The sequence below is a fragment of the Streptomyces sp. NPDC090741 genome (assembly GCF_044769045.1).
Lineage (GTDB): Bacteria > Actinomycetota > Actinomycetes > Streptomycetales > Streptomycetaceae > Streptomyces.
Map to the genome: position 1 here is coordinate 56,323 of NZ_JBIVXF010000017.1, position 171,933 is coordinate 228,255.

Sequence of the window (171,933 nt, forward strand, 5' to 3'; positions counted from 1 at the left end):
GCGGTCCGGGCTGACCGCGTCGGCCACCGCCAGGAAGTCGTCGGTCAGCTTCTCCAGGGTGAAGCCGCCGCGCAGGGGCACCGGCGCCGTGGAGCGTCCGTGGCCGCGTACGTCGTAGAGCACCACGTGGAAGCGGGACGCGAGCCGCTCCGCGACATCCGACCAGACCTCCTTGCTGTCCGGGTACCCGTGCACGAGCACCACGGTCGGCCGGTCCGCCTCGCCGAGCTCGACGACGCACAGCTCGATGCCGCCGGTGCTCACCCGGCGCTCGCGCGCCCCCGTGAGCCCCGGCCCCTTGCTCCCGCTCATGCCGCTCATGCTGCCTTCTCCTCGGCCCAGCGCCGCACGTGCGGCAGATCGTCGTCCAGCCAGAACGCGCTCTCCCCGGGATCCCGTGAGTCGGTGACGACGAGGATCTCCTCGAACTTCGCGCCGGTGCCCCGGAACCCCAGGTGCGGTTCCACCGCCCACAGCCCGGGCTGCGGCGGGTGGTCGGAGAAGCGGTACGGGCTCCACAGCGGGGACCAGCCCTCGCGGTGTCCGTGCAGGGCGTCGGAGGCCAGCCCCTTGAGGGACTGCGTCCCGAACCCGAAGACGGTCGGGGACCAGCGCCGCTCCCTGACCCGGTCTATCTTGTGGGCGATCACGCCGAAGGGGTAGGCGCGGTGCCGGTTGGCATACCCCTGGCGGATCATCAGCCGCTCGACGTTCTCGTAGATCTCGCGCAGCGGGCGGCGCTCGCGGACCTGCTCCAGGATCAGCTCGCGGTGCACCCGCAGATCGGACATGAGCCGGTCCTGTACGGGGTTCAGCCCGAGGCTGCCCGAGTATCCGATGTCGGCCGCGTACCCCTTGTACACGGGCGCCATGTCGAGGATGAACGGCATCCCCGGCTCCAGCTTCCGGTTCGTCGGGAAGAACTGGAGCGGGATCTTGAAGTTCGCGAAGGCGGTGCGGTCCCCGAACCACGCGAACGGCAGGTGGAACCAGTCCCGCACCCCGCGCTCGCGCAGCCATTCGCGCTGCATCCGCGCCGCCTCGCGCTCGGTCACCCCCGGGCGCAGCTGCGCCGCGACGGTCTCCGCGCACTCGTACGAGAGGCGTTGCACTTCCCTGAACCCGCGCAGGTCCGGCGAGAGTTGCGCGGTGCGTTGCCTGGTGTCCGCAGCCATGACAGCCGTCCGTCCGTAGAGCCGTACGCGCTACGCGCCCGTAACTTGACACTGATGAATGTGACAATGACCGGAGATCACGTCAAGGGTCGTGCACGGACCTGTGGACAACTTGTCCGATCCACCGCGTACGGTCCGCTTCGCCGGGCCTCTTCGACCGGTCCGCATCAGCCTTTCGTCAGGGTGTGTAGTCCTGAAGGCGGAGACGGGATGACGCTCCAGGTCTGACGATCGGCGCGGTCCGCGCCACTAACGTCGAAGCCGTGACTGTCATCGCGACCGAAAGCCTGAGCAAGCGGTACCCCCGAGTGACCGCAATCGACCGGCTCTCCCTGGACATCGGGCCCGGAGTGACCGGCCTCGTGGGTGCCAACGGAGCCGGCAAGTCCACGCTGATCAAGATCCTGCTTGGACTGTCCCCCGCCACCGAGGGCCGCGCCGCCGTGCTCGGACTCGATGTCGCCACCCATGGCAGCGCCATCCGCGAACGCGTCGGCTACATGCCCGAGCACGACTGCCTGCCGCCCGACGTCTCGGCCACCGAGTTCGTCGTGCACATGGCGCGCATGTCCGGGCTCCCGCCGACCGCCGCCCGCGAGCGGACCGCCGACACCCTGCGCCACGTGGGCCTGTACGAGGAGCGCTACCGCCCCATCGGCGGCTACTCCACGGGCATGAAGCAGCGGGTCAAGCTGGCCCAGGCGCTCGTCCACGACCCCCAGCTGGTCCTGCTCGACGAGCCCACCAACGGCCTCGACCCCGTCGGCCGCGACGAGATGCTCGGCCTGATCCGCCGGGTCTACACCGACTTCGGCATCTCCGTCCTGGTCACCTCCCACCTCCTCGGCGAGCTGGAGCGGACCTGCGACCACGTCGTGGTCGTGGACGGCGGCAAGCTGCTGCGCTCCAGCTCCACCAGCGACTTCACCCAGATCACCACGACCCTCGCGGTCGAGGTCACCGACACCGACACCCACCCGGACGGCACCGCCGCCCTGCGCAAGGCGCTCGCCGACGCAGGCCTGACCCTGTACGCGGGCGAGGAGCAGGGCCTGCCCGGAGCCGGCCACATCCTGCTTCTGGAAGCCACCGGAGAGCAGACCTACGACATCGTGCGCGACACCGTCGCCGACCTCGGCCTCGGCCTGGTCCGCATGGAGCAGCGCCGCCACCACATCGCGGAGGTCTTCCGCGACAACGACCAGCAGCAGCTCGTCCGGAAGGGAGCCGGTTCCGATGGCGCCTGACACCTCGACCCAGATCCACAACATCGGCTACCGGTCCTATGAGGGAGCCCGGCTCGGCCGCGCCTACGCCCGCAAGTCGCTGTTCTCGCAGTCCCTGCGCGGCGCCTACGGACTCGGCAGGTCCGCCAAGTCCAAGGTCCTCCCGATGCTCCTCTTCGCGGTGATGTGCGTCCCCGCGCTGATCATCGTCGCGGTCGCCATCGCGGTGCCCGGCTCCACCAGCCTGCCGATCAAGTACACGACGTACGCCCTGACCACCCAGGTGATCATCGGCCTCTTTCTCGCCTCGCAGGCACCGCAGTCGGTCTCCCGTGACCTGCGCTTCAAGACCGTGCCGCTGTACTTCTCGCGGCCCATCGAGCGCGTCGACTACGTCCTCGCCAAGTTCGCGGCGATGGCCTCGGCGCTGTTCATCCTCACCGCCACCCCGCTGCTGATCATGTGGATCGGCTCGCTGCTGGCCAAATTCGACTTCGCGGACCAGACCAAGGGGTTCGCCCAGGGACTGGTCTCCGTGCTGCTGCTCTCTGTGCTGTTCGCCGGCCTCGGCCTGATCATGGCCGCGCTCACCCCGCGCCGCGGCTTCGGCGTCGCCGCCATCATCGCCCTGCTCCTGATCCCCTACGGCGCGGTGACCGCCGTCCAGGGCATCGCGTACAACACCGGTTCGACCGGTGCCATCGAGTGGATGGGCCTGTTCTCCCCGATCACCCTGATCGACGGCGTGCAGACGGCCTTCCTCGGTGCCACCTCCGCGTTCCCCGGCGGAGACGGCCCCTCGGCCGGCGTCGGCTTCGTCTACCTGCTCGTCGTCCTCGCCCTCATCGCCGGCTCCTACGCCGCCCTGATGGCCCGCTACCGGAAGGCCGGGCTGTGACCACCATCGACATCGACCACACCTCCCGCTGGTTCGGGAACGTCGTCGCCGTCAACGACGTGACCATGCACGTCGGCCCCGGCGTCACCGGACTCCTGGGACCCAACGGCGCGGGGAAGTCCACCCTCATCAACATGATGGGCGGCTTCCTCGCCCCCTCCACGGGTACCGTCACCCTCGACGGCGCGCCGATCTGGCAGAACGAGCAGGTCTACAAGCAGATCGGCGTCGTGCCGGAGCGCGAGGCCATGTACGACTTCCTCACCGGCCGGGAGTTCGTCGTCGCCAACGCCGAGCTCCACGGCCTCGACGACGCGGCCGCCCAGCGGGCGCTCGCCACCGTCGAGATGGAATACGCCCAGGACCGCAAGATCTCCACGTACTCCAAGGGCATGCGGCAGCGCGTGAAGATGGCCTCGGCCCTCGTCCACGACCCGTCCGTGCTGCTCCTCGACGAGCCGTTCAACGGCATGGACCCGCGCCAACGCATGCAGCTCATGGAACTGCTGCGGCGCATGGGCGACGACGGCCGCACCGTGCTCTTCTCCTCCCACATCCTGGAGGAGGTCGAACAGCTCGCCTCCCACATCGAGGTGGTCGTCGCCGGACGGCACGCCGCCTCCGGCGACTTCCGCAAGATCCGCCGCCTGATGACGGACCGCCCGCACCGCTACGTGGTCCGCTCCTCCGACGACCGGGCCCTCGCCGCGGCCCTGATCGCCGACCCCTCCACCGCGGGCATCGAGGTCGACCTCAAGGAAGGCGCCCTGCGCATCCAGGCCGTCGACTTCGGCCGCTTCACCGAGCTGTTGCCACAGGTCGCCCGTGCGCACGGCATCCGGCTGCTGACGGTCTCGCCTTCCGACGAGTCCCTCGAGTCGGTCTTCTCCTACCTCGTCGCGGCCTGAAGGAGCTGGCACCCATGTACAACCCCACCGTCGCCCGGCTCACCTACCGCGCGCTGCTCGGCCGCCGCCGCGCTCTGATCCTCTGCGGGCTGCCCGTCCTGCTGATCGTCATCTCCATCGCCGTCCGCGCCTTCACCGGCCTGGACGACAAGGTCGCCGCGGACCTGCTGGGCGGCTTCGCCCTCGCCACCATGGTTCCGCTGATCGGCGTCATCGCCGGTACCGGTGCCATCGGCCCCGAGATCGACGACGGCTCGATCGTCTACCTGCTCTCCAAGCCGGTGAAGCGCCCGACGATCATCATGACCAAGCTGATCGTCGCGATCGGCGTCACGATGGCCTTCTCCGCCGTCCCGACCCTGATCGCCGGGTTCATCCTCAACGGCAACGGCCAGCAGATCGCCGTCGCGTACACCGTCGCCGCCCTCGTCGCCTCGATCGCCTACAGCGCCCTGTTCCTGCTGCTGGGCACCGTCAGCCGGCACGCGGTCGTCTTCGGCCTGGTCTACGCCCTGATCTGGGAGTCGCTCTTCGGCAGCCTGGTCTCCGGCGCGAAGACCCTCAGCGTCCAGCAGTGGGCCCTGGCCCTCGCCGAGAAGGTCGCCGGCGAAGGCTACGTCGACGCCACCGTCGGCCTGCCCACCGCGGTGATCCTGCTCTGCGTGGTCACCGTGGGCGCCACCGTCTACGCCGGCCAGAAGCTGCGCCGCCTCACCCTGGCGGGCGAGGAGTAGACCCCCGCCGTACCGGCTTCACGCCCGGTGCCCCGCCCGGCCCACAGGCCGGGCGGGGCACCGCCGTACGGGGCAAAATCGGGGCATGGTCGAGCACCCCGAGCCCGAGCCGTCCAGGCCCGTACGGTCCTGGATACGCTCCTCGCCGGGTACGCACATATGGCTGCTGCTCCTCGCCGTCACGAGCATCATCGTCGTGATCGCGCCCGACCACCTCGAACACGTCCTGCTTCACCGTCACAGCAGCAACATCCACGAACTCACCCGGCACCCCGTGCGGGCCCTGCTCTCCAGCGCCTTCTGGATCGAGAACCCGGCCTCGCTCGCCCTGTACGCCGTCCTCTTCGAGCTCTTCCACGCGCCCGTGGAACGCTGGCTCGGCACCCTGCGCTGGCTCGCCATCGTCGCGACCGCCCACATCACGGCCACCCTGGTCAGCCAGAAGATGGTCCTGATGGCCATTCAGGACCACCGGGCCCCGCACAGCATGGTCCACGTCGTCGACGTCGGCGTCAGCTACGGCCTCGCGGCCTCGATCGGGGTCCTCACGTACCGGCTCCCGAACCCGCTGCGCTGGCTCTACCTCGCCGGTGTCGTCGCCTTCTTCGGGCTGCCGCTCCTCACCGGAGGCACCTTCACCGACCTCGGGCACGCCATCTCGCTCTCCGTCGGCCTGCTCGCCTGGCCGCTCACCCGCCACCCGCACCCCAGGCATGTTTCACGTGAAACAGAGCACCGGGCCGGCCACGGCTGATCCGCGGAAATTGACTGGTACGGGACCTGCGCCCCGGGCAGAGTGAGTCGTGCGGGGAGCAACAAAAAGGTCCGGAGCAGCCACTTCGAGCGCGCCTCACGGCGCGGGCTGTTCCGGACCTTCCCCGTTTCCCGGGCGGGCCGTCAGGCGGCGCCCAGCAGTCGCTCCAGCACCACCGCGATGCCGTCCTCCTCGTTGGAAGTCGTCACCTCGTCGGCCACCGCCTTGAGCTCCGCGTGGGCATTGGCCATGGCCACCCCGTGCGCCGCCCAGCCGAACATCGGGATGTCGTTGGGCATGTCGCCGAAGGCGATCGTCTCCGCCGCCTTCACACCCAGCCGGCGCGCGGCCAGCGACAGGCCGGTGGCCTTCGTCAGCCCGAGCGGCAGGATCTCCACTATCCCCGGACCGGCCATGACGATGTCGACCAGGGAGCCCACGGTCTCCCGGGCCACCTTGACCAGCGCGTCGTCGCCGAGCTCCGGGTGCTGGATGTACAGCTTGTTCAGCGGAGCCGTCCACACCTCCGCGGTGTCCGCCAGGTAGAGGGCCGGCAGGCCCTCCTGCACCTGGTAGCCGGGGCCGAACAGCACGTCGCCGTCCACCCCGTCCCGGCTGGCCGCGAGCGCCAGCGGACCCACCTCGGCCTCGAGCTTCGACAGCGCCAGACCGGCCAGCTGCCGGTCCAGCGTCACCGAGGTCAGCAGCCGGTGCGCCCCCGCGTCGTAGAGCTGCGCGCCCTGCCCGCACACCGCGATCCCCTTGTAGCCGAGATCGTCCAGCACGCCCCGGGTCCAGGGCACGGCCCGGCCGGTGACGATGATGTGCGCCGCGCCCGCTGCGGTGGCCGCGGCGAGCGCTTCACGGGTGCGTTCCGAGACGGTGTCGTCGCCACGCAGCAGCGTGCCGTCGAGATCGGTCGCGACGAGCTTGTACGGGAACGGGGCCGGGCTCACTTGGCGATCGGCTCCAGGACCTCGCGGCCGCCCAGGTACGGGCGGAGCGCCACCGGCACGCGCACGGAACCGTCGGCCTGCTGGTGGTTCTCCAGGATCGCCACGATCGTGCGCGGTACGGCGCACAGCGTGCCGTTCAGCGTCGAGAGCGGAGCGGTCTTCTTGCCGTCGCGGTAGCGGATCGACAGGCGGCGGGCCTGGAAGCCGTTGCAGTTCGAGGCCGAGGTCAGCTCGCGGTACTTGCCCTGCGTCGGGATCCACGCCTCGCAGTCGAACTTGCGCGAGGCGGAGGAGCCCAGGTCACCGGTGGCGACATCGATCACCTGGAAGGGCAGCTCCAGGCTGGTCAGCCACTGCTTCTCCCACTCCAGGAGGCGCTGGTGCTCGGCCTCGGCGTCCTCCGGCGCGACGTACGAGAACATCTCGACCTTGTCGAACTGGTGGACGCGGAAGATGCCGCGGGTGTCCTTGCCGTACGTACCGGCCTCGCGGCGGAAGCACGGCGAGAAGCCGGCGTACCGCAGCGGCAGCTTGTCGGCGTCGATGATCTCGTCCATGTGGTACGCGGCGAGCGGGACCTCGGAGGTGCCGACCAGGTAGTAGTCGTCCTTCTCCAGGTGGTACACGTTCTCCGCGGCCTGGCCGAGGAAGCCGGTTCCCTCCATGGCGCGCGGGCGGACCAGCGCCGGGGTGAGCATGGGGATGAAGCCGGCCTCGGTGGCCTGGGCGATCGCCGCGTTGACCAGGGCGAGCTCCAGCAGGGCGCCGACACCGGTCAGGTAGTAGAAGCGCGAGCCCGACACCTTGGCGCCGCGCTCGACGTCGATGGCGCCCAGCGACTCGCCGAGCTCCAGGTGGTCCTTGGGCTCGAAGCCCTCGGCGCCGAAGTCGCGGATCGTGCCGTGCGTCTCGAGGACGGTGAAGTCCTCCTCGCCGCCGACCGGGACGTCCTCGTGGACGATGTTGCCCAGCTGGAGCAGCAGCCGCTTGGCGGCCTCGTCGGCCTCGTTCTGCTCGGCCTCGGCGGCCTTGACGTCCGTCTTGAGCTGTTCGGCCTTCTTCAGCAGCTCTGCCCGCTCCTCCGGAGAGGCCTTGGGAATGAGCTTGCCGAGCGACTTCTGCTCATTGCGCAGTTCGTCGAAGCGCATGCCGGAGGACCTGCGACGCTCGTCGGCGGAGAGCAGCGCGTCGACGAGGTCGACGTCCTCTCCACGGGCGCGCTGCGAGGCACGGACACGGTCAGGGTCTTCACGGAGCAGCCGGAGGTCAATCACCCCTCCAGGCTACCGGGCTGGGCTTCCTGGGCTCACACCGATATCACGCTGCGTGTCGCTATGTACCAATTGTGGAGAATGGAAAACTCGGAACCCGCTGGCTGGAAGTGACCCTTCCGGGGTGGTCAATAAAAGCGGCCCATTCCCTGAAAAGGGGCACAAGCGCGGTATCCGGGCAGCCCCTGAGCAGGGCGGGAAGGTCTTCCTTGTCCACAGGAATTGTCCACCGCGGGGACTTGTCCACAGGCTGTGCGCCGGATCTGTGGACACGGAAATAGATCAATCCCCACCCGCGGCCCGTCGAGGCGATTCAGGGTTCAAACCACCCTCACACACTCATTCGGGTGGGAATGGCTCGCTCCAAAGAGTTGATCGGCGATGCGGGGGTGACGCCGTTCACCTTCCGCTCCCCAGCGCGAAACCTAGGCACCCCGACCGATTTGTCGACCTTGTCGCGTCATGATGTCGACTAGTCCACAGGTCCCCTCCCCGCCTGTGGATAACTCTGTGGACAGTGGGCGAAGAGCTACGTCCGGCCGTCGAGGCAGCGCGTCAGCCAGTCGGAAGCGGCCATGAAGTCACCGTCGGAGGTTCCGGGCCGGGGAGCGCGCACGTCACCCTGAGCGACACCGGCGCGGGGATAGGAGCCGAGGAAGCGGATCTGGGGGCAGGTGCGCTTGAGCCCCATGAGCGCCTCGCTGACCCGGCGGTCGGAGACGTGGCCCTCGGCGTCGACCGCGAAGCAGTAGTTGCCGATGCCTTCGCCCGTGGGCCGGGACTGGATCAGCATCAGGTTGACGCCGCGGACGGCGAACTCCTGGAGCAGCTCCAGCAGCGCACCGGGGTGGTCGTCGCCGAGCCAGAGCACGACGGAGGTCTTGTCGGCGCCGGTCGGCGCGGCCGGCCGGGCGGGCCGCCCGACGAGCACGAACCGGGTCTCGGCGTTCTCCGCGTCGTGGATCTCGGTGACCAGCGGGACGAGCCCGTACGTGGCGGCCGCGAACTCGCCCGCGAAGGCGGCGTCGAAGCGGCCCTCCTGGACCAGCCGGGCCCCGTCGGCGTTGGAGGCGGCCGACTCCCACACCGCGTCGGGCAGGTTCGCCCGCAGCCAGTTGCGCACCTGGGGCTGGGCGACCGGGTGCCCGGTGACGGTCTTGACGTCCGACAGCTTGGTCCCGGGCCGCACCAGCAGCGCGAACGCGATGGGCAGCAGCACCTCGCGATAGATCATCAGCGGTTCGCCGGAGGCCAGCTCGTCCAGGGTGGAGGTGACCCCGCCCTCCACCGAGTTCTCGATCGGCACCAGGGCGGCCGCGGCCTCCCCGTTGCGTACGGCGTCCAGGGCGGCCGGGACCGACACCATCGGGACGAGCTCCCGGGTCGCGGCTTCCGGCAGTGTGCGGAGGGCGGCTTCGGTGAAGGTGCCCTCGGGACCGAGATAGGTGAAGCGGGTGGCCGACATGTGATCAGCCTAATGCCGGGTCCCCGACCGCCGGGTTGCTGTTCATCCTTCGAGCAGCCGCTGCCCCACGTACTCCCCGTCACGGGGGCCGGGCGGGACCGCGTACAGCCCGCTGGACTCGTGCCGGATGAACGCCGACAGGGCGTCCCCCCGGTCCAGCTTGCGCTGGACGGGGACGAAGCCGCGCAGCGGATCGGCCTGCCAGCAGATGAAGAGGAGCCCCGCGTCCGGGGTGCCGTCGGCGGCGATCCCGTCGTGGAAGGAGAACGGGCGCCGGAGCATGGCCGCCCCGCCGTTCTGCTCGGGGGCGGAGATCCGGGCGTGCGCGTTGGACGGGATGACGGGCTTGCCGTCGGGGCCGATCTTGTCGAGGGCCATCTTGGTGGTCTCGGTGCCGCCGGTGAGGGGCGCGCCGGTGGCCTTCGTACGGCCTATGACCTGCTCCTGCTGGGCCAGGGACTGCTTGTCCCAGTCGTCGAGGAGCATCCGGATGCGCCGTACGACGGCGTACGAGCCCCCACCCATCCAGGCGTGCTCGGCGGGCCCGGGGCCGGCGGCGGGGACGAAGATCCGCTTGTCGAAGTCGGGCTGCGCGGGCTTCGGGTTGCCGGTGCCGTCGATCTGGCCCATGAGGTTGCGGGCGGTCATCGGTGCGGCGGTGGCGCCGGGGGACCGGTTGAAGCCGTTCATCTGCCAGCGGACCCGGGCAGCCTCCCCGGCCTCCTTCTGGAGGGCGCGCAGGGCGTGGAAGGCGACGAGCCCGTCGTCGGCGCCGATCTGGACCCACAGGTCACCGTTGCTGCGTTGGGCGTCGAGCCGGTCGGCGGAGAAGTCGGGCAGCGGGTCGAGTGCGGTGGGGCGGCGGGCGGCGAGGGCGGTGCGCTCGAAGAAGGAGTGGCCGAAGCCGAAGGTGATGGTGAGGGAGGACGGCCCGGCGTCGAGGGCGATGCCGGAGTCCTCGCTCGAGGCGGGCTGGCCCGCCATCAGCAGGCGGGCGGTGTCGGACCAGCGCCGCATCAGGGCGGCTGCCTCCTTGCGGCCCGCCCCCGGAGCCAGGTCGAAGGCGAGGACGTGGCCCTTGGCCTGGAGCGGGGTGGTGATGCCGGCCTGGTGCTCGCCCTGGAAGGCGACGTGGGTGGCGCCGAGGGAGGAGAGGCCCCCGGCGGACCCGGAGGCGCCCGCCGGGGAGTCGTCGAATGCGGAGTGCACGAGGGCACCGCCGGTGGCGCCGAGCGCGAGCCCGGCGGCGCCCGCGGCGCCGACGGTGCCCAGCAGTCGGCGCCGGGAGATCTCGATGTCGGGGTTGCTCTCGGTCACGCTGGTCAGCCGATCTTCACGTTCTTCTGCACGGTCGTCTGGTCGATGTCGGAGGTACGGACGGTCACGTCGAGCCGCCATTCCCCGGCCAGCGGCAGCTGGACGCCGGACGCGCTCCAGTGTCCGGGGGCCGCGCGCTCCGGAAGGAGCGGCAGGGGGCCGATGTCCTTGGCGGGGAGGGTGAAGGCGACCTTGATCTCGGGGATGTCGAGAGGCTGCCCCTGGGGGTCGTCGACCCAGACGTGGAGCGAGTTGGCGCCGACCCGGCCCGGGTCGAACTCGATTCGGACCGATCCCTTGCCGTTCTGGCCGCCGGTGTCGAACGGCAAGGTGATCTTGATGGCCCGGTTCGGGACGGCGGTGGACGCGGAGTCCCGCCCGCTCGCCTGCTCGGCGGTCCGGCCGGGTTCGGTGCTGGTGAGGACGGTGGTCACGGCGAGCAGGGCGATGGCGACCCCGGCCTCGGCGAGGACGGAGCGCCGCAGCCCCGCCCGGGCCGGATCGGCGTCGCGGACCTGCTTCTCACGGGCGCTCTCCCGGGCGGCTCGCTGCCGGGCGAGCTGGGCGGCCCGCTTGGGGTCCGCGGGGACGGTTACGGAGGCCGGCGATGTTTCACGTGAAACATCGCGTTGCCGGGCGATCTTGGCGGGCTTCCCGGCGGCGGCATCGGTGAGCCGTGCCGTCCACGAGCGGGAGACGTAGGCGACGGCGACGAGGACGGCGACGAGCCCGACCTTCAGCAGCAGGAGCTGTCCGTAGCTGGTACCGGTGAGGGCCGACCAGCTGCCGATCTGGCGCCAGGACTGGTAGACGCCGGTGACGGCGAGGACCAGGACGCTGACGAACGCCACCCGCGAGAACCGCCGGACCGCCTCGCGCTCGATGCCGGGAACCTTGTGGAGGGCGACGAGCAGCGCGGTGAGTCCGCCGAGCCAGGCGGCGACGGCCAGCAGGTGCAGGATGTCGGCGGGCATGGCGATACCGGGCTGGATGCCGGTCGAGGCGTGCTCGGACAGAGCCCAGGTGGCGGCGATGCCGCCGGCCACGACGGTACCGCCGATGCCGAGGCCGAAGAGCAGGTCGTTGGCCTCCTTGTCCGCCCCGCCGTCCTTCTCCGCGCTGCGGTCCTTCTCCTTGCCCTTGCGCTTGTCCGTTTCCCCGGCCTCGGCGGCCCTGCGGGCGTAGGCGCCGAACAGCACGGCGATGAACAGCGCGGCGGCGCCGAGGAGCAGCAGCCGGGAGACGAGTGAGGCACCGGTCTTGGTCTCCAGGACCGCCTTCAGACCGTCGAGGTCCAGCGCGTCGGCGAACTTCCCGGACCCCGTGTACGGGGTGCGGAGCACCAGCATCACGAGAGTGGCGGCGGTGAGCGTGACCCACGCGCGCACGATGAGCTTCTGCAGCGGGCGCTGCGCCGCGCCGCGCCGCCAGCACAGCAGGATGAAGGCCGCGCCGCCGACGAGGACGGTGAAACCGGCGTAGGTGGCATAGCGCGCGATGTCGTACGCGATGCCGACCGGTCCGCCGCCCGCCTGAGCGGTGGGCAGGGCCACGCTGGTCGCCGAGGGGGCGCCGATGGAGAAGGTGAAGGCCCCGGAGACGGGGTGGCTGTCGGCGGAGACGGCCTGCCAGGCGACCGTGTAGGTGCCGTCCGGCAGCCCGGAGTGCAGCGCGGTGCCGTAGCGGATGGTGGTTCCGCTGCACATGTCGCGCAGCTCGCCGGTGTCCACCCGCCTGCCCTGCGGGTCCATGACGCGGATGGAGTCGTCGCCCATGGCTACCTGCTCCGAGAAGGAGAGGGTGACCTGGGCGGGGGCCGTGGCGACCACCGCCCCGTCCTTGGGGTCGCTCGCGGTGAGTGCGGCGTGTGCCGAGGCCGGGCCGGCCGCGGTGAACAGGGCCGCCAGCAGGGCTGCGAGGACCAGCGCGAGCCGCGGCAGGAGTGCCGTGGCCCGGACGCGGGCCGGGGAGGGGGCGATGGCCGTCATGGCGTGTCAGTACCTCGGTCCGTCAGTGGGCGCTGGTGTTCTGGGCGTTGTACGTCCGCTCCTTGACGTCCAGCTCGACCTTGACCGGGTCGGCCTTCTCGAAGCGCAGCTCGACGGTGACCTTGTCGCCGACCTTCGGCGTGCTCTTCAGCCCCATGAGCATGACGTGGCTGCCGCCGCGTTCCAGCCGGAGCTCACCGTTGGCAGGCACGTCCATGGCCGCGACCTGCTGCATCTTCTGGTCCTTGGCCTCGTGGATCTGAAGATCGTCGGAGATGGGGCTGGTGACGGCCGTGAGCTTGTCGGCCGTCTTGGACTCGTTCTTGATGACCATGAACGCGCCGGCCATCTTGTCGTTCACGGGCTCCGGCATGAAGGCGCCGCTGACCGCCATCTTCGGCTTGTCCGCGCCGGCCTTGGCATCGGAGTCCGAGGAGCAGCCGGATATGGCGAGCGCTGCCGTCAGGGAGAGGGCGGCGGCGAGGGTACGGGTGGTGCGGGCGTTCACGGGGTCTCTCCCTTGGCGATCTTCGGCAGGTCCTTGGCGTAGTCGTCGACGGTGGTGCCTTCGCCGTAGAGGAGGTATCCCTCGTCTGTCTTGGGCGAGAACGCGATGACCTGGGCACCGTGCATGGAGACGACCTTGCCGTCGGCCAGCTTCGTCGGTGCCTCGATACCGATGCCGAGCTTGCGCGCGGCGGCCTGGATGGTGGCGAAGTCCCCGGTCAGTCCGGTGAAGGACGGGTCCTGGGCCTTGAGCCACGCGCCGAGGGAGTCGGGGGTGTCCCGTTCGGGGTCGGTGGTGACGAACACGACCTGGAGCTTGTCCTGGTCGGCCTTCGGCAGTGCCTTCTTGGCGACGGCGATGTTGCTCATCGTCAGGGGGCACACGTCGGGGCAGTTGGTGTAGCCGAAGTAGATGAGCGTCGGCTTGCCCTTGGTCTGCTCGCGCAGGTTCCACGGCTTGCCGGTGGTGTCCGTCAGGACCAGCTCCGGCTTGTCGAAGGGGCGGTCGAGGACCGTGGCCTTGCCGGCCTTGGACTGGCCGGTGAGCGAGGTGACCGCGTCGGTCTTGGCGCCCTCACCGCCGCAGGCGGTGAGGGTGAGCGCGGCCGCCGCCACGAGGGCGGCGATCGTCACGCGAGTGGTGCGCATGGAGAGATGTCCCTGGGATCGGGGATGCGGTGCGGGCGGGCCGGCCTCGAAGGAGGGCCGGCTGCGCGCGTTCTGGACAAGGGGATACGGCCTGGGGCCGCTCCGGGTCAGGAGGCGCGGCGACGCGAGGCGACACCGAAGGCGACACCGCCGAGGCCGATGACGATGCCCGCGATGCCGAGGGCCCGCGCGGTCGTGTCCGAGGTGCTCTTGGCGGCCTCGTCGTGGCCCTTGTCGTCCTTCGCAGCGGCGGCGTTCTTGTCGTCGTGGTGGTCGTCGGCGGCCTTGGCCGCGGTCAGCTTCAGGACGGGAGCCGGGTTCTGCGGCTCCGCCGCGCCCGCCTTGGTCTCCTCGATCCAGCGGACGACCTCGTTGTTGTCGTACGTCTGGATCGCCTTGAAGACCATCTGGTCGGCGTTGTCGGGCAGCTTGCCGACGGAGACCGGGAACTGCTGGAACTTGCCGGGCTCGATCTTGCCGCCGCTCCAGGTCACCTTGGTGACGACCTCGTTGACCTGCTTGCCGTGCACGGTCAGCGGCTTGTCGAGCTTGGTCTTCTCAACGTTGGAGGTCCAGCCGGGAATCTCCTGCGGCATGACGGACGTCAGCGGCTGGTCGACGGGGAAGTTGACTTCCAGCTGCGTGGTCGAGGCGTTGTCGCGCTCGTTCGGAACCTTGAAGTTGAGCGTCGCGTAACCACCCTTGGCGGCTTCGCCGATGGGCTGCACGCCGACGTGCGCGAAGGCGGTGCCGGACAGGACGAGGACGGCGCCGGCGGCAACGGCGGCGGCGAAGGAGACGCGAGAGGTCTTCATGGCGGAAACACTCCACAGAGGCAGGGGTGACGGTGGCTCCGTGCACGGGTGCGCGCGGAGTTCGCGGCACCGGTGCTTCCGCCGGGTGCTCCGGGGAGGGGGTGCCGCGTCAGGCTGCGAGGGCGAGCGCCGTGCGGGGCGGCCCGCGCCTGATCACCGTGTGCTGGAGTGCGTCCCGGCCGGTGTGCGTGGAGGGTTCGGCAGCGGTACGGACGACCCGCGGGGCAACGCCCGGCGTGCCCGCGAGCCCGGAGCCGAGGGCCCGTACGAAGGCCAGCGCGGCGCGCAGCGGACGTACGGGATCGGCTTCGGCGGAGCTGCGGGACAGCTCGACGAGCCGGAACAGGGCGGCGTCGCCGCGCCCCAGCAGCCAGCCCGCGGCCAGCGCGGCCAGCAGGTGCCCGACGAGCATGCCGGTGCTGAACAGGCCGGTGGCGGGCGCCGCGGCGGCCTGCGCGAGGTGCGCGTGGCCGGCATGGACCGGTGCCGCTCCCTGCGCCGCGGCCTGGGCGGCCATGGCGGTCGGATCCAGTCCGGCGGTCTCCAGAATCTGCCGGGCGTCGGCCGGGCTGAGCGGGACGGAGTTGCCCCCGCAGACCAGCCGGGCGGCGAGCGCCGCGAGCGAGGTGTCCGCGGGGACGGGTGCCTGGGCCGCGGCGGCGCTGTGCTGGCCGAGGCCGAACACCGCGTGCAGTCCGAGCTGTCCGAAGGCGAGCCCGGCGGCGATGCCGGGCAGCGAGCGCCGGCGGCCCGCCAGCGGGGCGGCGACCGCGAACACGGCGAGAAAGGCGATGACGAGGGCCCACCAGGGCACCGCGGCGCAGGACGCCAGGGCGTGCCCGGCCGCGGACAGCACGACGCAGACCGCGGTGAACACCGCGGCCCGGATCAGCCGGAGTCCGGCTCCGGCGGGCGTCGCGTGGGGGACAGTCATGGCCGGGCCATCATCGCACTGCCCTCACACCGTCCATACGGCAGGTCCGGAAGGTCGCGAGTGCCCCTGTACGAGGGCTTCACCTCGGGCGTCCCGGCCCGGGCGGAGGCCCGTACGCCGCCGCATACACCGCTGCTTCGGAGTGCCGCATCGGCCGAATGAGGGCTGCGGCGGCCGCCTGGGGCTTACGCCCCGCCGCGGGCGGCAATACGTAACCGTATGAGCATCTGGTGGTCTCTCCACTTGAGGCGCGAAGCCGCGAGCGTGCCGCTCGCCAGGCGATTGCTGCTGGGGACGATGGAGACCGCGGGGGTGGATCCGGACATCTCCTTCGATCTCTCGGTGGCACTGAGCGAGGCCTGCGCGAATGCGGTGGAGCACGGCGGCCCGGCGGCCGAAGCCGGTGCCGGAGCGGAATCCGTCACGGAGGCGTGCGCGGCGTACCGCGTCACGGCGTACCTGGACGGGGACTGCTGCCGCATCGAGGTGACCGATTCGGGCCCGGGTTTCCCGGCGGCCACGGTCTCGGGGCACAGACCCCCGCCGGCCGGCCCCTCCGAACCCTCGGAGAGCGAGCACGGCCGGGGCCTGTGGCTGATCGCGGAGCTCGCCGACCACGTCAGATTCCGCAACCGGCCGGGCCATGGCGCGGTGGTCAGCTTCGACAAGATCCTGAAATGGCGTGAGGGAGCGCTGCTGAAGGTGTCGTAGCGGCGGAAGGGCTCCCGGATGCGCCGATGGACGGGACTCGCGTACGAGATCCCGCCCATCGGAGGCGAACTCAGGTCCGGCCGGAAGCCGGCCGGAAGCCGGCCGAAGGACCGGCAGGGCGTCAGGCCTTGAGGCGCGCCATCCACGCCTCGACATCGGCCGACGCACGGGGCAGCCCGGCCGACAGGTTCCGGTTGCCGTCCTCGGTGACCAGGATGTCGTCCTCGATCCGGACGCCGATGCCCCGGTACTCCTCGGGCACGCTCAGATCGTCGGCCTGGAAGTACAGACCGGGCTCGACGGTGAGGCACACGCCCGGCTCCAGCGTGCCGTCGACGTACGCCTCGGTGCGCGCGGCGGCGCAGTCGTGGACGTCCATGCCGAGCATGTGGCCGGTGCCGTGCAGGGTCCAGCGGCGCTGCAGGCCGAGCTCCAGGACGCGCTCGACCGGGCCCTCCAGCAGGCCCCACTCCACGAGCTTCTCGGCGAGCACGTGCTGCGAGGCGTCGTGGAAGTCGCGGAACTTGGCACCCGGCTTGACGGCGGCGATGCCGGCTTCCTGGGACTCGTACACCGCGTCGTAGATCTTGCGCTGGACGTCGGTGTACGTGCCGTTGACCGGCAGCGTGCGGGTGACGTCGGCGGTGTAGAGGGAGTGGGTCTCCACACCGGCGTCGAGCAGCAGCAGGTCGCCCGAGCGGACGTCGCCGTCGTTACGGACCCAGTGCAGGGTGCAGGCGTGCGGGCCGGCGGCGCAGATGGAGCCGTAGCCGACGTCGTTGCCCTCGACGCGGGCGCGCAGGAAGAAGGTGCCCTCGATGTAGCGCTCGGACGTGGCCTCGGCCTTGTCCAGGACCTTCACGACGTCCTCGAAGCCGCGGACGGTGGAGTCGACGGCCTTCTGGAGCTCGCCGATCTCGAACTCGTCCTTCACGGCGCGGGCCTCGGAGAGGTAGACGCGAAGCTCCTCGTCGCGTTCCTTGGTGACCTTGTCGGTCAGGGCCGTCTCGATGAGGGAGTCGTGGCCGCGGACGCCCCGGACCGGGCCCTCGGCCTCGGCCAGCTCATCGGCGAGCTTGCGCACGTCCCGGGCCGGGATGCCCAGCAGCTGCTCGGCCTCGGCGAGGGAGTGGCGGCGGCCGACCCACAGCTCGCCCTGGCCGGACAGCCAGAACTCGCCGTTCTCGCGGTCGGAGCGGGGCAGCAGGTAGATGGTGGCGGTGTGGCCGGTCCCGCCCGTGGGCTCGAGGACCAGCACGCCGTTCTCGGTCTGGTCGCCGGTCAGGTACGCGTACTCGGTCGAGGCGCGGAAGGGGTACTCGGTGTCGTTCGAGCGCGTCTTGAGGCGGCCCGCGGGCACGACCAGGCGCTCGCCGGGGAAGCGCGCGGACAGCGCGGCGCGGCGGGCGGCGGTGTGCTCGGCCTGGGCGATCGGCTCCAGCCCGTGCAGCTCGGTGTCGGCCCAGCCCGTGCGCATGTTCTCCGCGAGTTCGTCGCTGACGCCCGGGTACAGCCCGTTCTTGCGCTGCTTGTGCTTCTTCTGGGGCTGCTCTTCTTCCGGGGTCTCCGGGGTGAGCTCGTCAGCCACGTCTTCTCCTCAGCTACGACACGTACGACAGCTACTACAGGACCGGGTACGGACCGCATCCATCGTATGTGTGAGGGGAAGACGCCCGGCGGCGGGTGTGATGAATCAGTCAAAACGGGCAGCGAGCAGGACGATGTCCTCCACTCCGTCCTCCGTGGCGGCCATCGCGGCGGTGGTGGCGGACGCGGCGGAAGCCGCCGGGACGGGGGCCCGGCCGGCCGGCGCGACCGCGGGATCGTCCGAGGGCAGCACCGTCCGCAGGATGTGGTCACAGATGGCCGCCGGGTCGTCCCGAATGCTCCGGGGCACCCCCGCGGCGGCGGCGTGCAGCCGTGCGTAGGCCCGGTCCATGGGGTCGCCGGTCCGCCGCAGCAGCCCGTCGGTGTACAGCAGCACCGTTTCTCCAGGTGCGGGTTCGATCTCCACGCTCGGCGCCTCCCAGCACGACAGCATCCCGAGCGGCGCGGAGAGCGTGGTCTCCACGTACTCCGTGCGGTGCTCGCCGATGAGCAGCGGCGGGGCGTGCCCGGCCCCGGCCAGGATGATCTTCCTCCCCCGGCTGCCCGAGTGCGGGGTCCCGGCGGGTTCGCAGTACGCGAAGAGCGCCGTCGCGCAGCGCGCGGGTTCGGTCAGACGCAGCAGCAGTTCCAGGTCGGACAGGACCGCCACGGGGTCCTCCCCCTCCATGACGGCGTACGCGCGCAGCGATGCCCGCAGCCGTCCCATCGCGGCGACGGCACTGGGCCCCGCGCCCGTGACGGAGCCGACGGCCAGCCCCAGGGCGCCCTCGGGCAGCGGCAGCGCGTCGTACCAGTCGCCGCCGCCGAGCGGTCCGGTGTGGTGGCGGGCCGCGAGCTGGACCCCGGGGATCCGGGGGAGCCGGCTGGGCAGCAGTTCCTCGGCGACCGTGGCCAGGCGGCTGCGGGACCGTTCCACCTCCAGCATCCGGGCCAGGTGCTCGGCGGCGTGCCGGACGTAGAGCCCCGCGAGATCGCGCTGGCGTTCGCTCGGCTCGGCCTGCTCGTCGTAGAGCCAGACGGCCGCGCCGAGTCGGCCGGTGGCCTCGGCGGTCAGCGGCAGCGCGTAGCTCGCGGCGTAGCCGAGCCGGGCGGCGACCTCGCGGTGGCGGGGGTCGACCGGGGTGCCGCACCCGCCCGAGCCGGGGGCGGCGTCGGGTTCGGGTTCGGGGAGCACCTCGGAGCCGCCCCGGGCGTCGGGGAGTCCGTCGAGGATCCGGCCGTACGAGGTCGCGGCGCGCGGGATGGTCTCGATGTGCCCGAGGTCCGCGCGGCCCAGGCCGAGGCCGATCGTGGTCGTCGGGCCGAGGCCGTCGGAGGGCTCCAGGACGATCAGGCCGCGGCGGGCGCCGACGAGGGCGGCTCCGGCGCGCAGGAACTCCTGGAGGGAGGAGTCGAGATCACTGGCGCGCGCGAGGCGCTCGGTGAGCTCGTGGAGGGTGGTCAGGTCGGAGACCATACCCGCCAGCCGGTCCTGGATCAGCGTGCTCGGTCCGGGTACCGCTGCCGCAGCCGGTGCGGGGGCGGTTCGGGCGGGCGTGGGCGCCGCAGTCTGCGGGACCGCGGTAACTGCTGGATCGATTCCAGCCACTTTCGGCAGATGCGGGGCGCTCATGGCGTCCGCCTTTCCACCTGGTGCGATTCGCCATATAGCATCGCAAACCCCCAGATCGTGCTGCGCCGCCATCAATGAATCCACATCTACACGCACACGAGGATCGATGTCCAGCATTGCCCAGGTGGGAATCCTGGTGTCCGTGAGACGGCAACTCACTGTCCAGCCAAGGCTAGAACTTGGCTGGAAAAAGCTGGAAGCGGACGGTTTTTGCGATCGACTGGTCGGGCGCCGGAGTGGCTCCGGGTACCTAATCGGTGGTGCCCGGGGAGAGTTGGCGCAGCCCGGCGGTCGCCGGGAACCGCCCGGCTCGGCCCGTCGTCCTTAGCGGCGGCAGCCGGTCTCGGCATCGGCGCGGGTCGCGTTCCGCCCCCGCCGGACGTTTCATGGACCCGTAAGAAAACTGCACGAACCGTGTGAACCTGCTTCAAGGCGGACAGTGACGCGAAACGTGTACGTGTGGTGAAACACCGGTTACATGGTGTGATGTGGCCCTCGGCGTTCAACGGAAAGGAACGAGCGCTCATGCGCGAGATCCTCGGAAGGCGTCTCCAGCGGCTCCGCAATCGCTTGAAAACCCTTCGCTCCGCCCCCGGGCAGAGCGGTGATCAGGCCCTCCTCGACGCGGCGCTCACCTGCGCCACCGACTGGCAGTGGCCGGTGCTGCCCGGCGTCGGCCGTTCCGGCGCCGACAGCAACCGGTGCGCCTGCCCCGACCCCGACTGCGTCGTTCCGGGCGCGCATCCCTTCGACCCCGGGCTGCTCGCGGCCACCACCGACCCCCGGATGGTGTCCTGGTGGTGGACCAACCGGCCCACCGCTCCCGTACTGCTGGCCACCGGTGGGTTCGCGCCCTGTGCCGTGAGCCTGCCGGCCAACGCGGCCGCGCGGGCCGTCGTACGGCTGGACGCGCAGGGGATGCGGCTCGGTCCGATCGTGGCCACGCCCACCCGTTGGGCGCTGCTGGTCGCGCCCTACTCGCTGGAGCGGCTCGGCGAACTCCTGTACGCCAAGGACCATGTGCCCTCCGCGCTGCGCTTCCACGGCGAGGGCGGCTATCTGTTGCTCCCGCCCTCCCCCGCCTCCGGCGGCGGGCAGGTGCGGTGGGAGCGCGACCCCGCGGACGCCGGCGGCCTGTGGCTGCCCGAGGTCGAGGCCGTCGTGCACGCGCTGGTCGAGGCGAGCAGCGGGGCCTCCGGCGGCGGCAGCCGACTCGCGTACTGATCCGGTGCTCCGGGCACCCGCCGATCACTCGTACGGGTGTCAGCGCGACGAGTTTCCAAGGGAATTGGGCGCGGGGATCTCCGCGCCCCATTCCGGGATCGCTATCTTCGCCGAATGAATCTCCGCTTGATCGGTATCAGCGCCGGTGTGCTGATCATCTTGTCGCTCCCGCTGGCAGGAGCGATCGCCGGACCGGATTTCGTCGGTCAGGACGACGGAAAAGGCGGTGGGCTGCTCTCCTCGCTCGGACTGACCGATCCGGAGGGCGGATCGCGTACGCCGAAACCTGCCGCCGGACCCGCGCGGCAGGCCGAGCCGCCGCGGGCCGGGGAGCCGCAGCCGGGGCATCCGGGGCAGCCGCACGCGCAGCAGCCGCAGCCCGGCCCGTCCGAGCAGCCCCGTACGGATTCCCGCTGCGGCCCCGAACTCTCTTCCCCGCAAGGCCTGGAGGCGCAGACCTGCGTCCTGGTGGGCGATGGCCGGACCTGGGGCCGCAGCTACTACCGCAACACCAGCGGGCGCGCACTGGACGCCGTTCTGACGGTGATGGGGCCCGCAGGGCGCACGGTGCAGATCCGCTGCGCGCTCGGGGCCGGCGACGAGCCGGGGCTGTGCGAAACGCCGCGTGAGGACTCTGCGGGGGCGCCGGACGCCTACTCGGCAGTTGCGGAGTTTGCAGTTCCGGATGATGAAGGCCGGCTGCTGCTGAGGTCCGGGAGCAACTCACCGGCACCGGCCGACGGTTGAGCGACGGCGGAAATGGAAGGGCCCGGTCGCTGGCGACGGGGGATGCACCAGCGACCGGGCTACAAGAACGGTAACAAGAGATCGCCTGTTCGCAAATTCGATCTCTGATATTCAGACAGCGATTTGCAGGCGATTAGCGGGAGTTGTGACCCCAGTCACCGGTCCTGCGGGTGCTCGGCGGTCAGCTGAGCGTGACCTGGCGGTTGGTCAGCCCGCCGCGCGCCCGGCGCTCCTCCGCGCTCAGCGGGGCGTCCGCGGCCAGGGCCGTGGCCAGCCGCTCCGCGAACTCCGCCGCGGGCTTCTCCACGTCGTCGGCGGTCACTCCGGTGGGCAGGTCCCAGACGGGGACCATCAGACCGTGCGCCCGGAACGAACCGACCAGTCGGGTGCCTTCGCCGAGCGAGGAGGTGCCTGCGGCGTGCAGCCGTGCGAGGGCGTCGAGCAGCTTCTCCTCGGGGTGCGGCATGACCCAGCGCAGGTGGTTCTTGTCCGGGGTCTCGCACCAGTAGGCCGCGTCCACGCCGGCCAGCTTGACGGTGGGGATGGCGGCGGCGTTGGCCCGCTCGAGGGAGGCGGCGATCTCCGGGGAGGCGTTCTGGGCGCTCTCCGCATCCGGAATCCAGAATTCGAAGCCGCTGTGCACAACCGGCTCGAAAACGCCGTCCGTGTCCAAGAGATCCTGAAGTCGCGGACCCTCGGCGGGAACGCGCCGGGCAGCGACCGGGGTACCCGGTTCGGCGACGAGCGCGCGCTCCAGGGTGTCGGCCATGTCCCGGGCGAGGTCCCCGGTGGTCGAGTCGTTCTGGAGGCCGAGTAGGACGGAGCCGTCCTCGCGGCGCAGCGCCGGCCAGGCCATCGGCAGTACGGTCACCAGCGTGACGGACGGGACGCCCTCGGGCAGGCCGCCCTTGAGCGTGAGCGGGATGGTCGCCGCGGGCACGAGCTCGCGCAGCGCCACCCAGTCGCACTCGCCGGGCAGGCCCTCGAAGGGGCGCGCCACGTGCTCGGTGACGGCGTGTGCGGCGGCTGCGCCGTGGCAGGCCTTGTAACGGCGCCCGGATCCGCAGGGGCAGGGCTCGCGTGCGCCCACCACCGGGATCTCCCCGTTGTTGAGCTGCGGCTTTGCAGTCTTCGCTGCGGGGCGCTTCTTGGCCATCGTGGGTGTCTCCCGGTTGCGGCGGTACGGCGTTGTGTCTGGGCGCGAGCCTAGCCGTTCGTACCGCCGCAACCGGGAGGGTGCGGCCGGGAGCACGGTCGGCGTGCGCTCCCGGCGGCCGCTCGTTCTGGTGGCCTGTGTTGCGGTCGGGGATCCGGGTCAGGGATCCGGGTCGTGATCGGGATCCGGGTTGGGGATCCGGGTCGGGGATCCGGTCACGGATGAAGGTCGTCGAAGGCCGTGCTGAAGTCGATCGCCGGGGGCGCAACGCGCGTAGCGAAATCCTCGTGCCGGGCCCCGCACGCAACCGTCACCCATACGGTGACCTCGCCTGCCGCACCGTCCCGGACACCCCAGTCCTGGGCGAGGGCGCTGATGATGTTCAGCCCCCGGCCGCCGCGCGCGGTGACCGAGGGCGTGGCCGGAACCGGGCGGGTGGGACCGCCCCCGTCCGTGACCTCGACCGTCAGCCGCCCCGCCTTGTCGATGCGCCACGCGGCGCGTATCTCCCCGTCCCCGATCTCTCCGGCGCCCAGTGGTCTGCCGTGCCGGCAGGCGTTGCTGAGCAGTTCGGAAAGGATCAGTACGGCGTCGTCCACGACCGATTCGGACACCCCGCTCATACGCAATTGCTCACGCATGCGGCGTCTCGCCTCGCCCACGCCCGCAGGACCATGGCATACGTCCATGCGCGAAGACGTGGGCACCTCCTGTGCCACCACCAACGCCACCCCCGGAACCTCCTTAGCCCCACGCCATGGTCTGGATGCCCCAATGGCCTGGACCGGAAACCGACCGGGCGGAGGCCTCTGACGCATTCATGTCGGGCGATTGCGGAGCGGATGCGCCGGTGCACACCCTGTCACGCATGCGACGTGCGGGACGGGTGGGCAAAAGGGGACGTCAGCGCCCGAGCTGTGACAGAACTTGTCGCGGCCTGTTCGTGATGATTGCTTCCACGCCCAGATCAGCGCAGAGCTGAACGTCTTCCGGTTCGTTCACGGTCCATACGTGTACGGAGTGGCCCGCGCTCTGGAGCTTGCGGATGAAACCGGGGTGGTTGCGCACGATGCGCATCCCGGGACCCGCGATCCGCACCCCGGCCGGCAGTCGCCCGTCGCGCATCCGGGGCGAGATGAACTGCATCAGGTACACGGTCGGGATCGTCGGCGCGGACGCCCGCACCCGGTGCAGGGAGCGCGCGGAGAAGCTCATGACGCGGACCGGGTGCGGACCCTCGGGGGGCGGCGCGTCCAGCCCGAACCGCTTGAGGAGGAAGAGGAGGCGCTCCTCCACCTGTCCGGCCCAGCGGGTCGGATGCTTCGTCTCGATGGCGAGCTGCACCGGCCGGCCGGCGTCCGAGACCAGCTCCAGCAGCCGCTCCAGGGTGAGCACGGAGGTGCGCTCGGGGTCGGCGTCCCAGTCCGGGGACTCCTCTCGGTCCTTCCAGGAGCCGAAGTCGAGCGCGGCGAGGTCGGCCAGTTCGAGGGCGGAGACGGCGCCGCGGCCGTTGGAGGTGCGGTTGACCCGGCGGTCGTGGACCAGCACCAGATGGCCGTCGGCGGTGAGCCGGACATCGCATTCGAGGGCGTCGGCGCCGTACTCGATGGCCTTGCGGTAGGCGGCCAGGGTGTGCTCGGGGGCATCCTCCGAGGCACCGCGGTGGGCGACGACCTGGATGGGCGGCAGTGCGTGGGTCACCGGGTCATGGTGCCACCGAGAAGGCCCCGGATGTCGGGCTCCGCCGTGCGGATGCGCCCGGAATGCCGGACATAAAGAATGAGGAGGACGCACAGGTCCGGCTTACAGTGCTCTGACGGGTCATGGGGAAGGCTTTTCCCAGGAACTTGTGCGGCACGTCGAACGTTCAGTCGGACCGAATCGCCAGTTTTTCTGAAGCCGTGTGTGACGAGGAGAAGAGCGCTGTGAGCACCGAGAACGAGGGCACCGCGGCCCCGACGCCCCCCGCGGCCCCGTCCGCACCCCCGGTGGCCGCTCCTGCCCCCGAGACGCCTGCACCCGCACCGGCCGCGGAGGCCCCGGTGGCCCCGGCGGCGGAGCCGGTCACCCAGCAGCTCCCGCCGACGCCCGCATCCGGCACGGAGCCGACCCAGCAGATCCCGCCCACCCCGGCCCCCGCACCGGCCCCGGGCTACGCCCAGGCTCCCGCGCCGCAGGCCTCGGCCCCGGCCGCTCACGGCGCCGAGGGCTGGCCGCCCCCGCCTCCGGTGGTCCCGGCGTACGGCTCGGGCGGCGGCCACGACGGCGGAACCTGGGGCGCGCCCCCGACCGCAGACGGCTTCCCGCCCGCCAAGCCGAAGGGCAAGGGCGGCATGATCGCCGCCGTGCTCGTGGCGGCCCTCCTCGCGGGCGGCGTCGGCGGAGGCATCGGCTTCTGGGCCGCCGAGCGCAGTGAGAACGGCGTCGGCTCGACCACGGTCGCCGCGGGCAACACCCCCAAGGACCTCAAGCGGGAGACCGGCTCGATCGCGGGTCTGGCCGCGGGCGCGCTGCCCAGCGTCGTCACCATCGAGGCCTCGGCCGGCGACGGCGAGGGCGGCACCGGCACCGGCTTCGTCTACGACCAGCAGGGCCACATCCTCACCAACAACCACGTGGTGGCCTCCGCCGCGAACGGCGGCAAGCTGTCCGCGACCTTCTCCGACGGCAAGAAGTACGAGGCCGAGGTCATCGGCCGGGCCCAGGGCTACGACGTGGCCGTGCTCAAGCTGAAGAACCCGCCGTCCGGCCTCAAGCCGCTGCCGCTCGGCGACTCCGACAAGGTCGCGGTCGGCGACTCGACCATCGCGATCGGCGCCCCCTTCGGCCTGTCCAACACGGTCACCACGGGCATCGTCAGCGCCAAGAACCGCCCGGTGGCCTCCGGCGACGGCTCCGGCGGCAAGAACTCGTACATGAGCGCGCTCCAGACGGACGCCTCGATCAACCCCGGCAACTCCGGCGGCCCGCTGCTCGACGGGCGCGGCGCGGTCATCGGCATCAACTCCGCCATCCAGTCGGCCGGCAACGGCGGCTTCGGCGGTGGCCAGGCCGGGTCCATCGGCCTCGGTTTCGCCATCCCGGTCAACCAGGCGAAGAACGTCGCCGAATCGCTGATCAAGACCGGCAAGCCGGTCTACCCGATCATCTCCGTCTCCGTGGACCTCCAGTCCAAGACCGACGGCGCCAAGATCTCCGAGCAGGGCGCGCCCGCCAACGACCTGGTCGACCCCAACGGTCCGGCCGGCAAGGCGGGCCTCAAGCCCGGCGATGTCATCACCCGGTTCGGAGACAAGCCGATCGACAGCGGCCCGACCCTCATCAGCGAGATCTGGACCCACAAGCCGGGCGACGTGGTGAAGCTGACCTACCTGCGCGACGGCAAGCCGAACACCGTCGACATCACCCTCGGCTCGCGGGTCGGCGACAAGTAACGACGGCCAAACGACGGCCGACGGCTGCCCCGGTACGCGAGGGACCGGGACCGCTGGCTTGATGGAGAGGGGCCGTGGGCGCGAATACGCCTACGGCCCCTCCCAACGTCCGCTTATGCTTCCCATGTGTTCGATTCGCGGCACATACGCACTTTCCACGAGGTGGTCGCCTCCGGGTCCTACTCGGCGGCCGCCCGTGCTCTGGGGTACACCCAGCCTGCGATCACCCAGCAGATGAAGGCGCTCGAACGCGCCGTCGGCACCCCGCTCTTCACCCGGGTCGGCCGCAAGATGCAGCTCACCGAGGCCGGCGAGTCCATGGCCCGGCACGCCGAGTCCATCCTCGGCAGTCTCTCCGCCGCCGAGGCGCAGCTCAAGGCGTACGCCCGCCTGCGCACCGGGCGGGTCCGGCTCTGCGGCTTCCCCAGCGCCAACGTCACCCTGGTCCCCGAGGCTCTGAGTGACCTGGCCAAGGATCATCCGGGCATCCAGGTCGAGCTGTTGGAGGGGGAGCCCCCGGAGTCGCTGCGCCGGCTGGAGCGCGGGGAGTGCGACATCACCCTGGCCTTCACCTATCCCGGGCTCCACGAGGAGGTCCCGGAGGAGGTCACCGAGGTCCGGCTCCTGGAGGACCAGCTGACCGTGCTGCTCCCGACCGGGCACCCGCTGGCCCGGCGGCGGGCCGTGCACCTGGCGGACCTCGCGGAGGAGCGGTGGATCGCCGGCTGTCCGCGCTGCCGGGCGAACCTGCTGCACGAGTGCGCCGAGCTGGGCTTCGTGCCCGACATCCGATTTGCCACGGACGACAACCTGGTCGTGCAGAGCATGGTCGGACAAGGGCTCGGCGTGGCGATGATGCCCGCGCTCGTGCTGCCCTCCCTCTCCCTGAGCAAGGTGTGCGGGCGGCCGCTCCAGCCCGCCGCCCGCCGGCACATCGCCGCGTACGTCTACCGCGACCATCTGCGCATCCCGGCGACCTCCGTGGTCCTCAACGCGCTCAGGCAGGTGGCTTCGAACCGCGTCGGCTGCTGACCGCCGGGCGGTCTCTTCCCCGAACCCATAAGCAGTGCTTGGGATTTCAGGTGAGAACTGTCGTTGGACGTGATGGGTGGGCTGTTCGACGCTGCTCATATGACCACCACCACGCCGGCCCGTACGACCGCGAGGATGGCCGCCCTCGTCAGTGAGATCCGTACGGTCGTGGACCGGGGCCTGGCCCCGGACCTGACCGCCTACCTCGTCGGCGAGCGCGTCGCCCCGCACCTGGGCGCGCCCGACCTGCTCACTCCCGAGCAGCGCGAGGGGGACCCCGACCGGTACCGGCAGCACGTCCTGCACGCCGAGCCGGACGGCAGCTTCTCGGTGGTCGCGCTGGTGTGGATGCCCGGCCAGGAGACCGCCATCCACGACCACGTCTCCTGGTGCGTGGCCGGGGTGCACGAGGGCGAGGAGAGCGAGCTCCGCTACCGGCTGGCCCCCGCGACGGGAGACACCTGCGCCCGGCTGGTGGCGACCGAGCACGTGGTCAACGGCCAGGGTGATGTCTGCGGATTCGCCCCTCCCGGCGATATCCACAAGGTCTACAACTCCTGTCGCACCACGGCGATATCCGTTCACGTCTACGGAGCCGATGTCATCCGCCTGGGCAGCAGCGTCCGCCGCGTCTACACGCTTCCCACAGACTGATGGCGCTGCTGAACCGCCCTGTACGCGGGGCGGACACCGAGGGTGCCGGGCATGTTTCACGTGAAACATCCTCGTCCTGGCCAGGGTTGGCGATGGCGGCGGCCGGAGTGCTGGTGGCGTGGGGCGTGCACCGGCTGGTGCCCGCGGTACCCATGCTGACCGCGTCGGTGGTGCTCGGCATCGCGGTGGCCCACCTCCCGGGCATACGCGAGGTCGTACGCGGAACAGCCCGCCCGGGCCTCTCGCTGGCGGGTCGGCGGCTGATGCGGATCGGCATCGTCCTCCTGGGCCTCGGCCTGGGTCTGGACCAGGTGCTCCGGCTGGGCTGGGCCACGGTGGCGATGGTGGCCGCGGTGGTCGCCGCCACCTTCTTCGGCACCCTCTGGCTGGGCCGCCGGCTCGGGCTCCCGGGCGACCAGCCACTGCTGATCGCCACCGGGTACTCGATCTGCGGGGCCTCGGCCATCGGCGCGGTGAGCCAGGTGTCGGGCAGCGACGAGGAGGACGTGGCCGCCTCGGTGGCGCTGGTGACCCTGTGCGGGACACTGGCCATCGCGGTCCTTCCGCTCCTCCAGGGCCCGTTGGGGCTCTCGGACCCGGCCTTCGGGCGCTGGGTCGGCGCGAGCGTCCACGACGTCGGCCAGGTAGTGGCCACCGCCCAGACCGCAGGCCCGGGCGCGCTCGGCGAGGCCGTCCTGGTCAAGCTGATGCGGGTGGCCCTGCTGGCTCCGCTGGTGGCCGCAGTGGCCTTCTCCGTACGGGCGCGGCGGCAGGGCGTACGCATGCCCTCGGGACGCCGCCCGGCGCCGGTCCCGCTGTTCGTGGCCGGGTTCCTGGCGGCGGCCGGGCTGCGCGCCACCGGGGTGCTGCCCGACGCGGCTCTCGACTGGGCACACACGGCGCAGGAACTGCTGCTGGCAGCAGCCCTGTTCGGGCTGGGCAGCGCGGTGGACCTTCCCCGGCTGGCCCGGACCGGCGGCCGGGCCGCGGTGCTGGGGCTCGGGGCCTGGCTGGTGGTGGCCGGGGTCTCGTACGCGGGCGTGCTGCTGACGGTATGACGTCAGCAGGCGGACTCCCGCGGTCCGTCGAAGGGAGTTGGCCAATTCCTGGCCGGAACCGACCGAACGTTCTGACCGTCTCCTGACTTCTCGTGCCGCACGTGCGACCCTGCGGCCGATCCGCACCGACAGCTCTTCACCCCCACCCTGCCCGTTCCGACGGGACCGGGCACGGCAGAAGGAGTCCTGCGTGAATCGTCATCGCACGGCAGCATCGGTCCTCATGGCGGCGGGCGCCCTGATCGCGGGCGCGCTGACGGCGGCCGCCCCTTCGGCCGCAGCCGACTCCCCGGCCTCGTTCGAGCAGCAGCACACCCAGGGTTTCTGGACCGCCGAACGGATGCGCGGCGCCACCCCGCTGGACGTGACGGCGGCGCCGGGGACCGGGCGGGCGCCGGCCGTGGCCGCCGGCAGGCCCACGGTGGTCGCCCCGACGGCGGTATCCGCCGCAGTGGCCTCCCCGACGTCGTTCCCGCAGGCGGGCGGAGCGTGGACGGGCGGCGGGGCGGTGGTCAAGACCTCGGGCCGGGTCTTCTTCACCTTCGGCGACCGCACGGCATCCTGCTCCGGCGACTCGATCACCAGCGCCAACGGCAGCACGGTCATCACCGCCGGTCACTGCGTGAAGTACCAGGGTGCCTGGCACACCAACTGGATCTTCGTACCCGCGTACGAGAACGGGAACGCGCCCTACGGGCAGTGGTCGGCCACCAAGACCTTCGCGACGGACCAGTGGGCCGCCAGCGAGGACATGAACATGGACGTCGGCCTCGCCGTCGTGGCCCCGCTGAACGGCCAGAAGCTCAGCCAGGTCGTCGGAGCCCAGGGGATCCTGTTCAACGGCGGCTACAACAAGAAGATGTACTCCTTCGGGTTCCCGGCGGCCGCCCCGTACGACGGCACCAAGCTGGTCTACTGCAGCGGGAACACCGGCAAGGACTTCCTGCTGACCAAGGACCACGGCCTGGGCTGCAACATGACCGGCGGCTCCAGCGGTGGCCCCTGGTTCCAGGACTTCAACGAGGCCACGGGCCTGGGCACCCAGGTCTCGGTGAACAGCTTCGGCTACACGTTCCTGCCGAACCGGATGTTCGGCCCGTACTTCGGCAACGAGGCGAAAGCGGCCTACGACAAGGCCCAGAATTCCTGACCCAGCCGCCCCCCACCTGCCGGTACTCTGTACCGGCCAGGTGGGTTGCCCGAGCGGCCTAAGGGAACGGTCTTGAAAACCGTCGTGGCAGCGATGTCACCGTGGGTTCAAATCCCACACCCACCGCCAGCTCAGCGAACGCGCTGATCAGATGGGGCGCCCCTCACCAGGGGCGCCCCTTCGTCATACGGCCCGTTTCACCCCGGCAGCACAGCCCGCCAGTCGTTGCTCGTGTGCCACTGGCCGGGCGGGTACTCGAAGCGGGTCTCGCCGAGCAGTACGAAGCCGGCCGCGCGGCAGACGGCGTTGGATGCCCCGTGTTCGACGGACGGGAAGGCGTGCAGGTGGCGGCGCGTGCCGTGCGCGGCCGCGTGGGCGATGACCGCGCGGGCCGCCTTGGCGGCGAGGCCGCGGCCCTGGAACTCGGGGAGGATGCCCCAACCGGTCTCGTAGACCTCCTCGTCCTTCCATACGCGCTCCCAGAAGGCGATCGTGCCCACGCTCTCGCCCTCGGCGACGATCCGGAACACCCGTCCGGCCGCCGGCTCGCGGGCGCTGAGCGCCAGATACCGCTGATGGCGGTCCTTGAGCTTGGCGTCGGTCTCCGGGCCGCCGAGATGTTCGGTCATGACGGGCTCGTTCTTGCGCAGCAGCAGCCAGAAGTCGCCTTCTGCCCAGGGCGCGAGCTCCAGGGTGGTGTCCATCCCGCCACGGTAGGCACAAGACGCTCGCTAGGCCCTTTGAGTGGTGTTTGTCGGAAGATCGGCGCGGGTGGTGGGGGCGCTGCGGTTGCGACCACATCATGACGAATGTATGCAGATCCGCCCGTCGGAACATCGCGAAACGAAGGACCTCGTCATGGCTCACCGCATTACCGTCACGTCGATCTGGACCGCTGTCGTCGCCGTCGTCGTCGCGCTCCTCGCCTCCCTCGGGTTCGGCGCCAAGGCCGCGCCGGCCGCCGCCTCCACCGCCTCCGTTCCCGCTCCCTCCCGCCGTGCGGCCGTAGCCGTACGCCGGACGGCCCGGCCGGCGGGCCGGCGGAGCTGGCGGGCGATGATGCGGGGCGGTTCGCTCCCGCCGACCATCAAGCAGCGGATCCGCGCCGAGGCGCACGGCAAGGCCCCGTCCGTCCGCCGCTCGACCACCGCCGCCGCGTCCTTGGCCGGGAACACCGCCGCAGTCGGCCGCGAAGAGCTCGACCTGGTCGCGTAGCGCCCGTACGGCGTCGTGCGCTTCGCGCAGTAGGGGGTAGGCAGTAGGCGGTAGAGAGCAGTAACGGCAGCAGCAGGCGCTGGAGCCCGGTCGGCAGGTCGCGGCCGCGGATCGCGCCGGAGATGTGCCCCCGGAGCGGGGCACGGTGGGATGGCCCCGGCGGGCGCCGGGGGCGCGCAGGGGGCGTGAAGCCTGGCATTGCAGGGCCGCAGGCCCGGGAGACGGTGGGGTTCCCGGACGGAGCGGCCCTTTTCGGCATGTCCGGCGCACATGAGTTTGAAGGAACGTTTCAGCTCAGATCTGGCGGTGGTTTCGGCGGCCTCCGGCGCGCTGACCAGCGGCGTTGGGGTGCGAATGAGGTTTATCCGATGTTGCTCATACTTGCGGGGGAATCGTGGACTCCGGGATGGTTCGCCGGGGATTCGGTGGGCAACTCTGGTCTCGCGACGTCGTCACCACGCAACGACCGAGGCGGTCGGCCAACTGCCTTGGAGTAATTCCCACTTCGCATTTCTGGAGGATTCAGACATGGCAAGCATCCGTACCGCCCGCGTCATCGCCGCCGTCGCCGCTCTCCCCCTCGCCGTTTCCCTCTTCGGTGGTGTGGCCTCGGCCGACAACGGCTCCTTCGCGAACGACGGATCGAATGCGAGCGTCGCCAGCATCATCGGCAGCGGCGTCGGCGGGAACAACAGTGGTAATTCGTCGACTTCCCAGCAGGTGGCCACCGGCTCCGGTGCGTCCAACCAGAACAACACCGCGCAGGTCAACGGCTCGGCCTTCACCGCGATCCAGCAGGGCAACGTCGCGGTCGACTTCCACCCCTGGCGGTAGACGCTCTCCGAGTCCTTCGAGTCTTGAGGGCGCCTGTGCCACCGGACCGGCTGGGGTCCGGTGGCACAGGCGCCCTCGCGCATCCGTGCACAGCCCCTCCCGGACTCTCCCGACCTTGACATCCACAGTGAATCTGACGGACAGTCAGGTTCACTCGATGATGTGATGCCGGGAGGCCAGCGCCGTGCACCTCGCCCCGACCGAAGGCCAGTTGCGGCTCCGTGCCGAACTGCGGGAGTACTTCCACGATCTGCTGCCGGACGGCCCCCCCGAGGACCCCACCGGCCAACGCGCACTGCTGCGCCGCATCGGCGCCGACGGACTGCTCGGCCTCGGCTGGCCCGTCGAGTACGGCGGCCAAGGGCGCGGCCCCGACGAGCAGTTCGTGTTCTTCGACGAGGCCTACCGGGCCGGCGCCCCCGTCTCCATGGTCACCCTCAACACCGTCGGCCCGACCCTGATGAAGTACGGGACCGCGGAGCAGAGGGACTACTTCCTCCCCCGGATCCTCAGCGGCGAGATCGTCTTCGCCATCGGCTACTCGGAGCCCGAGGCAGGCACCGACCTGGCCTCGCTGCGCACCCGCGCCGTACGCGACGGAGCCGATTGGCTCGTCGACGGGCAGAAGATCTTCACCTCCAACGCCCAGAACGCCGACTGGATCTGGCTCGCCTGCCGCACCGATCCCGATGCCCCCAAGCACAAGGGCATCTCGATCATCCTGGTGCCCACCGACGCCCCCGGCTTCGCGTGGACCCCGATCGACACGGTCGGCGGCCTCACGACCACGTCGACGTACTACGACGGGCTCCGCGTGCCCGCCGGGAACCTCGTCGGCCCCGAGCACGGCGGCTGGGGGCTGATCACCAACCAGCTCAACCACGAGCGCGTGGCCCTCGCCGCCATCGGCATGCAGGCCGAGGACTTCTGCACGAGCGCGCTGCGCCACGCCCGTACCCCCGATCCGGTCACCGGTGAGCGCCCCGCCGACCGGCCGTGGGTGCAGTCCCGGCTCGCCGAGGCCCACGCCCGGCTGGCCGCCGTACGCCTCCTCAACTGGCGCCTCGTCCAGGACGTGGGCGCCGGCACCCTGGCCCCCGGCGACGCCAGCGGGGTGAAGTTCCTCGGCACCGAGTCCACCGTCGAGGTGTACCGGATGTGCCAGGAGGTGGTGGGCGAGGAGGCGCTCGTACGGGGGTCCGCGGCGTTCGCCGGCGGCGAGCTGGAGCGGATGAACCGGGCCGCGCAGATCAACACCTTCGGCGGCGGGGTCAGCGAGGTCCAGCGGGAGATCGTCGCCATGATGCGGCTCGGCATGAAGGGAAGGAAGCGATGACCGCCACGCCGGAGCAGGCAGTGGGTACGGACGCGGGAGCGGGCACCGGCGCGGGCACCGAGGAGGCCGCCCGGTTCCACGCACTGCTCACGTCCTTCGAAGGGCGGTCCGCCGCCACCGCGGGCCAGGGCAAGGACCCCGTCAACCAGCCGATGATCCGCCACTGGTGTGAGGCGATGGGCGATGCCAACCCCGCCTACACCGGCCCGGACGCCATCGCCCCGCCCACCATGCTCCAGGCCTGGACGATGGGCGGGCTCTCCGGGCACGGCGACCGCTCCTCCGCCTACGACGAGCTCCTCGCCCTGCTCGACGGCGCGGGCTGCACCTCCGTCGTGGCCACCGACTGCGAGCAGGAGTACCTGCGACCGCTGCGCCCCGGCGACACGGTCACCTACGACGCCGTCATCGAGTCCGTCTCCCCGCGCAAGACGACCAAGCTGGGCACCGGCCACTTCGTGACCACCCGCATGGACGTCCGCGCGGACGGCGAACTCGCCGGGACCCACCGCTTCCGGATCCTCAAGTACGCGCCCGCCGCCCCGCGCGAGAAGAAGCCCGCGGCCCGGCGCCCCCGCCCGGTGGTCAACCGCGACAACCAGGGCTTCTGGGACGGGGTCGCGGACCACAAGCTGCTGATCCAGCGCTGCACAGCCTGCGGGATCCTCCGTTTCCCCTGGCTGCCCGGCTGCAACGGCTGCGCGAGCCTGGACTGGGACACCGTCGAGGCCTGCGGCGCCGGCACGGTGTTCAGCTACGTCGTCATGCACCACCCGCCCTTCCCCGCCTTCACCGCGCATGAACATGCCGCTGCCGCGGTGGGGCCCTACGCGGTCGCCCTCGTCGAACTCGCCGAGGGCGTCCGGATGGTCAGCAACATCACCGGCGTCCCGTACGACAAGGTCCGCATCGGGATGCCCGTGCACCTGGAGTTCCTGCGCGTCGACGAGGACCTGGAACTGCCGGTCTTCCGAGGGAGCGAGGGCTGATGGACTTCCACCCCACCGAGGAGCAGGCCGCCGCGGCCGGGCTCGCCGCCCGGATCTTCCGCGATCTCGCCACCCACGAACGCCTCGCTGCGGCCGGCACCGGCAGCGACGCCGAGCTGTGGAAGGCCCTCACCGCCGCCGGACTGACCGCCGCCGTGGAGGACGTCGGCCTGCTCGGCCTGGTGCTGCTGCTGGAGGAGCAGGGCCGCACCACCGCGCAGGTCCCGTACGCCGCCACCTGCGCGTACGGGATCCTGCCCGTCGCCGCGCACGGCAGCGCCGAGCAGCGCGCCCGGCTGCTGCCCGCCCTGGGCTCGGGAGAGGCGGTCGCCACCGGCGCCTTCCCGGCCCGCGGCCGCATCACTGCCTCGCCGGACGGCCGGCTGACCGGGACCGCCCCCGTCGTGCCCTGGCTGCGCGATGCCACCCACGTGCTCGTCCCGGACGCCGACCGGACCCTGTGGCTCGTACGGACGGACGCACCCGGCGTCGGAACGCCCGAGGTGGAGACCACCGCCCCCTGGTCGGCGGGGCGGCTCACCCTGGCCGGGACCGAGGCCGAACGGCTCGGGGACGGCCGGGCCTACGAAGAGGTCCTGGCCACCGCCCGTACCGCCTTCGCCGGGCTCCAGGCGGGGGTCTGCGCGGGCTCCCTGGCCCGTGCGGTCGAGTACACCTCCACCCGCGAGCAGTTCGGCCGGCCGCTCTCCACGAACCAGGGGGTCATGCTGCGCGCGGCCGACGCGTACATGGACACCGAGGCGATCCGGGTCACCGCGTACGAGGCGGCCTGGAGGATCGACGAGGGACTTCCGGCGCGCGAGCACGCCCTGACCGCGGCCTGGTGGGCCTCGGAGGCGGGCAAGCGGGTCGTGCACGCCGGCCAGCACCTGCACGGCGGGATGGGCGCCGACCTGGACCATCCCGTCCACCGGCACTTCCTCTGGGGGCGCCAGCTGGACGCGTACCTGGGCTGCGGCAGCGAGCTGCTGGCCGAGCTGGGCGCGCTCCTGTCCGACCACGCAGCACCCGAGGGGGACGACGCATGAACGTCGGCGACACACTGGCGCCGCTGGAGATACCGGTGACGCGCACGCTGATCGTCGCGGGTGCGATCGCCTCGCGCGACTACCAGGACGTCCACCACGACGCCTCGCTCGCGCGCGAGAAGGGCTCCCCGGACATCTTCATGAACATCCTGACCACCAACGGCCTGGTCGGCCGGTACATCACCGACCGCCTCGGGCCGGGCGCCGTCCTGCGCAAGGTGGCCATCCGGCTCGGCGCCCCCAACTACCCCGGGGACACCATGGTCCTGACCGGCACCGTGGTCGCCGTCGACGGGGACCGGGTGGAGATCCGGGTCGTCGGCGCCAACGGCATCGGCCACCACGTCACCGGCACGGTCGCGGTCACGGTCACGGTCACAGCGGAGGTGGCGGCATGAGCGTCCGGCACCGCGACACGCTCGGCGGGCGCGCCGCCATCGCCGGCATCGGCGCGACCGAGTTCTCCAAGGACTCCGGCCGCAGCGAGCTGCGGCTCGCCGTCGAGGCCGTGCACGCCGCCCTCGACGACGCCGGGCTGACCCCCGCCGACGTCGACGGCATGGTCACGTTCACGATGGACACCAGCCCCGAGATCACCGTGGCCCAGGCGGCCGGCATCGGGGACCTCTCCTTCTTCTCCCGCATCCACTACGGCGGCGGCGCGGCCTGCGCCACCGTCCAGCAGGCCGCCCTCGCCGTCGCCACCGGGGTCGCGGAGGTGGTGGTCTGCTACCGCGCCTTCAACGAGCGCTCCGGCCGCCGCTTCGGTTCCGGCGTGCAGCAGCGCGAGCCCTCGGCGGAGGGCGCGGCGCTCGGCTGGTCGCTGCCCTGGGGGCTGCTGACTCCGGCCTCCTGGGTGGCCATGACCGCCCAGCGCTATCTGCACACCTACAACCTGACCCCCGAGGCCTTCGGCCATGTCGCGGTCACCGACCGCCGGCACGCGGCGAACAACCCCGCCGCGTACTTCCACGGCAAGCCCATCACCCTCGCCGACCACGCCGCCTCGCGCTGGATCGTCGAACCGCTGCGGCTGCTGGACTGCTGCCAGGAGACGGACGGCGGCCAGGCGCTGATCGTCACCAGCACCGAGCGCGCCCGGGACCTGCGCCACGCGCCCGCCGTGATCACCGCAGCCGCGCAGGGCGCCGGCCGCCGTCAGGAGGCCATGACCTCCTTCTACCGCGACGACCTCACCGGGCTGCCGGAGATGGACGTGGTCGCCCGGCAGCTGTGGCGGACCAGCGGGCTGCGGCCCTCGGACATCGACGTCGGCATCCTCTACGACCACTTCACCCCGTTCGTCCTGATGCAGCTCGAGGAGTTCGGCTTCTGCAAGCCCGGCGAGGCCGCCGACTTCGTGGCCGCGGACGCGCTGCCGCTCAACACCCACGGCGGCCAGCTCGGGGAGGCGTACCTGCACGGCATGAACGGCATCGCCGAGGCGGTCCGCCAGCTGCGCGGCACCTCCGTGAACCAGGTGGCGGGCGCCGCCCGTGCCCTGGTCACGGCCGGAACCGGGGTACCGACGTCCGGTCTGATCCTCGGCGCCGACGGCTGAGCCCGGAGCCGCGCGCCGGTCCCCGGCCGGCCCTCGGCCAGGACCCGCGGCCTGCCCCTCCTCCACCTTCAGGAGGTGGGGCAGGCCCCACCCCTACAACCTGAGATGGATCCAGCTTCGGCACTTGCGGCCGATCCCAGGTCCGGACCGCGCTTCTAGCGTGGAGCCATGACCACGCCTGTGTGCACGCTCGCCTCGAACCCGACGCCGTACCCGTCGTTCTCGGCGTACGTCCGGACCCGCGGCTCGGTCCTGATGCGCACCGCGCGCTCGCTCACCGCCAACCCGTGCGATGCCGAGGACCTGCTCCAGACGGCCCTTGCCAAGACGTACGTCGCGTGGGACCGCATCGAGGACCACCGCGCCCTCGACGGCTACGTCCGGCGGGCCCTGGTCAACACCCGTACCTCCCAGTGGCGCAAGCGCAAGGTCGACGAGTTCGCCTGCGACGAGCTCCCGGAACCCGAGGAGACGCCCGCATCCGACCCCGCCGAGGCGCAGGCGCTGCGCGACGCGATGTGGCGAGCGGTGACCCGGCTTCCCGACCGGCAGCGCGCGATGGTCGTCCTGCGCTACTACGAGGATCTGAGCGAGGCGCAGACCGCCGAACTGCTCGGAGTCTCGATCGGCACGGTCAAGAGCGCCGTCTCGCGCGCTCTGGTCAAGCTCCGCGAGGACCCGGAGCTCACCCCGGTCCGCTGAACCGGCCCATGTTTCACGTGAAACATCGGTGTTTCACGTGAAACGTCGGCGATTGGTTGCCGTGTTTGTACCCCCGGGTAGTGACATGCCGACCGGTACGTGCGCAGAATCGGCAGCATCCGTAGCCGCCGCAGCGCCGCAGCGCTCACCGGGAGGACGCTTTGCTGAGCACCATGCAGGACGTACCGCTCCTCGTCACCCGCATACTCCAGCACGGGATGACGATCCACGGGAAATCCCAGGTCACGACCTGGACCGGGGAGGCCGAGCCGCACCGTCGCAGCTTCGCCGAGATCGGTACCCGCGCCACCCGCCTCGCCAACGCCCTGCGCGACGAACTGGGCGTCCAGCAGGACGACCGGGTGGCGACCCTGATGTGGAACAACGCGGAGCACGTCGAGGCGTACTTCGCGATCCCCTCCATGGGTTCCGTACTCCACACCCTCAACCTGCGCCTGCCTCCCGAGCAGCTGGTCTTCATCGTCAACCACGCGGTCGACCGGGTCGTGCTGGTGAACGGGACCCTGCTGCCGCTGCTGGTCCCGCTGCTGCCGCACCTGCCGACCGTCGAGCACGTGGTCGTCTCCGGCATCGGTGACCGCTCCGGCCTCGAAGCCCTCGCGCAGGAGCGCGGCTTCCGCGTCCACGACTACGAGGAGCTGATCGCGGACCGCGCGACCTCGTACGACTGGCCGGAGCTGGACGAGCGCCAGGCCGCCGCCATGTGCTACACCTCCGGCACCACCGGCGACCCCAAGGGCGTCGTCTACTCCCACCGCTCGATCTACCTGCACTCCATGCAGGTCAACATGGCCGAGTCGATGGGCCTGACCGACCGCGACACCACCCTCGTCGTGGTCCCGCAGTTCCACGTCAACGCCTGGGGCCTGCCGCACGCGGTGTTCATGACGGGCATCAACATGCTGATGCCGGACCGGTTCCTCCAGCCCGCCCCGCTCGCCGAGATGATCGAGCGGGAGAAGCCCACGCACGCCGCGGCCGTCCCCACCATCTGGCAGGGCCTGCTCGCCGAGGTCACCGCCAACCCGCGCGACCTGACCTCGATGAAGCAGGTCACCATCGGCGGCGCGGCCTGTCCGCCCGCCCTGATGGAGGCCTACGACAAGCTCGGCGTCCGCCTCTGCCACGCCTGGGGCATGACCGAGACCTCCCCGCTGGGCACCATGGCGCACCCGCCGGCCGGCCTGAGCGCCGAGGAGCAGTGGCCGTACCGGATCACCCAGGGCCGCTTCCCGGCGGGCGTCGAGCCGCGCCTGGTGGGCCCCGGGGGCGACATCCTGCCCTGGGACGGCGAGTCGGCGGGCGAGCTCGAAGTCCGCGGCACCTGGATCGCGGGCTCCTACTACGGCGGAGCCGCCGGCGAACCGCTGCGCCCCGAGGACAAGTTCAGCGCGGACGGCTGGCTCAAGACCGGAGACGTCGGTGTGATCAGCCCCGACGGGTTCCTCACGCTGACCGACCGGGCCAAGGACGTCATCAAGTCCGGCGGCGAGTGGATCTCCAGCGTGGAGCTGGAGAACGCGCTGATGGCGCATCCCGAGATCGCCGAGGCGGCGGTCGTCGCCGTCCCGGACGAGAAGTGGGGCGAGCGCCCGCTGGCCACCGTCGTCCTCAAGGAGGGCGCGACCGTGGACTACGACGGGCTGCGCGTCTTCCTCGGCCAGTCCATCGCCAAGTGGCAGTTGCCCGAGCGCTGGACGACCGTCGCGGCCGTCCCGAAGACCAGCGTCGGCAAGTTCGACAAGAAGGTCATACGGAAGCAGTACGCGGACGGCGAGCTGGACGTCACCAAGCTGGGCTGAAGCTCAGCGCTGGCCGGCCTTCGTCAGCCAGGGCCGCAGCAGCCTGCTGACGGCCGGCATCGCCAGGTAGGTCATCAGCGTGCTGAAGACGACGGCGAAGGCGGCCGTCCGCAGGACGAAGTGCAAGTTCACCAGGTACGGCCCGAGCACCGCGTTGCCGACGAGCGAGATCGGGAAGATGGCCAGCCCCGAGCTGATCGCCATCTTCCAGCGCGGCGGCGCGGGCCGGGTCGTACCCGGCTTGGCGAACCAGGTCTCCATGCCGTGCAGTTCGCGCCGGGCTATCTCGGTGTGGTGGTGGCCCAGGCAGTTGGAGAACCACTGGGCCCGCTCGGCGGAGTCCTGCCACCGCTGGAAGGCCTCGTGGTCCCGGAAGCGATGGACCAGGAACCACGGCCCGCCGTCCGCCGCCGGACGGAACAGCCCGTACCCCAGATGCCCGGGGAAGGCCGCGGCCGTCTCCAGGATGCCGTGGGCCCAGGCCTCGAACGCCTCCTCGTGGCCGGGCTCCACCTGCCGGGCTATGAGCAGGTTCACCTCCCCGTTGTCGGCGGGGACGGTCTGCTCGCTCGTGTCGATGATGGCCATCGGGCCAGGATGACTAGTTCGTGCCGATCTTGGCGAGCAGATCCACGATGCGGCCCTGGACGTCCGCCGTGGTGGCCCGCTCGGCGAGGAAGAGCACGCTCTCCCCGGAGGCCAGCCGCGGCAGTTCGGCCGGGTCGATCCCCGTGGCCGTGTAGACCACCAGCGGGGTCCGGTTGAGCTGCCCGTTGGCGCGCAGCCAGTCCACGATCCCGGCCCGCCGGCGCCTGACCTGCATGAGGTCCATGACCACCAGGTTGGGCCGCATCCGCGTCGCCAGCTCCACCGCGTCGGTGTCCGCGCCCGCCCGCGCGACCTGGAGGCCGCGCCGTTCGAGGGCGGCCGTCAGCGCCGTCGCGATCTCGTCGTGCTCCTCGATCAGCAGCACCCGGGAAGGGTGCTGCTCGCTGTCGCGCGGCGCGAGCGCCTTGAGGAGGACCGCCGGGTCGGCCCCGTACGCCGCCTCGCGCGTGGCGTGCCCCAGCCCGGCCGTGACCAGTACGGGGACCTCGGCGGCCACCGCGGCCTGGCGCAGGGACTGCAGGGCGGTCCGGGTGATCGGCCCCGTCAGCGGGTCCACGAACAGCGCGGCGGGGAACGCGGCGATCTGCGCGTCCACCTCCTCGCGGGAGTGCACGATCACAGGGCGGTAGCCGCGGTCGCTGAGCGCCTGCTGGGTCTGTACATCGGGCGCCGGCCACACGAGCAGGCGGCGCGGGTTGTCCAGGGGCTCCGGAGGCAGCTCGTCGTCCACGGGCAGCGGTACGGGCCGGTTGACGACCTCGACGGCGCCCCCGGGCCCGTCCAGCGGCTCGGGGCCCTCGTCGGCGCCCGCCTCGGGGGCTCCTATCGCGAACGCCCGTCCCTGGGGCGCGGGCTCGGCGAGCCGGCGACGGCGGCCGGAGCCGCCCGTACCGCCCGCGCCGTTGGTGCTTGCGGAGTCGACCGAGATGCCCTGGCCGAGCGTGCCGAGGGCGCGCACGCTGATCGGCTGTGCGGCCTCCGCCGGGGCGTCCTGGGGCTGCCGGGCCCCGGGCACGGCCACCGGGTCGGCGGCCTCCTCGTCCTCGGGAGCGGTTCGGGCCGCCGGGACCGGCCAGGCCGGAGTGGCGGGCAGCGCACGCCGCCGACCGGTCGGCGGTACGGGCTCCTCGGCGGCCGCGGCCGGCTGCGCGTCGGGGTCCGCGGGCTCGGCAGCGGGCGCACCCAGGACCCGGCGCCCGCGCCGCCCGGCCGGGGCGTCGCCCTCGGCCTCACCGGGAGCGGGGACCGGACCGGCCATGGCGGGGCTCTGCGCGGTGGCCGCAGCCGGCGCCGGCGCGGGAGCCGCTGTCCGGGCCGGGGCCGGGGTCGGGCCGGCGGGCAGCGCGAAGCCGCCCTCGGGGGCGATGGGCCGTACGGGTGCCTGCGGGGCGGCGGCAGGAGCCGGGCCGAGGCCCGTCGCGGGCACGGGACCGCCGGGTTGCGGCGCGGCGGCCGCACCCAGCGCACGCCGCCGCCCGGCGGGATGCTCGGTCACCGGAACCGGCGGTACGGGCGGCACCGGCGCGCCCTGCGGCACCGGGGAGCCCGGCGGCACCGGCGCGCCCGGCGGCACCGGGGCCACGCCGGGACCGCGGCCGGATCCGGGGGGCCCCTGCGGCACCGGCGGGAGCGCGGGCATGGCGGTTCCCTGCGGGGGCACGGGCCGGCCGGGGCCGCCCTCGCCGCTGTCCGTTCCGCTGCCGTCGCCGTCGCGGCCGCGACGGCGCCCGGTGCCCAGGCCCGCCGGGTTCACCGGGGACTGCGCGAGCTCGGGAGCCGCGGCGTCGACGGCACCGGCCTCGCCCGCCCGCCGCCGCCCGGAAGGCAGCGCCAGCGCGCTCCCGCCCTCGGCGGCGCCGTTCTCCTTCGCCTCCTCGGCCGCGTCCTCCAGGAACGCGTCCACCCCGCGCCGGGCCCGCCGACCGGCGGGGCCCTTGCCCGCGCCCTCGGCGGCTGCCGGCTCCTTCGCGGGCTCGGGCTCGGGCTTCGGCTCCGGCAGCGTCACCGTTCCGGCTCCCGCGCCCAGCGGCAGCTCCAGTACGTACGCACCGCCGGGCGCGCCCGGCACCTCCACCGTCTGCAGCACACCCCCGTGCGCGGCCACGACGCCCCGCACGATCGGCTCGTGCACCGGGTTGCCGCCCTCGTACGGTCCGCGCACCTCGATCCGTACGACCTCGCCCCGCTGCGCGGCGGCCACGACGATCGTCGAGTCGCTGTACCCGCTGCCCTGGCGGGTCTTGCCGGTGGCGTCCACCCCGGCGACGTCCGCGACCAGGTGCGCGAGGGCGCCCGCGATCCGCTCGGCGTCCACCTCGGCCTCGATGGTCGGCGCGTGGACGGCGAACTGCACGCGGCCCGGGCCGATCAGCTCGACGGCGCCGTCGATGCCGGCCGCGACGACCCCGTTGATCAGGACCTTCTTCTTCTTGAGCTTCTCGGTGCCGGCGTCGAGCCGCTGGAAGCCGAGCACGTTGTCGACCAGCGCGGTCATCCGGGAGTATCCGGCGGCCAGGTGGTGCAGCAGCTGGTTGGCCTCGGGCCACAGCTGCCCCGCGTCGTCGGCGGCCAGTGTGGCCAGCTCCCCGCGCAGCTCTTCCAGGGGCCCGCGCAGGGACTCGCCGAGGACGGCAAGCAACTGGGCGTGCCGAGCGGCCAGGGCGTCGTAGGCCCGCCGGTCGGTGAAGGTCATGACGGCGCCGACGAGCAGCTCCCCGTCCCGTACGGGCGAGGTGGTCAGGTCGACGGAGACGGGCTGCCCGGCCTTGTTCCACAGCACCTGGCCGCGCACCCGGTGCTTGCGGCCGCTGCGCAGGGTGTCGGCGAGCGGGGACTCCTCGAAGGGGAACGGCGAGCCGTCGGCGCGCGAGTGCTGGATCAGCCCGTGCAGCTCCCGGTTACCGAGGTCGGTGGCGCGGTATCCGAGGATCTGGGCGGCGGCCGGGTTGACGAGGACGACCCGGCCGTCGGTGTCCGTGCCGACGACGCCCTCGGCGGCGGCCCGCAGGATCATCTCGGTCTGCCGCTGCGAGCGGGCCAGCTCGACCTCGGTGTCCACCGTCTCGGAGAGGTCGCGTACGACGAGCATCAGCAGCTCGTCGCCCGTGTACGCGGGCTGCGGCTCGCGGTAGGCGTCGCGGCCGTCGAGGTGGGCCGCGGTGACCTCGACGGGGAACTCGGTGCCGTCGGTGCGGCGCGCGACCATCCGCTTGGGCTTGGCCCGGCCGCCCTCGTCCTCGCCGGGCCGGCGCATGGAGCCGGGGATCAGCTTGGAGTCGAACTCGGGGAGGAGGTCCAGCACGCCGCGGCCGACGAGCCCGGTGCCGGGGCTCTCCATGACCTCGAGGGCGATCGAATTCGCGTTGACGACCGTGCCGTTGGCGTTGACGAGCAACAGCGCGTCCGGAAGAGCGTCGAGTATTGCTGCGAGGCGAGCAGCGCCTCGGGATGGCCTGCTGCTCACGACGAGCTTCCTCCCTGACCACAACTACCGGCATGTCACGGGAGGAGTCTAAGGGCACGGCCCCGTCCTGAGGTGGCGGATGTTCGGTGGATACCGTGCATCCTTCGCATCCTCCCAGGTCAGGAGCGCCCACCCGGAAGCACAGGTTCCAGGTTGTTCCAGCGGGTGATCTCGCATCCGTTGGTCCGCCGGAACGTCGCGTCCACCTTGTGGCCTTGCCATGTTCCGGTGATGTGCGCGGTGGCCGGGCCCCCGTCCTGCATGGTGCAGATCTGCCGTTTGGCGGCGGGGGCGAAGGGGTCTTTGTCCTGCTTGGCGAGGACGTCGAGCCGGTCGCAGGCCTGCTCGGCCTCGGGGTGGTTCCCGCCGACGGGGTTGCACTCCAGCAGGTACTCGCCGTTCGCCCGGGGGTTGCCGGTGGCGGACACGGCGATGGTGAGGCGGTCGGGCGGGGCCAGCAGCCGGCCCAGCGGTGGCAGCGGGGGCAGCGGCCCGGCGGCCGTGGCCGCCGAGGCGGCCAGGACGGAGGTGACGGCGAAAGCGGCGAGACGCAGCATGGGGCACTCCAGGTCGTCCGTACGTCGTACGGCTGACCAACGAGACGCGCCCGCCGACGTTGCGTACGGGCGGGCGTACGGACGCGTGCGCGGGAAGGTGCGTGCCGGGAGGCTTAAGGCTTTGCTCTGGTGGCGGCTGTCCTTGTACCGTGGGAGCGGATTGGTGAGCGGCCCGGTGGCTGTGTCATCATCTGCACGCACCTTCGTACGCGGGGGTGTGCTGGAGGCGTCGCCTAGTCCGGTCTATGGCGCCGCACTGCTAATGCGGTTTGGGTCTTAAAGCCCATCGAGGGTTCAAATCCCTCCGCCTCCGCACCTGCCGAAGCCCCGGTCCTGACGGACCGGGGCTTCGGTGCGTTCCGGGGTCTTGCTTTGACGCCTTCCGGCCATGCCGACCTCCGCGCCAACCCTGCCCCGACAGCGGTACGAACCCATCCGGATGATCTTCATCTGGAGCGTTTTCGCAGGTCAGGCCTGGTTTGGCTAATGGATTTCGCGTCCCGCCGAGGTCCATGTATTGTTGTTCTCGCAAGGCCAACGGGGCGCAAAACCCCGGGAAGCCCAAGCACTCGTAGCTTAACGGATAGAGCATCTGACTACGGATCAGAAGGTTGCAGGTTCGAATCCTGCCGAGTGCACAGCCGAAGAGGCCCCCCGGTTCACCGGGGGGCCTCTTGCGTTGTCCGGGTCCTTCTTGGTGGGGAGGGGGGTCTCGGGGTTGTTCCGGGGTGGGGGTCGGTCCTGTGGGGGATGAGCGGTGGCCCGGGGGTGGATACGGTCCTCGGAGACGGTTCGGAACGGGTCGGGCCGCGAGAGGGGGACTGTCATGGGGCTGTTCGGGAACGCGCACACGGTTGATCCGATGTCGGCGCAGCGGGACTACGCGCGGCTGCTCGGGCAGGGGGAGCAGGTGCACGCCGCGTACCTGTTGATACGCGACACGATCCTGTTCACCGACCGGCGGCTCGTGCTCGTCGACAAGCAGGGGCTCACGGGGAAGAAGGTGGAGTACCACTCCATCCCGTACCGGAGCATCACGCACTTCTCCGTGGAGACCGCCGGGCATTTCGATCTCGACGCCGAGCTCAAGATCTGGCTCTCGGGGAGCGCGGCGCCGATCGAGAAGACGTTCACCAAGGGCGTGGACATCTATGAGGTGCAGGCCATCCTGACGCAGTTCGTCGCCCGGTAGCCGGGTCACAGGACGCGGGGGAGGCCCGTGACCGAGAGGGTCAGGGCGTAGAGGGACGTGGTGGCGGTGATGAAGAGGCGGTTGTTCTTCGGGCCGCCGAAGGCGATGTTCGAGACCGGTTCGGGGACGCGGATGCGCCCGATCAGGGTGCCGTCCGGGGCGTAGCAGTGCACGCCGTTCTCCATCGCCGCCGCCCACAGGCGGCCCTCGTCGTCGAAGCGGATGTTGTCCACGCCGGGGCACTGCGTGAAGACGCGGTCGGACGTGAGGGTGCCGTCCGCGGCCACTTCGAATGCGCGGATGTGGCCTGCGCGGGTGTCCGCCGCGTACAGCTCGCCCCCGTCCGGGGAGAAGACCACGCCGTTCGGGCCGAGGAACCCGTTCGCCGCGAGGCGCACCTCGCCGGTCGCCGGGTCGGCGCGGTAGAGGTTGCAGGCGCCGATCTCGCTCGGTGCGCGCAGGCCCTCGTAGTCGCTGGTGATGCCGAAGTCCGGGTCGGAGAACCAGATCGAGCCGTCCGAGCGCACCACCGCGTCGTTCGGGCTGTTGAGCCGCTTGCCGTCGAAGCGGTCGGCGATGACGGTGAGGGTGCCGTCCGGTTCGGTGCGGGTGACACGCCGGTTGCCCTGCTCGCAGGTGATCAGGCGGCCTTCGCGGTCCAGGGTGTTGCCGTTCGGGTGGCCGGCCGGGGACCGGAAGACGGAGACCGCGCCGGTCGCCTCGTCCCAGCGCAGCATCCGGTCGTTGGGGATGTCGCTCCACACGAGCTGCCGCCAGGCCGGCAGGTACAGCGGGCCCTCCGCCCAGCGGCAGTCGTCGTAGAGCCGTTCGAGCCGCATGTCGCCGTTGGCGCAGCGGCCGGTGCGGAATCGTTCGTCCAGGATCTCGTACAGGCCGAGGTCGGCTATGGATGACATTCTTCCCCCTGTTGGGTCATGTGCCGAATACAGTTCGGCCTTCTGGTGACATTGCAGGATCCTGTACCGTCAGCGCAAGGGATTCCAGGGGATGTGGGAGGAAGATCGCGTGGACGACATCGACCGGGCGCTCGTCCTGCGCTTGCAGCAGGACGCGGGCCAGTCGTACGCCGCCCTCGGCGCCGCCGTGGGGCTGTCGGCCGGGGCCACCCACGAGCGCGTACGCAAGCTGCGCGAGCGCGGGGTCATCCGGCGCACCACGGTCGAGGTGGATCCCGCGGCCGTCGGGAGCGGGGTACTCGCGTACGTGATGGTCGACTCCAACGCCTGGATGGGGGATTCGAAGGCGGCCTTCGAGGCGATCGCCGAGATCCAGGAGGCGCACATCATCGCGGGGAGCGCCTCGGTCCTGGTGAAGGTGCGCACGGCCACGACCGGGCAGCTCCAGGACGTCCTGCGCCGCCTCTACGCCATCGACGGCGTCAGCGGTACGCACGCGACCGTCGTGCTGGAGACCTTCTTCGAGCGGCCCCTCCCGCTGTGACCTGGCGGTGCACCGGGATCCGGTGGCATGACGGCCTCCCCTCCATCGGGTGGTGCGCCGAGGGGCGCGGTGAGCGCAGCAGCCCGCTCGCGTACGGGCAACGGCTGGCGTTCGCGGCCCGCGGGGAGCGGCACTGCCTCGGAGTGCGGCGGGCCGGGAAGCGGACGCCGTGCCCCACGGGCGCGACCGTGCCCGGCCGGGCCGCGAACGCCCAGTGTCCCGAATGCGCCCGCCTGGACCGGTCGTTCTCGGTGGCCGCCGACACCAACGCCGCCGATCCGCGCACCTATCGCGTCTACCTGGCCTGGTTCGGGCCCGAGATGGTCAAGGTCGGCATCACCGCCGAGGAGCGCGGCCCGGCCCGGCTGCTGGAGCAGGGGGCGGTGACCTGGACCTGGCTGGGGCGGGGGCCGCTGATGGCCACCCGCCGCACCGAGGAGCTGCTGCGGGCCGCCCTCGGGGTGCCGGACCGGATCGCGTACGCCCGCAAGCGCGCCGTAAGGGGCCACCTGCCGGCGGCGGCCGACCGGGCCCGGGAGGTCGCCGAGCTGCACGCCCGGGCCGCGGCCCTGCCGGGGTGGCCGGAGTCGCTGGAGCGGCTGGAGTGCGAAACCGCCGATCACGCCGGGCCGTTCGGGCTGGACGGGCTGCCCGCCCCCGCGCGGGTGGTCACCGCGATGGTCCCCGGCGGGGCCGTCGTGGGCCGGCTCGCCGGCGCGGCCGGTCCCGATCTGCACTTCGAGGACGGGCTCGTGGTGGACACCCGGCTGCTCGCCGGCTGGGAGCTCACCGCCCCCGCCGCGGACGACACGACCGCCGTGCCCGTCGCCGAACTGCCGCCGCTCGCCGCCCCCGGCGGGCAGGACGGGCTGTTCTGACCAAGGTCAAAACTTGGATCCCTTTGGGCTCCCGGGCCCCTTTCCGGTGGACATGCCGGGGGCCCGCCGCCGAGGGTGGTGGACATGAGCATCCAGCCCGTACCCGCTTTCGAACCGCCCTACGTGATGGCGGTTTTCAGCAATGTCCGCACCCCTGACGACACCGGATACCCGGAAGTCCTCGACCGGATGAACGAGATCGTGACCGCGAACCCGGGCTTCCTCGGCTACGAGTCCGCCCGCACCCCCGGCGGCCTCGGCATCACCGTCGCCTATTTCCGCGACCACGAGTCCCTCACCGAGTGGCGGCAGGACCTGGAGCACCAGGCGGCCATGAAGAAGGGCCGCGCCGACTGGTACGAGAGCTACACCCTGCACGTCGCGACCGTCGAGCGGAGCCACGGCTTTGCCCGCAACGGCTGACGCGGTCCGCGCCTTCCGGGAGCGGCTCGGGCTGCCCGGACTGGTGGACGTCCACACGCACTTCATGCCCGAGCGGGTCCTGGCGAAGGTGTGGGACTACTTCGACGCGTTCGGACCGCTGAACGGCGTCGAGTGGCCCATCACCTACCGGCACGAGGAGGAGCAGCGGGTGGCGCTCCTGCGGGAGTTCGGGGTCCGGGCCTTCACGTCCATGCTCTACCCGCACAAGCCGGCGATGGCCGCCTGGCTCAACTCCTGGTCCGCCGACTTCGCCGCCCGTACCCCCGACTGCCTGCACACCGCGACCTTCTTCCCCGAGGACGGGGCCGAGGCCTACGTACGGCAGGCCGTCGAGGCCGGGGCCCGGGTCTTCAAGGCGCACCTCCAGGTCGGCGGGTACGACCCGAACGACGAGCGGCTCGACCCGGTCTGGGGGCTGCTCTCCGAGGCGGGCATCCCGACAGTGATCCACTGCGGGTCGGGGCCGGTCCCGGCCAAGCACACGGGCCCCGAGCCGGTCGCCCGACTGCTGGCCCGCCACCCCCGGCTGCCCTTGATCGTCGCGCACATGGGCATGCCCGAGTACGCCGACTTCCTGGACCTCGCCGACCGGTACGCCGCGGTGCGCCTCGACACCACCATGGCCTTCACCGACTTCTCCGAGCGGTTCCGCGGCTTCCCGCAGGCAGAGCGCGGGCGGCTCGTGGACCTCGGCGACCGGATCCTGCTCGGCACCGATTTCCCGAACATTCCCTACCCGTACGAGCACCAGCTGGAGGCCCTGGAACGGCTCGGCCTCGGCGACGACTGGCTGCGCGCGGTCTGCCACGACAACGGAGCCCGGCTGTTCCGCCTGGTCTGAGGGGCCGCCGGGCGGCGCCGGGGTTTCTCAGGGAATTCACAGGTAGGGACAAGAACGCTCTCAGAGGCCGCGGCCAGCGTGGTCGCATGACTGCGACGACCACCTCCCATGCGTCCACGTCCACCAGCAACCCGACGGCCCTCGTCCGGCCCGACGGCGGCCCCTGCCGGGTCCTCGTCGTCGACGACGAGGCCTCGCTCTCGGAGCTGCTCTCCATGGCCCTGCGCTACGAGGGCTGCGAAGTCCGCAGCGCGGGCGACGGGGCCGGCGCGGTCCGGGCCGCGCGGGAGTTCCGGCCGGACGTCGTGGTCCTCGACATCATGCTGCCCGACATGGACGGACTCGCCGTCCTCGGACAGCTGCGCCGGGAGATTCCGCAGCTCCCGGTGCTCTTCCTGACCGCCAAGGACTCCGTCGAGGACCGCATCGCGGGCCTGACGGCGGGCGGCGACGACTACGTCACCAAGCCGTTCAGCCTGGAGGAGGTCGTGGCCCGGCTGCGCGGACTGGTCCGCCGCTCGGGCGCGGCGCAGGCCGCCCGCGGGGGATCCGTCCTGGCCGTCGGCGATCTGCGGCTCGACGAGGACAGCCACGAGGTGTCCCGGGGCGGCCGGGAGATCCACCTGACCGCCACGGAGTTCGAGCTGCTGCGCTACCTGATGCGCAACCCGCGGCGCGTGCTGAGCAAGGTGCAGATCCTGGACCGGGTGTGGTCGTACGACTTCGGCGGCCAGGCCAACGTCGTCGAGCTGTACATCTCCTACCTGCGGCGCAAGCTGGAGAGCGGCCCCGGCCTCCCGTCGATGATCCACACCCGGCGCGGCGCCGGCTACCTGATCAAGCCGGCCGAGTAGTGGCCTTCCGCCTGCCCCGGCCGGTTCGCGCCTTCCGCCCGCCCCGCCTCTTGCGCCCGGTCCGCACCTGGTCCCTGCGGGCCCGGCTCGTCGTCTCGGCGGTGGCGCTGATCGCCGTGGTGGGCACGGCCATCGGAGCCGTCACCACCCTCGCGCTACGCTCGTACCTGGTCGACAAGCTCGACGACCAGCTGAGGGTCTCCGTCGAGATGGGCACCCGCAAGCCCCTCGGGGAGAAGGCGATCCGCGAGAAGGACGACAAGTTCGTCCTGGCCCCCGGGTCCCCGCTGGGCGCCGCCGGGATCCGGCTCCTCGCCGACGGCACGGTCGCCAGCACGGCACGCAGCGCCGCCATCGGCGGGCCCGGGTACGACCACATCCAGCGCCTGACCGAGGCCCAGACCGCGGCCCTGGCCCGAGCCGCCGGCAAGGCCGCCGCACACCGCATGCCCGGCCCCGTGGATCTGGACCTGTCGGACCTCGGTGCGTACCGGGTGCTCACCGCTCCGGACGGGAGCCTCGTCCTCGGCTTCCCGCTCGCCGAGGTCGACTCCACCGTGAGCACGCTGATCGCCGTGGAGGTCTTCGTCACCCTCGCCGGACTGATCGCGGCCTCCCTCGCCGGACAGGCCCTGGTCGGGGTCGCCCTGCGCCCGCTGCGCCGGGTGGCGGCCACCGCGACCCGCGTCTCCGAACTCCCCCTGCACAGCGGCGAACCCGCCCTCCACGAGCGGGTCCCGGAGGCCGAGGCCGACCCCCGTACCGAGGTGGGCCAGGTCGGCGCCGCCCTCAACCGGATGCTGGGGCACGTCTCCTCCGCCCTCACGGCCCGCCAGCAGAGCGAGACCCGGGTCCGGCAGTTCGTCGCGGACGCCAGCCACGAACTGCGCACTCCCCTCGCCTCCATCCGCGGGTACGCCGAACTGACCCGCCGGGGACGGGAGGAGCCCGGTCCCGACACCCGGCACGCCCTGGGCCGCATCGAGTCCGAGGCGACCCGGATGACCGGACTCGTCGAGGACCTGCTGCTGCTCGCCCGGCTCGACGCCGGCCGCCCGCTCAGCTCGGCCGACACCGACCTCGCCCCGCTCGTCGTCGACGCCGTCAGCGATGCCCGGGCCGCCGGACCCGAGCACCACTGGCGCCTTGAGCTGCCCGACGAGCCCGCGCCGATCCGCGCCGACCCGGCCCGGATCCAGCAGGTCCTGGTCAACCTGCTCGCCAACGCCCGCACGCACACCCCGCCCGGCACCACCGTGACCGCCCATGTTTCACGTGAAACATCCGCCGTCCGGCTGCGGATCGAGGACGACGGGCCCGGTATCCCGCCCGCCCTGCTCCCCCACGTCTTCGAACGGTTCGCCCGCGGCGACGCGTCCCGCTCCCGGGCCGCGGGCTCCACCGGCCTGGGGCTGGCCATCGTCGAGGCCGTCGTGACGGCGCACGGCGGCCAGGTGGACGTACGGAGCGAGCCGGGGCGCACCCGCTTCGAGGTCCTGCTTCCGCTCGCCCCGGACCAGACCCCGAAGACGGGCCCCCGGTCGGCCCCCCGGAGGGACTCACGGGCGGACCCGCCGACGGACTCACAGACGGGGCACTCACAGACGGGGCACAGGCTCACCACACAGCGGTGACAGCCCGGCCGGAGAGGGTCGGTACATGCGAACCGACACCTCCTCCGGCGCCCTTCCGGCACGGGCGCACCTCGCGCCCGTGCCCGGCGAGCCCGTACTCGACGTGGTGATCCCGGTCTTCAACGAGGAGAAGGACCTCGGCCCGTGCGTGCGCCGGCTCCACGACCACCTCACCCGTACGTTCCCGTACCCGTTCCGCATCACGATCGCCGACAACGCGAGCACCGACCGCACCCCCGAGGTCGCGGCCGCCCTCGCCGCCGCCGTCGACGGCGTACGCAGCACCCGGCTGGAGGAGAAGGGCCGCGGCCGCGCCCTGCGGACCGTCTGGTCCCGCTCCGAGGCGCCCGTCCTCGCGTACATGGACGTGGACCTGTCCACCGACCTCAACGCGCTGCTGCCGCTGGTCGCCCCGCTCATCTCCGGGCACTCCGACCTCGCCATCGGCACGCGCCTCGCCCGCTCCTCGCGCGTGGTGCGCGGTGCCAAGCGGGAGTTCGTCTCCCGCGCCTACAACCTGCTCCTGCGCTCCTCCCTCGCCGCCCGCTTCAGCGATGCCCAGTGCGGGTTCAAGGCCATCCGGCGGGAGGTCGCGGAGCGGCTGCTGCCGCTGGTGGAGGACTCGGGCTGGTTCTTCGACACCGAGCTGCTGGTGCTCGCCGAACGGGCCGGGCTGCGGATCCACGAGGTGCCGGTGGACTGGGTGGACGACCCTGACTCCACCGTCCACATCGTCAGCACCGCCACCGAGGACCTCAAGGGCATGTGGCGGGTGGGCCGGGCCCTGGCCGTCGGCGCACTGCCGCTCGACCGGCTCGCCCGCCCCTTCGGCGACGACCCGCGCGACCGCAGCGCCCTGCCCGGAGTGCCGCGCGGGCTGGCCCGCCAGCTCCTCGGCTTCTGCGTCATCGGGGTGCTGTCCACGCTCGCCTACCTCGCCCTGTACTCCCTCTTCCGGCTCGGCGCCGGACCGCAGCTCGCCAACGCCGGCGCCCTGCTGGTCTCCGCCGTCGCCAACACGGCCGCCAACCGCCGGCTCACCTTCGGGGTCCGCGGCCGCGACCGGGCCGTGCGCCACCAGGCCCAGGGCCTCGTCGTGTTCGGAGTCGGACTGGCCCTGACCAGCGGATCGCTCGCCGCCCTCGGCGCCGCCACCGCCGATCCCTCCCACAGCACCGAACTGGCCGTACTGATCACGGCCAACCTCGCCGCGACCGTGCTGAGGTTCCTGCTCTTCCGCGCCTGGGTCTTCCCCGAGCGGCGAGCCACTCCCGCGAAGGACGACAACCGATGACCACCGCCGTACCATCCATGGACTCCCCGTTCCCCGAACGGGCCCCGACCGTCCCGACCGCGCAGCCCGCGCCGAGTGCCACCACCGGTACCGCGACCGCAGGGCGCCCCGGCTGGGAGCGGCCCGCGTACGTGGCGCTCCTGCTGGCCACCGCCGTCCTGCTGCTGTGGAACCTGGGAGCCAACGGCTACGCCAACTCCTTCTACTCCGCCGCGGTCCAGGCGGGCAGCGAGAGCTGGAAGGCCTTCTTCTTCGGCTCCTCCGACGCCGGGAACTCCATCACCGTCGACAAGCCCCCGGCCGCCCTGTGGCCCATGGCCCTGTCCGTCCGGCTGTTCGGGCTCGGCGGCTGGCAGATCCTCGTCCCGCAGGCCCTGATGGGCGTCGGCACCACCGCCGTGCTCTACGCCGCCGTGCGCCGCCAGTTCGGGCCCGCGGCCGCACTGCTCAGCGGCACGGTCTTCGCGCTCACCCCGGTCGCCGCGCTGATGTTCCGCTTCAACAACCCGGACGCGCTGCTCACCCTGCTGCTGACCGTCACCGTCTACTGCGTCCTGCGCGCCCTCGACGGCGCCCACACCAAGTGGCTCGTCTGGGCGGGCGTCGCGGTCGGCCTCGCCTTCCTGACCAAGACCCTCCAGGCCTTCGTCATCCTGCCGCCGCTCGCCCTCGTGTACGCGGTCTGCGCGCCGGCCCGGCTGCGCCGCCGACTCGGTCAACTGCTGCTCGCCGGAGCCGCCATGGTCGTGGCCGGCGGCTGGTGGGTGGCGATCGTGGAACTCTGGCCCGCGTCCTCCCGCCCGTACATCGGCGGCTCGCAGAACAACTCCTTCCTGGAGCTCACCCTCGGCTACAACGGCCTCGGCCGGATCAGCGGCAACGAGACCGGCAGCGTCGGCGGCGGTGCCCGCCCCGGTGGTGGCGGAGGGGGCGGGGGCTGGGGAGAGACCGGCATCGACCGGTTGTTCTCGGCCAACATCGGCGGACAGATCTCCTGGCTGCTTCCGGCGGCCCTCGTCATGCTCGTCGCCGGACTCGTGATCACCTGGCGGGCCAGCCGGGCCGCCGACTCCCTGGAGGGCATGGCCCGGGCGGCGTTCCTGGTGTGGGGCGGCGCCCTGCTGATCACGGCGCTCGTCTTCAGCTACATGCAGGGCATCTTCCACGAGTACTACACCGTGGCGCTGGCGCCGTTCGTGGCCGCGCTGGTCGGCATGGGCGCGGCCATGCTGTGGGAGGAGCGGGGCAGCAAGACCGCCGCGCTCACCCTGTCCGGAACCCTCGCCCTGACCGCGTGGTGGTCGTACGTACTGCTCGGCCGCTCCACCGGATACCTGCCGTGGCTGCGCTGGACCGTCCTCGTGGCCGGCCTCCTCGCGGCCGCCGGGCTGCTGCTCGGCGCCCGGCTCGGCCGCCGGTTCGCGCTGGGCGCGGCGGGGCTCGGGCTGGCGGCCGCGCTGGCCGGTCCGCTCGCGTACTGCCTGACGACGGTGGACTCCACGCGCGGCGGGTCGATCGTGACGGCCGGACCCGCGGTCTCGGGCGGCCGGGGCGGAATGGGCATGGGCATGCGCTTCGGCGGCGGTGAACTCCCGCCGGGCATGGCCCCGCAGGGTGCGCAACAGGGCGGCCCGCAGCAGGGGCAGCAGGGCGGCGGTCAGCAGGGCGGGCCCCGGCAGTTCCCCGGCGGCCAGGGCTTCCCGGGCGGTCAGGGCTTCCCCGGCGGCCAGGGGGCCGTCGGTGGGCGCGGTGCACGCGGGACGGAGAACTCCGCGGGCGGCCCCGGTGGCGGCGGCTTCGGTGGCCTGCTGGGCGGTACGAAGGCCAGTAAGGAGGCCACGGCGGCCCTGCGCGAGGACGCGGGGAAGTACACCTGGGCGGCAGCCGCCGTCGGCGCGCAGAACGCGGCGAGCTACCAGCTGGCCTCGGGCGAGCCGGTCATGCCGCTCGGCGGGTTCAACGGCAGCGACCCGTCCCCGACGCTGGCCCGGTTCCAGGAGTACGTGCGCTCCGGCAAGATCCACTACTTCATCGGCGAGGGCGCCCGCGCCGGCGGCGAGGGGCAGGCCGGGCAGGCCGGGCAGGCCGGGCAGGCCGGGCGCGGCGGCCAGGGCGGTGGCCCGGGCGGCGGCACCAGCAGCGCCATCACGAGCTGGATCCAGGCCAACTACCGGTCCACGACGGTCGGTGGCGCCACCCTCTACGACCTGACCGCCCCCCTGAACGGCACGTCCGCCCCGTCCTGAACCTGCCGAAACGCGAGAGGCACCCTCTAGCATCAAGTGGGCGGACCGGGCATTCCGGGCTGATCCAGCTGTTGTGAGGAGGGTGCCTCCATGGTGACCGCGGCCGATCCCGGCGATACCCGGACCAGCGTGTGGCTGGCCCCCGGGCACACCGCACCCGCCAGGCGCCGCAGTGAGGCGCCCTCCGGCCTCGACCGGGACCGGATCACCGGAGCCACCGTCCGGCTGCTCGACGCCGAAGGGCTGGCCCGGTTCTCGATGCGGCGGCTCGCGGCCGGGCTCGGGGTCACCGCGATGTCCCTGTACTGGTACGTCGACACCAAGCACGATCTGCTCGAACTCGCCTTGGACCGGGCCCTGGGCGAGCTCCCGCTGTCCCGCACCGCCCCGGCCGGGCCGGTCGCTCAGGTCGCCCCGGTGCACGAGGGCTGGGCCGGCCGGCTGCGGTCGCTGGCCTGCGGCTACCGGCGGCTGCTGGCGGAGCACCCGTGGGTGGCGCCGCTGACCGCCGCGTACCCGAACATCGGCCCGCACGCGCGGGCCTTCGACTCCGCCCTGCAGAGGGTGCTCGATGCCACGGGTCTGGCGGGTGGCGGCCGGACCGGCGCGCACCTGGCGGTGTCGCAGTTCCTGCACGGCTGCGGGGGCGCCGCCCGGCGGGCGCCCGACGGGGACTTCGTCCTCGCACTCGACGTCCTGATCGCGGGCATCGAGGTGCAGGCCGCCGCCCGGCCGGCCCGGCCGGGGGCGTAGAAAACCCCCACCGGGAGCCGCTCCCGGGGGAGGGGCAGCCCGACGGGGGTCTGCGGGTACCGCTCGGTGTCGCTATTCCGCTGAAGCGTCGCTATTCGGCCGGGGCCGTCGCCACGGATGCCGACGCCGTCGGGGCGTGGGCGGCCGGCTTGGACTTCAGCGCGACCTCCTTGATGAACACCACCAGGACGAGCGCGAGCAGCGCGAACGGCGCCGCGTAGAGGAAGACGTCACCGACGCCGTGCCCGTACGCGGACTCGACGACCGTGCGGAACGGCGCGGGCAGCTTGTCGAGGTCGGGGATCCCGCCGCCGGCGGTGCCGCCGTGGCCCATCGCCGCCGCCTTCGGGCCGAGTGCGGCCAGCCCGTCCTTGACGTAGTGGGTGACCCGGTTGGCCATGACCGCGCCGAGCGCCGAGACGCCCATGGCGCCGCCGAGCGAGCGGAAGAAGGTGACGACCGAGCTGGCCGAGCCCAGGTCCTCGGGGGCCACCTGGTTCTGCGTGGCGAGGACGAGGTTCTGCATCATCATGCCGAGACCGAGGCCGGTCAGCGCCATGTAGATCGCGATGTGCCAGTACGGGGTGTCGTACCGCAGGGTGCCCAGCAGTCCGAGGCCGGCGCTCAGGAGGACGCCGCCGGAGACGAGCCAGGCCTTCCACTTGCCGGTCTTGGTGATCACCTGACCGGAAACCGTGGAGGAGACGAAGAGCCCGCCGATCATCGGAATCGTGAGGATTCCGGACATCGTGGGGGACTCGTTGCGGGCCAACTGGAAGAACTGGCTGAAAAACACCGTGCCCGAGAACATCGCGATGCCGACGAACATCGAGGCGGCCGAGGCGAGGGTGATGGTCTTGTTGCGGAACAGGCGCAGCGGGATGATCGGGTCGCTCGCCTTGGACTCGACGAGGATGAAGAGCAGGCCGAGTACGAGGGCGCCGCCGGTCATCGCCGCGGTGGTCCAGGAGATCCAGTCGTACGAGGCGCCGGCCTGCGTGACCCAGATCAGGATCAGGGAAACGGCCCCGCTGATCAGGAACGCGCCGAGCCAGTCGACCTTGACGTCGCGGCGGACGACCGGGAGGTGCAGGGTCCGCTGGAGGACGATCAGGGCGATGATCGCGAACGGCACGCCGACGTAGAAGCACCAGCGCCAGCCGAGCCACGAGGTGTCGGTGATGACGCCGCCGAGCAGCGGGCCGCCGACGGTGGCGACGGCGAAGACCGCGCCGAGGTAGCCGCTGTACCGGCCGCGCTCGCGCGGCGAGATCATCGCGGCCATCACGATCTGGGCGAGGGCGGAGAGGCCGCCGACGCCGATGCCCTGGACGACGCGGCAGGCGATCAGCATGCCGGTGTTCTGGGACAGGCCCGCGACCACCGAGCCGAGGACGTAGATCACCAGGGATATCTGGACCAGCAGCTTCTTGCTGAAGAGGTCGGACAGCTTGCCCCAGAGCGGGGTCGCGGCGGTCATCGACAGCAGGGCGGCCGTGACGACCCAGGTGTACGAGGACTGCGTGCCGCCGAGGTCGCTGATGATCTGGGGCAGGGCGTTGGAGACGATCGTGGACGACAGGATCGCCACGAACATGCCGAGCATCAGCCCGGACAGCGCCTTCATGATCTGCGGGTGGGTCATGGGGGCGGGGGAGCCGGAGCCGGGGGTGGACGCGGGGTCGGACGTGGTCTCCGACCGGCTGCCTCCCTGCACACCGGTGGGTGCGGTGGTCGCCATGTGGTTCCTTTGTCTAGAAGCTCGATCGGAGCCGGGTGAGCAAGGTGTTGAGTACGTCGATGTCGTGCGGGGACCAGTCGGCCAGGGCCTTTTCCAGCGCGTCGGTGTAGCGGGCGCCGAGCTCGGCGAGGAGGGCGTGGCCGGCCGGGGTGAGCCGCAGGATGCGGCAGCGGCCGTCGCCGGGGTCGATGTCGCGGGTGATCCACCCGCGGTCGGCGACGTGGGCCACGTGGCGGCTGGTCACCGAGATGTCGATGGCCATGAGGTCGGCGAGGCGGCTGAGCCGCATTTCGCCGTGGCGGTCGAGCAGGGTGAGGACGGCGGCGGAGCCGGGCGGGCAGTCCGGGGGGAGCCGGCGGGCCAGGTCGCGCTTGACGGCGCCGATGCCGGTGAGCTGGCGGGCCAGTTCTTCGTAGCGGCTGGTGGGGGTGTGCGCCGCGTACGGCGCCGGTGGTGCAGGTGTCGCAGGTGATGCGGGTGACGCTTGCAGCGTCTGGGCTTCGGCGGTCATGGGGCTCCCTCCCCTCCTCATGTTGTTGCTTAGGGCAACCATAGAAGCGATTGGTTGCTACAGGCAAATGAATAGGGGGGTGGGGGCGGTAAAGGAATCGGAAAACCCGCTAGGGTCCTGAGGCATGGCTGCGAACCACAACTCACAGGGACCCGAGGGCAACTACGACCCCGCGGGCAGCACTCAGATGTTCCGGGCTTTCGTCGAAGAGGCCGCGCCGGCCGGGCCGGGGCCGGTGGCTCCCGGGTCTCGGCGGCGGCAGGCCGCGCAGGGCTCGGGGTCGAAGACCGGGCTGTGGCTGGGGGTCGGTATCGCCGCCCTGGTACTGATCGGGGTGGTGGCCTGGCTGGCCCTGTAGGGGCTTCGGGCCCTTACGTCCAGGTCGCCGTGGCCTTCTGGGTTTCCGTGTGCATGCCCAGGGGGACTCGCCAGGACTCGACGCAGACCGTGTAGGTCTGCGTCTTCGCCGCGCCCCCGGGAATGGGGGCGGGGAGGGGCTGGGTCGTGGTGATCGTGGCCCAGTCGATGCCCAGCGCGCCGATGATGTGCGTCGAGAACGTGACCGTGCCGGACGTGGCTGGTTTCGTTCCCGTGTTGGTGAACGCCACCGTGACCTTCTCGCACCAGCGGTCCGCCGCCGGGGTGCGCGTCGGCGGGCTCAGGGTCAGGCTCGCCGGCGTGCCCGGGGCCGTCGTCCCGGGTGTCGTCCCCGGTGTCGTCCCGGGGCCGGGTGCGGGGGGTCGTGGGGTGGGCGGGGCCTGCGCCGGCGGGGGCTGGGGCGGCTGTGCGGTCCCGGGCGGGGAGCTTGGGGATCCGCCCTGGGCGGAGGCCGCAGGGCTCCTCGGGTCCGGGGTACCGGGCGGCGTACTCCTCGTCGAGGGAGGGGAGCCGTCACTCAGCTGTTGGAGCTCCACCGGTGACTGCGGCGCCACGTTGTCGCCCGCCCGGCGTTCCGGGCCCGGGGCCACGGCGCCCGCGGCTGCGTAGCCGTCACGTGCCGGGCCGCCGCATCCCGTCAGGCATGCGGCGGCCAGAGAGCAGCACAGGGCGATGAGGGTGAGCGTTCGGCGGTCCACTCGCATCGCCGTAGTTTTACTGACCCTGCGTCAGGTGGGAACCCTTTTGCGTGCGGCTACTCGCCGATCAGGCCCACCCGCAGCTGTGCCAGCGTGCGCGTCAGCAGCCGGGAGACGTGCATCTGGGAGATGCCGACCTCCTCGCCGATCTGCGACTGCGTCATGTTCGCGAAGAACCGCAGCATGATGATCTGCCGTTCCCGGGGCGGGAGTTTGGCGAGCAGCGGCTTCAGCGACTCGCGGTACTCGACGCCCTCCAGCGCGGTGTCCTCGTACCCGAGCCGGTCCGCGAGCGAGCCCTCGCCGCCCTCGTCCTCGGGAGAGGGCGAGTCGAGCGAGGAGGCGGTGTACGCGTTGCCCACGGCGAGGCCGTCGACGACGTCCTCCTCCGACACCCCGAGTACGGCGGCCAGTTCCGGCACCGTCGGGGAGCGGTCGAGCTTCTGGGCGAGCTCGTCGCTGGCCTTGGTGAGGGCGAGGCGCAGCTCCTGGAGGCGGCGCGGGACGCGCACGGACCAGGAGGTGTCCCTAAAGAATCGTTTGATCTCGCCCACGACGGTCGGCATCGCGAACGTCGGGAACTCCACGCCGCGTTCGCAGTCGAACCGGTCGATCGCCTTGATCAGGCCGATCGTGCCGACCTGGACGATGTCCTCCATCGGCTCGTTGCGGCTGCGGAAACGGGCCGCCGCGTACCGCACCAGGGGCAGGTTCAGCTCGATCAGGGTGTCGCGTACGTACGCCCGTTCGGGGCTGTCCGCGTCCAGGGCGGCAAGTCGCTGGAAGAGGGAGCGGGAGAGGGTGCGGGTGTCGATGGCTTCCGAGCGGACAGGCGCTGCAGGCGCAACAGGCGCTGCAAGTGCTGCCGGCGCTGCGCTCTTTTCGAGCGTGAGCACCTTGGAGCTGCCCTGGTCTACGGACATGCCACCCCCTTGAGGTCGCGGACGGTCGCGTACGGCGCGCCCGTCGGAGGAACGCAGCCTCCACCTGAATACCGGAGGCGGGGCTGCGGCAAACGCGGTTCCAGCAGAATGTCACATGTCGGCAACACGCTGTAGCGCCAAGTCGACATATATCTCCAGCGACAGAGCGGAATGAGCCCGTTCTGTGGGGAAACGGCGGAGCGGGCTCCACCCGTTCCAGCTATGCCTCGATCCTGTTTGCGGATCGGAGCCGGGCGAAGCTGCGGGCGAGCAGTCGCGAGACGTGCATCTGGGACACGCCGAGCTCCGCGCTGATCTGGGACTGCGTCAGATTGTTGTAGTACCGCAGGAGCAGGATCCTTTGTTCACGCTCGGGCAGCTGTACGAGGAGGTGGCGGACGAGGTCGCGGTGCTCGACCCCGGCCAGCTCCGGGTCCTCGTAGCCGAGGCGGTCCAGCAGCCCCGGCAGCCCGTCGCCCTCCTGGGCGGCCTCCAGCGAGGTGGCGTGGTAGCTGCGGCCGGCCTCGATGCAGGACAGCACCTCGTCCTCGGTGATCCGCAGCCGCTCGGCGATCTCGGGCGTGGTGGGCGTGCGCCCGTGCAGGGTGGTGAGGTCCTCGGTCGCCGCGTTCACCTGGACCCACAGCTCGTGGAGCCGGCGCGGCACGTGGACGGTGCGGACGTTGTCGCGGAAATACCGCTTGATCTCGCCCACGACGGTCGGCATGGCGAACGTCGGGAACTGCACCCCGCGGTCCGGGTCGAACCGGTCGATCGCGTTGATGAGGCCGATCGTGCCGACCTGGACCACGTCCTCCATCGGCTCGTTGCGGCTGCGGAAGCGGGCGGCCGCGTACCGGACGAGCGGAAGGTTCGCCTCGATGAGGGCCCCGCGCACCCGGTGGTGCTCGCCCGTACCCGGCTGAAGGCCCTTCAGCTGCCCGAACAGGACCTGGGTGAGGGCCCGGGTGTCCGCGCCCCGGCTCTGCGGTCTCGGGGGCGCTGGAGGCTCCTCGGGGGGCTCCTGCTGGGGTGGCACCTGAGGCGCAGTACTGGCCGGCACGGTCACGCCACCCCTTCATGTCAACTCATCCGTCAAAAGCGGTCATAGCATCACAAGACATGTGCACTGTGTGCAAGCACCGTATATCGCCGTGTTGAGGGCAAGTTGGGCATAATGGGGTGTTTTGGGTGAGGGTATTGCGGGACGCGGGGACGCGAAAGCCCCCCACCCGTCGGAGTGGGGGGCCGGTCGTTCGGAAGGCCGCGTCAGCGTACGGGTTCAGCGAACCAATTCGGTCATGAACGCGCCGATGCCGTGGGCCGCGTCCGATATCCCCTGGAAGCCTATTTTGACGATGTCGGCCGCTTTGACCGGCTGGGTGATGATCACGAAGAGCACGAACACGACGAGCCCACCCATGATCATCTTCTTGGTGTCCACGAGCGGTGTCGGCCTCCCCAACCGGTCCTGCAAAGTCCGGTGAGTCTATCCGTTTGTCTTCGGACACTCACCAGGCCTTTATGGACCAATGGCCCGGCGGTCCGGGTCCTTTGCCGCAGCGCGGGAGGGCGGGGGTGGAGCAGTATTGAAGACGAGCCCACCGGTTCTGGCAGGAAATCGGTGGGTGAGGGACAGGGCCTCACTGCGGGGTCCGAGCCGCAAGCTTCCCCCTGACTGCGGTTCGGACTGGCAGGTTCCGTCCTCGTCGGGGGAAGTGGCTTGTCCCCCCGATGCCACTTCCCCCGCCCGTACGTCGAAGGCCCCGACCCCGGTCGGGGCCTTCTTCGGCTACTGGATGGCGCCGAGCAGGCCCAGGACCGGCTCCGCGGGGGCGATCACGGGTGCCAGGTCGTTCGGCAGCTCCGTCAGCCGGCCGAGCTTGTCCAGCTCGTTGAGCTTCCCGCCGATCTCCTGGACGGAACCGGGCGTGGCCCCCTGCGGCATGCCCGGGGCCGCCTGCGGCAGGTCCGGGAGGGTGATCGGAGCCATGGGGGCGGCGGAGGCGGCGGGAGCGGCGAGGCCCGCGGCGGCCCCCGCGAGGGCGAAGGCGGCGAGCATGCGCTGGGTCTTGGTCATGCCGTGACAACGGCCGAACGGGGCACCGGTCACGCGGACGTCATCCGTAAAGACGCGTCGGGATGCGTACGGACATGACCCGGGCGAGCCGGGAAAACGCCGAGAGCCCCGTCCCTTGCGGGGCGGGGCTCTCGAACGAAGCGGTAGTGGAGGGATTTGAACCCCCGATGGGTTGCCCCATACTCGCTTTCGAGGCGAGCTCCTTCGGCCACTCGGACACACTACCGAGATGGATCCTAGCCTAAGGTCCCGCATCAAATGAAATCGGCCCCTGAGGAGTGCCCCAGGGGTCCCTCAGCGGTCGCGGAAGAAGTCCGTCAGCTGCCGCGCGCACTCCTGCGCGAGCACGCCGCGGATCACCTCCGGGCGGTGGTTGAGCCTGCGGTCCCGTACGAGGTCCCAGAGCGACCCCGCGGCACCCGCCTTCTCGTCGTCGGCGCCGTAGACGACCCGGGCCACCCGCGACTGCACGAGCGCGCCCGCGCACATCACGCACGGCTCCAGGGTCACCACGAGGGTGCACCCCGGAAGCCGCCATTCCCCGAGCCGGGCGGCCGCCCGGCGCAGCGCCAGCACCTCGGCGTGCGCCGTGGGGTCGTTGGTGGCCTCGCGCTCGTTGTACCCGGTGGCGAGGAGCTCCCCGTCCGGGCCCAGCACGACGGCGCCGACCGGCACGTCGCCGGCCGGCACCGCCCGGGCGGCCTCCTGGAGCGCCAGGCGCATGGAGTCCCGCCACGGGTCCCGTACGGGATCGGGGCCGTGCGAGGGGTGGTGCGTGGTGATCACTAGCGGACGGCCTCCAGCACCTCGGTGGCGCCGAGGGACTCGGCGATCTCCGAGAGGGCGTCCCCGTCGAGGGTCATCAGTTGTTTGTTGCTGACGCCGAGGTCGTCCAGCAGCCGGGGGTCGCCGAGCGGGCCGGCGGGTACCGGTTCAGCGCCGGGCGAGTCCTCCTCGTCCTCGTCGTCGGCATCGGTGAACGCGGCGATCGTGTCCTCCTCGCCGTCCTCGGTGCCGTCCAGGTCCAGTTCGTCGAGTTCGTCGTCCTCCTCGTCGCTGCCCAGCAGCTCGTCGGTCAGCATCGAGCCGTAGGAGCTGCGGGAGGCCGCGGAGGCGTTCGATACGTAGTACCGCGGGTCCTCCTCGCCGTCCACGCGGACGACGCCGAACCAGGCGTCCTCCTGCTCGATGAGGGCGACCACCGTGTCGTCGTCGACAGCGGCGGCACGGGCGAGATCGATCAGATCACTGAGGGACTCGACGTCGTCGAGTTCCATGTCGCTCGCTTCCCACCCGTCTTCGGTGCGCGCGAGCAGTGCGGCGAAATACACCGTGACTCTCCCACTGGTCATAGGCGTGCCGGTTGGAGGTCCCCCCGGCCGGAGGTGGGGAGGGTTGGAACGGCTGTCCTGCTCGCCGTTTCGTACCCCGCCCAATCGGCATCGTGGCAGAAAGCGCGGCTTTGCGAGAGGTCTTCGGCGCTTGCGTCGTTCCGCGCCGTGCGCTCAGCGGGTTGTACGGGGGCTGCCGCGGCGCGCTGCGGCGGCCTCGCGGCACGCACGGGATCCCGGCCGGCTCCTCGGCGCGGCGCCGTCCGGTGCCTGCGCGCCGAGGGGGTGCCGGGGGTGCCGGGGGGTGCCGGGGGCCGAGGGGTGCCGGACGGTGTCGGGCTGCGGGCGGTCACCAGCGGAACGTGCGCATGCGCATCTGCTGGCGCATGCGGGCCGCGCGGGCGCGGCGGGGCTGGACGCGGTCGCGCAGGGCCTGCGCCTCCATCAGGTCGCGCAGGAACTGCGCGCGGCGCGCTCTGCGCTGCGCCGCCGTCTCCGGCTGCTGCGGCGCGTCGTTCTCTCGGCTCGGCTGCGTGTCGGGCATCCGCCACCACCCCGGCTGGTCCGGTCGTCCTCCTCCGCCGGCGCGAAGCAGACCCCCCGCACCCCACCTTCCCCCGGATGGGGCGATTGATGCCACCCCTTCGCAGCTCAGAAGGGTTGCTACGCGTCGTCCGACAGCGTCGGGACCACCGCCACCGGGCCGTGCGCGTGGTGGAGCACCGCGTGGGCCACCGAGCCGATCATCAGGGACCCGACGCTGCGCCGCGGGTGGTGGCGGCCCACCACCACCAGGGCCGCCGACCGGGAGGCCGTCACCAGCCGCTCCGCCGCGTCGCCCGGGACCGCCGCCTGCTCCACCGGCACCTGCGGCCACCGCTCCCGGAACGGCTCCAGCCGCTCCGTCTGGGAGCGCAGCATCTCCCGCTCCGCCGGCACCGCGTCCCCGTCGTCGGCCAGGCCCTCCGGCGGGATCACCTGGAAGGGGCTGTCCACCACCATGTTCGGCGCCGGCGGGATCGCGTACGCCGAGACCACCTGGACGGTGGTCCCCCGTGCGGCCGCTTCCGCGAAGGCGAAGGCCACCACGTCGTCCGCCGTCTCCGCGGCGTGCAGGCCGAGCACCACCCGCCCCACGGATGGCCCGGACCCGGACCCGGACCCGGCATGGGCACCCGTACCGGCATCGGCCCCGGCGCTGCGCGCCGCGTGCGGGACCACCACCACCGGGCACGCCGCCGAGGAGGCCACGGCGCGGCTGTTCGAGCCGAGCAGCAGGGCCGCGAAGCCGCCGTGGCCCCGGGAGCCCATCACCAGCATCCGGGCCTCCTCCCCCGACACCCGCAGGGCCTCCGGCACGGAGCCCTCCAGCGACTCGTACCGCACCTCGGCCGGCAGTTCGGCGGCCCCGGCGAGGATGTCTCGTACGCGCTCGCCGACGGGGTCGGCGTACTGCTCCGGCTGCGAGGGGTCGGCGAGGGAGGAGCGGCGCGCCGCGTACAACTGGGCGCTGTCGGGCAGCACGTGCGCGACCACGAGCCCGGCGGCGTGCCGGAGCGCCTCGGTCCGCGCCCATTCCAGCGCTCTGAGGCTGTCCTCGGATCCGTCGACCGCCGCGACCACCGGTGCGTTGCTCATCCGTCCAGCGTGCTGGGCGCCCGGGCGGGTCGCATCCGCAGGACATCCGCCGGGCACCGCAGCACAACCGCAGCACAACCGCAGGGCAGCCGGAGCGGATCCGGGGCGGATCCGCGGGCGCGGCTGCCGGTTCGGACGCACGGGGGTGCGCGCACCGCGTAGCCTTTTGACCGTGGGTCGCGAAAAAGTGCGGCCGTTTTTGCAGGTCGCAGGTCGAAACCCGGCAGCTGAGCCTTGGAGGATGTTGTGCGTTTGCAGGTCGTCGATCACCCCTTGGTGGCGCACAAACTGACCACCCTGCGCGACAAGCGCACCGACTCCCCCACCTTCCGTCGGCTCGCCGACGAGCTGGTGACCCTCCTCGCGTACGAGGCCACCCGCGACGTGCGCACCGAGCAGGCCGACATCGTCACGCCCGTCGGCCCGACCACCGGCGTGAAGCTCTCCTACCCGCGCCCGCTGGTCGTGCCGATCCTGCGCGCCGGCCTCGGCATGCTGGACGGCATGATGCGGCTGCTGCCGACCGCCGAGGTGGGCTTCATGGGCATGGTCCGCAACGAGGAGACCCTGGAGGCCTCCACGTACGCGACGCGCATGCCGGAGGACCTCTCCGGGCGGCAGGTCTACGTCGTCGACCCGATGCTCGCCACCGGCGGCACGCTCGTCGCGGCGATCCAGGAACTGATCAAGCGCGGGGCCGACGACGTCACCGCCGTGGTGCTGCTGGCCGCGCCCGAGGGCGTCGAGGTCATGGAGCGCGATCTCGCGGGTACCCCGGTGACGGTCGTGACGGCCGCGGTGGACGAGCGGCTCAACGAGCACGGCTACATCGTTCCGGGCCTGGGCGACGCGGGCGACCGCATGTACGGCTCGGCCGAGTAGGAGCCGCCGCCGGCGCTGACGCCGGCATCGAACAGCCGGCCGCCTCTTTCCGAGGCGGCCGGCTGTTTCGCGTTCGGCTTCAGCAGGTCTTGGCGGGCGCGGGCTGCGGGTTGGCCAGCAGGTACAGCTCCTTGTCCGCCGCCTCCTTCGGACTGAGCTCCTTGAAGGCGTCGCCGAGGATCAGGTCGATGTCCGCGCCCTCGCGGGCGTCGGTCTGCTGCGTATCGCCTTCGAGCTGGGTGCCCAGTACGGAGAAGGCCGCCTTGTCGGTCTTGGGCGAGCCGAGCAGTATCCCCGTACCGGGGACCTTCTTGTCGAAGTCGGCGGGCGCGTTGCCGACCTTGCCGACCGTGAAGCCGCGCTTCTTCAGCTCGTCGCCGACCGCCTTGGCGAGCCCGGCGCGCGGGGTCGCGTTGTAGACGTTGACCGTGATCTCGCCGGGCTGGGGCAGGGCCACGGCCGGCTTGGCGGCGGCGGGGCTGGCGGCTGCCGCGGCGCCCGCCCTGGGCTTCGGGGTGGCGCAGTCCTTGCCCGCGGCGGCCTGGTGTTTGCCGCTGCCGCCCTCACCGCGGAACACGTTCATGAGCTGCACGGATCCATAGCCGAGCAGGGCGAGACCGAGGACTGCTCCGAGCACGGTGAAGACGATCCTGCGGCGTCGCCGCGGTCGCCTCATGCGGGGGTAGGCCGCTCCCGTGACGCGGTACTTTCCGCCCATGCCGGGGGGAGTGAGCATGCTCATGGGCGCAGCGTAATACCGCCCGCCTGCGATGCCCACCAAATGATCTGTTGATAGGGCAAGACCGACCCGAAAGGCGCAATTCTGACGAACCGGAAGCCCAAGTTAGAGCCCGAGCGGGAGTCGGCGGGAGCCGTTCGCACGTCCGTCTACGGCGTGTCCCGGCTGATCCCCGGCCTGCCCCCCGGCCGTTCCCGGCCGTTCCCGGCTGTTCCCGGCCGTTCCCCGGCTCAGTAGTCCATTTCGAGGACGCGCGCGTGCAGCACCTGGCGCTGCTGCAGGGCCGCGCGCACGGCGCGGTGCAGCCCGTCCTCCAGGTACAGGTCGCCCTGCCACTTCACGACGTGGGCGAAGAGGTCCCCGTAGAACGTCGAGTCCTCGGCGAGCAGCGTTTCGAGGTCCAGCTGCCCCTTGGTCGTCACCAACTGGTCGAGCCGGACCGGGCGCGGGGCGACATCCGCCCACTGCCGGGTGGTTTCCCTGCCGTGGTCGGGGTACGGCCGCCCGTTTCCGATGCGCTTGAAGATCACACGGAAAGCCTACCGGGCCGGTGCCTGCGGGCGCAGCCTTGCCAAGCCGGTGCAAAAGTGACATGTAGGGCTATTTCGGGAGTGATGTATGAGCGAGAGCACCGACCCCGCGTCCCCGGCCGACCAGATCGCCGCCGGGTACGCCTTCACCGGACCCGCGCTCGAACTGGGTGCCCTGCTCTGGGACGGCACCTGTCTGCCCGAGCGGCAGATCCGCATCCCGCTGTCGATGCTCAACCGCCACGGCCTGGTCGCGGGCGCCACTGGCACCGGCAAGACGAAGACCCTCCAGCTCATCGCCGAGCAGCTGTCGGCGGGCGGTGTCCCGGTGTTCCTCGCCGACATCAAGGGGGACGTGTCCGGGATCTCGGTGCCGGGCACGGCCAACGAGAAGGTCGGGGAACGGGCGAAGGAAGTCGCCCAGCAGTGGGAGGGGACCGGATTCCCGAGCGAGTTCTATTCGCTGGGCGGGATCGGACCGGGCATTCCGGTACGGGCCACCGTGACTGCTTTCGGCCCGGTGCTCATGTCGAAGGTGCTCCAGCTCAACCAGACCCAGGAGCAGTCCCTCGGCCTGATCTTCCACTACGCCGACACCAAGGGACTGGAGCTGATCGACCTCAAGGACCTGCGGGCGGTCGTCGCCTTCCTCGTCTCCGACCAGGGGAAAGTCGAGCTCAAGGGCATCGGCGGGCTGTCCACGGTGACGGCGGGGGTGATCCTGCGCGCCCTGACCGCCTTCGAGCAGCAGGGCGCCTCCGAGTTCTTCGGCGAGCCGGAATTCGACACCGGCGAATTCCTGCGGACGGCGGCCGACGGGCGCGGGCTGGTCTCCGTACTGGAACTCCCTGCGGTCCAGGACAAGCCGCAGCTCTTCTCCACCTTCCTGATGTGGCTGCTGGCCGACCTCTACGGCGACCTGCCGGAAGTCGGGGACCTGGAGCGGCCGAAGCTCGTCTTCTTCTTCGACGAGGCCCACCTGCTGTTCAACGGCGCCTCGAAGGCCTTCCTGGAGTCCATCACCCAGACCGTGCGGCTGATCCGCTCTAAGGGCATCGGCGTCTTCTTCGTGACGCAGACCCCCAAGGACGTGCCGGCGGACGTGCTCGCGCAGCTCGGCAACCGGGTGCAGCACGCGCTGCGCGCCTTCACCCCGGACGACGCGAAGGCGCTGAAGGCCACCGTGAAGACCTTCCCGAACTCCCCGTACGACCTGGAGGAGCTGCTGACCCAGCTCGGCACGGGCGAGGCGGTGATCACCGTACTCAGCGAGAAGGGCGCCCCGACCCCGGTGGCGGCCACCCGGCTGCGCGCCCCGCAGTCGCTGATGGGCCCGATCGACGCGGCCGCCCTCGACGCGGCGGTGAAGTCCTCGCTCCTCTATGCGCGGTACGCGGAGCCGGTCGACCGCGAGTCGGCGTACGAGAAGATCAGCGCCGAGCAGGCTGCGGCCGAGGCGGCGGCGGAGGCGGCCGCGGCCGGGGCGGCGGCCGAGAAGCAGGCCAAGGAGGCCGCGAAGACGGCGCGCAGCGCCCCGAAGCCGGATCCGTCGCTCGCTCAGCAGGTGGTGGGGAGCGGGCTGTTCCGCTCGCTGGCCCGGTCGGTCGGGACCCAGTTGGGGCGGGAGATCTCGCGGTCGCTCTTCGGGACGGCGAAGCGGCGCAGGTGAGGGTCGAGGCCGCCTCCGGCGTGCCGCTGTCCGGCGTACGTGACGGATTCCGGCGGCCGGATCCGCCGCCGGGGTGCCGCCGGAGGCTCCGGCGCTGACAGACTTCGCCCCATGCGGACCGAACTCACCGACACCACGTCCAGCAAGATCGACCGGGCCCTGCTCGATGCCCGCCGGGCCATCGGCAGCCCCACGATGGGCCTGGTGCTGACGCTCGTCATCGCCACCGACGAGGAGAACGCGTACGACGCCGTCCGCGCGGCCTCGGAGGCCTCGCGCGAACACCCCTGCCGCATCATCGTGGTGATCAAGCGCACCTCGCGCGGCTCGCACAAGCTCCGCCAGAACCGGCTGGACGCCGAGCTGCGGGTCGGATCGGACGCCGGGACCGGGGAGATCGTGCTGCTGCGCCTGCACGGGGCGCTCACCGAACAGGCGGGCTCCGTGGTCCTCCCGCTGCTGGTGCCGGACGCGCCGGTGGTGGTGTGGTGGCCGGCCGACGCCCCCGCCGACCCGGCGCGCGATCCCCTCGGCGCGCTCGCGCAGCGCCGGATCACGGACGCGGAGGCCGTCGCCGACCCGGTGGCGGTACTGGACCGGCAGGCCGCCACGTACGCCCCCGGGGACACCGACCTCGCGTGGACCCGGCTGACGCCGTGGCGGGCGCTGCTGGCCGCCGCGATGGACCAGAAGCCGCTGCCGGTGACGGGCGCGGCGGTGGAGAGCGAGGCCGACAACCCGAGCGCCGAGCTGCTGGCGCGCTGGCTGCACGACCGGCTCGGGGTGCCGGTGGAGCGGATCACCACGGACGGGCCCGTGATCACCCGGGTCCGGTTGGCGACCGCGGCGGGCGAGATCACGGTGGACCGCCCCGACGGGGCGCTGGCCACGCTGATGCTGCCGGGCAGCCCCGACCGCAAGGTGGCCCTGAAGATCCGCAGCAAGGCCGAGCTGATCTCGGAGGAGCTGCGCCGCCTCGACGCGGACGAGGTCTACGCGTCGGCGCTCCGCAAGCGCCCGTCCCCGGAACCGGCCCCGGCCTCGCTCTAGCCGGCCAGCGGGCTAGCCGCCTAGCCGCCCTTCTCCGCCTTGGCGGCCTTGGCGGCGGCCTTCATCTCCTGTTTGTGCGCCCGCACCTTCGCCAGGGACTCCGGCCCGGTGATGTCCGCCGCCGAGCGGTAGACGTTCGCCGGGCCGTAGCCGCCTGCCGCCTCGCGCCAGCCCTTGGGCCGTACGCCGAGCTGCTTGCCCAGCAGCGCCAGGAAGATCTGGGCCTTCTGCTCGCCGAACCCGGGCAGTTCCTTGAGCCGCTTCAGCAACTCGTCCCCGGTCCGCACGTCGCGCCAGATGGCCTCCGCGTCCCCGTCGTAGTGCTCCACCAGGTACGCGCACAGCTGCTGCACCCGCTTCGCCATCGACCCGGGGTAGCGGTGCACGGCCGGCTTCTCGGAGAGCAGCGCGGCGAAGGAGTCGGGGTCCTGGGCGGCGATGGCGTGGGCGTCCAGATCGTCGGCCCCCATCCGCTGGGCGATCGTGTACGGGCCCGAGAACGCCCATTCCATCGGCACCTGCTGGTCGAGCAGCATGCCGACGAGCGCGGCGAGCGGGCTGCGGCCGAGGAGCTCGTCGGCCTCCGGCTGCTGGGCCAGCCGCATCGTGATGTCCATGGCTCCAGCCTCCCGCGTGGCCGCGTTCCCCGCGCGGTCGCCGCACCGCGGCCCTAGCGTGAGAACCGCGCAAAACCGACGAAACGACACAGGAGTCGATCGATCATGGCTGAGTTCCCGGAAGGCGCTCCGTGCTGGGTGGACGCGATGTTCAAGGACGTGGAGGGCGCGAAGACCTTCTACTCCGACGTGCTGGGCTGGACCTTCGGCGAGGCGTCCAGTGAGTACGGCAACTACACGCAGGCCTACTCCGACGGCAAGGCGGTGGCGGCCGTAGTCCCGCCGATGCCGGGCGCAGATGCCCCGTCGCAGTGGTGTCTGTACTTCGCCTCGCCCGACGCGGCGGCCACCGCCAAGAAGATCAAGTCGGCCGGCGGCGAGCTGATGATGGAGCCGATGCAGGTCGGCACGTTCGGCACGATGGCGATCGCCAAGGAGCCGAGCGGCGCGGTCTTCGGCGTCTGGCAGCCGGGCGAGCACAAGGGCTTCGAGAAGATCGGCGAGCCGGGCGCGTACGCCTGGGCCGAGGTCTTCACCCGCGACCCGGCCAAGGCGGACGGGTTCCTCCCGAAGGTCTTCCCGTACTCCGCCCAGAAGATGGAGCCCGGCGACGACCCGGAGGCGGCCGGGATGGACTTCAAGATCTTCAGCGTCACCGGCAGCGAGAACCCGGTCCTCGGCCGGATGAGCATGGGCGACGAGTTCCCGCCCGAGATCCCCCCGTACATCCAGGTCTACTTCTCGGTCCCGGACTGCGACGAGGCCGTGGCCAAGGCCAAGAAGCACGGCGGCAAGCTCCACTTCGGCCCGATGGACAGCCCCTTCGGCCGCTTCGCGGCGGTGACGGACCAGCAGGGCGCCGCGTTCGCCGTCATCGACATGTCGAAGACGACGGGCGAGATGCCGCAGATGTCGGACGCATAGCCGCCGCCTCCGGGCGGGGCGGGGTCACCCGACGGGTGGCCCCGCCCCTACGCCGTCATGTGGGGGTGCAGCCCTTGCAGGTGCCGGGAGTTGGGGCGCGGAAGGCGCGGTCGCATTTCTCGCAGGTCTGGAAGGGGTCCGGCGGGACGAATGCAGGGCCGCGCCGGATGGGTGCCAGGAGGGGTGGGAGCTGGGTTGCCAGGCGGTGGGCGATGAGGCCCGCCGGGTTGCGGGGCGGGTCGGGGAGGTTCGCCGTCAGGGCGCTGATCACCGCTTGATGGGTGGCGCCGCGCTCCAGCCAGGCCTCGACGCCGCCCGCGAGGCGTTGGACGTCCCGGGTGCCGAGGAGCAGGCGGGGATCGACCCGGCGGAGTTCCGCCAGGAGCTCCTCGGCCAGCTGTCGGCGGGCCGGGTTGTCGGGGTTGCGGGGCGCCGGGAGGGCCGCCGGGGGTTGCGGCGGCGGGGCCGGTTCGGGCTCAGGGGCGGGCGCCGGGACAGGTTCGGGCTCCGGGGCAGGTTCCGGTTCCGGGGCGGGGTTTCGCTCGGGTCGGGTGACGGCCTTCGGCTCGTTGCAGAACACCGTCCGGGTGACGATCCGCCCGTCCGGGAGCTTCTCCTGGAGCCGCCGCAGGTACCCGTACGCCTCCAGCTCGCCCAGCGCCTTGCCGATCGCCTTCTCCCCGAGGGGCAGCTGCTTGGCCAGGGCTTTGATGCCGACCGGGGTGCCACGGGGCACCGACTGGATGTACGAGGCGAGGGCCCGCGCGGTCATCGACAGGTGCGGGTGCCGGATCAGGTCGTTGCTGACGACCGTGAAATTGCGGGTCTGCCGGACGTTGGCGTGTTGAACGCCGTACGCGCCGCGCGAGGGCGCGTTAGAGTGCTGGAAAGCCATTGGGAAGCTGGTTCCTTCTCGTGGTCAGGCCCTCGTCGGGATTGCGAGTCCCGGCGGGGGCCGTCCTGTGTCTGGAGTTGTCGCGGCGAGCATATGCCAGGCAACCGGCATGAAATCCAGCCGAGTTGGGACGGTTCACCCGTGTGAGTGAGCGGCGCTCCGGGGAGGCTGGAGGGGCAGGGCAGGAGTTCTTTCTCTTGGTTCTTTCAAAGAAAAGCGTCGTGACGCGCCGGGACGCGCCCGGGCGCGTCCCGGTGGCGCGAGCGGCCCGCACATATGTCCACGACTTTGTCCAAAGCTGTCGAGACTGCCTCAACGTGAGTGACGGGTAAGGCGCGTTGAGGAGGTGGGTGCGCATGGGCGTGGACAGTGACGGTAGTTCAAGAGCAGTTACAGCAGCAGCAGCGACATCAACGACTGCGTCGAGGTGGCGTGGGTCAAGAGCAGCTACAGCAGTGGATCCGAGGGCGACTCCTGCGTCGAGGTGGCCGCCTGTCCCGAAGCCGTGCGGGTCCGGGACTCCAAGGTCCTCGACGGGCCCCAGCTCGCGCTTGCGCCGCAGGCCTGGGCCGGCTTCGTTTCGTACGCGCGCCAGGGCTAGGACTTTCGCCCCCGGGGCATTCGGAGGATCGTGGGGAGTGAACCTTCGCCATACCAGGAGGCGCGTCATGCGCAAGGTCATGGACTGTAGGGAGTACCCCAGCGAGATCGGGTGCACCCTGACGATCACGGGTGAGGAAGACGAAGTCATGGGGGCGGCCGTCCAGCACGGGGTCGCCGTACACGGTGAAGAGGACACTCAGGAGTTCCGCGACGCGCTGCGAGGCATGCTGAAGCCCGAGGTGCCGCAGCACGCCTGACACACGAAACCGCAGAGGCGAGCCGCACGGGTGGTTCCGGCTGGCGGATGCGATGGGTCGAATGCAGGTCGGCGCCGGGGTGATTACGGTCGATCTTGTGCGGTTCCCCCCGGATCGTGCGAGGTCCCTACCGAAGAGGTCGAGCAACCCCATGAGCCTGAGCATCCGCAACCAGATCGCCGGTACCGTCACCGCCGTCACCACCGGGGAGGCCATGGCCACGGTCAAGGTCCGTCTGGAAGGCGGGCAGGACATCACCGCCGCCATCACCACCGACGCCGTCAAGGACCTCGGCATCGCCGAGGGGTCCTCGGTCAAGGCGCTCGTCAAGGCCACGGAGGTGGCGCTGGCCACCGGCGCCGTCGAGGGCATCAGCATCCGCAACCAGCTGGCCGGCACCGTCTCCGACATCGCCACCGGTGGTGCCATGGCCTCCGTCAAGGTGGACGTGAACGGCGGCGGGCTGACCGCCGCCATCACCAAGGACGCCGTCGAGGAGCTCGGCCTGGCCGCCGGATCCTCCGTCGTCGCGCTGATCAAGTCCACCGAGATCTCGCTCGCGACCGCCTGAGCCCGCTCTCACAGGCCGAGGTTCGGCGGTGACAGCGAGCCGAACCACACGTGCGTGACGGCGCTGACGTAGCGCGCCCCGCACCGGTCCGACGGAACCACCAGCTGCGCGCCCGCCTCGTCGAGGTCCTCCCCGTCGAGGCGGGTCGCCAGCAGCACCGGGCTGTCGCCGAAGTCCGCGTCGAGCTCGGCCCAGGACAGGACGGTGTGGTGCCCGTCCCCGCCGCTGATCGCCAGCAGGAAGCGGCCGCGGTCCTTGCGCCGGCGCGCGTCGAAGGACGGCCCGGCGCCCGCGACCACGTCGCGCAGCAGCGCGCCTTCGAACACATGGTGCTGCGGACCGTTCGTCGCGCAGTCGAAGGTGACCTCGGCCCGGTGCTGTACCCAGTCCCGCAGGTCCGCGACGCTCAGGGTCGCCGGGTGGTCCAGATCTCCGTGCAGCATGAGTTTGGCCATGTGCAGATTCTGCCCGGGGCCCGTCATTCCGGAACCTCATCTGCAAGGTTGATGGCTTGATACAACCCGCAGATGTGGCTTCATCGTGTGTTCTGCCCTTGCAGGTCCTGCAATCTCTGGTTCACCTTCCGCCAGACGATGTCGCGTGTCACCGGCATCTCCGTGAACCGCACCCCGGTCGCGTCCCGCAGCGCGTTCGCGAACGCCGGGGCCACCGGGTTGAAGGGGCTCTCGCTCATCGACTTCGCGCCCAGCGGGCCGATCGCGTCCGAGGTCTCCATGAAGTGCACCTCCGTACGCGGGACGTCCGCGTACTGCGGGAGCCGGTAGCGGCGGAACGCGGCCGTGGTCACCTCCCCGCGCTCGTCCACCCGTACGGTCTCGAACAGCGTCGCGCCCAGCGCCTGGGCCACGCCGCCCTCCACCTGGCCGCGGCACTGCATCGGGTTCATGACCTTGCCCGCGTCGGCCGCGTGGACGGACCGGAGGATCTTCATCTCTCCCGTGTCCGGGTCCACGGCGAGGCGGAACCACTGCGCGTTGAAGGCCACCGAGCGGGGGGAGCCGCCCCAGTGGCCGTCCGCGGCCATCTCGTCGAGCTTGCCCTTGTCGTACGCGGCCTCGTACAGCTCCTTGAGCGTGACGGTCCGGCCCGCGCAGTCGAAGGACTCGGCCGACAGCTTGCACAGGTGGCGGGCCACGCCCGTGTGACGGGCCGCGAAGGTCTGGAGCCGCTCCGCGAGCGAGTTCGCCGCCAGCATCACCGCCTTGCCCGCGACCACCGTGCCGGCCGAGCCGAACGCGCCGGTGTCGTGGCGGACCACGTCCGTGTCGGACTGGCGGACCGCGATCCGGTCCACCGTCGTGTTCAGCGCGCCGGCCGTGATCTGCTTGTGGACGGTGGTGGTGCCGTTGCCGAACTCCGCCGTGCCGACGGCGATGTCGTACGTGCCGTCGCGGAGCAGGCTGACCCGGGCGTCGGCGAAGTGGCCGCCCGGCGGGCCGGTCGCGATCATGGCGACGGCCGATCCGGTGCCGGTGAGCCAGCCCTCCGGCACGTCCTCGTGGCTACGGTCCTCGGCGATGGCCTTGCGCACGACGTCCATGCACTGCTTCATCCCGTACGAGGCGATGAACAGGTCCTCCTCGTGGCCGATCGGGGTCACCATGTGGTCGCCGGCGCCGATGACGTTCTTCTCGCGCAGGACGAGCGGGTCCATGCCGAGCTTGATGGCGAGCTCGTCCATCACCGATTCGAGGGCGAACAGGACCTGGCCGAGGCCGTAGCCGCGGAAGGCGCCCGCCGGTACGCCGTTGGTGTAGACCGAGTACGCCTCCACCTCCTTGTTCGGCGCCTTGTAGACGGCGAAGGACTCGCCGACGCTGTGGAACATGACCGCCGGGCCGTGGTTGCCGTAGGCGCCGGTGTTGGAGAGCACGCGGATGCGCAGCGCGGTGAGGGTGCCGTCGGCCTTGGCGCCGATCTTGATGGTGATCTTGAAGGGGTGGCGGGTGGTGGCACCGTAGAACTGCTCGGCCCGGGTGAATTCGAGTTTCACCGGGCGCCGCAGCTTCAGGGCGGCGAGGACCACGATGTCCTCGGTGAGCATCTCCTGCTTGCCACCGAACCCGCCGCCCACGCGGCCCGCGACGACGCGGACCTCGTCCTCACCGAGGTCGTACAGGGCGCACAGCGCCCGCCGGGTCAGGAACGGGGCCTGGGTGGAGGAGCGGACGGTGATCCGCTCGCCGTCGCCCTCCTCCTTGGGTTCGAAGTACGCGACGCTGCCGTGCGTCTCCAGGCTGGCGTGCTGCACGCGCTGGGTCTGGAAGGTCTCCTCGTAGACGACGTCCGCCTGCGCGTACCCCTTCTCCATGTCGCCGAGGGTGTTGTGGACCTCGCCGCACACGTTGTTCTCGGCGCGGAAGATCCCCGACTCGGGGCCCTTGGGGTGGATGACGGGGGCGCCCGGAAGCATCGCCTCCTCCGGGTCGATCACGTACGGGAGCTGCTCGTACGTGACGACCACGCGGCGGCAGCCCTCCTCGGCGGCCTGCTCGCTGTCGGCGACGACGGCCGCCACGCGCTGGCCGACGAAGCGGACCACGTCGTCCAGGACGCGGGTGTCCATCGGGTCCTCGGTCGGGTGCTCGTGGCGGGCGGACGAGTACAGCCGGTCGGGGGCGTCGTGGTGGGTGAGGACGGCGTGCACGCCCGGGACCTGGAGGGCGTCGGTGGTGTCGATGCCGACGATGCGGGCGTGCGGGTGCGGGGAGCGCAGCAGCTTCATGTGGAGCAGCCCGGGCACCTCGACGTCGAAGGTGTAGCGGGCGGTTCCGGTGACGACGAGGGGCCCGGCGGGGGCGCCGAGGCTCCTGCCGACGGCCTCACCCTGTTCGGGGGTTTCGGTGTGCTTCACCCCGCGTACGGCGTCCTCGATGGCGCGGTAGCCCGTACAGCGGCAGATGTTGCCCTTGAAGGCGCGCGGGAGGTCCTCCAGCTTGCCGTCGTCCTGGTCGGTGCCCTGCTCGGCCTGGAGGGCGGCGGTGGTCATCAGGAAACCGGCCGTGCAGAACCCGCACTGGAAGCCCTGGGCGTCGAGGAACTGCTGCTGCGCCGGGTGGAGTTCGCCGCCCGGCGTGGCGAGGCCCTCGACCGTGGTGACGGAGCGGCCCTCGGCGCGTACGGCCGGGTAGAGACAGCTGTGCACGGGCCGGCCGTCGACGTGGACGGTGCAGGCGCCGCAGTCGCCCTGGTCGCAGCCCTTCTTCACGCCGAACCAGCCGCGCTCGCGCAGGTACGTGCGCAGGCACTGGCCGGCGCGGGGCTCGGTGTCGAAGCGCTCCTTGTTGATCTCGATCTCGTAGCTCATCGGGAAACCTCCTCCTCCAGCGACGCCGACGTGAGTTCGCGGCGGATCTCCTCGGCCAGGAGCAGGGCCATGTGGCGCCGCCAGTCGGGCAGTCCGTGGATGTCGTCGAACCACTCGTCCGGCCGGACGGCGGTGTCGATCGCCTCGCGCAGCTCGGCGGCGGTCGGCGGCAGCGCGAACCAGAAGCGGAAGGGGCGGGTGGTGGCGGCGGTGACCGTGAGGGCGAAGGAGCCGTCCTGGGGGTCGCGGGCGCCGATGATGAGGGCGCCGGAGCGGCCGAGCCCGTAGAGGGAGGCCTGTCGGAAGGCCGTGCGGCAGGCCAGCGAGCGGGCCGGGACGCGGACGGAGCGCAGCAGCTCGCCCTCGCGCAGGTCCTTGACCCCGGCGCCGCGGATGAAGTCGGTGACGGGCAGGCGGCGGGTGGCGCCGTCCTGGCCCTGGAGGAGGACGGTGGCGTCGAGGCCCGCGGCCAGGGAGATGATCGGGCCGGCCGGGAGGCCGTTGCAGAGGTTCCCGCCGACGGTGGCCATGTTCCAGATCTTGAAGCTGGCGAGGAAGGCCCGGCAGCACTGCTCGATCAGCGGTGCGGCGGTCGCGGTGGTCGCCGGCAGGGAGCGGCCGAACCGGGACAGCTCGGTGATGGTGCAGGTGGCGGCGATGTCGAGGTCGCCGTCGGGCTGCCAGGACAGGGGCGGCCAGCCCATGCGCGAGAGGTCGATCAGACGGCGGATGTGGGGCTGGGGCTCGGAGAAGAGGTACGTGCCGCCGCCGAGCCAGGCGTCGCCGGGGCGCCAGGGTTCGCGGCGGCGTGCGTCGCGCACGTCGAGCACGGTGTTGAGATCCAAGGTGAGCCACCCCCTCCACTCGGGACACCCGGGGAACCGAGCGTTTCCAGTCAGTGAAGCAACGGGGACGGGCCCGGGACGACTGTGGCCGAACACGGAAACCGCTGGACTCCGGCCGGTTCGTCCTGGAGGATCAACCAAGAGGCTGACTGGGGTCTTGCCCTTGCATTTACGATGGTGTTTCTCGTATTCGCCTCGCGAATGTGGGCTGCCACCCACCGCAAGGAGCCCCGCATGCACGTCCTCGACCTGCTCCAGTCCGACAACCTCGGCCTCACCCTGCTCTGGGGCGAGGACGCCCTTCTCGGCCAGGAGGTCAGCGGGGTCACCGCCACCGACCTGGAGGACCCGCGCCGCTTCCTGGGCCCCGGCGAGCTCGTGCTCAGCGGCCTGGTGTGGTGGACCGACGGCGACCTGGTGAAGGCGGATCGATTCGTCTCCGCCCTCGCCGAGGCCGGGGCCACCGCCCTCCTCGCCGGCGAGGAGACCCACGGCCGGGTCCCCGACGAACTGGTGGCCGCCTGCCGAGCCCACCGCGTGCCGCTCGTGGCCGTGCCCGCGCAGACCAGCTTCCGCGCGGTCACCGAGGCGGTCTACCTGCGCCAGTGGGGCGACCTCAGCCGCCGCCCGACCCGGCTCTTCGCGCTCCCCGAGAACGTGCGCGCCGAGCTCAGCCGCCTCCTCGAAGGCGGCGCCGGACCCGCCGAACTGCTGGACCGGGCCTGCGCGCACCTGGGCAAGGTCGCCTGCTACCTGCTGACCGCGAGCGGCCGCACCGTCGCCCGTACCCCCTCCGCGCCCGCGATCCCGGCCCAGCGGGCGGGCGGCGGAGCGCTGCGCGAGGGGCTCTCGCTGCGCATCGAGTCCGAGAGCACCCCGTACGACGCCTGGCTGCTGCACGTGCCGGACGCGGACGCCGCGCCCCCGCGCGTCCTCCACGAGATCGCCGAGGTCTTCGCCCAGTACCGCGACGGCCGGGCCCGGCGCGCCGGCGCGCTGCGCGCCGCCGCCGGCCGGGAGCTGGCCGTACTGCTGGAGGCGGAGGAGCCGGCCACGGACCCGGGAGCCCTGGAGGAGGCACTGGCCGCGGCCGGACTCCCGGCGGGGGGCCCGTACCGGGTGCTCACGGCGACGGACGGCGACGCCCTGGCCGAGGCGCTGGCCCACCTGGAGGACGTCCCGTACGCGGTGGGGCGCTCGGTCGCGGTCCTGTACGAGGACCAGGACGCGGCGGTCGACGTCCCGGGCCGGCTCCGCCCGGTCTGGCCGCTGGTCCAGGCGTGCGGCGGCCCGGAAGCCGATCTCCGGCTCGGCGCGGGTGCGCGGGCTTCGGGCGCCGAGGCGCTACGCGCATCGATGCACCAGGCCCGCTTCGCCCTGACGGCGACGGACGAGAGCGTTCCGGTCCGCGCGGTGGAACAACTGGACACCCTGTCCGCCCTGTTGTCGGGGGTCCCGCAGGAGGTCCGGTCGGTCTACGCGGCGCGGACGCTCGGGGCGCTCGGGGACGGGATGCTGCGCGAGACGCTGGAGGTGTTCCTGGCCAACAACTGCTCCTGGACGCGCACGGCGGAGGCCCTGCACCTGCACGTCAACACGGTGCACTACCGGATCGAGCGGGTGGAGTCCCTGACGGGCCGGGATCTGTCCCGCCTGGACCACAAACTGGACCTCTACGCGGCGCTGCGCTGCACGTAGCGGTTCACGGCCCGGGGTTCACGGCCCGGGTTCACGGCCCGGGTTCACGGCCCGGGGTTCACGGCCCGGGTTCACGGCCCGGGGTTCACGGCCCGGGTTCACGGCCCGGGGTTCACGGCCCGGGTTCACGGGACGTCGACGTACACCTCGGTCGACTTCACCCGGGCGGTGACGCACACCCCGACCGCGATCCCGAGCTCCTCGACCGACTCCCGCGTCACCACGGACACCACCCGGTGCGGGCCCGACTGGATCTCCACCTGGGCGGCCACGTCGTCGAGCCGCACCGCGGTGACGATCCCGACGAAGGAGTTCCGTACGGAGGTGGCCGTTCCGTTGCCCGCCGGCGGCTGCGGCCGCGGCTCACCGGCCCGCGCCTTGGCGAAGGCGGCGAGCGTCACCCCGTCGAAGGAGCGCGCCCCTTCGGCCGTGCGGCGCACGGCCAGCCGCCCCCCGTCGGCCCAGCGGCGGACGGTTTCGGCGCTCACGCCCAGCAGCCCGGCGGCCTGCCCGATGGAGTACGACGACACGCCCGCACCCTACAGCTGCCCGGCGGCCTTGGCCTTGGCCTGTACGGCGGCGGCGTAGCGGACGGTGAAGAGCATGGGGACGACGAACCCGGCGGCCTGGACGAGCGTGGCGGACGTCGAGTGGCCGTGGCCGGCGTGGGCGAGGGCCGCGAGCGCGCCGGCGGTGACCGCGAAGGCCGCGGTCCACACGGCGGTGATGACGACGTTGGTCCGGATGAACGGCCGCAGGCCCCAGACCTCGCGCGGGGTGGTGCGCTTGGCGATGCCCAGGGTGAACGGCTTGCCCACGAGCAGCGAAACCCCGGCGATGAGGGCCAGGGTGGCCGAGGAGAGGGCCGCCGAGTAGTCGTGCACGCCCGAGTGCGGGTCGGTGAAGGCGATGACCGTCAGGGCCGCGAAGAAGACCGCCGAGCCGAGTTCGATGATCAGCGCGTCGAACCCGGCCCCGGCCAAGCGCTGCTCGACGGTCACCGCGACGGCCGCCACGAGACCGGCGAGCGCGCCCCACTGCCACTGGGCGGACGGAACCACCGCGAAGACGATCCACGGAAGGAAGGTGCGTACGTACGACATCGGAAACCCCCGGCTTGGCTGCTGACGTTCCTGTTCTGACATGTCGAAAGTAGATGTTCCAGTACTGACATGTCAAGGTTGGAATGTAAGGTGAGGGGCATGAGCCTTCGACACGCCCTCCTCGGACTTCTGTCAGAGCGCCCGGCCAGCGGTTACGACCTGCTCAAGCGCTTCGAGACCTCGCTGGCCAATGTCTGGCCCGCCACCCAGAGCCAGATGTACACAGAGCTGGCCAAGCTCGCCGACGCCGGAATGATCAGCGTCTCGGCGGAAGGCCCGCGCGGGCGCAAGGAGTACACCCTCACCGACGAGGGCCTGGCCGAACTGCGCCACTGGCTGACGGAGACCAAGCCCCAGCGCAACACCCGCAGCGACATCCTGCTGAGGGTCTTCTTCCTCGGTGTGCTCACCCCCGAGCAGGCGCGGGGCTACCTGACCGAGCTGGCGGAGCTGTCCGAGCAGGAGCACGAGGGCCTGCGCCGGCTCGACGAATCCATCGACTGGGGCGACGACACCCTGTCGGTCCACGGCAAGATCGCCCTGGAGTACGGCCTGCGCTTCAACGCCATGCGCCGTGAGTGGGCGCAGTGGGCGGCCGGCCAGATCGGCTAGGCCGTGTCCCGCCGGTCAGAGCGCGGCGCCGTCCGCCCGGTCGCCGTTCCACGCACGGAGTTTCTCCGGATTGCGGACCGCCCAGATGTGCGTGATGCGGTCGGCGGCGAGGTCGAATGCCGCCACGGTCACTGTGGTGCCGGCGTACTGGGCCACCAGGCCCGGCCGGCCGTTGACCGTCCGCTCCAGGAGTGTCAGCCCGGGAGCCTTGGCGGCCATGTGGATCAGGTACTGGGCGATGCGCTCGCCGCCCTCGACCGGGCGGAGCGCGGCGCCGACCAGTCCGCCGCCGTCGGCGACCATCGTGGCGTCGGGGTCGAGGAGACCGACGAGGGCCTTGATGTCCCGGGCTTCCCACGCCCCCTTGAAACGCCGCACCAGGCCGGCCTGCCCGGCCGTCGTGGTCGTCGCGGGCGCCTGTGCGGCCCGAACGCGTCGGCGGCCGGAGGTCGCCAGCTGCCGGCAGGCGGCCGGTGACCGGGCGATGATCTCGGCGATCTCGGCGAAGGGGTACCGGAAGACGTCGTGCAGGACGAACGCCACGCGTTCGGCCGGTGTCATCGACTCCAGTACGACGAGGAAGGCCATGTTCACCGACTCGTCCATGGCGACCCGGTCGGCGGGGTCGGCCGGCCCGTCGATCCACTCCGTACGGTCGGGCAGCGGCTCCGGTATCCACGCGCCGACGTAGCGCTCGCGGCGGACCCGCGCGGAGCCGAGCAGATCCAGACAGATGCGGCCGGCCACCGTCGTCAGCCAGGCGCCGGGCGACTCGACGGCCTCCTGCTGTTGCGGCGACATCGCGTACCAGCGGGCGTAGGCCTCCTGTACGGCGTCTTCGGCCTCGGTCAGCGACCCGAGCAGCCGGTAGGCGAGGGCGATGAGGCTGCGCCGCTCGCCGAAGATCGCGCGCGGGTCCGGCTCGGAGGTGCTCACGGCAGCGACCGCTCCCTGTTCCTCTGGTTCGCCTCACATTTCGCGGGCCCACGTCGTCGGACTGTCGAGACAGTACCGAGTCACCGCCGCGAGGCAGAAGAGGGGACCGCACCATGGCCACCCGGATGACCGCGAACCAGACGACCGAAGACCAGACGACCGAAGACCGGACGACCGCAGACCGGACGACCGCGGACCAGACGGCCGCGGACCGGCGCACCCGCACTTTCCTGCGGGTCGCGATCGCCCTGCAGACCCTGGCCGTCTTCTTCCAGGCGGCCACCGCCGGACTGCTGCTGTCCACGTCCTACGGCGAGACACTGCACGGCGTCGGAGCGCGCGTGATGTACGGCGCATCGATGCTGTACGTGCTCGCCGCGATCCTGGCCTGGCGCCCGGGCGGCGGAACTCCCCGCCCCATCCTGTACGCGTCCGGCTTCCTGGTCCTCGCCTCGGTGCAGGTGGTGCTGGGCATCGCGCACATACCGTCGCTCCATGTACCGCTGGGCGTCCTGATGTTCGGCCTGAGCGTGCTCGCGCTGGGCCGGGCACTGCCGGCCGCCCGCCGTTCGCCGCGCCGGGGGCTCTAGGCCGTCTCTTCCGGGGGCGTTCGGCTGAAAAATCGGGACGGGGAACGTCGAAGGGCCCCACCGCAAGCGGTGGGGCCCTTCGACAACGTGCCTGGTGAGGCACTGGCGGAGGACACGAGACTGAGACCAGGCATGGGCTTACTTGCCGGCCTCCGGGCCGTACCACTGCATGGCTTGGCCGGTGACAGCCGCGATGCACTCGAAATCGTGGTCGCGGTGCAGGAGAGTCAGCCCCTGCAGTTCCGCGGTGGCGGCCACGACGAGGTCGACCGCGCCCGCACTGCGGTGCTGCCCGCGCTGGGTCAGTAGCTCCTGGACCTGCCAGGCGCGGTCGTACGCCCGGTCGTCGACGGGCACCCAGCCGAACAGCAACCGCATGTCCTCGATGCCGCGCGCACGGTCTGCGGTAGATCGGGCACTGTAGAAGAACTCCAGCTCGGTGATCGGGCAGGTCGCGATGAGGCCAGCCGCAGCCGCCTGATCCCAGCCGTACTGTTCGGCGTCGCCGTGCAGGAACCGCGCGAGTGCGCTGGTGTCGATCAGGAACTGCGCCGCGCTCACCTTCGGTAGTTCCTCTTGTCCTCGAAGAGGCCCAGATCGAACGCGCCCTCTCCGGCGGCGGCCCGCAGCCGAGTGAGCGCGAGCGCGCGCCGGCGGTTCTCCAACACCTCACGCAAGGCGGTGTTGACCGTCTCCTTCTTGGTGCTCGTCCCGAGCGCCTGCGCCACGTCGGCCAGCAGCTCGTCGTCAAGGTCGATCACTGTTCGACTCATCCGAACACCTCCTGTGATATCAACTGACCCATCGAGTATATCCGGCATGGTATCTACGGTGGAGCTCTTCCGAAGATCACAAAATGCGGCGCGGGAGCTGCTGACTTCGATCTTTGGTGTGGCGAGCATGGTGATGAACAGGGCGAGGAGGTGCCAGGTGCGGTGGACCGCCATCGCGGCAGGGGTCCTCGTGGCCGTAGAGCTTACGAGGTGCCTGCTGGTGCAAGTCGGGAAACTTCTTGCGGAGCTCGCCGAGGTGATTCGGGCGTGGCACGAGGTCCGGCAGTTGTTGCGGCGGGGTCGGGATCGACAACGCAGAAGGCCCCGGCCGGTTTCCCGGTCGGGGCCTTCAAGTGCCCGGTGAGGCACTGGCGGAGGATACGAGATTCGAACTCGTGAGGGGTTGCCCCCAACACGCTTTCCAAGCGTGCGCCCTAGGCCACTAGGCGAATCCTCCGCCGCAAACAATACAAGACGTTGAGGGGTGCTCGCGAACGTGATCGCCGGCGGGGGATCCGGGCGGCGACCTGGGCGGGTTGCCGGTCGGGTCCGGGGCGGGAGCGGGGTCGATTCCGGGGGCTTTCATCCGCTAGGGTGGGGCCCAGCCCCTCACGTGGCGCTATCTCACCCAACTCCCCCAGGGCCGGAAGGCAGCAAGGGTAAGTGGGCTCTGGCGGGTGCGTGGGGGGCGCTTTGCGTTCCGGGGCGGCCTGCGCGGCCGTCGGCGGGGCGTCTTTGTCGGTGGACCCGGATAACCTCGTAGACGTGTCGTCCCTTGCGTTGTACCGCCGCTACCGCCCCGAGTCGTTCGCCGAGGTCATCGGGCAGGAGCATGTCACTGTCCCCCTGATGCAGGCCCTGCGGAACAACCGGGTCAATCACGCGTACCTGTTCAGTGGGCCGCGAGGCTGTGGCAAGACCACCAGTGCGCGCATCCTGGCGCGGTGCCTGAACTGTGAGCAGGGTCCCACTCCCGAGCCCTGCGGCGAGTGCCAGTCCTGCAAGGACCTGGCGCGCAACGGGCCGGGGTCGATCGACGTCATCGAGATCGACGCCGCCTCGCACGGTGGCGTGGACGACGCCCGTGACCTGCGGGAGAAGGCCTTCTTCGGGCCCGCCTCCAGCCGCTACAAGATCTACATCATCGACGAGGCCCACATGGTCACCCCGGCGGGCTTCAACGCCCTGCTGAAGGTGGTCGAGGAGCCTCCGGAGCATCTGAAATTTATTTTCGCGACCACTGAGCCGGAGAAGGTCATCGGGACCATCCGGTCCCGGACGCACCACTATCCGTTCCGGCTCGTGCCGCCCGGGACGCTGCGCGAATACCTGGGCGAGGTCTGCGGGCGCGAGGGGGCCAAGGTCGAGGACGGCGTGCTGCCGCTCGTCGTGCGGGCCGGCGCCGGATCCGTGCGTGACTCCATGTCCGTCATGGACCAGCTCCTCGCCGGTGCCGGTGAGGACGGTGTGACGTATGCCATGGCCACCTCCCTGCTCGGGTACACCGACGGATCGCTGCTCGACTCCGTCGTCGACGCCTTCGCCGCCGGAGACGGGGCGGCCGCCTTCGAGGTCGTCGAGCGGGTGGTCGAGGGCGGCAACGACCCGCGCCGGTTCGTCGCCGACCTGCTGGAGCGGCTGCGGGACCTGGTGATCCTGGCCGCCGTGCCCGACGCCGGGGAGAAGGGGCTCATCGACGCCCCTGCCGATGTCGTCGAGCGGATGCAGGCCCAGGCGTCGGTGTTCGGGGCCGCCGAGCTGAGCCGCGCCGCCGACCTGGTCAACACCGGGCTCACCGAGATGCGCGGAGCGACTTCGCCGCGGCTCCAGCTGGAGCTGATCTGCGCCCGGGTGCTGCTGCCCGCCGCCTTCGACGACGAGCGGTCCTTCCAGGCCCGGCTCGACCGGCTGGAGCGGAGCGGGTTCACCCCCGGCGCCGGTGCCGCGGGCATGGCCGCCGCTCCGGCCGGCGGACCCGCCATGGGCTACGTGCCCGGGCCCGAGGCCCACGGCATGGCCCCGGCCGGCCCCGGTGGGGCCGCCGCCGGCGTCGTACGGGCTACCGCGCCGGATCCGGCAGCCGCGCCGGCTCCTGCTGCCGCCGTTCAGGCTCCGGCTCCTGCTCCGGCTCCGGTCCAGGCCCCGGCTCCCGCCCCCGCGCAGGCTCCCGCCGCCGCGCCCGGGGCGTGGCCCGGGGCCGCGCAGCCCGGCGGCGGAGCCGCCCCCGGTGCCTGGCCCGGAGCCGCTGCCGCCGCTTCGGCTGCTCCCGCTGCGGCCGCCCCCGCCCCCGCCCCTGCCGCCGCACCCGCCGCCGGTGCCTGGCCGAGTGCCGCCGCGCCCGGTTCGGGCCAGCCCGCTGCGGCCACCCCCGCCCCGGCTCCGGCCGCCCCGGCCCCTGCGGCCGCCGCCGTTCCCGCCGCCGCCCCCTCGCCCGGCATGGCCGCCGGCGCCGGCCAGGTCCAGGCGATGTGGCCCGGCATCCTGGAGGCCGTCAAGAACCGCCGCCGCTTCACCTGGATCCTGCTCAGCCAGAACGCCCAGGTCACCGGCTTCGACGGGACGACGCTCCAGCTGGGCTTCCCCAACCCCGGAGCCCGCGACAACTTCGCGAGCAGCGGCAGCGAGGACGTGCTCAAGGCGGTCCTCGCCGAGCAGTTCCAGGTCAACTGGAAGATCGACGCCGTGGTGGGCGGAGGCGGCGGCCAGCCCGCAGCCGCCTCGGCCCCGTCCTCGTACTCCGCCCCGGCCGCCCCCGCCTACAACCCGCCGCCCGCCGCCCCGGCCCCCGCCCAGCAGCAGCCGTACCAGCCGCCGCAGCCCCCGGCCCAGCAGGGCGGCTCCGCGCAGCAGCCCCCCGTACGGCAGGCACCGCCGCCGGTCGCGCCCGAGGACGACGTACCGGAGGAGGACGATCCGGACCTGGTCGACAGCGCCCTGACCGGACACGACCTCATCGTGCGCGAGCTCGGAGCCACCGTCATAGAGGAATACACGAACGAGTAGGGCCGTCTCATTGGGTGGCCGCACGAAAGGCATCGCGCCACGCGGGCTAGGCTGCAGGGCGTGAAGGTCCTCGTCATCGGCGGCGGCGCCCGCGAACATGCCCTGTGCCGCTCTCTGTCCCTCGACCCCGACGTCAACGCGCTGTACTGCGCTCCCGGCAACGCCGGCATCGCCGAGGTGGCGGAGCTGCGCCCGGTCGACGCCCTCGACGGCGCGGCCGTGGCCCGCCTCGCCACAGAACTCGAAGCCGACCTGGTCGTCGTCGGCCCGGAGGCGCCTCTGGTCGCAGGCGTCTCCGACGCCGTCCGCGCCGCCGGCATCCCCGTCTTCGGCCCATCCGGGGAAGCGGCGCGGCTGGAGGGCTCCAAGGCGTTCGCCAAGGACGTGATGGCCGCGGCCGACGTCCCGACCGCCCGCAGCTACGTGTGCACCACCCCGGAAGAGGTGGACACGGCCCTCGACGCCTTCGGCGCCCCGTACGTCGTCAAGGACGACGGCCTCGCCGCCGGCAAGGGTGTCGTGGTCACCGAGGACCGGGCCGCCGCCCGCGCGCACGCGCTCGGCTGCGACCGCGTCGTCATCGAGGAGTACCTCGACGGCCCCGAGGTCTCCCTCTTCGCCATCACCGACGGCGTCACCGTGCTGCCCCTCCAGCCCGCGCAGGACTTCAAGCGCGCGCTCGACGGCGACGAGGGCCCCAACACCGGCGGCATGGGCGCGTACTCGCCCCTGCCCTGGGCCGACCCGAAGCTGGTCGACGAGGTCATGGAGACCGTCCTCCAGCCGACCGTGGACGAGCTGCGCCACCGCGGCACCCCGTTCTCCGGGCTCCTGTACGCCGGCCTCGCGATCACCTCGCGCGGCGTCCGCGTCATCGAGTTCAACGCCCGCTTCGGCGACCCCGAGACCCAGGTGGTCCTGGCCCGGCTGCGCACCCCGCTCGCGGGCGTGCTGCTGCACGCCGCCAACGGCACCCTGGACACCGAGCCGCCGCTGCGCTGGAGCGCGGACGCGGCCGTCACGGTCGTCATCGCCTCCCACAACTACCCGGAGACCCCGCGCACCGGGGACCCGATCGAGGGCCTGGCCGAGGTGGCCGCCCAGGACGGTCCCGACGCGTACGTCCTGCACGCCGGGACCCGGCGCGAGGGCGAGGCGGTCGTCAGCGCGGGCGGCCGCGTGCTGTCGGTGACGGCGACCGGTTCCGATCTGGCACAGGCCCGCGAGAAGGCGTATAAGGCCGTCGCGCGGATCCGGCTGGACGGCTCCCAGCACCGTACGGACATCGCCGCCAAGGCGGCCGAAGGCCGCTGAGCAGGCCGAGCGGCGGGACTTCCGCCCCGCGGGCCCGGTGCGCACCCAGGTGCGCCCGGGCCCGCGCGCGTGTCCGGGCGCGACTGCATCCGGCCTCGTTCGAACGCAGCCACCTTTGCCCAAAGCCATTCCATCGGGTGATGGTCACCCGGTCCGGCTGACTGCCGCTCGCTCCCCAACTAGGGTGCGGCGCAAGCATTCCGGCACTTGGCCCACCGGCATTGCGATGTCAGTGGCGGGTGTCACAGTGGGGGAGTGAGCAAAACCGCCGCAGGGCAGAGGGGGTGAGGTCCGGCCGTGTCCGGAACCGGTTCGATCGTGGAAGGGGGCGCGCCGTCCGCGCGTTCCAGAGCCCTGGCCGTGCTGCGCGTGCGCAGCCGGGCACTGGCCCTCGGGGTGCTGCCCGCCGCCCTCGCGGTGGTGCTGCTGAGCGCCCGGATGACGGGCCGGCTGGCCGGTGACCCCTGGCCCGCGGTGACGCTCGTCGTGTGCGTGGTCGCCGTACTGGTGCTGCTCGTCGGCGGGGTGTTCGCCGCGGTGGTGCTGCGGGCGAGCCCGGCCGTGACGCCGACGGTGCCGCTGCCGGAGTCCGCCGCGCCCGACCTGTACCGAATGGTGCGGGATCTGGCCGACCGGATGGACGTGCCGGCGCCCTCGGCGATAGCCCTGACGCCGGACTGCGACAGCTGGCTGGAGGACCGTACGCATGCGGCGCACCGGCGCAGCGGCATATCGGGCGGGCGCGAGGCGGAGCCGGGCGCGGCTCCCGTGCTGGTGATCGGCTCGCCGTTCCTGTGGTGGATGCGGGTCGCCGAACTGCGGGCGGTCCTGGCGCCGGTCGTCGCCGGTACGGGTCCTTCCGCGCATCCGGACATAGCCGACGCCCGGGGCTTCGTGCGCGGCCTCGACGCCGCGGTGGACGTGGGCAGCCGGCCCGGCCTCGGCTGGATCGGCCGGCCGGCCCGGCTGCTGCTGAGGCTGTGCCAGGCGGATGCCGCCGAGATGGAGCGCGGGGTCGCGGCCGCCGCCTCGGACCGCGCACAGGGTGTGGACTACGGGCTGCGCATCGTCGCCCAGGAGCAGGTCGGCCTCGCCTACGCGGGCTGGGACCGGCTGCTGACCCGGGTCGCGCTGCCCGCGTGGCGGATGGGCCGCTGGCCGGCACGCCTCGACGCCGGGGTGGTCTCCGCGCTGACCGAGCTGTCCCGGCGGGACCGGCTGGCCGAGAACTTCACCTCGCGGCTCGGCGAGCGGCCCGCCTGCGATCTGCTGGAGCGGCCCGGGGTGATCGACGAGGCGGCTTCGCTGCTCGCCGCCCGGCTGTTCCACGGCGGTCCGGCCGAGACCGGTCCGGACTGGTCGCCGGTGGACTGGGCGGCGTATCCGGAGGAGGTCGTGGACCGCAAATGGCGTGCGGAGGCGGCCCGGCTCCATGTGGCGCTGGACGCGCTCGCCGTTCCGGCCGGCCCGGGGCCGACGCTGGACCGGGTGCTGCGCCACCTCACGGACGCCGCCGGGGAGTGCGCGGCCGCGGAAGCGCTGGCCGGCCGGCTCAGCGGTGACCTGGCCCGGGAGGAACGCTCCGCAGGGGCCGGCGCAGGTTCTGACGCCGGGGGCGCCGCGGTGGCGCGCGGGGCGGACGCCGTGCCGCTGTTCCCGCTCCAGCCGCCCCGCAGCGGGCGGGACCTGCTCGCCGACCACGTGACGGCGATGGTGTGCGCCGCGGCCGTCGACTCGGCCGACGCCGCGCCGGGGCTGGACTGGCTGGACGGCCCGGTCCTCCTGGTGGGCGGCGAGCGGCGCGCGGACCTGGCCCCCCGGGTGCTGAGCCTGGTGGAGGACGGGGACCCGGAGCCCCTGCGTGACTGGCTCGCGGAGCTCGGCGTCCGCCCGGAGAAGCCGGTCCGCCTGCTCTGACCGGACCGGCGCGGCGTCAGCCGCGCCCACGGCCGTCCCGGCGGACCCTGCGCTTCGTGCCTCCGGATGTGGCGAACGGTGACGGAATGAGTGCGTTATGTGATGTGCTGGGACCGGTAGCGGTTCGATGTCCTGAAACCGTGCCGTGTCAGCGTGTTCAGAGACCGTTCGGGGGAGCGAGGGAGGGGAGCGGTATGGGTGGTACGGACCAGATCCGGCGTTGGGAATCAGGTGCGCTCGCGCACGCGGTGTCCGATCCCTTCGGCCAGGGCCCGCTGCCGTGGTTCCGGGGCAGCGAACTGTACTTCGACGACACCGGGCAGGTCGTGCCCTGGTACGTGGACCCGGCGCTCGCCCCCGGCCAGATCCCCCGCGCCCGCGGCAACGGCGGCCCGCGCACTGCCGACGACGTGCACCGCCAGATCAAGGGCTTCGCCTCCACCGGGGCCGTCGCACCCGGCGAGGCCATCGACTTCCACATCACCGTGGACCCGCCCCAGCAGTTCTCCGTCGACGTCTACCGCATCGGCCACTACGGCGGCGACGGCGCCTCCAAGATCACCACCAGTCCCCGGCTCTCGGGCATCGTCCAGCCGGCCCCCCTCACCGCCGACCGCACCGTCTCCTGCCACCACTGGTGGCTCTCCTGGCGGCTGCAGGTCCCCTCCTACTGGAGCGTCGGCGCGTACGTCGCCGTCCTCACCACCGCCGACGGGTACCGGTCGCACATCCCCTTCACCGTCCGCGACGACCACCCCGCCGACCTGCTCCTGCTGCTGCCCGACATCACCTGGCAGGCCTACAACCTCTACCCCGAGGACGGGCACACCGGCGCGAGCCTCTACCACGCCTGGGACGAAGCGGGCCGGCTGCTCGGCGAGCAGGACGCGGCCATCACCGTCTCCTTCGACCGGCCCTACGCCGGCGCCGGCCTGCCCCTGCACGTGGGCCACGCCTACGACTTCATCCGCTGGGCCGAGCGCTACGGCTACGACCTCGCCTACGCCGACACCCGCGATCTGCACGCCGGCCGCGTCGACCCCACCCGCTACCGCGGCCTGGTCTTCCCCGGCCACGACGAGTACTGGTCGGCCCCCATGCGCCGCACCGTCGAGCGCGCCCGCGACCACGGCACCTCGCTCGTCTTCCTCTCCGCCAACACCATGTACTGGCAGGTCGAGCTGGGCCCCTCCCCCTCAGGGGTCGACGACCGGCTCCTCACCTGCCGAAAACGCCGCGGCCCCGGCCGCCCCAGCCTCTGGCGCGAGGTCGACCGCCCGGAGCAGCAGCTGCTCGGCATCCAGTACGCGGGGCGGGTCCCCGAGCCCGCGCCCCTGATCGTGCGCAATGCCACGCACTGGCTCTGGGACTCCACCGGCGCCGTCGAGAACGACGAACTCCCCGGCCTGGTCGCCGGCGAGGCCGACCGGTACTTCCCGCGCACCCAGCTGCCCGAGCACCAGGACCGGATCCTGCTCGCGCACTCCCCGTACCGTGACAGCGAGGGCGCGAAGCGCCACCAGGAGACCTCCCTGTACCGGGCCCCGAGCGGCGCCCTGGTCTTCGCGTCGGGCACCTTCGCCTGGTCCCCGGCCCTCGACCGCCCCGGCCACATCGACGAACGGGTCCAGCGGGCCACCGCCAACCTCCTCGACCGGATCTGCAAACGGGACTGAGCCGGGCCGGCGCCCCGCCGGGCACCCCGCCGCGCACCCCCGGAACCGGGCACCGGCCCCCGTGCGGGAGAATGGGGCTGCGCTCGTACAGAACCACAGGGAGACCCCGTGTCCGGATTCGTCGAAAAGCCCGAGCCGGTTCAGGTGCCCGGCCTCGTCCACCTCCACACCGGCAAGGTGCGCGACCTCTACCGCGACGGCGACGGCAACCTCGTCATGGTCGCCAGCGACCGCATCTCCGCGTACGACTGGGTGCTCCCCACCGAGATCCCGGAGAAGGGCCGCGTCCTGACCCAGCTCTCCCTCTGGTGGTTCGACCAGCTGAGGGACCTCGTCCCGAACCACGTGATCGGCACGGACCTGCCCGAGGGCGCCCCCGCCGACTGGGCCGGCCGCACGCTGATCTGCAAGAGCCTCGACATGGTCCCGGTCGAGTGCGTGGCCCGCGGCTACCTCACCGGTTCCGGCCTCGCCGAGTACGAGAAGACCCGTACGGTCTGCGGACTCGCCCTCCCCGAGGGGCTCGTGGACGGCTCCGAGCTGCCCGCCCCGATCTTCACGCCGGCCGCCAAGGCCGAGGTCGGCGAGCACGACGAGAACGTCTCGTACGAGGAGGTCGCGCGCACCACCGGCGCCGAGACGGCGGCGCTGCTGCGCCAGACCACCCTGGCCGTGTACGGCCGGGCCCGGGACATCGCCCGCGAGCGCGGGATCATCCTGGCCGACACCAAGTTCGAGTTCGGCTTCGACAAGGAGGGCACCCTCGTCGCCGGCGACGAGGTGCTGACCCCGGACTCCTCGCGCTTCTGGCCGGCCGACCAGTGGGAGCCGGGCCGCGCGCAGCCCTCCTTCGACAAGCAGTTCGTCCGCAACTGGCTCACCTCCCCCGCCTCCGGCTGGGACCGCACGGGCGAACTCCCGCCGCCGGCCCTCCCGCAGGAGGTCGCCGAGCAGACCAGCGCCAAGTACATCGAGGCGTACGAGCGGCTCACCGGCCTCTCCTGGGCCTGAGGCCTGAGGCCTGAGGCCTGAGGCCCGAGCTCTCAGCTCTGATGTCCGGGGCCCGAAAGGGCCCCGGACACGAAGAAGCCCCCGGTCACAGGACCGGGGGCTTCTTCGATGGAGCGGACAACGCGACTCGAACGCGCGACATCCACCTTGGCAAGGTGGTGCTCTACCAACTGAGCTATGTCCGCAGGTGCGCCGTAACGCGAGAACTACTATACCCAACCCCGCTCGCGTGCGAGACGCACTGCCGTGTGCCGGTTCTCGGCGCCCAGCTTCGTCGCCGCCGACGACAGGTAGTTCCGTACGGTCCCGGGCGAGAGCGAGGCCCGCTCCGCGATCTCCGCGATCGGCGCCCCGTCCCCCGCGAGTTCCAGCACCTCGGCCTCGCGCGCGGTCAGCGGGGAGTCCCCCGCGCTGATCGCGTCGGCCGCCAACTCCGGGTCCACATAACGGCCTCCGGCGTGCACGGTGCGGATCAGCTCGGCCAGCCGCTGCGCCGACACTGTCTTCGGCGCGAAGGCCCGCACCCCCGCCGCGAGAGCCCTCTTCAGGTGCCCGGGACGGCCGTGGCTCGTCACGATCATGGTCTTGCAGTGGGGGAGTTCGGCCCGCAGCGATGTGGCCACACTCACACCGTCCGCGCCCGGCATCTGCAGGTCCAGCACCGCCACGTCCGGCCGGTGGGCGCGCGCCATCGCGAGGGCCTCCGGCCCCGAGGCCGCCTCCGCGACGACCAGCAGATCGTCCTCCAGGGCCAGCAGCGCGGCGAGGGCGCCGCGGATCAGGTGCTCGTCGTCGGCCAGCAGTACGCGTACGGGGCTCATGCCCGCGCCTCCAGTCCTCGCAGTCGTCCGTCCGGTATCCGGGCCAGCAGCCGGAACCGGCCGCCGTCGACCGGGCCGGCCTCCAAGGTTCCGTCCAGTGCCGCGAGCCGCTCCCGCAGGCCCGCGAGCCCGGAGCCCGGCGGTCCGGCCGGCACCTCGGGGGCCCCGTCGTTCTCCACCAGCAGCGTCAGCGCGCCCCCGGCGGGTGCCGTGAGCCGGATCACGCAGCTGCGGGCGTCCCCGTGCCGCAGGACGTTGGTGGTCGCCTCCCGGACCACCCAGCCCAGTGCCGACTGCACTTCGGGGCGCAGCGCACCGCCCGCCTCCACCTCGACGCGGCAGTCCATTCCGGCCGCGCCGAGCACCCCGCGGGCGCCCTCCAGTTCCACGGTGAGATCCGCCTCGCGGTAGCCGCGTACGACCTCGCGCACCTCGCGCTGGGACTCGGCCGCGATCCGCTGGACCTCGATCATCTGGTCCACGGCCTCCGGGCGTTCGAGCCGGGCCAGCCGGACGGCCAGCTCGCTCTTGAGCGCGATCACCGCGAGATTGCGGCCCATCACATCGTGCAGGTCGCGTCCGAAGCGCAGCCGCTCCTGGGCGACGGCGAGCTGCGCCTGGAGCTCCCGGGCCCGGTCGAGCTCGTACACCGTCTTCAGCAGCCATGAGGAGAAGCCGCAGGCCAGGACGAGCAGGCCACAGGTGAGGAGGACGCCGATCCCGTAGCCGGCCGCCTCCCCGGCGGGGTGTCCCACCGCCAGGGCCACGGCCGCCGCCGCGGCGCCCGCGGCCGGGGCCACGCAGAGCATGTGCCGGACCCGAGTCAGGGCCAGCGTCAGCGAACCCGAGGCGAACGCGACCGTGTTGACCACGAGGGAGGGGGCGACGCCCGCGTGGGAGAGCGCGCCGACCGAGCGCAGGACCAGTACGGCGACCGCCAGCGCGGCGGTCAGCGCGGCGAGGGCCACCGCCAGGCGTACGGGCCGCTCGCGTCGGCCGATTACCCAGTCCAGCGCCCTGGAAGCCACGACTCCACTCAGCGCGATCTGTGCGCACAGGGGCAGGAGCAGGGCGCCGGCGGCGGCGCCGGGGCCCTCGGGGGCGAGGCCGAGGAGCACCGCGAAGGATTCGAGGAGCATGAAGAAGTGCAATGACCAGCGGGTGTAGAGCTCGACCTTGGCCGCACTGCTGCGGTTCCTCCACCACCCCGTCAGCTTCGACACGGTCCCAGCCCCCCGATGACGTTGGTCGACACCAGCCGACGTCCACACGTCCACGGTAAACGCATACGACAAAGGCCCTGATCATCGATCAGGGCCTTTGTTCGCTGAGCGGACGACGCGACTCGAACGCGCGACATCCACCTTGGCAAGGTGGTGCTCTACCAACTGAGCTACGTCCGCATGCTGCTCCGGCATGAATACCGTGGCGATGCGTGCATCACTCTACCCGATCCACCGGAGTGGTCTGTAAAGCGTTGCAGAGCGGGTGACAGGGATCGCACACTGCGCCTTCCCCCTGGAAGGAGGATGTTCTGCTACTGAACTACACCCGCACGACCTTCGGGGCTTTGACCTGCGGTCTGGCCCCTCGGCGTGATCCACACACTAGCGGACCGGAGGGGGTGGATGGCAAATCGGCCCCCGGCGGGCCCCGTTAGCGGGCCCCGGCAGGCCTCAGTGGGCCTCGTTGTACGCCGCGTACACCCGCTTCGGGATGCGGCCGCGCGGCGGCACGTCGAGGCTGTTGGACCGGGCCCAGGCGCGGACGACCGCCGGGTCGGGGGCCAGCGAGGTGTGCTTGTACGCCTTCCCGGAACGGGCCTGCCGGCGGCCTGCGGCCACGAAGGGCGCGAGACTCTTCCGCAGTTTCTTTGCGTTCGCCAGATTGAGGTCGATCTCGTACGACTTACCGTCCAGGCCGAACGTGACCGTTTCCGCCGCTTCTCCGCCGTCGATGTCGTCGGAGATCGTGACTACTACGCGCTGCGCCACGGATATCGGTCCCTTCGTGCGACGCCGCTCACCCGTTGGACGTGCGGTGATGTCGCCTGTGTGGATGTTTCGGAGCAATGCATCATTCCGTCCCGGGTCGTACGGCGAAAAAAGCCGCTGCTCCGGTGGAATCCTTTGTACCTTGATTCTCATTGCATTGCGAAGCCCAGTTAATTATCTCCGCGTGTCCCGCCGCAATGCCGAGCGCGTGGTTTTCCGGTGGATTTTGCGAAGCGTTGGTGAAGTCGAAACGGGTGGGTGATCGCGCACCCGAACGCGGCCCGGAGATATCTACCCGCGTAGAAATTTCGGCCGGGTACGCTGAGGGAACCGCCTTCGCACCAACCACCCATCGGGAGTGCCAGTGGCACGCGTCGTAGTCGACGTCATGCTCAAGCCGGAGATCCTCGACCCTCAGGGCCAGGCGGTGCAGCGTGCACTGCCGCGCCTGGGATTCGAGGGCATCGCCGACGTCCGCCAGGGGAAGCGCTTCGAACTGGAAGTGGAGGGACCGGTCGACCAGGCCGCCCTCGACCGCATCCACAAGATGGCCGAAACGTTCCTCGCCAACACCGTCATCGAAGACTTCACCGTGAAGGTCGAGGCCTGACGGTGACCACTCGCATCGGAGTCGTCACGTTCCCCGGAACGCTCGACGACCGTGACTCGCTGCGCGCCGTCCGCCTCGCGGGGGCCGAGCCCGTCTCGCTGTGGCACCGCGACAAGGACCTGCACCAGGTCGACGCGGTCGTCCTCGCGGGCGGCTTCTCCTACGGGGACTACCTGCGCGCCGGAGCCATCTCCCGGTTCTCGCCGGTGATGGAGACCATCATCGAGCAGGCCAAGGCCGGCATGCCGGTCCTCGGCATCTGCAACGGCTTCCAGATCCTCACCGAGGCCCACCTGCTGCCGGGGGCGATGCTCCGGAACAACCACCTGCACTTCATCTGCCGCGACCAGAAGCTGCGGGTGGAGAACGCGGAGACCGCGTGGACCGGCGACTACACCGCCGGCCAGGAGATCTCCGTACCGCTCAAGAACGTGGACGGCCGGTACGTGGCCGACGAGCGCGTCCTCGACGAGCTCGAGGCCGAAGGCCGCGTGGCCTTCCGGTACGTGGACGTGAACCCGAACGGGTCGCTCCGCGACATCGCCGGCATCACCAACGCCGCGGGCAACGTGGTCGGCCTCATGCCGCACCCCGAGCACGCGGTCGAGCCGCTGATCGGGACGGGCCGCACCGACGGCCTCCCGTTCTTCACCTCGGTCCTGAAGAAGCTGGTCTCCGCATGAGCCTCGACACCGTCAAGAACGCCACCGAGACGCCGGACGCCTCCCAGCCCTGGAAGGAACTCGGCCTCAAGGAGGACGAGTACGCCCGCATCCGGGAGATCCTCGGCCGCCGGCCCACCGGCGCCGAGCTCGCCATGTACTCGGTCATGTGGTCCGAGCACTGCTCGTACAAGAGCAGCAAGGTCCACCTGAAGCAGTTCGGCGAGAAGGTCCCGCAGAACGACGCGATGCTCGTCGGCATCGGCGAGAACGCGGGCGTCGTCGACGTCGGCCAGGGGTACGCGGTCACCTTCAAGGTCGAGTCGCACAACCACCCGAGCTACATCGAGCCCTACCAGGGCGCGGCCACCGGCGTGGGCGGCATCGTCCGCGACATCCTCGCCATGGGCGCCCGCCCGGTCGCGGTCGTCGACCCGCTGCGCTTCGGCGCGGCCGACCACCCCGACACCAAGCGCGTCCTGCCGGGCGTGGTCGCGGGCATCGGCGGCTACGGCAACTGCCTGGGCCTGCCGAACATCGGCGGCGAGGTCGTCTTCGACGCCTGCTACCAGGGCAACCCGCTCGTCAACGCCGGCTGCATCGGCGTGATGAAGCACGAGGACATCCACCTCGCCAAGGCCTCCGGCCCCGGCAACAAGGTCATCCTCTACGGCGCCCGCACCGGCGGCGACGGCATCGGCGGCGTGTCCGTACTGGCCTCGGAGACCTTCGACGACTCCAAGCCCACCAAGCGCCCCGCCGTCCAGGTCGGCGACCCCTTCCAGGAAAAGCTCCTCATCGAGTGCACCCTGGAGATCTTCAAGGAGAAGCTGGTCGCGGGCATCCAGGACCTCGGCGGCGCCGGGCTCTCCTGCGCCACGTCCGAGCTGGCCTCCGCCGGTTCCGGCGGCATGCGCGTCGAGCTCGACACCGTCCCGCTGCGCGACGCGACGCTCTCGCCCGAGGAAATCCTCATGAGCGAGTCGCAGGAGCGCATGTGCGCGATCGTCGAGCCGCAGTACGTGGACCGCTTCATGGAGATCTGCGAGAAGTGGGACGTCATCGCCACCGTCATCGGTGAGGTGACCGACGGCGAGCGCCTGGAGATCTTCTGGCACGGCGAGCAGATCGTGGACGTGCCCCCGGGCACCGTCGCCCACGAGGGCCCGGTCTACCACCGCCCGTACGCGCGCCCCGAGTGGCAGGACGCCCTCCAGGCCGACGACGCGGGCAAGCTTCCCCGGCCGCAGACCTCCGAGGAGCTCCGCGCGCAGGTCCTGGCGCTGGTGTCGTCCCCGAACCAGGCCTCGAAGTCCTGGGTCACGGACCAGTACGACCGCTTCGTCCAGGGCAACACGGTGCTCTCGCAGCCCGAGGACGCCGGCATGGTCCGCATCGACGAGGAGACCAACCTCGGCGTCGCCATGGCCACCGACGGCAACGGCCGCTTCGCGAAGCTCGACCCTTACACGGGTGCGCAGCTCGCGCTGGCGGAGGCGTACCGCAACGTCGCCGCGACCGGCGCCAAGCCGCTGGCCATCTCCGACTGCCTCAACTTCGGCTCGCCCGAGGACCCGGGCGTCATGTGGCAGTTCGCCGAGGCCACCCGCGGTCTCGCGGACGGCTGCCTGGAGCTGGGCACCCCGGTGACCGGCGGCAACGTCTCGCTGTACAACCAGACCGGTGACATCGCGATCCACCCGACCCCGGTCGTGGCGGTCCTCGGTGTGATCGACGACGTCAACCGCCGTACGCCGATGGCGTTCGCGGAGGCCGGCCAGCTGCTGTACCTGCTCGGCGACACGGCCGAGGAGTTCGGCGGCTCGGCTTGGTCCCAGGTCGTCCACGACCACCTCGGCGGCATGCCGCCCAAGGTGGACCTGGGCCGCGAGAAGCTGCTCGGCGAGATCCTGATCTCGGCGTCCCGCGACGGCATGGTCGACGCGGCGCACGACCTGTCCGACGGCGGCGTGATCCAGGCGCTCACGGAGTCCTGCCTGCGCGGCGGCAACGGTGCGCGGATCGTGGTGCCCGAGGGCCTGGACGCGTTCACCTTCCTGTTCTCCGAGTCGGCGGGCCGGGCCATCGTGGCCGTCCCGCGCAGCGAGGAGCTCCGCTTCACCGACATGTGCGGTGCGCGGGGGCTGCCCGCCACCCGCATCGGCGTGGTGGACGGCGAGGAGATCGAGATCCAGGGCGAGTTCGCGATTCCGCTCGCGGAGCTGCGTACCGCTCACGAGGCGACGATCCCGGCGCTGCTCGCCTGATCCCGCCCGCGCTCGTACCCGAGCCCCCGTCCGGAGCCTTCCGGGCGGGGGCTCGGGCGTTGCGAGCCCGGTCCGCTGTCGGACCCGGCGGATAGGGTCGGGCCATGCCACCCGCCAAGAAGAGGGCGCGTACCTACGACGCCGCGAAGATCCGTGCAGCCGTCACCGCGCAGTTCGGGCATGTGGCCGATGCCGTACGGGAGTTGGGCGACGAGCAGCTCGCGCGGCCCAGCGGGGTCGGCGCCTGGAGCGTCGCCGAACTCGCCGCGCACATCGCGTGGATCGCCGACTCGCTGGCAGCCGGGCTGGCCCGGCCCCCGGCCGCCGTACCGGAGCTGACGGCCGTCGAATGGCCCTTCGCCACCGCCTCGCTCGCGGGGAAGATCGCCGAGGCGGCCAAGGAGACCCTGGAGGGCGCCCCGCTGCCCGAGCTGTACGAGCGCGCAGGCGCCCGTATGGCCGAGGAACTGGCCGCGAACCCGGGCAGCCGGGTGCTGGACCTGTGGATCGGGGACATGACCCTGGCCGATTTCCTGGTCACCCGGACCGTGGAGCTCGTGGTGCACACCGACGACCTCAACCGGGCCGCCGGCCTGGACATCCCGATCGAGCGGCAGGCTCTGGCGGCCTGTACCCGGCTGCTCGCCGACGCCCTCGCGCTGAAGGCCCCGGGCGGCTCGGTGGAGGTACGGATCCCGCCGTTCGCGGTGGTCCAGTGCATCGAGGGGCCGCGGCACACCCGCGGCACCCCGCCGAACGTGGTGGAGACGGACCCGCTGACCTGGATCCGGCTGGCCACCGGGCGTACGGACTGGACCGCGGCCGTGGAGGACGCGCAGGTCAGGGCCAGTGGCGAGCGGGCCGACCTGTCGGCGCTGCTCCCGGTCATGAGCTGAGCCGGTCCGAGGGGAACGGCCTGCGCATGGAACCGCCCCCGCGCAGGATCCGTCCCAGGGGCATGCGTACGCCACGGCACCTCCCCGCTGCCCTCGTCGCCCTCCTGGCCCTGGCCGCCGCCACCGCCTGCAGTGACGGCGGTACGCGCGGCACCCTCCCGGGACACGGCTCGGCCGGGACCTGGTTCGTGCAGAGCCTGACCGTGGGCGGGAAGACCCTCACGGCGCCCTCCGTCGCCCGGGTCACCTTCCCGCAGGCGGAGCCCGACCAGGCCACCGGCAACTACGGCTGCAACGGATTCACCGCCGAGGTCACCCACGACGGCGCGAGCGCCATCACCGTGAAACCGGGCTCCACCACCGCCATGGCCTGCGAGAACACGGAGTTCGAGACGGCCTTCGCCAAGCTCCTGACCGGCCGTCTGACGGTCGACCGGCAGCCGAACCGGCTCACCCTGAAGACCGACGACGGGAGCACCATCGCGATGAGCTCGGAACCCCCGGCCCCGGATGCCCCGCTCACCACCACCGCCTGGACCGTGACCTCCCTGGTCAGCGGCCAGAGCGCCGCCTCCTTGCCGGCCGAGGCGGCCGGCAAGGCCGTCTTCACCATCAGCGCCGACCTGGCCGTGAGCGGCAGCCTCGGCTGCAACCGGTTCAGCGCCAAGGCCACCGGTGACGGCGCCCAGCTCACCTTCGGGCCGCTGACCACGACCCGGATGGCCTGCGAGGGCCCGGTGGGCGAGGTCGAGCGGAAGCTGACCGAGCTCTTCGCCGCCTCCCCGCTCACCTGGCGCGTCAACGGCGGGACACTCACCCTCACCGCGCCGGACGGCACAGGCCTGACCGCGACGGCCGCCTCGGCCGCGGAATGACCCGCCCGACGCCCGACACCTAAAGCCCGACACCCCACCCCCGGGACCCGCAGGTCAGCCCGGGTACGGCAGCAGCCCCGCGTCCACCTTCTCCCAGGCCGCGCGCAGTTCCGCCAGCCGGGCCGGCTCCAGGGCCGCCTTGTCGGCCTGTTCGCGGATGTCCCCGGCCAGGTTGAACAACTGGTCCTTGCCCGTCTTGCCGCGGTAGTACTTCCAGTCCCCGCGACGCAGGGCCCGCTCCCCGCGCACCCGCCAGAACAGGTTCCTCTCCGCGGTCTTCTCGCCGCGCAGCAGGTATCCGGCCAGGCTCACCCCGTCCAGCGGGTGGGCCGGGTCCGGCCGGGTCCCGGCCAGCTCCAGCAGGGTCGCCGTCCAGTCCGGGGTGAAGACCGGGACCCGGCTGACCTGGCCTCCGTCGATCCGGGCGGGCCAGCGCACGATGTTCGGCACCCGGATCCCGCCCTCCTGGAGGGAGGCCTTGTTGCCGGAGAGCGGCCAGTTGTACGAGAAGCGCTCGCCGCCGTTGTCGCTGGAGAAGAAGACCAGGGTGTCGTCCTCCTGACCGGAGCGCTTGAGGGCCTTCAGCACTTCGCCGACCGAGCGGTCGAGGTCCTCCACCATCTGCCGGTACTTCTCCACGGAGCCGCCGTCCTGGTGCCACAGTGCCCGGGCGTCGCCCGCCCTGATCCGGCGCTCGACCTCGGCGCTCGCCTCGGTGTCCCCGTCGGCGATCCACGGCCAGTGCGGGGTGGTGAAGTTGAGGTTCAGCAGCCAGGGCTTGCCGCCGTGGTCGCGGGAGACGTACTCGGCGGCGCGCTCGGTGATGATCCGCGTGTAGTAGCGCAGGTCCTTGTAGGTGGCGTCGCCCTCGTAGAGGTCGTACTCGCCGCCCAGGCCCAGCTTGGAGTAGTACTCCAGGGCCCCGCCGAAGTTCCCGAAGAACTCGTCCCAGCCCGACCTGGTCGGGCTGTAGTCGGGCAGGTAGCCGCAGTGCCACTTGCCGATGAGCGCGGTCGCGTAGCCGGAGGCGCGCAGCAGTGAGGCCAGCGTCGGGTGGGTGGGCTCCAGGCCGGCGCTCTTGTCGGCGATGGGCTCGGCGAGCCCGCCCCCGGTCCGGCCCGGGTAGCGGCCCGTGTACAGGCTGAACCGGGTCGGCGAGCAGGTGGCGGAGCCGGAGTAGGCATCGGTGAAGCGGACCCCCTGGCGGGCCAGCCGGTCCAGGTTCGGGGTCTTGATGTCCGGGGAGCCGTACGAGGACAGGTCGGCCCAGCCCAGGTCGTCGCCGAGGATGAACAGGACGTTCGGGCGCCGGGAACGCCGGCCGCGGGCGGCCTGGAACGGACGCTCCTCGGGGCCGGTCCCAGCGGCGTCGGAGGCGGCGGCCGGGCCGGCCCCGAGCCCCACCGCGGCGGCCGCCGCGCTCACTCCGACGGCACTTCCGAACGCCCGGCGGGACAGACTGCTGTTGTACGAAGACACAGGAACTCCAGGACACGGCTCGGCGGCCCTGCCCCGGGCGGGCGCGGGACGGCGCGCGGCACGGCAGGGCAGGGCTGGGCGGAGCGAAAGGGAGAAAGAAGAGGGAGAGTTGTGGCTACGCAGAACAGCGACAGATGGCGCTCGCGACACGGACCAGGTCTACGTGGCGGCGCTCGACGAGGGTGACGGAGTGGTCACCGAGAGGCTGCATGGGGCGAGAGCCTGTGCGAATACCTTCGTAGATGTCAACAAAGCTCCGAATAGCGAGACAGAGTCGTACAGTCACCCTCTGTGCTGTGAGATTTCCCGGCCATCCCCAATTCGGACCAGTGGTCGATCTCGCCTACACTCGGAAGCGTGCCTCGTGGTGATGGACGACTCAACCACGACCTGCTCCCCGGCGAAAAGGGCCCCCAGGACGCTTGCGGCGTCTTCGGTGTCTGGGCTCCGGGTGAAGAGGTCGCCAAGCTCACCTACTTCGGACTGTATGCGCTGCAGCACCGTGGACAAGAGTCCGCGGGAATCGCTGTGAGCAACGGTTCCCAGATCCTCGTCTTCAAGGACATGGGCCTAGTTTCCCAAGTCTTCGACGAAACCTCTCTCGGCTCGCTCCAGGGTCATATCGCGGTCGGTCACGCCCGCTACTCGACCACCGGAGCCTCCGTCTGGGAGAACGCGCAGCCCACTTTCCGCGCGACCGCCCACGGCTCCATTGCCCTGGGTCACAACGGCAACCTGGTGAACACCGCCGAGCTCGCCGAGATGGTCGCCGACCTCCCCCGTCAGGACGGCCGTGCCACCCAGGTGGCGGCCACCAATGACACCGACCTGGTCACCGCCCTGCTGGCCGGCCAGACGGACGACGACGGCAAGCCCCTGACCATCGAGGAGTCGGCCACCAAGGTCCTCCCGAAGGTCAAGGGCGCGTTCTCGCTCGTGTTCATGGACGAGGGAACCCTCTACACCGCCCGTGACCCGCAGGGCATCCGCCCGCTGGTCCTCGGCCGCCTTGAGCGCGGCTGGGTGGTCGCGAGCGAGACCGCCGCCCTCGACATCTGCGGAGCCAGCTTCGTCCGCGAGGTCGAGCCGGGCGAGCTCATCGCGATCGACGAGAACGGTCTACGCACCTCCCGCTTCGCGGAAGCAAAGCCCAAGGGCTGTGTCTTCGAGTACGTCTACCTGGCGCGCCCGGACACCGACATCGCCGGCCGGAACGTCTACCTCTCGCGTGTCGAGATGGGCCGGCGCCTGGCCAAGGAAGCCCCCGTCGACGCCGACCTGGTGATACCGACGCCGGAATCCGGCACGCCCGCCGCCGTCGGCTACGCCGAGGCCAGCGGGATCCCGTACGGCTCCGGCCTGGTCAAGAACGCCTACGTCGGCCGGACCTTCATCCAGCCCTCGCAGACGATCCGCCAGCTGGGCATCCGCCTGAAGCTCAACCCCCTCAAGGAAGTCATCCGGGGCAAGCGCCTGGTGGTCGTCGACGACTCGATCGTCCGCGGCAACACCCAGCGCGCCCTGGTCAAGATGCTCCGCGAGGCCGGCGCGGCCGAGGTCCACATCCGGATCTCCTCGCCGCCGGTGAAGTGGCCGTGCTTCTTCGGCATCGACTTCGCCACCCGGGCCGAGCTGATCGCCAACGGCATGACGGTCGACGAGATCGCCACGTCGCTCGGCGCGGACTCGCTCTCGTACATCTCGCTCGACGCGATGATCGAGGCGACGACCATCCAGAAGCCCAACCTCTGCCGTGCCTGCTTCGACGGCGAGTACCCCATGGAGCTGCCCGACCCGCAGCTCCTGGGCAAGCAGCTCCTGGAGAGCGAGCTGGCCGGCGGCACCGACGCCGCCGACGCGCTCCGGCGCCCGTAGCGCCGCGACCCGCGACCTCGGCTCCACCTGCGCCGGGCCCTGTCTTTACGAGTGCTTCTCCCAGGGCCCGGCACCACCCGCAGTAACGACACGAAAGCTCTCTCCTGTCATGACAGAGAAGACCACCGGTGCCAGCTACGCAGCCGCGGGCGTCGACATCGAAGCCGGGGACCGCGCCGTCGAGCTCATGAAGGAGTGGGTGAAGAAGACGCAGCGCCCCGAGGTCCTCGGCGGCCTCGGCGGATTCGCCGGCCTCTTCGACGCCTCCGCCCTCAAGCGCTACGAGCGCCCGCTGCTGGCCTCCGCGACCGACGGGGTCGGCACGAAGGTGGATATCGCCCGCCAACTGGGCGTGTACGACACCATCGGCCACGACCTCGTCGCGATGGTCATGGACGACATCGTCGTCTGCGGCGCCGAGCCGCTCTTCATGACCGACTACATCTGCGTGGGCAAGGTCCACCCGGAGCGTGTCGCGGCGATCGTGAAGGGCATCGCCGAGGGCTGTGTCCTCGCCGGCTGCGCCCTGGTGGGCGGCGAGACCGCCGAGCACCCGGGTCTGCTGGGCCCGGACGACTTCGACGTGGCGGGCGCCGGAACCGGTGTCGTCGAGTACGACCGCCTGCTCGGCGCGGATCGCATCCGTACGGGTGACGCCGTCATCGCGATGGCATCGTCCGGCCTTCACTCGAACGGGTACTCGCTGGTCCGGCACGTCCTCTTCGACCGCGCCGGCATGTCGCTCGACCAGCACGTGGAGGAGCTCGGCCGGACCCTCGGCGAGGAGCTGCTGGAGCCGACCAAGATCTACTCGCTGGACTGCATGGCTCTCACCCGTACGGCCGAGGTCCACGCGTACTCGCACATCACCGGCGGCGGACTCGCGGCGAACCTGGCCCGGGTCATCCCGGACCACCTGCACGCCACGGTCGACCGCACGACCTGGGCCCCCGGCGCGATCTTCGACCTGGTCGGCAAGGCCGGTCAGGTGGAGCAGCTGGAGCTGGAGAAGACCCTGAACATGGGCGTCGGCATGATGGCCGTGGTCCCGCAGGAGTCGGTGGACGTGGCGCTGACCGCGCTGGCCGACCGGGGCGTGGACGCCTGGGTCGCCGGCGAGATCCTCGACCGGGGCGACCGTACCGAGGGTGCGACCCTCACCGGTTCCTACGCGAGCTGAGCAGCACTGAACCCGGTCCGGGGCGATGCCCTGGACCGGGTTCAGTGTTTTTGCGTTTATAGCTCGTGCAGACGCGAAAGAGACGCGGGAGAGCGTCAAGCGCCGCGACGCTGTGCCGACGGGCCGGACTCTTCGTCCTCGTCGTCGTCATCGCTGTTGTACAGATCCGCGTACTTGGCGTACGGGTCGTCGTCGTCCAGATCGTCATCGACTTCGACCGGCTCGCTGACAGGCAGCAGCGGTTCCGTCGGCGATGCGCCCAGCTCATTGGCCAGACGCGAGAGGTCAGTCCCGCCGCTGTTGTACTTCAGCTGGCGGGCGACCTTTGTCTGCTTGGCCTTGGCCCGGCCGCGCCCCATGGCTCGACCCCCTCGGTGACGGGGCTCGACGGCCCCAGAGTCTGACACGCGTTCATGGTTCGGATCGGGCTCTCCGTGGAGAGACCGTCCGTAGGGGTTTAACGGTACCTGCTTCCGCGGCCATACGGTACGCCGCCCGCATGACGTGCCCCGGTGCAGGACCAATGAGGCGCCCCGTCCTCGCTGGTCAGCTGCGATTTTAACCCTTTCCTGGCGGGCGACCCGCCGAAGTGCAGTGAGTTCCGTCTCGCCGCAACCCCGGCGGGCGCACGTCAGGGGTCGTTATGACGGGTCGACAGCCGGGGACGAGCCCTTCGCGGCCTTCGCCGCACGGGCGTCCGCCATCCGCTGCTCGGCGATCCGGTCGGCCGCCGCGGCCGGCGGGATCCCGTCCGCCTTCGCGCGAGCGAATATTTCCAGCGTGGTGTCGAAGATCTTCGTGGCCTTCGCCTTGCAGCGGTCGAAGTCGAAGCCCCGCAGCTCGTCGGCGACCTGGATGACCCCGCCCGCGTTCACCACGTAGTCGGGCGCGTAGAGGATCCCGCGGTCCGCGAGGTCCTTCTCCACGCCCGGGTGGGCGAGCTGGTTGTTCGCGGCGCCGCAGACGACCTTCGCCGTCAGGACGTTCACCGTCCGGTCGTTCAGGGCCCCGCCGAGCGCGCAGGGGGCGTAGATGTCCAGGCCCTCCACGCGGATCAGCGCCTCCGTGTCGGCGACCGCGGTGACCTTGCCCGGGTGCTTGTCGAGGATCCGCTGCACGGACTCCTCCCGCACGTCCGTGATGACGACCTCGGCGCCGTCCTCCAGCAGGTGCTCGACCAGGTGGTGGCCGACCTTGCCGACGCCCGCCACGGCGACCTTGCGGCCGCGCAGGGTCGGGTCGCCCCACAGGTGCTGGGCGCTGGCCCGCATGCCCTGGAAGACGCCGAAGGCGGTGAGGACCGAGGAGTCCCCGGCGCCGCCGTTCTCGGGGGAGCGGCCGGTCGCCCAGCGGGTCTCGCGGGCCACGACGTCCATGTCCGCCACGTACGTGCCGACGTCGCAGGCCGTGACGTAGCGGCCGCCGAGGGACTCCACGAACCGGCCGTACGCCAGCAGCAGTTCCTCGGACTTCAGTACGTCGGGGTCGCCGATGATGACGGCCTTGCCGCCGCCGAGGTCGAGACCGGCGAGGGCGTTCTTGTACGACATGCCGCGCGAGAGGTTCAGCGCGTCGAGGACGGCTTCCTCGTCCGAGGCGTACGCGTGGAAGCGCGTACCGCCGAGGGCGGGGCCCAGGGCGGTGGAGTGGATCGCGATGACGGCCTTCAGGCCGGAGGCTCGGTCCTGGCACAGCACGACTTGCTCGTGGCCGCCCTGTTCCGTGCGGAACAGGGTGTGCAGGACGCCGTCGGTCATTTCGGTCACGGTGGTGACTCCCATGGAAAGAGATGCGGCGGAATGACGCCCGCCCTGCGGGTGGGGGAGGGCGCGCTGGGAGCAGAGTAAGACCTGCGGGCCGCGCGTAGGCGACCTGTCCGGAGATCGGAACACTCCGGGGGTGCACGAGCCCCCCGGGGCGGGCCCGGCGCGGGGTCGGCGGGCGGCCCGGCGAGTAGCTCCCGGCGGGGCGGGGGAGTACGAGAGCGTGAGCGAATCCCCCGACCCCAAGCTGCCCGCGGCGCGCTCGGCGCCGACCGTCCCGTACGCCTCCTACCTGCGCGTCTACGAGCCCCTGGCGGCCTTCGCGGAGCCGGAGCGCACGCACTGGGCCTCGTACGCGCGGCGCGGCGTGGTGGCGACGGCCCAGGACGAACTGCGTCGCTCCCTCTCCGACTTGGTCCGGGTCCCGGTGGTCGGGGTGCCGGCGCAGGAGAGCGCGGACGCCTTCACGGCGGAGGTGGACGGGGTGCTGCTGGTCTGCCCGTGGCGGACCAGACTGCGCGGCTGGCTGGCGCTCCAGGAGCTGGTCGACCAGTTCCCGCAGCCGGTACTGGACGCGGCGCTCCCGCCGGGGGCGCGGCGGCGGGCGGCCGAGGAGTACGAGCGCTGGCGCGAGCGGAATCCGGACGCGCGCCCGTGGATCCGTACCGCGGTGTGGCAGGTGCCGCTGCGCTGGTTCGTACTGGTGGCCGACGACGAGCGGGAGTACCTGCCGGGCGAGCGGATGCGCTACCGGACGCCGATGGTGCAGGCCCGGCGGCGGCTCGCGCGGGCGCTGCGGATCCTGCGGGCCGCCGAGGGGTACGCGGGGCTCGCGGAGGGGCTGGTGGACGTCGGCAGCTGGCTGGAGGAGTTCCACCCGCGCTCGATGGTCGAGCTGGACTACGCGGGGCTGGTCCACGCCCTGCCGGCGGACCGGCTGCGCACCGACCGCTCGGCCCGGGACGTGGCGGTGGGGATCGCGGCGCTGCGGGCCGGGGACGAGGCCGCGGCGGCGGAGGCGTACGCGGAGCTGGCGGAGCGCTGGCGGGAGGTCCGGGAGAGACTGTTCGCGAACTGACGCCCGGACCGATCCCTCAAGTCCTTGATCGCGACGCATTCGGGCCTTAGTTCCAGGACCTACGTCCCGATACGGGCCATTGGCTCAAGCGTGACGGACCGCACTATCTACACCCTTGCGCCCTTCCCCTACCCTCGTGCCAAAATAGGACAAGGAGTCCGGGGAGGGTTCCTTCCACCCAACTTTGGGCGGAATGCTCGGCATTGCACTCTACGGGGGGTCCTGATGACTCCTGATCGCTCTGTGACTGATCGTCACAGTGGGGTGACTGTCCGTTATGGGGCGGTCCATCGGCTTCCGCCGCTGATGAACACCTCGGAGGGCAATTCCATCGGTTTGGCCGTCGAGGCTGGACGGATGGTGTAGTTGTAGTGCCGAGGACAAGCCGTTCGTCCTATAACCGACTCGGCCCGCGTGTGTCCATTTCGGGCAACGCGGGCCAAGGTGCAGAATTTAGAGGAAAGAACCGAGATGGTTCGGTTCTCCCGAGGAGGCCGCTCATGACCGCTCGCACCCCTGATGCCGAGCCGCTGCTGACCCCGGCTGAGGTTGCCACGATGTTCCGCGTGGACCCGAAGACGGTCACCCGCTGGGCCAAGGCTGGCAAGCTCACGTCCATCCGCACCCTGGGTGGACACCGCCGTTACCGCGAGGCCGAGGTTCGCGCACTGCTCGCGGGAATTCCGCAGCAGCGCAGCGAGGCCTGAGGTCGCGCAAGCACCCCGCTTTACCGGGCTTGAATCGGGTCCCCCAATCCGATGAAACCCACAGGGCTTCAAACGCCTGGACCTGCCCCAACAGGTCCTTGTCGTCGGATCGCGCTGGACTCCGCCGGGTCCAGCGCGATCCTTTTTTATGCCCGGGGAGGGGTGGAATCGGGTGCGCGCGGGGGGCCGGCAGGGTGGGTGCCATTGCACATATTAAATCGAGCACGCGTATGGGTGCGATAAATGTGCGAGTCTCAAAAACTCATGTGGTGACTCCCGTCACAGGCAGTGACTCTTGTACAACCCGCAATGCACCCGTAAGGGGACGTGCGTCGCAGAGTGCCTCATGCGGACGGGGGATTTTCCCGGCAGGAGTCCAGGGGGGTGCCGGGGCTCCAGAGGGTTCCCGCGGCTCCCGGGGTTCCCGGAGCTCCCGGGGCTCCCGGGGGGTCAAACGCAGCAGGGCCCGCATCCCTTGGGGATGCGGGCCCTGCTCTTCTTGCGAACCTGACGGGACTTGAACCCGCGACCTCCACCTTGACAGGGTGGCGAGCTAACCAACTGCTCCACAGGTCCTTGATTTGCGGCCGCTGGGCGGCTGCGAATCAGACTGTACCCCAGCTCAGGGGGTGCAGTCGAACCCGATCAGCGGGCCGGGCCCGGGGCCGCCGCATCCACCGCCTTCACGATCCGTTTGTCGGAGATCGGATACGCCGTCCCGAGCGCGTGCGCGAAGTAGCTGACCCGGAGTTCCTCGATCATCCAGCGGATGTCGGTGACCGCGGACGGCACCGGCCGGCCCTTCGGCAGCTGCTCCAGCAGCCACGCGTACTCGTCCTGCATCTCGTGCACCTTCTGCATGCGCGTGGTGTCGCGCTGGGCGCCCGTCGGCATCTGCTGGAGCCGCCGGTCCACCGCCACCAGGTAGCGCATCAGGTCCGGCAGCCGGCGCAGGCCCGTCAGCGTCACGAAGCCGGCCGGTACGAGGGCCGCCAGCTGCGTCCTGACGTCCTGCACGTTCGCCACCAGGGCCAGGCTGTTCGTGGCCTTCAGACGGCGCTCACAGGCCTGCCAGGCGGCCAGCACCTGCTGCACCTGGGCCACCGTCCGCACGGTCGTGTCCACGAGGTCGGCGCGGACGGCCTCGTAGAGGGCGCGGAAGGCCGCCTCGTCCCACGCCGGGCCGCCGTGGTCGGCGATCAGCTTGTCGGTCGCGGCGGTCGCGCAGTCGTCGAACAGCGCCTGGATGGAGCCGTGCGGATTGCGGGACAGGGCCAGCTTCTGCTGGTTGGTCAGGTGGTCCGAGGCGAACTTCGCCGGGTTCACCGGGATGTTCAGCAGGATGAGCCGGCGCGTGCCCAGCCACATCGCCTGCTGCTGCTCGGCCTCCGTGTCGAAGAGCCGTACGGACACGCTGGTGCCCTCGTCCACCAGCGCCGGGTACGCCTTCACCGGCTGGCCCGCCCGCCGGGTCTCGAAGACCTTGGTCAGCGTGCCGATCGTCCAGTCGGTCAGCCCGGTGCGCTCCAGCGACTCCCCGCCCGCGCGCTCGGCGGTGGCCGCGGCGGCCTTGGAGAGGGCCTGGCGGGCCTTCGGCTTCAGCTTCAGCCGCAGGGCCTCCAGGTCCTTGTCCTCGGCGAGGTTCTTGCGGCGCTCGTCGACGATCCGGAACGTGATCTTCAGGTGGTCCGGGATCCGGCTGAGGTCGAAGTCCTCGGAGGTGACCGGGACCCCGACCATCCGCTGGAGCTCGCGCGCCAGCGTCACCGGCAGCGGTTCCTGCAGGGGTACGGCCGTGTCCAGGAAGCGGGTCGCGAAGTTCGGCGCGGGCACGTAGTGCCGGCGGATCGGCTTCGGCAGCGACCGGATCAGCTCGGTGACGACCTCTTCCCGCAGGCCCGGGATCTGCCAGTCGAAGCCCTCGTCGGTGACCTGGTTCAGCACCTGGAGCGGGATGTGGACGGTCACGCCGTCCGCGTCCGCGCCGGGCTCGAACTGGTAGGTCACCCGGAACTTGAGCTGCCCCTGGCGCCAGGAGTCCGGGTAGTCGGCCTTGGTGACCCCGGCGGCCTTCTCGGTGAGCAGCATCTCGCGCTCGAAGTCGAGGAGTTCGGGCTCCTCGCGCCGCTTGTGCTTCCACCAGGAGTCGAAGTGCGCCCCGGAGACCACGTGGTCGGGGATCCGCTGGTCGTAGAAGTCGAAGAGGGTCTCGTCGTCGACCACGATGTCGCGGCGGCGCGCCCGGTTCTCCAGCTCCTCGACCTCGGTGAGGAGCTTGCGGTTGTCGGCGTAGAACTTGTGGTGCGTGCGCCAGTCGCCCTCGACCAGCGCGTTGCGGATGAACAGCTCGCGCGAGACCTCGGCGTCGATCCGGCCGTAGTTGATCTTCCGCTGGGCGACGATCGGCACGCCGTACAGCGTGACCTTCTCGTACGCCATGACGGCCGCCTGGTCCTTCTCCCAGTGCGGCTCGCTGTACGTGCGCTTGATCAGGTGCTGGGCGAGCGGCTCGACCCACTCCGGCTCCACCTTGGCGTTGACCCGGGCCCACAGCCGCGAGGTCTCCACCAGCTCCGCGGACATCAGGAACTTCGGCTGCTTCTTGAAGAGCGCCGAGCCCGGGAAGATCGCGAACTTGGCGGACCGGGCCCCCAGGTACTCGTTCTTGTCGGTGTCCTTGAGGCCGATGTGCGAGAGCAGGCCGGCCAGCAGCGAGATGTGCACGCTCGTCTCGGGGGCGTCGCCCTCGTTGACGTGGATGCCCATGCCCTTGGCGACCGTACGCAGCTGCGAGTAGATGTCCTGCCACTCGCGGATCCGCAGGAAGTTCAGGTACTCCTGCTTGCACATCCGGCGGAACGAGGACGAGCCGCGCTCCTTCTGCTGCTCGCGGACGTAGCGCCACATGTTGAGGAACGAGAGGAAGTCGCTGGTCTCGTCCTTGAAGCGGGCGTGGTTCTGGTCGGCCTGCGTCTGCTTGTCCGAGGGCCGTTCGCGCGGGTCCTGGATGGACAGGGCCGCCGCGATGACCATGACCTCGCGGACGCAGTTGTTCTTGTCCGCCTCGACCACCATGCGGGCCAGGCGCGGGTCCACGGGGAGCTGCGAGAGCTGTCGGCCCATCTGGGTGAGCCGCCTCGACGGATCCTTCTCGGCGGGGTCCAGCGCGCCGAGCTCCTGGAGCAGCTGGACGCCGTCGCGGATGTTGCGGTGGTCCGGCGGGTCGATGAAGGGGAACTTCTCGATCTCGCCGAGGCCGGCCGCGGTCATCTGGAGGATGACGGAGGCCAGGTTCGTACGCAGGATCTCGGCGTCCGTGAACTCGGGACGGGCGTTGAAGTCGTCCTCGGAGTACAGCCGGATGCAGATGCCGTCGCTGGTACGGCCGCAGCGGCCCTTGCGCTGGTTGGCGCTGGCCTGGGAGATCCGCTCGATGGGCAGCCGCTGGACCTTGGTGCGGTGGCTGTAGCGGGAGATCCGGGCGGTGCCCGGGTCGATCACGTACTTGATGCCGGGGACGGTGAGGGAGGTTTCGGCGACGTTCGTCGCGAGAACGATCCTGCGGCCCGTGTGCTGCTGGAACACCCGGTGCTGCTCGGCGTGCGAGAGGCGGGCGTAGAGGGGGAGGACCTCGGTGAAGCGAAGATTCCGCTTGTTCAGGGCGTCCGCCGTGTCGCGGATCTCGCGCTCGCCGGAGAGGAAGACCAGGACGTCGCCGGGACCCTCGGACTGGAGCTCGTCGACGGCCTCGCAGATCGCGGTGATCTGGTCGCGGTCGCTGTCCTCGCCCTCCTCCTCCAGGAGCGGGCGGTAGCGGACCTCGACCGGGTACGTACGGCCGCTGACCTCGACGATCGGAGCATCGCCGAAATGCCGGGAGAACCGCTCCGGGTCGATGGTCGCCGAGGTGATGATCACCTTGAGGTCGGGGCGCTTGGGCAGCAGGGTGGCCAGGTAGCCGAGCAGGAAGTCGATGTTCAGCGACCGCTCGTGGGCCTCGTCGATGATGATCGTGTCGTACGCGCGCAGCTCGCGGTCCGTCTGGATCTCGGCGAGCAGGATGCCGTCCGTCATCAGCTTCACGAAGGTCGCGTCCTGGTCCACCTGGTCGGTGAACCGGACCTTCCAGCCGACGGTCTGCCCGATCTCGGACTTCAGCTCCTCGGCGATCCGCTCCGCGACCGTGCGGGCGGCGATCCGGCGGGGCTGGGTGTGCCCGATCATGCCCCGGACGCCGCGGCCCAGCTCCATGCAGATCTTGGGGATCTGCGTGGTCTTGCCGGAACCGGTCTCACCGGCGACGATCACGACCTGATGGTCGCGTATCGCCTCGGCGATCTCGTCCTTCTTCTGGCTGACGGGCAGGTTCTCGGGATACGTGACCTCCGGCATCCGCGAGGCACGGCCGGCCAGTCGCGCGGCGGCCTTCTCGGCCTCCGCGGCGATCTCGTCGAGCACGGCCTGCTTGGCCTCGGTCTTTCGGATGCGGCGGGCGCCTTCGAGGCGGCGGCCGAGGCGGTGCGCGTCACGGAGGGAGATCTCACCGAGAAGCGTCTGCAGGGCGGCGAAGGAAGTAGACATACCTGATCGAGGATCTCACCCGCGGGCGCCGGGTGGCGAACGCATTTGTGCACCCTCCCCGTACCATTTCGGGACGAGATCGCCTGAACCGATCCGCTGACCGAGTGAGAGGCCCGCCATGTCCCGCGCCCGTGGTGTGTGGTGGCTGCTCGCTGCCGTGCTCGCGGTGCTGGTGGGGTGTGCGGTGCCTGCGGCGGCGCTTCCGGTTCCGGGTTCCGCTTCTGTTCCGGTTTCGGGTGCGGTGTCCGCTCCGGTGTCCGCTTCGGTGTCCGTTTCGGAATCCGGCGCGACGGTTGCTCCGGCGCACGCCGTGGCCCCCGTGGCCGCCGTGTCCTCCGCCGGGCGGGGGCCCTCGTGCGATCCCGGGACCCGGGATCACGGGCGGGCCCCGGGCGTGCCGCCGCGGGGATCCGGGGAGCACGCGCACGCCCCGGTGGGGCGGCCCGCGGTGGAACAGGCCTGGGCGGACCGGGCGCCGCCGGTGCGGGTGCTCCTACGGGGGCCGGACCAGCCGGCACCGGGTCCGGTGGAGCTGTCCGTGATGCGGGTGTAGAGGACCGGCCCTGCCGCTGGTCCGATTCACCACCCGTAGCTCTGGAGCACCCGTATGTCCTCTTCCCCTTCTCGTTCCTCTTCCTCGTCCTCTTCTTCCTCCGCTTCCGCGCGCAAGCGGCTGCTGATCTCCGCCGGGGTCGCGGTCGCCGCCGTCACCCTCGGGATCGTGTCCTGGCAGGCCACCGCGCCCGAGGACAGGCCCGCCCGGACCTCCTCCTCCGCCGCGGCCGCGCCCAAGGGCTCGGACGTGCACGCCGAGCTGGCGAAGCTGGCCCGCCGCGAGTCCGGCGACAAGCTGGCCGCAGGCCGGGCGGACGCCCCCGTCGTGCTGATCGAGTACTCCGACTTCAAGTGCGGCTACTGCGGCAAATTCGCCCGCGACACCGAGCCCGCACTGGTGAAGAAGTACGTCGAGGACGGCACCCTGCGCATCGAGTGGCGCAACTTCCCGATCTTCGGCGCCGACTCCGAGGCCGCCGCCAAGGCCGCCTGGGCCGCCGGGCAGCAGGACCGCTTCGCGCAGTTCCACGCGGCCGCTTACGCCGACGGAGCCAAGGAGAAGGGCTTCGGCCAGGCGCGGCTGCTGGAGCTGGCCCGCGAGGCCGGGGTCCCGGACCTGGAGCGGTTCCAGCGGGACATGGCCGGCGAGGGCGCCGCGGCCGCCCTGCAGAAGGACCAGGAGGAGGGCTACCGCATCGGCGTCACCTCCACCCCGTCCTTCCTGGTCAACGGGCAGCCGATCGCGGGCGCCCAGCCGCTCGACGCCTTCGCCGCGGCGATCGCCAAGGCCAAGGCGCAGGCAGAGCCGCAGGCTGCGAAGTGACCGGCGTCGGCGACATCGGGTACCTGGCCGCGCTGCTGGGCGGGCTGCTCGCGCTGCTCAGCCCGTGCAGCGCGCTGCTGCTCCCCGCGTTCTTCGCGTACTCGATCGACTCGACCTCGCGGCTGCTCGCGCGGACCGGGATCTTCTACGCGGGCCTCGCGAGCACCCTCGTACCGCTGGGCGCGGCCGGCTCGTACGCCGGGCGGTTCTTCCACGGCAACCGCGACGGGCTCGTCCTGGCCGGCGGCTGGCTGATCATTGCGCTCGGGGTCGCGCAGATCCTGGGCCTGGGCTTCGCCTCGAAGCGGATCTCGGAGCTGTCGGGGCGGATCCGGCCGACCACAGCCGTGTCGGTGTACGCGCTGGGTGCGGTCTACGGGCTCGCCGGGTTCTGCGCCGGCCCGATCCTCGGCAGCGTCCTGACGGTGGCGGCGGTCAGCGGCAGCCCGGTCTACGGCGGCCTGCTGCTGGCGGTGTACGCGCTGGGGATGGCCGTACCGCTGTTCCTGCTGGCGCTGCTGTGGGAGCGGTTCGACCTGGGCCGGCGGCGCTGGCTGCGCGGGCGGGCCGTCCGGGTGGGCCGCTTCGAGCTGCACACCACCTCGCTGTTGTCGGGGCTGTTCTTCATCGCCCTCGGCGCGCTGTTCCTCGCGTACGACGGGGCGAGCGCGCTGCCGGGGCTGCTCGACGTGGACGACTCGTACGCGGTGGAGCAGTGGGTCCGGTCGTTCGCGGACGCGGTTCCGGACTGGGCGCTGCTCGGGCTGGTGGCGGCGGGCGCGGCGGCGGTCGGCGTCACGCAGTGGCGCCGCGGCGAGCGCCGGGAGAGGGAGAACGGGTAACGCAGAAGGCCCCGTCCGATGGACGGGGCCTTCTTGTGGTGGCTGGGGCCGGGGTCGAACCGGCGACCTATCGCTTTTCAGGCGATCGCTCGTACCAACTGAGCTACCCAGCCACGAGACCGTTTCCGGCCTCAGCGATCCTGACGGGACTTGAACCCGCGACCTCCACCTTGACAGGGTGGCGAGCTAACCAACTGCTCCACAGGACCTTGCAGTGTGCGAGACCAAGTCTTGCACACGGTAATGCGTACCCCCAACGGGATTCGAACCCGTGCTACCGCCTTGAAAGGGCGGCGTCCTGGGCCACTAGACGATGAGGGCTAAAGGCCCGCCTGGGCGCTTTCCAGCGCGTCGGGGACGTGAGAAGCATATGGGATCCGGGGAGCTATCGCCAAAACGGTTTCTCCCCCGCATGCGGCAGGTGCCCCCACCGGAGGGACAATGGCCCGGTGCTGGAGATGACGCGCGAGGAGTTCGAAGAGCTCGTCGCAGAGGCCCTGGACCGCATCCCGCCGGAGCTGACGCGGCTGATGGACAACGTGGCGGTGTTCGTCGAGGACGAACCGCCGGCGGACGATCCCGAGCTGCTCGGTCTGTACGAGGGGACCCCGCTGACGGACCGCGGCGAGTGGTACGCCGGGGTGCTGCCGGACCGGATCACGATCTACCGGAACCCCACGTTGCGGATGTGCGAGGACCGGGAGAGCGTGATCGCGGAGACGGAGGTCACCGTGGTGCACGAGATCGCCCATCACTTCGGGATCGACGACGAGCGGCTGCACGCGCTGGGCTACGGGTGACCGGGCCGGAGCAGCAGCGTGGAGACGTGGGCGCGGGCTTGGGCTTGGGCTCGGAGGCGATCGATCCGGACGTCGACCTCCATGTGCCCGGGCAGCGCGCCGAACGACCCGGCCCGGTGCTCGCGGCGATCGCGGCGGGCGGCGCGCTCGGGGCCTCGGCGCGGTACGGGGCCTCGCTGCTGTGGCCGGCCGCCGGGCCCGGTGCCTTCCCGTGGACGACCTTCTGGACCAACGTGATCGGCTGCGCGCTGATCGGGGTGCTGATGGTGCTGATCAGCGAGGGCGGCCGGACGGCCCCGCATCCGCTGGTCCGGCCGTTCGCGGGGGTCGGGGTGCTCGGCGGGTTCACCACGTTCTCCACGTACGCGGTGGACTTCTCGCGGCTGCTGGACGCCGGGGAGGCCGGGCGCGCGCTGGCGTACGCCGGGCTCACGGTGGTGGCGGCGCTGGGCGCCGTGTGGGCGGGGGCCGCGGTGACCCGCCTCGCGACCGGTCTCCCCGTACGGGGCGGCTCGCGGAGGCAGGCGTGAACTGGCTGCTGGTGGTGGCGGGCGCGGTCGCGGGGGCGCCGCTGCGCTATCTGACGGACCGTGCGGTGCAGGCGCGGCACGATTCGGTGTTCCCGTGGGGGACCTTCGTGGTGAACGCGGGCGCGTGCCTGGTGCTCGGGGTGGTGACCGGGGCGGTGCTGGCCGGCGCGGCCTCCGGGCGGCTGAACCTGCTGCTCGGGCCGGGGCTTTGCGGGGCGCTGAGCACGTACTCGACGTTCTCGTACGAGACGCTGCGGCTGTACGAGCGCGGCTGGCGGTTCCTGGCGGCGGCGAACGTGGCGGCCTCGGTGCTGGCGGGGCTGGGCGCGGTGACGCTGGGGTCGCAGGTGGCGCGGCAGTTGTTCGCCTGAGCCGTCCGGCGGTTGGTGCGCGGGCGTGGCCGGCGGATTGCGGACAGGCGGTGTCCCCAAGGGCGTGTCTCTTACGGCGCAAAGGGAGTTGGGCATATTGACCCGCTCCCCGCGGACCCTGACCGCCCACCCCCGGCTGCCGCCGTGGGACCCCCAGGAGGTGCCCCGTGCGCCAGTTGTCCGCTTCCCTCCGGCTGGCCGCCGCCGTGCTCGCGGTCGCGGCCACGGCGGGCTGCATGAGCGTCGGCGAGGACGGCGCGAAGCCCGGGCCCTCCTCGTCGGCGGACCGCAAGGCGGCCGCGGAGGCGGCCGGAGGTTCCGCTTCCGGCAAGGGGTCGGGGGTCCACGGCAACGGCCACGGCTCGAAGCCGGGCGCGACGGGCGCGGACGGGAAGCCGGCCGAGGACGGCAAGGCGTCCGGTGCCACCGGGGCCTCCCCCAGCCCGGGCGCGCCCGCCGGCCGGCCCGGGGCCCCCTCGCCGTCGGCCGGTCCGGGCGGCGGGCCCGGCGGCCAGGGGCAGCAACCGACCTCGGGCGGATCCGGAAGCAGTGGTTCCGGTGGGACGCAGGTCACTCCGCCGCCGGCCCAGTCGCCGACCCCCGCGCCGCCCGTGACTTCGCCCACTCCGCCGGCCCCGACGCCCCCGGCTCCGGAGCCCAGCGCGTCGGCCACTTAGGGGCGGCCGACGGCCCCCGGGGGGTGGTGCCGGACGGGTGCCGGTCCTCCGGATCGGGGGGATCGTCGCAGGTCAGGACGGTTCGGGCCGGAACGACTTGCCAGACCCGGGGGAGGGTGCGTATGGTTATAGATCGTTTGATCCCATTGCCCGGCGCCGAATCCGAAGAGCGCCGTGTGGCGCGTACTCTCCCTAGCCGTGGCTGACCGCATTGAGGCGGTCGATTTGCGATTCACGGAGTTTGGGCGCGTGCCGAGACTCCGGAAGGTTTCGCATTTCGCATGTCCATTTCCAGTTCTGACCGTGCCGTCATGCCCGAGAACGACTCGAACGAGATCGTCGACGCCGTCGAGGCCCTTGTGGTCACCGAGGCGATCGAGGCCGCTGAGGCGGACGAGATCATCGAGGCCCTTGAGGCCGACGTGACGACCGACCAGTCCATCGACGCCGAGGCGGACGACGCCGACGCCGAGCCCACCATCACCTTCGGCGACCTCGGTCTGCCCGAGGGCGTCGTGCGCAAGCTCGCGCAGAACGGTGTCACCGCCCCCTTCCCGATCCAGGCCGCGACCATCCCGGACGCCCTGGCCGGCAAGGACATCCTCGGCCGCGGCCGCACCGGCTCCGGCAAGACCCTCTCCTTCGGTCTGCCCACCCTGGCCCGCCTGGCCGGTGGCCACACCGAGAAGAAGAAGCCCCGCGCGATCATCCTCACGCCGACGCGTGAGCTCGCGATGCAGGTCGCGGACGCCCTCCAGCCGTACGGCGACGTGCTCGGCCTGAAGATGAAGGTCGTCTGCGGCGGTACCTCGATGGGCAACCAGATCTACGCCCTGGAGCGCGGTGTCGACGTCCTCGTCGCCACCCCGGGCCGTCTGCGCGACATCATCAACCGCGGCGCCTGCTCCCTGGAGAACGTCCAGGTGGCCGTCCTCGACGAGGCCGACCAGATGGCCGACCTGGGCTTCCTGCCCGAGGTCACCGAGCTGCTCGACCAGATCCCCGGCGGCGGCCAGCGCATGCTCTTCTCCGCCACCATGGAGAACGAGATCGGCACCCTGGTCAAGCGCTACCTGTCCAACCCCGTCACGCACGAGGTCGACAGCGCGCAGGGCAACGTCACGACCATGACGCACCACGTCCTCGTCGTGAAGCCGAAGGACAAGGCGCCGGTCACGGCCGCCATCGCCGCCCGCAAGGGCCGCACCATCATCTTCGTCCGCACCCAGCTGGGCGCCGACCGCATCGCCGAGCAGCTCGTCGAGGCCGGCGTGAAGGCCGACGCGCTGCACGGCGGCATGACGCAGGGCGCCCGTACCCGCGTCCTCGCGGACTTCAAGGACGGTTACGTCAACGCGCTCGTCGCGACCGACGTCGCCGCCCGCGGCATCCACGTCGACGGCATCGACCTGGTCCTGAACGTGGACCCGGCCGGCGACCACAAGGACTACCTGCACCGCTCGGGCCGTACCGCCCGTGCCGGCAAGTCGGGCGTCGTGGTCTCCCTGGCCCTGCCGCACCAGCGCCGCCAGATCTTCCGCCTGATGGAGGACGCGGGCGTCGACGCCTCGCGCCACATCGTCCAGGGTGCCGGCGCCTTCGACCCGGAGGTCGCCGAGATCACCGGTGCGCGTTCGCTCACCGAGGTCCAGGCCGACTCCGCGAACAACGCCGCCAAGCAGGCCGAGCGTGAGGTCGCCGACCTCACCAAGCAGCTGGAGCGTCTGACGCGCCGTGCCGCCGAGCTGCGCGAGGAGGCCGACCGCCTGGTCGCCCGCTCCGCCCGTGAGCGCGGTGAGGACCCGGAGGCCGCTGTCGCCGAGGTGGTCGAGGCCGCCGAGGCCGAGGTCGCGGCAGCCGTCGCGGCCACGCCGGCCGCCGAGGAGCGCCCGTCGTTCCAGGCCCGCGACGACCGCGGCAGCTACGAGCGCCGCGACAACCGTCGTGACGACCGTGGCGGCGACCGCGGTGGCGACCGTGGCGGCTTCCGCTCCGGTGGCGACCGTCCGTCCGGTGGCTTCCGCTCCGGTGGCGACCGTCGTGACGACAACCGTGGTGGCGGCTTCCGCTCCGGCGGCGACCGTCCGTCGGGCGGCTTCAACCGTGACGACCGCGGTGGCGACCGTGGCGGCTTCCGCCGCGACGACCGTCCCTCCGGTGGCTTCCGCTCCGGTGGCGACCGTCGTGACGACAACCGTGGTGGCGGCTTCCGCTCCGGTGGCGACCGTCCGTCGGGCGGCTTCAACCGTGACGACAACCGTGGTGGCGGCTTCCGCTCCGGCGGCGGCGGCGACCGTCCGTCCGGTGGCTTCCGCTCCGGTGGCGACCGTCCCTCCGGCGGCTTCCGTCGCGACGACCGTCCGTCGGGCGGCTTCAACCGTGACGACCGCGGTGGCGACCGTGGCGGCTTCCGCCGCGACGACCGTCCCTCCGGTGGCTTCCGCTCCGGCGGCGGCGACCGCCCGTACGGCCGCCGCGACGACAACCGCCCCTCCGGCTCCGGCTCCGGCTCCGGCTCGACCGGCTCCTTCGGCGGCCGCCGCGACGACAAGCCCCGCTGGAAGCGCAACGGCTGACCCAGCCCCCGGCACCACTGGCTGAGCTGACTGCCTGACAGGGCCCCCACGACACCGTCGTGGGGGCCCTGTTTGCGTTTTGCGAGCCGCGACGGGCCCGGTCAGCCGATACTCGATCGGCTGACGGTTGGTCTCCGGCTATGCTCTGGGGTGAGCACACGCGGGCCATTAGCTCAATTGGCAGAGCAGCGGACTTTTAATCCGTTGGTTGTCGGTTCGAGTCCGACATGGCCTACGGCTCACGAAGCGCCCCACCCGATCCGTCGGGTGGGGCGCTTCGCCGTACCGTGGAGGACCTTTGGCCTTGACGTGGGCCCGAAGTGACCCTGTCGGCGCAGCAGGCCGTCCTGGGCCGATCAGTAGGCTTCCCCACGTGCAGGGATCAAGTCCTTGCGGTAGTCGCCGTCGTCGAGAGCGCGGGCTTCGATTCGGACCGCCTTGAATCGACAGTCCATGCGGCGAGTGAGCTCATCGAGCGCGTCCAGGTGCTCGTCCGTGAAGCTGGGTGCGATCCAGATCGCGGCGTATGCCTCGACTTCGATCGAGTAGGTGAGAAGTCTCCCGAGATGATCGTGATCAGATGGTTCGAGCTGGTTGAGCCATGCTGGCAGCCGTGCCGACCCTGTCGAGGTTCGCGGCCACCCAGGGCGTTAAGTTCTTCGCTTCGCTCGGGAACACGTCCCTCAGCTTCCTCACCGGCGGGATCATCATCACCGACTCGCGCTCCTTGCGTGCTTGCACCATCCGGGCCCAGTACTCGTCGCGTGAATATCCGTGCTCTGCGTAGAACTCCTCGGGAGTGCCGACGAGTTGATCAATCAGTGCGCCGTTGAAGCTGTCGAACAATGTCATGCGGCAGACCGTAGGGCGAGGCACTGACAATGCCTGCCGAGGCGGACGACTTTGTCGATGCGGAGGGCGCATGGCCACGTGGGCTGGGATGATGGCCGGCTGCTTCGTGGGGCGTCTGCCCGTGGCAACGAGGTGGCTCGATTTCATTCGGCGGAAGTTCGGATCAACGTGACGGCAGACGACCCGGACAGTGTCGTGGTGGAAGCGGCATGGCAGGCGCTACTTGGTTCAGAGGGGGTGAGCACCGAGTTGGTGGCGCCGGCGTACGCCGAGCCGAAGCTGCGGTAGCTCTTCCCGTTGGTCGGGATGTGGGAGCTGCACTTCCGCTGGTGCACCGAGCACCGCTTCACCTGGGCTGTCCCTTACATCGGGCCGAGGTCGGCAGGTGCCGATGTGACCGGGCCCTGCTACATCGAAGGCCCCTCCCGCTCTGAGGCGGTCGATGAGGTCGCAACCGCGCGGCAGATGGTCGCCATGATGGTGGAACGCCTGCCGGCCGGTTGCGGCTCTGCATTCATCGGGACCGGCCAGGAACTGGCTGAACGGGAGAGCGCGAGGCCGTAGCTTCACGGCTGTCATGGGTAGACGCCCGAAGTGAGGCCGGACGCCCGTGGACGGGGTGTCACGGGCCCGCGGCCGGATGACCGAGGCACTCCGTGCTCGCGCTGTCGTCGGGCCTAGCGTTGACTCGTACGGGCGTCGGGCGTCGGTCGTTGGGGGACCTGGCTGGGGGCCTCCAGCGGCGAGTGGAGGACCTTCTGCATCGGTTCGGCGTCGGCGGCGGTTAGACGTACTCGTCGGACTTCGCCCCCGAGGCCCGCAGGAATGGACCGGATCTTCCCGCGCGGTGCCCGCGGCGAAGAGGGCCGAGCCCACCTGTATGGGCAGGACCCAGGACTCCCGGGTCTCGAGCTCGTTCGAGCCAGAGTCCTGGAGACAGCGCCACTTCGCCGCAGCGAGCGAAGGGCAGCGCGTCGTGACGGTCGAGCGCCGATTCCTCGAGGTCTGCCCGTGCACCTCGGCGGCCCGGGCGATCGGCGCGCCGACTTCGGCCGGCTTGGTCCTCCTCGGTTCAGTACCCCTTGTGCCACTGGTGGGCGGCGGCGAGAGCGCGGTGGAAGCCCGCGTGATCGTGCCTACGACCTGGTGGAACAGCTCCATCGGTGGATACACCAGCTTGCTCACCGCCTCCCGGTCCGTCATGAGGGCCCCCGCGTCCGTGCCGTCGACCGCGGCCTCCAGCTTCGAGCTGAAGCCGTCGCCACCGAGCCAGTACGTCTGAAGGGCGGCGATCCAGGCGTACTCGAACTCGTCGAAGCCCGAACCCTTCTCCCTCAGGAGGGCCGGCGGCACCCGGCACAGAGCCGTGATCCTGTGTCGCTCACGACAGACGACGGCCAGGTGACAAGCGGTGAGCATGGTGCCGGGGTCGCGTATGCCTGCGGACCGGTCGCCTGGAGTGTGCGTCCTTGTGCGCGATACGGCACTGAACGTGTTCCTCGGTCGTGGTCGCGGCGGCGAACACGGCGGAGCTGAGCTGCATCGAGTCCACCCGGCGTCCCAGGTGGGGAAGATCGCCCCTCGCGGGTCCATCAAGCAGTGCGCCTTGGCCAGCATGAGTGCGGTGTCCAGGGCTTCGCCCAGAGCGGTGGAATCCTCCTCCAGACCACCGATCCACCCCTCCGCACCCTCCGGCCAGCTCAGGGTTGGTGGCGGGCCGACGTTTACGTGGGGAACTCGCCCACCCAGGCACGGGTAAGGAGGTGGTGGGGGAGGTATCCCGATTCGACGTTGATGGACATCCCGCCGTCGTACGCGTGGCAGGCGAGGGCCAAGGGGGCCAAGGCGAGGTGTCCCTCGGGCTTCTCTGCTCGCTTTTCGTCGGCGGTCCAGTACGCCTTGTGCAGTTCGAGGGACTGGACGAGGAACTCGTTGAAGCCGGTGGGGTTGTTGGTGATGAGGAGGTAGAAGAGATTGATGGGCGGGGCGAGCACGGTCTGGAGCAGACTGTGGGGGGTGATGGTGGCGACGTCGGGCTGGGACATCTCGACGGCTCGGGTGAGCTTGTCCACGAGCTCGGGGCCTTGGAGCCAGTACGTCTGGAGGGCGTCCACCCAGTGCCAGACGAATGTGTCGTAGCCGCTGGATGCGATGCGGCTGAGCGGGACCTCCGCCAGTTCGGTGAGTCGCTGCTGGTCGCGGCAGACCATGGCGAGCCAGAACGTGGTCAGCCACGTGCCCAGGTCGGCGAAGCTTGCCGGGCCTTGGGCGGGCAGCGTGCGCATCTCGCGATTGATCCGGCACTCCACGGTTCCCTCGTCCGCGCTCACGGTGGCGAACACGGCCGACCCCAGCTGGAGCGTGTTGACCACGGCTTCCCAGGTCTCCAGCTTCGCCGCCCGAGGGTCCACGGTGCAGCGCGCACCGAGGTGCAGGAGTGCATCGTTGAAGACCGTAGGGAGTGAATGAGGGTATTCATCCAGCTCGTCGATGTCCTGAGCGAGATTGCCCCCGAGATACTCAGCCCATTCCTCTTCCGTGGCGCCGGGCGTGAAGTGGCGGGTCACGATGACGGTCACGGAAGGGTCCCCTTGGTGATATCGAAGCGCTGATAGTGGTAGCCATTGTACGCGTGAGCGTTATGGTCACCCTTGACGACCACGTAGTCTAGCTCGCCCTTCTTAAGCGCCGTCTTCAGTGCGCGGGCGAGGTCTCTTTCGCTCTTGATCGTCTTACCTCGATCCTCCATCTCGCGGATGATGTCGAGGAAATATTCCTGCGATCCTTGCGAAACCCTGCGTCCGTTGGGGAGGTTCCGTCCTCCAAGTTTCGTATTGATACTGCTCTTGGCTTCGACGACGACGTATCTGCCGTCTGGGCGACGCCACACCTGGTCAAATTGGTCGTTGCCGTTCTTGGGCCCGTGGAGGGTCTGCTTCGAAGCCCCGGCGTGGTTCTCCGTGATGTAATGGTGCTCTGCTACGAACTCTCCGTAGCTTTCCGTCACCTTGACCATCTGTGTGTGGGATTCCCTGTACACGCCGCGACTTTCCGACCAAAGGCCAAGCGATTCATCCGTCCCGTGCACCTTGTGGCTGGATTCTGCATCCTTCTTGAGGGAATCGGCGAGCTTGTCCCACTCAATCGCGAAATAACGGTCTCGGGTCACCTCCTTCAGCTTTTCCAGGCGCGGCGCATCCGACACGGTTTCCGCGCCCTTGTGGATTAGTGCCGGATCGAGGTAATGCGGCTTCGGGGGCTCGGGGGCATCCTTAGCGCGAATCCACGGGGCGTTTTCGTTTGCTCTGCTGAGCTGTGGTGGTGTAGTGCGACTCTCGTCCTTGAAGTCGAGGTTCTTCCGGTTTCCATTGTTCTTGTAGTAGTCGTCGAAGTATCCGGGCTCCTCGTTGGCCCGGTATACCTGGATGTCCTGGATCTGCGTCTCGGTGAGACGCCCGGGAGTCCCGTAGGGGTTGTCGCCGTCCAGCATGAAGCTGGGGCGCTCCACCGGCTTGCGCGGCGTGGCAGGGCCCCCCGTCGCGGCCTGGTCCGAGGCGTTGCCGGGGGTGGTAGCGTCCCCCGCGTCGTGGCCGGGGTTGTCCAGGCCGCCCGTCCCCGGAGCGTCCGGGTGGCCGCCGCCCGTGCCGGGGCCCTCGCCGTGGGGGCCGGTGGACGGGGTGTCCGGGTGGCCTGCCGTGGAGGGGGTGTCCGGGTGGGTGCCCCCGGGGGGTGGGCCGTCGGGGTGGCCGCCTCGGGGGGTGTTGTCCAGGTTGTTGGTGGGGCCGTGGCCCGCCGTGCTGCCCGGGGCGTGGTCCGGGGTGTGGTCGGGCGGGGTGTGGTCGGGCGGGGTGTGGGGGTGGGATGTGTCCGAGCCGAGGCGGATCATGTCGTCGCCGCCGCGGGCGCCCACGCCTGCCAGTTCCGGGACTCTTGCCGGGGCTGGGGTGTCCGCGTTCGGGGCGTGCGCCGGCTGGCCGGTCGGGGCGTCCTTGGCGTGCTGGGTGATCGCGCCGTCGGCGTCGTAGATGTTGCCCTTCGGGTCCATGAACTGCGTCGGGCCATCCACGGGGAGCTTGACCGTGCCCGGGGGGAGGGCGGCGGTGCCCTCGGGCAGCTTGATGTTGCCGTCCGGGAGCTTGATCGCACCGTCGGGAACGGCCGAGCCGGACGGGAGGTGGATCGAGCCGTCCGGGAGGTGGATGGAACCTTCCGGGAGGGCTATCGCGCCGTCCACGTTGATCTTCGGGACGTCGAACTTGCCCAGGCCCTTCAGGCCGGCCATCACATCGCCGATTTTGGATATGCCGGCGCCCGCGCCCTTGAAGACGTACGTCATCGGGTCGACGACCCTGCCGGCTTTGCCCGCCAAGGAGATGGCCTTCGCCGCCGCGCCCGCCTTGCCCGCGCCGGAGACGCCGCCGCCGCTGCCACCCGTACAGATGGTGGTGATCACGTTGAAGGTGACCGCGCCCCCGGCGCGGGCCGGGTTCGAGCCCCACTGGTCCCAGGCCAGAAGTGCCTTGCCTGTCTCCTTCATCGCCGAACGCGACTCACGCAGCCAGGAGGGGAGCTTGTCGTCGGGGACGGCGAAGAAGAGCGGGCCGACGCCGGGGATCGAGCTGATCGCCAGACCGGTACTGAGCTTGGCCAGGCCCGTCCACGAGGCCTTGAAGGTGTCCCAGCCGTCGAGTCCTACGAGGCCGCCGAGGCCCTTCAGAGTCCCCCAGACGCCGTCGACGAAGAAACCCTTGGTGAACTCCCAGGCGTGCTCCCACACCTGCCAGGCAGGGATCGACTCCTCCACCGCGTCACCCCAGGGCAGGGACTTCGCATGCTTCAGGTCCTCGGCGTTGTAGCCGTACATGTCCTTGCCGTGCGAGCCGTCGTCCTTCTTCAGCGGCTTGCCGCCCACCAGCGCGACGATCTTGGCGTAACAGGCACTCTCGACGTCCTGGAACTGGGTCCAGACCTCGGCGATCTCGTTGCGGCGATCGAGGTTCTCGTCGATCAGATCACCGTCTTCACGCCACTTCTTGTCGTCCGCCACCTTCGAGCGAAACGTTTCTGCTTCCCTCTTCAGGTTCTCCAGCTTCTTCACCAGCGGCTCTGCGTCGCGCGCGTACGTACCGAGTGCGCCCGCGATCGTGCACATGTCCGAGCTGAGCTTCAGCCCGAGATCCGACACCGGCTTGGTCGTCGCGAACAGCTGGTCCGCCTCGGGGGCCTGGTAGAAGGCCTGGAGCCCGCCGAAGCTCGTGTGGACGTCGCCCGCTTTGGTCGAGACCGTGGCCCCGCCCGACGAGATCGCCTTCACCTTCGTGTCCAGCACCTGCAGATTGCCGGTGAACACCGGCACTTCGGCCGGGTCGACCGGTGCGTTCCCGTTCACTTGCCACCCCTCGGCTGCTCACGCAGGGCCCCCAGGTTTACGGCCCGTGCCGCGTCCTGCGCGTGCTTGGCCGAGTCCAGGTCCCCTTCGAGGTACTCGTTCGTCGCCTTCACCGCGCCGAGGATGCAGGCCTCGATCCGATCGGCCATCGAATCGAATTCCGTCTTCCGGACGGACAAGTACTGGCCCAGAGCGGCCGCTACCGGACCCAGGGCCTTCTGCGTCGGGGGAGCGTGGCCGGGGGCGACAGGTCCCTGCAGCCTCGTTTCCGCGGCCGAGCCGGGTACGGCCGTTCCTGCCGCCTGAGCCGCCTCCGACATGGCGGTGATCAGGGCGTTCAACGCCGTCTGCAACTCGCCGGCGTTACCGCCGACCGTCTTCAACTGTCCCTGCACGCCCTGCGGCTTGATGTCCCACCCGGTCATTCAACGTCCCCCGTACTGCCCCGCGTCCTACGTCTGCACCCTGCTCAGCCGATGTTGTCGACCGCGGCCTTCGCCCGCGCCAGCGTCTGCTGCGCCGTGCCGTCGTTCTTCGCCATCGTCGTCTGCAACAGGCGGATGATGTTCTTCACCTCTTGAGAGGCGTTCTTCCAGCGCAGTTCCTTGGCGTGGTACTCGCCCGCCACGCCGTCCGCCTCGAAGTCCGTCATGGCCGCGGCCACCTGCGCTTCACGCGCGGCGATGACCTGCTCCAGCTGGTCGATCACGACCTTGATGTTGCCCTGCGCCTCGGTCGACGCGCCCGTGTTGTACGAACGGCGGTCCTGGCCACCGGCCATCGTCATCACGCTCCCCGTGAGATCGAAAATCCTGAACTTGCCCTGCAGTCCGCGTCAGCGGCCGCGGAAGCGGGCGGCGTCGAAGTTTGCGGATGCCATCTGCGTCTTCGCGTTCTCGCCGTGCTCCTGGTCACCCGACGAGAAGGCGCGCTCCATCCCCGACTGGCCGCCGAGGATGGCGGACAGAGAGGCGTTCAGCTCCTTGGTGATGCCGTCCGCGCGCTCCTTGAACGAGTCGAAGGCGACCTTGCCCTGGCCGTTGAACTTGCCCTCGAGCGGCTGCGCCGCGTTGATCAGCTGCGTAATCAGCGTCCCCAGGTCCGTACTCGAATTACCCGACTTGGACATCAGGTTCGTCAGAACCTGCGTCCCCATGTCGAACTTCATCCCACTCCCCCGCACATTCGAACGAACGAAAGTATGCCCATTTCTATCAAGTTGCGTCGCTGATGCAACGCGCAACCGGCAAGCTGTGACGAAGGCATGACATCAGCGGGCCCTGTCACGCGCCCTTCAAGTGCCGGACGAGGCGCTCGAATTCAGCCCACCCCCCGAGGTCCGACGGGTCCCCGGGAAGCGGGTAGTAGTACGCGGGCCGAGCCTTCGGCCCCATTCTGACGGGCGGCTCTGACAGTGGCGTACGTACGGCTCGGTCGTCTGGCATCGCCCGCACCTCCTCCGCGCCGAGCACGAAGGCGAGCGGCACACCCGGCCCCTCGAAACGCGGAGGAACCGTCAGGCCACGGCCGGCTTTGCGCAGTTGTAGGAGCATCGACTGCATCCGGTGACGGGTGGCGAGCGCCTCGGCCATCCTAGGCAAGGCGTCCAACGGCAGTTCCTCGTCGGGCCCGTAGCCGAACGCCAGGGTCACGTCTTCCTCGACCCCCGCCTTCGTACGGGTGATCCGCACGGTGGCGAGACCGGGCCGCTCCGGACCGCCGACCACCACGAGCCACGTCGGCTCGGGGGCCCGCGCGAAGGCCACATCAGTCAGCCGCCTCGGCGACCAGGGCAGGTTGGCCGGTTCAGCGGTCCCCCACCCCGCCGGCGGCTCGCCGGTCAGTTCGCGCCAAACCGTCTCCAGCGCCCCGCCGAGGACCAGCCGCTCGTCCGCCGGGTGGATCGTGCGGAAGGTGACGGCCAGCTGCCTCTCGCCCGTGTTCACGACCTGCAGGTACGAGGCCGCCACCGGCGTGCGCGGGTCGTCCTCGGTCGCACCGGCGGGCACCACCGTGGCGAACATGCCTTCCTGCCACCGCAGCACCGCGCCCGACAGGCCGTCGTAGTAGCCGTCCCGCTCGTCCTGCACGACCCACCGGGAGGGCCAGCCCGGCATGGCCGAGAGCACCGCCGGGGAGAGCCTCGTACCGGGCGGGGTGACGATCTGCAAGCCGAGCTCGGCCGCGGCGGCGGCCCGGAAGGCGTCGGAGAGCCAAGCCGTCATGGCGACCACCGGACGGTCCATGATGACGACGGCGACCTTGCCGGTCAGCACGTCGACGGCGGGCTGCGCCGCGGCTGGCGTCGGCGCGACGCTGGTCACGTCGCTCTGCACCACACCGAGCGAGCGGGTGGCCTCCGGCGGCCAGGCCGTCCCACCGGACAGAGCGGCGAGACGGGCCGCGAATGTCCCCGCGAGCCGTTCCGCCTCGGCGACACCGGTGGTGGCGCGGGCCTCGGTCCACCAAAAGGGGACCGGCGGCGCGGTGGCCCCGAGCAGCCGTTCGGCCTCGCCGGGCACCTGGATCAGCAGCGGCGCCTCGACCGAGACCAGGGGCCTGCCCTGCTCGTCGCAGAGCTGGACGACCGCCCCCTCGCCCGTCGCGTTCACCAGCTTGTCGGGCCCTCCGGAGAGCAGACCCGCGAGCACGGCCCAGGCGTCGGGCATCCGCTGGGTGAGGGCTATGACGTCCTTGGTCATGTGGTCGTACGGTCCTTCACGGTGTCGTTACTCGGGGGTGTACACGGTCTGGATCAGCCGGTTCGGCTGACCCCTGCGGATCAGCACGCAACGTCCGGCCGGCTGTTGGGAGGCGTACACGCCCGGGAACAGCTGGCCCTCGCCACGGTCCCCGGCCATCACCACCGCCGAGGCGCCCGACTCGCGCAGGCCCTGCACCAGGGGCTCGTACATGCCGCGCGAGGCACCGGCGACGCGGCGGGTCAGCACGAAGTGCAGGCCGATGTCGACCGCCGACGGGATGTACGGAACGAATGCGGCCAGCGGCGACTGCCCGGCGGTGGTGAGTACGTCGTAGTCGTCGACGAGGACCACGATGCGCGGCCCGCCGCCCCAGCTGCCGGGTTCCAGGTCCTCCAGCGAGGCGCTGTCATCGGGCAGTCGCCGTTCCAGCTCGGTGGCGATGCCCGAGGCCAGCCCGGCGCACATCTTGGTGTTGTACGCGTAGCCGCCGTTGAACTCCTGCGGCACCACGCCGCGCAGGCTGCGCCGAGGGTCCATGATCGCGAAGACCAGCTCGTCCTCTCCGTACCTCTCGATGAGGCCGCCGGCGATCGTCTTCAGTAGATTCGTCTTGCCGCACTCGCTGTCGCCCATGATCAGCAGGTGCTGGTCGTGGGCGAACAGATCGAGCACGACGGGTGCCAGAGCCATCTGGTCCAGGCCGATCGGCACCCGTCGGGGCTCGGCGACCGGTCCGGGCAGTACGTGCGGCTCCAGGACGTGCGGCAGCACCCGGACCGGCTGGGCGGTCTCCCCGCTCCAGGTGGCGCGCACCGTGCGGGCCGTGCGCTCCAGTGTCGCGCCGAGCTCGGAGGTGTCGGCCAGCCCGTCCGTACGGGGCAGGGCGACCTGCGCGAAGAGCTTGCCGTCGGTCAGTACACGGCCCGGTTCGTCGGGGGAAAGGGTCTCGGCGAGCTTGCGCTCGATGCTGGATTCGCCGGGGTCGTTGAGGCGCAGCTCGACCCGGGTGCCGAAGCTCGACTGGGTGGCTATGCGGACGTCGTTCCAGCGGAGCATGGCCGCGACGACGTGGATACCGTATCCGCTGCCGCGCTTGAGGATGTCGACGATGGCGTCGTCGAGTTCCTCGAAGTCGTCGCGCAGCGCGCCGAAGCCGTCGATCACGAGCACGATTTCGGCGGAGACCAGCTGGGGCAGCCTGCCCGCCGCGTGCAGGGTGCGCAACTGCTCGACCGAGTCGATGCCGTGGTCGCGGAAGAGCTCCTCGCGGGCGGCGAGCATGTTCCGTACTTCTTCCACTGTGCGGGCCGCGCGTTCGCGGTCCGCGCGGCCGGCGACACCGCCGACGTGCGGCAGCCCGGCCAGGGCCTGGAGGCCGCCGCCGACCAGGTCGAGACCGTAGACGCCGACTTCCTGCGGGGTGTGGGTCAGGGCGAGCGAGAGGACCAGGGTGCGCAGCAGTGTCGTCTTGCCGGACTGCGGGCCGCCGATGACGGCGGCGTGGCCGCCCGCCACGGTGAGGTCGAGGTACCACTCGCCCTGCCACTGCTTCGTCGGGTCGTCGAGCAGGCCCAGCGGCACCATCAGCCGGCCGCGCCGCTTGGACAGCTGCATTCCGCGCGGGCCGACGTCGAGCGGGCCGGCGACGGCGTCGAGGGGGAGTGTCTCGGGCAGCGGCGGGAGCCAGATCCTGCGGACCGGCGCGGCGGCGTGCTCCAGCTGCCCGACGATGACGTCCAGCTCGGTCGGGCCGGTCTCGCGGCGGCGTGCGCTCGTCTCATGAGGGGCTTGGTCGTCCGGCTTGGACAGGGTGTTGAAGGCCTCGTACTCCAGGGCGAGCGGTCCGCTGTCTTCGTCCTCGCTGCGCTGGACCGGGCCGCGGTAGGCGCCGGAGACGTAGCTCGCCTTGAAGCGTTCGTAGTGGCTGGTGTCGACCTTGAGGAGGCCGAAACCGGGAAGCGGCGGGAGGTGGAAGGCGTCCGTGGTGTCCAGGACGGTACGGGACTCGTCGGCGGAGAAGGTCCGCAGCCCCAGCCGGTAGGAGAGGTAGGTGTCCAGGCCCTTCAGCTTGCCGCCCTCGATGCGCTGGCTGGACAGCAGCAGGTGCACGCCGATGGAGCGACCGATCCGCCCGATCGACAGGAACAGGTCGATGAAGTCGGGCTTGGCCGTGAGCAGCTCGCCGAACTCGTCGATGACGACGAACAGGTGCGGCAGCGGTTCCAGATCGGGCCGCCGGTCGGCGCGCAGCGCCGCGTAGTCGCCGATGTCGGCGACATTGCCCGCGTCCTTGAGGACCTGCTGGCGCCGTTTGACCTCGCCGGCGAGGGAGGCGTGGACGCGTTCGACGAGACCGGCCTGGTTCTCCAGGTTGGTGATGACACCGGCGACGTGCGGCAGGTCCGCGAACGGCGCGAAGGTCGCACCGCCCTTGTAGTCGACGAGGACGAGGGCCAGGTCCTCCGGCGGGTGCGTCGCCACCAGGGCGAGCACGAGCGTGCGCAGGAGCTCCGACTTGCCGGAGCCGGTGGCGCCGACGCACAGGCCGTGCGGGCCCATTCCGAGCTCAGAGGACTCCTTCAGGTCGAGCAGGACCGGCTCGCGGGAGTCGCTGATGCCGATCGGGACGCGCAGGTAGGCACGTTCGCCGCGGTGCGCCCACATGCTCTGCAGGTCGAGCCGGGCCACGTCGTCGATGCCGAGCAGGTCCGCGAAGTCGACCGGCCCGGACAGGGGGGCGTCGACGAGGGACTCGGCGGACAGCCGCAGCGGGGCGAGCATCCGGGCCAGGCCCTCGGCGAACGGGATGCCGACTTCGTCGACGGTGCCGTGCGCGCTGATCGGCTCCGCCTCGCGCAGGTCCTCGATGATCACCTCGGAGCCCTCGACGGTGATCCGTACGCCGACGTGGCCGGGCTCCTGGATCCTCTGTTCGAGGAGGTGCAGGACGGTGATGCCCATCTCGCGCAGGCCGACCGCGTCGTCGGGGCGCGGCAGTTCGACGGCATCGTCGCCGTGCCCGTCGGCGACGACGAGCAGGCGTGACGTCATGGTCAGGGCGTCCTTGCCGGACAGGCCGCGGCGCACCTCGGCCGCGTAGGAGGCACGGCGGCGCAGTTCGGGGCCGAGCCGGCGGGCGAGCTGCTCCGCGGACGGGGCGATGCGCCGGGCGGCGACGGGCCCGTCGAGCTGCTCGGTGTCGAGCAGGTGCGGCATCCACTTCGCCCACTCCCAGTCGGCGAGCCTCTCGCCCGGTACGGCGAGGGCGATGGCCACGTCGTCGGGTGCGTGCATGGCCGCGCTCTGCACGAGCAGGGCGCGGGCGACCCGAAGGCAGTCCTCGCGCGGCCCGACGATGCTGATGTTGCCGACGCGGTCGAGCGGCACGGTGAGCGGGAGTTCGGTGCCGGTGCGGAAGCGGGTGGTCAGGGCCGACGCCTCGTTGAGCATGAAGCGGTCCGGTGGGGTCAGCACCGAGGCGCCCTGCTGGCCGATTTTCAGGTCCCGTACGGGCATCTCGCCGGTGCCGACGCGCACGCGCAGGAAGTCGGTGTCGATCCGGCGCCGCTCCCACAGCCGGGCCGGGTCGCGGACGATGTCGTAGAGCGCGTACGGAGGCGGGTTGAGCACGTCGGCGTATTCGGCCCGCCGGCGCTCCTCGGCGGCGAGCTCCTCGCGCAGGTCTTCCAGGTGGGCGAGGTAGGCCTCCCGCTGGGTGCGACGGGTGCGCTGGGCCTTGCCGCGCTGCGAGAGGACGAGCCCGAGGGAACCGATGACGGTGACGACGAGGATCAGCGCGCCCAGTGCGGCGAACTGGCTGTTGCGGACGACGGTCATCATCACGACGGACGACATCACGCCGGCCACAGGCAGCAGGGACATCGCGATGTTGCCCGCCTTCCCCTCGGGGAGGTTGGGCGGGGCCTCGATGACGCGTGCCTCGGGGGAGGCGGGGGGCCTGATCGTTCTGGCCGGTCGGTGGATCAGTCGGGTACTCATCAGTGGCGCTTCTGGGAGAGCTGGAAGACGTCCGCGGCGATCCGGGTGGCGGTCGTCCGCGTCGCCCGGGCGAGCAGGCCGGTCCGGATGGCGCCGCCGTCCGCCAGGTGGCGGTCGTACGGCAGGACGTGGACGCTCGTGCCGGTGGACCGGAGCGTGCGCACCGCCTCGTCCACGTCCAGGCCCGAGTGGGGGGACTGCTCGGTGAGGACGACGACCGTGCTGCCCATCACATGCGCGGGCAGGCTCTGCATCCACTGGAGGACCGCGTAGGTGCTGGCGATGCCGTCGAGGGTGGCGGGGGTGGTGAGCACGCGGGCCTGGGAGGCGGAGAGCGCGACCCGGGCGACTTCGGCGGGCAGCGTCTCGCAGTCGACGACCGTCACACCGAAGTAGCGGCGCAGCGCGACCATCACCCGCTCGTACGCGCGGGTGTCGAGCATGGCACCGATCTGGCCCTGGCTGCCGGGCAGCAGCCAGGCGTTGTCGCGTAGCTGGACGAGATAGCCGGTGACGTCGAGCAGTGACATCTGTGGTTCGACGATGTCCGCGACGTCTCCGGTGGTCCAGCGAAGGGCTTCCGCGCCGAGCCGGACGGGCAGCGAGCCGAGGGCGGGGTCGGCCTCGACGAAGAGGACGGGGTCCTGGCGGTAGTGCGCGTACGTGGTGCCGAGCAGGGCGGCGACGGTCGACTTGCCGGCGCCGCCGCGGATGGAGGTGACGGCGATCTGGCGGCCGGTCGTCACGGGCTGCTGGAGCACTTCCGCGGTCCGGGTGGCGTCGGCGACCTCGCGGGACGCGGATGAGGAAACGATTCGCCACAGGGTGTGGGCGGCGCGGGCGGCGATGGGCTCACCGCTGCGGGGCTTGCGGCCCACAGCGGCCAGGCTCCGGTCGACCGCCGGCCGGGAGTCGGGGGTCCGGGTGACGGCCCGCGCATGCAGCGCGGGCTGGCCGCCGCCGGATTGTGGTGGCAGGACCTGTCCGGCCTGGTACGGATGGCCCGGCGCGGGCGCCGCCGCCTGGCCGGCGGGCACGGCTGCGCCGTGCGGCTGTCGGTCGCCCTGCGGCGGGAAGCCCTGGGCCTGATCCGTGTCGCCGGACACGGCGGTGTCCCGCGCGGGTGGCTGGGCGCTGCCCCTGAGGTCGCGCAGGACCTCGCCCTGCCAGTTGTCTCCGTTCGGCATGTTCGTCTGCCCCTGCCCCTCTTCTTCCGACCTGCTGCCCCGCCCGGAGCGCTGCGCGTTGACTCAGAACTTGTCGAGCAACTGCCCGTAGACGCCGAACACCCCGATGGCCAGAGGGAACAGCCCCACCATGCCGACGGATTCGACGAGGTCGGCCATGCGCCGCAGCCGTACCTGGACGTGCTCGGGCGGCTGCATCGCGAGCGCGGTCAACGGCAGCAGCGCGGCCACGCAGAGCGCGGCCAGTGCCCCGGCGCCGCCGCCGTGCCCGACCCAGAGCATGAGGAGGCGTACCAGCAGAACGCCCGAGGCCGCGAGCAGCGCGACCACCTCGGCGACCAGCGGGAAGGCCCGGGCCCTCGACAGGAGGACAACGGTGACGAGCGACGGCAGAGCCACGGTCCACACGTTCGGTTCCGCGGCGAGCGTCAGCAGCCAGCCTGCGGCAGCGGCGGAGAGCGCTGTGGCGATCGTCGCCAGCGCGAGCCCGCGGTGAGTGGCGGCCAGCGCGTTGCCCACGTCATGCCGGCTGACCGAGGTGCCACCGGAGCGGCGGTCGTCGAGCGCGGTCAGCCCGGATGCCATCAGGGCGAGCCGCGGCAGCAGGCCGAGGAGCACCACCGAGGCGAGGGCCATGAGGGCGCCGAGCCGGGCCGGCTCGTCCTGGAGCGCGGCGGCGGCTTCCCAGCCGGCAGTAATCACGGCGACGGCCCCGGCCCCGATGAGACCACCCCGGCCGAGCGGGGAGCAGTAGCCGAGCAGGACGAGTGCAACGACCAGCGCGCCCGAGACGCCGGTGAGCCGCACGACCCCCGACCAGTGGTGGGCGTCGGCGGCGGTCCACGCGGTGAGGACGCCGAGGCCGCCGGAGGCGAGCAGAAGTGCGGTGGCCAGACCGCGGTTGCCCTGCCCGACCCGGGCCGCGAGCGCGCCGGCGGCGAGCAGTACGACGGTGACGGCCAGCAGGGCACCGGCCAGGGTGCCGAGTGCGAACTCGCGCCGGGCCAGCAGGGCGGCGGTCACCGCGAAGGCGACGGTCGCGACGCCAGCGCTGCTCCTGCGGGCGGCCGGACGCCAGCGCCATGCCTGCAGGTCGAGGTCGTCGGCCACCAGGTCGGTGACATCGTGGACGACGGGGGCGGGCGGCGCGGAGTGCGTCCTGACGAGCCGTAGCACGGCGCCGTCGGCTATCCCGGCTGCGGCCAGGGTGTTGTCCTGCGGGAGCGCGGAACCGTCCGAGGTCATCAGCTGACGGGTCAGCGGCCGTGCAGCTGCGCGGTCGTCGAGCAGCTGCAGGATATCCGGGAGCAGTTGCCCGATAGGCGTGTCGGAGGGCAGGACCATGTCGGCCCGGCGTCGCTCGCCGACCAGGGTCACCCGGCTCAGTTGCGCCCGGGAAGTCTTTGCTGTGCTCACGCTCACCACTTGCAGGAACCTATCATCGCGGCGTTTTGGGCGCTTCGGGGCAAGTAAAGGTCTCTACGAAGCAGTCGGCTTGGGCGACTTCGACGTCTGCGGGGACTTCGGCTTCGGCCCCTTCGAGGGGGTCGCCGACGTGGACGGGCCCGGCGGTGTGGAGGGGCCGGGTGACTTGGCCGGGCTCGGCGACTTGGACGGCTCCGCGGCCGGCGGGAAAAGGCTCTGCTGCTGTTGTTGTTGCCTCTGCTGCTCCGCCTTCTGCTTCGCCAGCGTGGCCTGGATGAAGGACCACCCGATGCAACCCGCGCACAGCACGGACGCGATGGCGATGCCCGCGAACACCTTCCCGAGCCGTTCGTCCGCCGTACGCCGCGCCCTCTGCGCGCCGAACAGCAGCGCGTCACGCAGTCTGTGGCGTCGTACTGCCACAGACTCCAGCAGTTGACTGTCGTAGTCCCGTGCCATGTGCCGTCCGTCGCCTCCCCCGAGTTTTGCCTGTGCAACATAGAGCATCCGTCGACGCCGAGCACAACCAGAAAGCCCCGTCCGGCTTTGGCCGGCGGGGCGCTTCGGGCTTTTGTCAGGACCAGCCCGGGTCTTGGGGGGCTGACAGCGACCAGCCCGGGTCCTTGGGCGGGGACGCGAGGTTCTGGGCCTGGCCGGCGGTGCCGGTGGCGATCACGGCGATCAGGGCGGCGGCGGTGACGGTGATCAGAGTGACGAACTTGCGACGCATGGTGACGGTGCCTCTTATCGGGCCGGTGCGGATGCGGATGCGGACGGGGCGGGGGTGGTTGGCCGGATCTCTCGTTCCGGCGTGCCGCCATCGTGCCGAGCCGGGCAGGGCCGTGTCGCCGGTTTGAGCTGGCACAAAGCGATCTGACATATCCGTGCCAGCCCGCTCGCCGTGTCCGCGTGATGGACGGTGTTTGTGCGGGCGCTGGCCGGTATGGACAATCCAGGGTGCAAGATCGGCCCGTCGGAGGGGCCGCAGACCGCCAGCGTTGTCGGTTCAGGTTCACAGTCGTGCTGCCGCTCCGAACCGCGAGCTGGGGGGCTCCTCTTGTTGGTTTCTCTTGGGCTGACCGAACGTTCCGACGCGCTCTACCGCCTCGTCCTCAGACGGCCGGACATCGCCGTCGCCGATGTCACCGCCGAACTCGCGCGGTCCGAGGACGACGTACGCGCGGACCTGGAGGGGCTGACACGGCTCTCCCTCCTCGCGCCGTCCTGGCGGACCGACGGGCGGCTGCGGGCGGTGAACCCGAAGGCCGCGCTCGATTCGCTGCTCGCCCACCAGCAGGCGGAGATCGCCCAGCGCCACCGAGCCCTCGCCGAGAGCCAGGCCGCCGCGAGCGCGCTGCTGTCGCAGTACGCCGAACTGCACCCGGCCCAGCCCGCGCACGAGGCCGAGCGGTTCCTCGGCGTCGAGGCGGTCCGGGCCAAGCTCAGCGAGATGTCCGCCCGGACCCGCCGCGAGTCGATCAGCTTCCACCCCGGAGGGCCGGTCCCCGCCGCGCAGTTCAAGGCCAGCGAGCCCATCACCGAGGACCTCATCGCGCGCGGCGTGAAGATCCGGACCGTCTACCAGGACGCCATCCGCAACGACGCCGGCAGCCTGGAGCACGCCCGCTGGCTGACCGAGCGGGGCGGCGAGGTGCGGACGGCCCCCTCGCTGCCGATGCGCATGGTCATCGCCGACCGGGAGTTCGCGCTGATGCCGATCGACCCGGCGGACAGCGCGCAGGGCGCGGTACTGCTGCGCGAGCCGGGCGCCGTCGCCGCCTTCTGCGCGCTGTTCGACTCGGTGTGGGAGACGGCCATCCCGTTCGGCGAGCCGCCCCGGCGCAGCCTCGAAGACCCCGGCTCGCAGCCGCGCGAGCTGCTGCGCCTGCTGGCCCAGGGCTATACGGACGAGGCCGCCGCGCGCCGGCTCGGGATCTCCCTGCGCAGCGAGCGGCGGCTCATCTCGGAGCTGATGGAGAAGCTGGACGCGCAGAGCCGCTTCCAGCTCGGGCAGCGGGCCGTCGAGGAAGGCCTGCTGTAGGCAGACCCCTCCGGCTCAGCAGCCGCAGGCCGCGCCCTCCCCGGCCGGGGCCGTCAGCGGGTCCGGCGGCGACTGGCGGGTGCCGGCGGAGTCCTCGACCGGGAACCCCTCCCGGGACCAGTACTCGAAGCCGCCGAGCATCTCCTTGACCTGGTACCCGGCGCTCGCGAAGGCGTACGCCGCCCGGGTCGCGCCGTTGCAGCCCGGGCCCCAGCAGTAGGTGACCACCACGCTGCCGGGCGCGACCAGTTCGGCGGCCCGCGCCCCGATGTCGTCGGTGGGCAGGTGCACGGCGCCCGGGATGTGGCCCTGGGCCCAGGCCTCGGCGCTGCGGCTGTCGACGAGGACGAAGCCCCCGGCGCCGGATTCCACGTCCGCGTGCACGTCGGCGACGTCGGCCTCGAAGGTGAAGCGGCGGTGGAAGTGGGCCGCGGCGGTGGCCGGGTCAGCCGGCGGAACGCGCAGCACCTTCGAGGACACGGAAACGGTCTGAGCGGTCATGGTCGGTGTGCTCCTGAGGACGGGGGCGGCGTACGGCCGCCACGGCGATGAGGGTGTACAGGGCCGCGGTGGCTGCACCGGGGCCGATGAGCAGGACGGAAAGGTCCCAGCGGGCGGCCCGCCCGAGGGCGAGCACCGCGAGGGCGATCAGGCCCGCGGCCACGAGCCCGCCGCGCCGGGTCCGGCCGGTCAGCTCGGTCCAACGGGTCGCGGTGGCCTGGAGGTTGGTACGGCAGTACGTCCAGCAGAGCGCGGCGGAGCCGAGCCCGAGAGCGGCCGCCGCAGCCGGGGGCGGCGCCTGCGCAGCGGTGGCCGGCGGAGCCAGCAGTACGGCGTACAGCGCGGCCGCGAGCGCGATGCCGAGCAGGGTTCCGCCCAGGGCCCGCCGCCGCGGCACGGCGGGGACCGCCCCTTCGAGGCCGACCCAGCCGAAGAGCAGGGGCACGGCCACCAGCAGCGCGGCCCCGGCCCAGCCCTCGGCCCAGCCCCCGGTCCAGCCCCCGGATCCCGGCCCCGGCAGCGGCCCGCCGAGGGCCCGCCAGGAGACGGCCAGCGCCAGCACCGCGGCCAGCCGGAGCCGCCGCCCCGCCGGGGACAGCCCCCGCGGGACGCACCAGGCGTACGCGGCGGCGCTGCACAGCACCCCGGCGGCGATCGCGTACGACCGCCAGCCGGAGTCCCCGAGCGACGCGAACTCGGCGGCCCCCAGGGCCACTCCCGCCTGCCCGGCGGCGAAGCCACCGAAGTAGAGCGCGGTGGCCGCGCGGGCCGGCCCCGGGCCGAGCCGGTCCCGTACGAAGGCCACGGGCCCGGAATCCTCCGTACCGCCGGCGGCGGAGACCAGCAGGCACCAGCCGGCCAGCACCCCCGCCACCGCGATCCCGGTCCAGGGGCCGGGCTGCGGGGCGCGAGCCGCCGGCAGCAGCAGGGCCCCGGCCCCGAGGACCGCGCCCAGCGCCTTCGCGGCGCCGGCGGACCACGTGTCGTGACGCGTCACGCCCGTACGCGTCACGTCCGTACGCGTCACGACAACTCGTGGAAGAACAGCGGGGTGGCCGCCGGCAGCGCCGTGCCCTCCGCCAGCAGCCGCCCCTCCACGCCGTCCCATACGGGCATCCGCGTGCCGAGGTCCACCGGCAGGCCCAGGTGCCCGGTCAGGAACGCGGACCAGCCCGGCATCAGCGGCGCGGCGGTGACCGCGACCGCGGCCAGCAGCTCCAGGTGCGCCGCGAGCCGCCCGGCGTACTCGGCGCGCGGTCCGGCGGCCCGCAGCAGGGCCAGCTGCCGCAGGTCGGCGTCGGCCCGCTCGATCACGGTGGCCAGGACATCGGCGGCGCGCTGCGGGGAGAAGGCCTCGGCGCCGAGGGCGGCGGCCATCTGCCCGGGCAGCGCCGCGCGTTCGGCGGCCAGCGGGCCGTCGGCGGGTCCGACGGCCGGCATGACGGAGTCGAAGTCCTGGGCGAGCAGGTCCAGTACGGTGTCGGTCCACCGCTCCAGACCGCCGGCCAGGACGGTGCTGAGGGTGTCCGCGAACTCCTTCATGGAGAAGTTGTTCTGCGCCCGCTCCGGGCCGGTCAGGCACAGGTGGAAGCGGAGCGCGTCCGCGTTGACCCGGCGCAGGAACTCGCCGCCCCAGATCGCGTGGCCGCGGCTGGTGGAGAACTTGTCGCCCTCCAGCCGGTAGAACTCGTTGATGACCACCTGCGCGGGCAGGGTCAGTTCACCCTGCGCGAGCAGCAGGGCCGGCCACAGCACGGCGTGCGAGAACGAGCAGTCGAAGCCGATGAAGTTGACGATCCGGGTCTCGGGATCGGTCCACAGCCGCTCCCACTGCGAGCGGTCGCCGTTCGCCTCGGCGACCCGCGCGGTGCCCGCCGCGTAGCCCCAGATGCCGCTGAACCAGGTGTCGAGGATGTGGCCCTCCCAGCCGGGCAGCGGGACCGGGATCCCGTAGTCCGCCTCGCGGCTGATCGCCGTGCCGGGCAGGGCCCGCTCGAACAGGCCGTCCAGGTAGGAGATCAGCCGGGGCCGCCACTCCGCCTTGGCCTGCGCGTCGGCGTAGTACGCCCGGAGGCGATCGCGGTAGCGCTCCAGGGGGAAGACGATGCGGCGCATGGTCGTGGTCTCGGGGGCGTTCCAGCAGGCGGTGCACCGGGGGGCGGCGAGCCCGGCCGGGTCCTGGGGCAGTCCGCAGGCCTCGCAGTACACGCCGTCGGAGGGCTCGGCGCAGAACTGGCACTCGCCGCGCACCTCGGCCTCGTACAGGTACCGCTCGCAGGGCGCGCAGTGGAAGACGGGCAGCTCCTGCACCTCCAGGGCGCCGGACTCCCACAGTTCGAGGAAGAAGCGCTGTACGAACTCGGTGTGGGTGGAGTCGGTGAGCGGGCGGGTGAACCAGTCGTGGTGCATGGCGCCCAGCGAGAGGGTCTCCTCCATGCGGTCGCCGAAGAGCTTCGCCGTCGGGTACGCGGTGGAGCCGATCTCGGCGGCCCGGCGCGGTACGTAGCAGGAGTGCTCGTCGGAGTAGCCCACGTAGCGCACGTCGTGGCCGCGCTGGCGCAGGTGGCGGGTCAGGACGTCGGCGCCGAGGAAGGGGCCGGAGAGGTGGCCGAGGTGGAGGTCGCCGTTCGGGTTCGGCGGGGCGCTGGTGACGACGTACGAGGTCATGATGCGTGGGTTCCTTCGGGGACGGTCAGGGCGGAGGAGTCGAGGGGGGCCGCGGTGTCGAGCGGCGGCAGGGCGGCGGAGGCGGCGGCGACGACGCGGCTGCGCGGCGGCAGGTCGTCGAGGACGACCGAGTGCGCGCCGATCCGGGAGTCGGCGCCGATGGTGACCGGGCCGAGGACGCTGGCCCCCGTGCCGATGACGACGCGGTCGCCGACGACGGGGTGGCGGCGGGATCCGGAGGGGCGGCGCAGGTCCTTCCACCAGCCGACCGAGCCGAGCGTGACCTGGTGGTAGAGCATCACGTCGTCGCCGATCCGGACGGTCTCGCCGATGACGACGGCGGTGCCGTGGTCGACGAAGAAGCGGCGGCCGATCCGGGCCCCGGGGTGGATCTCGATGCCGGAGACGGCGCGGGCCAGCAGGGACAGGGCGCGGGCGCTGACGCGGTGGCCGCGGCCCCAGAGCCAGTGCGCGACGCGGTAGGTCCACAGGGCGTGGATGTGCGGGTAGAGCAGTACCTCGGCGCGGGAGGCAGCGGCCGGGTCCTTGGCGAGGACGGTCTGCACGTCCTCGCGCAGCACCTCGCGCAGCCGCCGCCGCACTTCGGTCTCCGGGCCGGTCTCACATGTGGTCATACGGAGCCTCCGGACGGATCGGGCGGCCCGCGAGGAAGCGCTGCGGCCGGTACGGCTCCAGCAGCTCCTGCACGGCCTTGCCGGGGACGGCCCCTCCCTCGACGATCTCCTTGGCGGCGAGCTCGGCGACCGCGGGCGCCAGCTTGAAGCCGCCGCCGCTGAACCCGAGGGCCAGGTACAGCCCGTCGGGGCCGGCCGCGCCCACGACCGGGCGCTTGTCGGGGGTGTAGCCGTCGAGCCCGGAGCGGGTGCCCGCGAGCGGGGCGGTGGCGGCGGCCGGGACGCGGTCCGCGATCGCGGCGATCGCGGACTCCAGCTCGGCCTCGGTCAGCGGCTCCACGTCGCGGCCCAGTTCGGTGTCGGGCTTGCTGGGGACGCCGAAGTAGAAGCGGTTGAGGCCGTCGGGCCGGAAGTAGCTGCCGGTGGTGTCGTCGATGCAGGTCGGTACGGAGGCCGCCGACCCGCGCCGGCCGGCCCCCGGGAGCTCGGCCTGGGCCAGCCCGATCCGGCGCGCGGTGACGGGGATGTGGATGCCGAGGTGCTCGGCCGGGGCGGAGCCCCAGGCGCCGCCGGCCAGGACGACCAGCGGGGCGTTGATGCGGCCGATGGAGGTGAGGACGCCGGTGACGGTGCCCGCGGTCTCCAGCACCTTCATGGCCCGGATGCCCTCGGAGGGGGACACGCCGAGCCGGTAGGCGGCGGTGAGCAGCGAGGCGGAGGCGGCCATCGGGTCGGCGTAGCCGCCCTCGGGCTCGTACGCGGCGAGGGCGACGCCCTCGGTCCGCAGGCCGGGGTAGATCTCCTTCAGTTCGGCGGCGTCGATGACCTCGACGCGGCGGTATCCGGCGGCGTCCGCGGAGGCGGCGGCGTTGTGGCGCAGGTCGTCGGCGTGGTTCTCGCCGACGATCATGACGAAGCCGGTGCGGCGGTAGCCGCAGTCGCCGCCGATGACGTCCGACCACTGCTCGAAGACGGGCAGGCTGCGGGCGGCGAGCCGGGTGTCGGGGACGGCCGTGTGGTGCAGCCGCAGCAGCCCGCCGGAGCGGGAGGTGGCGCCCTGGGCGTTGACCCGGCCCTGGTCGCACAGGACGATCCGGCCGATGCCGGCGAGGGCGAGCTGGTGCGCGATGGCCGCGCCGATCACCCCGCCGCCGACGACGACGGCGTCGGCGTGCGCGTGGACGATGGGACTCATGCGTCCACCTGCCGGTCCGCGGCCGCGGCCGCGGCAGGGCCGGAGCCCGGGTCCGCGATGCCGAACTCGGCGGCCCACTTGGCGCGGTCGCGGGCCACGGCGTCCGAGCCGCCCCACCAGATGGTGACGAAGCGCAGCCGGACGTCGCCGTCGTTGGTCAGGTCGTGGTCCTGGAGCGGGGTGATGAACACGGTCTCGCCGGCGCGCACCCGGCGGGTCTCGGCGCCGATCCGCATGACCCCGCTGCCCTCGACGATGAAGAACATCTCGTTCTCGTCGTGGTCGTGCGGGGTGGAGGTGGCGCCGGGTGCCACGTCGACCCAGGCGCCGCCCCAGTTGGGCTCCTCGACGGCCTCGGGCCAGGGGAAGATCCGCCGGCCGCTGACGTTGTACGGCTCCTCGAAGACCATGTCGTCCTCGTGGGCGGTGAAGATGTGCATCGCTTACGGGTCCAATCAGGCGGCGACGGGCCGGCGCAGCCGGGCGCGCAGGTCGCGGTGGATGGTGTCGGCCTTGGCGGCCATCTGGCTGAAGGAGGTGGCGCTGCCGATGCCGTGCCGCCACTCGGTGAGTCCGTCGAGGTAGATCCCGACCTCGCAGTCGTCGGTGGTACGGGCGCGGTAGGCGCGGGTGACCTCGGGGCGGCCCTGCGCGTCCAGGCGCAGGTGCGCGGTGATGGGGGCCAGCTGGCGGGGCAGGGCGGCCTCGCGGTAGCCGGTGCAGACGATCACGGCGTCGGCCTCGATCAGGCCGCTCTCGCCGGTGAACACCTCGCGGGTGCGCAGCAGCACCCGGCCGTCCGGGGTCCGGTCGACGGCGGTGACCTCGGTGCGCTTGTGCATGTGCAGGCGCTGCCGGCCGGTGAACCGGTCCTGGTAGACGGCCTGGTAGAGGGCGGTGGAGACGTCGGGGTCCACGGCCGCGTAGTTGGTGGCCCGGGCCTGGTCCAGGGCGCGTTCGCGCTGCTCGCCTTCGAGCCCGTAGAAGTAGTCGGTCTCGTCGGGGAAGTACACCTCGTTGCTGAAGTGGCCGAGCTCGTACATCCGGAAGCCCGCGTGCCGTACGACCGAGTGGATCTGTGCGTCCGGGTGCTGGGCCGCCAGGTGCAGGACGATCTCGCCGGCGGTCTGCCCGGCTCCGATGACGGCGATGCTGCGCAGCGGGCGGTCGCCGAGGGCGGCCAGTCCCGGCAGCAGCTTCGAGGCGTGGAAGACCCGCTCGCCCAGGTGCGGGCGCAGCAGCTCCGGTACGTACGCCTCGTGGCCGGTGGCGAGCGCGATGTTGCGGCCCTCCACGGTGTGCAGGGAGCCGTCGCGGGTGTCCCGGGAGGTCACGCGGGCGGTGCGGACGCGGCCGTCGGTGCCCGTGACGGGCTCGATGCTCAGCACCTCGCGGTGGTAGTCGACGGCGCCGCGGACCTGGCCGGCGGCCCACTGCACGTAGTCCGACCACTCCAGGCGGCTGACGTAGCCGCCCATCAGCGTGAACGGGTAGAAGCGGCCGCTCTGCTGGAGGTAGTGCGGGAAGGTGAAGCGGGAGCGGGCGTCGCGCGGGGTGGCGAAGTCGCGCAGGAAGTGGTGCTGGATGTCGGTGCCGGGCAGGACCAGGTTGGGCTGCCACGCGGAGTCGGCGGCCTTCTCCAGGTAGCGCGCGGCCAGCGGGGCGGCGCCGGTGGCGTCGTCGTGGTCCTCGACGGCGGCGGCCAGGGCGATCCCGGAGGGGCCGAACCCGGCCACCACCAGGTCCTGGACGGTGGTGTCGTGCGTGGTCATCGGGCACCCGCCGTCGTCGCCGGGCCGAGCGCGGTCAGGGCCGCGGTCAGGGATTCGCGGATGATCCGGCCGGCCTGGTCGATCTCGCCGGCCGAGCAGTTCAGCGGCGGCAGCATGCGCACGACGCAGTCGTCACGGCCGCCGAGCTCGATGATCAGGCCGCGGCTGACCGCCTCCCACTGGACCTGCTTCGCCAGCTTGTCGGCGGGCAGCCCGGTCTGCGGGTCGGTCAGCTCGACGCCGGTCATCAGGCCGAGGCCGCGTACGTCGGCCACGTACGGGGTGAGCTCGCGCAGGCCCTGGAGGTGGACCATCAGCTGGTCGGCGCGGGCCCGGACGTTCTCCAGGACACGCTCGCGCTTGACGACCTTCATGGTGGCGACGCCGGCGGCGAAGGCGGGCTGGTTGCCGCGGAACGTGCCGGAGTGGGCGCCCGGCCTCCAGACGTCCAGCTTCTCGTCGTAGAGGATCACGGAGGCCGGCAGGCCCATGCCGGACAGGGCCTTGGATGCGCACACGACATCGGGCTCGATGCCGTACTGCTCGAAGGCGAACCAGGTGCCGGTGCGGCCGCAGCCGCTCTGCACCTCGTCGACGATGAGCGGGATGCCGAGCCGCCGGGTGACCTCGCGGATCCGCTGGACGAACTCGACCTCGGCGGGGATCACCCCGCCCTCGCCCTGCACCAGCTCCATGATCACGGCGGCGGGCAGGGTGATCCCGCCGTTGACGTCGGTCAGCGCCTTCTCCAGGAACGCGGCGCAGTTGACCTGGCAGGTGTCGCGCTTCAGACCGAGCGGGCAGTTGTGGCAGTTGGAGTACGGGAAGAAGTGCACGCCCGGCATCCGGCCGCGGACCGGCTCCTTCTGCTCGACGAGCCCGGTGACGCTCAGCGCGGCCAGGGTCGCCCCGTGGAACCCGCCCTGGAAGGTGATGATCTCCTCGCGGCCGGTGGCCGTCTTGCACAGCTTGAGGGCGGCGTCGACGGCGTTGGCGCCGGTCGGCCCGCAGAAGTGGATCCGGGTGCGCTCGCGCATCGGCTCCGGCAGCATCCCGATGGTCAGGTCCGTGAACTCGTCCTTGACCGGGGTGGGGAAGTCCAGCCCGTGCACGAACTCGTCGAGCTGACGGTGGGCGGCCGCGAGCGGCTCGGGGTGGTTGTGGCCCAGGGAGAGCACCCCGGCGCCACTGAGGAAGTCGAGGAAGACGTTCCCGTCGAGGTCCTCCACGTAACTGCCCTTGCCGCGGCGGATCGCCATCGGCAGCTTGCGCGGGTAGGAGCGGGAGTTGGACTCGCGGCCGGCCTGGCGGTCCAGCAGCTCGGCGCTGCGCGGACCGGGCAGCGGGCCGGTGATCACGGGGGCGGTGTAGACCCGCGGGGCCGAGGCGACCGGGGTGTCGATGGTGGCAGTCATGGGGAACGGGGACCTTTCCGGTCAGGCGGCGGCGAGTACGGCGCTGCGGTCGGCGGCGGTGGTGGCGGCGCCGGTCAGGCGGGCGGTCAGGGCGTCGGTGAGGGTCGCGGCGCGCAGCGACAGGAGGCTGAAGGAGCCCGCGTCGCCGATGCCGTGGCTGGACTCGCACAGGCCGTTCAGGAAGAGCGGCGGGGTGCCGTCGGCGACCGGTTCGATCGCGTAGTCGGCGGACACCCGCAGGCGGCCGTCCGGCTCGGTGGCGAAGAGCTCCGCGAGCGGGGCCATCAGCGGCGGGCACAGCTCCTCGTGCGGGCCGGGGCCCATGTTGCGGAAGCCGGTGGCGAGGACCGCGAAGTCCACGGTCTCGCTGATCCGCTCGCCGGTGGTCCGCTCGACGAAGTCCAGCGCGATCCGGTCCCCGGCCTCCGCGGCCACGCCCACGGCCTCGTGGTTGCCGCGGACGAACACCTTCTGGTCGCCGTCGAGCTCCTGCTCGTAGATCGTCATGTAGAGATCGCGCAGCACGTCGCCGTCGGCGGAGGAGTAGTTCGTGCCGTGCATGTACGCGTCCAGGGCCTTCTTGCCCTCGCGGGATGCCCGGAAGTAGTACTCGGTGAACTCGGGGAAGTAGCCCTCCTCGCTGAAGGGGCTGGTGTCCTTCAGCCGCAGCGAGTGAGAGCGCGTGTACGTGGTCACCTTGGTGCGCGGGAACCGGCGGTGCAGGTCCAGGGCGAGCTCGACGGCGCTCTGGCTGCCGCCGATCACGGCCACCGACTCCGGGGCGCGCCCCTCGCCGGTCAGCTCCGCCAGCTTCGGCAGGTACTGGGTCAGGTGGAAGACGCGAGGGGTGCGCAGCGTGTCGTACGGGGCCGGGACGTACGGGGTGCGGCCCGGGCCCATCACCAGTGTGCGGCCGAGGTAGCGGCTGCCCGACATGGTGGTGACCTCGTAGAGGCGCTCGCCGAACTCCTCGACGATCTCGACGCGGGCGGCCCGCTGATTGCAGTCGACCAGGTGCGAGAAGAACCCGGCGGCCCAGCGGATGTAGCCCGCGTACTCCTTGCGGAGCGGGAACTCCGAGGGGAGGTTGAGGTGGCGCAGCAGCCGGCCCTGCTCGTGCAGGTAGTTCAGGAAGGTGTAGCGGCTGCGCGGGTTGCGCAGGGTCACCAGATCGCGGCTCGGGTGGTTCTGGATGTCGGAGCCGTCCAGCAGCATCCCGGGCTGCCACTCGGGGCTCGGGCGGGCCTCCAGGAAGCGGGCCGTCAGCGGCGATTCGCGCTCCTCCAGGGCGATCGCGAGGGCCAGGTTCGCCGGGCCGAAGCCGATGCCGAGGATGTCGTGGACGGGAGTCGTGCTCGCACTCATCGGGTGGTCTTCCTTGCCTTGACAGTGGTGAGGGTGGGGTTTCCGTCGAAGTCGATGCGCAGGCCGGTGATCCGGTCCGCGGCGTGGACCCGCTGGTCGGTCCGGTACCAGAGCGGGATCAGCGCCAGGTCCGCCATCGCGGTACCGTCCGCGCGGCGCCAGGCGTCGGCGCGCTCCGCGGGGTCCGTGGAGGCCCGGGCGCGTGCCACGAGGGCGTCGAACTCCTGGTTCACGTACCGGCCTTCGTTGTCGCCGTGGGCCGTGCCCTCGGCGTCGGGCGCCGTGCACGAGGAGTGCAGCAGCGGGAAGAGCATGTTGTCGGGGGTCGGGTAGTCGCAGGCCCAGCCGGCCCGGCAGAACCCGGCCGCCGCGATCGAGGTGCGGTGGTCGACCAGCCCGCGGGCGTCGGTGCGCCGCAGCTCGATCCGCCAGCCCAGGACCTCCTCCAGGCCGCGGGCCAGCGCCTTGACCCAGTCGTCGTGCCCGGCGCCGGTGTTGTACGCGAACTCGACGCGGCTGCCCGGTCCGAGGCCCGCACGCAGGGCCGCCGCACGGGCCCGCGCGGGGTCGAAGACCGACCAGCCGGAGTCGGAGTCGGAGTCGGAGTCGGAGCCGGAGCCGGAGCCGGAATCGGAATCGGAATCGGAGTCCGGATCGGCGGCGAGCTCCGCGAGCGGGGTGTGGGCCTTGCCGAACCAGGGGGAGAGCAGGGAGTGGGCCGCGCTGCGCCGCCCCTGGAAGTACGTGTCGATCAGCCCCTGGCGGTCGATGGCGGCGGACAGGGCCCGGCGGGCGTCCAGCGAGTCCATCGGCGCCTGGTGGCAGAACGGGATCAGGTAGAAGAGGCCGGCGCCCTCCTGCTCCAGGAAGCCGTCGAGAGCGGCCGCCTCGGCGGTGCGCGCCGGGGGGATCCGGGCGTAGTCGTAGTCGCCGGCCAGGAAGCGTGCGTACTCGTCGTCCAGGCCGGTGACCACGTCGAGGATGTCGATGTGCACCTCGCGCACCTCGGGCGCGGGCCCCGCCCACAGGTCGTTGCGCTCCAGCCGGATGGCCACCCCGTGCTCCCAGGGACCGGCCATCTTGAACGGGCCGTTGCCGACCGGGAGGTCGTTGTACTCCGGGTTCAGCGCCGGGCCGGCGCACTCCGGCACCGGGCTGAAGATCGGCTGGAGGGTCTTCAGATCGAACTGCACGTCCGGCTCGGACAGTTCGACCACCAGCGTGATGTCGTCCACCGCCCTGAAGGAGCGCACGCCCGCCAGGTGGTACGCGGTCTCCGTGTTCGCCTCGGGATCCAGCGCCCGCGCCCAGCCGCGTACGAAGCTGTGCGCGGTGACCGGCTCGCCGTTGCTGAACACCGTGCCGGCGCGCAGGGTGAAGGTCCAGGTCGTGGCGGTCGGGTCGCTCTCCCAGGACCGGGCGGTGGCCGGGATCGGCGCGCCGTCCTCGTCGAGGGCGAGGAGTCCGGTGAACAGGGCCTTGCAGACGAGGATGCCCTCCCCTTCCTGGGCCTTGTACGGGTCGATGGCGGTGGGCTCCGTGATTCCCATCCGGAACACGGGGTCGTTGGCGTGCACGTGGGGCTCTTTCCGCGGTCGGTGGAGTGTGGAGTGAAGGGGTGCCGGGCGAAGTCCCGGGCGTCGGGCGATGTTTCACGTGAAACATCGCCTCGGGCCTCGGGCCTCGGGCGTCGGGCGTCGGGCGTCGGGCGTCGGCCGTCGGCCGTCGGACGGGCGGGCGCGCGGCCGGTCAGGCGGCCGGTACGACGACCACGTCGAGCCGCTCGTCGAGATCGGCGGCGATCCGCTCCACCCGGTCGATGTCGTCGGCGCTCCGGTAGGGCGCGGCCACCGCGAGCGAGCCGGCGATCTCGTACCACCCCTCGGGGGCGCGCCGCAGCCGGTCGCCCGGCTTCGAGGCGGGGATGTACGAGCGGAAGTGCGGGGAGTGCGTCGCGTCGCCGGGGTTGTTGCGGACGAGGGTCCCGGTCCGGTACGCGAACTTGATGCAGGTGGCGGCGCGCGGGGCCGCGGCCCGGAGCACCTCGCCGTCCAGGAGCGTGCCGAGGGCGGACGCGTCGTCCCCGGCGAGCACGGCCTTGGCGTAGAGGCGGACCGCGTCGATGCCGTGGACCTCGCGCAGGTTGCGGTAGTTCTGGCCGCCGCTCATCCGGGTGGCGAACTCCACGACCCGGTAGCGGCCCTCGGAGTCCTGCCGGAACTCGGCGTTGAACAGGCAGTGCCGCACGCCCAGGCCCGCCACGATGCCTTCGGCGACCGCGACCAGCTCCGGCTCCTCCTCCGGGGTGCGGAACGGGAGGGTGTAGAAGTCCTCCTCGAAGTACGGGCCCGGCATCTGCATCTTGTTGGTGACGCCGACCAGGTGGAACGTCCCGTCCAGGACCACCCCGTCGAGGGTGACCTCCTTGCCCGGGAGGAACTCCTCCAGCAGCGCGATCTCGGGGCCGTCGCTGGGGAAGTAGCCGCCCCACTCCTCGGCGAGGCGGGCCACGTCGATCAGTGCCCGCTCCAGCTCGGCGCGGTCGCGGACCAGGCTGACACCGATGCTGGCGGCCAGCGCGCTCGGCTTGACGATGAACGGGTACGTGAAGGCCTCCGCGGCGGCGAGACCCGCCTCGACCCCGGTGACGCCCGCGAACTTCGGGCCCGGCAGGCCGCGGCGCTCCAGGAAGGAGCGCTGGAGCTGCTTGTCGCGGGAGATCAGGTCGGCCTCGGGGCGCGGCCAGGCGTGCCCGAGGAGCTGGTTGACCCGCGAGGTGACGGCGATGTCGCTGTCGTAGAAGGTGATCGCCGAGGCGATGCCCAGCCGGCGGGCCGCGGTCGCGCAGAACTCGGCGAGTTCCGCCCCCTCCAGCTCCTCCGGGACCGGTACGACGTTCGCGAACCGGCCGTCGTCGGCTGCCTGTGCGACCCGGGTCGCCAGGTGGATCTCCAGACCCATCCGCTCCAGGGTCTCGATGTGCTCGCGGTGCCACGCGTACGTGTTCCGCATGATCAGCAGGATCTTCATGACGCGGTCTTTCCATGGGAGGCGTGCAGGGGGGTGGTGCCGGTGGTGACGACGGTGACCTTCTCGGTGAGCCGCTCGGCGGTGGCGACGGCGGCCTCGGTGTCCGCCCCGGTGACCAGCACCTGGCCGACCCGGTCCCAGTTGCCGCGCAGCTCCCCGACGGTGTCGCCGGGCCGCACGGTGGTCTCCACGTCGATGACGTCGGGCAGGGCCCCGGCATCGTCCGCGCCCTGGATCTCCACGACCGTCCCCGGCTCGGCGGACAGGAAGCGGGTGGCCGCCGCGTGGCGGGGGACGGGGCGCTCGGTGAGGGCGGGGATCAGCCCGAACTGCCAGGCCACGATCCACTCTTCGAGGTCGATGCCGTAGGCCGAGGCCAGCAGGTCGAAGATCCGGTCGCCACCCATGCGGTTGTGGCTCTCGATGATCTGCGGGCCCGTCGGGGAGAGCCGCAGCTCGGTGTGGGCGGCCCCGTCGGTGAGGCCCATCGCGTCCAGGAAGCGGGCGACGGCCTCCTCGACACGCCGCTCGTCCGCCGGGTCGAGGCGGGCCGGCATGGCGTGGCCGAGCTCGATGAACCCGCCGCCGGTGAGCTTCTCGGTCACCGCGAGGACGATGTGCCGGCCGGCGAACGAGAAGCTCTCGACGCTGTACTCGGGGCCGGGGATGTACTGCTCGGCGATGAACCGGCCGATGGTGAAGAACGCCCCCCACTGGAGGTCGGTGCGGGCCCGCAGGGCCTCCACCCCGGCCCAGGCCTCGGCGGCCTGCCCCGGCCCGTCGATGCGTACGACGCCCAGGCTGGCGGTGGCGTCCACGGGCTTGAGCACGAACGGGTAGCCGTGCTCGGCGCCGAAGCCGGTCAGCGCCTCGGCACTGTCGACCTCGGCGGCGGCCACCGACAGGGCCCGCACCTGCGGGGAGGGGGACGCCGCCAGGTGGCGGCGCATCGCGTGCTTGTCGCGCAGCAGCTCGGCGACCTCCTCGGACGTGTTGCCGAGCGCCAGGTGGTCGCTGATCCGGCCGGCCGGGACCAGGCCCGGCTCGGTGATCGAGGCGACCCGGGTGAATCCGTACGCCTGCTGCGCGGCCTCCACCAGTGGACGGGTGACGTCCCAGTCGGTGTAGTCGGCGATGAGGACGGCCTCGGCCAGCTCGGCGGCCTCGGGCACGAACTGGTCCTTGTGCTGGATCAGCACGAAGCGGATTCCGAGGGCCGCCGCCTTGCGCAGCGTCTGTATCCGTCCGCCGACGACGAGAAGCGTGTGTTCGGTCATGGCCAGAACACTGCAGCAGAATTCCGGGCCGGGAAATGGATTCGGGCTGGCACAAGAATGCCCGGCACGAATGACGCAGCAGCCGCCCGTGGGCGATCTTGAAACGGGCTCATCCGGATGCTGGGGCCGGATGCTCAGGCAGGAATGTGCCAGCCCGCTTTGTGCCAGCACTCAGCCCTGGGCAGGGCCTTGACCGGCGGGTTTCATGGTGGACGCCACCGCATCCGTGATGCATCCCCCGATCGAGAAGGAGCCCCCCCATGGCCGGCGAGGACCCCTTGCGCCGACGATTGCAGGACCTGCCCAGAAGCGCCTGGGTGATCTTCTCCGGAATGTTCCTCATCAAATTCGGCAATTTCCTGAACGTATTCCTGGTGCTCTTCCTGGTCGCGCAGGGATTCTCCGCATTCCAGGCCGGCGTGGCCCTCGGCGTCGTCGGAGTCGGCGCCTTCATCGGCAACGCCGTGGGCGGCACGGTCGCCGACCGGTTCGGCCGGCGTACCGCCATCGCGGTGTCGATGTTCGGCAGCAGCGCCGCCACCGCCCTCGTCCCGCTGACGGACGGGCTGTTCGCGACCACCGCGCTGGTCGGGCTCGTCGGCGTCTTCGCCCAGCTCTACCGGCCCGCGGCCGGCGCGCTGCTCGTCGACGTGGTCCCCGAGAAGCAGCGGGTGACGGCCTTCGCCGTCCTGCGGCTGGCCATCAACGTCGGCATGGCGGTCGGACCGCTCGTCGGCGGCCTGCTCAGCGGGGCCTCGTACACGTACGTCTTCCTCGGCGACGCGCTGTTCTCCTTCGCCTTCGGCGTGCTCGCGCTGAGCACGCTGCCGGGCGGGCGCCCGCCCGTGGAAGCACCCGCGCCGGAGGCGGCGGCCAAGGGCAAGGGCAGGGGCAAGGGGGGCTACCGGGAGGTGCTCTCCGACCGCCCGTACCTGCTCTTCCTCGGCTCGATGGTCGCCGCGACCTTCGTGTACGGGCAGTCCACCGCGACGCTCCCGCTGCACGTGACCGACGCCGGGTTCGACAACAAGGTGTACGGCCTGCTGCTCGGCCTCAACGCCCTGCTCTGCGTGATCATCGAACTCCCGCTCACCAAGCACACCGAGCGCCGCAACCCGCGCCGGGTGATCGCCGCCGGGCTCGCCCTGCTGGGCATCGGCATGGCCCTCACGGGCGCGACGCAGGCCGTCTGGCTGCTGGCGCTGACGGTGGTGGTGTGGACGGTCGCCGAGACCGTGTACACGCCGATCGCCAACGCGTACCCCGCCGAGTTCTCACCGGCCCACCTGCGCGGCCGCTACCAGGGCGCGGAGGGCATCGCCCACACCCTCGGCGGCGCCCTCGGCCCGGCCGTCGGCGGCCTCCTCTACAGCATCTCGCCGCCGCTGCACTGGACGGCCTGCGCGGCCGTCGCCGCCCTCGGCGCCCTCCTGATCCTGGGCGCCAACCCGGGCAACCGCGGGGAGGTGAGCACCCCGCAGCCCGCCGGGACGCCCGAACCGGCCCCGGCGGCCTGACCCCTTCCAGCACCGGATCCGCCGTCCGTACCCGCGCCGTCCGTACCCGCGCCGTCCGTACCCGCGACACCCGTACCCGCGACACCCGTACTCGCAGCATCCGTACCCGCCCAGCCCACCCGAAAGGCACCTCCGCATGACCACCCGCACCGCAGCCGGCACCGAAGTCCACCGGATCGACATCCCCTCCGCCACCGAGGACCCCGCCGCGTACGTCTCCGCGCTCCTCGAAGTCGCCGGCGAACGCGACGCGTTCGACGTGCTCGCCAAGACCCCCGTCTGGGCGGCGCGGCTCTTCGCCGACCTGCCCACCGAGCTCGCCGAGACCGTCCCCGAGCCGGGCGAGTGGCCCGCCGCGTTCATCGTCGGCCACCTCTTCGACGTCGACATCGTCTACGGCTTCCGCTGGCGCCTCGTGGCCACCGAGGACAACCCCGTCTACCCCGGCTACGACGAGCAGCTGTGGGCCCCGCTGCCCCGGCTCCCGTTCCGCCAGATGCTCGACGCCTGGACCGGCCTGCGCGCCTCCAACGTCGCCCTCCTCGGCGCGCTCTCCCCCGAGGACCGGCGGCGCACCGGCCGCCACGGCGAGCAGGGCGGGGAAACGATGGAGGTCATGATCCGCAAGGTCATCGGCCACGACATCGCGCACATCAACCAGATCTACCGGGCCATCCGCCTCGTCCGCGAGGCCGCCGGCCTCGACGTCGCCGAGCTGGACGCCACGTACGAGTCGCTCGGCCTGCGCTGAGCCCGGACTTCCGCCTTCCACCGCCTCCAGAGAGAGAACACCGTCGTGACCACCGTCGCCCACAAGCCCGCCCCCGACACCATCACCTCCGTAGGCCCCGACCTCCGCGACACCCTGCGCGAGCAGCGCTACGCCCTGGTGTCGGCCGCCGACCTGACCCTGTCCCCCGAGCTCGCCGCCGCCTTCGACGGCCTCCAGGCCTCCTGGGGCCGGCTCACCCCCGACACCCACTTCGGCGGCGGCGACCGCGCCGTCCGCACCCGCCGCTACAGCGACTTCACGTACGTGCCGGCCACCGGCGAGCTCGCCCCGCTCGACCACATCGCGTACTACCAGAGCGAGGCGATGAACGCCTTCGTCGGCGGCATCGAGCGCCACTTCGGCGACGTCGAGGAGGCCACGTACCGCAACCCGCTCTTCCAGGCCCTGGTCCGCTACGACTTCGACAACCTGCCGATCGAGGACGAGTACCGCGACCGCGCCTGGGTCTGCCAGATCCACCAGATCCGCATCGAGATCAACCCGGGCAAGTACAACGAGCTGGTCCCGGAGGGCATCCACTCCGACGGATACCCCTGGGCCGGCCTGCACCTCATCTCCCGCGTCGACGTGGAGGGCGGCCACAGCACCGTCTTCAGCTGGGACGAGGAGCCGCTCGCCAAGGGCACCTTCCTCACCCCGCTCGACTCGCTGATCTTCGAGGACCGCGCCATGAAGCACCACGTCACCGGCCTCGGCGCGGCCGAGGACAAGGGCGGCTACCGCGATGTCCTCGCGATCTCCTTCTCCCTGCCCGGCTCCCCGTACGAGACGCTGGTCTGATGAGCGCCGCAGTTCTGGCGCTCGACGAGCCGCACGTACTGGTCGGGCGGCCGTACGAGTCCGATGTTCCGACCACGGCACCGGCCGTCTCCGAGCCCATGACGGCGGCCGACATCCCGCAGGTGATCGAGCTGCTGCGGGCCGCGCCGCAGGCCGCGTACTGCGAATGGGAGGACGAGCGGCTGCTCTCCGGGCACCTCGCCCACTCCTGCGACCTCTGCCGGGTGATCCGCACCCCCTCGGGCCGGGTCGTCGCGGCGCTGCTCGCCGGCTCGTTCGGCGTACGGGGAAGCATCAGCCACGCCGTGGTCGACCCCGACCACCGCAGGCTGGGGCTGGCCCGGGTGCTGGCGGTGGACACCCTCGCGGCCTTCCGCCGCCGCGGGGTCAACCGGATCTTCCTCGCCGTCCTCGACGGGAACGAGGCCGCCACCGCCCTCTGGACGGGTGTGGGCTTCCGCCCGGCCCTGGGAGAGAGGACCTTCGAGTGCGATCTGTAGCGACCGACCCCCCGGCCCCGGCGCACCACGCCGTGGCCGGGGCCGCCGGGGCGGGGGCCGTCCGACCGGCCGCCCCCGCCCCGGCCGGGCCGGCCGGCGCCCCCCGGGCGCCCCACACACACCGGGCCGCCTGGGCGGCGGGCTTCGGGCAGGCCGTCCCCGTGATGCTCGGATACGTGCCGGTGGCCTTCGCGTTCGGCGTGCTGGGCCACACCGCGGGCCTGCCCTGGTGGGCGATGGTCGCCATGTCGGCCTTCGTGTACGGAGGTTCCTCGCAGTTCGCGGCCCTCCAGCTGCTGGCCGTCGGCGCCGCCCCGTACGCCATCGTCCTGACCACCTTCGTGGTCAACCTGCGCCATCTGCTGCTGTCCGCCGCGATCGCGCCCCGGCTCGCCGGGTGGCGCCGCCGCGAGCAGGCGCTCTTCGCGTACGAGCTCACCGACGAGGCCTTCGCGGTGCACTCCGCCCAGTACGCGGACCGCGCGGAGCGCCCCAAGGCGGAGGTCTTCACCTTCAACACCGCCGTCCACGCCTCCTGGGTGGCGGGCACGCTCGCGGGCGTGCTGGCCGGGGACCTGGTCACCGACGTGGAGGCGCTGGGCCTCGACTACGCGCTGCCCGCCATGTTCATGGCCCTCCTGGCGGCCGGGGTCATCGCCGACCGGCGCGGGCTCGCCGTCGCCGCCGTCGCGGGCGGCGGCGCGGTGGGCCTGACCCTGTTCGGCCTCCAGTACTGGGCCGTGCTCGTCGCGGCGGCCGTCGCGGCCACCTTCGGCCTGGCCATCGCAGCCCGCGAGGAACACACGGACGCCGCGGCCGACGGCCCGGACCACCGCGACGAGGAAGGAGCACCGGGCCGATGAGCGACCTCGCGCTCGCCCTGACCATCGCCGGCATGGCGGCCGTCACCTTCGGCCCCCGCCTGGTGCCCACCCTCTTCCTCGCCGCGGCCGCCCTGCCCCGGCCCGTCGTGGTCTGGCTGCGGCAGGTGCCGCCCGCGGTGATCGCCGCCCTGCTCGCCCCGTCCCTGTTCGCACCCTCCGGCACGCTGGACCTCGGCCCCGGCAACTACGGCCTCTGGCTGGCCGTCCCCACCCTGCTGCTGGCCTGGCGCACCCGGAACTTCTACCTCACCATCGCCTTCGGCATCGGGTCCCTGGCCCTGCTCCGCCTGGCCATGGGCTGATGCAAGCCGTCTTTCCAGCCTTCCGCACCGCTCTGACCTGCGGATATGTCGGTCCTGGGGGTTGCAGGAAGGTTAATTGGCGTAGCCCCTCCCCGCGATGACGTAGAGTTGTGTTTACCGACGCGGGGTGGAGCAGCTCGGTAGCTCGCTGGGCTCATAACCCAGAGGTCGCAGGTTCAAATCCTGTCCCCGCTACTCAGTACGAAGGCCCGGTTCCCTTGGGAACCGGGCCTTCGTCGTTCTCGCCCGTCCTGCCTGCCCTCGTCCCCGCCCTCACCCGATCGGCCCGGGCCGGGTCGACGCCGGGTCCCCGCTGCCGCCAGCCTTGAGGGGCGATGCGGCGGCGGCCCGCACCCGCGCGAGGGACCGGGCAGGAGAGCAGCGTGTTGGGGCTGGGGCGGCAGCAAGGCGGCGACGAGGACCCGGGCGGCACCGGCAGCGGAGCAGCCCGCAAGGTGGTCCGCGCGCTCCCGGCCGTGCTGATCGCGGTCGGACTGGCCTTCGACCTGCTGACCCCGCCCGGCTACACCGGATCCCCCTTCTTCTCCGCGGCCCCGCTGATCGCCGCCCCGGTGTCCTCCCTCCGGGGCACGGTCCTCACCGGCGTACTGGCCTCGCTCGCGGTGGTGCTGCTGCACCTCCTCAACGGCACCACCTGGAAGGTCGAGGCGCTGACCGAACTGGTCACCGTGATCACCGTCTCCGGGCTCGCGATCCTGATCAACCGGGTCGTCCGGCGCAGCGGCGAGCGGCTCGCCTCGGCGCGCGGGATCGCCGAGGCCGCCCAGCGCGCCGTCCTGCCGAAGCCCGCGGAGCGTATCGCCGGCCTGCACGTCTGCGCCCGGTACGAGGCCGCGCAGGCCGACGCCTTCATCGGCGGGGACCTGTACGCCGTCCAGGACACCCCCTACGGAGTGCGGCTGGCGGTGGGAGACGTACGGGGCAAGGGGCTGGGGGCGGTGGAGGCCGTGGCGGTGGTCCTCGGGGCCTTCCGGGAGGCGGCGGAGACGGAGCCCACGCTGGAGGGCCTGGCCCAGCGGCTGGAACGGGCGCTGACCCGCGAGGGCACCCGGCGCGACAGCCTGGACTCGGTGGAGGGGTTCACGACCTGTGTGCTCGGCGAGATCCCGACGGGCGCGCAGCTGCTGCGCCTGGTCAACCGCGGCCATCCCGAGCCGCTGCTGCTGCACGCCGACGGGCGTCTGGCGGTCCTCGCCCCGGCGGAGCCCGCGCTCCCGCTCGGTATGGGGGAGCTGGCCGAGGGCCTGCCGGACCGGGCCGAGGAGTGGCCGTTCCCCGCCGGGACCACCCTGCTCCTCTACACGGACGGGCTGACCGAGGCCCGCGACGCGTCGGGGGTCTTCTACGATCCGGCGGCCCGGCTGACCGGCCGCGTCTTCCCCGGGCCGGGCGAGCTGCTCGGTGCGCTCAGCAGCGATGTGCGCCGGCACACGGGCGGCGGGGCGACGGACGACATGGCGCTGCTCGCGGTGGGCCGGCCGGGGGAGGGCGAGCCGGAGCGGAGGCGTACCGTTCCCGTGGTCGCTCCGTGACGGTGTGTGATTGAAAAGGTGTACCCCGAAAGGTTTATGACGGTCCGTCAAGGGGTGGGTGTGGCCGGAGAGATGTGGATCTTGCTTGATTTTTGCCCGAGTTGATCCCCATAGGCGGCTTTAGTCATGGCCAAGGCCGCGCAGAGGGTGGCTGATTAGTGCCACCGATCCATCGCAACAGCTTGGAATCACTCCCCTCCGTATATTACCGTTCGATAACGCAGCGCGGTCGTCCCAGCCGTCGCAAGAGACGGCGCCGTGCGCGTGCGTGTCCCCCTGAGGAGTGTGGCCCGGTGGCCTCCAACTCGCCTGCCCCCGAAGGCATAGAGCTCCAGGAAGAGCCCACCGCGGGCGCCTGGGGTGAGTGGAACCCCACCGAGGACTCGGCCCGCCCGCCCCGCGGCAAGCACCGGGTCGCCAAGCAGCGCGGGGGACTTGCCCGCAGCTCCACCGTGCTCGGCGTCGGAGTCATCGCGGCCGTCGGCGCCGGCGGGATCGCCACCGCGCAGGACCGGCCCCAAGTCGCCATCTCCATGCCCTCGTTGCCCGACTTCGGCATGGGCGGCGGCGGGGGCGACGGGCAGCGGCACGCGGAGGCCGAGGGCCCCGCGGCGGGCGCCCGGGCCTCCGCGAAGTCGACCGGCATCATCGCGCAGCAGGCGGCTCAGCACGCCGACGCCGGCACCACCCTGGTGGGCCGCATCCTCCAGCAGGCCGAGTCCCAGGAGAGCGCCGCCGAGGCCCAGATCCGGGCGCAGGCCGAGCGGGAGGCGCAGGAGGCCGCCGCCGCGGAGGCCAAGGCCGAACGGGAGGCCGCCCAGAAGGAGGTGGAGGACACCCGCCTGGCCGCCGAGAAGGCGGCGAAGGAGGCCAAGGAGGCCGCCGACGCCAAGGCCGAGCAGGAGCGGACCGCCAAGCTCGCCGGCAGCTACTCCCTCCCCACCTCCGCCTACACCCTCACCTCGCACTACGGCGACGCCGGTTCCATGTGGTCCTCCGGCCACCACACCGGCCTCGACTTCGCCGCCCCGACCGGCACCCCCGTCAAGGCCGTCGGAGCCGCGAAGATCACCTCTGCCGGCTGGTCCGGGGCGTACGGCTACCGGATCGTGCTGGAGCTCGAGGACGGTACGGAGATCTGGTACTGCCACCTGTCCTCGATGTCGGTGACCTCCGGCTCGGTCGCCGCGGGCGACACCATCGGCCGCGTCGGCGCCACCGGAAACGTCACCGGACCCCATCTCCACCTGGAAGTACGCAAGGGCGGCTCGACGATCGACCCCCTGGCGTGGCTGGAGTCCAAGGGCCTGAGCGTCTAGCCGGCGGTACGAAGACCCGCTCCAGGGGTTCCAGGGGAGCGAGGGGGACCCGGCGGGGCGGAAGGAGATCCTCCATGACCGCGGCCCGGGCGAGCGCGGGCCCCGCCGTCGCCTTGCGCAGCCACAGCCGTTGCAGCAACTCCCGCTCCCGGCAGGCGAAATCGGGCACCCCCGCAGGTCCCCCGTGCCGGGCCCGGTGCCGCAGCAGGGCCAGCGCGGCCGCGTCCGCCTCGTACAAGGCGACGGCCCGCCCGGCCGCCCGGCCCCCGGTGGACCGGGCCAGCGCCCGCGCCAGCGACCGGGCCGGCATCGACACCAGGGCCGGCACCTCGGCCGGGCGCAGCCAGCCCGCGGCCGCGTACACCGCCAGCTCGCCCGCCACGGCCCGCAGCCGGCGCCGCCTTATCCGCACGGCCAGCCACACCAGCAGCCCGAACACCGGGACCATCACGCAGCCGTAGACCACGTAGAACCCGTACTCCCCGAACCGCGACGAGCTGTTCCACAGCGCGTGCAGACCCATCGCGGCCAGCAGCCCGAGCAGCGGCAGCCCGATCCGGCGCACCCGGCCCGCGGCGAGCGCGGCCGCGCCGAAGCCGAGCCCGGTGAGCACCGTGAACAGCGGGTGCGCGAACGGCGAGACCACGATCCGTACGAAGAAGGTCGCCGCCGTCACCGAGTCCAGCGCGGCGGCGCCGCTCTCCACGTCCTCGCCGAACGCGTTGCCGAGGTAGAGGACGTTCTCGGTGCACGCGAAGCCGGTGGCGGTGAACCCGGCCACCACGAACCCGTCGGCGGGGCCGGTGAACTGGCGTCTTCGGAACACGAACACCAGCAGCAGGGCCACCGCCTTGGCGCTCTCCTCGACCACCGGGGCGATCGCCACCGAGCCGAGCCGGTCGGCGGCCGAGGCATCGGCGGTGGCCGCCGTTATCCACTCGGTGGCGAAGTTGTTGGCCAGTATCGCGATCAGGGCCGCGGTGCAGGCGCCCCAGCCGAAGCAGGACAGCAACTGCGCCCAGGGGCGGGGCGCGGCCCGGCCGAGCCACCGGAAGGCCGCCAAGAGCGGCGGCACCGGCAGCACGGCCAGCCCGAGGCCGACGAAGAACCCCGCGGTACCGGTCTGCTCCCGCACGAGTTCGAGGATCGCCGGCCCCGACAGCGACAGCACGGCGAGCACGCACGCACGGACACTGCGGACAGCAGGGAGCGCTCGGAACACACCTCGGAACACACGATGACTCTAGCGAGCCGCTCTGACACGCGGAGTGACGTGTCCGGTTTCTCTACTCGTTCGGGGAAACGTTGCCCCGGCGGGCGAAGAGCAGATCGTGCACGACGTGCCCCTTGTCGAGGCCCTGCCCCTCGAACCGGGTGAGCGGCCGGAAATCGGGCCGCGGCGCATAGCCGCCGTCCGCCTGGGTGTTCTCGAACTCCGGGTGCGCGGTGAGTACTTCGAGCATCTGCTCGGCGTACGGCTCCCAGTCGGTCGCGCAGTGCAGTACGGCCCCGGGGGCCAGACGGGTCGCGGCCAGGTCGAGGAACTCGGGCTGGATCAGCCGCCGCTTGTGGTGGCGGGCCTTGGGCCACGGGTCCGGGAAGTACACGCGCAGGCCGGCGAGGGAGTCGGGCGCCAGCATCTCGCGGAGCAGGATGATGGCGTCGCCGTTGGCGACGCGGACGTTGTCGAGCCCGCTCCGCTCGGCGAGCGCGAGCAGGTTCCCCTGGCCGGGGGTGTGCACGTCGGCGGCGAGGATCCCGGTCGCGGGGTCGGCGGCGGCCATCTGCGCGGTGGCCTCGCCCATCCCGAAGCCGATCTCCAGGACGACGGGCAGCCCGCGCCCGCCGAACAGCTGGTCGAGATCGATGACGGAGTGTCCGTCGATGTCGAGCCCCCAGGTCCCCCAGAGCCGCTTCAGGGCCTCGCCCTGCCCGGTGGTGACCCGGCTGCGCCGCGGCTGGAAGCTCCGGATCCGCCGCTCGTGGTGCGAACCGGCCGGATCGGGGGCGGGCCCGTCGGGAAACCGCGGTTCGGTCCGCCACTTCGGGGGCACGTAGGAATTCGCCTCCGGCACGGTCTCCGGGGCGCTGGGCTGGGGGGTGAGGGACTCAGACACAATGCCCGGATTCTACGGCCCCGGCCCGGACCGGCCGCGCCGGCGTGTGCGTCGCGGGGTCGGGGCCGGGGTCCGCGCGGGGGCCGGAGCGGAGCCGGAAGCGGAGCCCGGAGGCAGCGGACCGGCGGGCTACGGCGCCCTACGACGCGCGGAGCGACGACAGGGCCCGGCGGGCGATTTCGCGGCCGATCGGGAGCGAAGCCGTCGCGGCCGGCGACGGCGCGTTCAGGACGTGCACCGTGCGCGGCCCCTCCTTGATCAGGAAGTCGTCCACCAGCGTCCCGTCCCGCAGCACGGCCTGCGCCCGGACCCCGGACCCGGCCGGGGCCAGGTCCGCCGCCGAGACCGCCGGCAGGAGCCGCCGTACCGCCTCCGTGAACGCCTGCTTCGACAGCGAGCGGTGGATCTCGCCGACCCCGTACCGCCAGTGCCGCCGGGCCATCCGCCAGGATCCCGGCCAGGCCAGCTCGTCCGCGAGGTCCCGCGGCCGGACCACGCCCCACCCGTACCCCTCGCGTGCCAGCGCCGGCACCGCGTTCGGCCCGACGTGGACCCCGCCGCCGATCCCGCGCGTCAGGTGCACGCCGAGGAAGGGGAACGCCGGGTCCGGGACCGGGTAGACCAGCCCCCGGACGAGCGAAGGCCGCGCCAGGTCGTAGTACTCCCCGCGGAACGGCACGATCCGCATGCCCGGGTCGTCGCCGGCCAGCCGCGCGACCCGGTCGCACTGCAGGCCCGCGCAGTTCACCAGGACACGGGAGCGGACCACCAGCCCGGACGTGGTGCGGACCGCCACCCCCGACGCGCGCCGCGAGATCAGGTCCACCGCCCCGCCGTAGACGATCTCCGCCCCCGAGGACTCCGCGAGCTGCCGGGCCACCTGTCCGTAGTCCACGATGCCGGTGGTGCCGACATGGATCGCGGCCAGGCCCTGCACCTCCGGCTCGTACTCCGAGATCTGCGCCGGGCCCAGCTCGCGCACCGGGATGCCGTTCTCCCGGCCCCGCTGCACCAGCGCGTGCAGCCGCGGCAGCTCGTCCCGGCCGGTGGCGACGATCAGCTTCCCGGTGACCTCGTGGGCGATCCCGTGCTCCGCGCAGAACTTCACCATCTCGGCGGCCCCGCGCACCGCGAAGCGCGCCTTGAGCGATCCCGGCCGGTAGTAGATCCCGCTGTGGATCACCCCGCTGTTGCGGCCCGTCTGGTGCCGGGCGGGGCCGGACTCCTTCTCCAGCACCACCACCCGCGTCCCCGGAGCCAGCTGCGCCAGGGCATGCGCCGTCGACAGGCCGACGATGCCACCGCCGATCACCAGCACATCGCAGTCGACCCTGCCCGCGCTGCCCATGCCGCCGCCCAAGCCGCCACCTCCCACCCCTGCATACTGCACCCCGCCACTGACAATGCGGCCACGCGGGTCTCCGCCTGCGACGCCGGCGGCTCTACGCCTGCGCCACCAGCAGCGGCCGTGCCCGCTCCCGCAGCTCCGCCACGCGCGGCTCGTCCCCGTACGGTTCGAGCCGGTGCAGCAGGTCCCGTACGTACTCGGTCGTCCGCGCCGAGGAGATCCGGCCCGCGACCTCCACCGCCCGGGTACCGGCCGCGCACGCCGCGTCCAGGTTGCCCGACTCCAGCTCCGCCACCGCGCTCACCACCAGCCGCAGCCCGTGCGAGCGCACGTACTCCTCCGTCGGGCGCGACAGCGCCTGCTCGGTGAAGCGCCGTACCTGCCGCGGCAGCTTGAGGTCCCGGTAGCATTCCGCCGCATCCGCCGCGAACCGGTCGTACGAGTAGAAACCCAGCCAGGTCGGATCCGGGTCGCCCTCGCGCGCCCGTTCCAGCCAGCCCTCCGCCGCCCGCAGCGCCGCCCCGGCGGCCGCCGAATCGCCCGCCTTCGCGTGCGCCCGCGCCTCGATGAGCCGGAAGAAGCTCATGGTGCGCGCCGTGGCCAGGCCGCGGTTGCGCTCCACGGCCGCCTGCGCCAGGTCCACGCCCTCGTCCGGGAAGTCCCGGTACGTCGCCTGGAGCGACATGGAAGCCAGTACGTACCCGCCCAGCGGTACGTCGGCGGCCGCGCGGGCCAGGCGCAGCGCCTGGATGTAGTAGCGCTGGGCCGCCTCCTGCTGGCCGGTGTCGAAGGCCATCCACCCGGCCAGCCGGGTCAGTTCGGCGGTCGCGCCGAACAGCGCGCGGCCCACGTCGTCGCTGTACGAGCCGAGCAGCAGCGGCGCCGCGTCGACGCGCAGGCATTCCGGCACCATCGACGAACGCCAGTCCCCGCCGCCGTACTTGGAGTCCCAGCGGCGTGCGTCCTCGGCCGCCTCGCGCAGCTTGGTCACGTCGCTGTGGCCCACGCGCTGCGGTGCCGGGTCGTACAGCCCCACGACCGCGGCGGGCGCGGAGACGGGCACGGCCGCCGGTACGGGCGCCTGCCCGGGCGGGGCGTGCGGCGTTTCACCCGAAGACTGCGCGGGCAAACCCGTTGACGAAGAAGACGGCGAAGACGGCGAAGAAGACGAAGAAGACGGCGAAGACGCAGAGGAAGGCGACGAGGACATCGGTGAGGGCGACGCCGTGCCCGCCGCCGGCTCGCGCGACGCCACGGTCTCGCGGGGCGGGGCCGCGGGCTCGCGCGCCACCGAACCGTCCGCCGGAGATATCAGCCAGCGCGAGGCGGGCGTCGCGTACGCGGACACCGCGAAGGAGCCGGCCAGCGACTGCCAGATCCCGCCACCGCCGCCGGCACCGCCCCTGCGGCCCGCGAGGTCCAGCCGGTACAGATCGGTGGCCGAGCGCACCGCCTCCCCCACGTCCCGCGGGAAGGCCAGGCCTACCTCGGGCGCGGGGTCCGCGTCCGCCAGCCCGATCTCGTGCAGCGGCACCGGCCGCCCCAGCTTCGCGCCGATGGCGGCGGCGATCAGATGCGGGGCCGCGCCCTGCGGCACCATCCCCTTCGACACCCACCGGGCCACCGACGTCTTGTCGTAACGAAGCGTCAGGCCGCGCTGTGCGCCGAGGTCGTTGACCCGCCGGGCCAGCCCGGCGTTGCTGATGCCGGCGAGGGCGAGGACGGCGCCGAGCTTCTCATTGGGCTCGCGGAGCTCCCTGGACATGCGCCACCCCTCGTCACACGCGGAACGCACACAACGCATACGCCGCCGGGGCATAGTTGCCCGGCATTTCGTAAACCCAGCGTAGTTCCCCGCCTCCCAAGCGTTAAGGCCCCGACTTCCGTATGGCGGGATTGTTGTCCGCCCGCACAGTCGGGGCGGGGCCCGCGCCGCAGGCGCACGCCCCCTCCCGTGCTCCGTGCGTGTGGCCGTGCGCCCGCCCGTGCGCTCTGGCCGGTCAGCGGGCCCGGCGATTCGATGTGCCCTGCGTGGGTCGGCCCGCTGCGTGGATCCGGCGGGCCGGGGGATGCCGCCGCCTCAATCCCCGCGGGTGGCGGAACGGTCCGGGGGGCGATTCCCGCCTCCCGGACCGCGCCCGCGGGCCGGTGCGGCCGGGCGCCCCAAGGCGTGCGGCGGCGCCACGTGCGGGCTCAGTGCGCCCGCTGTGTGCTCGTGGTGCGGCCGCGGTGCGGTCGAGGTGCCGTCGCGGTGCGGCCTCGGCGTGGCTTCGGTACGGCCTCAGTACGGCCTCAGTACGGCCGAAGAATGGCCGAAACCGACCTATGGGGCGGTGGGAACGGAACGCCAAATACCGCGTGTCCGCGGGGTGTTCGTTTGCATGTGCGCCCTCCTGGATCACTCTCGCACGCCTGTCTCGTGGCAGCATGGACCCCGAGCCACCCGGGGTCCCGTCGGCCGCGCCCTCAGCGCTGACCACGACGTTCCCGCCCCGGTCATTTGCCCACAGGCTGGGGAGGCGGCGGTGCGCTGGTTGGTCGGCTGGAGCAGTATCGCCGCGAGCTTCGGCACGGCCGGCCGCGTCTTCGGCCAGGGCGGATCCGGCCCCGCCGGCTCCTACGACCCCGGCGGTCCCGGCGGCCCCGTGAGCGGCGGCCTCGCGGACGCCGACGCCGCCCATCCGGACGACCCTGCCGCCGAGCGCACCGTCGTCCCGGTCGGCGCCCAACTGCTCTGGGGAGACCCCGACCCCCTCTGGGCCGTCGGCGACTGGCGCCCCGACGAGATCCGCACCCTCGCCGCCGACCCCGCCGACCCCTTCACCCGGCTCGCCGTCCTCGGCTGCTGCGGCGCCACCGACGCCGAACTGCGCAGCGCGCTCCTCGCCGCCCGCGGCGGAGCCCTGCGCCACCTCACCCAGTGGTCCGGCAGCTACACCGCCGTCGTCCAGACCGGCCGCCGCATCACGGTCGTCGGCGACCTCGCGGGCGCCCGGCCCGTCTTCTACACCCCCTGGGCGGGCGGGACGGCGTACGCCACCGCCGCGCTGCCGCTCGCCGACCTCATCGAGGCGCAGCTCGACATCGGCCACCTCGCGGCCCTGCTGGCCTGTCCCGACAGCCCGGAGGCACTGGGCGACGGCACACCGTACGTCGGCGTGCGGCGCATCCCGCCCGGGCACGCGCTGATCCTGCGCGAGGGCTCGCGCGAGATCACCGGTTACGAGCCGGTGGCCTCCCTCGCGGTGGCGGCGCCCACGGCCGACCCCGACCACGCGGTGGAGGGCGTACGCGAAGCATTGGTGGATGCCGTGCGCGCCCGGCTCACGGCTCCGCGTCATGCCCCCGACACGCCGCCCCACGACCCCGGCCCGGTGCCCGGAATGGGCCCCGCCGACCGGCGCGCGGCCCGGGGCGCACCCGCGCCCGCGCCCGGCGTGGGCGCCGACCTCTCCGGAGGCAGCGCTTCCGCGACCCTCGCGCTGCTCGCCGCCGGCCTGCCCGGGGCGCCCGGCACGGTGACGAGGCAGTCCGGCGGCCGGCTGCTGGCCGTCACCTTCAACGACCTGGCCACCCCCCAGGGCCGCGAGGCCGAACTCGAACGCGCCCGGGCCATCGCCGCCAACCCCCGGCTGCACCACGTCGTCGTGGCCGCCGCCGAGGAGGCCCTCCCGTACGCCGACCTCGACGGCCCCCTCACCGACGAACCCGGCCCCTCCCTGGTCACCGCCGCCCGCGAGCGGCGCCGGCTGGCGGCCGGCTCGGCGGACCACTTCGTCGGACACGGCGCCCGCCAGGTCCTCGACGCGCACCCGGCCCGGCTCGCCGACCTCCTGATGGACCGCCGCAGACGCCACCTGCTGCGCCCGGTCGCCGCGCTGGCCCGCTCGGCGCCGGGCGACTCGGCCCTGTCCCTGCTGGTCCCGTTCTCCGTCTACTCGGCGGCCCGCCGGCTCGCCCGTACGCCGTACCGCGCGGGCATGGAGGCGGCGGCGGCCCGGCTGCGCGAAGGGGCCGTCGAGGGCGGCGCGTCGAACCCGGTGGACGCCTCGCTGGCGGCCCTGACCTGGTCCCGCCCGGGCCCGGCGGCGGGCTGGCTGACGGGGGAGGCCCTGGCGGAAGTATCGATCCGCCTGGCAACCGCCGCAGGCCGCCCGCCCCTCTCCCTGCGCCCCGGCGAGGCCCGGGCCCGCGCCGCGCTGACCCGGCACGCGGCGGACCACCGGGTCTTCGAACAGGCCGTGGAGGTCCGCAGCCAGCGCCTGCACGCCCCGTTCCTGGACAACCAGGTCGTACGGGCGGCCCGCGTCCTCCCGGAATCCCTGCGGGTCCAGCCCGGCGCCCGGGCGGCGATCCTGCGCACCGTCCTCTCCTCGGCGGGCGTACGCGAACTCCCGCCGGGCTGGGGCGCCCCGACCCACACCCCGAACGAAACGGCGACCCGAGTGGGCCTGAGGGCGGCGCTGCCCTCGCTGCTGTCCCTCTTCACCGCCCCGCTCCTGGCGGACGCGGGCCTGATCGAGGCCCGGGTGGTCCAACAGGCCCTGCTGGACGCGGCGGAGGGCCACCCGGTCCCCCTGGACGGCCTGGCGGAACTCGTCTCGATGGAACTGTGGCTGGGCCGCCTCCTGTCCCGCCGCGGCACGTGCTGGACGGGCACGTCCACCCCCCGCCGCAGAGCGGTCCCCCAAGGAGTCCCCACCCCCCGCCCCGCCCTGTCCTGACCCGCGGGCGCCCGCCGCCCCGGCACACCCGACCTCGCCGGGGCTTGAGGGGCGGGATCCGGGGTCCGGGGGCGGCGCGGCACCGGTCCACCGGCAGCCCGCGATCCGGACACGCCAGCAGCGGCGCGGCGCCCATGCCGGCAGCCACCGCCCCGGCCCATCCGGCACCCTCGCCGCACATCAAGCCTCTGAACGGGCCCACCGGACAGGGCCCATGGCACCCCGCAGCACGCATCCGGCTTCGCCGGCGCTTGGGACGCGGGGCCCGGGGCGGTGCCCGCGCGATCGGAGCGGCACCTGCTCCCGGCCGGCGCCCCGCAGCGTGCACCAGGCGCTCGCCTGACCGCGGCCGCGGCTCCGGCGCATCCAAATGCGGCCTCGCCGGCGTCTGAGGCGCTGGGTGTGGGGCGGAGCCGTCAGGCGCGGCGTGCGCCTACCCACCGGCGGCCGGGGTCGGGGGGCGGCGCGGCACTCGCCCACCGGTAGTCCGCCGATCCGGGCCCCGTCGGCGTCTGAGGCGCGGGGGCCTGCTACCCCCAGCAGCGGCGCGGCACCCACGCCCCGGCACATCCAACGTCCTCGGCGCACAACCAGCCTCGATAGCCCGACATCAATCCCCTGAACGGGCCTACCAGGCGGGGCACATGGCGTCCCGCAGCACGCTTCCGGCTTCGCCGACGCTTGGGACGCGGGCCCCTGGGCGATGCCCCGCCATCGGAGCGGCACCTGCTCCCGGCTGCGGCCCGGCCGGCGTCCGCCCCGCAGCGGCGTACCAGCCGCTCGCCCGACTGCGGCCGTGGCTCCGGCGCATCCAATGCAGCCTCGCCGAGGCTTGAGGGGCAGGATCCGGGGTCGGGGGGCGGCGCGGCACCGGCCCACCGGCAGCCCGCCGGTCCGGCCCCCCAGCAGCGCCGCGGCACCCACGCACCGGCGCCCGCCGCCCCGCCGCCCCGGCACATCCGGCACATCCGGCGCTCCGGGGCGGAGTCCCAGGCGCGGCGCGGCACCCGCCCACCGGCAGTCCGCCGATCCGGGCCCCGTCGGCGTTTGAGACGCGGGGGCCTGCTGCCCCCAGCAGCGGCGCGGCATCCACGCCCCGGCGGCCGCCGCTCCGGCACATCCGGCGCCGCTGGTGCTTGAGCCGCTGGGGGCCTGGGGGCATACCCCTGCGGCAGCGGCGCGGCACCCACGCCCCGGCGGCCGCCGCCCCAGCACATCCGGCGCCGCTGGTGCTTGAGGCGCTGGGGGCCTGGGGGCCTGCCCCCGCGGCAGCGGCGCGGCACCCACGTACCGGCAGCCATCGCCCCGGCACATCCGGCGCTCCGCGGCGGAGTCCCAGGCGCGGCGCGGCACCCGCCCACCGGCAGTCCCGTCGGCACCCGAAGCGCGGGCTCCGCGAAACCCCCCCGGCACCCCCGGCAAGGGCAAGGCAGAATTGCCCGGTGCGGTATCTCATCCTTGGCGTCACCGAGGCGCGCGACGAGACCGGCGCCCCCATCCCCATCGGCGGCGCCCGCCTGCGCGCGCTCCTCGCCGCCCTCGCGCTCCGCGCCGGCGGCCCGGCCGCCGCCACCGTCGCCGACCTCGTCGACGACATCTGGGGCGACGATCCGCCCCAGGACGCCCCCGCCGCCCTCCAGGCCCTCGTCGCCCGGCTCCGCCGGGCCCTCGGCGGCCGGGACGCCGTACCCGCCGACCCCGCCGGCGGCTACCGCCTCGCCGTCGCCGACCGCGACGACGTCGACCTCCACCGCTTCACCCGCCTCGCCCGCCAGGGCGCCGGGCAGCTGGCCGCAGACCCCGCCACCGCCGCCGGAACCCTCCGCACCGCCCTCGGCCTCTGGCGCGGCCCCGCCCTCGCCGACCTCCCCGAGCCCGCCCGAACCGCCTACGCCGCCACCCCCGAAGCGCACCGCGCGGCCGCCCTCCGCGCCCGGATCGACGCCGAACTCCGCAGCGGGGCCGCCGACCCGGCGTCCCTCCTCCCGGAGATCGAGGCGCTGATCCGGGAGCACCCGTACGACGAGCCCCTGCGCGCCCAGCAGCTCCGCGCCCTCCGCGCGTCCGGCCGCCCCGCCGACGCGCTCGCCGCGTACGAGGACACCCGCCGCACCCTCGCCGAAGCCCTCGGCACCAACCCCGGCCCCGAACTCACCGCCCTCCACACAGAACTCCTCCACCCCCCAACCCCGACACCCCCAGCGACGCCCCCACCCCGGGCACCAGCAGCGCCCGCGCCTCCGGCGCACCCGGCGTCCGCAGAGTCCCTGGCACCCGTACTGACGCCGACACCTCCGGTGCACTCCGGGTCCCCTGCGCCAACCGCGTACCCGGCAACCCCGGTGGCCACAGAGGCGCCCTCGCCCGCAGCGCGTCCCGAAGCTCCCGGGTCCCCGGCGTCAACCGCGTACCCGGCAACCTCCGCAGCCCCGGTGTTACATGTGGCCCCTGCGCACCCTGCATCCCCGACACCTGGGGCGGCGCCCCCAATGCCTCCAGAGCACCACGTACCCGCCGCCTCCCCGGAGTCCTCCGCGCCCGCGGCGCACCCCGCAGCCCCCGAGTCCTCGGGGGAGTCGGCGGCAACCGATTCCCCGGCGCCCGCCGGGACCCCGGCGCCCCCGGTGCAGCCGGCACCCTCGGTGTCCCCGGTGTCCCCGGTGTCCCCGGTGTCCCCGGTGTCCCCGGTGTCCCCGGTGTCCCCGGCGTCCCCCGGAGCCTTTGCGCTTCCGGTGCGCCACGTACCCGCCGCCTCGCCGGATTCCTCCGCGCCCGCGGCGCACCTCGTAGCACCTGGGTCCTCGGGGGAGCCACCGGCAACCGTGTCACCGGCCCCCGCCGAGAACCCGACACTTCCAGCACCGCCCGCCTCCCCTGCACTCGCCGAAACCCCGGCGTACGGCGGATCCCCTGCCTCTCCCGCGGTATCTGTGCCTCCCGCGGTACCGGCACCTCCAGCAGTACCCGCGCTTCCGGCCAAATCCGCGCCCCCGGCACGGCCGGTGCCCCCAGCCGCGCCCGCGTCTCCGGCGCATCCCGCATCCTCAGCGTTCCTGGCGGCGCCGCCAGCGCACCCCGCGCCCCCAGCGGCATCCGTGCCTTCGGCGTCCGCGCCGCCAGCGCCGCCCGCGCCGCCAGCGCACCCCGCGCCGCCAGCGCACCCCGCGCCGCCAGCGCACCCCGCGCCGCCAGCGCACCCCGCGCCGCCAGCGCACCCCGCGCCGCCAGCGCCGCCAGCGCCGCCCGCGCACCCCGTGCCGCCAGCGCACCCCGCGCCGCCAGCGCCGCCAGCGCCGCCCGCGCACCCCGTGCCGCCAGCGCACCCCGCCTCCCCGGCGGGGCCGACGGCGCTCGTGCACCCCGTGCCCCCCGCGGCAACCGCACCCCCCGCTCAGCCCGCACCCCCCGCTCAGCCCGCCCAGCCCGCCCAGCCCGGCGAGCGTGCCGGGAACCTTCGGCCTCGGCTTACCTCCTTCGTCGGGCGGGAGCCCGAGCTTGCCGGGCTTCGCCGCGATATGGCCCGGCTGCGGCTCGTCACCCTCACCGGGCCCGGCGGGTCCGGGAAGACCCGGCTCGCCGAGCACGCGGCCGCCGACCACCCCGAACCCGGCTGGCTCGTCGAACTCGCCCGCCTCGACCACCCCGCCGCCGTCCCCGGCGCCGTCCTCAGCGCCCTCGGCCTGCGCGAGAGCACCCTCGTCGCCCGCGACAAGGCCCCCGCCGACGACCCCGCCGCCCAGCTCGTCGAGCACTGCGCCAACCGCCGCCTGCTCCTCGTCCTCGACAACTGCGAGCACGTCATCGGCGCCGCCGCCGAACTCGCCGAACACCTCCTCACCCACTGCCCCGGCGTCCGGATCCTGGCCACCAGCCGCGAACCCCTCGGCGTACCCGGCGAAACGGTCCGCCCCGTCGACCCCCTGCCCCCCGACCCCGCGCACCGCCTCTTCGCCGACCGCGCCGCCGCCGTCCGCCCCGGCTTCACCCCCGCCGACGACCCGGCCGCAGTCGCCGAGATCTGCGCCCGCCTCGACGGGCTGCCGCTCGCCATCGAGCTGGCGGCGGCCCGGCTGCGGCTGCTCACCCCGCGTCAGATCGCGGACCGGCTCGACGACCGCT

At 72.0% G+C, this 171,933-nt stretch carries 157 protein-coding genes, 14 tRNA genes, 1 other RNA gene and 1 pseudogene (1 of these 173 only partly in view); 83 read left to right on the plus strand and 90 right to left on the minus strand.

The annotated features are described in order from the left end of the window. Together ACIQU4_RS34150 and ACIQU4_RS34155 are read right to left on the minus strand one after the other, a co-directional pair. Positions 1 to 312 carry the 5' end (the start) of an SDR family oxidoreductase gene (locus ACIQU4_RS34150; RefSeq protein ID WP_403739536.1) on the minus strand. It extends 1,470 nt beyond the left edge of the window, so 312 of the gene's 1,782 nt are visible here — the first part of the coding sequence; the start codon lies at positions 310 to 312; the stop codon falls past the left edge of the window. Positions 313 to 317: 5 nt separating this feature from the next. Continuing rightward, positions 318 to 1,175 carry a M24 family metallopeptidase gene (locus tag ACIQU4_RS34155; RefSeq protein ID WP_403739156.1) on the minus strand — a complete coding sequence of 286 codons (858 nt, stop codon included), beginning with the start codon at positions 1,173 to 1,175 and terminating at the stop codon, positions 318 to 320. Between the two features lie 263 nt (positions 1,176 to 1,438). Between ACIQU4_RS34155 and ACIQU4_RS34160 the strand changes: the two genes are divergently transcribed. From ACIQU4_RS34160 to ACIQU4_RS34180, 5 genes are all read left to right on the plus strand, one after another. After that, a complete protein-coding gene (locus tag ACIQU4_RS34160) occupies positions 1,439 to 2,422 on the plus strand; it encodes an ABC transporter ATP-binding protein (RefSeq protein ID WP_403739158.1) in 984 nt (327 codons plus the stop codon). Continuing rightward, positions 2,412 to 3,299: an ABC transporter permease gene (locus ACIQU4_RS34165; protein WP_403739161.1), complete on the plus strand. Its 888-nt coding sequence runs from the start codon at positions 2,412 to 2,414 to the stop codon at positions 3,297 to 3,299. The genes ACIQU4_RS34160 and ACIQU4_RS34165 overlap by 11 nt, the downstream gene beginning before the upstream one ends. Further along, a complete protein-coding gene (locus tag ACIQU4_RS34170; RefSeq protein ID WP_385586716.1) occupies positions 3,296 to 4,207 on the plus strand; it encodes an ABC transporter ATP-binding protein in 912 nt (303 codons plus the stop codon). Before ACIQU4_RS34165 ends, ACIQU4_RS34170 begins: the two co-directional genes overlap by 4 nt. A gap of 14 nt (positions 4,208 to 4,221) precedes the next feature. Further along, a complete protein-coding gene (locus tag ACIQU4_RS34175; RefSeq protein ID WP_403739164.1) occupies positions 4,222 to 4,941 on the plus strand; it encodes an ABC transporter permease in 720 nt (239 codons plus the stop codon). Between the two features lie 85 nt (positions 4,942 to 5,026). Further along, on the plus strand, positions 5,027 to 5,695 hold the full coding sequence (locus ACIQU4_RS34180; RefSeq protein WP_403739167.1) for a rhomboid-like protein: 669 nt from the start codon (positions 5,027 to 5,029) through the stop codon (positions 5,693 to 5,695). A 143-nt stretch (positions 5,696 to 5,838) separates the two neighbouring features. Here the strand turns inward: ACIQU4_RS34180 and ACIQU4_RS34185 are convergent, their stop codons facing one another. The 9 genes from ACIQU4_RS34185 to ACIQU4_RS34225 all read right to left on the minus strand — a co-directional run bounded on the left by ACIQU4_RS34185 (position 5,839) and on the right by ACIQU4_RS34225 (position 15,596). Continuing rightward, entirely contained in the window at positions 5,839 to 6,651 is an 813-nt protein-coding gene (locus ACIQU4_RS34185) for an HAD family hydrolase (RefSeq protein WP_403739169.1), read from the minus strand. After that, complete coding sequence (gene serS / locus ACIQU4_RS34190; protein WP_403739172.1) at positions 6,648 to 7,925, minus strand: serine--tRNA ligase; 1,278 nt, start codon at positions 7,923 to 7,925, stop codon at positions 6,648 to 6,650. Before serS ends, ACIQU4_RS34185 begins: the two co-directional genes overlap by 4 nt. Positions 7,926 to 8,451: 526 nt before the next feature. After that, on the minus strand, positions 8,452 to 9,387 hold the full coding sequence (gene pheA, locus ACIQU4_RS34195) for a prephenate dehydratase (RefSeq protein ID WP_403739174.1): 936 nt from the start codon (positions 9,385 to 9,387) through the stop codon (positions 8,452 to 8,454). Positions 9,388 to 9,429: 42 nt separating this feature from the next. Beyond that, on the minus strand, positions 9,430 to 10,713 hold the full coding sequence (gene efeB / locus ACIQU4_RS34200; protein WP_403739539.1) for an iron uptake transporter deferrochelatase/peroxidase subunit: 1,284 nt from the start codon (positions 10,711 to 10,713) through the stop codon (positions 9,430 to 9,432). After that, positions 10,710 to 12,692: a copper resistance CopC/CopD family protein gene (locus ACIQU4_RS34205; protein ID WP_403739177.1), complete on the minus strand. Its 1,983-nt coding sequence runs from the start codon at positions 12,690 to 12,692 to the stop codon at positions 10,710 to 10,712. The genes efeB and ACIQU4_RS34205 overlap by 4 nt, the downstream gene beginning before the upstream one ends. 22 nt (positions 12,693 to 12,714) lie before the next feature. Next, complete coding sequence (locus ACIQU4_RS34210) at positions 12,715 to 13,200, minus strand: copper chaperone PCu(A)C (protein ID WP_403739180.1); 486 nt, start codon at positions 13,198 to 13,200, stop codon at positions 12,715 to 12,717. After that, entirely contained in the window at positions 13,197 to 13,847 is a 651-nt protein-coding gene (locus ACIQU4_RS34215; protein WP_403739183.1) for an SCO family protein, read from the minus strand. The genes ACIQU4_RS34210 and ACIQU4_RS34215 overlap by 4 nt, the downstream gene beginning before the upstream one ends. Before the next feature lie 107 nt (positions 13,848 to 13,954). Then, entirely contained in the window at positions 13,955 to 14,662 is a 708-nt protein-coding gene (locus ACIQU4_RS34220; RefSeq protein WP_403739187.1) for a YcnI family protein, read from the minus strand. Between the two features lie 109 nt (positions 14,663 to 14,771). Beyond that, positions 14,772 to 15,596 carry a hypothetical protein gene (locus ACIQU4_RS34225; protein WP_403739190.1) on the minus strand — a complete coding sequence of 275 codons (825 nt, stop codon included), beginning with the start codon at positions 15,594 to 15,596 and terminating at the stop codon, positions 14,772 to 14,774. 219 nt (positions 15,597 to 15,815) lie between these two features. Here ACIQU4_RS34225 and ACIQU4_RS34230 point away from each other — a divergent pair, with 219 nt between their 5' ends. After that, on the plus strand, positions 15,816 to 16,307 hold the full coding sequence (locus ACIQU4_RS34230; RefSeq protein ID WP_403739193.1) for an ATP-binding protein: 492 nt from the start codon (positions 15,816 to 15,818) through the stop codon (positions 16,305 to 16,307). Between the two features lie 121 nt (positions 16,308 to 16,428). Here the strand turns inward: ACIQU4_RS34230 and ACIQU4_RS34235 are convergent, their stop codons facing one another. After that, on the minus strand, positions 16,429 to 17,895 hold the full coding sequence (locus tag ACIQU4_RS34235) for an aminopeptidase P family protein (protein WP_403739196.1): 1,467 nt from the start codon (positions 17,893 to 17,895) through the stop codon (positions 16,429 to 16,431). Between the two features lie 105 nt (positions 17,896 to 18,000). Then, a complete protein-coding gene (locus ACIQU4_RS34240) occupies positions 18,001 to 19,644 on the minus strand; it encodes a PP2C family protein-serine/threonine phosphatase (protein WP_403739199.1) in 1,644 nt (547 codons plus the stop codon). A 408-nt stretch (positions 19,645 to 20,052) separates the two neighbouring features. On the opposite strand from ACIQU4_RS34240, the gene ACIQU4_RS34245 reads away from it, so the two are divergent. Together ACIQU4_RS34245 and ACIQU4_RS34250 are read left to right on the plus strand one after the other, a co-directional pair. Beyond that, a complete protein-coding gene (locus tag ACIQU4_RS34245) occupies positions 20,053 to 20,751 on the plus strand; it encodes a bifunctional DNA primase/polymerase (RefSeq protein ID WP_403739202.1) in 699 nt (232 codons plus the stop codon). A 114-nt stretch (positions 20,752 to 20,865) separates the two neighbouring features. Next, complete coding sequence (locus ACIQU4_RS34250) at positions 20,866 to 21,498, plus strand: hypothetical protein (RefSeq protein ID WP_403739203.1); 633 nt, start codon at positions 20,866 to 20,868, stop codon at positions 21,496 to 21,498. 181 nt (positions 21,499 to 21,679) lie between these two features. Here ACIQU4_RS34250 and ACIQU4_RS34255 read toward each other — a convergent pair whose 3' ends face one another. The 3 genes from ACIQU4_RS34255 to ACIQU4_RS34265 form a co-directional block, all read right to left on the minus strand. Beyond that, positions 21,680 to 22,654: a DUF5926 family protein gene (locus tag ACIQU4_RS34255; RefSeq protein WP_403739206.1), complete on the minus strand. Its 975-nt coding sequence runs from the start codon at positions 22,652 to 22,654 to the stop codon at positions 21,680 to 21,682. 215 nt (positions 22,655 to 22,869) lie between these two features. Continuing rightward, on the minus strand, positions 22,870 to 23,472 hold the full coding sequence (locus tag ACIQU4_RS34260) for an ATP-binding protein (protein WP_403739208.1): 603 nt from the start codon (positions 23,470 to 23,472) through the stop codon (positions 22,870 to 22,872). Between the two features lie 85 nt (positions 23,473 to 23,557). Beyond that, a complete protein-coding gene (locus ACIQU4_RS34265) occupies positions 23,558 to 24,355 on the minus strand; it encodes a glycerophosphodiester phosphodiesterase (RefSeq protein WP_403739211.1) in 798 nt (265 codons plus the stop codon). A gap of 224 nt (positions 24,356 to 24,579) precedes the next feature. Here ACIQU4_RS34265 and ACIQU4_RS34270 point away from each other — a divergent pair, with 224 nt between their 5' ends. From ACIQU4_RS34270 to ACIQU4_RS34295, 6 genes are all read left to right on the plus strand, one after another. Further along, positions 24,580 to 26,088 (plus strand): S1C family serine protease, encoded by a 1,509-nt coding sequence (locus ACIQU4_RS34270; RefSeq protein ID WP_403739214.1) that lies wholly within the window; start codon positions 24,580 to 24,582, stop codon positions 26,086 to 26,088. A gap of 126 nt (positions 26,089 to 26,214) precedes the next feature. Beyond that, the gene (locus ACIQU4_RS34275; protein WP_403739217.1) at positions 26,215 to 27,120 is read left to right on the plus strand and encodes a LysR substrate-binding domain-containing protein; all 906 of its coding nucleotides are present in this window, start codon (positions 26,215 to 26,217) and stop codon (positions 27,118 to 27,120) included. Between the two features lie 99 nt (positions 27,121 to 27,219). Continuing rightward, positions 27,220 to 27,774, plus strand: coding sequence for a cysteine dioxygenase (locus ACIQU4_RS34280; RefSeq protein WP_403739220.1), 555 nt, complete (start codon positions 27,220 to 27,222; stop codon positions 27,772 to 27,774). Continuing rightward, complete coding sequence (locus ACIQU4_RS34285) at positions 27,774 to 28,832, plus strand: YeiH family protein (protein WP_403739223.1); 1,059 nt, start codon at positions 27,774 to 27,776, stop codon at positions 28,830 to 28,832. The genes ACIQU4_RS34280 and ACIQU4_RS34285 overlap by 1 nt, the downstream gene beginning before the upstream one ends. Before the next feature lie 190 nt (positions 28,833 to 29,022). Further along, entirely contained in the window at positions 29,023 to 29,982 is a 960-nt protein-coding gene (locus ACIQU4_RS34290) for a trypsin-like serine peptidase (protein ID WP_403739226.1), read from the plus strand. Positions 29,983 to 30,021: 39 nt separating this feature from the next. Then, positions 30,022 to 30,111 (plus strand) — tRNA-Ser (locus ACIQU4_RS34295). 68 nt (positions 30,112 to 30,179) lie between these two features. On the opposite strand, the gene ACIQU4_RS34300 is transcribed toward ACIQU4_RS34295, so the two are convergent. Beyond that, positions 30,180 to 30,686 (minus strand): GNAT family N-acetyltransferase, encoded by a 507-nt coding sequence (locus tag ACIQU4_RS34300; RefSeq protein ID WP_403739228.1) that lies wholly within the window; start codon positions 30,684 to 30,686, stop codon positions 30,180 to 30,182. A 154-nt stretch (positions 30,687 to 30,840) separates the two neighbouring features. On the opposite strand from ACIQU4_RS34300, the gene ACIQU4_RS34305 reads away from it, so the two are divergent. The 9 genes from ACIQU4_RS34305 (at position 30,841) to ACIQU4_RS34345 (ending at position 39,491) form a co-directional block, all read left to right on the plus strand. Beyond that, positions 30,841 to 31,197 carry a DUF6344 domain-containing protein gene (locus ACIQU4_RS34305; RefSeq protein ID WP_403739231.1) on the plus strand — a complete coding sequence of 119 codons (357 nt, stop codon included), beginning with the start codon at positions 30,841 to 30,843 and terminating at the stop codon, positions 31,195 to 31,197. Positions 31,198 to 31,725: 528 nt separating this feature from the next. Beyond that, positions 31,726 to 32,031, plus strand: coding sequence for a hypothetical protein (locus ACIQU4_RS34310; RefSeq protein ID WP_403739234.1), 306 nt, complete (start codon positions 31,726 to 31,728; stop codon positions 32,029 to 32,031). Positions 32,032 to 32,215: 184 nt separating this feature from the next. Next, a complete protein-coding gene (locus ACIQU4_RS34315) occupies positions 32,216 to 33,367 on the plus strand; it encodes an acyl-CoA dehydrogenase family protein (RefSeq protein ID WP_403739236.1) in 1,152 nt (383 codons plus the stop codon). Next, complete coding sequence (locus tag ACIQU4_RS34320; protein ID WP_403739240.1) at positions 33,364 to 34,356, plus strand: bifunctional MaoC family dehydratase N-terminal/OB-fold nucleic acid binding domain-containing protein; 993 nt, start codon at positions 33,364 to 33,366, stop codon at positions 34,354 to 34,356. Before ACIQU4_RS34315 ends, ACIQU4_RS34320 begins: the two co-directional genes overlap by 4 nt. Beyond that, positions 34,356 to 35,405: an acyl-CoA dehydrogenase family protein gene (locus ACIQU4_RS34325; protein ID WP_403739242.1), complete on the plus strand. Its 1,050-nt coding sequence runs from the start codon at positions 34,356 to 34,358 to the stop codon at positions 35,403 to 35,405. The genes ACIQU4_RS34320 and ACIQU4_RS34325 overlap by 1 nt, the downstream gene beginning before the upstream one ends. After that, positions 35,402 to 35,803: a MaoC/PaaZ C-terminal domain-containing protein gene (locus tag ACIQU4_RS34330; protein WP_403739245.1), complete on the plus strand. Its 402-nt coding sequence runs from the start codon at positions 35,402 to 35,404 to the stop codon at positions 35,801 to 35,803. The genes ACIQU4_RS34325 and ACIQU4_RS34330 overlap by 4 nt, the downstream gene beginning before the upstream one ends. After that, positions 35,800 to 36,966 carry a lipid-transfer protein gene (locus ACIQU4_RS34335; protein WP_403739247.1) on the plus strand — a complete coding sequence of 389 codons (1,167 nt, stop codon included), beginning with the start codon at positions 35,800 to 35,802 and terminating at the stop codon, positions 36,964 to 36,966. Before ACIQU4_RS34330 ends, ACIQU4_RS34335 begins: the two co-directional genes overlap by 4 nt. A gap of 168 nt (positions 36,967 to 37,134) precedes the next feature. Continuing rightward, entirely contained in the window at positions 37,135 to 37,668 is a 534-nt protein-coding gene (locus ACIQU4_RS34340; protein ID WP_030153345.1) for a SigE family RNA polymerase sigma factor, read from the plus strand. Positions 37,669 to 37,829: 161 nt separating this feature from the next. Beyond that, the gene (locus ACIQU4_RS34345) at positions 37,830 to 39,491 is read left to right on the plus strand and encodes a long-chain fatty acid--CoA ligase (protein WP_403739250.1); all 1,662 of its coding nucleotides are present in this window, start codon (positions 37,830 to 37,832) and stop codon (positions 39,489 to 39,491) included. Positions 39,492 to 39,494: 3 nt separating this feature from the next. Here the strand turns inward: ACIQU4_RS34345 and ACIQU4_RS34350 are convergent, their stop codons facing one another. The 3 genes from ACIQU4_RS34350 to ACIQU4_RS34360 form a co-directional block, all read right to left on the minus strand. Further along, entirely contained in the window at positions 39,495 to 40,079 is a 585-nt protein-coding gene (locus ACIQU4_RS34350) for an antibiotic biosynthesis monooxygenase (protein ID WP_403739253.1), read from the minus strand. Positions 40,080 to 40,092: 13 nt separating this feature from the next. After that, positions 40,093 to 43,563, minus strand: coding sequence for a PAS domain-containing protein (locus tag ACIQU4_RS34355; RefSeq protein ID WP_403739256.1), 3,471 nt, complete (start codon positions 43,561 to 43,563; stop codon positions 40,093 to 40,095). Positions 43,564 to 43,682: 119 nt separating this feature from the next. Beyond that, positions 43,683 to 44,120, minus strand: a complete 438-nt coding sequence (locus ACIQU4_RS34360; RefSeq protein WP_403739259.1) for an SSI family serine proteinase inhibitor — start codon at positions 44,118 to 44,120, stop codon at positions 43,683 to 43,685. Between the two features lie 222 nt (positions 44,121 to 44,342). Here ACIQU4_RS34360 and ACIQU4_RS34365 point away from each other — a divergent pair. From ACIQU4_RS34365 to ACIQU4_RS34375, 3 genes are all read left to right on the plus strand, one after another. Next, positions 44,343 to 44,433 (plus strand) — tRNA-Ser (locus ACIQU4_RS34365). Between the two features lie 252 nt (positions 44,434 to 44,685). Next, a tRNA-Arg gene (locus tag ACIQU4_RS34370) sits at positions 44,686 to 44,758 on the plus strand. Between the two features lie 188 nt (positions 44,759 to 44,946). Continuing rightward, positions 44,947 to 45,312, plus strand: coding sequence for a PH domain-containing protein (locus tag ACIQU4_RS34375; RefSeq protein ID WP_053692457.1), 366 nt, complete (start codon positions 44,947 to 44,949; stop codon positions 45,310 to 45,312). 5 nt (positions 45,313 to 45,317) lie between these two features. Here ACIQU4_RS34375 and ACIQU4_RS34380 read toward each other — a convergent pair whose 3' ends face one another. Next, on the minus strand, positions 45,318 to 46,229 hold the full coding sequence (locus ACIQU4_RS34380) for an SMP-30/gluconolactonase/LRE family protein (protein WP_403739263.1): 912 nt from the start codon (positions 46,227 to 46,229) through the stop codon (positions 45,318 to 45,320). Between the two features lie 109 nt (positions 46,230 to 46,338). Between ACIQU4_RS34380 and ACIQU4_RS34385 the strand changes: the two genes are divergently transcribed. The 9 genes from ACIQU4_RS34385 (at position 46,339) to ACIQU4_RS34425 (ending at position 55,717) form a co-directional block, all read left to right on the plus strand. Then, complete coding sequence (locus ACIQU4_RS34385; RefSeq protein WP_030160263.1) at positions 46,339 to 46,773, plus strand: Lrp/AsnC family transcriptional regulator; 435 nt, start codon at positions 46,339 to 46,341, stop codon at positions 46,771 to 46,773. Beyond that, on the plus strand, positions 46,770 to 47,651 hold the full coding sequence (locus ACIQU4_RS34390; protein ID WP_403739265.1) for a DUF2797 domain-containing protein: 882 nt from the start codon (positions 46,770 to 46,772) through the stop codon (positions 47,649 to 47,651). Before ACIQU4_RS34385 ends, ACIQU4_RS34390 begins: the two co-directional genes overlap by 4 nt. 84 nt (positions 47,652 to 47,735) lie before the next feature. Beyond that, positions 47,736 to 48,074 (plus strand): antibiotic biosynthesis monooxygenase family protein, encoded by a 339-nt coding sequence (locus ACIQU4_RS34395; protein ID WP_403739268.1) that lies wholly within the window; start codon positions 47,736 to 47,738, stop codon positions 48,072 to 48,074. Next, positions 48,058 to 48,936: an amidohydrolase family protein gene (locus ACIQU4_RS34400; RefSeq protein WP_403739270.1), complete on the plus strand. Its 879-nt coding sequence runs from the start codon at positions 48,058 to 48,060 to the stop codon at positions 48,934 to 48,936. Before ACIQU4_RS34395 ends, ACIQU4_RS34400 begins: the two co-directional genes overlap by 17 nt. Positions 48,937 to 49,022: 86 nt before the next feature. Then, on the plus strand, positions 49,023 to 49,790 hold the full coding sequence (locus ACIQU4_RS34405) for a response regulator transcription factor (RefSeq protein WP_403739274.1): 768 nt from the start codon (positions 49,023 to 49,025) through the stop codon (positions 49,788 to 49,790). A gap of 50 nt (positions 49,791 to 49,840) precedes the next feature. After that, positions 49,841 to 51,424, plus strand: coding sequence for a sensor histidine kinase (locus ACIQU4_RS34410; RefSeq protein ID WP_403739277.1), 1,584 nt, complete (start codon positions 49,841 to 49,843; stop codon positions 51,422 to 51,424). Positions 51,425 to 51,449: 25 nt separating this feature from the next. Continuing rightward, on the plus strand, positions 51,450 to 52,718 hold the full coding sequence (locus ACIQU4_RS34415; protein WP_403739280.1) for a glycosyltransferase: 1,269 nt from the start codon (positions 51,450 to 51,452) through the stop codon (positions 52,716 to 52,718). Further along, positions 52,715 to 54,964 carry an ArnT family glycosyltransferase gene (locus tag ACIQU4_RS34420; protein WP_403739283.1) on the plus strand — a complete coding sequence of 750 codons (2,250 nt, stop codon included), beginning with the start codon at positions 52,715 to 52,717 and terminating at the stop codon, positions 54,962 to 54,964. Before ACIQU4_RS34415 ends, ACIQU4_RS34420 begins: the two co-directional genes overlap by 4 nt. A 90-nt stretch (positions 54,965 to 55,054) precedes the next feature. Then, positions 55,055 to 55,717, plus strand: coding sequence for a TetR/AcrR family transcriptional regulator (locus ACIQU4_RS34425; protein WP_403739286.1), 663 nt, complete (start codon positions 55,055 to 55,057; stop codon positions 55,715 to 55,717). A 91-nt stretch (positions 55,718 to 55,808) separates the two neighbouring features. Here ACIQU4_RS34425 and ACIQU4_RS34430 read toward each other — a convergent pair whose 3' ends face one another. Further along, the gene (locus ACIQU4_RS34430; protein ID WP_403739289.1) at positions 55,809 to 57,458 is read right to left on the minus strand and encodes an MDR family MFS transporter; all 1,650 of its coding nucleotides are present in this window, start codon (positions 57,456 to 57,458) and stop codon (positions 55,809 to 55,811) included. Between the two features lie 13 nt (positions 57,459 to 57,471). After that, entirely contained in the window at positions 57,472 to 57,864 is a 393-nt protein-coding gene (locus tag ACIQU4_RS34435; RefSeq protein ID WP_385586854.1) for a MarR family winged helix-turn-helix transcriptional regulator, read from the minus strand. Positions 57,865 to 58,093: 229 nt separating this feature from the next. Here ACIQU4_RS34435 and ACIQU4_RS34440 point away from each other — a divergent pair, with 229 nt between their 5' ends. Continuing rightward, entirely contained in the window at positions 58,094 to 58,327 is a 234-nt protein-coding gene (locus ACIQU4_RS34440; protein WP_385586838.1) for a hypothetical protein, read from the plus strand. Between the two features lie 13 nt (positions 58,328 to 58,340). Here the strand turns inward: ACIQU4_RS34440 and ACIQU4_RS34445 are convergent, their stop codons facing one another. The 10 genes from ACIQU4_RS34445 to ACIQU4_RS34490 all read right to left on the minus strand — a co-directional run bounded on the left by ACIQU4_RS34445 (position 58,341) and on the right by ACIQU4_RS34490 (position 65,017). Continuing rightward, complete coding sequence (locus ACIQU4_RS34445; RefSeq protein ID WP_403739290.1) at positions 58,341 to 58,577, minus strand: hypothetical protein; 237 nt, start codon at positions 58,575 to 58,577, stop codon at positions 58,341 to 58,343. Positions 58,578 to 59,101: 524 nt separating this feature from the next. Beyond that, positions 59,102 to 59,968, minus strand: a complete 867-nt coding sequence (locus tag ACIQU4_RS34450; RefSeq protein WP_385586843.1) for an RNA polymerase sigma factor SigF — start codon at positions 59,966 to 59,968, stop codon at positions 59,102 to 59,104. A gap of 220 nt (positions 59,969 to 60,188) precedes the next feature. Then, positions 60,189 to 61,031: an RNA polymerase sigma factor SigF gene (locus ACIQU4_RS34455; protein ID WP_403739293.1), complete on the minus strand. Its 843-nt coding sequence runs from the start codon at positions 61,029 to 61,031 to the stop codon at positions 60,189 to 60,191. A 219-nt stretch (positions 61,032 to 61,250) separates the two neighbouring features. Then, positions 61,251 to 61,412: a hypothetical protein gene (locus tag ACIQU4_RS34460; RefSeq protein WP_159046037.1), complete on the minus strand. Its 162-nt coding sequence runs from the start codon at positions 61,410 to 61,412 to the stop codon at positions 61,251 to 61,253. A gap of 348 nt (positions 61,413 to 61,760) precedes the next feature. Then, positions 61,761 to 62,048: a hypothetical protein gene (locus ACIQU4_RS34465; protein ID WP_403739296.1), complete on the minus strand. Its 288-nt coding sequence runs from the start codon at positions 62,046 to 62,048 to the stop codon at positions 61,761 to 61,763. A gap of 141 nt (positions 62,049 to 62,189) precedes the next feature. Continuing rightward, positions 62,190 to 62,274 (minus strand) — tRNA-Ser (locus tag ACIQU4_RS34470). 68 nt (positions 62,275 to 62,342) lie between these two features. Then, positions 62,343 to 62,834, minus strand: a complete 492-nt coding sequence (gene tadA / locus ACIQU4_RS34475) for a tRNA adenosine(34) deaminase TadA (RefSeq protein WP_403739299.1) — start codon at positions 62,832 to 62,834, stop codon at positions 62,343 to 62,345. Then, positions 62,834 to 63,379: a hypothetical protein gene (locus ACIQU4_RS34480; RefSeq protein WP_403739302.1), complete on the minus strand. Its 546-nt coding sequence runs from the start codon at positions 63,377 to 63,379 to the stop codon at positions 62,834 to 62,836. The genes tadA and ACIQU4_RS34480 overlap by 1 nt, the downstream gene beginning before the upstream one ends. Before the next feature lie 349 nt (positions 63,380 to 63,728). Then, the gene (locus ACIQU4_RS34485; protein ID WP_387283583.1) at positions 63,729 to 63,923 is read right to left on the minus strand and encodes a hypothetical protein; all 195 of its coding nucleotides are present in this window, start codon (positions 63,921 to 63,923) and stop codon (positions 63,729 to 63,731) included. 119 nt (positions 63,924 to 64,042) lie between these two features. Next, positions 64,043 to 65,017 carry a universal stress protein gene (locus ACIQU4_RS34490; protein WP_403739305.1) on the minus strand — a complete coding sequence of 325 codons (975 nt, stop codon included), beginning with the start codon at positions 65,015 to 65,017 and terminating at the stop codon, positions 64,043 to 64,045. A 246-nt stretch (positions 65,018 to 65,263) separates the two neighbouring features. On the opposite strand from ACIQU4_RS34490, the gene upp reads away from it, so the two are divergent. Then, complete coding sequence (upp, locus tag ACIQU4_RS34495; protein WP_403739308.1) at positions 65,264 to 65,899, plus strand: uracil phosphoribosyltransferase; 636 nt, start codon at positions 65,264 to 65,266, stop codon at positions 65,897 to 65,899. Between the two features lie 79 nt (positions 65,900 to 65,978). On the opposite strand, the gene ACIQU4_RS34500 is transcribed toward upp, so the two are convergent. After that, complete coding sequence (locus ACIQU4_RS34500; protein ID WP_403739310.1) at positions 65,979 to 66,641, minus strand: LytR C-terminal domain-containing protein; 663 nt, start codon at positions 66,639 to 66,641, stop codon at positions 65,979 to 65,981. A 227-nt stretch (positions 66,642 to 66,868) separates the two neighbouring features. Next, positions 66,869 to 67,168: a type II toxin-antitoxin system VapB family antitoxin gene (locus ACIQU4_RS34505; RefSeq protein WP_030160221.1), complete on the minus strand. Its 300-nt coding sequence runs from the start codon at positions 67,166 to 67,168 to the stop codon at positions 66,869 to 66,871. Positions 67,169 to 67,256: 88 nt separating this feature from the next. On the opposite strand from ACIQU4_RS34505, the gene ACIQU4_RS34510 reads away from it, so the two are divergent. Together ACIQU4_RS34510 and opcA are read left to right on the plus strand one after the other, a co-directional pair. Then, positions 67,257 to 68,837, plus strand: a complete 1,581-nt coding sequence (locus tag ACIQU4_RS34510; RefSeq protein WP_403739315.1) for a helicase HerA-like domain-containing protein — start codon at positions 67,257 to 67,259, stop codon at positions 68,835 to 68,837. Positions 68,838 to 68,948: 111 nt separating this feature from the next. Continuing rightward, entirely contained in the window at positions 68,949 to 69,887 is a 939-nt protein-coding gene (gene opcA / locus ACIQU4_RS34515) for a glucose-6-phosphate dehydrogenase assembly protein OpcA (protein ID WP_403739318.1), read from the plus strand. A gap of 20 nt (positions 69,888 to 69,907) precedes the next feature. Here opcA and ACIQU4_RS34520 read toward each other — a convergent pair whose 3' ends face one another. Next, positions 69,908 to 70,504 carry an HhH-GPD-type base excision DNA repair protein gene (locus ACIQU4_RS34520; RefSeq protein ID WP_403739321.1) on the minus strand — a complete coding sequence of 199 codons (597 nt, stop codon included), beginning with the start codon at positions 70,502 to 70,504 and terminating at the stop codon, positions 69,908 to 69,910. A gap of 105 nt (positions 70,505 to 70,609) precedes the next feature. Here ACIQU4_RS34520 and ACIQU4_RS34525 point away from each other — a divergent pair, with 105 nt between their 5' ends. Next, positions 70,610 to 71,428, plus strand: coding sequence for a VOC family protein (locus tag ACIQU4_RS34525; protein WP_403739324.1), 819 nt, complete (start codon positions 70,610 to 70,612; stop codon positions 71,426 to 71,428). Positions 71,429 to 71,483: 55 nt separating this feature from the next. Here the strand turns inward: ACIQU4_RS34525 and ACIQU4_RS34530 are convergent, their stop codons facing one another. Then, positions 71,484 to 72,323, minus strand: coding sequence for a helix-turn-helix domain-containing protein (locus ACIQU4_RS34530; RefSeq protein ID WP_403739327.1), 840 nt, complete (start codon positions 72,321 to 72,323; stop codon positions 71,484 to 71,486). Positions 72,324 to 72,750: 427 nt separating this feature from the next. Between ACIQU4_RS34530 and ACIQU4_RS34535 the strand changes: the two genes are divergently transcribed. The 3 genes from ACIQU4_RS34535 (at position 72,751) to ACIQU4_RS34545 (ending at position 73,754) form a co-directional block, all read left to right on the plus strand. Then, entirely contained in the window at positions 72,751 to 72,924 is a 174-nt protein-coding gene (locus ACIQU4_RS34535; RefSeq protein ID WP_403739329.1) for a DUF397 domain-containing protein, read from the plus strand. A 67-nt stretch (positions 72,925 to 72,991) separates the two neighbouring features. Beyond that, positions 72,992 to 73,183 (plus strand): DUF1059 domain-containing protein, encoded by a 192-nt coding sequence (locus tag ACIQU4_RS34540; RefSeq protein WP_030160209.1) that lies wholly within the window; start codon positions 72,992 to 72,994, stop codon positions 73,181 to 73,183. 151 nt (positions 73,184 to 73,334) lie between these two features. Continuing rightward, positions 73,335 to 73,754: a molybdopterin-binding protein gene (locus tag ACIQU4_RS34545; protein ID WP_030857941.1), complete on the plus strand. Its 420-nt coding sequence runs from the start codon at positions 73,335 to 73,337 to the stop codon at positions 73,752 to 73,754. Positions 73,755 to 73,762: 8 nt separating this feature from the next. Here ACIQU4_RS34545 and ACIQU4_RS34550 read toward each other — a convergent pair whose 3' ends face one another. The 3 genes from ACIQU4_RS34550 to ACIQU4_RS34560 form a co-directional block, all read right to left on the minus strand. Next, positions 73,763 to 74,209 carry a molybdopterin-dependent oxidoreductase gene (locus tag ACIQU4_RS34550; RefSeq protein ID WP_403739332.1) on the minus strand — a complete coding sequence of 149 codons (447 nt, stop codon included), beginning with the start codon at positions 74,207 to 74,209 and terminating at the stop codon, positions 73,763 to 73,765. 80 nt (positions 74,210 to 74,289) lie between these two features. Next, entirely contained in the window at positions 74,290 to 77,082 is a 2,793-nt protein-coding gene (locus ACIQU4_RS34555) for a molybdopterin-dependent oxidoreductase (protein WP_403739334.1), read from the minus strand. Next, complete coding sequence (locus ACIQU4_RS34560; protein ID WP_403739337.1) at positions 77,079 to 77,927, minus strand: FAD binding domain-containing protein; 849 nt, start codon at positions 77,925 to 77,927, stop codon at positions 77,079 to 77,081. The genes ACIQU4_RS34555 and ACIQU4_RS34560 overlap by 4 nt, the downstream gene beginning before the upstream one ends. A gap of 234 nt (positions 77,928 to 78,161) precedes the next feature. Here ACIQU4_RS34560 and ACIQU4_RS34565 point away from each other — a divergent pair, with 234 nt between their 5' ends. Beyond that, positions 78,162 to 79,625, plus strand: a complete 1,464-nt coding sequence (locus ACIQU4_RS34565) for a PucR family transcriptional regulator (protein WP_403739339.1) — start codon at positions 78,162 to 78,164, stop codon at positions 79,623 to 79,625. A gap of 125 nt (positions 79,626 to 79,750) precedes the next feature. On the opposite strand, the gene ACIQU4_RS34570 is transcribed toward ACIQU4_RS34565, so the two are convergent. Then, positions 79,751 to 80,155, minus strand: coding sequence for a molybdopterin-binding protein (locus ACIQU4_RS34570; RefSeq protein ID WP_403739341.1), 405 nt, complete (start codon positions 80,153 to 80,155; stop codon positions 79,751 to 79,753). Between the two features lie 9 nt (positions 80,156 to 80,164). Beyond that, positions 80,165 to 80,728, minus strand: a complete 564-nt coding sequence (locus tag ACIQU4_RS34575) for a hypothetical protein (protein ID WP_403739344.1) — start codon at positions 80,726 to 80,728, stop codon at positions 80,165 to 80,167. A gap of 99 nt (positions 80,729 to 80,827) precedes the next feature. Between ACIQU4_RS34575 and ACIQU4_RS34580 the strand changes: the two genes are divergently transcribed. Beyond that, positions 80,828 to 81,340, plus strand: a complete 513-nt coding sequence (locus ACIQU4_RS34580; protein ID WP_403739347.1) for a PadR family transcriptional regulator — start codon at positions 80,828 to 80,830, stop codon at positions 81,338 to 81,340. A 15-nt stretch (positions 81,341 to 81,355) separates the two neighbouring features. Here the strand turns inward: ACIQU4_RS34580 and sigJ are convergent, their stop codons facing one another. After that, the gene (gene sigJ / locus ACIQU4_RS34585) at positions 81,356 to 82,276 is read right to left on the minus strand and encodes an RNA polymerase sigma factor SigJ (protein ID WP_403739349.1); all 921 of its coding nucleotides are present in this window, start codon (positions 82,274 to 82,276) and stop codon (positions 81,356 to 81,358) included. A gap of 125 nt (positions 82,277 to 82,401) precedes the next feature. On the opposite strand from sigJ, the gene ACIQU4_RS34590 reads away from it, so the two are divergent. Then, positions 82,402 to 82,866, plus strand: coding sequence for a hypothetical protein (locus ACIQU4_RS34590; RefSeq protein ID WP_403739352.1), 465 nt, complete (start codon positions 82,402 to 82,404; stop codon positions 82,864 to 82,866). Positions 82,867 to 83,004: 138 nt separating this feature from the next. Here the strand turns inward: ACIQU4_RS34590 and ACIQU4_RS34595 are convergent, their stop codons facing one another. The 3 genes from ACIQU4_RS34595 to ACIQU4_RS34605 all read right to left on the minus strand — a co-directional run bounded on the left by ACIQU4_RS34595 (position 83,005) and on the right by ACIQU4_RS34605 (position 84,096). Next, a complete protein-coding gene (locus ACIQU4_RS34595) occupies positions 83,005 to 83,427 on the minus strand; it encodes a PIN domain nuclease (RefSeq protein WP_403739354.1) in 423 nt (140 codons plus the stop codon). Continuing rightward, the gene (locus ACIQU4_RS34600) at positions 83,424 to 83,639 is read right to left on the minus strand and encodes a type II toxin-antitoxin system VapB family antitoxin (RefSeq protein ID WP_361939748.1); all 216 of its coding nucleotides are present in this window, start codon (positions 83,637 to 83,639) and stop codon (positions 83,424 to 83,426) included. The genes ACIQU4_RS34595 and ACIQU4_RS34600 overlap by 4 nt, the downstream gene beginning before the upstream one ends. 369 nt (positions 83,640 to 84,008) lie before the next feature. Further along, positions 84,009 to 84,096: transfer RNA gene (locus ACIQU4_RS34605), tRNA-Ser, on the minus strand. A 143-nt stretch (positions 84,097 to 84,239) separates the two neighbouring features. Between ACIQU4_RS34605 and ffs the strand changes: the two genes are divergently transcribed. From ffs to ACIQU4_RS34635, 6 genes are all read left to right on the plus strand, one after another. Further along, positions 84,240 to 84,338, plus strand: an RNA gene (ffs, locus tag ACIQU4_RS34610) — signal recognition particle sRNA small type. 66 nt (positions 84,339 to 84,404) lie between these two features. Beyond that, a complete protein-coding gene (locus tag ACIQU4_RS34615; RefSeq protein ID WP_403739356.1) occupies positions 84,405 to 86,642 on the plus strand; it encodes a DNA polymerase III subunit gamma and tau in 2,238 nt (745 codons plus the stop codon). A 60-nt stretch (positions 86,643 to 86,702) separates the two neighbouring features. Then, positions 86,703 to 87,956: a phosphoribosylamine--glycine ligase gene (gene purD / locus ACIQU4_RS34620; protein WP_403739358.1), complete on the plus strand. Its 1,254-nt coding sequence runs from the start codon at positions 86,703 to 86,705 to the stop codon at positions 87,954 to 87,956. 297 nt (positions 87,957 to 88,253) lie between these two features. Continuing rightward, positions 88,254 to 89,873 carry a hypothetical protein gene (locus tag ACIQU4_RS34625; protein WP_403739361.1) on the plus strand — a complete coding sequence of 540 codons (1,620 nt, stop codon included), beginning with the start codon at positions 88,254 to 88,256 and terminating at the stop codon, positions 89,871 to 89,873. 194 nt (positions 89,874 to 90,067) lie between these two features. After that, a complete protein-coding gene (locus ACIQU4_RS34630) occupies positions 90,068 to 91,549 on the plus strand; it encodes a N,N-dimethylformamidase beta subunit family domain-containing protein (RefSeq protein ID WP_403739364.1) in 1,482 nt (493 codons plus the stop codon). A 108-nt stretch (positions 91,550 to 91,657) separates the two neighbouring features. After that, a complete protein-coding gene (locus ACIQU4_RS34635) occupies positions 91,658 to 92,560 on the plus strand; it encodes a phosphoribosylaminoimidazolesuccinocarboxamide synthase (RefSeq protein WP_403739367.1) in 903 nt (300 codons plus the stop codon). 109 nt (positions 92,561 to 92,669) lie between these two features. Here the strand turns inward: ACIQU4_RS34635 and ACIQU4_RS34640 are convergent. The 6 genes from ACIQU4_RS34640 to ACIQU4_RS34665 form a co-directional block, all read right to left on the minus strand. Next, positions 92,670 to 92,745: transfer RNA gene (locus ACIQU4_RS34640), tRNA-Gly, on the minus strand. A gap of 24 nt (positions 92,746 to 92,769) precedes the next feature. After that, positions 92,770 to 93,381: a response regulator transcription factor gene (locus ACIQU4_RS34645; RefSeq protein ID WP_030160152.1), complete on the minus strand. Its 612-nt coding sequence runs from the start codon at positions 93,379 to 93,381 to the stop codon at positions 92,770 to 92,772. Then, positions 93,378 to 94,604 (minus strand): sensor histidine kinase, encoded by a 1,227-nt coding sequence (locus ACIQU4_RS34650; RefSeq protein ID WP_403739372.1) that lies wholly within the window; start codon positions 94,602 to 94,604, stop codon positions 93,378 to 93,380. Before ACIQU4_RS34650 ends, ACIQU4_RS34645 begins: the two co-directional genes overlap by 4 nt. A gap of 107 nt (positions 94,605 to 94,711) precedes the next feature. Beyond that, positions 94,712 to 94,784 (minus strand) — tRNA-Gly (locus ACIQU4_RS34655). Between the two features lie 80 nt (positions 94,785 to 94,864). Then, positions 94,865 to 94,936 (minus strand) — tRNA-Gly (locus ACIQU4_RS34660). Positions 94,937 to 95,057: 121 nt separating this feature from the next. Further along, the gene (locus ACIQU4_RS34665) at positions 95,058 to 95,375 is read right to left on the minus strand and encodes an Lsr2 family protein (RefSeq protein ID WP_387287173.1); all 318 of its coding nucleotides are present in this window, start codon (positions 95,373 to 95,375) and stop codon (positions 95,058 to 95,060) included. Positions 95,376 to 95,733: 358 nt separating this feature from the next. Between ACIQU4_RS34665 and purS the strand changes: the two genes are divergently transcribed. The 5 genes from purS (at position 95,734) to ACIQU4_RS34690 (ending at position 100,685) form a co-directional block, all read left to right on the plus strand. Further along, positions 95,734 to 95,985: a phosphoribosylformylglycinamidine synthase subunit PurS gene (purS, locus tag ACIQU4_RS34670; RefSeq protein ID WP_008740952.1), complete on the plus strand. Its 252-nt coding sequence runs from the start codon at positions 95,734 to 95,736 to the stop codon at positions 95,983 to 95,985. A 2-nt stretch (positions 95,986 to 95,987) separates the two neighbouring features. Continuing rightward, on the plus strand, positions 95,988 to 96,668 hold the full coding sequence (gene purQ / locus ACIQU4_RS34675) for a phosphoribosylformylglycinamidine synthase subunit PurQ (RefSeq protein WP_150528585.1): 681 nt from the start codon (positions 95,988 to 95,990) through the stop codon (positions 96,666 to 96,668). After that, positions 96,665 to 98,914 carry a phosphoribosylformylglycinamidine synthase subunit PurL gene (purL, locus tag ACIQU4_RS34680; protein ID WP_403739379.1) on the plus strand — a complete coding sequence of 750 codons (2,250 nt, stop codon included), beginning with the start codon at positions 96,665 to 96,667 and terminating at the stop codon, positions 98,912 to 98,914. The genes purQ and purL overlap by 4 nt, the downstream gene beginning before the upstream one ends. Positions 98,915 to 99,018: 104 nt before the next feature. Next, positions 99,019 to 99,810 (plus strand): sterol carrier family protein, encoded by a 792-nt coding sequence (locus ACIQU4_RS34685; RefSeq protein WP_403739382.1) that lies wholly within the window; start codon positions 99,019 to 99,021, stop codon positions 99,808 to 99,810. 62 nt (positions 99,811 to 99,872) lie between these two features. Continuing rightward, positions 99,873 to 100,685 (plus strand): META domain-containing protein, encoded by an 813-nt coding sequence (locus ACIQU4_RS34690; protein ID WP_403739384.1) that lies wholly within the window; start codon positions 99,873 to 99,875, stop codon positions 100,683 to 100,685. 54 nt (positions 100,686 to 100,739) lie between these two features. On the opposite strand, the gene ACIQU4_RS34695 is transcribed toward ACIQU4_RS34690, so the two are convergent. Both ACIQU4_RS34695 and ACIQU4_RS34700 read right to left on the minus strand, forming a co-directional pair. Continuing rightward, positions 100,740 to 102,164 (minus strand): sulfatase-like hydrolase/transferase, encoded by a 1,425-nt coding sequence (locus tag ACIQU4_RS34695; protein WP_403739387.1) that lies wholly within the window; start codon positions 102,162 to 102,164, stop codon positions 100,740 to 100,742. Between the two features lie 115 nt (positions 102,165 to 102,279). Then, the gene (locus ACIQU4_RS34700; RefSeq protein ID WP_385588274.1) at positions 102,280 to 102,375 is read right to left on the minus strand and encodes a putative leader peptide; all 96 of its coding nucleotides are present in this window, start codon (positions 102,373 to 102,375) and stop codon (positions 102,280 to 102,282) included. A 146-nt stretch (positions 102,376 to 102,521) separates the two neighbouring features. Here ACIQU4_RS34700 and purF point away from each other — a divergent pair, with 146 nt between their 5' ends. Together purF and purM are read left to right on the plus strand one after the other, a co-directional pair. Continuing rightward, a complete protein-coding gene (purF, locus tag ACIQU4_RS34705; protein ID WP_399250055.1) occupies positions 102,522 to 104,039 on the plus strand; it encodes an amidophosphoribosyltransferase in 1,518 nt (505 codons plus the stop codon). A 109-nt stretch (positions 104,040 to 104,148) separates the two neighbouring features. After that, on the plus strand, positions 104,149 to 105,219 hold the full coding sequence (gene purM / locus ACIQU4_RS34710; protein ID WP_030160135.1) for a phosphoribosylformylglycinamidine cyclo-ligase: 1,071 nt from the start codon (positions 104,149 to 104,151) through the stop codon (positions 105,217 to 105,219). 95 nt (positions 105,220 to 105,314) lie between these two features. On the opposite strand, the gene ACIQU4_RS34715 is transcribed toward purM, so the two are convergent. Next, positions 105,315 to 105,578 carry a DUF3073 domain-containing protein gene (locus tag ACIQU4_RS34715; protein ID WP_403739396.1) on the minus strand — a complete coding sequence of 88 codons (264 nt, stop codon included), beginning with the start codon at positions 105,576 to 105,578 and terminating at the stop codon, positions 105,315 to 105,317. Positions 105,579 to 105,860: 282 nt separating this feature from the next. Further along, positions 105,861 to 106,985, minus strand: coding sequence for a Leu/Phe/Val dehydrogenase (locus ACIQU4_RS34720; RefSeq protein WP_403739399.1), 1,125 nt, complete (start codon positions 106,983 to 106,985; stop codon positions 105,861 to 105,863). Positions 106,986 to 107,205: 220 nt separating this feature from the next. Between ACIQU4_RS34720 and ACIQU4_RS34725 the strand changes: the two genes are divergently transcribed. Together ACIQU4_RS34725 and bldC are read left to right on the plus strand one after the other, a co-directional pair. Further along, on the plus strand, positions 107,206 to 108,060 hold the full coding sequence (locus ACIQU4_RS34725; RefSeq protein ID WP_403739402.1) for a hypothetical protein: 855 nt from the start codon (positions 107,206 to 107,208) through the stop codon (positions 108,058 to 108,060). 500 nt (positions 108,061 to 108,560) lie between these two features. Further along, positions 108,561 to 108,767, plus strand: a complete 207-nt coding sequence (gene bldC, locus ACIQU4_RS34730; protein ID WP_003949541.1) for a developmental transcriptional regulator BldC — start codon at positions 108,561 to 108,563, stop codon at positions 108,765 to 108,767. A gap of 502 nt (positions 108,768 to 109,269) precedes the next feature. Here the strand turns inward: bldC and ACIQU4_RS34735 are convergent. Beyond that, a tRNA-Asp gene (locus tag ACIQU4_RS34735) sits at positions 109,270 to 109,343 on the minus strand. Between the two features lie 69 nt (positions 109,344 to 109,412). Continuing rightward, entirely contained in the window at positions 109,413 to 113,348 is a 3,936-nt protein-coding gene (gene hrpA, locus ACIQU4_RS34740; RefSeq protein WP_403739404.1) for an ATP-dependent RNA helicase HrpA, read from the minus strand. Positions 113,349 to 113,955: 607 nt separating this feature from the next. Between hrpA and ACIQU4_RS34745 the strand changes: the two genes are divergently transcribed. Both ACIQU4_RS34745 and ACIQU4_RS34750 read left to right on the plus strand, forming a co-directional pair. Further along, a complete protein-coding gene (locus ACIQU4_RS34745; protein WP_403739406.1) occupies positions 113,956 to 114,726 on the plus strand; it encodes a DsbA family protein in 771 nt (256 codons plus the stop codon). Further along, on the plus strand, positions 114,723 to 115,568 hold the full coding sequence (locus ACIQU4_RS34750) for a cytochrome c biogenesis CcdA family protein (RefSeq protein ID WP_403739408.1): 846 nt from the start codon (positions 114,723 to 114,725) through the stop codon (positions 115,566 to 115,568). The genes ACIQU4_RS34745 and ACIQU4_RS34750 overlap by 4 nt, the downstream gene beginning before the upstream one ends. A gap of 36 nt (positions 115,569 to 115,604) precedes the next feature. Here ACIQU4_RS34750 and ACIQU4_RS34755 read toward each other — a convergent pair. From ACIQU4_RS34755 to ACIQU4_RS34765, 3 genes are all read right to left on the minus strand, one after another. Next, positions 115,605 to 115,681, minus strand: a tRNA-Phe gene (locus ACIQU4_RS34755). A gap of 22 nt (positions 115,682 to 115,703) precedes the next feature. Then, a tRNA-Asp gene (locus ACIQU4_RS34760) sits at positions 115,704 to 115,777 on the minus strand. A gap of 39 nt (positions 115,778 to 115,816) precedes the next feature. Continuing rightward, a tRNA-Glu gene (locus tag ACIQU4_RS34765) sits at positions 115,817 to 115,889 on the minus strand. Between the two features lie 128 nt (positions 115,890 to 116,017). Here ACIQU4_RS34765 and ACIQU4_RS34770 point away from each other — a divergent pair. From ACIQU4_RS34770 to ACIQU4_RS34795, 6 genes are all read left to right on the plus strand, one after another. Then, positions 116,018 to 116,368: a metallopeptidase family protein gene (locus ACIQU4_RS34770; protein WP_030160118.1), complete on the plus strand. Its 351-nt coding sequence runs from the start codon at positions 116,018 to 116,020 to the stop codon at positions 116,366 to 116,368. Between the two features lie 26 nt (positions 116,369 to 116,394). Beyond that, the gene (locus ACIQU4_RS34775; RefSeq protein WP_403739411.1) at positions 116,395 to 116,898 is read left to right on the plus strand and encodes a fluoride efflux transporter FluC; all 504 of its coding nucleotides are present in this window, start codon (positions 116,395 to 116,397) and stop codon (positions 116,896 to 116,898) included. Beyond that, positions 116,895 to 117,269 carry a fluoride efflux transporter FluC gene (locus ACIQU4_RS34780; RefSeq protein WP_403739414.1) on the plus strand — a complete coding sequence of 125 codons (375 nt, stop codon included), beginning with the start codon at positions 116,895 to 116,897 and terminating at the stop codon, positions 117,267 to 117,269. Before ACIQU4_RS34775 ends, ACIQU4_RS34780 begins: the two co-directional genes overlap by 4 nt. Positions 117,270 to 117,436: 167 nt before the next feature. Continuing rightward, positions 117,437 to 117,946, plus strand: coding sequence for a hypothetical protein (locus tag ACIQU4_RS34785; protein ID WP_403739417.1), 510 nt, complete (start codon positions 117,437 to 117,439; stop codon positions 117,944 to 117,946). Positions 117,947 to 118,227: 281 nt separating this feature from the next. Then, positions 118,228 to 120,522 (plus strand): DEAD/DEAH box helicase, encoded by a 2,295-nt coding sequence (locus ACIQU4_RS34790; RefSeq protein ID WP_403739420.1) that lies wholly within the window; start codon positions 118,228 to 118,230, stop codon positions 120,520 to 120,522. Positions 120,523 to 120,684: 162 nt separating this feature from the next. After that, positions 120,685 to 120,757, plus strand: a tRNA-Lys gene (locus tag ACIQU4_RS34795). 341 nt (positions 120,758 to 121,098) lie between these two features. Here ACIQU4_RS34795 and ACIQU4_RS34800 read toward each other — a convergent pair. After that, positions 121,099 to 121,374: a hypothetical protein gene (locus ACIQU4_RS34800; protein ID WP_403739423.1), complete on the minus strand. Its 276-nt coding sequence runs from the start codon at positions 121,372 to 121,374 to the stop codon at positions 121,099 to 121,101. A 297-nt stretch (positions 121,375 to 121,671) separates the two neighbouring features. Between ACIQU4_RS34800 and ACIQU4_RS34805 the strand changes: the two genes are divergently transcribed. Together ACIQU4_RS34805 and ACIQU4_RS34810 are read left to right on the plus strand one after the other, a co-directional pair. Then, the gene (locus ACIQU4_RS34805; protein WP_403739426.1) at positions 121,672 to 121,938 is read left to right on the plus strand and encodes a DUF6193 family natural product biosynthesis protein; all 267 of its coding nucleotides are present in this window, start codon (positions 121,672 to 121,674) and stop codon (positions 121,936 to 121,938) included. A 412-nt stretch (positions 121,939 to 122,350) separates the two neighbouring features. Continuing rightward, entirely contained in the window at positions 122,351 to 122,656 is a 306-nt protein-coding gene (locus ACIQU4_RS34810; protein WP_403739429.1) for a hypothetical protein, read from the plus strand. On the opposite strand, the pseudogene ACIQU4_RS34815 reads toward ACIQU4_RS34810, so the two are convergent. The 12 genes and pseudogenes from ACIQU4_RS34815 to ACIQU4_RS34870 form a co-directional block, all read right to left on the minus strand. Continuing rightward, positions 122,569 to 122,991: pseudogene (locus ACIQU4_RS34815) on the minus strand (immunity 49 family protein); the annotation flags it as partial. The gene ACIQU4_RS34810 and the pseudogene ACIQU4_RS34815 sit on opposite strands and share 88 nt — an antisense overlap. A gap of 107 nt (positions 122,992 to 123,098) precedes the next feature. Further along, positions 123,099 to 123,953, minus strand: a complete 855-nt coding sequence (locus ACIQU4_RS34820; protein ID WP_403739432.1) for an immunity 49 family protein — start codon at positions 123,951 to 123,953, stop codon at positions 123,099 to 123,101. Further along, on the minus strand, positions 123,950 to 126,763 hold the full coding sequence (locus ACIQU4_RS34825; protein WP_403739435.1) for a hypothetical protein: 2,814 nt from the start codon (positions 126,761 to 126,763) through the stop codon (positions 123,950 to 123,952). The genes ACIQU4_RS34820 and ACIQU4_RS34825 overlap by 4 nt, the downstream gene beginning before the upstream one ends. Further along, a complete protein-coding gene (locus tag ACIQU4_RS34830; protein ID WP_403739438.1) occupies positions 126,760 to 127,188 on the minus strand; it encodes a DUF6507 family protein in 429 nt (142 codons plus the stop codon). The genes ACIQU4_RS34825 and ACIQU4_RS34830 overlap by 4 nt, the downstream gene beginning before the upstream one ends. Positions 127,189 to 127,232: 44 nt before the next feature. After that, positions 127,233 to 127,544, minus strand: coding sequence for a pore-forming ESAT-6 family protein (locus ACIQU4_RS34835; protein ID WP_403739543.1), 312 nt, complete (start codon positions 127,542 to 127,544; stop codon positions 127,233 to 127,235). A gap of 54 nt (positions 127,545 to 127,598) precedes the next feature. Continuing rightward, on the minus strand, positions 127,599 to 127,931 hold the full coding sequence (locus ACIQU4_RS34840) for a hypothetical protein (RefSeq protein ID WP_403739440.1): 333 nt from the start codon (positions 127,929 to 127,931) through the stop codon (positions 127,599 to 127,601). 115 nt (positions 127,932 to 128,046) lie between these two features. Continuing rightward, entirely contained in the window at positions 128,047 to 129,465 is a 1,419-nt protein-coding gene (locus tag ACIQU4_RS34845) for a DUF6177 family protein (RefSeq protein WP_403739443.1), read from the minus strand. Positions 129,466 to 129,492: 27 nt separating this feature from the next. Beyond that, the gene (eccCa, locus tag ACIQU4_RS34850; RefSeq protein ID WP_403739446.1) at positions 129,493 to 133,467 is read right to left on the minus strand and encodes a type VII secretion protein EccCa; all 3,975 of its coding nucleotides are present in this window, start codon (positions 133,465 to 133,467) and stop codon (positions 129,493 to 129,495) included. After that, the gene (locus ACIQU4_RS34855; RefSeq protein WP_403739448.1) at positions 133,467 to 134,654 is read right to left on the minus strand and encodes a CpaE family protein; all 1,188 of its coding nucleotides are present in this window, start codon (positions 134,652 to 134,654) and stop codon (positions 133,467 to 133,469) included. The genes eccCa and ACIQU4_RS34855 overlap by 1 nt, the downstream gene beginning before the upstream one ends. A 63-nt stretch (positions 134,655 to 134,717) precedes the next feature. After that, entirely contained in the window at positions 134,718 to 136,070 is a 1,353-nt protein-coding gene (gene eccD / locus ACIQU4_RS34860; RefSeq protein WP_403739451.1) for a type VII secretion integral membrane protein EccD, read from the minus strand. Positions 136,071 to 136,133: 63 nt separating this feature from the next. Then, positions 136,134 to 136,538 (minus strand): hypothetical protein, encoded by a 405-nt coding sequence (locus ACIQU4_RS34865; RefSeq protein WP_403739454.1) that lies wholly within the window; start codon positions 136,536 to 136,538, stop codon positions 136,134 to 136,136. 115 nt (positions 136,539 to 136,653) lie between these two features. Next, a complete protein-coding gene (locus ACIQU4_RS34870; RefSeq protein ID WP_403739456.1) occupies positions 136,654 to 136,809 on the minus strand; it encodes a hypothetical protein in 156 nt (51 codons plus the stop codon). A 327-nt stretch (positions 136,810 to 137,136) separates the two neighbouring features. On the opposite strand from ACIQU4_RS34870, the gene ACIQU4_RS34875 reads away from it, so the two are divergent. Then, positions 137,137 to 138,120, plus strand: coding sequence for a DUF6879 family protein (locus ACIQU4_RS34875; protein ID WP_403739459.1), 984 nt, complete (start codon positions 137,137 to 137,139; stop codon positions 138,118 to 138,120). 15 nt (positions 138,121 to 138,135) lie between these two features. Here the strand turns inward: ACIQU4_RS34875 and ACIQU4_RS34880 are convergent, their stop codons facing one another. The 12 genes from ACIQU4_RS34880 to ACIQU4_RS34935 form a co-directional block, all read right to left on the minus strand. Beyond that, positions 138,136 to 138,621 (minus strand): rhodanese-like domain-containing protein, encoded by a 486-nt coding sequence (locus tag ACIQU4_RS34880; protein ID WP_403739462.1) that lies wholly within the window; start codon positions 138,619 to 138,621, stop codon positions 138,136 to 138,138. Continuing rightward, positions 138,566 to 139,648 (minus strand): hypothetical protein, encoded by a 1,083-nt coding sequence (locus tag ACIQU4_RS34885; protein WP_403739465.1) that lies wholly within the window; start codon positions 139,646 to 139,648, stop codon positions 138,566 to 138,568. Before ACIQU4_RS34885 ends, ACIQU4_RS34880 begins: the two co-directional genes overlap by 56 nt. Beyond that, positions 139,645 to 141,288, minus strand: coding sequence for a methionine--tRNA ligase (locus ACIQU4_RS34890; protein ID WP_403739468.1), 1,644 nt, complete (start codon positions 141,286 to 141,288; stop codon positions 139,645 to 139,647). The genes ACIQU4_RS34885 and ACIQU4_RS34890 overlap by 4 nt, the downstream gene beginning before the upstream one ends. Further along, the gene (epsC, locus tag ACIQU4_RS34895; RefSeq protein ID WP_403739471.1) at positions 141,285 to 141,923 is read right to left on the minus strand and encodes a serine O-acetyltransferase EpsC; all 639 of its coding nucleotides are present in this window, start codon (positions 141,921 to 141,923) and stop codon (positions 141,285 to 141,287) included. Before epsC ends, ACIQU4_RS34890 begins: the two co-directional genes overlap by 4 nt. Continuing rightward, on the minus strand, positions 141,910 to 143,118 hold the full coding sequence (locus ACIQU4_RS34900) for an NAD(P)/FAD-dependent oxidoreductase (RefSeq protein ID WP_403739474.1): 1,209 nt from the start codon (positions 143,116 to 143,118) through the stop codon (positions 141,910 to 141,912). The genes epsC and ACIQU4_RS34900 overlap by 14 nt, the downstream gene beginning before the upstream one ends. Further along, a complete protein-coding gene (locus tag ACIQU4_RS34905) occupies positions 143,115 to 143,558 on the minus strand; it encodes a cupin domain-containing protein (protein ID WP_403739477.1) in 444 nt (147 codons plus the stop codon). The genes ACIQU4_RS34900 and ACIQU4_RS34905 overlap by 4 nt, the downstream gene beginning before the upstream one ends. 15 nt (positions 143,559 to 143,573) lie before the next feature. After that, on the minus strand, positions 143,574 to 144,890 hold the full coding sequence (locus ACIQU4_RS34910) for a SidA/IucD/PvdA family monooxygenase (protein WP_403739480.1): 1,317 nt from the start codon (positions 144,888 to 144,890) through the stop codon (positions 143,574 to 143,576). After that, positions 144,887 to 146,305 carry a diaminobutyrate--2-oxoglutarate transaminase family protein gene (locus ACIQU4_RS34915; RefSeq protein WP_403739483.1) on the minus strand — a complete coding sequence of 473 codons (1,419 nt, stop codon included), beginning with the start codon at positions 146,303 to 146,305 and terminating at the stop codon, positions 144,887 to 144,889. Before ACIQU4_RS34915 ends, ACIQU4_RS34910 begins: the two co-directional genes overlap by 4 nt. A 21-nt stretch (positions 146,306 to 146,326) precedes the next feature. Next, complete coding sequence (locus ACIQU4_RS34920) at positions 146,327 to 147,670, minus strand: lysine N(6)-hydroxylase/L-ornithine N(5)-oxygenase family protein (protein ID WP_403739486.1); 1,344 nt, start codon at positions 147,668 to 147,670, stop codon at positions 146,327 to 146,329. Continuing rightward, entirely contained in the window at positions 147,667 to 149,247 is a 1,581-nt protein-coding gene (locus tag ACIQU4_RS34925; RefSeq protein ID WP_403739488.1) for an ABC transporter substrate-binding protein, read from the minus strand. The genes ACIQU4_RS34920 and ACIQU4_RS34925 overlap by 4 nt, the downstream gene beginning before the upstream one ends. Positions 149,248 to 149,419: 172 nt before the next feature. Beyond that, the gene (locus ACIQU4_RS34930; protein ID WP_403739491.1) at positions 149,420 to 150,700 is read right to left on the minus strand and encodes an acetyl-CoA carboxylase biotin carboxylase subunit family protein; all 1,281 of its coding nucleotides are present in this window, start codon (positions 150,698 to 150,700) and stop codon (positions 149,420 to 149,422) included. Then, the gene (locus ACIQU4_RS34935; protein WP_403739493.1) at positions 150,697 to 151,977 is read right to left on the minus strand and encodes an ATP-grasp domain-containing protein; all 1,281 of its coding nucleotides are present in this window, start codon (positions 151,975 to 151,977) and stop codon (positions 150,697 to 150,699) included. Before ACIQU4_RS34935 ends, ACIQU4_RS34930 begins: the two co-directional genes overlap by 4 nt. Positions 151,978 to 152,237: 260 nt before the next feature. On the opposite strand from ACIQU4_RS34935, the gene ACIQU4_RS34940 reads away from it, so the two are divergent. From ACIQU4_RS34940 to ACIQU4_RS34980, 9 genes are all read left to right on the plus strand, one after another. After that, complete coding sequence (locus tag ACIQU4_RS34940; protein ID WP_403739496.1) at positions 152,238 to 153,494, plus strand: MFS transporter; 1,257 nt, start codon at positions 152,238 to 152,240, stop codon at positions 153,492 to 153,494. Between the two features lie 136 nt (positions 153,495 to 153,630). Then, entirely contained in the window at positions 153,631 to 154,245 is a 615-nt protein-coding gene (locus ACIQU4_RS34945) for a DinB family protein (protein ID WP_403739499.1), read from the plus strand. Between the two features lie 45 nt (positions 154,246 to 154,290). Then, positions 154,291 to 155,067: a 2OG-Fe dioxygenase family protein gene (locus ACIQU4_RS34950; RefSeq protein ID WP_403739502.1), complete on the plus strand. Its 777-nt coding sequence runs from the start codon at positions 154,291 to 154,293 to the stop codon at positions 155,065 to 155,067. After that, on the plus strand, positions 155,067 to 155,567 hold the full coding sequence (locus tag ACIQU4_RS34955; protein WP_403739505.1) for a GNAT family N-acetyltransferase: 501 nt from the start codon (positions 155,067 to 155,069) through the stop codon (positions 155,565 to 155,567). Before ACIQU4_RS34950 ends, ACIQU4_RS34955 begins: the two co-directional genes overlap by 1 nt. Further along, on the plus strand, positions 155,555 to 156,430 hold the full coding sequence (locus ACIQU4_RS34960; RefSeq protein WP_403739508.1) for an AzlC family ABC transporter permease: 876 nt from the start codon (positions 155,555 to 155,557) through the stop codon (positions 156,428 to 156,430). Before ACIQU4_RS34955 ends, ACIQU4_RS34960 begins: the two co-directional genes overlap by 13 nt. Continuing rightward, positions 156,427 to 156,753: an AzlD domain-containing protein gene (locus ACIQU4_RS34965; protein ID WP_403739511.1), complete on the plus strand. Its 327-nt coding sequence runs from the start codon at positions 156,427 to 156,429 to the stop codon at positions 156,751 to 156,753. The genes ACIQU4_RS34960 and ACIQU4_RS34965 overlap by 4 nt, the downstream gene beginning before the upstream one ends. A gap of 121 nt (positions 156,754 to 156,874) precedes the next feature. Then, positions 156,875 to 156,948, plus strand: a tRNA-Met gene (locus ACIQU4_RS34970). A gap of 140 nt (positions 156,949 to 157,088) precedes the next feature. Next, complete coding sequence (locus tag ACIQU4_RS34975; protein WP_403739515.1) at positions 157,089 to 158,306, plus strand: PP2C family protein-serine/threonine phosphatase; 1,218 nt, start codon at positions 157,089 to 157,091, stop codon at positions 158,304 to 158,306. 293 nt (positions 158,307 to 158,599) lie between these two features. Next, positions 158,600 to 159,625: a M23 family metallopeptidase gene (locus tag ACIQU4_RS34980; RefSeq protein ID WP_403739518.1), complete on the plus strand. Its 1,026-nt coding sequence runs from the start codon at positions 158,600 to 158,602 to the stop codon at positions 159,623 to 159,625. On the opposite strand, the gene ACIQU4_RS34985 is transcribed toward ACIQU4_RS34980, so the two are convergent. The 4 genes from ACIQU4_RS34985 to ACIQU4_RS35000 form a co-directional block, all read right to left on the minus strand. Then, on the minus strand, positions 159,534 to 160,847 hold the full coding sequence (locus tag ACIQU4_RS34985; RefSeq protein ID WP_403739546.1) for a PrsW family intramembrane metalloprotease: 1,314 nt from the start codon (positions 160,845 to 160,847) through the stop codon (positions 159,534 to 159,536). The two genes, ACIQU4_RS34980 and ACIQU4_RS34985, sit on opposite strands and share 92 nt — an antisense overlap. Positions 160,848 to 160,911: 64 nt before the next feature. After that, entirely contained in the window at positions 160,912 to 161,700 is a 789-nt protein-coding gene (trmB, locus tag ACIQU4_RS34990; protein WP_234318313.1) for a tRNA (guanosine(46)-N7)-methyltransferase TrmB, read from the minus strand. Between the two features lie 181 nt (positions 161,701 to 161,881). Next, positions 161,882 to 163,090 carry an L-2-hydroxyglutarate oxidase gene (lhgO, locus tag ACIQU4_RS34995; protein WP_403739549.1) on the minus strand — a complete coding sequence of 403 codons (1,209 nt, stop codon included), beginning with the start codon at positions 163,088 to 163,090 and terminating at the stop codon, positions 161,882 to 161,884. 94 nt (positions 163,091 to 163,184) lie between these two features. After that, complete coding sequence (locus ACIQU4_RS35000) at positions 163,185 to 164,855, minus strand: sporulation protein (RefSeq protein ID WP_403739521.1); 1,671 nt, start codon at positions 164,853 to 164,855, stop codon at positions 163,185 to 163,187. Between the two features lie 760 nt (positions 164,856 to 165,615). Between ACIQU4_RS35000 and ACIQU4_RS35005 the strand changes: the two genes are divergently transcribed. Continuing rightward, positions 165,616 to 167,814, plus strand: a complete 2,199-nt coding sequence (locus ACIQU4_RS35005; RefSeq protein WP_403739524.1) for an asparagine synthase-related protein — start codon at positions 165,616 to 165,618, stop codon at positions 167,812 to 167,814. Positions 167,815 to 169,256: 1,442 nt separating this feature from the next. Continuing rightward, a partial coding sequence (locus ACIQU4_RS35010; RefSeq protein ID WP_403739527.1) for a BTAD domain-containing putative transcriptional regulator occupies positions 169,257 to 171,933 on the plus strand: 2,677 nt, incomplete at its 3' end.

Bases quoted from the DNA above. Each gene is read 5' to 3' on its own strand.
- ACIQU4_RS34900 (WP_403739474.1), bottom strand. From the start codon at position 143,118: ATGAGTCCCATCGTCCACGCGCACGCCGACGCCGTCGTCGTCGGCGGC.
- ACIQU4_RS34890 (WP_403739468.1), bottom strand. From the start codon at position 141,288: ATGACCTCGTACGTCGTCACCAGCGCCCCGCCGAACCCGAACGGCGAC.
- ACIQU4_RS34335 (WP_403739247.1), top strand. From the start codon at position 35,800: ATGAGCGTCCGGCACCGCGACACGCTCGGCGGGCGCGCCGCCATCGCC.
- ACIQU4_RS34175 (WP_403739164.1), top strand. From the start codon at position 4,222: ATGTACAACCCCACCGTCGCCCGGCTCACCTACCGCGCGCTGCTCGGC.
- ACIQU4_RS34530 (WP_403739327.1), bottom strand. From the start codon at position 72,323: ATGGCTTTCCAGCACTCTAACGCGCCCTCGCGCGGCGCGTACGGCGTT.
- ACIQU4_RS34440 (WP_385586838.1), top strand. From the start codon at position 58,094: ATGGCTGCGAACCACAACTCACAGGGACCCGAGGGCAACTACGACCCC.
- ACIQU4_RS34555 (WP_403739334.1), bottom strand. From the start codon at position 77,082: ATGAGCTACGAGATCGAGATCAACAAGGAGCGCTTCGACACCGAGCCC.
- ACIQU4_RS34310 (WP_403739234.1), top strand. From the start codon at position 31,726: ATGGCAAGCATCCGTACCGCCCGCGTCATCGCCGCCGTCGCCGCTCTC.
- ACIQU4_RS34590 (WP_403739352.1), top strand. From the start codon at position 82,402: ATGACCGCGAACCAGACGACCGAAGACCAGACGACCGAAGACCGGACG.
- ACIQU4_RS34350 (WP_403739253.1), bottom strand. From the start codon at position 40,079: ATGGCCATCATCGACACGAGCGAGCAGACCGTCCCCGCCGACAACGGG.
- ACIQU4_RS34600 (WP_361939748.1), bottom strand. From the start codon at position 83,639: ATGAGTCGAACAGTGATCGACCTTGACGACGAGCTGCTGGCCGACGTG.
- ACIQU4_RS34575 (WP_403739344.1), bottom strand. From the start codon at position 80,728: ATGTCGTACGTACGCACCTTCCTTCCGTGGATCGTCTTCGCGGTGGTT.
- ACIQU4_RS34180 (WP_403739167.1), top strand. From the start codon at position 5,027: ATGGTCGAGCACCCCGAGCCCGAGCCGTCCAGGCCCGTACGGTCCTGG.
- ACIQU4_RS34835 (WP_403739543.1), bottom strand. From the start codon at position 127,544: ATGGCCGGTGGCCAGGACCGCCGTTCGTACAACACGGGCGCGTCGACC.
- ACIQU4_RS34155 (WP_403739156.1), bottom strand. From the start codon at position 1,175: ATGGCTGCGGACACCAGGCAACGCACCGCGCAACTCTCGCCGGACCTG.
- ACIQU4_RS34920 (WP_403739486.1), bottom strand. From the start codon at position 147,670: ATGAGTGCGAGCACGACTCCCGTCCACGACATCCTCGGCATCGGCTTC.
- ACIQU4_RS34845 (WP_403739443.1), bottom strand. From the start codon at position 129,465: ATGACCAAGGACGTCATAGCCCTCACCCAGCGGATGCCCGACGCCTGG.
- purM (WP_030160135.1), top strand. From the start codon at position 104,149: ATGACAGAGAAGACCACCGGTGCCAGCTACGCAGCCGCGGGCGTCGAC.
- ACIQU4_RS34550 (WP_403739332.1), bottom strand. From the start codon at position 74,209: ATGGCCAAACTCATGCTGCACGGAGATCTGGACCACCCGGCGACCCTG.
- ACIQU4_RS34260 (WP_403739208.1), bottom strand. From the start codon at position 23,472: ATGCGTCAGAGGCCTCCGCCCGGTCGGTTTCCGGTCCAGGCCATTGGG.
- ACIQU4_RS34360 (WP_403739259.1), bottom strand. From the start codon at position 44,120: ATGCTGCGTCTCGCCGCTTTCGCCGTCACCTCCGTCCTGGCCGCCTCG.
- ACIQU4_RS34540 (WP_030160209.1), top strand. From the start codon at position 72,992: ATGCGCAAGGTCATGGACTGTAGGGAGTACCCCAGCGAGATCGGGTGC.
- ACIQU4_RS34425 (WP_403739286.1), top strand. From the start codon at position 55,055: ATGGTGACCGCGGCCGATCCCGGCGATACCCGGACCAGCGTGTGGCTG.
- ACIQU4_RS34715 (WP_403739396.1), bottom strand. From the start codon at position 105,578: ATGGGGCGCGGCCGGGCCAAGGCCAAGCAGACAAAGGTCGCCCGCCAG.
- ACIQU4_RS34205 (WP_403739177.1), bottom strand. From the start codon at position 12,692: ATGACGGCCATCGCCCCCTCCCCGGCCCGCGTCCGGGCCACGGCACTC.
- ACIQU4_RS34430 (WP_403739289.1), bottom strand. From the start codon at position 57,458: ATGGCGACCACCGCACCCACCGGTGTGCAGGGAGGCAGCCGGTCGGAG.
- ACIQU4_RS34690 (WP_403739384.1), top strand. From the start codon at position 99,873: ATGCGTACGCCACGGCACCTCCCCGCTGCCCTCGTCGCCCTCCTGGCC.
- ACIQU4_RS34215 (WP_403739183.1), bottom strand. From the start codon at position 13,847: ATGCGCACCACTCGCGTGACGATCGCCGCCCTCGTGGCGGCGGCCGCG.
- ACIQU4_RS34975 (WP_403739515.1), top strand. From the start codon at position 157,089: ATGCGGCGGCGGCCCGCACCCGCGCGAGGGACCGGGCAGGAGAGCAGC.
- pheA (WP_403739174.1), bottom strand. From the start codon at position 9,387: ATGTCGGCCACCCGCTTCACCTATCTCGGTCCCGAGGGCACCTTCACC.
- ACIQU4_RS34855 (WP_403739448.1), bottom strand. From the start codon at position 134,654: ATGCCGAACGGAGACAACTGGCAGGGCGAGGTCCTGCGCGACCTCAGG.
- ACIQU4_RS34800 (WP_403739423.1), bottom strand. From the start codon at position 121,374: ATGACATTGTTCGACAGCTTCAACGGCGCACTGATTGATCAACTCGTC.
- ACIQU4_RS34305 (WP_403739231.1), top strand. From the start codon at position 30,841: ATGGCTCACCGCATTACCGTCACGTCGATCTGGACCGCTGTCGTCGCC.
- ACIQU4_RS34485 (WP_387283583.1), bottom strand. From the start codon at position 63,923: ATGCCCGACACGCAGCCGAGCCGAGAGAACGACGCGCCGCAGCAGCCG.
- ACIQU4_RS34840 (WP_403739440.1), bottom strand. From the start codon at position 127,931: ATGAAGTTCGACATGGGGACGCAGGTTCTGACGAACCTGATGTCCAAG.
- ACIQU4_RS34905 (WP_403739477.1), bottom strand. From the start codon at position 143,558: ATGCACATCTTCACCGCCCACGAGGACGACATGGTCTTCGAGGAGCCG.
- ACIQU4_RS34830 (WP_403739438.1), bottom strand. From the start codon at position 127,188: ATGACCGGGTGGGACATCAAGCCGCAGGGCGTGCAGGGACAGTTGAAG.
- hrpA (WP_403739404.1), bottom strand. From the start codon at position 113,348: ATGTCTACTTCCTTCGCCGCCCTGCAGACGCTTCTCGGTGAGATCTCC.
- ACIQU4_RS34870 (WP_403739456.1), bottom strand. From the start codon at position 136,809: ATGCGTCGCAAGTTCGTCACTCTGATCACCGTCACCGCCGCCGCCCTG.
- ACIQU4_RS34285 (WP_403739223.1), top strand. From the start codon at position 27,774: ATGGCGCTGCTGAACCGCCCTGTACGCGGGGCGGACACCGAGGGTGCC.
- ACIQU4_RS34940 (WP_403739496.1), top strand. From the start codon at position 152,238: ATGGCCGGCGAGGACCCCTTGCGCCGACGATTGCAGGACCTGCCCAGA.
- ACIQU4_RS34545 (WP_030857941.1), top strand. From the start codon at position 73,335: ATGAGCCTGAGCATCCGCAACCAGATCGCCGGTACCGTCACCGCCGTC.
- bldC (WP_003949541.1), top strand. From the start codon at position 108,561: ATGACCGCTCGCACCCCTGATGCCGAGCCGCTGCTGACCCCGGCTGAG.
- ACIQU4_RS34300 (WP_403739228.1), bottom strand. From the start codon at position 30,686: ATGGACACCACCCTGGAGCTCGCGCCCTGGGCAGAAGGCGACTTCTGG.
- ACIQU4_RS34955 (WP_403739505.1), top strand. From the start codon at position 155,067: ATGAGCGCCGCAGTTCTGGCGCTCGACGAGCCGCACGTACTGGTCGGG.
- ACIQU4_RS34500 (WP_403739310.1), bottom strand. From the start codon at position 66,641: ATGAGCATGCTCACTCCCCCCGGCATGGGCGGAAAGTACCGCGTCACG.
- ACIQU4_RS34525 (WP_403739324.1), top strand. From the start codon at position 70,610: ATGGCTGAGTTCCCGGAAGGCGCTCCGTGCTGGGTGGACGCGATGTTC.
- ACIQU4_RS34220 (WP_403739187.1), bottom strand. From the start codon at position 14,662: ATGAAGACCTCTCGCGTCTCCTTCGCCGCCGCCGTTGCCGCCGGCGCC.
- epsC (WP_403739471.1), bottom strand. From the start codon at position 141,923: ATGACCACATGTGAGACCGGCCCGGAGACCGAAGTGCGGCGGCGGCTG.
- ACIQU4_RS34405 (WP_403739274.1), top strand. From the start codon at position 49,023: ATGACTGCGACGACCACCTCCCATGCGTCCACGTCCACCAGCAACCCG.
- ACIQU4_RS34930 (WP_403739491.1), bottom strand. From the start codon at position 150,700: ATGAAGATCCTGCTGATCATGCGGAACACGTACGCGTGGCACCGCGAG.
- purL (WP_403739379.1), top strand. From the start codon at position 96,665: ATGAGCCTCGACACCGTCAAGAACGCCACCGAGACGCCGGACGCCTCC.
- ACIQU4_RS34700 (WP_385588274.1), bottom strand. From the start codon at position 102,375: ATGCAGCCTCTCGGTGACCACTCCGTCACCCTCGTCGAGCGCCGCCAC.
- ACIQU4_RS34685 (WP_403739382.1), top strand. From the start codon at position 99,019: ATGCCACCCGCCAAGAAGAGGGCGCGTACCTACGACGCCGCGAAGATC.
- ACIQU4_RS34245 (WP_403739202.1), top strand. From the start codon at position 20,053: ATGCGCGAGATCCTCGGAAGGCGTCTCCAGCGGCTCCGCAATCGCTTG.
- ACIQU4_RS34865 (WP_403739454.1), bottom strand. From the start codon at position 136,538: ATGGCACGGGACTACGACAGTCAACTGCTGGAGTCTGTGGCAGTACGA.
- ACIQU4_RS34645 (WP_030160152.1), bottom strand. From the start codon at position 93,381: ATGAGCCCCGTACGCGTACTGCTGGCCGACGACGAGCACCTGATCCGC.
- ACIQU4_RS34880 (WP_403739462.1), bottom strand. From the start codon at position 138,621: ATGACCGCTCAGACCGTTTCCGTGTCCTCGAAGGTGCTGCGCGTTCCG.
- ACIQU4_RS34520 (WP_403739321.1), bottom strand. From the start codon at position 70,504: ATGGACATCACGATGCGGCTGGCCCAGCAGCCGGAGGCCGACGAGCTC.
- ACIQU4_RS34280 (WP_403739220.1), top strand. From the start codon at position 27,220: ATGACCACCACCACGCCGGCCCGTACGACCGCGAGGATGGCCGCCCTC.
- opcA (WP_403739318.1), top strand. From the start codon at position 68,949: ATGCGGACCGAACTCACCGACACCACGTCCAGCAAGATCGACCGGGCC.
- ACIQU4_RS34915 (WP_403739483.1), bottom strand. From the start codon at position 146,305: ATGACTGCCACCATCGACACCCCGGTCGCCTCGGCCCCGCGGGTCTAC.
- ACIQU4_RS34240 (WP_403739199.1), bottom strand. From the start codon at position 19,644: ATGCTGGACATCGATCCTCGTGTGCGTGTAGATGTGGATTCATTGATG.
- ACIQU4_RS34250 (WP_403739203.1), top strand. From the start codon at position 20,866: ATGAATCTCCGCTTGATCGGTATCAGCGCCGGTGTGCTGATCATCTTG.
- ACIQU4_RS34490 (WP_403739305.1), bottom strand. From the start codon at position 65,017: ATGAGCAACGCACCGGTGGTCGCGGCGGTCGACGGATCCGAGGACAGC.
- ACIQU4_RS34225 (WP_403739190.1), bottom strand. From the start codon at position 15,596: ATGACTGTCCCCCACGCGACGCCCGCCGGAGCCGGACTCCGGCTGATC.
- ACIQU4_RS34325 (WP_403739242.1), top strand. From the start codon at position 34,356: ATGGACTTCCACCCCACCGAGGAGCAGGCCGCCGCGGCCGGGCTCGCC.
- lhgO (WP_403739549.1), bottom strand. From the start codon at position 163,090: ATGGGCAGCGCGGGCAGGGTCGACTGCGATGTGCTGGTGATCGGCGGT.
- ACIQU4_RS34580 (WP_403739347.1), top strand. From the start codon at position 80,828: ATGAGCCTTCGACACGCCCTCCTCGGACTTCTGTCAGAGCGCCCGGCC.
- ACIQU4_RS34790 (WP_403739420.1), top strand. From the start codon at position 118,228: ATGTCCATTTCCAGTTCTGACCGTGCCGTCATGCCCGAGAACGACTCG.
- ACIQU4_RS35000 (WP_403739521.1), bottom strand. From the start codon at position 164,855: ATGTCCAGGGAGCTCCGCGAGCCCAATGAGAAGCTCGGCGCCGTCCTC.
- ACIQU4_RS34380 (WP_403739263.1), bottom strand. From the start codon at position 46,229: ATGTCATCCATAGCCGACCTCGGCCTGTACGAGATCCTGGACGAACGA.
- ACIQU4_RS34415 (WP_403739280.1), top strand. From the start codon at position 51,450: ATGCGAACCGACACCTCCTCCGGCGCCCTTCCGGCACGGGCGCACCTC.
- ACIQU4_RS34420 (WP_403739283.1), top strand. From the start codon at position 52,715: ATGACCACCGCCGTACCATCCATGGACTCCCCGTTCCCCGAACGGGCC.
- eccCa (WP_403739446.1), bottom strand. From the start codon at position 133,467: ATGAGTACCCGACTGATCCACCGACCGGCCAGAACGATCAGGCCCCCC.
- ACIQU4_RS34255 (WP_403739206.1), bottom strand. From the start codon at position 22,654: ATGGCCAAGAAGCGCCCCGCAGCGAAGACTGCAAAGCCGCAGCTCAAC.
- ACIQU4_RS34510 (WP_403739315.1), top strand. From the start codon at position 67,257: ATGAGCGAGAGCACCGACCCCGCGTCCCCGGCCGACCAGATCGCCGCC.
- ACIQU4_RS34375 (WP_053692457.1), top strand. From the start codon at position 44,947: ATGGGGCTGTTCGGGAACGCGCACACGGTTGATCCGATGTCGGCGCAG.
- ACIQU4_RS34450 (WP_385586843.1), bottom strand. From the start codon at position 59,968: ATGTCCGTAGACCAGGGCAGCTCCAAGGTGCTCACGCTCGAAAAGAGC.
- ACIQU4_RS34320 (WP_403739240.1), top strand. From the start codon at position 33,364: ATGACCGCCACGCCGGAGCAGGCAGTGGGTACGGACGCGGGAGCGGGC.
- ACIQU4_RS34630 (WP_403739364.1), top strand. From the start codon at position 90,068: ATGGGTGGTACGGACCAGATCCGGCGTTGGGAATCAGGTGCGCTCGCG.
- ACIQU4_RS34165 (WP_403739161.1), top strand. From the start codon at position 2,412: ATGGCGCCTGACACCTCGACCCAGATCCACAACATCGGCTACCGGTCC.
- ACIQU4_RS34340 (WP_030153345.1), top strand. From the start codon at position 37,135: ATGACCACGCCTGTGTGCACGCTCGCCTCGAACCCGACGCCGTACCCG.
- ACIQU4_RS34230 (WP_403739193.1), top strand. From the start codon at position 15,816: ATGAGCATCTGGTGGTCTCTCCACTTGAGGCGCGAAGCCGCGAGCGTG.
- ACIQU4_RS34395 (WP_403739268.1), top strand. From the start codon at position 47,736: ATGAGCATCCAGCCCGTACCCGCTTTCGAACCGCCCTACGTGATGGCG.
- ACIQU4_RS34745 (WP_403739406.1), top strand. From the start codon at position 113,956: ATGTCCTCTTCCCCTTCTCGTTCCTCTTCCTCGTCCTCTTCTTCCTCC.
- ACIQU4_RS34965 (WP_403739511.1), top strand. From the start codon at position 156,427: ATGAGCGACCTCGCGCTCGCCCTGACCATCGCCGGCATGGCGGCCGTC.
- ACIQU4_RS34910 (WP_403739480.1), bottom strand. From the start codon at position 144,890: ATGACCACGCACGACACCACCGTCCAGGACCTGGTGGTGGCCGGGTTC.
- ACIQU4_RS34330 (WP_403739245.1), top strand. From the start codon at position 35,402: ATGAACGTCGGCGACACACTGGCGCCGCTGGAGATACCGGTGACGCGC.
- ACIQU4_RS34465 (WP_403739296.1), bottom strand. From the start codon at position 62,048: ATGACCAAGACCCAGCGCATGCTCGCCGCCTTCGCCCTCGCGGGGGCC.
- ACIQU4_RS34565 (WP_403739339.1), top strand. From the start codon at position 78,162: ATGCACGTCCTCGACCTGCTCCAGTCCGACAACCTCGGCCTCACCCTG.
- ACIQU4_RS34945 (WP_403739499.1), top strand. From the start codon at position 153,631: ATGACCACCCGCACCGCAGCCGGCACCGAAGTCCACCGGATCGACATC.
- ACIQU4_RS34935 (WP_403739493.1), bottom strand. From the start codon at position 151,977: ATGACCGAACACACGCTTCTCGTCGTCGGCGGACGGATACAGACGCTG.